The organism is Streptomyces sp. NPDC012466, assembly GCF_042955215.1.
GTDB lineage: Bacteria > Actinomycetota > Actinomycetes > Streptomycetales > Streptomycetaceae > Streptomyces.
In genome coordinates, this window is the sequence record NZ_JBIBEQ010000005.1 from 170,779 (window position 1) to 398,796 (window position 228,018).

At 71.8% G+C, this 228,018-nt stretch carries 203 protein-coding genes and 6 pseudogenes (1 of these 209 only partly in view); 107 read left to right on the forward strand and 102 right to left on the reverse strand.

Features of this window, described 5'->3' with window-relative positions:
• The 6 genes from ACFY9E_RS19835 to ACFY9E_RS19860 all read left to right on the forward strand — a co-directional run.
• Window positions 1-913 carry the 3' portion of a cellulase family glycosylhydrolase gene (locus ACFY9E_RS19835; protein WP_390985502.1) on the forward strand. The gene continues 326 nt to the left of window position 1, outside the view, so the window shows 913 of its 1,239 coding nt (coding positions 327-1,239); the start codon falls outside the window, past its left edge; it ends in the stop codon at window positions 911-913.
• Window positions 914-1,330: 417 nt separating this feature from the next.
• The gene (locus ACFY9E_RS19840; protein ID WP_390985505.1) at window positions 1,331-1,921 is read left to right on the forward strand and encodes an ABC transporter permease subunit; all 591 of its coding nucleotides are present in this window, start codon (window positions 1,331-1,333) and stop codon (window positions 1,919-1,921) included.
• A gap of 118 nt (window positions 1,922-2,039) precedes the next feature.
• A complete protein-coding gene (locus ACFY9E_RS19845) occupies window positions 2,040-3,389 on the forward strand; it encodes a right-handed parallel beta-helix repeat-containing protein (protein ID WP_390985507.1) in 1,350 nt (449 codons plus the stop codon).
• A 4-nt stretch (window positions 3,390-3,393) separates the two neighbouring features.
• A complete protein-coding gene (locus ACFY9E_RS19850) occupies window positions 3,394-5,604 on the forward strand; it encodes a family 43 glycosylhydrolase (protein ID WP_390985510.1) in 2,211 nt (736 codons plus the stop codon).
• Between the two features lie 130 nt (window positions 5,605-5,734).
• Window positions 5,735-7,666, forward strand: coding sequence for a glycosyl hydrolase 53 family protein (locus ACFY9E_RS19855; protein WP_390985512.1), 1,932 nt, complete (start codon window positions 5,735-5,737; stop codon window positions 7,664-7,666).
• Window positions 7,667-7,821: 155 nt separating this feature from the next.
• Window positions 7,822-9,105 carry an RICIN domain-containing protein gene (locus tag ACFY9E_RS19860; RefSeq protein WP_390985515.1) on the forward strand — a complete coding sequence of 428 codons (1,284 nt, stop codon included), beginning with the start codon at window positions 7,822-7,824 and terminating at the stop codon, window positions 9,103-9,105.
• 363 nt (window positions 9,106-9,468) lie between these two features.
• On the opposite strand, the gene ACFY9E_RS19865 is transcribed toward ACFY9E_RS19860, so the two are convergent.
• Complete coding sequence (locus ACFY9E_RS19865; RefSeq protein ID WP_390985518.1) at window positions 9,469-10,296, reverse strand: LysR substrate-binding domain-containing protein; 828 nt, start codon at window positions 10,294-10,296, stop codon at window positions 9,469-9,471.
• On the opposite strand from ACFY9E_RS19865, the pseudogene ACFY9E_RS19870 reads away from it, so the two are divergent.
• The 5 genes and pseudogenes from ACFY9E_RS19870 to ACFY9E_RS19890 form a co-directional block, all read left to right on the forward strand.
• Window positions 10,290-10,442: pseudogene (locus ACFY9E_RS19870) on the forward strand (fumarylacetoacetate hydrolase family protein); the annotation flags it as partial. The gene ACFY9E_RS19865 and the pseudogene ACFY9E_RS19870 sit on opposite strands and share 7 nt — an antisense overlap.
• Window positions 10,439-11,410 carry a cyclase family protein gene (locus ACFY9E_RS19875; protein WP_390985520.1) on the forward strand — a complete coding sequence of 324 codons (972 nt, stop codon included), beginning with the start codon at window positions 10,439-10,441 and terminating at the stop codon, window positions 11,408-11,410. The pseudogene ACFY9E_RS19870 and the gene ACFY9E_RS19875, both read left to right, overlap by 4 nt.
• 114 nt (window positions 11,411-11,524) lie before the next feature.
• Entirely contained in the window at window positions 11,525-12,664 is a 1,140-nt protein-coding gene (locus tag ACFY9E_RS19880; RefSeq protein ID WP_390985523.1) for an FAD-dependent monooxygenase, read from the forward strand.
• Window positions 12,661-13,689, forward strand: a complete 1,029-nt coding sequence (locus ACFY9E_RS19885; RefSeq protein ID WP_390985526.1) for an amidohydrolase family protein — start codon at window positions 12,661-12,663, stop codon at window positions 13,687-13,689. The genes ACFY9E_RS19880 and ACFY9E_RS19885 overlap by 4 nt, the downstream gene beginning before the upstream one ends.
• Window positions 13,690-13,699: 10 nt before the next feature.
• The gene (locus ACFY9E_RS19890) at window positions 13,700-14,638 is read left to right on the forward strand and encodes a VOC family protein (RefSeq protein ID WP_390985528.1); all 939 of its coding nucleotides are present in this window, start codon (window positions 13,700-13,702) and stop codon (window positions 14,636-14,638) included.
• 373 nt (window positions 14,639-15,011) lie between these two features.
• Here the strand turns inward: ACFY9E_RS19890 and ACFY9E_RS19895 are convergent, their stop codons facing one another.
• Entirely contained in the window at window positions 15,012-16,019 is a 1,008-nt protein-coding gene (locus ACFY9E_RS19895; RefSeq protein ID WP_390985531.1) for a substrate-binding domain-containing protein, read from the reverse strand.
• Between the two features lie 321 nt (window positions 16,020-16,340).
• On the opposite strand from ACFY9E_RS19895, the gene ACFY9E_RS19900 reads away from it, so the two are divergent.
• Window positions 16,341-17,375 (forward strand): substrate-binding domain-containing protein, encoded by a 1,035-nt coding sequence (locus tag ACFY9E_RS19900; RefSeq protein ID WP_390985533.1) that lies wholly within the window; start codon window positions 16,341-16,343, stop codon window positions 17,373-17,375.
• A gap of 644 nt (window positions 17,376-18,019) precedes the next feature.
• Window positions 18,020-20,293, forward strand: coding sequence for a right-handed parallel beta-helix repeat-containing protein (locus ACFY9E_RS19905; RefSeq protein ID WP_390985535.1), 2,274 nt, complete (start codon window positions 18,020-18,022; stop codon window positions 20,291-20,293).
• A 64-nt stretch (window positions 20,294-20,357) separates the two neighbouring features.
• On the opposite strand, the gene ACFY9E_RS19910 is transcribed toward ACFY9E_RS19905, so the two are convergent.
• Window positions 20,358-20,999 carry a GDSL-type esterase/lipase family protein gene (locus ACFY9E_RS19910; RefSeq protein WP_390985538.1) on the reverse strand — a complete coding sequence of 214 codons (642 nt, stop codon included), beginning with the start codon at window positions 20,997-20,999 and terminating at the stop codon, window positions 20,358-20,360.
• A gap of 127 nt (window positions 21,000-21,126) precedes the next feature.
• On the opposite strand from ACFY9E_RS19910, the gene ACFY9E_RS19915 reads away from it, so the two are divergent.
• Complete coding sequence (locus tag ACFY9E_RS19915) at window positions 21,127-21,837, forward strand: cupin domain-containing protein (RefSeq protein WP_390985541.1); 711 nt, start codon at window positions 21,127-21,129, stop codon at window positions 21,835-21,837.
• A gap of 142 nt (window positions 21,838-21,979) precedes the next feature.
• Here ACFY9E_RS19915 and ACFY9E_RS19920 read toward each other — a convergent pair whose 3' ends face one another.
• Complete coding sequence (locus ACFY9E_RS19920; protein WP_390985544.1) at window positions 21,980-23,014, reverse strand: substrate-binding domain-containing protein; 1,035 nt, start codon at window positions 23,012-23,014, stop codon at window positions 21,980-21,982.
• 184 nt (window positions 23,015-23,198) lie between these two features.
• On the opposite strand from ACFY9E_RS19920, the gene ACFY9E_RS19925 reads away from it, so the two are divergent.
• From ACFY9E_RS19925 to ACFY9E_RS19950, 6 genes are all read left to right on the forward strand, one after another.
• A complete protein-coding gene (locus ACFY9E_RS19925; protein WP_390985546.1) occupies window positions 23,199-24,119 on the forward strand; it encodes an ABC transporter permease subunit in 921 nt (306 codons plus the stop codon).
• Window positions 24,112-25,011, forward strand: coding sequence for an ABC transporter permease subunit (locus ACFY9E_RS19930; protein ID WP_390985549.1), 900 nt, complete (start codon window positions 24,112-24,114; stop codon window positions 25,009-25,011). Before ACFY9E_RS19925 ends, ACFY9E_RS19930 begins: the two co-directional genes overlap by 8 nt.
• A 102-nt stretch (window positions 25,012-25,113) precedes the next feature.
• The gene (locus ACFY9E_RS19935; protein WP_390985552.1) at window positions 25,114-26,418 is read left to right on the forward strand and encodes an extracellular solute-binding protein; all 1,305 of its coding nucleotides are present in this window, start codon (window positions 25,114-25,116) and stop codon (window positions 26,416-26,418) included.
• Between the two features lie 88 nt (window positions 26,419-26,506).
• Window positions 26,507-27,622: a Gfo/Idh/MocA family oxidoreductase gene (locus tag ACFY9E_RS19940; protein ID WP_390985555.1), complete on the forward strand. Its 1,116-nt coding sequence runs from the start codon at window positions 26,507-26,509 to the stop codon at window positions 27,620-27,622.
• Window positions 27,619-28,581, forward strand: coding sequence for a DUF6807 family protein (locus ACFY9E_RS19945; RefSeq protein ID WP_390985558.1), 963 nt, complete (start codon window positions 27,619-27,621; stop codon window positions 28,579-28,581). Before ACFY9E_RS19940 ends, ACFY9E_RS19945 begins: the two co-directional genes overlap by 4 nt.
• 775 nt (window positions 28,582-29,356) lie before the next feature.
• Complete coding sequence (locus tag ACFY9E_RS19950) at window positions 29,357-30,757, forward strand: MFS transporter (RefSeq protein ID WP_390985560.1); 1,401 nt, start codon at window positions 29,357-29,359, stop codon at window positions 30,755-30,757.
• A gap of 46 nt (window positions 30,758-30,803) precedes the next feature.
• On the opposite strand, the gene ACFY9E_RS19955 is transcribed toward ACFY9E_RS19950, so the two are convergent.
• The 4 genes from ACFY9E_RS19955 to lnt form a co-directional block, all read right to left on the reverse strand.
• The gene (locus ACFY9E_RS19955; RefSeq protein ID WP_390985562.1) at window positions 30,804-32,708 is read right to left on the reverse strand and encodes a GAF domain-containing protein; all 1,905 of its coding nucleotides are present in this window, start codon (window positions 32,706-32,708) and stop codon (window positions 30,804-30,806) included.
• Between the two features lie 75 nt (window positions 32,709-32,783).
• Window positions 32,784-33,584 carry a 3-hydroxybutyrate dehydrogenase gene (locus ACFY9E_RS19960; RefSeq protein WP_390985565.1) on the reverse strand — a complete coding sequence of 267 codons (801 nt, stop codon included), beginning with the start codon at window positions 33,582-33,584 and terminating at the stop codon, window positions 32,784-32,786.
• Between the two features lie 54 nt (window positions 33,585-33,638).
• Complete coding sequence (locus ACFY9E_RS19965; RefSeq protein ID WP_390985567.1) at window positions 33,639-34,118, reverse strand: NUDIX domain-containing protein; 480 nt, start codon at window positions 34,116-34,118, stop codon at window positions 33,639-33,641.
• Between the two features lie 68 nt (window positions 34,119-34,186).
• Window positions 34,187-35,803 carry an apolipoprotein N-acyltransferase gene (gene lnt / locus ACFY9E_RS19970; protein ID WP_390985570.1) on the reverse strand — a complete coding sequence of 539 codons (1,617 nt, stop codon included), beginning with the start codon at window positions 35,801-35,803 and terminating at the stop codon, window positions 34,187-34,189.
• Between the two features lie 199 nt (window positions 35,804-36,002).
• Here lnt and ACFY9E_RS19975 point away from each other — a divergent pair, with 199 nt between their 5' ends.
• A complete protein-coding gene (locus ACFY9E_RS19975; protein ID WP_390985572.1) occupies window positions 36,003-37,088 on the forward strand; it encodes an O-antigen ligase family protein in 1,086 nt (361 codons plus the stop codon).
• A gap of 114 nt (window positions 37,089-37,202) precedes the next feature.
• On the opposite strand, the gene ACFY9E_RS19980 is transcribed toward ACFY9E_RS19975, so the two are convergent.
• Window positions 37,203-37,757, reverse strand: a complete 555-nt coding sequence (locus tag ACFY9E_RS19980) for a hypothetical protein (protein ID WP_390985575.1) — start codon at window positions 37,755-37,757, stop codon at window positions 37,203-37,205.
• Window positions 37,758-37,870: 113 nt separating this feature from the next.
• On the reverse strand, window positions 37,871-38,656 hold the full coding sequence (locus ACFY9E_RS19985) for an aspartate/glutamate racemase family protein (protein WP_390985577.1): 786 nt from the start codon (window positions 38,654-38,656) through the stop codon (window positions 37,871-37,873).
• 39 nt (window positions 38,657-38,695) lie between these two features.
• Between ACFY9E_RS19985 and ACFY9E_RS19990 the strand changes: the two genes are divergently transcribed.
• On the forward strand, window positions 38,696-39,886 hold the full coding sequence (locus tag ACFY9E_RS19990) for a glycosyltransferase (RefSeq protein WP_390985580.1): 1,191 nt from the start codon (window positions 38,696-38,698) through the stop codon (window positions 39,884-39,886).
• Window positions 39,887-39,902: 16 nt separating this feature from the next.
• Here the strand turns inward: ACFY9E_RS19990 and ACFY9E_RS19995 are convergent, their stop codons facing one another.
• Window positions 39,903-41,186 carry a TerD family protein gene (locus ACFY9E_RS19995; RefSeq protein WP_390985582.1) on the reverse strand — a complete coding sequence of 428 codons (1,284 nt, stop codon included), beginning with the start codon at window positions 41,184-41,186 and terminating at the stop codon, window positions 39,903-39,905.
• Window positions 41,187-41,484: 298 nt separating this feature from the next.
• On the opposite strand from ACFY9E_RS19995, the gene ACFY9E_RS20000 reads away from it, so the two are divergent.
• From ACFY9E_RS20000 to ACFY9E_RS20015, 4 genes are all read left to right on the forward strand, one after another.
• A complete protein-coding gene (locus ACFY9E_RS20000) occupies window positions 41,485-41,913 on the forward strand; it encodes a DUF6643 family protein (RefSeq protein WP_390985584.1) in 429 nt (142 codons plus the stop codon).
• Between the two features lie 45 nt (window positions 41,914-41,958).
• Entirely contained in the window at window positions 41,959-42,840 is an 882-nt protein-coding gene (locus ACFY9E_RS20005; protein ID WP_390985587.1) for an MOSC N-terminal beta barrel domain-containing protein, read from the forward strand.
• 110 nt (window positions 42,841-42,950) lie between these two features.
• Window positions 42,951-43,556, forward strand: coding sequence for a hypothetical protein (locus ACFY9E_RS20010; protein WP_390985590.1), 606 nt, complete (start codon window positions 42,951-42,953; stop codon window positions 43,554-43,556).
• Between the two features lie 228 nt (window positions 43,557-43,784).
• A complete protein-coding gene (locus ACFY9E_RS20015) occupies window positions 43,785-46,220 on the forward strand; it encodes a right-handed parallel beta-helix repeat-containing protein (protein ID WP_390985593.1) in 2,436 nt (811 codons plus the stop codon).
• A 7-nt stretch (window positions 46,221-46,227) separates the two neighbouring features.
• Here ACFY9E_RS20015 and ACFY9E_RS20020 read toward each other — a convergent pair whose 3' ends face one another.
• On the reverse strand, window positions 46,228-48,582 hold the full coding sequence (locus tag ACFY9E_RS20020) for a hypothetical protein (RefSeq protein ID WP_390985595.1): 2,355 nt from the start codon (window positions 48,580-48,582) through the stop codon (window positions 46,228-46,230).
• Between the two features lie 288 nt (window positions 48,583-48,870).
• Between ACFY9E_RS20020 and ACFY9E_RS20025 the strand changes: the two genes are divergently transcribed.
• Both ACFY9E_RS20025 and ACFY9E_RS20030 read left to right on the forward strand, forming a co-directional pair.
• Window positions 48,871-49,701 (forward strand): DeoR family transcriptional regulator, encoded by an 831-nt coding sequence (locus ACFY9E_RS20025; RefSeq protein WP_390985597.1) that lies wholly within the window; start codon window positions 48,871-48,873, stop codon window positions 49,699-49,701.
• 63 nt (window positions 49,702-49,764) lie between these two features.
• A complete protein-coding gene (locus ACFY9E_RS20030) occupies window positions 49,765-50,232 on the forward strand; it encodes an SRPBCC family protein (RefSeq protein WP_390985600.1) in 468 nt (155 codons plus the stop codon).
• 10 nt (window positions 50,233-50,242) lie between these two features.
• Here ACFY9E_RS20030 and ACFY9E_RS20035 read toward each other — a convergent pair whose 3' ends face one another.
• A complete protein-coding gene (locus ACFY9E_RS20035; RefSeq protein WP_390985602.1) occupies window positions 50,243-51,367 on the reverse strand; it encodes a pyridoxal-phosphate dependent enzyme in 1,125 nt (374 codons plus the stop codon).
• Between the two features lie 506 nt (window positions 51,368-51,873).
• Here ACFY9E_RS20035 and ACFY9E_RS20040 point away from each other — a divergent pair.
• Entirely contained in the window at window positions 51,874-52,197 is a 324-nt protein-coding gene (locus ACFY9E_RS20040) for a hypothetical protein (RefSeq protein ID WP_142165554.1), read from the forward strand.
• 183 nt (window positions 52,198-52,380) lie between these two features.
• The gene (locus ACFY9E_RS20045) at window positions 52,381-52,914 is read left to right on the forward strand and encodes an ATP-binding protein (RefSeq protein ID WP_390985604.1); all 534 of its coding nucleotides are present in this window, start codon (window positions 52,381-52,383) and stop codon (window positions 52,912-52,914) included.
• A 181-nt stretch (window positions 52,915-53,095) separates the two neighbouring features.
• On the opposite strand, the pseudogene ACFY9E_RS20050 reads toward ACFY9E_RS20045, so the two are convergent.
• Both ACFY9E_RS20050 and ACFY9E_RS20055 read right to left on the reverse strand, forming a co-directional pair.
• Window positions 53,096-53,259 (reverse strand): annotated as a pseudogene (locus tag ACFY9E_RS20050) (ABC transporter ATP-binding protein); the annotation flags it as partial.
• Window positions 53,256-53,540, reverse strand: coding sequence for an SHOCT domain-containing protein (locus tag ACFY9E_RS20055; protein WP_390985606.1), 285 nt, complete (start codon window positions 53,538-53,540; stop codon window positions 53,256-53,258). The gene ACFY9E_RS20055 and the pseudogene ACFY9E_RS20050, both read right to left, overlap by 4 nt.
• 179 nt (window positions 53,541-53,719) lie before the next feature.
• On the opposite strand from ACFY9E_RS20055, the gene ACFY9E_RS20060 reads away from it, so the two are divergent.
• The 3 genes from ACFY9E_RS20060 to ACFY9E_RS20070 are packed head-to-tail and all read left to right on the forward strand — an operon-like array spanning window position 53,720 to window position 55,777.
• Window positions 53,720-54,283 (forward strand): TetR family transcriptional regulator C-terminal domain-containing protein, encoded by a 564-nt coding sequence (locus ACFY9E_RS20060; RefSeq protein ID WP_390985608.1) that lies wholly within the window; start codon window positions 53,720-53,722, stop codon window positions 54,281-54,283.
• Window positions 54,284-54,293: 10 nt separating this feature from the next.
• Entirely contained in the window at window positions 54,294-54,872 is a 579-nt protein-coding gene (locus ACFY9E_RS20065) for a DUF4865 family protein (RefSeq protein ID WP_390985611.1), read from the forward strand.
• Window positions 54,869-55,777, forward strand: a complete 909-nt coding sequence (locus tag ACFY9E_RS20070; protein WP_390985614.1) for a phosphotriesterase — start codon at window positions 54,869-54,871, stop codon at window positions 55,775-55,777. The genes ACFY9E_RS20065 and ACFY9E_RS20070 overlap by 4 nt, the downstream gene beginning before the upstream one ends.
• A 19-nt stretch (window positions 55,778-55,796) precedes the next feature.
• Here the strand turns inward: ACFY9E_RS20070 and ACFY9E_RS20075 are convergent, their stop codons facing one another.
• The 4 genes from ACFY9E_RS20075 to ACFY9E_RS20090 form a co-directional block, all read right to left on the reverse strand.
• Complete coding sequence (locus tag ACFY9E_RS20075) at window positions 55,797-56,219, reverse strand: TIGR03618 family F420-dependent PPOX class oxidoreductase (protein ID WP_390985617.1); 423 nt, start codon at window positions 56,217-56,219, stop codon at window positions 55,797-55,799.
• A gap of 12 nt (window positions 56,220-56,231) precedes the next feature.
• Window positions 56,232-57,122, reverse strand: coding sequence for an NAD(P)-binding domain-containing protein (locus ACFY9E_RS20080; RefSeq protein ID WP_390985620.1), 891 nt, complete (start codon window positions 57,120-57,122; stop codon window positions 56,232-56,234).
• A gap of 142 nt (window positions 57,123-57,264) precedes the next feature.
• Complete coding sequence (locus tag ACFY9E_RS20085) at window positions 57,265-58,512, reverse strand: ROK family protein (protein ID WP_390985622.1); 1,248 nt, start codon at window positions 58,510-58,512, stop codon at window positions 57,265-57,267.
• Window positions 58,513-58,629: 117 nt separating this feature from the next.
• Window positions 58,630-59,271 carry an alpha-ketoglutarate-dependent dioxygenase AlkB gene (locus ACFY9E_RS20090; protein ID WP_390985625.1) on the reverse strand — a complete coding sequence of 214 codons (642 nt, stop codon included), beginning with the start codon at window positions 59,269-59,271 and terminating at the stop codon, window positions 58,630-58,632.
• A 68-nt stretch (window positions 59,272-59,339) separates the two neighbouring features.
• Between ACFY9E_RS20090 and ACFY9E_RS20095 the strand changes: the two genes are divergently transcribed.
• The gene (locus ACFY9E_RS20095) at window positions 59,340-60,470 is read left to right on the forward strand and encodes a methyltransferase (protein WP_390986605.1); all 1,131 of its coding nucleotides are present in this window, start codon (window positions 59,340-59,342) and stop codon (window positions 60,468-60,470) included.
• Here the strand turns inward: ACFY9E_RS20095 and ACFY9E_RS20100 are convergent.
• Window positions 60,460-61,320, reverse strand: a complete 861-nt coding sequence (locus ACFY9E_RS20100; protein WP_390985627.1) for a ketose-bisphosphate aldolase — start codon at window positions 61,318-61,320, stop codon at window positions 60,460-60,462. The two genes, ACFY9E_RS20095 and ACFY9E_RS20100, sit on opposite strands and share 11 nt — an antisense overlap.
• Window positions 61,321-61,333: 13 nt before the next feature.
• On the reverse strand, window positions 61,334-62,215 hold the full coding sequence (locus ACFY9E_RS20105; protein WP_390985630.1) for an SIS domain-containing protein: 882 nt from the start codon (window positions 62,213-62,215) through the stop codon (window positions 61,334-61,336).
• Window positions 62,216-62,332: 117 nt separating this feature from the next.
• Between ACFY9E_RS20105 and ACFY9E_RS20110 the strand changes: the two genes are divergently transcribed.
• The gene (locus ACFY9E_RS20110) at window positions 62,333-63,112 is read left to right on the forward strand and encodes a DeoR family transcriptional regulator (protein WP_390985632.1); all 780 of its coding nucleotides are present in this window, start codon (window positions 62,333-62,335) and stop codon (window positions 63,110-63,112) included.
• Window positions 63,113-63,202: 90 nt separating this feature from the next.
• A complete protein-coding gene (locus ACFY9E_RS20115; protein ID WP_390985635.1) occupies window positions 63,203-65,038 on the forward strand; it encodes a glycoside hydrolase family 15 protein in 1,836 nt (611 codons plus the stop codon).
• A gap of 3 nt (window positions 65,039-65,041) precedes the next feature.
• Here the strand turns inward: ACFY9E_RS20115 and ACFY9E_RS20120 are convergent, their stop codons facing one another.
• The gene (locus tag ACFY9E_RS20120; RefSeq protein ID WP_390985637.1) at window positions 65,042-66,001 is read right to left on the reverse strand and encodes a hypothetical protein; all 960 of its coding nucleotides are present in this window, start codon (window positions 65,999-66,001) and stop codon (window positions 65,042-65,044) included.
• 200 nt (window positions 66,002-66,201) lie between these two features.
• On the opposite strand from ACFY9E_RS20120, the gene ACFY9E_RS20125 reads away from it, so the two are divergent.
• Together ACFY9E_RS20125 and ACFY9E_RS20130 are read left to right on the forward strand one after the other, a co-directional pair.
• Window positions 66,202-66,414 (forward strand): cation transporter, encoded by a 213-nt coding sequence (locus tag ACFY9E_RS20125; protein WP_390985639.1) that lies wholly within the window; start codon window positions 66,202-66,204, stop codon window positions 66,412-66,414.
• 3 nt (window positions 66,415-66,417) lie between these two features.
• Window positions 66,418-68,667 carry a heavy metal translocating P-type ATPase gene (locus ACFY9E_RS20130; RefSeq protein ID WP_390985641.1) on the forward strand — a complete coding sequence of 750 codons (2,250 nt, stop codon included), beginning with the start codon at window positions 66,418-66,420 and terminating at the stop codon, window positions 68,665-68,667.
• A gap of 12 nt (window positions 68,668-68,679) precedes the next feature.
• Here the strand turns inward: ACFY9E_RS20130 and ACFY9E_RS20135 are convergent, their stop codons facing one another.
• Complete coding sequence (locus ACFY9E_RS20135) at window positions 68,680-69,336, reverse strand: methyltransferase domain-containing protein (protein ID WP_390985644.1); 657 nt, start codon at window positions 69,334-69,336, stop codon at window positions 68,680-68,682.
• 136 nt (window positions 69,337-69,472) lie between these two features.
• Between ACFY9E_RS20135 and ACFY9E_RS20140 the strand changes: the two genes are divergently transcribed.
• On the forward strand, window positions 69,473-70,174 hold the full coding sequence (locus ACFY9E_RS20140; protein WP_390985646.1) for a phosphatase PAP2 family protein: 702 nt from the start codon (window positions 69,473-69,475) through the stop codon (window positions 70,172-70,174).
• A 232-nt stretch (window positions 70,175-70,406) separates the two neighbouring features.
• Here the strand turns inward: ACFY9E_RS20140 and ACFY9E_RS20145 are convergent, their stop codons facing one another.
• From ACFY9E_RS20145 to ACFY9E_RS20190, 10 genes are all read right to left on the reverse strand, one after another.
• On the reverse strand, window positions 70,407-71,009 hold the full coding sequence (locus tag ACFY9E_RS20145; protein ID WP_390985649.1) for a hypothetical protein: 603 nt from the start codon (window positions 71,007-71,009) through the stop codon (window positions 70,407-70,409).
• Window positions 71,006-71,866, reverse strand: coding sequence for an ABC transporter permease subunit (locus tag ACFY9E_RS20150; protein WP_390985652.1), 861 nt, complete (start codon window positions 71,864-71,866; stop codon window positions 71,006-71,008). Before ACFY9E_RS20150 ends, ACFY9E_RS20145 begins: the two co-directional genes overlap by 4 nt.
• A complete protein-coding gene (locus tag ACFY9E_RS20155; protein WP_390985655.1) occupies window positions 71,863-72,801 on the reverse strand; it encodes an ABC transporter permease subunit in 939 nt (312 codons plus the stop codon). Before ACFY9E_RS20155 ends, ACFY9E_RS20150 begins: the two co-directional genes overlap by 4 nt.
• The gene (locus tag ACFY9E_RS20160; protein WP_390985658.1) at window positions 72,798-74,078 is read right to left on the reverse strand and encodes an extracellular solute-binding protein; all 1,281 of its coding nucleotides are present in this window, start codon (window positions 74,076-74,078) and stop codon (window positions 72,798-72,800) included. The genes ACFY9E_RS20155 and ACFY9E_RS20160 overlap by 4 nt, the downstream gene beginning before the upstream one ends.
• Before the next feature lie 68 nt (window positions 74,079-74,146).
• Window positions 74,147-74,911 (reverse strand): cupin, encoded by a 765-nt coding sequence (locus ACFY9E_RS20165; protein WP_390985661.1) that lies wholly within the window; start codon window positions 74,909-74,911, stop codon window positions 74,147-74,149.
• Window positions 74,905-75,831, reverse strand: a complete 927-nt coding sequence (locus tag ACFY9E_RS20170) for a DUF6807 family protein (RefSeq protein WP_390985663.1) — start codon at window positions 75,829-75,831, stop codon at window positions 74,905-74,907. The genes ACFY9E_RS20165 and ACFY9E_RS20170 overlap by 7 nt, the downstream gene beginning before the upstream one ends.
• Window positions 75,828-76,943, reverse strand: a complete 1,116-nt coding sequence (locus ACFY9E_RS20175) for a Gfo/Idh/MocA family oxidoreductase (protein ID WP_390985666.1) — start codon at window positions 76,941-76,943, stop codon at window positions 75,828-75,830. The genes ACFY9E_RS20170 and ACFY9E_RS20175 overlap by 4 nt, the downstream gene beginning before the upstream one ends.
• A gap of 453 nt (window positions 76,944-77,396) precedes the next feature.
• A complete protein-coding gene (locus tag ACFY9E_RS20180; protein ID WP_390985668.1) occupies window positions 77,397-77,888 on the reverse strand; it encodes a hemerythrin domain-containing protein in 492 nt (163 codons plus the stop codon).
• A gap of 87 nt (window positions 77,889-77,975) precedes the next feature.
• The gene (locus ACFY9E_RS20185; protein WP_184567467.1) at window positions 77,976-78,146 is read right to left on the reverse strand and encodes a DUF5670 family protein; all 171 of its coding nucleotides are present in this window, start codon (window positions 78,144-78,146) and stop codon (window positions 77,976-77,978) included.
• Window positions 78,147-78,617: 471 nt separating this feature from the next.
• Entirely contained in the window at window positions 78,618-80,516 is a 1,899-nt protein-coding gene (locus tag ACFY9E_RS20190) for an NAD-binding lipoprotein (RefSeq protein WP_390985671.1), read from the reverse strand.
• Window positions 80,517-80,805: 289 nt separating this feature from the next.
• Between ACFY9E_RS20190 and ACFY9E_RS20195 the strand changes: the two genes are divergently transcribed.
• The 4 genes from ACFY9E_RS20195 to ACFY9E_RS20210 all read left to right on the forward strand — a co-directional run bounded on the left by ACFY9E_RS20195 (window position 80,806) and on the right by ACFY9E_RS20210 (window position 86,070).
• Entirely contained in the window at window positions 80,806-82,818 is a 2,013-nt protein-coding gene (locus ACFY9E_RS20195) for an FAD-dependent oxidoreductase (protein ID WP_390985674.1), read from the forward strand.
• 237 nt (window positions 82,819-83,055) lie between these two features.
• Window positions 83,056-84,039 carry a tripartite tricarboxylate transporter substrate-binding protein gene (locus ACFY9E_RS20200; protein ID WP_390985676.1) on the forward strand — a complete coding sequence of 328 codons (984 nt, stop codon included), beginning with the start codon at window positions 83,056-83,058 and terminating at the stop codon, window positions 84,037-84,039.
• Window positions 84,036-84,575, forward strand: a complete 540-nt coding sequence (locus tag ACFY9E_RS20205; protein WP_390985679.1) for a tripartite tricarboxylate transporter TctB family protein — start codon at window positions 84,036-84,038, stop codon at window positions 84,573-84,575. The genes ACFY9E_RS20200 and ACFY9E_RS20205 overlap by 4 nt, the downstream gene beginning before the upstream one ends.
• Window position 84,576: 1 nt before the next feature.
• Complete coding sequence (locus ACFY9E_RS20210; protein WP_390985681.1) at window positions 84,577-86,070, forward strand: tripartite tricarboxylate transporter permease; 1,494 nt, start codon at window positions 84,577-84,579, stop codon at window positions 86,068-86,070.
• Between the two features lie 104 nt (window positions 86,071-86,174).
• On the opposite strand, the gene efeB is transcribed toward ACFY9E_RS20210, so the two are convergent.
• The 3 genes from efeB to ACFY9E_RS20225 all read right to left on the reverse strand — a co-directional run bounded on the left by efeB (window position 86,175) and on the right by ACFY9E_RS20225 (window position 90,879).
• Window positions 86,175-87,461 (reverse strand): iron uptake transporter deferrochelatase/peroxidase subunit, encoded by a 1,287-nt coding sequence (efeB, locus tag ACFY9E_RS20215; protein WP_390985684.1) that lies wholly within the window; start codon window positions 87,459-87,461, stop codon window positions 86,175-86,177.
• A 50-nt stretch (window positions 87,462-87,511) separates the two neighbouring features.
• Window positions 87,512-89,554 carry an iron uptake transporter permease EfeU gene (efeU, locus tag ACFY9E_RS20220; RefSeq protein ID WP_390985687.1) on the reverse strand — a complete coding sequence of 681 codons (2,043 nt, stop codon included), beginning with the start codon at window positions 89,552-89,554 and terminating at the stop codon, window positions 87,512-87,514.
• Window positions 89,555-89,718: 164 nt separating this feature from the next.
• Window positions 89,719-90,879, reverse strand: coding sequence for a CoA transferase (locus tag ACFY9E_RS20225; protein ID WP_390986607.1), 1,161 nt, complete (start codon window positions 90,877-90,879; stop codon window positions 89,719-89,721).
• Between the two features lie 146 nt (window positions 90,880-91,025).
• On the opposite strand from ACFY9E_RS20225, the gene ACFY9E_RS20230 reads away from it, so the two are divergent.
• The 5 genes from ACFY9E_RS20230 (at window position 91,026) to ACFY9E_RS20250 (ending at window position 96,894) form a co-directional block, all read left to right on the forward strand.
• Window positions 91,026-92,135, forward strand: coding sequence for a GDSL-type esterase/lipase family protein (locus ACFY9E_RS20230; protein ID WP_390985689.1), 1,110 nt, complete (start codon window positions 91,026-91,028; stop codon window positions 92,133-92,135).
• 131 nt (window positions 92,136-92,266) lie between these two features.
• The gene (locus ACFY9E_RS20235) at window positions 92,267-93,904 is read left to right on the forward strand and encodes a cellulase family glycosylhydrolase (RefSeq protein ID WP_390985692.1); all 1,638 of its coding nucleotides are present in this window, start codon (window positions 92,267-92,269) and stop codon (window positions 93,902-93,904) included.
• 228 nt (window positions 93,905-94,132) lie between these two features.
• A complete protein-coding gene (locus ACFY9E_RS20240) occupies window positions 94,133-95,227 on the forward strand; it encodes an acyltransferase family protein (protein WP_390986610.1) in 1,095 nt (364 codons plus the stop codon).
• Between the two features lie 385 nt (window positions 95,228-95,612).
• Entirely contained in the window at window positions 95,613-96,614 is a 1,002-nt protein-coding gene (locus ACFY9E_RS20245) for a sporulation protein (RefSeq protein WP_390985695.1), read from the forward strand.
• A gap of 124 nt (window positions 96,615-96,738) precedes the next feature.
• Window positions 96,739-96,894: a hypothetical protein gene (locus tag ACFY9E_RS20250; protein ID WP_390986661.1), complete on the forward strand. Its 156-nt coding sequence runs from the start codon at window positions 96,739-96,741 to the stop codon at window positions 96,892-96,894.
• Window positions 96,895-96,935: 41 nt separating this feature from the next.
• Here ACFY9E_RS20250 and ACFY9E_RS20255 read toward each other — a convergent pair whose 3' ends face one another.
• Both ACFY9E_RS20255 and ACFY9E_RS20260 read right to left on the reverse strand, forming a co-directional pair.
• Entirely contained in the window at window positions 96,936-97,904 is a 969-nt protein-coding gene (locus ACFY9E_RS20255; RefSeq protein ID WP_390985697.1) for a M48 family metalloprotease, read from the reverse strand.
• Window positions 97,905-97,910: 6 nt separating this feature from the next.
• Complete coding sequence (locus tag ACFY9E_RS20260) at window positions 97,911-98,297, reverse strand: BlaI/MecI/CopY family transcriptional regulator (RefSeq protein ID WP_390985700.1); 387 nt, start codon at window positions 98,295-98,297, stop codon at window positions 97,911-97,913.
• A 144-nt stretch (window positions 98,298-98,441) separates the two neighbouring features.
• Here ACFY9E_RS20260 and ACFY9E_RS20265 point away from each other — a divergent pair, with 144 nt between their 5' ends.
• The 3 genes from ACFY9E_RS20265 to ACFY9E_RS20275 all read left to right on the forward strand — a co-directional run bounded on the left by ACFY9E_RS20265 (window position 98,442) and on the right by ACFY9E_RS20275 (window position 99,998).
• Complete coding sequence (locus tag ACFY9E_RS20265) at window positions 98,442-99,017, forward strand: TerD family protein (protein ID WP_390985703.1); 576 nt, start codon at window positions 98,442-98,444, stop codon at window positions 99,015-99,017.
• Window positions 99,018-99,093: 76 nt separating this feature from the next.
• On the forward strand, window positions 99,094-99,759 hold the full coding sequence (locus ACFY9E_RS20270; RefSeq protein WP_390985706.1) for a hypothetical protein: 666 nt from the start codon (window positions 99,094-99,096) through the stop codon (window positions 99,757-99,759).
• Entirely contained in the window at window positions 99,747-99,998 is a 252-nt protein-coding gene (locus ACFY9E_RS20275) for a twin-arginine translocase TatA/TatE family subunit (protein ID WP_390985709.1), read from the forward strand. The genes ACFY9E_RS20270 and ACFY9E_RS20275 overlap by 13 nt, the downstream gene beginning before the upstream one ends.
• A 15-nt stretch (window positions 99,999-100,013) precedes the next feature.
• Here the strand turns inward: ACFY9E_RS20275 and htpG are convergent, their stop codons facing one another.
• The 7 genes from htpG to ACFY9E_RS20310 all read right to left on the reverse strand — a co-directional run bounded on the left by htpG (window position 100,014) and on the right by ACFY9E_RS20310 (window position 109,173).
• On the reverse strand, window positions 100,014-101,912 hold the full coding sequence (gene htpG / locus ACFY9E_RS20280; protein WP_390985712.1) for a molecular chaperone HtpG: 1,899 nt from the start codon (window positions 101,910-101,912) through the stop codon (window positions 100,014-100,016).
• Window positions 101,913-101,998: 86 nt separating this feature from the next.
• Window positions 101,999-102,715, reverse strand: a complete 717-nt coding sequence (locus ACFY9E_RS20285) for a class F sortase (RefSeq protein WP_390985715.1) — start codon at window positions 102,713-102,715, stop codon at window positions 101,999-102,001.
• Between the two features lie 116 nt (window positions 102,716-102,831).
• Window positions 102,832-103,605 carry a hypothetical protein gene (locus ACFY9E_RS20290; RefSeq protein ID WP_390985718.1) on the reverse strand — a complete coding sequence of 258 codons (774 nt, stop codon included), beginning with the start codon at window positions 103,603-103,605 and terminating at the stop codon, window positions 102,832-102,834.
• 196 nt (window positions 103,606-103,801) lie between these two features.
• Window positions 103,802-104,089, reverse strand: a complete 288-nt coding sequence (locus ACFY9E_RS20295) for a DUF3040 domain-containing protein (RefSeq protein WP_390985719.1) — start codon at window positions 104,087-104,089, stop codon at window positions 103,802-103,804.
• Between the two features lie 820 nt (window positions 104,090-104,909).
• Entirely contained in the window at window positions 104,910-106,169 is a 1,260-nt protein-coding gene (locus ACFY9E_RS20300) for a cation:proton antiporter (RefSeq protein WP_390985722.1), read from the reverse strand.
• Window positions 106,170-106,420: 251 nt separating this feature from the next.
• On the reverse strand, window positions 106,421-107,884 hold the full coding sequence (locus ACFY9E_RS20305; RefSeq protein WP_390985725.1) for an arabinose isomerase: 1,464 nt from the start codon (window positions 107,882-107,884) through the stop codon (window positions 106,421-106,423).
• A gap of 2 nt (window positions 107,885-107,886) precedes the next feature.
• A complete protein-coding gene (locus ACFY9E_RS20310) occupies window positions 107,887-109,173 on the reverse strand; it encodes an MFS transporter (protein WP_390985727.1) in 1,287 nt (428 codons plus the stop codon).
• A gap of 208 nt (window positions 109,174-109,381) precedes the next feature.
• Here ACFY9E_RS20310 and ACFY9E_RS20315 point away from each other — a divergent pair, with 208 nt between their 5' ends.
• Window positions 109,382-113,323, forward strand: coding sequence for a glycosyl hydrolase (locus ACFY9E_RS20315; RefSeq protein WP_390985730.1), 3,942 nt, complete (start codon window positions 109,382-109,384; stop codon window positions 113,321-113,323).
• Here ACFY9E_RS20315 and ACFY9E_RS20320 read toward each other — a convergent pair.
• The 3 genes from ACFY9E_RS20320 to ACFY9E_RS20330 form a co-directional block, all read right to left on the reverse strand.
• The gene (locus ACFY9E_RS20320; RefSeq protein ID WP_390985733.1) at window positions 113,320-114,339 is read right to left on the reverse strand and encodes a substrate-binding domain-containing protein; all 1,020 of its coding nucleotides are present in this window, start codon (window positions 114,337-114,339) and stop codon (window positions 113,320-113,322) included. The genes ACFY9E_RS20315 and ACFY9E_RS20320 overlap by 4 nt on opposite strands.
• Window positions 114,340-114,579: 240 nt before the next feature.
• Entirely contained in the window at window positions 114,580-115,848 is a 1,269-nt protein-coding gene (locus ACFY9E_RS20325) for an MFS transporter (RefSeq protein WP_390985734.1), read from the reverse strand.
• A 96-nt stretch (window positions 115,849-115,944) separates the two neighbouring features.
• Window positions 115,945-116,376, reverse strand: a complete 432-nt coding sequence (locus ACFY9E_RS20330) for a MerR family transcriptional regulator (protein ID WP_390985737.1) — start codon at window positions 116,374-116,376, stop codon at window positions 115,945-115,947.
• A gap of 77 nt (window positions 116,377-116,453) precedes the next feature.
• Here ACFY9E_RS20330 and ACFY9E_RS20335 point away from each other — a divergent pair, with 77 nt between their 5' ends.
• Genes ACFY9E_RS20335 through ACFY9E_RS20345 form a run of 3 tightly spaced genes read left to right on the forward strand, consistent with a single transcriptional unit; the run spans window position 116,454 to window position 119,146 of the window.
• On the forward strand, window positions 116,454-117,305 hold the full coding sequence (locus ACFY9E_RS20335) for a methyltransferase domain-containing protein (protein ID WP_390985739.1): 852 nt from the start codon (window positions 116,454-116,456) through the stop codon (window positions 117,303-117,305).
• A gap of 51 nt (window positions 117,306-117,356) precedes the next feature.
• On the forward strand, window positions 117,357-118,067 hold the full coding sequence (locus tag ACFY9E_RS20340) for a ThuA domain-containing protein (protein ID WP_390985742.1): 711 nt from the start codon (window positions 117,357-117,359) through the stop codon (window positions 118,065-118,067).
• A complete protein-coding gene (locus ACFY9E_RS20345; protein ID WP_390985745.1) occupies window positions 118,037-119,146 on the forward strand; it encodes a Gfo/Idh/MocA family oxidoreductase in 1,110 nt (369 codons plus the stop codon). The genes ACFY9E_RS20340 and ACFY9E_RS20345 overlap by 31 nt, the downstream gene beginning before the upstream one ends.
• 2 nt (window positions 119,147-119,148) lie before the next feature.
• On the opposite strand, the gene ACFY9E_RS20350 is transcribed toward ACFY9E_RS20345, so the two are convergent.
• Window positions 119,149-120,627, reverse strand: coding sequence for a glutamate--cysteine ligase (locus ACFY9E_RS20350; protein WP_390985748.1), 1,479 nt, complete (start codon window positions 120,625-120,627; stop codon window positions 119,149-119,151).
• Window positions 120,628-120,733: 106 nt separating this feature from the next.
• Here ACFY9E_RS20350 and ACFY9E_RS20355 point away from each other — a divergent pair, with 106 nt between their 5' ends.
• From ACFY9E_RS20355 to ACFY9E_RS20365, 3 genes are all read left to right on the forward strand, one after another.
• Window positions 120,734-121,951: an MFS transporter gene (locus ACFY9E_RS20355; RefSeq protein WP_390985751.1), complete on the forward strand. Its 1,218-nt coding sequence runs from the start codon at window positions 120,734-120,736 to the stop codon at window positions 121,949-121,951.
• Window positions 121,952-122,051: 100 nt separating this feature from the next.
• Complete coding sequence (locus ACFY9E_RS20360) at window positions 122,052-122,930, forward strand: SDR family oxidoreductase (RefSeq protein ID WP_390985754.1); 879 nt, start codon at window positions 122,052-122,054, stop codon at window positions 122,928-122,930.
• 64 nt (window positions 122,931-122,994) lie between these two features.
• Complete coding sequence (locus tag ACFY9E_RS20365) at window positions 122,995-123,723, forward strand: maleylpyruvate isomerase family mycothiol-dependent enzyme (protein ID WP_390985756.1); 729 nt, start codon at window positions 122,995-122,997, stop codon at window positions 123,721-123,723.
• Window positions 123,724-123,742: 19 nt separating this feature from the next.
• Here ACFY9E_RS20365 and ACFY9E_RS20370 read toward each other — a convergent pair whose 3' ends face one another.
• Window positions 123,743-124,138, reverse strand: coding sequence for a MarR family transcriptional regulator (locus ACFY9E_RS20370; protein WP_390985758.1), 396 nt, complete (start codon window positions 124,136-124,138; stop codon window positions 123,743-123,745).
• Window positions 124,139-124,224: 86 nt separating this feature from the next.
• Here ACFY9E_RS20370 and ACFY9E_RS20375 point away from each other — a divergent pair, with 86 nt between their 5' ends.
• Window positions 124,225-125,706, forward strand: coding sequence for an MFS transporter (locus tag ACFY9E_RS20375; protein ID WP_390985761.1), 1,482 nt, complete (start codon window positions 124,225-124,227; stop codon window positions 125,704-125,706).
• Between the two features lie 198 nt (window positions 125,707-125,904).
• Complete coding sequence (locus ACFY9E_RS20380) at window positions 125,905-127,152, forward strand: ABC transporter substrate-binding protein (protein WP_390985764.1); 1,248 nt, start codon at window positions 125,905-125,907, stop codon at window positions 127,150-127,152.
• A gap of 22 nt (window positions 127,153-127,174) precedes the next feature.
• On the opposite strand, the gene ACFY9E_RS20385 is transcribed toward ACFY9E_RS20380, so the two are convergent.
• The 4 genes from ACFY9E_RS20385 to ACFY9E_RS20400 are packed head-to-tail and all read right to left on the reverse strand — an operon-like array spanning window position 127,175 to window position 130,784.
• On the reverse strand, window positions 127,175-127,915 hold the full coding sequence (locus ACFY9E_RS20385; RefSeq protein ID WP_390985767.1) for an ATP-binding cassette domain-containing protein: 741 nt from the start codon (window positions 127,913-127,915) through the stop codon (window positions 127,175-127,177).
• A gap of 2 nt (window positions 127,916-127,917) precedes the next feature.
• Window positions 127,918-128,796 (reverse strand): ATP-binding cassette domain-containing protein, encoded by an 879-nt coding sequence (locus tag ACFY9E_RS20390; RefSeq protein ID WP_390985770.1) that lies wholly within the window; start codon window positions 128,794-128,796, stop codon window positions 127,918-127,920.
• Window positions 128,786-129,778: a branched-chain amino acid ABC transporter permease gene (locus tag ACFY9E_RS20395; protein WP_390985773.1), complete on the reverse strand. Its 993-nt coding sequence runs from the start codon at window positions 129,776-129,778 to the stop codon at window positions 128,786-128,788. The genes ACFY9E_RS20390 and ACFY9E_RS20395 overlap by 11 nt, the downstream gene beginning before the upstream one ends.
• 10 nt (window positions 129,779-129,788) lie before the next feature.
• The gene (locus tag ACFY9E_RS20400; protein WP_390985776.1) at window positions 129,789-130,784 is read right to left on the reverse strand and encodes a branched-chain amino acid ABC transporter permease; all 996 of its coding nucleotides are present in this window, start codon (window positions 130,782-130,784) and stop codon (window positions 129,789-129,791) included.
• A 112-nt stretch (window positions 130,785-130,896) separates the two neighbouring features.
• On the opposite strand from ACFY9E_RS20400, the gene ACFY9E_RS20405 reads away from it, so the two are divergent.
• Together ACFY9E_RS20405 and ACFY9E_RS20410 are read left to right on the forward strand one after the other, a co-directional pair.
• The gene (locus ACFY9E_RS20405; protein WP_390985779.1) at window positions 130,897-131,817 is read left to right on the forward strand and encodes a methyltransferase domain-containing protein; all 921 of its coding nucleotides are present in this window, start codon (window positions 130,897-130,899) and stop codon (window positions 131,815-131,817) included.
• A gap of 121 nt (window positions 131,818-131,938) precedes the next feature.
• Window positions 131,939-132,223 carry a DUF6332 family protein gene (locus tag ACFY9E_RS20410; protein WP_390985782.1) on the forward strand — a complete coding sequence of 95 codons (285 nt, stop codon included), beginning with the start codon at window positions 131,939-131,941 and terminating at the stop codon, window positions 132,221-132,223.
• On the opposite strand, the gene ACFY9E_RS20415 is transcribed toward ACFY9E_RS20410, so the two are convergent.
• The 3 genes from ACFY9E_RS20415 to ACFY9E_RS20425 form a co-directional block, all read right to left on the reverse strand.
• Window positions 132,184-132,849: a response regulator gene (locus tag ACFY9E_RS20415; RefSeq protein ID WP_390985784.1), complete on the reverse strand. Its 666-nt coding sequence runs from the start codon at window positions 132,847-132,849 to the stop codon at window positions 132,184-132,186. The two genes, ACFY9E_RS20410 and ACFY9E_RS20415, sit on opposite strands and share 40 nt — an antisense overlap.
• Entirely contained in the window at window positions 132,846-134,090 is a 1,245-nt protein-coding gene (locus tag ACFY9E_RS20420) for a histidine kinase (RefSeq protein ID WP_390985786.1), read from the reverse strand. The genes ACFY9E_RS20415 and ACFY9E_RS20420 overlap by 4 nt, the downstream gene beginning before the upstream one ends.
• A 98-nt stretch (window positions 134,091-134,188) precedes the next feature.
• Entirely contained in the window at window positions 134,189-134,881 is a 693-nt protein-coding gene (locus ACFY9E_RS20425; RefSeq protein WP_390985789.1) for a WHG domain-containing protein, read from the reverse strand.
• Window positions 134,882-135,052: 171 nt separating this feature from the next.
• On the opposite strand from ACFY9E_RS20425, the gene ACFY9E_RS20430 reads away from it, so the two are divergent.
• Complete coding sequence (locus ACFY9E_RS20430) at window positions 135,053-135,502, forward strand: nitroreductase family deazaflavin-dependent oxidoreductase (RefSeq protein ID WP_390985791.1); 450 nt, start codon at window positions 135,053-135,055, stop codon at window positions 135,500-135,502.
• On the opposite strand, the gene ACFY9E_RS20435 is transcribed toward ACFY9E_RS20430, so the two are convergent.
• Window positions 135,486-136,727 (reverse strand): geranylgeranyl reductase family protein, encoded by a 1,242-nt coding sequence (locus ACFY9E_RS20435; protein WP_390985794.1) that lies wholly within the window; start codon window positions 136,725-136,727, stop codon window positions 135,486-135,488. The two genes, ACFY9E_RS20430 and ACFY9E_RS20435, sit on opposite strands and share 17 nt — an antisense overlap.
• Before the next feature lie 190 nt (window positions 136,728-136,917).
• Here ACFY9E_RS20435 and ACFY9E_RS20440 point away from each other — a divergent pair, with 190 nt between their 5' ends.
• Both ACFY9E_RS20440 and ACFY9E_RS20445 read left to right on the forward strand, forming a co-directional pair.
• Window positions 136,918-138,273, forward strand: coding sequence for a M20/M25/M40 family metallo-hydrolase (locus tag ACFY9E_RS20440; RefSeq protein WP_390985796.1), 1,356 nt, complete (start codon window positions 136,918-136,920; stop codon window positions 138,271-138,273).
• A 60-nt stretch (window positions 138,274-138,333) separates the two neighbouring features.
• Entirely contained in the window at window positions 138,334-139,038 is a 705-nt protein-coding gene (locus ACFY9E_RS20445) for an MBL fold metallo-hydrolase (protein WP_390985798.1), read from the forward strand.
• A 28-nt stretch (window positions 139,039-139,066) separates the two neighbouring features.
• Here the strand turns inward: ACFY9E_RS20445 and ACFY9E_RS20450 are convergent, their stop codons facing one another.
• Window positions 139,067-140,230, reverse strand: a complete 1,164-nt coding sequence (locus tag ACFY9E_RS20450; protein ID WP_390985801.1) for an alpha/beta fold hydrolase — start codon at window positions 140,228-140,230, stop codon at window positions 139,067-139,069.
• Between the two features lie 102 nt (window positions 140,231-140,332).
• On the opposite strand from ACFY9E_RS20450, the gene ACFY9E_RS20455 reads away from it, so the two are divergent.
• Entirely contained in the window at window positions 140,333-140,908 is a 576-nt protein-coding gene (locus ACFY9E_RS20455; protein ID WP_390985803.1) for an ABATE domain-containing protein, read from the forward strand.
• A gap of 125 nt (window positions 140,909-141,033) precedes the next feature.
• On the opposite strand, the gene ACFY9E_RS20460 is transcribed toward ACFY9E_RS20455, so the two are convergent.
• The 13 genes from ACFY9E_RS20460 to ACFY9E_RS20520 form a co-directional block, all read right to left on the reverse strand.
• A complete protein-coding gene (locus tag ACFY9E_RS20460) occupies window positions 141,034-142,119 on the reverse strand; it encodes a dipeptide ABC transporter ATP-binding protein (protein ID WP_390985806.1) in 1,086 nt (361 codons plus the stop codon).
• A gap of 26 nt (window positions 142,120-142,145) precedes the next feature.
• Window positions 142,146-143,246 carry an oligopeptide/dipeptide ABC transporter ATP-binding protein gene (locus ACFY9E_RS20465; RefSeq protein ID WP_390985809.1) on the reverse strand — a complete coding sequence of 367 codons (1,101 nt, stop codon included), beginning with the start codon at window positions 143,244-143,246 and terminating at the stop codon, window positions 142,146-142,148.
• Window positions 143,247-143,272: 26 nt separating this feature from the next.
• Window positions 143,273-144,265 (reverse strand): ABC transporter permease subunit, encoded by a 993-nt coding sequence (locus ACFY9E_RS20470; RefSeq protein ID WP_390985811.1) that lies wholly within the window; start codon window positions 144,263-144,265, stop codon window positions 143,273-143,275.
• A gap of 77 nt (window positions 144,266-144,342) precedes the next feature.
• A complete protein-coding gene (locus tag ACFY9E_RS20475) occupies window positions 144,343-146,019 on the reverse strand; it encodes an ABC transporter substrate-binding protein (protein WP_390985814.1) in 1,677 nt (558 codons plus the stop codon).
• A 78-nt stretch (window positions 146,020-146,097) separates the two neighbouring features.
• The gene (locus ACFY9E_RS20480; RefSeq protein ID WP_390985817.1) at window positions 146,098-147,129 is read right to left on the reverse strand and encodes an ABC transporter permease subunit; all 1,032 of its coding nucleotides are present in this window, start codon (window positions 147,127-147,129) and stop codon (window positions 146,098-146,100) included.
• A gap of 306 nt (window positions 147,130-147,435) precedes the next feature.
• The gene (locus ACFY9E_RS20485; RefSeq protein WP_390985819.1) at window positions 147,436-148,479 is read right to left on the reverse strand and encodes an NUDIX domain-containing protein; all 1,044 of its coding nucleotides are present in this window, start codon (window positions 148,477-148,479) and stop codon (window positions 147,436-147,438) included.
• A gap of 143 nt (window positions 148,480-148,622) precedes the next feature.
• Window positions 148,623-148,820: a hypothetical protein gene (locus tag ACFY9E_RS20490; RefSeq protein WP_390985821.1), complete on the reverse strand. Its 198-nt coding sequence runs from the start codon at window positions 148,818-148,820 to the stop codon at window positions 148,623-148,625.
• A 64-nt stretch (window positions 148,821-148,884) separates the two neighbouring features.
• On the reverse strand, window positions 148,885-149,121 hold the full coding sequence (locus tag ACFY9E_RS20495) for a hypothetical protein (protein ID WP_390985824.1): 237 nt from the start codon (window positions 149,119-149,121) through the stop codon (window positions 148,885-148,887).
• Window positions 149,122-149,171: 50 nt separating this feature from the next.
• Window positions 149,172-149,447 carry a hypothetical protein gene (locus ACFY9E_RS20500; protein ID WP_390985826.1) on the reverse strand — a complete coding sequence of 92 codons (276 nt, stop codon included), beginning with the start codon at window positions 149,445-149,447 and terminating at the stop codon, window positions 149,172-149,174.
• Between the two features lie 143 nt (window positions 149,448-149,590).
• Window positions 149,591-151,984 carry an ATP-binding cassette domain-containing protein gene (locus ACFY9E_RS20505; protein WP_390985829.1) on the reverse strand — a complete coding sequence of 798 codons (2,394 nt, stop codon included), beginning with the start codon at window positions 151,982-151,984 and terminating at the stop codon, window positions 149,591-149,593.
• A 146-nt stretch (window positions 151,985-152,130) separates the two neighbouring features.
• Window positions 152,131-152,547, reverse strand: a complete 417-nt coding sequence (locus ACFY9E_RS20510; RefSeq protein ID WP_390985831.1) for a VOC family protein — start codon at window positions 152,545-152,547, stop codon at window positions 152,131-152,133.
• A 10-nt stretch (window positions 152,548-152,557) separates the two neighbouring features.
• The gene (locus ACFY9E_RS20515) at window positions 152,558-153,001 is read right to left on the reverse strand and encodes a helix-turn-helix domain-containing protein (protein WP_390985834.1); all 444 of its coding nucleotides are present in this window, start codon (window positions 152,999-153,001) and stop codon (window positions 152,558-152,560) included.
• Window positions 153,002-153,353: 352 nt separating this feature from the next.
• Entirely contained in the window at window positions 153,354-154,307 is a 954-nt protein-coding gene (locus ACFY9E_RS20520) for an ROK family protein (protein ID WP_390985836.1), read from the reverse strand.
• Window positions 154,308-154,579: 272 nt separating this feature from the next.
• Here ACFY9E_RS20520 and ACFY9E_RS20525 point away from each other — a divergent pair, with 272 nt between their 5' ends.
• Both ACFY9E_RS20525 and ACFY9E_RS20530 read left to right on the forward strand, forming a co-directional pair.
• Window positions 154,580-155,566: a substrate-binding domain-containing protein gene (locus ACFY9E_RS20525; protein ID WP_390986613.1), complete on the forward strand. Its 987-nt coding sequence runs from the start codon at window positions 154,580-154,582 to the stop codon at window positions 155,564-155,566.
• Window positions 155,567-155,573: 7 nt separating this feature from the next.
• A complete protein-coding gene (locus ACFY9E_RS20530) occupies window positions 155,574-156,389 on the forward strand; it encodes a hypothetical protein (RefSeq protein WP_390985839.1) in 816 nt (271 codons plus the stop codon).
• On the opposite strand, the gene ACFY9E_RS20535 is transcribed toward ACFY9E_RS20530, so the two are convergent.
• Complete coding sequence (locus ACFY9E_RS20535; protein ID WP_390985842.1) at window positions 156,335-158,251, reverse strand: protein kinase; 1,917 nt, start codon at window positions 158,249-158,251, stop codon at window positions 156,335-156,337. The genes ACFY9E_RS20530 and ACFY9E_RS20535 overlap by 55 nt on opposite strands.
• 146 nt (window positions 158,252-158,397) lie before the next feature.
• Window positions 158,398-159,699: a DUF6986 family protein gene (locus tag ACFY9E_RS20540; protein ID WP_390985845.1), complete on the reverse strand. Its 1,302-nt coding sequence runs from the start codon at window positions 159,697-159,699 to the stop codon at window positions 158,398-158,400.
• A gap of 193 nt (window positions 159,700-159,892) precedes the next feature.
• Here ACFY9E_RS20540 and ACFY9E_RS20545 point away from each other — a divergent pair, with 193 nt between their 5' ends.
• Window positions 159,893-160,798: an endonuclease/exonuclease/phosphatase family protein gene (locus ACFY9E_RS20545; RefSeq protein ID WP_390985847.1), complete on the forward strand. Its 906-nt coding sequence runs from the start codon at window positions 159,893-159,895 to the stop codon at window positions 160,796-160,798.
• 57 nt (window positions 160,799-160,855) lie between these two features.
• On the opposite strand, the gene ACFY9E_RS20550 is transcribed toward ACFY9E_RS20545, so the two are convergent.
• The 4 genes from ACFY9E_RS20550 to ACFY9E_RS20565 form a co-directional block, all read right to left on the reverse strand.
• Window positions 160,856-161,818, reverse strand: coding sequence for an FAD-binding protein (locus ACFY9E_RS20550; protein WP_390985850.1), 963 nt, complete (start codon window positions 161,816-161,818; stop codon window positions 160,856-160,858).
• A 55-nt stretch (window positions 161,819-161,873) separates the two neighbouring features.
• On the reverse strand, window positions 161,874-162,662 hold the full coding sequence (locus ACFY9E_RS20555; protein WP_390985858.1) for an electron transfer flavoprotein subunit beta/FixA family protein: 789 nt from the start codon (window positions 162,660-162,662) through the stop codon (window positions 161,874-161,876).
• A gap of 219 nt (window positions 162,663-162,881) precedes the next feature.
• Window positions 162,882-163,373 (reverse strand): flavin reductase, encoded by a 492-nt coding sequence (locus ACFY9E_RS20560; RefSeq protein ID WP_390985863.1) that lies wholly within the window; start codon window positions 163,371-163,373, stop codon window positions 162,882-162,884.
• A gap of 83 nt (window positions 163,374-163,456) precedes the next feature.
• Complete coding sequence (locus tag ACFY9E_RS20565) at window positions 163,457-163,870, reverse strand: thioredoxin domain-containing protein (RefSeq protein ID WP_390986616.1); 414 nt, start codon at window positions 163,868-163,870, stop codon at window positions 163,457-163,459.
• Between the two features lie 78 nt (window positions 163,871-163,948).
• Here ACFY9E_RS20565 and ACFY9E_RS20570 point away from each other — a divergent pair, with 78 nt between their 5' ends.
• Window positions 163,949-164,365, forward strand: a complete 417-nt coding sequence (locus ACFY9E_RS20570; protein WP_390985866.1) for a DUF4395 family protein — start codon at window positions 163,949-163,951, stop codon at window positions 164,363-164,365.
• 162 nt (window positions 164,366-164,527) lie between these two features.
• A complete protein-coding gene (locus ACFY9E_RS20575) occupies window positions 164,528-165,256 on the forward strand; it encodes a lysophospholipid acyltransferase family protein (RefSeq protein WP_142165451.1) in 729 nt (242 codons plus the stop codon).
• Between the two features lie 18 nt (window positions 165,257-165,274).
• Here the strand turns inward: ACFY9E_RS20575 and ACFY9E_RS20580 are convergent, their stop codons facing one another.
• The 5 genes from ACFY9E_RS20580 to ACFY9E_RS20600 form a co-directional block, all read right to left on the reverse strand.
• Window positions 165,275-165,976 carry a phenylalanine--tRNA ligase beta subunit-related protein gene (locus ACFY9E_RS20580; RefSeq protein ID WP_390985869.1) on the reverse strand — a complete coding sequence of 234 codons (702 nt, stop codon included), beginning with the start codon at window positions 165,974-165,976 and terminating at the stop codon, window positions 165,275-165,277.
• Between the two features lie 12 nt (window positions 165,977-165,988).
• Window positions 165,989-166,561, reverse strand: coding sequence for a transglutaminase domain-containing protein (locus ACFY9E_RS20585; RefSeq protein ID WP_390985872.1), 573 nt, complete (start codon window positions 166,559-166,561; stop codon window positions 165,989-165,991).
• Between the two features lie 97 nt (window positions 166,562-166,658).
• Window positions 166,659-167,729 (reverse strand): beta-eliminating lyase-related protein, encoded by a 1,071-nt coding sequence (locus tag ACFY9E_RS20590; RefSeq protein ID WP_390985875.1) that lies wholly within the window; start codon window positions 167,727-167,729, stop codon window positions 166,659-166,661.
• Window positions 167,726-168,520 carry an SDR family NAD(P)-dependent oxidoreductase gene (locus ACFY9E_RS20595; protein ID WP_390985878.1) on the reverse strand — a complete coding sequence of 265 codons (795 nt, stop codon included), beginning with the start codon at window positions 168,518-168,520 and terminating at the stop codon, window positions 167,726-167,728. The genes ACFY9E_RS20590 and ACFY9E_RS20595 overlap by 4 nt, the downstream gene beginning before the upstream one ends.
• Window positions 168,517-169,914, reverse strand: a complete 1,398-nt coding sequence (locus ACFY9E_RS20600; protein ID WP_390985881.1) for a DUF6421 family protein — start codon at window positions 169,912-169,914, stop codon at window positions 168,517-168,519. The genes ACFY9E_RS20595 and ACFY9E_RS20600 overlap by 4 nt, the downstream gene beginning before the upstream one ends.
• 249 nt (window positions 169,915-170,163) lie before the next feature.
• Here ACFY9E_RS20600 and ACFY9E_RS20605 point away from each other — a divergent pair, with 249 nt between their 5' ends.
• Complete coding sequence (locus ACFY9E_RS20605; protein WP_390985884.1) at window positions 170,164-170,847, forward strand: glycerophosphodiester phosphodiesterase family protein; 684 nt, start codon at window positions 170,164-170,166, stop codon at window positions 170,845-170,847.
• Window positions 170,848-170,856: 9 nt separating this feature from the next.
• Here ACFY9E_RS20605 and ACFY9E_RS20610 read toward each other — a convergent pair whose 3' ends face one another.
• Window positions 170,857-171,396: a GNAT family N-acetyltransferase gene (locus tag ACFY9E_RS20610; protein ID WP_390985887.1), complete on the reverse strand. Its 540-nt coding sequence runs from the start codon at window positions 171,394-171,396 to the stop codon at window positions 170,857-170,859.
• A gap of 70 nt (window positions 171,397-171,466) precedes the next feature.
• On the opposite strand from ACFY9E_RS20610, the gene ACFY9E_RS20615 reads away from it, so the two are divergent.
• The 3 genes and pseudogenes from ACFY9E_RS20615 to ACFY9E_RS20625 form a co-directional block, all read left to right on the forward strand.
• Window positions 171,467-171,859 (forward strand): VOC family protein, encoded by a 393-nt coding sequence (locus ACFY9E_RS20615; protein WP_390985890.1) that lies wholly within the window; start codon window positions 171,467-171,469, stop codon window positions 171,857-171,859.
• Window positions 171,860-172,025: 166 nt separating this feature from the next.
• Entirely contained in the window at window positions 172,026-172,787 is a 762-nt protein-coding gene (locus ACFY9E_RS20620; protein WP_390985893.1) for a VOC family protein, read from the forward strand.
• Between the two features lie 59 nt (window positions 172,788-172,846).
• A pseudogene (locus ACFY9E_RS20625) lies at window positions 172,847-173,619 on the forward strand (aldo/keto reductase); the annotation flags it as partial.
• 16 nt (window positions 173,620-173,635) lie between these two features.
• Here the strand turns inward: ACFY9E_RS20625 and ACFY9E_RS20630 are convergent.
• Both ACFY9E_RS20630 and ACFY9E_RS20635 read right to left on the reverse strand, forming a co-directional pair.
• A complete protein-coding gene (locus tag ACFY9E_RS20630) occupies window positions 173,636-174,097 on the reverse strand; it encodes a MarR family transcriptional regulator (RefSeq protein ID WP_390986618.1) in 462 nt (153 codons plus the stop codon).
• 305 nt (window positions 174,098-174,402) lie between these two features.
• Entirely contained in the window at window positions 174,403-176,073 is a 1,671-nt protein-coding gene (locus ACFY9E_RS20635) for an FUSC family protein (RefSeq protein ID WP_390985896.1), read from the reverse strand.
• A 149-nt stretch (window positions 176,074-176,222) separates the two neighbouring features.
• Between ACFY9E_RS20635 and ACFY9E_RS20640 the strand changes: the two genes are divergently transcribed.
• From ACFY9E_RS20640 to ACFY9E_RS20660, 5 genes are all read left to right on the forward strand, one after another.
• A complete protein-coding gene (locus ACFY9E_RS20640) occupies window positions 176,223-176,762 on the forward strand; it encodes a DUF5134 domain-containing protein (protein ID WP_390985899.1) in 540 nt (179 codons plus the stop codon).
• A gap of 99 nt (window positions 176,763-176,861) precedes the next feature.
• Complete coding sequence (locus ACFY9E_RS20645) at window positions 176,862-177,797, forward strand: M48 family metalloprotease (protein ID WP_390985902.1); 936 nt, start codon at window positions 176,862-176,864, stop codon at window positions 177,795-177,797.
• 168 nt (window positions 177,798-177,965) lie between these two features.
• Window positions 177,966-178,634, forward strand: coding sequence for a phosphatase PAP2 family protein (locus tag ACFY9E_RS20650; RefSeq protein WP_390985905.1), 669 nt, complete (start codon window positions 177,966-177,968; stop codon window positions 178,632-178,634).
• A gap of 70 nt (window positions 178,635-178,704) precedes the next feature.
• Window positions 178,705-179,394, forward strand: coding sequence for an HAD-IA family hydrolase (locus ACFY9E_RS20655; protein ID WP_390985908.1), 690 nt, complete (start codon window positions 178,705-178,707; stop codon window positions 179,392-179,394).
• Window positions 179,395-179,595: 201 nt separating this feature from the next.
• Window positions 179,596-180,282, forward strand: a complete 687-nt coding sequence (locus ACFY9E_RS20660) for a TetR family transcriptional regulator (protein ID WP_390985910.1) — start codon at window positions 179,596-179,598, stop codon at window positions 180,280-180,282.
• Here ACFY9E_RS20660 and ACFY9E_RS20665 read toward each other — a convergent pair.
• Complete coding sequence (locus ACFY9E_RS20665; protein ID WP_390985913.1) at window positions 180,270-181,772, reverse strand: LVIVD repeat-containing protein; 1,503 nt, start codon at window positions 181,770-181,772, stop codon at window positions 180,270-180,272. The genes ACFY9E_RS20660 and ACFY9E_RS20665 overlap by 13 nt on opposite strands.
• Before the next feature lie 190 nt (window positions 181,773-181,962).
• Here ACFY9E_RS20665 and ACFY9E_RS20670 point away from each other — a divergent pair, with 190 nt between their 5' ends.
• Window positions 181,963-182,619 carry a DUF305 domain-containing protein gene (locus tag ACFY9E_RS20670; RefSeq protein WP_390985916.1) on the forward strand — a complete coding sequence of 219 codons (657 nt, stop codon included), beginning with the start codon at window positions 181,963-181,965 and terminating at the stop codon, window positions 182,617-182,619.
• A gap of 30 nt (window positions 182,620-182,649) precedes the next feature.
• On the opposite strand, the gene ACFY9E_RS20675 is transcribed toward ACFY9E_RS20670, so the two are convergent.
• Window positions 182,650-183,105 (reverse strand): DUF6214 family protein, encoded by a 456-nt coding sequence (locus tag ACFY9E_RS20675; RefSeq protein ID WP_390985919.1) that lies wholly within the window; start codon window positions 183,103-183,105, stop codon window positions 182,650-182,652.
• Window positions 183,106-183,314: 209 nt separating this feature from the next.
• Here ACFY9E_RS20675 and ACFY9E_RS20680 point away from each other — a divergent pair, with 209 nt between their 5' ends.
• Window positions 183,315-184,658 carry an FAD-dependent oxidoreductase gene (locus ACFY9E_RS20680; RefSeq protein ID WP_390985922.1) on the forward strand — a complete coding sequence of 448 codons (1,344 nt, stop codon included), beginning with the start codon at window positions 183,315-183,317 and terminating at the stop codon, window positions 184,656-184,658.
• Window positions 184,659-184,736: 78 nt separating this feature from the next.
• On the opposite strand, the gene ACFY9E_RS20685 is transcribed toward ACFY9E_RS20680, so the two are convergent.
• The gene (locus ACFY9E_RS20685; protein WP_390985925.1) at window positions 184,737-185,087 is read right to left on the reverse strand and encodes a helix-turn-helix domain-containing protein; all 351 of its coding nucleotides are present in this window, start codon (window positions 185,085-185,087) and stop codon (window positions 184,737-184,739) included.
• A 118-nt stretch (window positions 185,088-185,205) separates the two neighbouring features.
• On the opposite strand from ACFY9E_RS20685, the gene ACFY9E_RS20690 reads away from it, so the two are divergent.
• Window positions 185,206-186,285, forward strand: coding sequence for a tRNA-dihydrouridine synthase (locus ACFY9E_RS20690; RefSeq protein WP_390985928.1), 1,080 nt, complete (start codon window positions 185,206-185,208; stop codon window positions 186,283-186,285).
• Between the two features lie 34 nt (window positions 186,286-186,319).
• Here the strand turns inward: ACFY9E_RS20690 and ACFY9E_RS20695 are convergent, their stop codons facing one another.
• Window positions 186,320-187,660 (reverse strand): PHB depolymerase family esterase, encoded by a 1,341-nt coding sequence (locus ACFY9E_RS20695; protein ID WP_390985931.1) that lies wholly within the window; start codon window positions 187,658-187,660, stop codon window positions 186,320-186,322.
• Between the two features lie 444 nt (window positions 187,661-188,104).
• Between ACFY9E_RS20695 and ACFY9E_RS20700 the strand changes: the two genes are divergently transcribed.
• Window positions 188,105-188,893, forward strand: coding sequence for a pectate lyase (locus ACFY9E_RS20700; RefSeq protein WP_390985934.1), 789 nt, complete (start codon window positions 188,105-188,107; stop codon window positions 188,891-188,893).
• Window positions 188,894-188,966: 73 nt separating this feature from the next.
• Here ACFY9E_RS20700 and ACFY9E_RS20705 read toward each other — a convergent pair.
• Window positions 188,967-189,269, reverse strand: a pseudogene (locus tag ACFY9E_RS20705) (PaaX family transcriptional regulator C-terminal domain-containing protein); the annotation flags it as partial.
• Between ACFY9E_RS20705 and ACFY9E_RS20710 the strand changes: the two are divergent.
• Window positions 189,261-189,788, forward strand: a pseudogene (locus ACFY9E_RS20710) (acyl-CoA dehydrogenase family protein); the annotation flags it as partial. The pseudogenes ACFY9E_RS20705 and ACFY9E_RS20710 sit on opposite strands and share 9 nt — an antisense overlap.
• Window positions 189,789-189,914: 126 nt before the next feature.
• Window positions 189,915-191,930 (forward strand): HEAT repeat domain-containing protein, encoded by a 2,016-nt coding sequence (locus ACFY9E_RS20715; RefSeq protein ID WP_390985937.1) that lies wholly within the window; start codon window positions 189,915-189,917, stop codon window positions 191,928-191,930.
• 4 nt (window positions 191,931-191,934) lie between these two features.
• On the opposite strand, the gene ACFY9E_RS20720 is transcribed toward ACFY9E_RS20715, so the two are convergent.
• Window positions 191,935-192,519, reverse strand: a complete 585-nt coding sequence (locus ACFY9E_RS20720) for a hypothetical protein (RefSeq protein WP_390985940.1) — start codon at window positions 192,517-192,519, stop codon at window positions 191,935-191,937.
• A gap of 213 nt (window positions 192,520-192,732) precedes the next feature.
• Here ACFY9E_RS20720 and ACFY9E_RS20725 point away from each other — a divergent pair, with 213 nt between their 5' ends.
• From ACFY9E_RS20725 to ACFY9E_RS20740, 4 genes are all read left to right on the forward strand, one after another.
• Entirely contained in the window at window positions 192,733-193,890 is a 1,158-nt protein-coding gene (locus ACFY9E_RS20725) for a WD40/YVTN/BNR-like repeat-containing protein (protein ID WP_390985943.1), read from the forward strand.
• 99 nt (window positions 193,891-193,989) lie between these two features.
• On the forward strand, window positions 193,990-194,667 hold the full coding sequence (locus tag ACFY9E_RS20730; RefSeq protein WP_390985946.1) for a uracil-DNA glycosylase: 678 nt from the start codon (window positions 193,990-193,992) through the stop codon (window positions 194,665-194,667).
• On the forward strand, window positions 194,664-195,650 hold the full coding sequence (locus tag ACFY9E_RS20735) for a BadF/BadG/BcrA/BcrD ATPase family protein (RefSeq protein ID WP_390985949.1): 987 nt from the start codon (window positions 194,664-194,666) through the stop codon (window positions 195,648-195,650). The genes ACFY9E_RS20730 and ACFY9E_RS20735 overlap by 4 nt, the downstream gene beginning before the upstream one ends.
• A 110-nt stretch (window positions 195,651-195,760) precedes the next feature.
• Window positions 195,761-196,684 (forward strand): sirohydrochlorin chelatase, encoded by a 924-nt coding sequence (locus ACFY9E_RS20740; RefSeq protein ID WP_390985952.1) that lies wholly within the window; start codon window positions 195,761-195,763, stop codon window positions 196,682-196,684.
• 84 nt (window positions 196,685-196,768) lie between these two features.
• Here the strand turns inward: ACFY9E_RS20740 and ACFY9E_RS20745 are convergent, their stop codons facing one another.
• Both ACFY9E_RS20745 and ACFY9E_RS20750 read right to left on the reverse strand, forming a co-directional pair.
• Entirely contained in the window at window positions 196,769-197,794 is a 1,026-nt protein-coding gene (locus tag ACFY9E_RS20745) for a beta-propeller fold lactonase family protein (RefSeq protein WP_390985955.1), read from the reverse strand.
• Between the two features lie 234 nt (window positions 197,795-198,028).
• Window positions 198,029-199,519: an FUSC family protein gene (locus ACFY9E_RS20750; protein ID WP_390985957.1), complete on the reverse strand. Its 1,491-nt coding sequence runs from the start codon at window positions 199,517-199,519 to the stop codon at window positions 198,029-198,031.
• A 199-nt stretch (window positions 199,520-199,718) separates the two neighbouring features.
• On the opposite strand from ACFY9E_RS20750, the gene ACFY9E_RS20755 reads away from it, so the two are divergent.
• The 4 genes and pseudogenes from ACFY9E_RS20755 (at window position 199,719) to ACFY9E_RS20770 (ending at window position 202,610) form a co-directional block, all read left to right on the forward strand.
• Window positions 199,719-200,195: an Lrp/AsnC family transcriptional regulator gene (locus tag ACFY9E_RS20755; protein WP_031111300.1), complete on the forward strand. Its 477-nt coding sequence runs from the start codon at window positions 199,719-199,721 to the stop codon at window positions 200,193-200,195.
• 19 nt (window positions 200,196-200,214) lie between these two features.
• On the forward strand, window positions 200,215-200,910 hold the full coding sequence (locus ACFY9E_RS20760; RefSeq protein WP_390985960.1) for an HAD-IA family hydrolase: 696 nt from the start codon (window positions 200,215-200,217) through the stop codon (window positions 200,908-200,910).
• A 239-nt stretch (window positions 200,911-201,149) separates the two neighbouring features.
• Window positions 201,150-201,436, forward strand: a pseudogene (locus tag ACFY9E_RS20765) (LamG-like jellyroll fold domain-containing protein); the annotation flags it as partial.
• A 409-nt stretch (window positions 201,437-201,845) separates the two neighbouring features.
• Window positions 201,846-202,610, forward strand: coding sequence for a DUF4142 domain-containing protein (locus tag ACFY9E_RS20770; RefSeq protein WP_390985963.1), 765 nt, complete (start codon window positions 201,846-201,848; stop codon window positions 202,608-202,610).
• A 150-nt stretch (window positions 202,611-202,760) separates the two neighbouring features.
• Here ACFY9E_RS20770 and ACFY9E_RS20775 read toward each other — a convergent pair whose 3' ends face one another.
• Window positions 202,761-203,528, reverse strand: coding sequence for a LysR substrate-binding domain-containing protein (locus ACFY9E_RS20775; RefSeq protein ID WP_390985966.1), 768 nt, complete (start codon window positions 203,526-203,528; stop codon window positions 202,761-202,763).
• 58 nt (window positions 203,529-203,586) lie between these two features.
• On the opposite strand from ACFY9E_RS20775, the gene ACFY9E_RS20780 reads away from it, so the two are divergent.
• The 3 genes from ACFY9E_RS20780 (at window position 203,587) to ACFY9E_RS20790 (ending at window position 205,209) form a co-directional block, all read left to right on the forward strand.
• Window positions 203,587-203,970: a DUF5997 family protein gene (locus ACFY9E_RS20780; RefSeq protein WP_390985969.1), complete on the forward strand. Its 384-nt coding sequence runs from the start codon at window positions 203,587-203,589 to the stop codon at window positions 203,968-203,970.
• Between the two features lie 306 nt (window positions 203,971-204,276).
• Window positions 204,277-204,432, forward strand: a complete 156-nt coding sequence (locus tag ACFY9E_RS20785; RefSeq protein ID WP_390985971.1) for a hypothetical protein — start codon at window positions 204,277-204,279, stop codon at window positions 204,430-204,432.
• A gap of 288 nt (window positions 204,433-204,720) precedes the next feature.
• Window positions 204,721-205,209: a hypothetical protein gene (locus tag ACFY9E_RS20790; RefSeq protein ID WP_390986620.1), complete on the forward strand. Its 489-nt coding sequence runs from the start codon at window positions 204,721-204,723 to the stop codon at window positions 205,207-205,209.
• On the opposite strand, the gene ACFY9E_RS20795 is transcribed toward ACFY9E_RS20790, so the two are convergent.
• Complete coding sequence (locus tag ACFY9E_RS20795; RefSeq protein ID WP_390985974.1) at window positions 205,175-205,594, reverse strand: hypothetical protein; 420 nt, start codon at window positions 205,592-205,594, stop codon at window positions 205,175-205,177. The genes ACFY9E_RS20790 and ACFY9E_RS20795 overlap by 35 nt on opposite strands.
• Window positions 205,595-205,893: 299 nt before the next feature.
• Between ACFY9E_RS20795 and ACFY9E_RS20800 the strand changes: the two genes are divergently transcribed.
• Window positions 205,894-207,123, forward strand: coding sequence for a transcriptional regulator (locus ACFY9E_RS20800; RefSeq protein WP_390985977.1), 1,230 nt, complete (start codon window positions 205,894-205,896; stop codon window positions 207,121-207,123).
• Between the two features lie 112 nt (window positions 207,124-207,235).
• Window positions 207,236-208,753 carry an aldehyde dehydrogenase gene (adh, locus tag ACFY9E_RS20805; RefSeq protein ID WP_390985980.1) on the forward strand — a complete coding sequence of 506 codons (1,518 nt, stop codon included), beginning with the start codon at window positions 207,236-207,238 and terminating at the stop codon, window positions 208,751-208,753.
• Window positions 208,754-208,883: 130 nt separating this feature from the next.
• Here adh and ACFY9E_RS20810 read toward each other — a convergent pair whose 3' ends face one another.
• Both ACFY9E_RS20810 and ACFY9E_RS20815 read right to left on the reverse strand, forming a co-directional pair.
• Complete coding sequence (locus tag ACFY9E_RS20810; protein WP_390986622.1) at window positions 208,884-210,188, reverse strand: RICIN domain-containing protein; 1,305 nt, start codon at window positions 210,186-210,188, stop codon at window positions 208,884-208,886.
• Between the two features lie 100 nt (window positions 210,189-210,288).
• Entirely contained in the window at window positions 210,289-211,719 is a 1,431-nt protein-coding gene (locus ACFY9E_RS20815) for an endo-1,4-beta-xylanase (RefSeq protein WP_390985983.1), read from the reverse strand.
• 750 nt (window positions 211,720-212,469) lie between these two features.
• On the opposite strand from ACFY9E_RS20815, the gene ACFY9E_RS20820 reads away from it, so the two are divergent.
• Entirely contained in the window at window positions 212,470-213,948 is a 1,479-nt protein-coding gene (locus ACFY9E_RS20820; RefSeq protein WP_390985986.1) for a non-reducing end alpha-L-arabinofuranosidase family hydrolase, read from the forward strand.
• 119 nt (window positions 213,949-214,067) lie between these two features.
• Here the strand turns inward: ACFY9E_RS20820 and ACFY9E_RS20825 are convergent, their stop codons facing one another.
• Window positions 214,068-215,417 carry a DEAD/DEAH box helicase gene (locus ACFY9E_RS20825; RefSeq protein WP_390986624.1) on the reverse strand — a complete coding sequence of 450 codons (1,350 nt, stop codon included), beginning with the start codon at window positions 215,415-215,417 and terminating at the stop codon, window positions 214,068-214,070.
• Between the two features lie 527 nt (window positions 215,418-215,944).
• Here ACFY9E_RS20825 and ACFY9E_RS20830 point away from each other — a divergent pair.
• The 3 genes from ACFY9E_RS20830 (at window position 215,945) to ACFY9E_RS20840 (ending at window position 221,594) form a co-directional block, all read left to right on the forward strand.
• Window positions 215,945-217,045 (forward strand): glutamate--cysteine ligase, encoded by a 1,101-nt coding sequence (locus ACFY9E_RS20830; RefSeq protein ID WP_390985989.1) that lies wholly within the window; start codon window positions 215,945-215,947, stop codon window positions 217,043-217,045.
• Between the two features lie 512 nt (window positions 217,046-217,557).
• Window positions 217,558-219,342, forward strand: a complete 1,785-nt coding sequence (locus tag ACFY9E_RS20835) for an N-acetylglutaminylglutamine amidotransferase (protein ID WP_390985992.1) — start codon at window positions 217,558-217,560, stop codon at window positions 219,340-219,342.
• Window positions 219,339-221,594, forward strand: coding sequence for a prolyl oligopeptidase family serine peptidase (locus tag ACFY9E_RS20840; protein WP_390986627.1), 2,256 nt, complete (start codon window positions 219,339-219,341; stop codon window positions 221,592-221,594). The genes ACFY9E_RS20835 and ACFY9E_RS20840 overlap by 4 nt, the downstream gene beginning before the upstream one ends.
• A 74-nt stretch (window positions 221,595-221,668) precedes the next feature.
• Here ACFY9E_RS20840 and ACFY9E_RS20845 read toward each other — a convergent pair whose 3' ends face one another.
• Complete coding sequence (locus ACFY9E_RS20845) at window positions 221,669-222,202, reverse strand: hypothetical protein (RefSeq protein WP_390985995.1); 534 nt, start codon at window positions 222,200-222,202, stop codon at window positions 221,669-221,671.
• Window positions 222,203-222,338: 136 nt separating this feature from the next.
• Between ACFY9E_RS20845 and ACFY9E_RS20850 the strand changes: the two genes are divergently transcribed.
• The 4 genes from ACFY9E_RS20850 (at window position 222,339) to ACFY9E_RS20865 (ending at window position 225,751) form a co-directional block, all read left to right on the forward strand.
• A complete protein-coding gene (locus tag ACFY9E_RS20850) occupies window positions 222,339-222,830 on the forward strand; it encodes a DUF2243 domain-containing protein (RefSeq protein WP_390985997.1) in 492 nt (163 codons plus the stop codon).
• 186 nt (window positions 222,831-223,016) lie between these two features.
• Window positions 223,017-223,232 (forward strand): hypothetical protein, encoded by a 216-nt coding sequence (locus ACFY9E_RS20855; protein ID WP_390986000.1) that lies wholly within the window; start codon window positions 223,017-223,019, stop codon window positions 223,230-223,232.
• A 466-nt stretch (window positions 223,233-223,698) separates the two neighbouring features.
• Entirely contained in the window at window positions 223,699-224,487 is a 789-nt protein-coding gene (locus ACFY9E_RS20860) for a polysaccharide deacetylase family protein (RefSeq protein ID WP_390986003.1), read from the forward strand.
• 163 nt (window positions 224,488-224,650) lie between these two features.
• The gene (locus ACFY9E_RS20865; RefSeq protein ID WP_390986006.1) at window positions 224,651-225,751 is read left to right on the forward strand and encodes an AI-2E family transporter; all 1,101 of its coding nucleotides are present in this window, start codon (window positions 224,651-224,653) and stop codon (window positions 225,749-225,751) included.
• Between the two features lie 426 nt (window positions 225,752-226,177).
• Here ACFY9E_RS20865 and ACFY9E_RS20870 read toward each other — a convergent pair whose 3' ends face one another.
• A complete protein-coding gene (locus tag ACFY9E_RS20870; protein ID WP_390986009.1) occupies window positions 226,178-226,858 on the reverse strand; it encodes a DUF5701 family protein in 681 nt (226 codons plus the stop codon).
• A 301-nt stretch (window positions 226,859-227,159) separates the two neighbouring features.
• A complete protein-coding gene (locus ACFY9E_RS20875; protein ID WP_390986011.1) occupies window positions 227,160-227,996 on the reverse strand; it encodes an alpha/beta fold hydrolase in 837 nt (278 codons plus the stop codon).
• Between the last annotated feature and the right edge of the window lie 22 nt (window positions 227,997-228,018).

Here is a 228,018-nt window from a genome sequence, read left to right on the forward strand (position 1 = left end):
CAATCCCTCCTGGCTGAACCGAATCCAAGAAGTCGTCAACTACGCCTACAACAGGGGCCTGCATGTGATGATCAACATGCACGGCGACGGATACAAGACCATCAACGGCTCCTGGCTGATCTGCGATTCACCCTCCCAAACGACGATCAAGGCCAAGTATCAGAAAGCTTGGCAGCAAATTGCGAACCGGTTCAAGAACTACGACCAGCGCCTGATCCTGGAGTCCATGAACGAGGAGTTTGACGGGCAGTACGGCAACCCGACCCAACCGTGCTACTCGAACATCAACAGCTACAACCAGATCTTCGTGGACACCGTGCGGAAAACCGGCGGAAACAACAGTTCAAGGTGGCTGCTCGTTCCCGGCTGGAACACGAACATCGATTACACAGCAGGGAACTACGGCTTCACGCTTCCGTCCGACCAGTATCGATCCCCTTCCATTCCCGCCAACGAGCGGCGCATCATGATCTCCGTTCACCACTACAGCCCGTGGGACTTCGCCGGAGAGGAAAGCGGCACCATCACGCAGTGGGGACGAGCGGCGACCAATCCATCGCGAACGTCGACCTGGGGACAGGAAGACTACCTGGACGCGCAGCTCAAGAAGATGTACGACACATTCGTCACGAAGGGGTATCCGGTAGTCGTCGGCGAGTACGGCGCGATCGACAAGTCGTCGTTCGATTCGTCGAACAACAGGTATCGCGCGGACTTCGCACGGGCCGTCACGGCCACCGCCAAGAAATACGGGGCGGCCACCGTCTACTGGGACAATGGCACAACCGAACGGTACGGGTTCGGACTCTTCAACCGGCGCTCCCTCACGGTGACCCAGCAGGGCATCATCAACGCCATCATGAGCGGCGTCGGCAGCCGTGCTGCCGGCCAGAGCCTTCCGTCCGGCGCATAGCAGGACCAGAGACTCGGCGACGGGTACCGGGCTGCGCTGCAGCCGCTTCGTCCTGTGAGCCATGAGTCCCACATCGCCGCTCGTGAGCAGCGATGTGTGCGGTGTGCCGGCGGCAATGCTGAGCCTCCTCGAGAACGCCGCCCCCTGTTCGACCAGAGCAGCCGTTCGCGAGGTCTGTTCGGTCACCGCCGGAGCGATCAGGGGGTGGGCCGCTCGCTCGGAAGGTGGTGCACACGCCCATGGCAGTGTCACGAAGACGGCTTCTGGCGCCGGGCGCCGGAGCGGCCGCCGGAGGGTTCGGACGGCCGGCTGCGGGCTGCGGCGCTCGCTCGGCGACTCGGATGAGATCACGCTGTGGACCTGGGACCGGTCGGTGAGCGACGAACTGGTCGCCCGGGCAGAGACGAAGGGCATTCCGTGACGTTCCTGGTCCAGCTCCTCGCCTCGCTGGCCGCCTTCGCCTTCGCCAAGTACGACTTTCCCGGGCGTAGGGTGCTGTTCTGGATCGTGCCGGCCACCTTCATGATTCCGATGCAACTGGCGCTGGTGCCGCAGTTCGTCACCCAGGCCTGGCTCGGCTGGGTCGGCTCGCTCAAGGCGCTGATCAACCCCGGTGCGGCCAACACGTTCGGGATCTTCTGGATGCGCCAGTACGCGCAGGGGGCGATCGCCGACGAGCTGATCCAGGCCTCGATGGCCGACGGGGCCGGGTTCTTCCGTCAGTGGTGGACGGTGGGGCTGCCGGTGCTTCGCCCGGGGCCGGCGTTCCTGGGGATCTTCACCTTCTTCCACATCTGGAACGACTGCCTGTGGCCGCTGATCGTGATGACCGACCCGGGCAAGGTGACGCTGCAGGTGGCCGTGCAGCAGCTGAACGGCGTCTACACCACCGGCCAGTCGACGGTCATCGCCGGAGCGCTCATGCCGGTGATCCCGCTGATCGGGGTCTTCCTGATCGGCTCGCGCCACTTCATCGCCGACCTGGCCGCCGGCGCCATGAAGGTCTGAAGAAGCACGCGCGTGGTCCCGCCCTTCGAAAAGCAGCTTCCGCACCTGCGCCGAGTTCTTCGCGCAGGCACGAGCCCTGCCACTGCTCGGGAAATCACCTGACTCGGGAGATGACGCTGTGAGAACCGCGAAGTTCGTCACCCCTGCCCTCCTGCTCTCGGTGGTCATGGCGAGTTCCGTCGCCATGGCCCCCGGCTCGGCGTCCGCGAGCGCCACGGCGGCCGGAAACACCTACTACGTCGCCCCGAACGGAAGCGACGGCGCAGCAGGTACGCAGGCCGCTCCGTGGGCATCGATCGCCCGAGCACAGACCGTCGCGAAGGCGGGCGACACTGTCTACTTCCGAGGCGGCACCTACGCCTACACCCATGCGAACAGCGCCTGTTCGAGCCAGACCGCCAAAGTCGACGCGATCACCCTGAACAAGAGCGGCAGCTCGGGCAACCCGATCCGGTACTGGGCCCAGCCGGGCGAGAAACCGGTCTTCGACTTCTCACGGATGACGGACAACTGCCGTATCAAGGGCTTCGACCTCACCGGCAGCTGGATCCACCTCAAAGGACTGGAAGTCAAGGGCGTTCCGCAGAACAACAACCGGAACGCCGAGTCCTGGGGCATCTGGATCTCCGGCAGCAACGGCGTCTTCGAGCAGATCAACACCCACCATCACATGGGCACCGGCCTGTTCATCAACGGCGGGGGCGGCAACCTCGTCCTCAACTCGGACTCGCACGACAACTACGACCTGCGCAGCAATGACGGGCCCGGCGAGAACGCCGACGGGTTCGGTTCGCATTACACGCCGGCCGGCCGCGCCGCGAACGTGTTCCGGGGTTGCCGCGCGTGGTGGAACGCCGACGACGGCTTCGACCTCATCTCCACCTACTCGCCTGTGATCATCGAGAACTCGTGGGCTTGGCGCAACGGGTACGTCCCGGGGACGACGACGCCCTCCGGTAACGGAGCCGGCTTCAAGTCGGGCGGTTACGGGGGCGACTACGAACCCGATGCGCCGAAGCACACCGTCCGTACCTCGGTGGCGTTCCTGAACAAGGCGGCCGGCTTCTACGCCAACCACCACCCGGTGGCCAACGACTTCTTCAACAACACCGGCTACGGAAACCACCCCAACTTCAACATGCGTGGCGTCGACTCGAGCGGCGCCGCCGTCGGCCAGGGCAACCTGCGCAACAACATCGCCTACACCGGAACGCCGACGTCGTACATGGCCGGCACGAACGCCGCGTACAACTCCTGGAACCTCGGCGTCCCACTGTCGGACTCCCAGTTCCGGAGTGTGTCGACGTCCGGCTGGGACGCGCCCCGCCAGGCCGACGGGAGCCTGCCCGTGCTGCCCCACCTCCGTCCCGCGGCGAACAGTGCCCTGATCGACAAGGGGACCGCCGTGGGACTGCCCTTCAGCGGAAGTGCGCCGGATCTCGGCGCCTTCGAGAACGATGGAAGGTGACATCGTGAAACAAAGATCGCGTGTCGTTTCGACGTACTGGAAGGTGGCCGCCGCCGCACTGTTGTCCGTGGCGTTAGCGGCACCGCTCTCGGCGGGCACCGCTGCGGCGGAGACACCTGCACCGAAGACACCGGCGACGAAGACATCGGCAACGGCGCTCCAGGACCAGGGTGCCGCCGCCGCACCGGTGGTGGATCGCGGCCTCAAGTACCTGGTGTCCGACTACCGGACACGCACGCCGTCGAAGTACACGGCTGACTCCTGGAAGCCCTTCGCCAAGGCGTTGACCGCCGCGGCCGGTGTCGCCGACGACACGTCGGCCACCACCTCGGAGGTCGCCACCGCCAAGACGGCGCTGATGACGTCCGCCGCCGACCTGGAGGCCGCCGACGAAGGCACGTTCCAGACCATCACGAACAACACCTTCTGGAACGACACCAGCGGCAACCCCATCTATTCGCAGGGCGGCGGGGTCTTCAAGTTCGGCGACACCTACTACTGGTACGGCGTGCACTACACCGGCGCCGAGCTCTACCGGGCCAACCCGACGAGGAAGTACGACGGGAACGTCAGCTTCGTCTCGATCCCCGTGTACTCGTCCAAGGACCTGGTGAACTGGAAGTTCGAGAACCGGGTCGCGACGCGCTCCACCGGCGTGGGCAGCGGCGCCAACCTGGGTGGTGCGGGCTGGGTCGGGCGGCTCGGCGTCTCGTACAACGAGAACACCGGCACGTACGTGCTCGCCGTGCAGATGTGGCACACGGGCAGGGGCGGGCACGGCGTTCTGCTGTTGCAGGGCGACTCACCCACCGACACCTTCGACTACGGCTACTTCCAGACCCAGATCACCAACTCGCCCACGACCGGAACCGGGGATCAGACCGTCTTCACCGACGACAACGGCAAGGACTACCTGATCTTCTCCAACCGCGAAGGACGGTCGCGCGGCTTCGTGGCCAAGTTCCGAGAGTCCGACTCGCTGCGGATCGAGCCAGGCGTGGAGATCCGCCGCGGCGCCGGTCGCGAGGGCAACGCCATGTTCAAGCTCGACGGCAAGTACTACCACGCGGCGTCGGACCTGCACGGCTGGAACACCTCGGTCAACTACGTCAATGAATCGACGAGCAGCAACGTTCAGGGCTCGTACAGCAGCGAGTACGTCCTTGCCGGCACCGAGATGGACTACAGCCACGTGACCCAGACCGGGTTCTTCGTGACGGTCAAGGGCACCAAGCAGAACACGGTGATCTACGCCGGCGACCGCTGGGCCGACTTCGCCTGGAACGGCATCGGGTACAACCAGTGGGTGCCGATAACCAAGACCGGCGCGAGGCCGCAGTTCCACTCGGTGAGCCAGTGGCAGTTCAACGCCACGACCGGAGAGTGGCGTCTGGGGCAGGCGAACAACTACATCCTCAACCCGGACATCCAGGCTGACCGCATCATCGTCTCCAGTGTGCGGGGATGGCGGAACCTCGGCGGTTCGGTGACCAACGTCAACGGTGGTGTGAACGGGTCTCGTTTCGCCCTCCAGGTGAGCAACGGCGGCGGCGTCGAGCAGCGGATCGAGTCGGTGCCCGCAGGCACCTACACCCTGTCCCTGCACGCCCGGGGCAGCGCCGGACAGGTCGTGATCACCGGCGCCAACGGCAGCCAACGCACCCTCGGCATCCCGTCGTCGAGCGGCTGGGCCAAGCGGGAGCTCACCGGCATCGCGCTGCCCGGTGGGGCCGCCACCGTCACCGTGCGGGCGTCGGGTTCGGGCGGCGTCACCGTCGACCAACTCTCGTTGGTCAAGACCTCTGCCGACGCGCCATCGGGACAGCGGTACGAGGCGGAGACCGCACCGGCGGTGTGCCAGGGCACGATCGACTCGGACCAAGCGGGCTTCTCCGGTAGCGGGTTCTGCAACGGCGGTGCCGCTGTGGGGGCCTTCGCGCAGTTCACGGTGACCCCGGCGACCGCCGGTACGGCGACGGTGGCGGTCCGGTTCGCCCATGGCTCCAGTAGCGGTACGAGGCCGGCGGACCTGATCGTCAACGGATCCACGGTGGGGACCGTTTCGTTCGAGTCCACCGGTGCGTGGACGACGTGGACGACCAAGACCGTGACCGTCCCGCTGAACGCCGGCAGCAACACCATCCGATGGGAACCGACCACGGCAGCCGGACTACCCAACGTCGACTACCTCGATGTCGGTGCCGCCACTGGCTGACATCCCATGCCCTGCCGGTCTCTTCGACCGGCAGAGCGTACAGGGTCACGTCCAGTGCCCTTGAGAACGACGGCCGACCGCGTGCGATACAGCACGTGGCGCAAGTACGTCACACCGTCAGGAGAAGGACATGAGCAGCAAGCGTCTGCCCCGCGTCATCGCGGGCACGACGACGTTGGTCACCATGGTGTCCGCGACGTTACTCATGGTGCCCGCGCCGGCCCATGCGGCCTTCGGGACCGCGGACATCAAGCCGATCGAAAGCAATATCGCTGCCAAGGACTGGGCCTCGGCGACAGCCGGCGACGGCTCGTCGAACGCCGGACTGGCCATCGACGGAGACCCGACGACGTCCTGGCAACCCGGTCGTACCAGCGCCCGGCAGTGGCTCACCGTCGATCTCGGTGGAACCTACGACAACCTGCGTAAGGTCAAGGTGATGTTCCCGGACCGTGGCGTGGCCCACCGGTACGTCGTCGAGGCCTCATCCGACGGTCGCCGGTGGAAGACCATCACCGACAGGTCCCACAACCGAGCCGTGTCGCGAGGCGAAGTGCACCTGTTCACCCGCCCGGCAACGCGCTTCGTCCGGCTGACCTTCACAGGTGGGCAGGGCCGTGCCCTGGCCGGTGTCAGCGAGCTCCAGGTCTTCAACTACCTTCGCGACGACCTCACCCTCGGCGCCGACCTGTCCTGGATGGACGACGTCCAGGACCAGCAATACTGGGTCGATCCCCTGGCCGGGGACCGGGGCGCCGGGCCACACCTGCTCGACGTGGCCAAGGACCGCGGCATGCAGCACACCCGGCTGCGGATATGGAACCAGCCGCGCAGCGAGAGCACCGGTCAACCGACGCCGATACCGCGCCAGGGTCCGGAGCGCTCGCTGGTCTCAGCGAAGTGGATCAAGCAGCGGGGCATGGGTCTGGGGATCGACTTCCACTACGCGGACTCATGGGCGGACCCGAGCAAGCAGCCAAAACCACGCGCCTGGGCCGAGCTGGAGTTCGCGGACCTGTCCCAGGCCGTGTACGACTTCACCGCCGGCTATCTGAAGCGGTTGATCCGGCAGGGCACCACGCCGGAGAAGGTGGCCGTCGGCAACGAGATCATCAACGGCTTCATGTACGGCAGCGAGGCGGCCCACATCGGCACGACGAATCCGCCGTACTTCGTCGACCAGGCCGATGTGTACCAGTCCAAGCCCGGCGGTGGCCTGCTGTGGAAGTACTGGCGGTCAACCGACCCGGTGGAGCAACAGCTCTACGACCAGGCATGGGACCGGTTCACCACCCTGGCCGCGGCCGGGATGAAGGCCGTCCGCGACGCGTCACCAAAATCCAAGGTCGAGATACATGTGATCGTCGACAAGGACAAGCTCGCCAAGACCATGGAGTTCTGGCACCAGTTCCTCACCCGGGTGAAGGCGAAGGGCCAGAACCCTGATGTGCTGGCCATCTCGTACTACCCGGAGTGGCACGGTACGCCCGAGGCGCTGGATCACAACCTGAACACCATGGCCACCACCCATCCCGGCTACGAGATCGACATCGCCGAAACCGCCTACCCCGCCTCGGGCGGTGAGGGCTCGCCTGTCCCCAACTCGCCCTTCCCGCGCACGATTCAGGGCCAGGCGGACGCGATCCGGAGGGTGTTTCAGGCCGCCAACGACGTGGTCGACAACCGAGGTTCAGGGGTGCTGGTGTGGGAGCCGGCCGGCTACCAGCCCATGTTCCGGGCCGTACCCGGACTGGCGAACACGTGGGAGCCGCACGCGTCCATCAACGTCTTCAACGCCAGCCGCGCCAAGCACATCCTCCAGGACACCGTCTACACCGCCACCGTGGTGGGGGCCGCCCCGAGGCTGCCCTCTTCCCTCCGCATGCTCACCACCGCCAACAACAGGATCACCAGTGTCCCGGTCCGCTGGCAGCCGTTGCCACCCGGCGCGACCGACAGGCCGGGTGAGGTGACAGTCACCGGGACGACCCGCACAGGACCGGTCACGGCGGTCATCGACGTCGTTACCGGACGCGGCGAACACGACTCGACCACCTCATAGCCTCCATCGCCTCCTGGTCGCGCCGGCGCTGCGGGTGGTGTTCCGCACTCCACCTGACACGCGGTCCGAGGCAATGACCGGGAACGCCAAACGCTCCACCCATCCCCCACCCAAGGAGCCATCGCATGACCATGCGACGACGGACATTCCTCAGTATGAGCGCGGCCGGAGCGACGGGCGTGGGCCTGTCCCTGCTCGGCGCAGGACAGGCACCGGCCGCCGCCGGGCCGCTGGACACGGCGCCGACCACGCCGTTCGCGGTCGGCGTGCGCCGGTACAACTGGACCCGCGGCAGCCGCCCGTGCACCACCTACGTCTACTACCCGGCCACCGGCACCGCCGGCGGCAACCCGGTGACGGACGCGCCGGTCGCGGGTGGGGTCTTCCCCGTGTACAACATGACCCACGGCTACGGAAGCAGCCCGCAGAACTCCCTGTTCATCATCCGGGCCCTGGCCTCGGCGGGCTTCATCGTCCCCGCCCCGCACTTCAACCACAACTTCAACGACGTCAACAACGGCAACACCTCCAAGGACGTCTCACAGATCCTCACCAACACCCTCGCGCTCAACGCCAGCGGACCGCTGGCCGGGCACATCAACACCGGCATCGGCGTCGGCGTCTCGGGCCACTCCCTGGGCGGCATGGTCACGCACGGTCTGCTGACCTCCTGGCCCGACAGCCGGATCATCTCCGCCAACCCCCAGTCCTGCGTGGACATGGGCAACCCGTCCAGTTCGGTCTCGGCCAAGGTCCTGTTCGTGCACGGCGACCGGGACTCGACCACGTCGTACTCCTCGGCCCGGCAGGCGTACTCGGAGATGACCTGGCCGAAGGCGTTCCTCACCTTCGTCGGCGGCAGCCACACCAGCTTCTGGAGCGACCAGCGCTTCCCGAGGACCGTCGTCGACTGGGCCCGCTGGACCATGTACGGCGACACCGCCGCGCGGGACCGTCTCCCGGCTGACGCGTCCGGGTCCAACACCAGGTGGGAGGCTCAGCTGGGCGAATCGCCCAGCGGCCCCGGTCCCTACAGCCTGGTGGCCCAGCACAGCGGCAAGGCCGCCGAGATCAACGGGGCCTCCACCACCGCCGGCGCCGGGCTCGTCCAGCGGACCACCAACAGTCGCCCCAACCAGCAGTTCGAGTTCGTCGCCGCCGGTGACGGCCACGTCCGCGTCAAGGCACTGCACAGCGGCCTGTTCCTCCAGCCCACGGGCACCGCGAACGGCGCGGACGTCGTCCAGCAGGCGGACACCGGCGCCACCGGCCAGCAGTGGCGCGTGGTCGACCACGGCGGTGGCGTGGTCAGCCTCGTCAACCGGCAGTCCGGCCTGGCGTTGGATGTCTGGGAGTACTCGACCGCCGACGGCGCACGCATCTCCCAGTACACCTACAACGGCAACCCCAACCAGCGCTTCACCCGCCGCCGCGTCTGACCAGGACCCGTCGGGGCACCGCTCGGGCGGTGCCCCGACATTCCTTCGCGCACCCATCGGAAAGACCCATCGGGTGATGCAGATGCATCAGTGACAGGCCTGCGCGGGCGTAGGAGTGCCGACGACGGCGACGACGTCACCGTGGCCGCTGCGACAAGCCCGGCCGTGTCGGCATGGCTCGCTCTCATCCGCCGCGCCTTCCTCGAGCCCCGGCGAAGAACGTGCTTGTCCTGGGCGCCGCCGGCTACGCGGGGGGGGGTGGCCTCCAGCTCGCCCGCCTGCCCGACGTGGGTATCCGTCACCGCGGGGGAGGGCAGGGCCGGAGCGCGGCGGCGTCTTCACCCTCGCAAGGCCAACCCGTCCTCAAGCCGGTCGACTGGAGATCGTGGGCCGCCCTGCCTCCACGGCCTCGGCGACCCGGGCCGTCGTCTCCCGCAGCCACATGTGCGCCGCGTCGTGCATGTGGACCGGATGCCACCACAAGGCCTGCTGGATCGGCACGGCGTCATAGGGCGGTTCCATGATGCGGACGTGTGCGAGTCCGTCCAGCTCGTCGGCGAGACGCCTCTGCAGGAGAGCAACCCGGCGGGTGCCCGCGACCAGGAGGGGCATCAGCTGGAAACTGTCGACGGAGACCGCCACGCGCGGCTCGATGCCGAGTGTGGCGATCTGGCGGGCGGCGGGGGCGTCGTAGGCTCGTTGGTACGTCACCCATGGCAGTCGGGCCAGGTCGTCGAGGCTGAGCTGCTCGCCGACCTCGGGGTTGTCGTCGGCGACGAGGAAGACCCAGCTGTCCCGGTAGAGCTCGACCGTGGGGAAGCCGCGAATGATGCCGTGGGGCAGCAGCAGCCCGTCGACGGTGCTGAGCAGCGACCCGGTACTGTCGATGATTTCGTTCGGTACCTGTTTGAACCTGAGCCGGATTCCCGGTGCCTCGGCTTGGATGGTGCGGGCGAGCTCGGCGCCGAAGACGGCAACCGCGTAGTCCGAGGCGATCAGCGTGAACTCGTGTTCCTCGCGGGAGGGGTCGAATTCGGCCTGACTGGCGAAGACGCGCTCCAGCAGGTCGCATGCGGTGGTGGTTCGGTCGAGGAGAGCCTGCCCGAGGGCGGTCAGTTCGTACCCTCCGCCCACCCGGGCGAGCAGGTCGTCGTCGAAGTGGCGGCGCAGCCGGGCCAGGGCCGCGCTCACTCCCCGGCGACCTCGTCCTCACCGGCAGCCCGGCCGGCAACGGCATCCACTGGGGCAGGCTGCTGCGCGACGGCGACGTGTTGGACGGCTCGGTCACCGGGCTCGGCGCCCAGCGCACCCGCTGTGTCGCGGAGGAGGACCGATGAGCGCCGACCGTATCGACCGTACCGATCCCGAGGCGGCGATCGCCGAGGCCGCCAAGGCGTACTCGAACTGGGGCCGCTGGGGCGAGGACGACGTGCTCGGCACGCTCAACTTCCTCGACGAGGCCAAGCGCCGCGAGGGCGCGGCCCTGATCCGCGACGGCGTCAGCTTCTCCTTGTCCCAGGCCTTCGACATGGACGGCCCGCAGAAAGGCTGGCGGCGGCGGACCAACCCGGTGCACACCATGCTCGCCACCGGCACCGACGCCGCTCTGGGCGGCCAGGGCTTTCCGCACGGTTTCGGTGGCGCCGACGACGTGATCGTCATGCCCCTGCAGTGCTCCACCCAATGGGACGGGCTCGGGCACATCTTCGATCACGGCAAGGCGTGGAACGGCCGCCCGGCGGAGAAGGTCGTCACGTCCGAAGGCGACCTGGTCACCGGCATCGAGCACATGGCTCCGCACGTCGCCGGGCGGGGCGTCCTCCTCGACGTGGGCCTGGTCATCGGCCAGGACGGCGAACTGCCCGACGGCTTCGCCGTCACCGAGGAGCACCTGACCGCAACCGCCGAGGCGCACGGCGTGACCGTCGGTCGTGGCGACCTGGTCCTCGTGCGCACCGGGCGGCTGGCCCGCGCCCGTCACGAAGGCTGGGGCGACTACGCGGGCGGGCCGGCGCCGGGACTGAGCTTCAGCACGGCCGGCTGGCTGCACCGGAGCGAGATCGCCGGGATCGCCACCGACACCTGGGGCTTCGAGGTGCGGCCCAACGAGTTCGACCACGCCTTCCAGCCGCTGCACCAGGTCGCCATCCCTCACATCGGTCTGCTCATCGGTGAGATGTGGGACCTCGACGCCCTCGCCACGCATTGCGCCGCCGACGGCCGGTACGAGTTCTGGCTCACCGCCGCGCCACTGCCCATCACCGGTTCCGTCGGCTCACCGGTGAATCCCATCGCCGTCAAGTAACGCCCTGGACTGCCGGGCGGGCCGCACCCGGACGGCAACGCCACCCTCGCCCGCCCGGCCCGCAACGCCCCCTCTGCCGCTAGAAGTCGCACGGCACCATCTCAGGGAGAACCCATGAACGATCCCCGCCCCCGCACCGTCCTCGTCATAGGCGGCGGCGCGTCCGGCAACGCCGTGACCGTGCTGCTGCGGCGGGCGGGCATCACCGTGGAACTGATCGAGGCCAAGCCCGACTGGAACGTGCTCGGCTCCGGCATCACCCTCCAGGGCAACGCGCTGCGCGTGCTGCGCGAAGTCGGCGTATGGGACAAGGTCCGGGAGAGCGGCTACGCCGTCGACGCCGTCGGCCTGGCCGCGCCCGACGGGACCGTGTTCCACGTCCAGCAGGACATCCGCACAGGTGGGGACGACCTGCCCCCGATCTTCGGCATGCAGCGCCCCCGGCTCCAGGAGATTCTGTGTGAGGCCGTTCTGGAGAGCGGCGCGGCGGTGCGCCTGGGTACCACCGCCGAGGAACTGGTCCAGGACGCGTCCGGCGTCACCGCCCGGTTCAGCGACGGCACCGAGGGCCGCTACGACCTCGTCATCGCCGCCGACGGCGTCGGCTCCCGCACGCGCGCGATGATCGGCATCAGTGACAAACCCGAACCGACCGGCATGGCCATCTGGCGCGTCCCCGTGCCCCGCCCCGAAAGCGTGGAGCGCATGGGCCTGTCCTACGGCGGACCGTGCTACATCGCCGGCTACTGCCCCACCAGCAAGAACACCATCTACGCCTACCTCGTCGAGGCCAACCGCGACCGCGCCTCCATCGACCCGGCCTCGTACGCGGACGAGATGCGGCGGCTCGCAGCGCCCTATGGGGATCCATGGCCGGAGATCGCCGCGAGCATCACCGACCCCGCCAAGGTCAACTACACCTGGTTCGACCGGCTGCTCGTCGAGGGATCCTGGCACCGCGGCAGGGTCGTCCTGATCGGTGACGCGGCCCATGTCTGTCCCCCCACGCTCGCCCAGGGCGCGGCCATGTCGCTGGAGGACGCCTCCGTGCTGGCCGAGATGCTGAGCGAGGAGCAGGACTGGAGTTCCCTCGACGCCCTGCTGACCGGCTTCTACCAACGCCGGATCGACCGTGTCCGCATGGTGGTCGAAGCGTCCGTGCAACTCGGTCAGTGGCAGCTGGACGGCGTCCGTGACGCCGACGCACCCGGTCTGATGGGCCGCACGATGTCCGTCCTGAAGGAGACCCCGTGAACGCCGTGAACCCCGTGGGTTCCCAGGACAGCGCACCCTCGATCGACGTCCACGCGCACGTCCTGCTCCCCCAGGTCGAGGACGCCGTCGCCGGACACCCCGGGCTGGCCGCGGCCCGCGATCTCGACGCCCGCCGCAACGGCCCCGAGGCCATCGCCGTCAGCGGCCCGATGTTCCGGGACCGCTTCCCGAGGCTGACCGACGTCAAGGCCCGGCTCGCCGCGATGGACGCCTCCGGGATCGACGTCCAGCTGGTCTCGCCGTCTCCGTCGCACTACCACTACTGGGCCGACGAGGACCTGGCCCGTACGGTGTGGGAACTGGCCGGCGAGGGCACCGCCGCGCACGTCGCCCAGGCCCCGCAGCGGCTGCACGGCCTCGGCCTCGTCCCGCTCCAGCACCCGGGCCTGGCCGTCGAAGCCCTCGATCACGCCCTCGGCCTGGGCCTGCGCGGTGTCGAGATATCGAGCCACGCGCCGGGACGCGAACTGTCGGACCCCGCCTACGAGCCGTTCTGGGCACGGGCCGAGGAAACCGGCGCGACCCTCTTCCTGCATCCCTTCGGCTGTACGCTCGACGAGCGCCTCAACCGGTGGTACCTGTCCAACACCGTCGGCCAGCCGACCGAGAACGCCGTCGCGCTGTCCCATCTGATCTTCTCCGGAGTCCTCGACCGGCACCCGGGGTTGCGCATCGTCGCCGCCCACGGCGGCGGCTATCTGCCCACCCACATCGGCCGCTCCGACCACGCCTGGCGCGCCCGCACCGACACCCGCGGCTGCGCGCACCCGCCCAGCAGCTACCTCAAGCGGCTGTACTTCGACTCCCTTGTCCACGACCCGTACGTCCTGCGCGAGCTGATCCGGGTGGCCGGCCCCGATCGGGTGCTGCTCGGCTCCGACTTCCCCTTCGACATGGGCACCGACGACCCGCTCGGCGCGCTGCGCGACGTCACGGATCTGCCCGCCCCCCACTTCCACGCCGTACGCGGCGGCAACGCGGCAGCGCTGCTGCGTCTCACCTGAGGAGCCCGACATGACCAACCGTCTGCTCACCCACCTGCGACACGTCGACCTGGCCGTGCCGGACTACGACAAGCAGCTCGACTTCTATGCCGGCGTCTGGGGCCTGACCAAGGTGGCCGAGGACTCCGGCATCTCCTTCCTGGCCGCCGAGGGCTCCCCCGAGCAGTACGTCGTCCGGCTGCGCAAGGCCGAGGAGAAGCGCCTCGACCTCATCTCCTACGGCGCGGCGAACCCCGCCGACGTGGACACGCTCGCCGAGCAACTCCTCGCCGGTGGAGTGCGGTTGATCTCCCAGCCGGGCAAGGTCGACACCCCCGGCGGCGGCTACGGCTTCCGCTTCTTCGACATCGACGGCCGCACCAACGAGGTCTCGGCCGACGTCGAGGCGCGCCGGCACCGTCGTATCGAGGAGAAGGAGTCCATCCCGGTCCGTCTCTCGCACGTCGTCCTGAACTCCCCCGATATCAACGCCACCCGCGCCTGGTACGAGCAGCACCTCGACTTCCGGCTGTCCGACACGATGGCCTTGCCGCACATGGGCGAGGTCATGCACTTCATGCGGATCAGCAACCAGCACCACTCCATGGCCATCGCCGGCGGTCCGCACACCTCCCTGCAGCACCTCTCCTTCGAGATGCGCGGCATCGACGAGTACATGCGCGGCTCCGGCCGCGTGATGCGCTCCGGCGCCCGCAAGATCTGGGGCCCCGGGCGGCACATGGCGGGCGACAACACCTTCATGTACTTCCTCGACCCGCACGGCAACACCGTGGAGTACACCACCGAGCTCGAAAAGCTGGACGAGGACACCTGGCACCCGCACATCTACGACCTGACGAAGCCCGAGAACGCCGACCAGTGGGGCACGTCCAACCCGATGAACGAGATGGTCGCCAAGGAGATGCTCAACGACGTCGACCGCGGCGTCTTCGTCGCTCCGCCGGTCTGACCCCTTGATCCCGGGGGCTCGGCGTACTCCCCCGCCTGCCATGCCGCCGGGCCCCCGGCCTGTGTCAACCCGCCCAGCGCCCTGGGAATGCCCTGCGTTTCGCCACGTACGAACAGCCCGGCCGCAGCCGTTTCGCCACCGTCGAGGACGACGGCTTCCTCTCCCCCTGCCCCGGCCGAGCCTCGCTTCTCGATCTGATCCAGGCCGGTCCCGATGCTCTGGTCGGAGCAGGGCTTCTCCCGAGGACGGCGCCTTGCCCATCGGCTGACGGCGCGCTCGGCAGGCCGGAAGACCCGTCACGAGGGCGTCGACCGGGCTGCGGAGCAGCTGGGGGCCGGACATCCGACGCTCACCACGCGATCAGCCGGCACGGTCATCGAGGGGGTGTGCTTGCCCGCAGGACGACGTTCGTGTCGACCGGTACGATCCGCGAGGAGTCATCGTCGGAGAGCGCGAGCTCCATCGCGAGGAGCCCGACCTGCTGCAGAGGAACGGTCACGGACGTCAGCTCCGGGACGACGTCCACCGCCGGGCCGATGTCGTCGAAGCCGGCGACGGCGATGTCCCGGCCAGGGACAAGCCCGGCGTCGCGGAATGCGGTCATCACTCCGATCGCCATGACGTCGCTGACGGCGAAGACGAGTTCCGTGCCGTCCAGTCCCCGCCGGACGAGCTCCCGGGCCGCCGCACAACCCCCTCGGCGGCTGAACTCGGCTTCCACCACCAACCGTTCGTCGACGCCGATGCCGAACTCGCGCAGGCCCTCCACGAAACCGCTGCACCGGTCACGGGACGTCCTGAGTGCGGATCCTGCGCGGACCAGCGCGAACCGCCGGTAGCCGAGCCCTACCAGCGCGCGGGCAAGCTGCCGCGCTCCACCGTAGTTGTCGATGCTGACGGTGTGGAACGGCAGGTCGTGCTGGCTGATCAGGACCACGCTGCCGCCCGCTTCCCGGTAGGCGTGGAGCTCCTCGACGAGGGCGTCGCGGGCATCGGCGCCGTCGACGCGGCTGCCGGTCATGATGATGACGCGGGGGCGCATGCCGCGCAGCGTCCCGACGATCTGGAGTTCCCGCTCCGGGGAGCGGTCCGCAACCGCCATGGTCACGATGAGTCCGGCGGCTTCGGCTGCCTGCGTCACACCTGCCGCGATGGAGGAGAAGTACGGGTCGTCGACACCGCTGACGACCAGCGCGGCGATGTTCGTCGAACCCCGCGCGATCGCCTGGGCGGACAGGTGCGGTGCGTAGTCCAGTTCCGCGGCCGCGGTGAGCACACGGTCGACGTTCTCCTGCCGGACGTTGCGGACGCTGCCGTTGAGCACCCGCGACGCCGTCGCCTGTGAGACGCCCGCCGTCCGCGCCACATCATGCAGGGTCACCTGGCGCCCCTCGGATACGGCCTCCCCTCGACGCCGTACAGGCGCTGCCGCTCCATCTTCCATGCCGCACATTGTGCACCGAGCCGCCCAGGGCCTGGAAGCCGCGGAATCATCACCGAGGGTCACTCCGTAGGCCATGTGTTTACCGCACCGCACATGCCTTGTGGAATCCACCGGGCCGACGCGACCACCTTCGAGCCGGGGCGACCGTATCCCGAGTCGGTCCCCGGCACTGACGTCCACACCTCGGCGACCTGACCGGGGATATCCTCGGGTAGCGTCGGCGGCGGCTCGTTTTCGTGGTGCGGGAGGGACGGCACGATGCCCCATTCAGCGAGGCCGACCGTCACGCTGCGCGACGTGGCGGCGGCCGCCGGTGTGTCGGTCCCGACCGCGTCACGCGTGCTGGGCGGCAGTTCCCGGACGGTCGCGGAGGAATACCGGCAGCGGGTCCTCTCCGCCGCGGCCGCGTTGCGCTACACCGCGGACGCCTCGGCCCGGGCGATGCGGCGCGCGAACGACACGATCGCGGTCGTCGGCGACGATCTCACGACCCCGTCGATGGGAATGGTCGCCGCGGCGATGGAACGGCGGGCACGCGACGCCGGGGCGTTCGTGACCGTCTCGTCGACCCACGGCACGGCCGAGCGGCAGCTCGAAACCGTCCGGGTGCAGCGTGCTCTGCGGCCGCGTGCGCTCATTCTGACCTCGAGCCGCCTCGATACGAACGCCCTCGACGGGCGCCTGCTCGACGAGTTGCTCGGCTACGAACGCGAGGGCGGCCGGGTAGTGATCGTCGGCGACACCGACATGCCGTTCGACTCCATCAGCTTCGACAATCACGGCCCCGCGAAGGAACTGGCCACCTACGTCGCCGGGGCGGGGCACCGGTACGTGACGATCCTGGCCGGCGCGCGTGGGCAGGGGAACGTCTCCGCCCGTACCGCGGGCTTCATGGCCGGGCTCCGCGACGGCGGCGTCGAGGCGCGACACATCCGGATCTCGCACTGCGAGGTGAGCCGTCAAGGGGGGGTCGACGCGGCGCGGCGTCTGGTCGCCGAGGGGCTGGAGCCGTCCCACGCGGTTCTCGCCGCCAACGACACCATCGCCATCGGCGCGATGTCCGCCTTCCGGACTGCCGGGGTGGCGGTGCCGGACGACGTCTCGGTGACCGGCTTCGACGACATCGAGCTCGCGACCGACGTGACACCGCGACTGACGACCGTGTCGTTGCCGCTGGCGCAGGCAGGTGCCGAGGCGGTCCGCCTCGCGGTCGCGGAACGTGCGGAAGCGGAGCATTTGGTGATGCGCGGGCAGGTCGTGGTGCGTGACAGCACGGCGATCCGCGTCGTCTGAACCGCCCCTGAGCCGAGCACTCCCGCCGACGCGCACAACGCCCTCGGGCCACCAGAACCTGCCACCTCAAAGCCGCATATGTGCCCGCTGACCGACGCTTGACGCCTTCGATCGCGGGCAGCTGCGCGGAATGCGATTTCCCGCTGAGAACAGACTCCCCCGCCGGCTGGACCCGCCTCTGCGATCCACGCGACGGCGCCGCACCGAGCCTCAGTGCAAGCCACACACCCGCACTCCCTCCCGGGAGGATCTCCCGCACGTCACAGGGCTGCCTGACAGGCACCTCAGACAGTTGACGGCCCGACCGCCCTGCTCATGGGACGCACCCTGCCGACCGGCCGAGCACTGTCGCCCGCGTGTGCCGCCACCGACACGGCGAGCCTTGAAGCGAAGGACCCCTGCATCACGTCGACGCGTTCATCTGCTCGAAACCTTGACGCACTCGACCGCCGCTGGGCACACTGCGCGGAATACGTTTTCCCCCATGTCAGGCCGGACGCGCACCCGTGTCCTCGGGCACCCCGTCGGTGCGTCCCCCGCACGGCCCCCGACTGCCCGCGCCCCGAGCCGTCACGCGTCGTCTCGACCGGACGCGTCACGACAGGAGCCAGTCCCTCACCACCACTGACGACAAGAAGAGGACCATGACCGGCAACCGAAGACTTGTGTCACAAGCGGCAGCCGCCGCACTGTGCGCGCTGGCAGTCGTGCTCGCGTCGATCGTACTCATTCCCGCGCAGCGGGCCTTCGCCGCAGGCACCACGTACTACGTGAGCGCGACCGGCAACGACAGCAACGCCGGAACCAGCACCAGCGCGCCCTGGCGCTCGCTGAGCAAGGTGAACTCGAAGACGTTCCAGCCGGGCGACAGCATTCTCTTCGAGTCCGGTGACAGCTGGACCGGACAGCTGTGGCCGAAGGGATCCGGCATCGATGGTGCCCCGATCGCCATCGACAGCTACGGAACGGGCGCCAAGCCGAAGATCGCAGGCCAGGGCACCGTCGCCGACGCGGTGCGGCTGAACAACCAGCAGTACTGGGAGATCCGCAACCTCGACGTGTCGAACGCGGTACCCACGGGGACGACCGACGGTTCGCAACTCGGCGACTTCCGCGGCATCGGCGTGCACGGTGACAACGGCCAGACCCTGCACCACTTCGTGATCGACTCGGTCGACGTGCACGACGTCACCGGCGAGGTCAAGTGGGTCGGCGGCAGCACCGCCGACAACAAGCCGGGCATCACCTTCCAGCAGGGCTGGGACCGCTCGAAGGACACCGGCGGCATCGCCTTCCTCACCGGCGTCCAGGACATCACCGCGCCCGGCGCCCCCACGATCCTCGACGGCATCACGGTGGAGAACTCCACCATCAAGAACACCTCGTTCAGCGGGATCGTCACGAAGCAGTACGCCGGGGACGCGCCCGGTGCCGTCTTCACCGGCTGGGGCAAGCGCGCCACGGCCACCGACCCCGCCTTCACTCCGTACACCGACGTCACCTTCCGCGGCAACTACATCACGCAGGCGAACACCCCCTACGGCTGCAACGGCATCTACCTCACCGGCGTCCGGGGCGGACTCGTCGAAGGCAACGTGATCGACCGGGTCGGCGTCTCCGGCGTCGAGACCAACATGGCCGACAGCGTCACCGTCCAGCACAACGAGATCATGGGCACCCACCTCTCGTCGGGTGGTGCCGACCAGAATGCCCTGGACCCCGACATCGGCACCACCAACCAGCTGTTCCAGTACAACTACCTCCACGACAACGGCGACGGCATTCTGCTCTGCGGGTGCAACTCCAACGTCAAGTTCGGCAGCGTGGTGCTCCGCTACAACGTCATCACCGGCAGCACGCGGTGGAACCTCCACATGTCGCAGACGACGGGCACGGTGGCGAACGTCTACAACAACACCTTCGCCAACACCAATTCGACGTCCATGGTGACCGGAGGCGTCTCCGGCAAGGTGACGCTGACCGACAACCTGTTCGTCTCCAGCCAGTCCGCGCCCGAGTTCAAGCAGCAGTCGACCATCATCTACAACAACAACGGGTACTCGTCCAACATGACGACCGTGCCCACGTCCGACGCGGCGCGCAAGATCGGCGCTCCGATGTTCGTCAATCCCTCCGTCACGGGGCCCTACGGCGACGAGAACGGCACGCGACTCGGCACGGCGGCGAACTTCGCGCTCCAGTCAGGATCGGTGTTCGTCGACGCCGGTGCCACGGTCACCGGCAACGGCGGCCTCGACTACGCAGGTGCTCTTGTGCCGATCGGGAACGGCCCGGAGATCGGTGCCTTCGAACGCGGCGCGCCCAACATCGCGTTCACGGACACGTTCGACGGCCGGGCGACCGGCACGCTCGCCGACGGGACGAACGGATGGCGGGTCATCTCGACCAACAACGACATCTCCGTGGTGGAGACGCCGTCCGCCACCGACAAGAGCGTCCGGCTGACCCGCACCGTCGAAGGCGGCGGCACCGACGGAACCAACCTCGCCCGGCTGTTCAGCACCCCGATGCAGGGCGTGGTGACCATCGACACGCAGGTGATGCGCAACGACACCCAGGCCGGCTGGTTCGGGCTGCCCTACGTGTACAACGCCAGCGGTGCCCCAGCCGTCAGCGTCGCCTTCGCCCGCGGCCAGATCCACGCGTACAAGGGAACCACGGACACCGTGATCGGTACGTACACCAACGGCAAGTGGTACCGGGTCACGCTCACCGTGGACACCGTGAACCAGCGCTTCGACCTGGACATCGACGGCCACCGCGTGCTGACCGATGCCGCGTTCCGCACCTCGATGCCGGGAATCGCGAAGGTCGCGTGGTACTCGAACGGGGGCGAGCGCGGGGCGGTGCACGTGGACGACGTCCGGATCTCGCGCGGTACCGGATTCGGCCAGTGAAAAAGTGAGAAATCATCTCTGCCGGGCCGATATCGGCCCGGCAGAGATGCAATTTCCGTCCTGATCAACAGGACGATATCTGTTCCAGTCCGGCGGTGACCACCGGCACATAGAATGTGGTGATACCCGCCATGTTGGGGTGCGTTCCAGACCCCTCCGTACCTGGCAATCCGTCGACCAGGTCATCGAATGTATATGTGGCCCGGTGGACGTCATCGCGTGTGTCGAACGGGGTGTCCCCGAAGACGTCGGCGATGGCGACATTCCCATTCCGGCAGACCCGCAAGGTTTCCTCGCGGAGTGCCACCTGGGTGCCCCAGTCCCTCGAACCGAGCTTGTGGGCGGACACGTACACAAGGTGGGCGGCAGGCCACCTGCGCTTCATCGTGCGCAGCGTCTTCTCGAGTTCGGCCGAGTAAGTCCCCACGTCATAGCGGCCGTTGAAGACCGACTCGGCGTCGTTGGTGCCGCCGTCGAAGAGGATGAAGTCCGGCGCGGCTGCCGTGGCCTGCTCGACCTGCGCAAGGATCTGCCCGCCGGAAGCATGCGGGTCGGCGCCGATGGTCGCGCCGTTCCGGGCGAATTTCGAAAGGGTCATTCCAGCACGCTCGGCAACGACGTCCACAAAACTGCGCGGATACACGTGACCATACACGATACTGTCACCGAAGGCGTAGACACTCCGGCCCGCCAACCCCGTTCCCACATCAATCTCCTCATCACTCGACTCTTCAGCAGTCCGATTTTAATCAGGGCATTGACCCGTTGGTCCAGGGGCGCGTAAATTGCATTGTAGAAAGCGCTTACTATCACGAATACGGAGTTCTGACACCATGACCACAACCCATGCCGGCCTGCCTGGAGGCGTCGCCATCTCGCATCTGTCGGTGTACGACTGGCCTGCCGCCGACGGGGCGTGCGGCGGCACCCCTCACATGCACCTGGCCTGTTCGGAGGCTTACGTCGTCACCGGCGGACGTGGGGCCGTGCAGACGCTGACCGCATCCGGGTACGAGGTCACTCCGCTCCAGGCCGGTACGGTCGTCTGGTTCACGCCCGGCACCATCCACCGGCTGGTCAACGAGGGTGATCTGCGGATCACCGTGCTGATGCAGAACAGCGGTCTGCCGGAGGCGGGGGACGCGGTCCTCACGCTGCCACCGGAGTACCTGACCGATCCGGAGACGTACGCACGTGCCTCCGCCATCCCCGTCGACGCGCCCAGGGAGGAGCAGGAGCGCGTCGCCCGGGCCCGGCGGGACCTCGCCCTGGAGGGTTACCGGGCGCTGCGCGCGGCCGAGGGGCCACAGGCCCTGGCCGCGTTCCACCGGGCCGCCACCGAGCTGGTACAGCCGCGCATCGCCGAGTGGCGCGAGCGGTGGCGACAGGGCGCCGAGGCTTCCGCCGCAGCAACTGGGACGCAGCTCGACTGGCTGGAGCGGGCGGAGGCCCCGCACCTCGCGGATGCTGCCGTGAGGGTCGAACAGCCCGTTGCCCGTGGGAAGTTCGGGATGTGCGGTCGGCTTGACGTATACGAGAACTGACGGTGATGTGCACCTGAGGCCGCGCGGCGTTCACGGCCGATTCGGCCCGCATCGCAACGCCGGACCGGACGGGTGGTGCGGACAGAGCGGACGGACCTGGTCCGCCTGCCCCGCGCCCACTCCGGCCATGGAACCCCCTCGGTCACCGCTTGCGGCCGGCACGACCTGTCGCAGGCGGCTCGGCCGTCGACTCACGCCAGATGATCCGGAACAGGGAACCCTCGGCCGTCTCGGGTGCGCTGTCCCGCAGACCGGCGATCAGCTTGGCCATGGCCGTGCTGCCGAGCTGTTCGAGCTCCACGTCGACGGTGGTCAGGGACGGAGTCATGAACTGCCCGACCCCCGCGTTGTCCCAACCGGTCACGCTGAGGTCGCCCGGCACGTCCCAGCCGCGCTCCCGGGCACCCCGGACGACGCCGGCGGCGACGAGGTCGTTGGCCGCGATCACCGCGGTCGGCCGCGCATGGCTCGGGAGCGACCGTATCGCCTCGATGCCGGACTCCCCTGACCAGTCCCCGTCGAAGACCCCGACGGACTCGACCCCGAGGCGTTCGACGCTGTCCAGATAGCTCTGCTTGCGCGCCCTCGCGGAAGCGAACTGCGCGTCGCCCGCAACATGAAGGAACCGGGAGTGACCGAGCGCCGCCAAGTGCTCGATCATCTGCACCACGGGCGTGGCGTCGGCCAACTGCCCGATGCCACGCATCTCGTCGTCGAAGTCGGCCGAGATCACCACGGTCGTCCTCTGGTGCAGTTTGCTCTCCACCGCGGGAAGCACGGGGGCGAGGGAGAGAATGCCCTCGAACTGTCCCGAATCTGCGAGCTCCAGCAGTCGTTCGCTCCTCGCGCGTACGCCTCCCCCGGCGCTCACGACGTCCACGAAGAACCCTCCGGCCTGCGCCGTCGCGCTGGCACCCGCCAGCATGCGAGACGGGTTGAAGGCCATGGCGGGCATGAGTATCGCCAGCCGGCCGGTCTTGCGCGTGCGCATCGACCGCGCCACCAGGTTGGGACGGTAGTCCAGTTCGCGGATCGCGCCCTCCACCCGCTCCACGGTCGCGGGCTTCAGCCCGCTGTTGAATCGCAGGTACCGCGACACCGTTTGGGGCGACACACCGGCGAGCCGCGCCACATCGGTGATCGTCGGCCGTCGTCGCGCCGTGTCAGCGCCGTCCATCCGCTTCTCCCACCCATCCGCCAACGTTCCGGAAATCAGAGAGTACACACTCTTGACGGAAAAAGTGAACGTTCACTATGGTCCTCGCAACCCGAAGAGTGAACGATCACTTTTTTGGTCACACGGGGCCCGGGACGGGCCCGCACCAGTGTGTTTCGATGCCGCCGCTCAAGGGAGCAGTGCCGTGAGCTCCATCAACGAACTACGCCGGCTGCGCGGGTCCCAACGGGGCGCGCGCCAGCAGAACAAGGCGGCGTTCTTCTTCCTACTGCCATGGTTCATCGGGCTCTTCGGGATCACTCTCGGTCCGATGCTGGCCTCGCTGTACCTCAGCTTCACCAAGTACAACCTGCTGCAACCGCCGCAGTTCAGCGGACTCGACAACTGGACGCGCATGCTCTCCGACGAGCGCCTTCACAAGTCGCTCCAGGTGACGTTCAGCTATGTGCTGGTCTCCGTCCCGTTGCAACTGGCGATGGCACTGGGGCTCGCCCTGCTGCTGGACAGGGGAGTGCGTGGCCTCGCCTTCTACCGCTCCGTCTTCTACCTGCCGTCACTGATCGGCGGCAGCGTGGCGATCGCGGTGCTGTGGCGCGCGATGTTCGGGACCAACGGCCTGGTCAACGAGGCCCTGGCCCTCGTCGGCATCCAGGGGCAGGGCTGGATCTCGGAGCCGGGAACGGCGCTGTCGACCCTCGTCGTCCTGAACGTCTGGACCTTCGGCTCGCCCATGGTGATCTTCCTCGCCGGGCTGCGGCAGATTCCGGCCTCCCTCTACGAGGCGGCCTCCGTCGACGGCGCGAAGCACTGGCGCCAGTTCCGCAGCATCACCATTCCGCTGCTGACACCCATCATCTTCTTCAACCTGGTGCTGCAGATCATCCACGCCTTCCAGACCTTCACCCAGGCCTTCGTGGTCTCCGGCGGTACCGGAGGGCCCGCCGACTCCACCCTCTTCTTCTCGCTGTACCTGTACCAGCGCGGGTTCGGCCACTTCGACATGGGTTACGCATCCGCGCTCGCGTGGGTCCTGCTCCTCATCGTCGCGGCCTTCACCGCCGTCAACTTCTGGGCCTCAAAGTACTGGGTGTTCTACGATGACTGACCGCACCGCAGCCGTACCCCGCACGCTGCCCGCCCACCACCGTCCCCACGCGACGCGCCGGATCAGGCGTGCGGTGCGCGCCCCTCTCAAGCACTGCCTGCTGGCTCTCTGTGCCCTGACGATGCTGTACCCCGTCCTGTGGATGGTGGCCAGTTCGCTGCGGCCCAACAACCAGATCTTCCGCAGCGCGGGACTCGCGGTGACGCACCCGCGCCTCGAGAACTACAGCAACGGCTGGAACGCCTTCTCCCAGCCGTTCAGCCACTACATGATCAACTCGGCGATCGTGGTGACCGGTGCGATCCTCGGCAATCTCCTCGCCTGCTCCCTGGCCGCGTACGCGTTCGCCAGGCTGGAATTCCGGGCGAAGCGCGTGTTGTTCGCGACCATGCTCGTCACCATCATGCTGCCGATCCACGTGATCATCGTGCCCCAGTACGTCCTGTACTCGGAGCTCGGCTGGGTCAACACGTTCCTGCCCCTGATCGTGCCGAAGTTCCTGGCGACCGACGCCTTCTTCATCTTCCTCATGGTGCAGTTCATCCGTGGCATCCCGCGCGAGATCGACGAGGCCGCACGGATCGACGGCGCCGGGCACGCGCGGATCTTCTTCCACGTCATCCTGCCGCTGATGGTCCCGGCCCTGGCGACCACCGCGATCTTCACCTTCATCTGGACCTGGAACGACTTCTACACCCAGCTGATCTATCTGACGGACCCGGACATGTACACCACGCCCCTCGCACTGCGCACGTTCGTCGACCAGCAGACCGCGACGGACTGGGGCTCGGTGTTCGCCATGAGCGTCGTGTCGCTCGTTCCCGTCTTCCTCGTCTTCCTCGCCGGACAGCGCTTCCTGCTGCGCGGCATCGCGACCACCGGCGGCAAGTAACCGCGGGGGCCACTGCCGGACATGCGGAGGCGCCCGAGCCATGGCTGCTCGGGAGCACCGCAGACATCAACCCGACCCTCCCATCAGAGTCAGGACAAGCCCATGAACCCCAGCCCCTTCAGACGAGTCGCGGTCGGAGCGATCGCCTCACTCTCGCTCGTACTGACCGCCTGCTCCGGCGGCAGCACCGAATCCGCATCCGAACTCAGCGACAAGCCGGTCACCATCCGCGCCACCTGGTGGGGAGCGGACGCCCGTGCCCAGCTCACCGACGAGGTCATCAAGGCGTTCGAGAAGAAGTACCCCAACATCACGGTCAAGGGCCAGTACAAGGACTGGAACGGCTACTGGGACGCGCTCGCCACGACGACCGCGGCCAAGGACTCTCCCGACGTCGTCCAGATGGACGAGCTGTACCTCGCGTCGTACGCCGACCGCGGAGCGCTCTACGACCTCGGCAAGGCCAAGAAGCTCCTCAGCACGTCACAGTTCGACGACCAGGCCCTGGCCACCGGCCAGGTCGACGGGACGCAGTACGCGCTTCCCGTCGGCGTCGGCGTCATGTCCGTCCTCGTGAACACCGACCTGTTCAAGAAGTACGGCGTGAAGGTTCCCGACGACAAGACATGGACGTGGGACGACTACGCCAAGATCGGGAAGGAACTCACCGACAAGAGTGGCGGCAAGATCCATGGTGCCGCCGGCGCGCCCGGCTTCTCCGCCGGCGACGTCAAGTACTGGGCGCGTCAGCACGGTGAAAACCTCTTCGACAAGGACGGCAACGTCTCGTTGAAGCCCGAGACGCTCGCCGGGATGTGGAAGTACGGTCTGGACCTGACCTCCTCGGGGGCCAGCGTCAAGGCGTCGACGATGGTCGAGGACCTGACCGCGGGTGTCACCGCCGGCAGCTTCGCCACCGGCAAGGCGGCCATGATGGGGGCGTACAACACCCAGATCACCGCGATCCAGCAGGCCACGGGCGCCCATGTGAAGCTGCTGCAGATGCCTCGTGCGGGCAGCACCAAGGCCAACTTCTTCAAGCCCTCCATGTACTGGGCGGTCTCCAGCCAGAGCAAGCACCCGGCCGAGGCGGCCGCGTTCATCAACTTCATGCTCAACGACCAGAAGGCCGCCGACATCCTCAAGACGGAGCGCGGAATCCCCGCCAACAAGGAGATGCTGAAGCACCTCCAGCCGGGCCTGGCCGGGACCGACAAGGCGGCAGCCGACTACATGAAGGCCGTGACCCCGGGTGAGTCGCCGGTCGTGACCCCCAACGGCGGAAGCGGCATCGAGCCGGAGCTGCAGCGCTACAGCCAGGAGGTCTACTTCAAGAAGACCTCGCCCGAAGCCGCCGCGAAGGCCTTCATCAAGGAGCTCCAGGGCGAGATCGACGCGGCCAAGTGACCTCCTTCCCGGGGGCCGGCGCCGCTGCCCACGGCCCCCGGGAGGCCCCACTGGAAGTGGGGCAGGAACCAACAGAGAGAAAACACCCATGCCAAGCCCCCGGCCGCCGTACCGCGTGGCCATCATCGGCACCGGCGGTATCGCCCACGCTCATGCCGAAGCCCTCAGCGAACTCTCCGAACGCGCCCGGCTGGTCGCCGTCGCCGACGTCGACCCCACCCGTGCCGCCGAGTTCGCCGACCGGTTCTCCGTGCCGCACGTCTTCGACGACACGCAGGCTCTGCTGGAGAGCGAAGACCTCGATCTCGTACACATCTGTACGCCCCCGCAGACCCACGCACCCTTGGCGTCCATGGTGCTGCGGGCCGGCGTCACCGCGCTGGTGGAGAAGCCGACGGCGCTGAGCCTGCGCGAGATGGACCAGCTGGCCGCAGTGCAGCAACAGACCGGCTCCAAGGTCCTGACCGTTTTCCAGCACCGCTACGGCGGGGCGGCCGTACGCCTGCGACGGCTGGCCCGGTCCGGCGCCCTGGGCCGGCCACTGGTCGCCACCTGCGAGACCCTCTGGTACCGGCCCGACGCGTACTTCGAGGTGCCGTGGCGGGGGCGCTGGGACGTCGAGGGAGGTGGCCCGACCATGGGGCACGGCATCCATCAGTTCGACCTGATGCTGTCGGTTCTCGGCCCCTGGTCGCAGATCACCGCACTCGCCGACCGCCAGACCCGGCCCACGGACACCGAGGACGTCTCGATCGCCGCCGTCCGGTTCGACAACGGAGCCCTCGCGACGGTGGTCAATTCCCTGCTGTCCCCCCGGGAGACCTCGCGCCTGCGCTTCGACTTCGAACACGCCACGGTCGAACTCGAGCACCTCTACGGCTACCGCGAGGAACACTGGCGGTTCACGCCGGCCCCCGGCCACGAGGAGCTCTCGGAGCTCTGGACCCACGGTGACGGACCCGACATCACCAGCGGCCACCGGGTCCAGATCGAGGCGATATTCGACGCGTGGGACACCGGACAGGAGCCCGGCGTCCGTCTGCAAGACGCGCGGCGCACGCTGGAGTTCGCGGCGGCGACCTACGCCTCCGCCTTCCGCGGTGTCCGCATCGCCGCGGGCGAACTGACCGACGACGACCCGTTCGCGGAAAGCATGGACGGTGGCGCCGTGCCGTGGGAACCGGTCAAGGAGGCCCTCGTATGAACGCTCTTGAGATCCGCCACGACCTCGGCACCTCGGTCACGGTACGCGACGGCGGCACCGAGCTGTTCCGCTACGTGTACCAGCCGGACACCGTCCAGCTGGAATCCCCCAAGCCCTACATCCATCCCCTGCGCACCCGGGCCGGCAAGGTGGTCAGCCTGTTCCGTCCCCACGACCACGTCTGGCACAAGGGCATCGCGTGGTCCCTGCCCCACGTCGGCGAGGAGAACTTCTGGGGCGGTCCCACGTACATCCACGGACGCTTCTACGTCCAGCTGGAGAACAACGGAACCCAGGCCCACCGCCGAGTGGTCGACCTGGACAGGACGGACGGAGCGGCGACGTTCACTCACGACCTGGACTGGACCACCCAGGCCGGGGCGCTCTTCTTCACCGAACGCCGGACACTGCGGGCGAGCCTGATCTCCCCGCACGCTTGGGCGTTGACGTTCGAGACGCGGATGACGAATGTCTCCGGAAAGGACGTCGCCATGGGATCGCCGACCACCAAGGGACGGGAGAACGCCGGCTACGGCGGCCTGTTCTGGCGTGGCCCGCGGTCATTCACCGGCGGACAGTTCGTGACCGAGGAAGGCATGGGTGGCGACGAGGTTCGTGGGCGGCGCATGGAGTGGATGGGCTTCGCGGGCCGCCACGACGAGACGGACGCGCAGTCGCTCGTACTCATGGTCGACGACACGGCAAACCCGAGTCACCCGCCGCAGTGGTTCGCCCGGACCGAGGAGTTCGCCTGCCTCAATCCGGCACCGTTCTTCAGCGAGGAGCTGACCGTCGCGGACGGCGCGACCGTGCGGTTCCGCTACGGTGTCGGGATCGCCGATGCCGAGGCGAGCGCGGCTCCCGCACTCGCCGACGCGGTACGCCGGGTGCTCACACCGTCGGATACGCCGTCCGCGCGTGCCGCGGAATCGTCTTCAGGGCCCTTCGCGACGGAGTGATCCGACCCTGCTCGCTACGCAAACCCCCGGCGTGCACTCCCCGCTCTCCAGGGAGTGCACGCCTTCTTCGCCACCCCGGCTGCTCGATCGCCGTAGACGCGAGTGCCTGCGAACGTCAGCGAGGAAGTACCGGACACGTGCGAGCACGATGGCGGCCCTGATTGTCCGCACGAACGCAGCACGGCCCCCGCCGGCGTCACCTTCAGCCCGTGGGTCTGCTCCGCCACGGCCAGACCCCCACCAATGTTGCCCACACCATGCACACGGCCCCTCCCCGGCCCCGGACTGACTCGCCTCGGCCGGCAACAGGGCCGTAGCCCTTCCCACCGCCCTCGCCGGCGAGAAGATCGACGCCCTCTACGCCTCCACCCACCGACGCAGCTGAGCGGCAAGGCCGGGCTCAGCCTCTCAACTCGGTCACCCACCACGCACCGACTCCGAGTCGATCGCCCTGGAAGTCCGAGTTCAACGGAGCGTAGTCAGCACCAAGTCAGCACGGGACAGGTGAGGACGGGTGATGACGTGGGCTTTTAGTCAGCACCAAACCAGCACGGGAGTCGGCACCGCGCCACCAGAACACCCTGAACTGCATATCCCGGACGGCACTCGTGTCGACGACCGTCGAGCCCCCGAACCGCGTGTCCGTGAGCCGGCATGGTGGCCACACGCATAGCCGACCCTCGAACTGTGTTGCCCCACCACATGTGCCCCTGACCTGCAGATTCCTACGGTATGGCGACACGAACCAGTCGCCAACCGCTTGGAAGTGGTGCCGATGTCCTCCCCCGCGACCGCTCCCCCACCCCCGGGAACCCCCGCCAGCCTCAAGCGCATCGTCGCCGCCAGCCTCATCGGCACCACCATCGAGTGGTACGACTTCTTCCTCTACGGCTCCGCCGCCGCCCTCGTGTTCAACAAGCTGTTCTTCCCGGACTCCGACCCGCTCGTCGGCACCCTGCTGTCCTTCCTGACGTACGCGGTCGGATTCGCCGCCCGGCCGCTGGGCGCGCTGGTGTTCGGGCACTACGGTGACCGGCTCGGGCGCAAGAAGCTGCTGGTGCTGAGCCTGCTGCTGATGGGCGGGGCGACCTTCGCGATCGGGCTGCTGCCGACGCACGCCTCCATCGGGACGGCCGCGCCGGTGCTGCTCACCGTGCTCCGGCTGGTCCAGGGGTTCGCGCTCGGCGGTGAGTGGGGCGGTGCCGTACTGCTGGTGTCGGAGCACGGGGACGCCCGGCGGCGCGGGTTCTGGGCGTCGTGGCCGCAGACCGGCGCACCGGCGGGGCAGCTCCTCGCCACCGGTGTGCTGTCCCTGCTCACCGCCCTGCTGTCGGACGCCGCGTTCGGCAGCTGGGGCTGGCGGGTGCCGTTCCTGCTCTCCGGTGTGCTGGTGATCGTCGGTTTGTGGATTCGTCTGTCTGTCGATGAATCGCCGGTGTTCAAGCAAGCGTTGGCGCAGGCCGAGGCCCGCAAGGCGGACCGTGCGGCGGAAGCCGAGAAGCTGCCGATCGTCTCCGTGCTGCGGCACCACTGGCGTGACGTCCTGATCGCGATGGGGGCGCGCATGGCGGAGAACATCAGCTACTACGTCATCACCGCGTTCATCCTCGTCTACGCCACCACGTCGGCCGGAGTCTCCAAGCAGACCGCGCTCAACGCCGTGCTGATCGCCTCGGCCGTGCACTTCGTGGTCATCCCGGCGTGGGGCGCGCTGTCCGACCGGATCGGCCGCCGGCCCGTGTACCTGATCGGTGCCGTCGGTGTCGGGCTGTGGATGTTCCCGTTCTTCTCACTGATCGACACCGGCGGCTTCGGCAATCTGCTCCTCGCCGTCACCGTCGGGCTGGTCCTGCACGGGGCGATGTACGCGCCGCAGGCCGCGTTCTTCTCCGAGATGTTCGCGACGCGGATGCGCTACTCCGGCGCCTCGATCGGCGCCCAGTTCGCCTCGGTCGCGGCGGGCGCGCCCGCGCCGCTGATCGCCACCGCGCTGCTGGCCGACTACGGCAGCTCCACGCCGATCGCCCTGTACGTCATCGCCGCCGCCGTGCTCACGGTCGTCGCGGTGGGAGTGGCCAAGGAGACCCGCCACCGGGACCTGGCCGATGTCGCTCCGGCCGCCGAGCCGGGAGCCGACCGGACGAGTGCCACCGTGGAGGACGCCCGCACCGTCTGACCTGGAACCGTGTTCTCCGGCCCCCGTACGTCCGCGCGTACGGGGGTCAGTGCTGTGCGGGCGCCGACAACCGGTGCAGGCGCAGGGCGAGCTGGATCTCCAGGGCGCGGGCCGGGCTCTGCCAGTCGTCGCCGAGGAGGCGGCCGACACGCTCCAGGCGCTGGGCGACCGTGTTCACGTGGACGTGCAGCTCGTCCTTGGTGCGGGCGGGGCTCATGCCGCACGCGAAGTACGCGTCGAGGGTGCGCAGCAGTTCCGTGCCGCGTCGCCGGTCGTAGGCGACGACCTCGCCGATGGTGCGGTCGACGAAGCCCGGGATGTCCCGGTCCCCGGCCAGGAGCAGTCCCAGGAAGCCGAAGTCCTCGGCGGCGGCCCCGTCGCCGGAACGGCCGAGGACGCGCAGGGCTTCGAGGCAGCGCCGGGCCTCCGCGTAGGCCGTGGCCACGGTCTCGGGACGAAGAGCGAGGTCGTCGGCGGGTGCGGAAGCGCCGACGGTGACCGGTGCGTGGACCGCGGTACCCAGGTGCCGGGCGGCGCGGCGGGCCAGGCCGGTCGCCGTGTCCCCGGGGCCGAGGGGCAACAGCAGGACGGTGCCCCCGTCACGCGCGGCGGCCAGGCCGTGCCGGGTGGCGGCCAGGTGGGACGCGGCTGCCGCCAGACGTCTGCGGGCGTCCGCCTCCTGGTCGGCATCGGCCGCGCCGCCCTCCGGCTGTGCGGCCAGCACCACATGGAGCGCGTCGAGGTCGGCGTGGAGCCGGGCCGCACGCTCCCGCAGCAGGCGCGGGTCACGGTCGCGGGCGTCGAGCAGGTCGTCCAGCAGTTCGCCGCGCACGCGTTGTTCGGCCTCGGCGGCGGATCTGCGAGCCAGCAGCAGCAGGGAGGTGACCATGGCGGCACGCTCCAGGGTGCGCTGGTCGACGGGGTCGAGTCCCGGGTGGCCGCACAGCACCAGCGCGCCGAGCAGTTCGCCGCCGGCGGCGACGGCGGCGATCCAGTCGTCCTCGTGCCGCACCGCGTGGCCCTCCGCGCGGGACGTCTCCAGCGCCCCGGCCGGGGCGGCGGTGGGCTCGGCGAACCGGACCGTGCCGTCGAGGATCTCGGAGACCGCGGCGGCCACGTCGTGCACCCCGCCGCCGCGCAGGACGAGTTCGGCGAGCCGGTCGTGCACGTCGGAGGCGCGCTCGATAACGCCGCTGCGGTCCCGGATGATCTCGTTGGCCCGCTCCAGGCCGGCGAGCGCCGACCGGGTCTCGGCGAGCAGGTTGGCGGTGTCGATGGCGGCCGCGGCGAGGGCGGCGAAGGAGCCGAGCAGGGCGATCTGCTCCCGCTCGAAGACCCGGGCACGGCGGTCCGCGGCGAACAGCACGCCGATGACGTGGTGCCCGAGCGTCAGGGGCACGCCGAGGATGGCCACCAGCCCCTCGTCCCGCACGCCCGCGTCGATGGTGAGGGTGTGCTGGAAACGGTCGTCCTTGAAGTAGTCGTCGGTGACGTAGGGGCGCGCGGTCTGGGCGACCAGGCCGCCGAGCCCCTCCCCCATGCCGAGCCGCAGTTGCTGGAACCGGGCCGCGACGGAGCCCTCGGTGACCCGCATGTAGGTGTCGCCGCGCTCGGTGTCGTGCAGGCTGAGGTAGGCGACGTCCGTGCCCAGCAGCGAGCGGGCGCGCTGCACGATCGCCTGGAGTACGGCGTCGAGGTCGCGCAGCCCTGCGAGGTCGTGGGCGGTCTCGAACAGGGCGGACAGCTCGGCCTCGCGCCGGCGCCGCCCCTCCAGCTCGGCGCGCACGCGCAGGGCGAGCGGTTTGGCCTGCCGGAGCGCGGCGATCCACTCCGCCGGGCGCCCTTCGGCACGCGCGAGCAGCTCCGGCTGCTCATAGGCGTCGGCCGACGCGCCCCTGGCCAGGAGCTCGAGGAACGGCATCTCGGCGGACTGCACATGATCGCTGGACATGCTCACAGGATTCACCATGACCGGGCCGTCCCGTCAGCCCTGTGGACAACTCTCCGGGCCGACGGAAGCGGCGGCTCAGTGGGCGGTCCAGCCACCATCGAGCACGAGCGAGGTGCCGGTCACGAAGGACGCCTGCGGACCGCACAGATACGCCACCGCCTCGGCGACCTCCTCCGGTTGGATGAGCCGCTTGACGGCGCTGTCCTGCAGGAGCACCTCGGTCAGGACCCGCTCCTCGGGGATGCCGTGCGCCTGCGCCTGGTCGGCGAGCTGCTTCTCGACCAGTGGGGTGCGCACATAGGCGGGATTCACACAGTTCGAGGTGACTCCGTGGGGCGCGCCTTCGAGGGCGGTGGTCTTGGAGAGTCCCTCCAGACCGTGTTTGGCGGCCACATAGGCCGACTTGTAGGCCGAGGCGCGCAGCCCGTGGACGGACGACACGTTCACGATGCGGCCCCACCCCTGCCCGTACATGTGGGGCAGGGCCCCGCGGATGAGCCGGAACGGTGCTTCCAGCATCACGGTGAGCACCGTGTGGAACACGTCGGGCGGGAACTCCTCGATGGGGCGCACCAGTTGGATGCCGGCGTTGTTGACGAGGACGTCGGTGCCCGCGGCGGCGAGTTCGGCGGCGTCCAGGTCGGTGAGGTCGAGGACGTGCGGCTCCACCGTGCCGGCGAGGCCGCGCCCCCGGTCGGCCAGTGCCTCCAGACCTGCGGCGTCCCGGTCGACGGCTCTCACCTTGGCCCCGGCGGCCGCGAGCCGCAGAGCGCAGGAACGGCCGATGCCGCCGGCGGCGCCGGTGACGAGCGCGGTGCGTCCGCCCAGGTCGAGCGGGGAGGCGTGGGGGGCCAGGTGGGCACGGGGCGCGGTCATGGTTCGACCCTAGGCAGCGCCCCTGCCCCACCCCATGTGCTCAGGCCCCATAGTTCAGCTCACGGCAGTGGGGTCGAACCATGTGGGGGCGTCCGACAGGGCCTGCTTGATCCGGAGCAGTCCGAACTCGTTCAGCTCGGGCAGCGCGTCGACGTCGAACCAGGCCACATCCAGCGACTCGTCGTCGTTGACCCGTGCCTCACCGCCGACGGCCCGGCAGCGGAAGGTGATGTCCATGTACTGGCAGGTGTCGCCGTTCTCGTACGTGACCGGCTCCAGGGCCTGGACGACGACGACCCGTTCGGCGACGCAGCGCACGGCCGTCTCCTCGTAGACCTCTCGCACCGCGCAGGCCGCGGGCTGCTCCCCCGGGTCCGGGATGCCGCCGATCACGGACCACTTGCGGGTGTCGGCCCGGCGGTTGAGCAGCACTCTGCCCTCGTCGTCGAAGACGAGGGCGGTGACCCCGGGGAGCCAGAGCAACTGATGACCGGCGGAGGCACGGAGTGTGCGGATGAAGTCGGGAGTAGCCATGCCGTCGACCCTAATGGGCCGCTTTCGGCGGCCCGACGCGATTCGGGCGGCGTGCGACCGGCGTACGGCTACACGTCACCGGCGCGTCGTCCGCGCAGCCCGGCGGCGACGGCCCAGCCGAGGCCGCCGGCCGCGACCAGTACGAGGGCGATCTCCGGGAGGATGCCGAGCCGGGTGGCGGGGGTCTGCGAGGACCGCAGCGGCACCTTCTGCACCAGGGAGTCGGCGACGAACATGCCGGTCTTCTGGGTGATCCTCCCGTCCGGCATGATGATCGCGCTGACACCGCTGGTCACCGGCACCGTGACGGTCCGGCTGTGCTCGACCGCGCGCACGCGGGACATGGCGAGCTGCTGATAGGTCATCTCGCTGCGGTCGAAGGTGGCGTTGTTGCTGGGTACGGAGATCATCTGGGCGCCGTCGGTGACCTCGGAGCGCACGGTCCAGTCGAAGGCGGCCTCGTAGCAGGTGACGAGACCGACCTTGGCGCCGTCCATGGTGAACACGCCCGGCTTCGTGCCGCGGCTGAAGTCCTGGCGGACCATCGCGGTCCAGTTCCCGTTGATCGCGCCGATGAGCGAGCGCAGCGGCAGGTACTCGCCGAACGGCTGGATCTGGCGCTTGTCGTAGGTGTCGACGGGGCCCTTCGCCGGGTCCCACAGGATCTGCTCGTTGTACAGCCTGCCGTCCCGCTCGACGACGCCACCGACCGAGACGGGCACGCCGATGGACCGGGCCGCGGTGTCGATGACGGCGCGGGCGTCGGGGTTGGCGAAGGGGTCGATGTCGGAGGAGTTCTCCGGCCACAGCACGAAGTCGGGCCGCTCGACCTTGCCGGCCTTGACCTCGGCGGCCAGACGTTCCGTCTCGCGCGCGTGGTAGTCGAGGACGGCGCGTCGCTGGGAGTTGAAGTCGAGGCCGGCGCGGGGCACGTTGCCCTGGATCACCGCGACGGTGGCGGTGCCGTCCTGGGCCGTGTCGCTGACCAGCGGCCGGGCCGCGACGGCGCCCACGACCGGGACGGCGAGGCTCAGCAGGCCCACGGCCGCCGCCGCGCGCCGCACCTCACCGGTCCGCCGCCACCGCACGGCCAGCCGGACGGCTTCGTACAGTCCGAAGCCGCACAGGACCACCGCGAAGCCGAGCACCGGGGTGCCGCCCACCGCGGCGAGCGGCAGGAACACGCCGTCCGCCTGCCCGAACGCGATCTTTCCCCAGGGGAAGCCGCTGAAGGGCGCACGAGCGCGTGCCGCCTCGCCGGCGATCCACACGGCGGCCGCCCACACCGGCCAGCCGGGCAGCTTCGACACCGCCGCCACACCCACGCCGGCCACGGCGATGAAGAGGGCCTCGATCGCCACCAGGGCGAGCCACGGTCCCGGCCCCACCTCCACTCCGGTCCACACCAGCAGCGGCAGCAGGAAGCCGAGGCCGAAGAGGTAGCCGAGGCCCAGCGCCGCCTTCCAGCCGCGGCCGCGCAGCACCCAGCCGAAGACGGCGAAGGCCGGCAGGGCCAGCCACCACAGCGTGCGGGGCGGGAAGGAGACGTAGAGGAGCAGGCCGGAGAGCGCGGCTGCGGCGGCCGGAAGGAGACGCACGAGCCGCTCGGCCCAGGTCCGCGCCGCGGGCGCGCTCCGCGGCTCCAGCTGCTCCGACTCGCCGACGGAGGTTGCGGTGACGGTCACTCCCGGAGTCTAAGGCGCGTGGCCTCGGGGCCGACAGCGCGGTGCACGGGGCGGACTCCCTGTTCATTTCGTCACGACACATCCCCAAACTCTTCACCAGCCGTTACGGTGTGCCAAGCCTCGGTCGTGCGGCCCGTCGCGGCCCGTTCCGGCCGAGGTCTTCACAGGTCGGGGCACGGGGCGCCGGGGGGCGGGCGGGGTGGGTTCCAAAGGGGTGACGTCCTCGTCCGGAACGGACGCGGACGGCGAGAGACGAATCGTTTTGGACGGGGCGGGCGTCGTGGTGCTGGGGGCCTGCGCCGGCTGGTCCCTGATCACGGCGGCCGTGCACGACGGCAGGCCCGAGGGGGTGCTCCTGGCGGTGCTGGCGGTGGCCGCCGGGTATGCCGCCGGGCGGATCAGCGGGGCGCTGCTGCCGGTCGGAGCACCCGTGGCCGCAGCGCTGGCAGGCATCGCGCTGACCGTGGCCGTTCCCCACCTCGCCCCCGGCCCGCAGATCGCCGCGCCCCTGGGGCATGCCGGGGGGACCGCCGCCGTACTGACACTGTCGGCCGGTGCCGCCTGCTGCGCGGCCTGGGCCGCGCCGGCCCCGGCCGTGCGGTTCGCCCTGCGTCTGCTGGCCGCCGCGATCGCGGCGCTGGCGGCCGTGCTCGGCTCGACCGGTGGCGTCGTGGCCTGTCTCGCGGTGCTGGTGTGCTCGCTGGCCGCCGGCCGTACCCGTCACCGGGGCGCCGGGATGGCCGTACTGGCGGCCGTCGCCGCCCTGGTGACCGGTGTGATCTGGGCGATCGCCGCGCGTGCCGTGCCGGGCGGTCTCGTGGCCGCACTGGAGGGGCGGCTGACGCCGCACCGCGTCCGGCTGTGGCATGAGGCGTGGCATCTGGTGGGCGAGGACACCGCTCTGGGAGCCGGCCCGGGCCGCTTCGGGGAGCTGAGCGCGACATCCGCCCCGTCACTGCTGTCCGACGGCAAGCCCCACTCGGCGCCCCTGCAACAGGCCGCCGAACAGGGCATCGTCGGTGTGATCCTGCTTGCGGCGGCGTTCTGCTGGATGCTGTACGCGCTGTGGCGCGGCCCGCGCCCGACCCCGGTGGCGCTCACCGCGGGCGCGGCCCTGACGGCGCTCGCCGCCATCGCCGCCATCGGCAACGCGCTGAGCTTCACCGCGGTGTCGGTGGGAGCGGGCCTGCTGGCGGGCATGGCCACGGCGCGCCCCCTGGAACCGTCGAGCCGCGCTCCGGAGACACCCGCGCGCGGGGCGGCGAACCGCACCGCTGCGTGGTGACACCGCGCCGCCGACCGGCCGGCATCCGGTCCCCGACGACGGCCGCGCCGCGGCCGGTGATCACCGTCGGTGATCACCGCCGTCGATCACCGACGGTGACGAGCGCCCGGCGATTCAGTGCGCGGGGGCGCCCGGCTTGGTGGGCCGCAGCCGGGCCTCGATCACCCGTACGGCCGCCTCCGCGTCGTCCACGGTGATCGTGAAGGTGTGCCCGTCCCACAGCTCCAGCTCGACGCCCTCACCCCGGCGTACGACCACCGCGGTGCCCTTCTCGGGCCGCCACCGGTAACCCCAGCCGCCCCAGTGGCGGGGGGTGACATGGGAGATGTACGTGGCGCCGACCACCTGGGAGAGCGGGATACGGCGGCGGGGCACGCCGATGTGGCCGCAGCGCACTTCGAGGTGCTCCTCGTCGACCCGCAGGGCGACGTGCACGAAGGCGAGGGTTCCGAAGAGGACCAGCAGCCCGGCGGCGATGCACCCGACGACGGCCATGACGAGCGGGGCGATGCCGGACTTCCAGGCCGAGTCGACGGCCAGCTCGATGCCCAGCGCCATGCAGGCGGCACCCACGAGCGCCAGCAGCCACTGCACCCGGTTGGTGGCACGGCCGGTCCACACGTCCGAGTGCGGGTGGGGGGCGTTCTCGCCGTGGCGGTGGTCCCTCATGTCTTTGAGGGTACTCAGGATTCGCTCCGCTGGTACCTCGTGGCGGAGAGTGACTGCGCCGGCCGGGGGCGGGCTGCCCCGACACGACGATGACCGTCGGTGACGGGTTCCGGTCAGCCGGCGGGCGTGACCGCTTGGAGCAGACGCCCCTCGGCGTACGCCAGGGCGGCGGCGGGCAGCGCGCCCTCGCGTCCGCTGAGCAGCACGGTGAGCGTGCCGTGCGGTGTGGCTCCCGGCGCGGGCTGCTCGCCGAGCCGGCGCAGGGCCTGCGCGGCCACGGCACCCGCCGAGCCGTGCAGCACGAGCGGCGGTCGGCCGGGGCGCTGGACGGCGGTCCGGATGCGCTCGGCGACCAGTTCGTAGTGGGTGCAGCCCAGCACGACGGTCGTCACCTCGTCCGGGGTGAGGGCGGCGGCCGCGGACACGGCCGCGTCGATCGCCGCCTCGTCCGCGTGTTCCACGGCCTCGGCGAGCCCCCAGCACGGCACCTCGGTGACGGGCACGCCGCCGGCGAAGTTCCGGATCAGGTCACGCTGGTAAGGGCTGCCGGTGGTGGCCGGGGTGGCCCAGATGGCGAGGTGCCCGCCGCCGGCCGCGGCCGGTTTGATCGCCGGGACGGTGCCGACGACCGGGAGTCCCGGTTCGAGGCGGGCGCGCAGGGCGGTGAGCGCGTGCACGGTCGCGGTGTTGCAGCCGACGATCAGGGCGTCGGGGCGGCGCGCGGCGGCGGCTTCGGCGACGGCCAGGGCGCGCCTGGTCAGGTCCTGCGGAGTGCGCGGGCCCCACGGCATGCCGTCGGGGTCCAGGGAGAGCACGAGATCGGCGTCGGGGCGCAGCCGCCGTACCGCGGCGGTGGCCGCCAGCAGACCGATTCCGGAGTCCATGAGCGCGATCTTCACCCGATCACGATAGACGATGAGCGGTCCCGGGCAGGTCCGGTGGGGCAGACTGCGCGCGTGAGCGCCGTTGTGTGGACTGCCGCTGGATCACTGTTCGCCTGGCTGTGGCTGCTGCTCTGCCAGGGCTTCTTCTGGCGCACCGATGTGCGGCTGCCTTCGCGCGAGGAGCCGGACGCGTGGCCGTCCGTGTGCGTGGTCGTCCCCGCGCGCGACGAGGCGGCCGTGCTGCCCGCCGCGCTGCCCTCGCTGCTGAGCCAGGACTACCCGGGGCGGGCGGAGATCTTCCTCGTCGACGACGGCAGTTCGGACGGCACCGGTGATCTGGCGCGTGAGCTGGCGCGCCGGCACGGTGGGCTGCCGCTGACCGTGGGCTCGCCGGGCGAGCCTCCGGTGGGCTGGACCGGCAAGCTGTGGGCGGTACGCCACGGCATCGGGCTGGCACGCGCGCGTGAGCCCGAGTACCTCCTCCTGACGGACGCCGACATCGCGCACGCGCCGGACAGTCTGCGCGAGCTGGTGGCGGCGGCCGGTTCCGGTGGGTTCGACGTCGTCTCCCAGATGGCCCGGCTGCGGGCGGAGAGCGTGTGGGAGCGACTCGTCGTGCCGGCGTTCGTCTACTTCTTCGCGCAGCTCTACCCCTTCCGCCGGATCGGCAGGAAGGGCCGGACGGCGGCCGCGGCCGGGGGCTGTGTCCTGCTGCGGGCGGATGCGGCCGAGCGGGCGCGGATCCCGGACGCGATCCGGCACGCCGTGATCGACGACGTCGCGCTCGCCCGGGCCGTCAAGCGCGGCGGCGGCCGCGTCTGGCTGGGGCTCGCCGAGCGGGTGGACAGCGTGCGGCCGTATCCGCGGCTGCACGACCTGTGGCGCATGGTCTCGCGCAGCGCGTACGCCCAGTTGCGGCACAGCCCCCCGCTGCTGGCCGGGACGGTCGCCGGACTGGCACTGGTGTACCTGGTCCCGCCCGTGGCCCTCCTGGCCGGCCTCGCCGCCGGCAGCAGTGCGGCGGCGGTCCTCGGCGGTCTCGCGTGGCTCGTCATGGCGGGGACGTACGTCCCGATGCTCCGTTACTACCGGCAGCCGCTGTGGCTCGCTCCCCTGCTGCCGTTCACCGCGTTCCTCTATCTCCTCATGACGGTCGACTCGGCGGTGCAGCACTACCGGGGGCGCGGTGCGGCCTGGAAGGGCCGCACCTACGCCCGTCCGGACGCCGTGCCCGAGGAGGGCTGACGGCGGCCGGACTCAGTCACTTCCGGCCGGGGGTCCAGTTCATGCCCCACCCGTAGGCGTGGTCGACGGTCCGCTGCGGGCTCACCCCGCGGTCGGGTACCAGGTAGCGCGCCTCCCGCTGGACGACCAGGTCGCCGCCGCTGTTGGTGATCAGGGCGAGCGCGCACACGAGCGAGGGGACCGTGCACTCGTCGAGGGAGAACTCGATCGGCGCCCCGTACTGGGGCTGGAGCGTCACCGACGCGTTCAGATCGGCGAAGGAGCGGGCGCCTTCGTAGATGGTGACGAAGACGAGGATCCGCCGGAAGGCCTCCTTGTGGTCGAGATTGACGGTGAGGTTCTCACCGGTCGACACGGCACCGGTGCGGTCGTCTCCGTCGAGGTGGATGTACGGCGGCTGGTGCAGCGCCCCGAAGCTGTTGCCGAGGGCCTGCACAACGCCCTTGCTGCCGTCGGTGAGTTCGTACAGCGCGCACAGGTCGAGGTCGAGGTCGGAGTGCATCGCGGCCGGGCGTCCGAACTTGCTGCTCCACCCCGAGAACTGCTTGCGGACCTCCCAGTTGAGGTTCACGTGCAGCGCGCCGGAGGTGCCGCCCTGCTTCGTGAGCGAGACCGAGGGGGCCGCCTTGGTGAGCGTCACCTTGGTGAGGCGGACGGGCGCGGGCGGCGCGGCGGGCGGGGGCGGGGCCACGGGCTGCGGCGCCGGCGGAGGCGTGTACGCGGCGGGCGGTGTGACGGGGGCAGGCGCCGGAGCCATGGCCGGTGCCGGAGCCGTCTGCTGCGGCTCGTCCACCGTGATGCCGTAGTCCGTGGCCAGCCCTTCGAGTCCGCTGCTGTAGCCCTGGCCGACGGCGCGGAACTTCCAGGCGCCCTGGCGACGGTAGAACTCGCCCAGCACGAAAGCGGTTTCAGTGGTGGCGCCCGGGTTGTCGAAACGGGCCACCGCCGCGCCCTGGGCGGCATCCTGGACCTCGATGTACAGGTCGGGGACCTGCCCGAAGGGGCCGCCGTCGGAGGAGGCGGCCAGGACGACCGTCTCGATCGCGCTCTCCACGCGCGCGAGGTCGACGAGGAGGGTGTCGGTCACCCGGCCGCCGGCGTTGCGCTTGCCCTCGTGCCGGATGGCGCCGGAGGAGTGCGCGGGCTGGTTGTAGAAGACGAAGTCCGCGTCCGAGCGGACTTTTCCGCTTACCAGCAGCAAAGCGGAGGCGTCGGCGTCCGGCACTCCGGGGCCGGTCCGCCATCCCAATTCCACCCGCAGTGCCGCGGTGGGCACCGGGGTATTTGAACCTTTCAGCATTTGCATGTCCGCCCCCATGGAGTGTCACCGCGCCAGGCCCGTCCCGGCCGTCCGTCCGGTTCCGTCCGCACAACCTATTCCTTGCCGCGGCGAAGTCCCATGATGTGCGACCGGTGAAGCCCGAGCCCAACCGCTGGTAACCCACCCGGAACTCGGCCTTTACACGATCAAGCCCCCCGTTCGCCGCCCCTTTTTGCCGAGTTCGCTCGCATTGGGGATCCCGGGTCACTGCGCGCACGGAAAACAACCCTCTTATCGGTCTCCCCAACCAGCACATCGTGGGCTTAACTTATGTGCCATGACCTCCCCCCGCTCCACCTATGGCGGCGGCTACTACTCCGCCTCCTTCCCGGACACCCCGATCTACGACAAGCTCGTCGCCGAGCGGGGCACCCCGCAGATCGCCCCGATCCGGGTCCCCGCTCAGTACGACATGCCGGGCGGCAACCTGCCCGCCCTCCCGTCGGCGCTGCCCGCCCTTCCGGCAGCTCCCTCCCAGCCCGTCTACGGCTACCCGCAGGCGCAGCAGCCCGCACCGCTGCAACAGGCGCCCGCGGCGTACATCCCGCAGCAGGCCACCGCTCCGCGCGGCTACCCCGGCCCCCAGCCGCAGCAGCCGCGTCCGACGGCCCCCGCCGGCTACGAGGCGATGCGCCCCGCGGCTCCCCGGCCGGCCCCGGCCCCCTATCAGGACCCGTACAACAACCAGCAGTACCGCGGGTACTGAGCCGCCCCCCGGGGGGCTGTCGGTGCCGGCTGGCACGATGGCCCCATGGGGAACGCTCACCTGCACTCGCTTCACATCCATCCGGTCAAGGCGGTCCGGGGCCCGGCGCCCCGGGAGGCCGTCGTGGAGCCCTGGGGCCTGGCCGGTGACCGGCGCTGGGTGCTGATCGACGACGGGGGAAAGGTCGTCACACAACGCCTGCTGCCGCGCCTCGCGCTCGCCGCCGCCGAGCCGCTGCCCGGTGGCGCTGTCCGGCTGTCCGCGCCCGGCATGCGGCCGCTGACGGTGCCCGTCCCCCGGCCCCTCGCCACCGTCACGGTGGAGATCTTCCGCGACAAGGCCGAGGCGGTCCCGGCCGAGGACGAGGCCGCGCACGCCTGGGTCAGCTCCTTCCTCGGCATCGACGCGCGCCTGGCGTACATGGACGAGCCGGCCACGCGCCGGCCCATCGCCCCGGAGTACGCGCGACCCGGTGAGACAGTCTCCTTCGCCGACGGCTTCCCCCTGCTGCTCACCACGACGGCCTCGCTCGACGCCCTCAACTCCCTGATCGCGCAAGGCGAGCACGCCGGCGAGGGCCCGCTGCCCATGAACCGCTTCCGGCCGAACGTGGTCGTGGCGGGCACCCCCGCGTGGGCCGAGGACGACTGGTGTCGCCTCGCCGTCGGGGAGGTGCACTTCCGCGTGGCCAAGCCCTGCGGCCGGTGCGTGGTCACCACCACCGACCAGGACACCGGCGAGCGCGGCCGCGAGCCCCTGTTCAGCCTGGGGCGGCACCGGCGGCTCGGCGGCAAGCTGGTCTTCGGGCAGAACCTGGTCCCCCTCTCCCGGGGCACCATCCGGGTGGGTGACCCGGTCAGGATCCTCGAACAGCGCTCCGACGGCCGCGGGAACCGCGCCGCCGGCCCGGGCGTTGGGCTTGTGTGAGAAATTCATGAGATGCCCTGGGGAGAGGTGACGTCGCTCTCTCTTCGAGGAGTCCGCGCGCGGACAGCTCCGCCGGGGAGTATCACGGAGCGGGGAAGGGGGTGCAGGCGGTGCGAGCGATCAGCGGACTCTGGCGCTGGCGGCGCAATCCACTGTGCCGCGCGACCGACCTGGCCGAGGCCTGGGTGGCCCTGGCCGCCCTGCTGCTGATCCTGCTGGCCGCCCCGGTGGTGGGCTCCCTCGTCGGAGGAGCCGCGCAGGACGCGCTGCAGCGCTCCGTCCGGGCACAGCACGAAGCGCGGCATCTGGTGACGGCCACCGTGGTCCGCAAGCTGGACCGCTCCCCGCTGGACGCCGACCCGGAGACCTCCTCGGGCAGAGACCTGCGCAACCGCGTCCTCGCCGACTGGACAGCGCCGGACGGCTCCCCGCACCGGGGGCCCGTCCTGGCGAGCCTCAAGGACCCGCGGCAGGGCGACGAGTTCCGGATATGGACCGACCGGCACGGCCGGATGGTGGCCCGCCCGCTCGACTCCGCGACGGCCTCGACGCACGCGGTCCTCGCCGGCTTCGGCGCGGCCCTGGCGACGGGCGGCCTCATCGAGGGCGGCAGACGGCTGATCGTCTGGCGCATGGTCCGCCGCCGGTACGCCCGTTGGGACCAGGCATGGGACAGGGCGGGTCCGGACTGGGGCAGGACGGGCGCCGGCAGCTGACGGCCTTCCGGCTCTGGTCAACCCACCACCCGCGCGCACGCTACGGTGGTCCGGCCGAACCGTTCGGCACAACCCGCGCGCGAGCGAGCCCCAGGGACGCGCCGGTGTCGGTGCCGCGTGCGCGCCCGGGCCCCCACGGCCGGGCTCGGTCGCGGTCGCGACCCCGGCCGGAGCGCCCCGAGGGCGGACGAGCCATCAGTACGACCGAGGTGGGGGCACAGCTACACCATGGCACAGGGCACGGTCCAGGTGACGCACACCGGCACGTCGCGGTGGCGGCGCCGCACGGGTGAGTACGCATCGCTCGCCGCCGCCCTGGAGGCCGCGGCCGACGGAGACGTCCTCACCGTCGCCCCCGGCACCTACCGGGAGAACCTCGTCCTGCAGCGCGCGGTGACCCTGCGGGGTCCCGAGGGCTCCCCCGGCTCCGTGCGGATCGCGCCCGTGGACGGAGTGCCGCTGACCGTGCGCGCCTCGGCGGTGGTGCAGGACCTCCACGTGGAGGGCCAGGACGCGGCCGCACCCGCCGTGCTGGTGGAGGAGGGCACCCCGGAGCTGCGGGACGTGCGGGTCGTGACCCGGTCGGCGGCCGGGATCGAGGTGCGCGGCAGCGCACGGCCCACGGTGCGGCGCTGCGCTGTCGACAACCCGGCGGGCATCGGCATCGCCGTACTCGACGGCGCGGGCGGGGTGTTCGAGGAGTGCGAGGTCGTCGCGGCCGGCCAGGCGGGCGTGGCGGTGCGCGGCGGCGCCCACCCCCGCCTGGAGCGCTGCCGGATCCACCACACCTCGGGCTCGGGCCTGTCGGCGACCGGGGAGAACTCGGCGCTGGAAGCGGTGGGCTGCGAGATCTACGAAGTGCGGGGCAGCGGTGTGCAGATCACCGGCCGGGCCACCGCGCACCTCACCGACTGCGATGTGCACCGCACGACGGCCGACGGGGTCACGCTCGACACGGACGCCGTACTGACGCTCGCCGACTGCCGTATCCACGACATCCCGGAGAACGCGGTCGACCTGCGCTCCCGTTCCGTTCTCACGCTGACCCGCACCACGGTGCGGCAGTTCGGGCGCAACGGCCTGTCGGTGTGGGACCCGGGCACACGCGTGGACGCCAACCAGTGCGAGATCTTCGACAGCACGGGCGACTACCCGGCGGTGTGGGTGAGCGACGGGGCGACGGCGGTGCTCGACTCGTGCCGGGTGCACGACGTGCCGGACGCGCTGTTCGTCCTGGACCGCGGTTCGCGCGCGGACGTCGTCGACACCGACCTCTCGCAGGTGCGCAACACGGCCGTGTCGGTGAGCGACGGCGCGACCGCGCAGCTCGACGACTGCCGGATCCGGGACGCGGCGACGGGCGCCTGGTTCCGCGACCACGGCAGCGGCGGCACGCTCAGCAACTGCACGGTGGACGGCACCCAGACCGGCGTGATCGTCACCAAGGGCGCCGATCCCACCGTGGAGCGCTGCACGATCGACTCCCCGGCGGAGGCCGGCGTCTACGTCTCGGCCGGTGGCCGGGGCAGCTTCCTCAACTGCCGGGTCACGGGCAGTGGCGGCTACGGCTTCCATGTGATCGACGGCAGCCGTACGACGCTGCGCAAGTGCCGCACGGAGCGGTGCGCGCGCGGGGGCTACGAGTTCGCGGACGGCGGTGCGGACGCGGCGTCCGGAGCGAGCCCGCTGGTCGAGGACTGCACGAGCGACGAGAGCGGCGGGCCGCGCACGCCCGCGGCGCGGGAGACGGCCGTGCAGACGGCGAGCCACTCCCCCGGCCTGCTGGGCGCGGTCCCGGGTCCGCGCGTTGAACCGGAGCCCCCGGCACCGGTCGCCGAGCCCGAGCAGCCTGCCCGCTCCTCCAAGGATGTCCTGGGTGAACTGGACGCGCTGGTGGGCCTGGAGAGCGTCAAGCGCGAGGTGCGCGCCCTCACCGACATGATCGAGGTCGGCCGGCGCCGGCAGCAGGCGGGTCTGAAGGCGGCGTCGGTCAAGCGGCACCTGGTCTTCACGGGCTCCCCCGGCACCGGCAAGACGACGGTCGCGCGGCTCTACGGCGAGATCCTCGCCTCCCTCGGCGTGCTGGAGAAGGGCCATCTGGTCGAGGTGTCCCGCGTCGACCTGGTCGGCGAGCACATCGGCTCGACGGCGATCCGCACCCAGGAGGTCTTCGAGAAGGCGCGCGGCGGCGTGCTGTTCATCGACGAGGCCTACGCGCTGTCCCCTCAGGACGCGGGCCGCGACTTCGGCAAGGAGGCCATCGACACCCTGGTGAAGCTGATGGAGGACCACCGGGACGCGGTCGTGGTGATCGTCGCGGGCTACACGGCGGAGATGGAGCGCTTCCTGTCGGTCAACCCGGGGGTGGCGTCCCGCTTCTCACGGACCATCACCTTCAGCGACTACGGCCCCGATGACCTGCTGCGGATCGTGGAGCAGCAGGCCGAGGAGCACGAGTACCGGCTCGCGCCGGGCGCGGCGGAGGCCCTGCGGAAGTACTTCACGGTGCTCCCCAAGGGCCCGGCGTTCGGTAACGGCCGTACCGCGCGGCAGACCTTCGAGGCCATGGTCGAGCGGCACGCGAGCCGGGTCGCCCAGGTCGTGGAGCCGAGCACGGACGACCTGACGCTCCTCTACGGCGAGGATCTGCCCGAGCTCCTCTGAGATCCCCTCAGGCGGCGGGCGGCTCGGGCCCGGGACGGGGCGAGGGCACCTCCGGGACGTCCGGCCGCAGCCGGGCCAGCAGCTTGCGGCGTTCCTCGGCGAAGGCCGGGTCGGCCTGGTAATCGGAGTGACCGAGGATCGGCGCGGGCAGCGGCAGGAGATCGGTGCGGCCGTAGGCGAGCGGGTCCATCAGGGGGGCGTGGTCGACCTGCGGGCCGCGGTCGCCGGGCAGGCGCACCGGGCCGCCGATGGGGTCGGTCAGCCGGTACAGGTTCCGCCAGCAGTCGACGTCCCGGTGCAGGGAGCCGAGCGCGGCGGGTCCGAAGTGCGCCGGGAACCAGCGGCCGTAGAGGCGCTCCAGTGGGGAGCCGTAGGTGAGCAGTGCGACCCGTTTGCGGGCGGACGGGGCGAGTTGCCAGGCCGCGGCGGCGGCGAGCACGCTGCCCTGCGAATGGCCGGAGAGGACCAGCCGTCCGCCGGTGACACGGGTCCAGGTCGCTATCCGCCAGGTCAGGTCGGGTACCGCGCGCTCGGCGTAGCAGGGCGGGGCGAAGGGGTGGGAGGCGCGCGGCCAGAAGGTGCCGACGTCCCACAGGATGCCGATGGTGCGGCGGGCCGCGGCGTCCTTGTAGGCGCGCCGGCCCCAGGTGACGAAGAGTATGAAGCCGAGCCCGATGAGCCAGGAGCCGAGCGCCTGGGCGGTCTCGGCGGCGCCGTGGACGACGGGGTAGGTGCCCTGCGCGGCCTCGCCCGGGGTTTCGTCGGTGACCAGGGCGCCCACGAGGGCTCCGGCGCCGAGCAGCAGCGTGACACCGGAGGTGACGGCGACGATGCGGGGTCCCCGGTCGGTGAGCGCGGCCATCGCCCGGGTGGAGGCGATACGGCGGGTGCGGGCGGGGTCCAGGTCCTCGTCCGGGTAGTCGAGTGCCACGGCGATCCGCTCGGCCCGGGCGAGTTGCCAGGCACGATGGCCCAGCCAGCCGATGAGCCCCAGCAGGACGACGAGCAGCGGCGGGATCACGGACGCCTGCCACGTCAGCAGGACCGGCGGGCCCTCGATCGACGCTCCGGTGCCGTCCAGCCAGTCGGACACGCGCTGGGACACGCCGCCGGACATCACCCCGCCCAATGCGCAGGCCAGCATCGCCACGGCCGGTCCGCCCAGGCCCCGCAGTACCGCCCGCCGGCCGGGGTCGGTGCGGTGGAGAACGTGGGCGACGACACCGAGGACGATCACGAGCAGGCCCTGGATCAGGGCGATCCCGCCGAAGGTGGCGTCGCCCGGCAGCCTGCCTTGCGACGTCCACCCGGGGCGCTCCCATCCGGCGTACAGCAGGGCGAGGGCGAGCAGGACGAGCGCGGCGAGCGGCAGACGTCGTACGAAGCGCTCGTCGAGCTCCCGGTCCAGCCGTTTCTCGCTGCGGCCCCGGCGGCACACCACCCACACCACGGCGACCGCGCAGGCCACGAGGGCCGCTTCCAGGATCAGGCCCAGGGTGTCGAGGACGGCGGGGCCGCCGGGACGGCGGTCGTGGCGGGCGGCCGCGCTGCCGACCGCGGCGGCGACCGTGATCAGGCCGGCGGCGGTGTGCGCGGCACGCAACCGCGCCACCAGCCGGCGTCCGTACCAGAACCCGGGCCGGCCGAGTGCGGTCGGGCCGCCGTCTCCTTCGGGCTCGGGGGCGCGTTCGATGGGCTGCTGGGACTCGTAGTCGCTCCACGTACGCCGGGACAGGTACCACAGCAGGACGGTCAGGGCGGTGGGGACGGCCGCGGCGAGGGCGAGCCTGCGGCCCGGGGCGCTCCACCAGCCGCCGTCCGAGACGGTGGGTGAGAGGAAGCCCAGCCAGGTGTGGCGGTCGGCGCAGGCGGTGGTGCCCGCGCACTGCCAGGCCGCCAGGTCGAGGGCGACCTCGCAGGCCGCGGCGACGAGCAGCACCGTCAGTGTGAGCCCGGCGAGCCGCACCAGGAGGCCGTACAGGCGCACGGTGCGGCGGCGGCCGTGGGCGGTGGGGCGCATCCAGTGGGCGAGGTTGACGACCATGAAGGGCAGCAGCAGCAACCACAGGGCGCGGGTGCCGTTGCCGGAGGTGAGGTTGCACCAGACGTACGCCTCGGGCACCGGTTCCTCGCGGTGGCGGTCGCCGGGGCTGTGCTCGGCGTCGACGTCGTCGGCGCGCCGGAAGACGGCCGCGGTGCCGTCGCCGGTGATCCGCACCGTGCGCGGATCGTTGAGCATCTCCTGCGGTGTGGTGCCGCCCACGCCGTGGACCAGGAGTTCCAGTGCGGTCCCGGTTTCGCCGGGCCGCGCGGCGGGACCGTCCGGTCCGCCGGTCGACGCATGTTCCCGCGCACGTTCCACTGATTCGCACTTCCCCCGTGACACGCCGTCGGCTCCGTCCGTGCGGGCACAAGGATCTCCACTTCCGCGGCGGCGCACACCTGCTGTCACGGAATCTCCCCGATCCGTGATGAACCGCGGTGACACGTGAGCCACGGGTGACGTGTGCGCGACGAGCGGTCGGTGGCTCTCCCCACTCCTCGACATGCGAGGATGGGACGTCCTCGCACCGGAGCAAGGAAGAATGTCCCAGTCGAAGCCGGTGCGGGGTGTGTCGGACGGCATTGAGGCGAAAGGACCGGAGCGTACGTGAGCGAGAATCAGAACCTCCTCGCGGAGCAGCGGAGATCCCTGATCCTCGACGAGGTCCGCCGCCGGGGCGGTGTCCGGGTCAACGAGCTGACCCGCAAGCTCGGCGTGTCGGACATGACGGTCCGCCGCGACCTCGACGCGCTCGCCCGCCAGGGCGTGCTGGAGAAGGTGCACGGCGGCGCGGTCCCGGTGGTCGAGGCGAGTACGCACGAACCGGGCTTCGAGGCCAAGTCCGGCCTGGAGCTGACCGCCAAGGAGGACATCGCGCGCGCCGCGGCCAAGCTGGTCGCGCCGGGCGCGGCGATCGCCCTGTCGGGCGGTACGACGACCTTCGCGCTGGCGCACCAGCTGCTGGACGTCCCGGACCTCACGGTGGTCACCAACTCGGTGCGGGTCGCCGACGTGTTCCACGCGGCGCAGCGCACCTCGGGCCCCCGGCAGGGTGCGGCCACGGTCGTGCTGACGGGCGGGGTGCGCACGCCCTCCGACTCGCTGGTGGGCCCGGTGGCCGACCAGGCGATCGCGGCGCTCCACTTCGACCTGCTGTTCCTCGGGGTGCACGGCATATCGCTCGAGGCCGGCCTGTCGACGCCGAACCTCGCGGAGGCCGAGACGAACCGGCGGCTCGTCCAGTCCGCCCGCCGTGTGGTCGTGGTCGCGGACCACACCAAGTGGGGCAAGGTGGGACTGAGTTCGTTCGCCTCGCTGGAGCGGATCGACACGCTGGTCACGGACGCCGGCCTTCCGGAGGAGGCGCGCGGGGTGGTCGCCGAGCACCTGCGGCGCCTGGTGGTGGCCGGGGAGCCCGAGGGCGATACAGACACCTGACGGGTCGCCAGCTAGGGTGACGCTCCACGGTCTCGACCGCTGCCGTTCAGGAGGGCTTCGTCCATGGCTCGTCGACTGCGCCCGGTGGGGCTCGACTTCGTCGGGATCGCGCCCGTTCGGCACGTTTTCGCCCGAGGGGTTGCCGCCCCGGTGGAACAGGTCTACGACGCGCTCGCGAGCGTGCCCGGCTGGACCGAGTGGTTCCCGCGGGTGACGGCCGCCCGCCCGGTCGACGCGGGCGCGGGGCGCGACATCACGCTCACCGGCGGCATCCGGTTCCGCGAGTCGATCATCGCGGCGGAGGCACCCGAGGTGTACGCCTATCGCGTCGACGTCACCAACGTGCCGGGCGTGCGGGCGATAGCCGAGGAATGGCGGCTCGCGCCGGTCGGCGGCGGCACCCGGGTGCGGTGGACGTTCGCCACCGAAGGAACGGCCGCCTACCGGCTGGCCGTGAAAGCGGTGCGCGGGGGCCAGGCACGCGCGTTCCGGGACGCCATGACGGCACTGGAGCGGCGGCTGGGCGCCTGAGGGCCCGGACTCAGTCGCGCCAGACGCCCGTCTTCAGCAACGAGTCGATCGCGGCCGTGTACGGCTCGATGTCCAGCCCCTGGGCCGCCAGCCAGGCGTCCGAGTAGTACTTGTCGAGATACCGGTCCCCCGGGTCGCACAGCAGGGTCACGACGCTGCCCTGCCGCCCCTCGGACACCATCTCCGCGACGATCTTCAGCGCGCTCCACAACCCCGTGCCGGTCGAGCCGCCCGCCTTGCGGCCGATGGCGCGCTCCAGGGCCCGCACGGCGGCGACGCTGGCCGCGTCGGGCACCTTCATCATCCGGTCGATCGCGCCGGGCACGAAGCTCGGTTCCATCCGGGGCCGGCCGATGCCCTCGATGCGGGAGCCGCAGTCGCAGGTGACGTCCGGATCGCCGGTGGTCCAGCCCTCGAAGAAGCACGAGTTCTCGGGGTCGGCCACGCAGACGCGGGTGTCGTACTGCATGTAGTGGACGTAGCGCGCGAGGGTCGCGGAGGTGCCGCCGGTGCCCGCCGTGGCGACGATCCACGCCGGCTCGGGGAACCGCTCCAGCCGCAGCTGGCGGAAGATGGATTCGGCGATGTTGTTGTTCCCGCGCCAGTCCGTGGCCCGCTCGGCGTAGGTGAACTGGTCCATGTAGTGGCCGCCGGTCTCGGTCGCGAGGCGGGCCGACTCCTCGTACATCGTGCGGGGGTCGTCCACGAAGTGACATCGACCGGAGTGGAACTCGATGAGGCGGATCTTCTCGGCGCTCGTCGTGCGCGGCATGACGGCGATGAAGGGCACGCCGATCAGCTTCGCGAAGTACGCCTCGGAGACGGCCGTCGAGCCGCTGGAGGCCTCGATGACGGGCCGGTCCGGCCGGATCCAGCCATTGCAGAGGCCGTAGAGGAAGAGGGAGCGGGCGAGGCGGTGCTTGAGGCTGCCGGTGGGGTGGGTCGACTCGTCCTTCAGGTACAGATCGATGCCCCACCGCTCGGGCAGGGGGAACTGGAGCAGATGTGTGTCTGCCGAGCGGTTGGCGTCCGCCTGGACTCTGCGGACGGCTTCCTTGAGCCACGCCCGGTAGGCGGCGTCGCTGTGGTCGACGTCGAGGGTCACGCCGGTCCGGGTCTGCTGGGGAGTGCTCACGAGGGGGCTCCTAACGCTGCGCGCCGTCGACGCGCCGCGCGGCCGACACCTCCGATCATAAGCACCTTACGCACGCTTCTCACCTGCATAAACGCATCTTTGAGCCCCCCAAAGCGCCCCCAGGGGCAGGGCCGGTGCAAGGGGGCGCGCAGACCGGGGGGCGCATGGGCGGGCGTGCTGCGGGCGCCCCCCGGCGAGGGGCTCGCGGGCACTGGTGCTCGACGCCGGGCAGGGGCAGACTGCACGGCGGGACCAAGGCCCCGGCGGGTGACCGCGGGGGTACGACGCACCGTCCGGAGCCGGCTTCCGGGCACGGGCACCTCGTCCCCGCGGCGGGGGTTCGGCGGACAACACCGTACGGCCGGGCCGAGGTTCGGGCCGGGCGGGACGCACCTCCCCCGAGGGGACCGCGGGTCCGGAGGGGGCACACTGGATCAGGACACGAGCCGTACCGGGCGTCGCGCACGGCGGGCCGGTACACCGAGACGCACCAGGGGGCGGGTGGCATGGGAGAGCCGGAGTTCAGGGCCACGGGCGTGCGGATCGGGAAGCGGCTGCGGTCACTCACCCGGGCCGGGCAGGTCCGGATCAGCGACGGCCGGCTCGAGCTGCTGACCAGCTACGGCAGTGAGATCGACAGCGCGCCGGTGCAGGCCGTGCGCGCCTCCAAGCCCTGGTTCGGCCCCGATGACCGGGCCACGGCGGATCTCAACGGCAACCGGTACCTGCTCACCCTGGGCGATCACGACCCCGCCCCGGGAGAGCCGGGGCCGCCGGCCGCGCGGCGCTTCATCGAAGCCGTGCGCCGGGCGTCGGGGCGTGGCGACTGAGATGTCCGCGAGTTGCGGTACCTCATCCCCTGCGCCACTCTGGTCTCACGTCACTCTGGGTTTACCGGCGATAACGCTGCGAACCAGCCCGCCGGCCACGACAGCAGGCGGCAGCGTCACGCAGGCGCCCTGCTGGATCCGAACTCCGTGTTCTTCCGGACCTCACGTCGGGGAGTCGCAGCCGTGATCAGCTACCCAAGCAGGCACTGCACGGTGGAGCTCCAAGCCCTGCCGTCGCGGATCGGCCAGGTCCGCAGAATCGTATCTGCGCAGTTGCGCTACTGGCATCTCGACCCCCTGATCGACCGGGCCTCGCTCGGCGTGACGGAGCTGTTGACCAACGTCCACCGGCACGCCCAGCCCGACAAGACGTGCACCGTGGAGATAGAGCTGCTGCTCGACCGGCTCACCGTCTCGGTGCGCGACGGCGATCCGCGGATGCCCGTGGTCGACGACGCCGAGCCGTTGGCGACCTGCGGGCGCGGGCTCGCGATGGTGGCCGCCATGAGCGAGAGCTGGGGCGTCCGGCCGGACGGCGAGTCCGGCAAGGTCGTGTGGTTCACGCTGCCGACGTCCCCTCCCGTGGTGACGGCGCCGTCGCTCCGGTCGCGGCGCACGGTCCAGGAGAAGCCCGCGCGCAGGTTCGCCGAGGTCGCGGCTTCCGCCGACGGGCTCCGGCCCGACCATGCTCCCGCCCGGTCCGCCGTTGCCGGTTGACCGGGCGGTGACCACCGTCCCTCCGGAGGCTCCGGTGGCGTACGCCACCGGGTGCGCCCCCGGGGCGCACCTCACTCCGTGGCGACGGCCCGCGGCACGTCCGGGCGTGCCGCGCGCCGGGCCGGGCACAGTCCCGCGAGAGCACCGGCCGTGAGCCCGACGAGGGCCATGACGGCCGGTCGCCGGAGCCCGAGGGCCCCATGATCGCGGTGAAGCGGCCGGCCGGGAAGGTCACGGTCACGCGCCGAGGGCGCGTACGGCGGTGCCGCCACCGCCGTACACCTCCACCGCCCCGACGACCCGGGCGGCGGGCCGCCTGGTCGTCGGGGCGGCCGTCGTGGTCATGCCGCGCCTCCCTTACGGCCGAACTCCTCGTTCAGCACGGACAGTCGGCGCCAGTACTCGTCCTCGTCGATCTCGCCGGAGGCGAAGCGGTGACCGAGTACGGCGATGGGCGAGTCGTTCCCGACGGCGGGCTGCCGCCAGGGGCCGCCGCGGCGTCCGCGCCACACGGTGCGGCGCAGCAGCACGACACCGCCTCCGATCACCAGCGCCCAGATCACCGGGAAGAGCAGGATCCACGGGCCGGGCCCGCCGCCGTCACCGAAGTTCGCCAGGGTCTGCATGTCGTCCAACTCCTCGATCGCGTCCTGTCCTGCGTCGCTTTCGAGAGTCGCCCCGCGAGGGGCCCCCGGTCGTCGTACGGCCAGCGGCACCGTGCGTACCTCGCGGGGAGTACGCGGGCGGGTCCCGCATGCTCCGCGCGGCCTCGACTTCTGTAACTACTGGTATGTACAGTGCCGGCATGAGCACCCCGGAACGGCTGATCGAGTCCACCCGCGAGCTGCTGTGGGAGCGCGGCTACACGGGCACCAGCCCCAAGGCGATCCTGGAGCGCGCGGACGCCGGGCAGGGCAGCATGTACCACCACTTCAAGGGCAAGCCCGATCTCGCCCTGGCCGCGATCCGGCGGACCGCGCAGGAGATGCGGGCCACCGCGGCGGAAGTACTCGACGGCCCGGGCACGCCCTACGAGCGCATCGAGGCGTATCTGCGGCGCGAGCGGGACGTGCTGCGGGGCTGCCCGGTCGGCCGGCTGACGATGGACCCGGACGTGATCGCGAGCGCCGAGCTGCGCGCCCCGGTCGACGAGACGCTCGACTGGCTCCGCGGCCGGATCGCCCGGATCGTCGAAGAGGGCAAGGAGCAGGGTCAGTTCGGGCCCGGTCTGGACAGCGGGGAGATCGCGGCGGCGGTCGTCGCGACCGTCCAGGGCGGTTATGTGCTGGCCCGCGCCTGCGGCTCCCCCGCCGCGTTCGACGCGGGGGTACGGGGACTGCTCTCCCTGCTGGCACCCCGGACCCCCTGAGGAGACCTGCGTGCACGCCATGCAGTACGAGATCACCCTGCCCGCCGACTACGACATGGGCATCATCCGCGACCGGGTGGCCCGCCGGGGGCACCTGCTCGACGCCTGGGACGGGCTCGGCCTCAAGGCCTATCTGATACGCGAGCGCGGTCTGCGCGGCTCGCCGGTCAACGCCTACGCCCCCTTCTACCTCTGGAACACCGTCGAGGGCATGAACTCCTTCCTGTGGGGCGGTGGGTTCCAGGGAGTCGGTGACGACTTCGGGCGGCCGTCGGCGCGGCAGTGGACGGGCCTCGCGTACGAGGAGGGGGAGGGCGCGCACGCGCGGTTCGCGGTACGACGGCGCCGATCGGTCCCGCGGAGCGGGCTGTTGGCCGATGTCGTCGCGGACGCCGTGGGCGAGGCCCGGGCCCTGGCGGCGCGGGACGGGGCCGTGCTCGCCGCCGCGGCCGTGGACACGAGCCGCTGGGAGCTGGTGCAGTTCTCGCTCTGGGAGCGGGACGCGCCCGAGGCCGACGGCGATGTCTTCGAGGTGCTGCACCTGTCCGCGCCGGGCCGGAACCTGCTGCCCCGGGGACGCCAGTGGTGAGCGCGGTCCGCACGGTGCTGGGGGACGTGCCCCCGGGAGAGCTGGGCGTGTGCGACGCCCATGACCACCTGTTCTTCGGCAGCCCCCGGCTGCCCGGCCAGGAGCTGCGCAGCGTGGCGGCGGCGCGGGCGGAGCTGGCGGCGTTCCGGGAGCAGGGCGGTGGGACCGTCGTGCAGTGGACGCCCTACGGGCTCGGCCGACGGGTCGCCGACCTGCCGCCGCTGTCCCGGGAGACCGGTGTGCACGTGGTGGCGGCGACCGGTCTGCACCAGGCCGTGCACTACGACGAGGACACCCTCGCCGGGCTGCGCGGCCGGCTCGCCGAGGTCTTCGTCTGCGAACTCACCGAAGGCATCGGGACGTCGGGGGTGCGGGCCGGGCTCGTGAAGGTCGCGGGCGGCTTCCACGCCCTGGACGCGCACGCCCGCTGGACCATGACGGCGGCGGCCGAGGCGCACCACGCCACGGGCGCGACGATCGCCGTGCACCTGGAGATGGGCACCGGCGCGCTGGACGTACTGGACCTGCTGTGCGGGGAGTCGGGGGTGCCGCCGCACCGGGTGGTGCTCGGGCACCTCAACCGCTCCCCCGACCTCGTCGTGCACCGGCACGCGGCGGAGTCCGGCTGCTATCTGGCCTTCGACGGGCCGTCACTCGCCCACCACGCCACGGACTGGCGGATGCCGGACGCCGTACTCGCCCTGGCCGAGGCCGGGTTCGGCGACCGGCTGCTGCTGGGCGCGGACACCACCACGGCCGCCGCCCGCTCGGTGAACGGCGGCCCCGGGATGCCGTACCTGCTGCGCCGGGTGCGCCCCCGGCTCGCCGACGCCGTCGGCGAGGAGCTGGTGGCGCGCATCCTCACCGAGAACCCGGGCCGGGCGTTCGGCGCCGAGTGGCGCTGACCGGCGTCACCGGCGGCCCTCAGCCGCCGGCCTGGTCGCTGTCCTTCATCGAGCCCCAGCCGTGCCAGCGCTCGACCTCGATCCAGGCGCTGACCCGGGGGCGGACGCGGTCCGGGTAGGGCTTGCCGGTGTAGTGCCGGGCGAGGAGGTCGATGTCGGCCAGGTCCTCGTCGTCGTACATCTCTGCGACGCGGCCGATCAGGGTCACGTGGGTGTACCAGTCGTCGCCGGCGAGGACGGTGAGGGTGACGCGCGGGTCGCGGCGCAGGTGCTTCAGGCGCACCCGGCCCCGGTCGAGGTTGATCAGCACCCGGCCGTCCTTCCACACGTACCAGGTGGCGGTGGAGACCGGTGCGCCGTCGGAGCGCAGCGTGGCCATGACGCACGGGTTGGGCCGGCTCAGCAGGGCGTCGGCCTCGGGCGGCAGCGGCGGCTTGGACATCCGGGGAACCTCCTAGGAGTGGGGCTTCTCGTCGAAGCTGGCGAAGTAGGCCGCGACCATGTCCTCGTCGGCGTGGCCCTGGGCGGCGGCGCGTTCCATGCGGGCGGCGGCCGCTTCGGCGACATCCAGGCGTACGCCGTTCTCCGCGCCGGCCTGGACGATCAGCCGGGCGTCCTTGGCGGCCGTGGTCACCGCGAACTGGGGTGGCGTGAGCTTGTCCTGGAGAACGAGCTCGGACTTGGCGCGCAGATAGCCCATGTCGAGCGGGCCACCCGCGACGAGGTCGAAGAAGCCGTGCGGGTCGACGCCGAGGGCCTTGGACAGGGCGAGGGCTTCGCCGGCGGCGGCCGTGACGGCGAGGACCCAGCTGTTGGCGACGAGCTTGAGGCGGGTCGCGCCGCCCTCCGCTCCGTCCTCGCCCGACCAGACGGTACGGGCGCCGACCGCGTCGAAGACGGGCGTGACCCTCTCGCGCCCCTCGGTGGGGCCGGCCGCGAGCACGGTCAGCTGCCCGGCCTCGGCGGGCTGGCGGGTGCCCAGGACGGGGGCGTCGTAGAAGACCAGGCCGTGCTCGCGGGCGAACGCGGCCAGCTCGGCGACGCCCTCGATGCCCGCGGTGGTGGACTGCACCCAGGCGGTGCCGGGGCGCAGGGCGGGGACGGCCTCGCGCATGGTGTCCAGCGCGGCGGGACCGTCGTAGAGCATGGTCAGGACGACGTCGGCGTCCTGGACGGCCTGCGCGGGGGTGTCGGCGATCCGCACGCCCTCGGCGGCCAGCGGCTCGGCCTTGGCCCGGGTGCGGTTCCAGGCGTGAACCGTGTGTCCGGCCCGGGCGAGGTTGCGGGCCATCGCGGCGCCCATGATGCCGGTGCCCAGGACGCTCACGGTGAGCTTGTCGGTCATTGCGTCAACTTCCTCGGTGGTGCGGTGCGGGCGGACTGCCCGCGGACCAGCCTGCCCGCTCGGCGGCGCGCCTTCCCGCAAGCGGCGCGGACAAGCCTGATACCCGTGGGGTCAGGCTCGCCGGAGCACGCCCGGCCCCCGCTCAATCCCGCGCTGTCAGCGCTCCGAGCGGATCGTCCAGGACGGGCTGCCAGGCCAGTTCCGCCGCGCCGACCAGGCTGTTGTGGTCGAGCGTGCACGGCAGGATGGGGACGCCGCCGCTCTGCCCCCACAGGCTGCGGTCGGCCACGACCGCGCGCAGGCGGCCGGGGTCGGCGTCGAGGAGGGTGCGGTGCAGGCCGCCGAGGACGATGCGGTCCGGGTTGAGGATGTTGACCAGGCCGGCGAGGCCCAGACCGAGACGGTCGATCAGGGCTTCGGCGGCGGCGCGGACGCCCGGGTCGTCGTAGTGGTGGCGGATCAGGTCGATGGACTGCTGGAGCAGGGACACCTCGGGGCCGGGTTCGCGCCCGGCCTCCGTGAGGAAGGCCAGCGGGTCGGTCTCGACGTCGAGGCAGCCGCGGCTGCCGCAGTGGCAGGGGCGGCCCTCGGGGTGCACGGTGAGGTGCCCGACCTCCAGCGCGAGGCCCGAACTGCCCCGGTGCAGGCGGCCGTCGAGGACGAGCGCGCCGCCGACACCACGGTGGCCGGTGGCCACGCACAGCAGGTCGCGGGCGCCGCGGCCGGCGCCGTGCCGGTGCTCGGCGAGCGCGGCGAGGTTGACGTCGTTCGCGGCGAACGCGGGCCCGTCGATGCCGGCCGCGCGCACCTGCTCGGCGAAGATGTCCCGGACCGGCGCGCCCGCGGGCCAGGCCAGGTGGAGGGGGTTCAGCGCCAGGCCCTCGGGTTCGGCGACGGCGGACGGCACGGCGAGCCCGGCGCCCACACACCGGAGTCCGGTCTCGCGCAGCAGCTCGGCGCCGGCCGCGACGACCGAGGCGAGCACCTTGGCCGGGTCGGCGTCGACGACCTCGCAGCCGGGCGCGGTGGCGACGATCCGGCCGCCCAGCCCGACCAGCGCCGCCCGGAAGCCGTCGGAGTGGACCTGCGCCGCGAGCGCGACGGGCCCGTCGTCGGCGACGGCCAGCCGGTGGGAGGGCCTGCCCTGCGAGCCGGCCGCCGCGCCGGGCCGGGCGTCGACCCGGATCAGCCCGAGTGCCTCCAGCTCGGCGGCGACCGCACCGGCCGTCGCCCGGGTCACCCCGAGCTCGGCGGTGAGGACGGCCCGGGTCGGCGCGCGTCCGGTGTGCACGAGCTCCAGCGCCGGTCCGAGCGCTGCGCGCCCCCGGTCCAGCCGCGTCCTCGACGTGCTCCCGTCCCCCGCCTGCCGGGGGTCCGCCTTCCCGCTCATGAGGGCGAGTCTCCCATGATCCGCCGGATGGTGGCCCGGCGTGCCCGCCGGGCGCCAGGGGTGTCCGCGAAGTCCGGCCGGCCGCGACGCCCGCGGACACCTTCCGGTGCGCTCTTCTCAGAGGCCGCTGACCCGGAGTGTGATGTTGAGCCGGCCCGTCAGGCCCAGCCCCGGCGGTGCCGTGCCGGCCTGGACCCGGGGGACGCCGTGGTAGGCGAGGCGGGACGGGCCTCCGAAGACGAACAGGTCGCCGCTGCGCAGTTCGACGTCGGTGTAGGGCCGCGTGCGCGTCTGCGTGTTGCCGAGGCGGAAGACGCAGGTGTCACCGAGGCTCAGCGACACCACCGGCGCGTCCGACTTCTCGTCGCTGTCGCGGTGCATGCCCATGCGGGCGTCGGCGTCATAGAAGTTGATCAGTGCGATGTCGTAGTCCGGCGCGGGCCCTCCCAGGGTGTCGTGGACCGCCCGGCGGCCCAGGTCGCCGAGCCACTGCGGGAACGGCTTCACCGGGGCGCCGTCCCCGTCGGCGACCGTGCGGGCGTAGCCGTACGGGTACCAGTGCCAGCCGAGGCAGACCTGCCGGGCGGTCATGGTGCCGCCGCCCGGGGTGTGGACGGTGCGCAGGCCGGCGGGCGGCCGGGCCCACTCGCGGCAGGCGTCGAGCAGCGCCCGCTGGCGTTCTTCGTCCAGCCAGTCGGGCAGGTGCACGGCGCCGGGCGCCACCTGCGTACGGGCCCTCGGGAACAGCTCGGCGTCCATGCCTTCCATGGTGCCCGACACGCCCTGAGCTGCGGCTCGGCTAGCCTGGTCGCACGATGAACGACCGTATGACGACGCCGTGGGGCGAGCCGGCGCTGACCCGTTTCCCCGAGGACCCGCGCGACAGGCTGCGCGCCTGGGACGCCTCGGACGAGTATCTGCTGCGGCACCTGGCCGAGGAGCGGGTGCCGCTGGACGGCACGGTCGTGGTCGTCGGGGACCGCTGGGGCGCGCTGGTCACGGCGCTCGCGGCGCACGGGCCGGTGCAGATCACCGACTCCCACCTCGCGCAGGAGGCCACCCGCGCCAACCTCGCGCGAGCCGGGGCCGAGCCGGACGCGGTGCGGCTGCTCACCACGCAGGACCCGCCGCCGGGGCGGATCGACGTGCTGCTGGTGCGGGTCCCCAAGAGCCTGGCGCTGCTGGAGGACCAGTTGCTGCGACTGGCGCCGGCCGTGCACCCGGGGACGGTCGTCGTCGGCACGGGCATGGTGAAGGAGATCCACACCTCGACGCTCCGGCTGTTCGAGCGGATCCTCGGCCCGACCCGCACCTCGCTCGCCGAGAAGAAGGCCCGGCTGATCTTCTGCACGCCTGATCCGGCGCTGGAACGGCCCGGCAGTCCGTGGCCGTACGTCTACACCCTGCCGGACGACGTCGGCCCGGCCGCGGGAAGCACGGTCGTGAACCACGCCGGGGTCTTCTGTGCCGACCGGCTCGACATCGGGACCCGGTTCTTCCTGCGGCACCTGCCGGACGGCCGGGGACGCCGGGTGGTGGATCTGGGGTGCGGCAACGGCGTGGTGGGCACGGCGGTGGCGCTGGGCGATCCGGACGCCGAGGTGCTGTTCGTGGACGAGTCGTTCCAGGCCGTGGCCTCGGCGGAGGCGACGTACAGGGCGAACGGCGCGCCGGGGCATGCCGAGTTCCGGGTCGGGGACGGGCTGGCGGGTGTGCCGTCCGGCAGTGTCGATCTGGTCCTCAACAACCCGCCCTTCCACTCCCACCAGGCGACGACCGACGCCACGGCCCGGCGGATGTTCGCCGGGGCGCGGCGCACGCTGCGGCCGGGCGGGGAGTTGTGGGTGGTCGGCAACCGGCACCTGGGCTACCACGTCACACTGCGGAAGCTGTTCGGCAACAGCCAACTGGTCGCGAGCGACCCGAAGTTCGTGGTGCTGAAGGCGGTCAGGCGGTAGCGGCGCCGAGGGTCCGCAGGGTTCCGGCCACCGCCCGTGTCATCGCCTCCCGCGCGAGGGTCAGGTAACTGCGCGGGTCGACCGCCTCGGGCCGCTCGGCGAGGAACTCCCGGATCGCACCGGTCAGTGCGATGTTCAGGGCGGTGCCGATGTTGACCTTGGTGATGCCGCCCGCGACGGCCGCCGTGAGTTCGTCGTCCGGGACGCCGGAGGAGCCGTGCAGGACGAGCGGGACGTCCAGTGCGGCCGACAGGCGTTTGAGCAGGGCGTGGTCGAGGGACGCCGTGCGGGTGGTCATGGCGTGGGAGCTGCCGATGGCGACGGCCAGGGCGTCCACGCCCGCGTCGGCGACGAACGCCCGGGCCTCCTCGGGGTCGGTGCGGGCGCCGGGGGCGTGCGCGTCCAGCGGGGGCCTGCCGTTCTTTCCGCCGATCTGGCCCAGCTCGGCCTCGATCCAGAGCCCTTGGGCGTGTGCCCAGTCGACCGCCGCCCGGGTCGCGGCGAGGTTCTGCGCGTAGGGCAGCCGGGCCGCGTCGTACATCACGGAGCTGAAGCCGGCGTCCGCGGCCCGGCGCAGCAGTGCGTCGCTCTGCACGTGGTCGAGGTGCAGCGCGACGGGGACGGCGGCGTGTTCGGCGGCGGCGACGGCGGCCCGGGCGAGCGGAAGCAGCTGTCCGCCGCGGAACTTGACGGCGTTCTCGCTGACCTGGAGGACGACGGGGGCGTGCACGGACTCGGCGCCCCCGATGACGGCCTCGACGTGTTCCAGGGTGATGACGTTGAAGGAGGCGACGGCCGAGCCGGCCGCGGCGGCACGGGTGACGAGGTCGCCGGTGGTGGTCAGGGGCACGGGGTCTCCCAGGTCAGGGCGCGAGGATCACCGAGCGCGTGAGGTGGCGCGGGCTGTCGGGGTCCAGCCCGCGGGACGCGGCGACGGCGACCGCGAGGCGCTGGGCGCGGACCAGTTCGGCGAGCGGGTCGAGGCGCCCGGCGATCCACAACGCGCCGGTGCCGCGCACCTGTTCGGCGAGTCCGCCCGGCGCGTCGCCCAGCATCCAGGTCGCCGTGCCCGTCGTGCTGACGCTGATGGGGCCGTGCCGGTACTCCATGGCCGGGTAGGACTCCGCCCAGGCCAGTGCGGCCTCACGCATCTTCAGCCCGGCCTCGTGGGCCAGACCGACGGTCCAGCCGCGCCCCAGAAAGGTGAACTGCCCGCATTCCACCAGTCGTTCGGGCAGCGGTTCCGTCAGGGCCGTGCGGGCGTCGGTGACGGCCGTGTCGGGGTGGAGGCCGAAGTGGGCGCGGAGCAGGGTGAGGGCCGTGGTCGCGAACCGGGTCTGGACGACGGAGCGTTCGTCGGCGAAGTCCAGGGCGGCGAGGTCGTCGGCGGCCGTCCGCACGGGGGTGTCCGGGTCGGCGGTGATCGCGGTGGTGGGGGTGTGGCCCCGCGACCGGCCCAGCAGGTCCAGGACCTCGGTCGTGGTGCCGGAGCGGGTGAGGGCGACGATCCGGTCGTAGCGGCGGCCGTGGGGGAACTCGGATGCCGCGAACGCGTCGGTCTCGCCCTGTCCCGCGCCCTCGCGCAGGGCCGCGGCTGCCTGCGCCATGAAGTACGAGGTGCCGCAGCCGACGATCGCGACCCTCTCCCCCGGTGTCGGCAACACCTTCGCGTACCGGGCCGCCTGCGACGCGGCGCGGGCCCAGCATGCGGGCTGGTCCGCCAGCTCGTCCTCGACATGCGTCATACCGCACCCTCCGCTCTGATTGTTCTTGCAAGATATAGCCATCTTTCGAGCATCATCAAGCATTCGGCCGGGATCGGGTGCGCTAGGGTCGCCGGAGATCGAGAGGTGGAGGTCCGGATGTCGCGCGACGCCCGCTGGAAGGCGCTGCTGGAACTGCTCGTGGAGCGCGGCCGGCTGGACGTCGAGGACGCGGCGGCGGAGCTCGGGGTGTCGGCGGCGACGATCCGCCGCGACTTCGACGGGCTCGCCGAGCAGCAGATGCTGGTGCGCACCCGGGGCGGCGCGGTCGTGCACGGTGTGTCCTACGAGCTGCCGCTGCGCTACAAGACGGCCCGCCGCGCCTCCGAGAAGCAGCGCATCGCCAAGGCGGTGGCGGATCTGGTGGCGCCGGGCGAGGCGGTCGGGCTGACCGGGGGGACGACGACGACCGAGGTGGCACGGGCCCTGGCCGTACGCGGGGACCTGACCTCCGGGTCGCCCGCGCTGACCGTCGTGACGAACGCGCTGAACATCGCGAACGAGCTGGCCGTACGACCCCAGTTCAAGATCGTGCTGACCGGCGGGGTGGCGCGGCCCCAGTCGTTCGAGCTGGTCGGGCCGCTCGCGGACGGGGTGCTCGGGCAGATCACCGTCGACGTGGCGGTGCTCGGCGTCGTCGCCTTCGACGTGACCCACGGCGCCGCGGCGCACGACGAGGCGGAGGCGGCGATCAACCGGCTGCTGTGCGAACGGGCGGAACGCGTGGTGGTGGCCGCCGACTCCAGCAAGCTCGGGCAGCGGGCGTTCGCCCGGATCTGTGCGGCCGAGGCGGTGGACACGCTGGTCACGGACACGGCGGCCGACGTGGAGACGGTGCGGCGGTTCGAGGAGGCCGGGCTGCGGGTCGTCACGGTCTGAGGTGCCGGCCCGGCAGAGGCGGTCCGACAGCGCACGTCCGTCGGCGGTTCTAGGCTGGGGCTGAGGCGCCTACCGGGCAGGGAGGCTGTCATGGGCGGAGCGGCACGGGACCGGGACGTGGCGAGCGGCCGGCGGTACGTACCGATCGCCGAGCACGGTCTGATCGGCGATCTGCGCAGTGTGGCCCTGGTGGGGACCGACGGCACGATCGACTGGTACTGCTGCCCGGCCTTCGACGCGCCGAGCGTGTTCGCCTCGATCCTGGACGCGGAGCGCGGCGGCTGCTTCGAACTGGCGGCGACCGTGCCGGCGCGGACCAAGCAGTTCTACTTCCCCGACACCAATGTCCTGATCACCCGGTTCTTCACCGAGGACGGGGTCGGCGAGGTGCAGGACTTCATGCCGGTCGGCGGCGGGCCGGCCGAGGCCGAGCGGCACCGGCTGATCCGGCGGGTGGTGTGCGTGCGGGGCTCGATCCCCTTCCGTACGCGCGTGGCGCCCCGCTTCGAGTACGGCTCCCTGCCGCACACCCTCCGGCTGGCCGGGGACACAGCGGTGTTCGAGACGGAGGGACTGGCGCTCGCGCTGACCGCGACCGTGCCGCTGGAGGCCGACGGCCCGGACGTGCGCGGCGACTTCAAACTCTCCGAGGGCGAGTCGGCGGTCTTCGCCCTGGACAAGGTCGGCGGCGATGTGACGCCCCGACGGTGCGCGCGCACGGAGGCCGAGGAGCAGTTCGAGGCGACGGTGGCGTACTGGCGGCACTGGCTGGCGGCGTCCCGGTACAAGGGCCGCTGGCGGGAGATGGTGCACCGCTCGGCCCTGACGCTGAAGCTGCTCACCTACGCGCCGACGGGGGCGATCGTGGCCGCGCCGACGACGAGCCTGCCCGAGGAGCTCGGCGGCGAACGCAACTGGGACTACCGGTACGTGTGGGTGCGCGACGCGGCGTTCTGCGTCTACGCCCTGCTGCGGCTGGGCTTCAGCGGCGAGGCCGAGGCCTTCATGGACTTCGTCACCCGGCACGTCAGCCCGGGCGACGGCAAGCGCTCCGGCCCGCTGCAGATCATGTACGGCATCGACGGCCGCGCCGAGCTGCCCGAGCGCACCCTGGACCATCTGGAGGGCCACCACGGCTCCGCACCGGTGCGGGTCGGCAACGCGGCGGCCGACCAGCTCCAGCTCGACATCTACGGCGCGCTGATCGACTCGATCTACCTCTACGACAAGTGGGCCAAGCCCATCTCCAGCGGTCAGTGGGACGATGTGTGCGCGCTGGTGGACTGGGTGTGCGTGCACTGGGACCAGCCCGACGAGGGGATCTGGGAGACGCGGGGCGGGCGCAAGAGCTTCCTGTACTCGCGGCTGATGTGCTGGGTGGCGATCGAGCGGGCCATCCGGATGGCCAACCGGCGCGGCCTGCCCGCCGACCTGCCGCGCTGGCGGGAGTGCCGCGACACGATCTACCGGTGGATCATGAGCCGGGGCTGGTCCGCAGAGCGCGGGGCCTTCGTCCAGCACGAGGACGGCGACGTGCTGGACGCCGCCGTGCTGATGATGCCGCTGACGAAGTTCATCGCCCCGACCGATCCGAAGTGGCTGTCGACGCTGGACGTGCTCACCGAGGAGCTGGTGTCCGACTCGCTGGTCTACCGCTACGACCCCCGGTCGAGCCCCGACGGGCTGCGCGGCGACGAGGGCACGTTCTCCATCTGCTCGTTCTGGTACGTCGAGGCGATGGTGCACGCCGGCCGGATCGACGAGGCGCGCCTGGCGTTCGAGAAGATGCTGACGTACGCCAACCATCTCGGCCTGTACGCCGAGGAGATCAGCCACACCGGGGAGCAGCAGGGCAACTTCCCGCAGGCGTTCACCCACCTGGCGCTGATCAGCGCGGCGTTCAACCTGGACCGGGCGCTCGGCTGAGGCTCAGTGCCCGTGTCCGTCCTCCGCATGCCCCTCGGGGGTGTCGGACCCGGCCACCGCTTCCCCGGCGCGGACGGTGAACGCCGCCGTGCGGACCTCTCCGTCGTGCTTGAAGTCGAGGAACAGGCGGTAGGAGCCGGAGCTGGGTGCCGTGGCCGTGAACGAGATGTCCGGGCCCGGCCTGGTCGTGCCGTCGCCGGGTTCGCCGTTCGGGTGGACGTGCAGGTAGGCGAGGTCGCCGGAGCGCAGGGCGACCAGGTGGCCGTACGCGCCGAGGTAGGGCTGGAGGTCGGTGACGGGCTTGCCGTGGCGGGAGACCTTCAGCTCCAGTTCGTTCGCCTCGCCGGGGCGCAGGGCGCCGGACAGCTTCACCTCGTAGCCGTCGACCCGGGCCGTGGTGCTCGCCGGCGGCAGTCGCCGGGCCTCGTAGGGGCCGGAGGCGGCGAGGTCCGCGCCGAGGGTGAGGTTCTCGGCGCCCTTCTTCGCCGGGGTGAAGTCGGCGAAGACGCGGTAGCCGCCGGCGCGGGGCAGGTCCAGGGGGGTGCTCCAGGTGCCGTCGGCGGCGCGGGTGGGGTGCAGATGGCGGTAGGTGACCAGGTCGCGTGAGGCCACGATCAGGTGGAGTTCCTTGTCGTGCTCGCGCTGGTAGGCGGTGAGCGCGCGGCCTCCGGCGTCCCGGACCGTGAAGCGCAGGTCGGCGCGCTCGCCCGCGGTGACGCGCGGGGTCTCCAGGTCGAGCGTGTAGCCGCCCTCCGAGATCTGCAGTCCGCCGGCCGGGGGCGTGTCGTGTCCGGCGTGGCCCTCCCCCGTCCCGGGCTCCGGCGCGGGCGGGGTGTGGTCGTCCGCGTGCTTCGGGGGGCTGTCGGCGACGACGGGGTCGATGCCCTGGCCGACGCCGTAGGCCGCGCCGAAGGTCGCCGCCAGGGCGGCGGCGAAGGTGGTGATCCTCAGTCCGGTGTTCATGACCGTCGGCTCCTTCAGATACCGGGCCTCCCGCTCGAATGCGGGGCCTCCATACAGTTCACCATACCCCTGGGGGGTATCGAGTCAAGTTGCTCGGACGCTTGCATCGTATACCCCTCGGGGGTATACATGAAGTCGGCGGGGGGATACCCCCGCCCCGTATATCCCCCATCTGTTGAACCGTCCCGAGGAGGCACCCGATGCCCGCTACCACCTACGCCGTCTCCGGCATGTCCTGCGGCCACTGCGAGGCCACGCTGACCAAGGTCGTCGGCACGCTCGACGGTGTCATCGGCGTCGAGGTCGACCTCGGCAGCGGCCGCGTCACCGTCACCACTGCCGCCGAGCCCGACGACGCCCTGATCGCGGAGGCCGTCGACGAGGCCGGCTACGAGCTGACCGGGAGGGTCTGAGCCATGAGTACCGGCACGACGACCGGCGCCGACGCCCAGGTGGAACTCGCCATCGGCGGCATGACCTGCGCCTCCTGCGCGGCGCGCATCGAGAAGAAGCTCAACCGCATGGACGGGGTCACCGCCACCGTCAACTACGCGACCGAGAAGGCCAAGGTCAGCTACTCCGGTGACGTCTCGGTCGGCGATCTCATCGCCACCGTCGAGGCGACCGGGTACACCGCGCAGGAGCCCCGGCCTCCCGCCGACCGGACCGGCCCGGCCGAGGAGGCCGACGAACTGCGGCCCCTGCGCGAGCGGTTGATCACGGCCGTGGTGCTGTCGGTCCCCGTCGTGGCCATGGCCATGATCCCGGCGCTGCAGTTCGAGTACTGGCAGTGGCTGTCCCTCACGCTGGCCGCGCCCGTCGTGACGTACGCGGCATGGCCCTTCCACAAGGCGGCGTTCACCAACGCCCGGCACGGCGCGGCCACCATGGACACGCTGATCTCGGTGGGCACCTCGGCCGCGTTCCTGTGGTCGCTGTGGGCTCTGTTCCTCGGCACCGCGGGCACGCCGGGCATGACGCACCCCTTCGAGCTGACCATCGAGCGCACGGACGGCGCCGGGAACATCTACCTGGAGGCCGCCGCCGGCGTGACCGCGTTCATCCTGGCGGGGCGCTACTTCGAGGCGCGCGCCAAGCGCAAGGCCGGGGCGGCGCTGCGGGCGCTGCTGGAGCTGGGAGCGAAGGACGTCACGGTGCTGCGGGCCGACGGCCGTGAACAGACCGTTCCCGTCACGGAGTTGCGGGTCGGGGACCGCTTCCTGGTCCGTCCCGGTGACAAGATCGCGACGGACGGGACGGTGGTCGAGGGGTCCTCCGCCGTGGACGCCTCGATGCTCACCGGCGAGTCCGTGCCCGTGGAGGTGGGTTCGGGCGATCCGGTCACCGGCGCCACGATCAACGTAGGCGGGCGGCTCGTCGTGCGGGCCACCCGGGTGGGCGCCGACACCCAACTGGCCCGCATGGCCCGGCTGGTGGAGGACGCGCAGAACGGCAAGGCCGCCGCGCAGCGGCTCGCGGACCGGATCTCCGCGGTGTTCGTGCCGGTGGTGATCGCGCTCGCGCTGGGCACGCTGGGCTTCTGGCTGGGCAACGGCACCGGGCTGACGGCCGCCTTCACCGCGGCGGTCGCCGTCCTCGTCATCGCCTGCCCCTGCGCCCTGGGGCTGGCGACACCGACCGCGCTGATGGTCGGCACCGGGCGCGGCGCCCAGCTCGGCATCCTCATCAAGGGCCCCGAGGTCCTGGAGTCCACCCGCCGGGTCGACACGGTCGTCCTCGACAAGACCGGCACCGTCACCACCGGCCGTATGACGCTGCTGGCCGTGCACACCGCCGACGGCACGGACGAGGCCGAAGTGCTGCGGCTGGCCGGGGCGTTGGAGCACTCCTCCGAGCACCCGATCGCCCGGGCCGTGGCCGACGGGGCGCTGGAGAAGCTGGGCGCGCTGCCCGCTCCGGAGGACTTCGCCAACGTGCCCGGACTCGGTGTTCAGGGCGTCGTCGAGGGCCACGCGGTGCTCGTCGGGCGGGCGCGGCTGCTGGCCGACTGGGCGATGGAGCTGCCGGAGGGCCTGGCCAGGTCACGGGCGGCGGCCGAGGACGCCGGGCGCACGGCCATAGCCGTGGCGTGGGACGGCGAGGCACGAGCGGTGCTGGAGGTGGCCGACGCGGTGAAGGACACGAGCGCGGAGGCCGTGGCCCGGCTGCGGGCGCTCGGCCTCACGCCCATCCTGCTGACCGGTGACAACGAGGCGGTGGCCCGGTCCGTCGCCCGCGAGGTGGGCATCGAGGAGGTCATCGCCGAGGTGCTTCCGCAGGACAAGGTCGACGTCGTCAAGCGGCTCCAGGCCGAGGGCCGGTCGGTGGCGATGGTCGGGGACGGAGTCAACGACGCCGCGGCCCTCGCCCAGGCCGATCTCGGCCTGGCCATGGGCACCGGCACGGACGCCGCCATCGAGGCCGGCGACCTGACCCTCGTACGCGGCGATCTGCGGGCCGCCGCGGACGCCATCCGGCTCGCCCGCCGCACGCTCGGCACCATCCGCTCCAACCTGTTCTGGGCCTTCGCCTACAACGTGGCGGCCCTCCCCCTGGCCGCCTCCGGCCTGCTCACCCCGATGATCGCGGGTGCGGCCATGGCCTTCTCGTCGGTCTTCGTGGTCGGCAACTCGCTGCGGCTGCGGACCTTCCGGGCCGCCGGCTGAGGCGCCGGCGGATCAGCGGTGGCGCCACACGAGCGTGTAGCGCCACAGCAGACGGCGGCGCACCCGGACGCCGGGCAGCACGGCCCGGGCCTCGCGCACGATCTCGGGGAAGGCGAGGCCCGGCGGACGGGTGCGGGCGGTCATCGACACCGGCCGGGGTGCCGGGCGGCCCCGGTTCTTCAGCAGCGCCATGACGATGTTGAGCGGGATGGACGCGATGCCGAGCAGGTGGTCGACGGGCGTCGACTCCCGGGCCACGCCGACGATCACCAGGGTGCCGCCGGGGGCGAGACGGTCGCGGAAGGACTCCAGGGCCTCGGTGAACGGCAGATGGTGGACGACGGCGACGCAGGTGATGACGTCGTACGACCGTTCACCGAGACCGGTCAGCGCGTCGGCCACCGTGTAGGTCACCGGGGCCGCCGCCGGGGTCAGTTCCCGCGCCCGGGCCGTGATCTCCGGATCGGCGTCGATCCCGTGCACGCGCTCCGCCCGGCCGGCCAGCAGCCGGGCCAGGTCACCACTGCCGCAGCCCACGTCCAGGGCGCTCCCCACCCGTCCGGGAAGCCGACGCAGGATCCAGCGGTGGAAGTGGGCGTTGTGGTCCCAGGGGCGGGCGGCGTGGAAACGCTCCAGTGCGCGCAGGACGCGGCGAGACAGGGGTGACATGCGCTCAGTGTTCCTGCTCACCGGGGTGGCCGTCCGCCGTCCGGGCACTCGGGAGGTACCGGCTCGCAGGGGCGCCGAGCATGCGCCGGGCGTGAGCCGGTACCTTGCTGGGGAAGGCCACTGCGGGGAGAAGCACATGACCGATCCGACGACCACAGACGCGGACGCCCCCCGTCCGCTCCGAAACACCCGGGACTTCGCGGGTGGACGCGGCCGGCTCCTGGGTGCCGTGTTCGGCGATCTCAGGGCCGTCGACGGCGCCTTGTACGCGGCGGTGGCCGCCACCCCCACGCCGACCCTGGACCGGACGCTGCGCCAGCTGTCGCACGCGGCCGATCATTCCAAGATCTCGTTCGCCATCGCCGCCGCCCTGGCTCTGGCCGGGAAGCGGCCGCGCAAGGCCGCCCTCGTCGGCGTCGGCGCGATCGCCGTGGCCTCGGCCTCCGCCAATCTGCTCGGCAAACGCCTGGTACGCCGGGCGCGGCCCGACCGCGAGGCGGCCCGGGTGACGGTGGACCGGCACGTCAAGATGCCGACCTCGGCGTCGTTCCCGTCCGGGCACACGGCGTCGGCGGTCGCGTTCGCCACCGCCGTCGGCGTGGTCCTGCCCCCCGCTGCGGTCCCGCTCGGGGCGCTGGCGAGTGCCGTCGGCTACTCCCGCGTCCACACCGGCGTGCACTACCCGGGCGACGTGGCGGCGGGCGCGGTCCTCGGGATCGCGAGCGCCGCCGCGGCCCTGGCGGCGGCAGCGGCCACTCCGTCGGCGCGGACACAGGCCCTCCTCGCGGCGGCCCGTTCATGGCCGCGGATCAGCGTCGTCGGCGCCCTGCGCCGGTGACGCGCGGCCGGGCCGGGGGCGATGACCCACACCCGCGCCCGGCACCCCTGCACCGACGAACGCGTACGCGGCTCGGGCGGCCTGGTTCGCCCCGGGCCGGCGGCCCGGGTGCCATGCCGGACGCGCTGGTCTGCGTCCGGCCGGTGAGCCCCCGAGGCTGGCCGGCGGGAGCGGCACCGGCCCGTGGCGGCGACGAGGGCCCCGGACGCCCCAACGGCCCCTGAAACTCCGGCTAGTGAAGGACAACGGCTGCGGACCGGCGTACGTCGACGGCCGTGAGCGCCAGAGCCAGCGGCCCGGGCGCGAGGAAGGCCAGCGGCAGCAGCATCCACGCGCACAGCGCGGCGGTCGCCACGGCGAGCAGCACCAGGCCGCTGCCGCCCACGTCCGCCACGGCGTCCCGCCCGGCCCCGCGCACCGCCGCACGCCAGTCGGTGAGCGACTCGGGACGTGCGCAGGCCCGCAGGCCGACCACCGCCGCGCACGCGCCGATCACCGCGGCGGCCATCGCGAACAGCGGCGCCCCCGGGAGCCCGGCCCCGGCCAGCGCCAGGTCCGCCGCGAACAGCAGCAGGCCCGCCAGGGCGACGGCTCCCGCCGCCAGGTCGCCGGTGCGCAACCGCCGCCGCAGCAGGGCGGCATACCGCCCCGCCGTGACGGGCCGGTCCTGTCCCGCGCCGCGCAGGACCGCGCACGCCGTCGACACCGCGGCCGGAGCCGTGACCAGGGGCAGACAGGCCGCCGCCGTGGCGAGTCCGACGCTCAGCACGTCGGCGAACAGGGTCATGCGCGGGCCGAACACCTCGCCCGCCTCGCGGGGACGCAATCCGCTCACCCCTTCACTCCGGAGCTGGCCATGCCCTCCACCAGGAACCGCTGGAAGGCGAGGAAGAACAGCACGATCGGCAGCAGCGCGATCACCGACAGGGCGAACATCGGGCCGAACGCGGAGGTGCTGGAGGCGTCCACGAACGAGCGCAACGCCAGGGTGAGGGTGAACTTCCCGGGGTCGAAGAGGTAGATGAGCTGGGTGAAGAAGTCGTTCCAGGTCCAGATGAACGTGAAGATGGCGGTGGTGATCAGGGCCGGCCGGGTGAGCGGCAGCACGACCTGGAAGAAACTGCGGAAGGGGCCGCAGCCGTCGATCCGGGCCGCCTCCTCCAGCTCGCGCGGCAGACCGCGCATGAACTGCACGATGAGGAAGACGAAGAACGCCTCGGTGGCGAGGAACTTCGGCAGGATCAGCGGCCAGTAGGTGTTCACCAGGCCGAGCTGGTTGAAGATGATGTACTGCGGGATCAGCACCGCGTGGTGCGGCAGCATGATCGTGGCGATCATGAAGGCGAACAGGGGCCCACGGAAACGGAACCTGAGGCGCGCGAAGGCGTAGGCGGCGAGCGAGCAGCTGATGACGTTGCCGAGGACCGCGCCGCCCGCGATCAGCAGGGAGTTGCCGAGCAGCCGCCAGATGGAGACGTCGTTCACGCCGTCGAGGGCTGTCCTGTAGTTGGACCATTCCAGGTGGCCGGGAAGCAGGTCGAGGCTGGCGATGACCTCGTCGGCGGGCTTGAGCGAGGTGGCCAGCAGCCAGGCCAGGGGGTACAGCATGACCAGCAGGGCGGCCAGGCAGCCGAGGTGCAGGGCGAGACGACCCCGGCGAACGGGCTTGCGGGTGGCGGTCGTCGAGGTCACCGGTCCCCCTCGGAGGCGTAGAAGACCCAGGAGCGCGAGGTGCGGAACAGCACCGCCGTGACGATGCCGATCACGAGGAGCAGCACCCAGGCCATGGCGGAGGCGTAGCCCATGTGGGAGGCGACGAAGCCGCGGTCGTAGAGGTACATGGTGTAGACGAGGGTCGAGTCGGCCGGTCCGCCCTTGCCCGCGCTGACGGCGAAGGCGGGGGTGAACACCTGGAAGGCCTGGATGGTCTGCAGGACCAGATTGAAGAGCAGCACCGGGGACAGCATCGGGACGGTGACGGACAGGAACTGCCGCCACTTCCCGGCTCCGTCGACCGCCGCCGCCTCGTACAGCTCGGCTGGGATCTGCTGGAGCCCCGCGAGGAAGATGACCATCGGCGCCCCGAACTGCCACACCGTCAGCAGAGCGACGGCCAGCAGCGCCCAGCCGGGCTTGTTGACCCAGCCTCCGGTCCCGAGCAGGTGGTCGACGGTGCCGCCGTCGTTGAAGATCGCCCGCCACACGAGCGCGATGGACATCGACGCGCCGAGCAGGGACGGTGCGTAGAACGCGGAGCGGTAGAAGCCCTTGCCGCGCTTCATGCCCTTCAGGGCCAGCGCGACGACCAGGGCGAGCGCCAGCTGGAGGGGCACGGCGACGACGACGTAGGTCAGGGTCGTCACGACCGAGCGCCAGTAGCGGGGGTCCTCGGTGAACATCTGCGCGTAGTTGCGCAGGCCCACCCACTTCGGCGGGGTGAACAGGTCGTAGTCGGTGAACGACAGATACAGCGACACCGCCATCGGCAGCAGCGTCAGGACGATCGCGCCGAGCACCCAGGGCGAGAGGAACACCCAGGCGGCGCCCTCGCGTTCGCGCTTGGGCCGGCGCTTCGGGGCGGCTGCGGGGGCGCGCCTCGCCTCCGCGGGGACCGCGGTGGTGGTCATGACCTCAGCTCCGCCTTCGCCTCGGTGACGTAGTTCTCGGCCGCCTCGCGGGGCGACATGCGCGCGTAGGACACCTGGTCGTAGTCGCGCTGGAAGGTGCTCTGCAGGGCGTTGTCGCCCGAAGGCGGCGCCTGGGGCGGGTCCTTGAGTTTGCCCTCCAGGGACGTCTGGAAGTCGGCGATGGTCCTGTCGAAGTCCTTCAGCCGCGGGCCGATCTCGTCGCGGATCGTCTCGTTGACGGGGATGCCGCGGCTCGCGCCGAGGATCTTCGCGGCCTCCCGGTCGTTGATCAGGAAGTCGACGAGCTGCGCCGCCTCCTTCGGACGGGCGGTGTTCGCGGAGACTCCGACGAACATGGACGGCTTGAAGTACTGGCCGGGTGTGCCGTCCTCGCCGGACGGCATGGGGGCGAGCGCGACGCCGCCCTCGACGAGGGCGGCGAAGCCGCTGGCCGGGGCGTCCCAGTTGGCGTCCGTGACGGACGTGCCGCGTCCCAGCGGGGTGTTCTCGACGGAGCCGTCGAGCTGCGTGGTCTGCTCGGCGGGCGAGACGGCACCCTCGCGGCGCAGCCCGTCGGTGAAGGTCCACCAGCGGGTGAGGTCGTCGGCGGTGAAGCCGAGCCCGCCGTCCCCGTTGTAGAGGGCCTTGCCCTGTCCGCGCAGCCAGACCTCGAAGGAGTCCTCGCTCTGGCCGGGGTCGGTCGCCCCGGGCTTGCCGGTCTTCTTCGCCAGAGCGCGCATGGTGTCGGCCCACTGGCTCCAGGTCCAGCTCTCGCCGGGGAGGGGCACGCCCGACTTCTTCCAGGTCTCGACGTCGTAGGCGACGGTCTCGGTGCCGCGGCCCTGCGGGATCGCGTACTGGACGCCGTCCACGCGGCCGGTGGCGAGCAGGCCCTGGTCGATCTCGGCGGTGCGCAGGACGGACTTCTGCTTCGCCAGGTCCAGCAACACGCCGCCGGAGGCGTACTGGTCGATCTGCCGGTAGTCCAGCTGCATCACGTCCGGGGCGTCACCGCCGGCGGCCTGGGTGGCGAGTTTCTGCTTGTAGGCGTCGTAGCCGGAGAACGACGTGGTCACGTCGACGTTCGGGTGCTGTCTCTCGAACAGCGCGACGGCCCGCTCGGTGCGTTCCGCGCGGTCGGGGTTGCCCCACCATGTGTAGCGCAGCACGATCCTGCCGCCGGCGGTCTCCCCTGGTCCTCCGCAGCCCGCCAGCAGGGCACACAGTGCCAGTGCGGCGGCCGACGCGTAGAACCCCTTCGTCCTGTGTCCGGGCATGCCGAGGTCGCTCCTCTCGACGGAGTTTCGGTTGAGCCCCCCTCAGGCCCCCCTCAAGCCCCCTGCCGCTACGTCCCCTGGTGCGGCAGGGTCGTTCCGGGCAGCGCGTACTCGTCACGGCGGCCGCACATGCCGAAGCCGCCGAGCCGGGTGGGCGCGGCCTCGTGGGCGGTGGCCTCGCCCAGGTAGGCGGGATCGCCGGCGGCCAGGGCGTCGAGCTGGGCCCCGGTGCGCTGCGCGGTGGCCAGGGCGCCCTCCCGCCACAGGGCCTGCCAGGTGGGCACCTTGTCGCGCACGATCCGGGCGGCGGCGCGCTGGAACTCCCGGTACGGGCCGTTGTCGCCGGCGACGAGAGCCTCGCGCAGGACGAGGTAGCCCTCGACGGCGAGGTCCCTGCGGCGCCGGGCGGCCGCCGCCGTCTCCGGGCCGGTGCCGGGCGGCAGGGACGCGGCGGCGGCGTACCGGTCGGGGTCGGCGAGGACCTCGGTCGGGAAGGTGAACACGGCGTCCCCGGCCTCGGGCAGACCGCTGTTCTGCATCAGCACGGTGATGCGCAGATCGCCGCCCTGCACCATGCGGTGCACGGTGCCCGGTGTGAACCAGGCGAGGGAGCCGGCTTCGAGGGGGATGTCCCGGTAGCCGTCGGGGCTCAGTGTCTGCACCGCGCCCCGGCCGCCGGTGACGACGTACGCCTCGGTGCACACCAGGTGCAGGTGCGGGCTGCCGCCGCAGACCCCGTCGGCGGCCTCCCAGTCGTAGGCGCTGAGGTGGGACAGGCCGATGGCGCCGGGCAGCGGGTGCGGAAGGCCCGCCGGCTCGGCTTCGCTCACCACGGCAAGGCCTCCAGATGCGCGCCGACCCGGTCGCGGTCCCAGGCGCCGTCGGCGACGACGAGGCGGTACCGGTAGGCGAAGGACTCCCCCGGCGGCAGCTCGAACTCCTCGAAGAACGCCCAGGAGAACGCGACCGTCGGGAACGGCTCGGAGCGGACGAACCAGTGCGACGCGTGGACCGCGGACGTCTCGTCGAGGTTCTCGGGCGCGTGCGCGAAGACCAGGGTGGAGTGGCCGTCGACGTCGTCGTGCTCGGTGGTGAAGGCGAGCCAGGGCCCCTGGGTTCCCATCAGTTTGCCCGCGTCGGCGTCGGTGTCCGGGGCGAAGACCGTGCCGCCGGTGAAGTCGCGCGGGCCGCGCCACTGGAGTCCGGTGTAGCCGGCCATCTCGCGGCCCGCGGTGGTCGGGGAGCCGAAGGCGAGAGGCTCGGAACGGGTGTTGGTGAGGCGGATCGACCAGTCCAGGGCCCAGGAACCGGCCTCCTCGTCCACCGAGTGGACGGTCAGCCCGCGCACCTCGCGCGCCCACTCCTCGCCGCCGTTCTCGATCCAGGTGAGGTGTTCGGTGAGGGCGAGGCGGTCGTCCTCGACGGTGAGGTCCGCGAAGCCGTCGTGCCGCATCGAGCCGACGCGCTCGGGCAGGGGGAGGTAGCCCTCGCCGTGGACGTAGCAGTTGCCGCCCCAGAAGTTCTGGCCGGACAGATGGCTGGCGGTCATCTGCAGGCCCTTGTGCCAGCGGTGGTCGTTCGGGCGGTAGCCGGTGACCGTGCGGCCGGAGAGCGTGCGCACCGGGTGGGCGTAGGGCTTGCGGGACTCGAAGGGATCCGGGTCGGGGCGGTAGACGTAGCGGAGGATCTCCGTGCCGTTGGCCGCCGTGACGGCGATGTTCTCGCCGTGCGTGTGGGTGACGCGGATGGTCATGCGCGCTCCTTGGGGGCCCAGTCGGGGTACTCGCCGTGCATGGCCTCGTAGAAGGGGTCTCCGGGCACGATCTCCCCCGCGTGCACCGAGCGGCCGGTGAACGCCGCCTTGTACAGGGCGGCGGCGAACTCGAGGGTGGCGCGGGCGTCACGGCCGCTGCCCGGGGGCCTGGTGCCGGTGTCGTAGGCGTCGAGGAGCGCGCCCAGCTGGGCGGTGTGCGAGCTGGGCACGTCGCTTGCGGGGGTGCGCCAGGCGGTGGTCCGCTCGGAGGCGACGTGCGGGGCCGGGGTGTAGGTCCAGCTGTCGTTGCCGTGGCCGTACAGGTGGGTGAGTTCGACCGTGGCGTCCGCGCAGTCGATGCGGATGCGGCTCACCTCGTCCGGGGACAGCACGCTGTTGACGACGGTGGCGAGGGCGCCGCTGCCGAACCGCACGAGGGCGGTGGAGACGTCCTCGCTCTCGGTGTCGTGGACCAGGCGGGCGGCCATCGCGCGGATCTCCTCCCACTCCCCGAGCAGGTGCAGCATCAGGTCGTACTGGTGGATGCCGTGGCCCATGGTCGGGCCGCCGCCCTCGCTGGCCCATTTCCCGCGCCATGGCACCGCGTAGTACGCGGCGTCCCGGTGCCACGTGGTCTGGCAGTGCGCGACCAGTGGGGCTCCCAGCTCGCCGCTCCTGATCAGCTCGCGGGCGTGCACGGCGCCGGATCCGTAGCGGTGCTGGAAGACGACCGCCGCGTACGCGCCGGAGGCCTCCTCGGCGGCGGCGATCTCGTCGTACTCGGCGAGCGACAGGGTGAGCGGCTTCTCGCACAGCACCCAGGCGCCCGCCTTCAGCGCGGCCACCGTCTGGTCGCGGTGCAGGGAGGGCGGGGTGCCGATGAGGACCAGGTCGGGGCGTTCGGCGTCCAGCATCGCGTCCATCGAGGTGTATCCGGCGACCTGGTCACCGGCCAGCTCGCGGAAGGCGCCGAGCCGCTCCTGGTCCACGTCGACGGCGGCCACCAGTTCCACCCGGTCGGAGTGGGCCCGCAGCGCGGGCAGATGACTCCCGGCGACGATGGCTCCGGTGCCGACGACGGCCACGCGGCGGCGGGTGGGGGACAAGGACATGCGGCGCTCCTCGGACGGCCGGCGGACACACGCTTGGAAAGCGCTTGCACTCGGTAGGGACCCTAGGCGGGAGAGAATGTCTGGACAACCCCCCTGCAACGACCTGCACAAGGTCTGCCCGCGCATCGTCCCAGCTTGGGACAGAGATGCCGGTGGTTGTCCCCGCCATGGAAACGGCGTTCTCCGCGTCGTCGCCGGGGCCGACTCCCCAGGGGGTGATCGGGCGACGGGTCGCCCTCGCCGTCGCGTCGCACAGCGACTTCCGCATCTCCCGGCCGACAGGGCGGCCGACAGGGCGGAACGCCGCCCGGCCGACAGGGCGGCCGCCGCCGCGGGACGCCGCCCGCGCGGCACCCGAGGAGCCGTGTGCCGCGCCGCGCGGTCGTGACAACAGCGACCGGCCCTGATGGTCACCGCCCGCGGGCGGTGACCATCAGGGCCGGTCCGGTCGAGTCAGGACTCGACGATCTTGCGTACGTTCTCCACGGAACCACAGCCGGCCTTCAGCTGACGCTCGCGCTCCTGCGCGAACGCCCGGCCCAGCTCCTCCCGGCGCTCCATCGCCACGTTCTCCCGCGCGCCGTTGAGGATGGTGCGCTCCTCCTCGTCGGCGTGGTGGGTGACGGCTTCCACCAGCTCCTCGAGCTTCGAGTCCCACTCCTCGGAGCCGACCTCGTCGACCTCGAGCAGCTCCAGGAGGGCCTCGTTGCCCTCGTCGTGCTCGTGCTCGCCGTGCTCGACCTCTTCGTCGTCGATGTTCTTGTACCGCTTGAGCGCGGGGTAGACCTTGGCCTCCTCGGCCTGCGCGTGCGCGATCAGCAGATCCGCGAATTCCCGCAGCGCACCGGCCCGGTCGGCTTCGACGCTCCGCATCTGCCGGAAGAGGTCTTCCATGCGGCGGTGGTCCTGGAGAATGAGTTCTACGACATCTTGTGTGTCGGCCATGGAACGGGAACGCCTTTCCTCGAAGACATACGGGTCACTTTCGTTTACCCCATTCCTGATGTTTTTTCGCCTCGGGTGGCGGCCGGTCTACCAGCGATACCAGCGGCCCTTGCGGCCACCACTGTCCGCGGTGCGCAGCACGAAGCCGAGCAGCCACAGGACCAGCACGATCACCGCGATCCACCACAGGGCCTTCAGTGCGAAGCCCGCACCGAAGAGGACCAGGGCCAGCAGCAGGACGAGAAGCAGGGGAACCATAGTTATCAACCTCCGTCCCCTCTGATGCCCTGGCCATAGGCGAACACACAGTCGAATTTCCGTGTTTCTTCACACGGATCAGGGGCACCTGGATCGCTTTTGCCTGGGCGCAGGCACCGAGGCCGGGTATCCCCCGAACTCCCCTCGCTGAAAGGGATTTGCGCGCGACAGCCTGGGGTAGCGGAGCGGCGGCCCGCGCAGGGAACTCGTCGGCCTGGACGGGTCCACCGGCAAGAGGCTGTGGCCCAGCGCCTGATCATCGATGACGACCCCAAGACCACCTTGACGGCGGCGGAGTCCTCTGCACCCGGACCGGCGTGGGCTCATGACCGCCTGGGACCCTGCCACGGGCGGGCAACGCTGGAGCTGCAGCATCGGCTCGGGTTCCTGCGAGTACCCGCCGACGTGGTACGACGGGGTGCTGTACACCCAGGACGGCCGAGGCACGGCACTGCCACGTACGGGGCGGCCTCAGTCCTCGCCGACGACGATCACCTCGTCGCAGGCCGTCCAGCCGCGCCGCTCCGCCTTGGGCGGGTTGATCCGCACCCCGTAGCCCGGGCCGGCCGACGCGTCGTCGTGGCTTCGGTATCCGATGGCGCATTCGCCGCGCTGACGTGCCGCCGCCACGACGGTGGCGAAAGTCGTCTCGCACCCGGGCAGCACGTAGTCGCCGGCCGGCCGCAGGCGGATGCCGGTGCCGTCGGCCGAGAACAACTCCTCGAACACCGCCGCCAGGTGCCGGTTCTGGGAGATCTGCGCCATGAGCAGGCCGATGAGCTTGCCGCTGATGATCACGTCGGCTCCCGGGCCGATGGGGGCCAGCGCCCGGTTGCGGTCGTCGATCAGTTCGGTGACGACCGGCAGGACGCGCCCGGTGGTCTCCTCCAGTTGCCGCAGCAGCAGGAGCGTGACGAGCGTGCGGTTGTCGGGGTCCTCCGGGGGCTGCCCCGGGGCGGGGTCCTGGCCGAGCACGATCACGCTGTCGTAGGAGGGCACGTCCAGGCCCCGCAGGGTCTCGGGCCGGGTGACGTCACCGTGGTGCAGGGTCAGCGTCAGGTCGCCGCCGTGGTGCCCGTCGGTCTCGTTCACCTGGCGGACCGTCGCCTCACCGCCGTCCGCGACCACGTCCACGGCCGATCCGGGCCGGGCGCGGCGGCGCAGCTGGTCGACCATGAGCGGCGCTCGGCGGTTCCAGCCCAGCAGCAGGACCCGCTCCGGCCGCGGGGGCGTGACGGGGCCGGAGGCCATCGCCGCCTTCTCGACCGAGTCCGCGCAGTCGGCCGGCCGGACCGTGTCGTCGTCCCGGGAGATGACGATGAGCAGGTCGTCCTCGGCGAGGGACGTCTGCGGCGGTGGGTTCAGCAGAGGGGTGTCGCCGCGCACGATCCCGACGACGCTGGACGTCGGGTAGGACAGCAGCGCGTCGCCGAACGGGCGGCCGGCCAGGGCCGGTTCGGTGACGAGGTAGAACTCGTCGCCGGCGAAGTCCAGAAGCTCCTGGTGCACAAGGGAGAGCCCGGGGCGGCGGGCGGCCTGGACGATCAGCCGGGCGGTGACGGTGTCGGCCTCCAGGACGACGCCGCCCGGCCCGGCGGCGAGCGTGGCGGCCAGCCGGTAGCGGTCGTCCCGGACAGCGGCGACGACCGGTGGGCGGGCCCCATCCCCGGGCAGGGCCGCCCGCAGCGCCAGTAGCGTCTTGACCACCTCCGCGTCGGCGTCCGGCTCGTCGCGGGGCAGGACCAGCACGACACCGGCCGTCGCCGGGCTGGTCAGGGTGAGCACCGCCGGGTCGGTGGTGGGGCCGCTGCGGCAGATCAGCCGGGTACGGCCCATGGGGCCGACCTTGGTGCTCAGGGCCTCCTCCATGGCGGTCTTGTCCCGGTCGGCCAGCACCGCCACCGCCGCGCGCCGCTGGTTGGCGTTGGCGGCCACCAGCTCGCTCACCACCGTGAACACCTGCTCCGACCAGCCCAGGACCACGACGTGCCCGCTTTCCAGCACGGTGGAACGGCCCCTGCGCAACGCGGTGAGCCGCTCCGTGAGCGCCGTCGTGATCAGGCCGACGAGCGTCGACACGTACAGCAGGGCGACCAGGGCGAGCAGCACCGACATCGTCACGCGCAGCGGCGCACCCGTCGCGCCGCCCAGCCGCAGGGTCTCGCCGGTGAGGCGCCACACCGCCACCAGCCGGTCCGGCAGGGCCTCCGGTGCGGCGGGGTCGGTCCACACCACCACCGCGCTGGCCGGGACGACGACGGCCAGGCACAACAGCGCCATCCAGCCGACGATCGCCGAGGCACCGCGGGCCAGGGTGCTGTCGAACCAGTAACGGGCTCGGTCACCCCACGGAGCGCGCCGCTGCGCCACTCTTCCCCCTCCGTCGCCCCGGACTCCCCTGGTGCCGGTCGGCGCCGGTACGCGATGCACCGGAGGACGGCCGCTCGGAGAGCACGGATGTGCATCCGCATGTCGCAGTGTGCGGGCCGGCTCGTGGCGGCAACCGCGGTTCGCCGCGCATTCATCCCTTCGGGTTGCCCGGGTCGGCCGACCCGGCGGACCCGCTGTGACGTCAGCGTTTGCGGCCGGCTTCGCTCCTTCGGGTCAACGCCCGGGCGAAGGACGGCGCCCGGGCGGGGCCGCCAGTACAAAGGCGGCCATGACTGAAGATCACGCGGTGGTGCATGCGGACGGCGGTTTCTCCCGGCGGAGCTTCGCGACGGTGGCCGGCACGGCCACGGTCGCGACGGCCCTGACCGGCGGTACCGCCATGGCTCTGCCGGCACCGGCCGCCCCGGCCGCACCGGCCGCTCCGGGCGACAGACGCGGCGCCGACTTCGACCGGTGCCTCGCCGTCGCCCGCGCACTGCTCGTACTGGACTCCGACGACCGTCCCCTCGTCCCGCGCTACCAGCGCGTCCTCAAGAAGGGGCTGCCGGCTCAGCGCCGGACCCGCCCCCAAGACGTCCTCGTCATCGGCGCCGGTCCGGCCGGGCTGGTCGCCGCCTGGCTCCTGAAGAAGGCCGGTCACCGGGTCACGGTCCTGGAGGCCAACGGCAACCGGGCGGGCGGACGCGTCAAGACCTTCCGCAAGGGCGGCCACGAGGACGCCGAGCAGCCCTTCGCCGATCCCCGCCAGTACGCCGAAGCGGGCGCGATGCGCCTTCCCGGCAGCCACCCCCTGGTGATGGAACTGATCGACCAGTTCGGCCTCGAGAAGCGGCGCTTCCACTACGTCGACGTCGACGCCGAAGGACGCCCCGCGGGCCGCACCTGGATCCACGTCAACGGCATCCGCGTACGGCGCACCGACTACGCCCGCGCGCCCCGGCGCGTGAACCGGTCCTTCGGCGTGCCGAAGGCCCACTGGGACACCCCGGCCGCCGCCATCCTGCGCTCGGCGCTGGACCCGGTGCGCGACGAGTTCAGCTACGTCGACTCCCACGGCAAACGGGTCGACAAGCCGCTTCCGGAGCGGCTGCGGGGCTGGGCCCGCGTGGTGCGGCGCTTCGGTGACTGGTCGATGTTCCGCTTCCTCACCGAGCACGCCGGACTGGACGAGCGGACCATCGACCTGATCGGCACCCTGGAGAACCTCACCTCACGCCTCCCGCTCTCCTTCATCCACAGCTTCATCGGCTCCTCCCTCATCAGCCCCGACACCCCGTTCTACGAACTGGAGGGCGGCACGGCCGTACTGCCGGACGCCCTGCTGGAACGCGTGCGCGAGAACGTGCGGTTCGACCGCCGTGTCACACGCATCGAGTACCACCACCCCGACCGCCCCGCGCCGGACGCCGCTCACGCCCGGAGCAAGGGCCCGCACGTGTGGGTGGACACCGTGTCCGAGGGCCGCGGCGGCCCGGTCGTGCGCGAGCAGTTCACCGCGGACGTCGCCGTGGTCACGGTGCCGTTCTCCGGCCTGCGCCACGTGCAGATCGACCCGCCCCTGTCGTACGGCAAGCGCCGCGCGGTCAGCGAGCTGCACTACGACAGCGCGACCAAGGTGCTGCTGGAGTTCAGCCGCCGCTGGTGGGAGTTCGACGAGGCCGACTGGAAGCGTGAGCTGCGCGCCGTCGACCCCGGCCTGTACGACGCGTACCGCACCGGCCGCGCCGCCGCGGACGGCACCCTCCTCGGCGCCCACCCCTCGGTGCCCGGCGGGCACATCTCGGCAGGTCAGCGCACCCACTACGCCGCTCACCGCGCGAGTGCGCGCGATCAGCCCGAAGCGGCCGGCGTCGTGGGCGGCGGCTCGGTGTCGGACAACGCCAACCGGTTCATGTTCCACCCCTCCCATCCGGTCCCGGGCAGCGCGGGGGGTGTCGTGCTGGCCTCCTACAGCTGGGCGGACGACGCGCTGCGCTGGGACTCCCTGGACGACGAGGCGCGCTACCCGCACGCTCTGTGCGGCCTCCAGCAGGTCTACGGCCAGCGCATCGAGGTCTTCTACACCGGCGCGGGACGTACCCAGAGCTGGCTGCGCGACCCCTACGCCTACGGGGAGGCGTCCGTGCTGCTGCCCGGGCAGCACACCGAGCTGGTCCCGGTCATCCCCGTGCGGGAGGGGCCCTTGCACTTCGCCGGTGACCACACCTCCGTCAAGCCGGCCTGGATCGAGGGAGCCCTGGAGTCCGCCGTGCGGGCGGCCCTGGAGATCCACACCTCGTAGGGGGCGCTGAACCGCCACACCCGCGACGGCCCCGGCGCTCTGGCGCCGGGGCCGTTCGCTCGCCGTGGTCCGGACGCACGGCCGCGCGGGCGCCCCGGTTACCGCAATGACCAAAACCTCCGTTGGTTCCGCAAGCGAGACAGCGCGTCGACGCCACGTGCACCATGTGGCCCACGTCACCCTCCCCCACAGGGCGTACACCTCCCCGCATCGACGAACCGACAGGTGGTGGCACTCGTGCGCCTGCGCACCCCCCTCGCCCTGCTCGGGGCCGCCGTGCTCGTGCTCGCCGGACCGCCGCTGCTGACCACCGGCAGCGGCTCCGAGACCGGCACGCAGATCCCGGGCCTGCGCTTCATGGTCCCCAACACGCCCGGCGGCGGCTACGACATCACGGCCCGCACGGCCGCGAAGAACGCCGAGGACGCCGGACTGACCCACAACATCGAGGTGTTCAACCTGCCGGGCGCCGGCGGCACGGTCGGCCTGAGCCGGCTGGTGAGCGAACACGGCAACGGCAAGCTCGCCATGTCCATGGGCCTCGGGGTCGTGGGCGCCGTCCGTTCCAACGACGCGCCGAAGACGCTCGGCGACACCACACCGATCGCCCGGCTCACCGAGGAGCAGGACGTGGTCGTGGTCGGCAAGGACTCCCCGTACAAGACGATCGACGACCTGATCGGCGCCTGGAAGGACGACCCGGGCAAACTCCCGGTGGGCGGCGGCTCCTCCCCCGGCGGGCCCGACCACCTCGCGCCGATGCTGATGGCCCGGGCGGCCGGCATTCCGCCGAAGCAGGTCAACTACATCCCCTTCGACGGCGGCGGTGAGCTGCTCGCCTCGATCCTCGGCAACAAGGTCGCCTTCGGTGTCTCCGGCGTCGGCGAGTACCTGGACCAGATCAAGGCGGGCGAACTGCGCCTCCTCGCGGTCACCGGCCCGGAACGCGTCGAGGGCCTGGACGCGCCCACGCTGAAGGAGGCGGGCTACGACGTGAACTTCACCAACTGGCGCGGCATCGTCGCCCCGCCCGGTCTCAACGACGCCGAGCGCGGCAAGCTCGTGAAGCTGGTCGAGGAACTCCACGACTCGGACGAGTGGCGCACGTCCCTGGAGCAGAACGGCTGGGACGACGCCTTCCTCGCCGGTGCGGAGTTCGGCGCGTTCCTCGACGCCGAGGACAAGCGTGTGGTGTCGGTGCTGAAGGAGCTGGGACTGTGACGACGCAGACCGACATTCCCCCCGCCGGGACCGGCGGCGAACGGCGCTCCTGGCTGCGCGAGCACTCCGAACTCGGCGTCTGTGTCCTGCTGGTGGCGCTGGGCGTGCTCGTCCTGACGGACGCGCTCACCATGGACGTCGACATCGCCCAGCGCGGGCCGGTGGGTCCGAAGAGCGTGCCGGTCGTGGTCGGCGCGGGTCTGCTGGTCATCGCCGCGCTGCTCGCCGTGGACGTACTGCGCGGTGGCCGGGGCCAGGCCGAGGGCGGGGAGGACGTGGACCTGTCCGAGCCCGCCGACTGGCGCACGGTGCTGCTGCTCGCCGGGGTGTTCCTCGGCGCGGCCGTCCTCATCGAGCCGGCCGGCTTCCCCGTCGCGGGCGCGCTGCTGTTCTGGGGTGCGGCGTTCGCGCTGGGCAGCCGCCGGACCGACCGCGATCCGCTCATCGCGGCAGGGCTCTCCCTGGTCACCTACACCGTGTTCAACAACCTGCTCGGAGTGCCCCTGCCCGGCGGCCCCCTGATGGGAGTGCTGTGACATGAACACCCTCACCTCCCTTCTGGACGGCTTCGGTACGGCCCTCACACCGATCAACCTGCTGTGGGCCGCGATCGGTGTCCTGCTCGGCACGGCGATCGGTGTGCTGCCCGGCATCGGCCCGGCGATGGCGGTGGCGCTGCTGCTGCCGGTGACCTACGGACTCGACCCGACCGGCGCGTTCATCATGTTCGCGGGCATCTACTACGGCGCGATGTTCGGCGGCTCGACCACCTCCATCCTGCTCAACACGCCCGGTGAGAGCGCGGCGGTGGTGGCGGCCATGGAGGGCAACCCCATGGCCAAGTCCGGGCGTGGCGCGCAGGCCCTGGCGGCGGCCGCGATCGGGCACTTCGCGGGCGGCATGGTCGGCACGCTGCTGCTGGTCGCGCTCGCGCCGACGGTCGCCGAACTGGCCGTCGGCATCGGCGCCCCGGACTACTTCGCCCTCATGGTGCTGGCGTTCATCGCGGTGACCTCGGTGCTGGGCTCGTCCCGCATCCGGGGCCTCGCCTCCCTGTTGATCGGCCTCACCCTGGGTCTGGTCGGCCTGGACCAGATGACGGGCCAGCAGCGCCTGACGTTCGGCTCGCTCCAACTGGCCGACGGCATCGACGTGGTGATCGTCGCGGTCGGTCTCTTCGCGATCGGCGAGGCGCTGTGGGTGGCCGCCCATCTGCGGCGCAGGCCGCCCGAGCCCATTCCGGTGGGGCGCCCCTGGCTGGGGCGCGACGACGTGCGACGGACCTGGAAGTCATGGCTGCGCGGTCCGTTCATCGGCTTCCCGTTCGGCGCGATCCCGGCGGGCGGCGCGGAGATCCCCACCTTCCTGTCGTACGTGACGGAGAAGCGCCTGTCCAAGCACAAGGACGAGTGGGGCAAGGGTGCCATCGAGGGCGTCGCGGGCCCGGAGTCGGCGGCGTCGGCCTCGGCGGCGGGGACCCTGGTGTCGATGCTGACCCTGGGCCTGCCGACCACGGCGGTCGCGGCCGTGATGCTGGCCGCCTTCCAGCAGTACGGCATCCAGCCCGGCCCGCTCCTCTTCGAGCGCGAACCCGACCTGGTGTGGGGCCTGATCGCCTCCCTGTTCGTCGGCATGGTGCTGCTGCTCGCCCTGAACCTGCCGCTGGCGCCGGTGTGGGCGAAGCTGCTGCGCATCCCGCGGCCGTACCTGTATGCCGGGATCATGTTCTTCGCGGCGGTCGGCGCGTACGCCGTCGGCGGTGAGGTGATCGACCTGGTGATCCTGCTGATCATCGGCCTGATCGGGTTCGGCATGCGCCGCTACGGGCTGCCCGTGCTGCCCGCCGTGATCGGCGTGATCCTCGGCCCGAACGCCGAACAGCAGGTGCGGCGCGCCCTGCAGATCAGCGACGGCAGCGTCACGGGCCTGGTCGACACGCCGTTCGCGGTGACCGTGTACGCGGTCATCGTGCTGCTGCTGGCCTGGCCGCTGCTGAGGAAGGCGGTGACGCGGAGCCGCGCCGAAGCCTGACCGAGTCGGGGCGGATCTCCACTTCACCGGCCGCGGTGACCCGTACGCGCGTTCCTGAACGTCGCGCGTACGGGTCACCGTTCACCCCGGTGCGGTCGCACCGCTCAGCCCGTCCGCCCGGTCGAGAGCAGCCCCCTGCCCAGCCAGTCGGAGGAGTCCCGCACACCGGGCAGGGCGAAGAAGTAGCCGCCGCCGGTCGGGGAGATGTAGTCGACGAGGGGCTCGTCGATCAGCCGGGTCTGGGTGGTCTCGAACTGGCGGTGCACGTCCTGCTGGTAGCAGCAGAAGACCAGTCCCATGTCGAGGTCGCCGACGCTGTCGATGCCCCGGTCGTAGTTGTAACCACGGCGCAGAATACGGGAGTTGTCACTCTTCGCCGTGCGCGGGTTGGCGAGCCGGATGTGCGCGTCGAGCGGGATCGCCGTGCCGTGCGGGTCCTTGGCGTAGTTCGGGCTGTCCGTCTCCTCGGCGCCGTCCAGCGGGGCGCCGGTGTCCTTGCGCCGGCCGAACATCAGCTCCTGCTCCGACAGCGAGACCCGGTCCCAGAACTCCACGAGCATCCGGATGATCCGCACGACCTGATAGCTGCCCCCGGCCGCCCAGGCGGGCTCGCCCTGCCCCTGTCCGACCCACACCAGACGGTCCATCTCGCGGGCCGACGCCACGTCCGGGTTGGCGATGCCGTCCTTGAAGCCGAGCAGATTGCGCTGGGCACCGCTGGGCCGGGGCGTGTTCTGGAAGCCGTCGACGCGCCACCGGATCTGCAGGGCGCCCCGCGTGTGCTTGGCGATGTCGCGCAGGGCGTGCAGCACGGTGTCCTGCCGGGACGCGCAGATCTGCAGGGACAGGTCGCCGTGGCATTCGGCGGGGTTCAGGTCGTCGTTGGGGAAGGTCCGCATGGGCGTGAGCCGGCGCGGCTTGGCCCGGGCGAGTCCGTAGCGGTCGTCGAAGAGGGAGGCGCCGGCCCCCACGGTGACGGTGAGCGCGTCGGCCGGGACGACCGGGCCGAGCATGCCGTTGTCCGAGGGCGGGGCGCCGACGCCGAGGTCCACCGGCGTGCCGCCGGAGGTGAGGAAGCGGGCCCGCTCGGTGAGGGTGCGCAGCAGATCGGCCAGTTCGGCGCGGTTGTCGGCGATGACGTCGAAGGAGACGAAGGCGGCGGCCGCCTGGGCGGGGGTGAGGATCCCCGCCTGGTGGGTTCCGTGGAAGGCCACCGGAGCGGCGCTGTGCCACCCGGCTGCCCGGGCCGTGCCGCTGCCGCTCTCGGCGAGCGCGAGCCCGCCCCCGGCCAGGACCGCTCCGGCGGCTCCGGCGCCCAGGGCCGTCTTCACGAAGGAGCGGCGGCCGGCGTGGGCGGGGCAGCCCGGTGGCGGCGTGTCGGCGGACGGCATGGGGGTGTTCCCTTCGGTGTCTACTGCGGGGTGGTGTCGACGCCGGGCGCTCATGCGGACTTCCTGATCTCGAGCAGGTCCGGCACCGGCGAGAGGTCTTCGAGGAGTTGCCCCGCGGCCCCGTCGATCCGGGCTTTCGCGGCCGGGTCGAGCCGGTCGACGGGGGTCCACCCGGCCCCGTGGTGCCCGGAGTCGAGCAGCTTCCGCAGTCGCGCGCTGTCCGCGTCGACGGTGGGAAGCAGTGTCGGGGCACGCGGGGTGAGCAACGGCTTGAGCACGGTGAGCAGTTCACGTGTACCGGCGAGGTTGGCCTCGGCGGTGGCCAGCCCGGTGCCACTGCCCTGGTCGGTGTCGCCGGTCAGCTCGAACTGGAGGGTGTTCTCCAGGATCTCGTGGGCGCGCAGGGGCAGGTCGGAGGGGTCGAAGTCCTGGTGCGGGAAGGCCTTCCGCAACCCGGCGGCGTCGTCGGCCAACCGTTGAGCCACGTCCTCGAGCCCGGCCGCGGACTCGCCGTGCCACAGCCCGTACTCGATCCGGTGGAAGCCGGTGAAGTCCTTGTCGTGGACACCGTCCGGCAGCCCGTCGGGCCGTCCGTCGATCTTCTGGTCGAAGTCCTCGAAGGTGCCGTAGGCGGCGCCGAGGGAGGCGTAGGTGCGGTGGGCGGTCAGCCAGTCGGTGCGGGCGGTGTCCAGGTGCCCGGCGCGGATGTCGTCGCTGAGCTTCCCGGTCTGGGTGACGAGCGCGGCCAGTCCCCGGTTCACGTACGCCTTGTAGGCCTTGAGCGGTCCGGTGAGGTCCCGCGCGGAGACGGGGACGACGGCGTGGGCGCGGGCGGCGCCGCCGACCCGGACCGCCTTCGAGGTGACGGCCCTGCCGTCGGCCGCCACACAGCGCCAGGCGTACGTTCCGCCGGCCACGGTGGCGACGAGGTCCCGGGTGGTGCCGGGGGCGAGGCCTTCGATCTCGCCGTAGACGGCGTTCGAGGACGGGTCGATCAGATACACCTCGGACGTCTGATTCCCGGTGTTGTGCATCCGGAAGTCCCGCCGCCCCGGTTCGGGCGCGGTGAAGCCCTGGCCGCAGTCCGTATCGGAGACGGCGACGGTCTCCCCGGCGGCGGGTCTGGGATCTGCCAGTGCCACGACGAGCCCGGCCAGGAGGGCGGGAACGGCGACGACAGCGGCGAGCAGGAGCCGGCGGGTACGGGTCGGGGCGGCGCTGGCGGGCCGGCCGGCCGACGCACCGGCGGTCACCCGGCTCAGGTTCCCTGGTGTTCCCCGTCCTCCCCGCCCTCCCCGCACGAACAGCGCCATCACCACGGCGAGATAGCCGGCGTACCCGGCCACCTGGAGCCAGGTCATCGCCGGCGTCAGATTGAGTACGCCTTGGAGCAGGGTGCCGTACCAGGAGCCGGCGTCGACGCTGCCGCTCAGGTCGAAGGCGTACGCCGTCCCACCGGGCAGGACCGTGCCCTCCTGGAGGTCGCGCAGCCCGTAACCGAGTACGCCCGCGGCGATGACGACGAGGACGGCGCCGGTGACGGTGAAGAAGCGGGTGAGGTCGATGCGCAGGACCCGGCGGTAGAGCCCCCAGCACAGGAAGCCCGCGAGGACGAGCCCGGCACCCGCGCCGGTCAGAGGACCGGCCGACTCGTGGGCCGCGCGGGCGGTGGTCCACAGGAACAGGGCGGTCTCCAGGCCCTCACGCCCCACCGCGAGGAAGGAGGTGAGGACCAGGACACCGGCGCCCATGGTCAGCGCCTCGGTGACCTTCTCCTTGAGCTCGCTCGCCAGGCTGCGCGCGGATCGCCGCATCCAGAAGACCATCGCGGTGACGAAGGCGACGGCGACGATGCTCAGTGCGCCGCCGAACGCCTCCTGCGCGGTGGTGGAGAGGGAGGCGGCCGTGAAGGTGAGGACCGCACCGAAGCTCATCGAGAGCGCGATCGCGGCCAGCACGCCGGTCCACACCTGCGGCAGCCGCGACCTGGCCCCGGCCCGCACGAGGGTGGCGACCAGCACGGAGACGACGAGCCCGGCTTCCAGTCCTTCCCTCAGCCCGATCAGAAAACTCGGAAACGCGTCGTCCCACATGTACCGCGGCCCTCCCGGCCCGATGCCCCGACGCACTCCCGTCGAGTTAGCCAAGGCATGCCTTACCGACGCCGACCATCATGGACTCGGCTCTCTGGGCATCCGGTCATGAATGCCTCATGGCCCGGCAAAGGGTCTCGGCGAGGGTCAACGGCCCGCAACGGTCACGGAGTCGGCCGGCCCGGCTCGCCGAAGACCTCCGCGGTGTGCTCCCCGAGGGCCGGCGGCGGCAGCCGGTGGCGTGCCGGTGTCGCGGTCAGCGTGAGGGGGCAGGCCACCTGCCGGGACTCCGGCGCGCCGCCCGCCCCCGGCACCGTGACGATGCCGGGCAGTCCGAGCCGGCCGGCGAAGGCGAACGCCTCGTCGAGGGTGTTCACGGGGCCGGCGGGGACTCCCGCCGCCGACAGCGCGGCGGACCAGTGGTCGGCACCCGCCGTGCGCAGCAGTTCGTCCAGTACCTGGCGCAACGGGGCGCGATGGGCCACCCGTTGGGGGTTCGTGCGGAACCGGGGGTCGTCGGCGAGGTCCGGGCGGCCGAGCACCCCGGCCAGTGCCGCGAACTGCGCGTCGTTTCCGACCGCGAGGGCGAGCGGGCGGTCGGCGGTGGAGAAGGTCTCGTAGGGCGCGATGCTCGGGTGGGCGTTGCCCATCCGGCCGGGTACGACGCCCGCGACGGCGTACGCCGAGGCCTGGTTGACCATCGCCGACAGCAGCGAGCTCAGCAGGTTGACCTCCACGCGCTGTCCCTCGCCGGTGGCGTCCCGGTGCCGCAGGGCGGCCAGGATGCCGAGCGTCGCGTGCAGGCCGGTGATCACGTCGACCAGGGCCACACCGGCCTTCGTCGGTTCCCCGCCGGGCTCACCGGTGACGCTCATCAGTCCGCCGACCGCCTGGACGAGGAGGTCGTAACCGGGGATCGCGGCACCGTCGCCGGTCCCGAAGCCGCTGATCGAGCAGTAGACCAGGCCCGGATGGCCGGCCTTCAGGTCGTCGTAGCCGAGGCCGAGCCGCTCCATCGTGCCGGGCCGGAAGTTCTCCACCAGCACGTCCGACGCGGCGACGAGGGCCCGGGCCCGTTCCCGGCCGGTCTCGTCCGACAGGTCCAGGGCGACCGAGCGCTTGTTGCGGTTGACGCCGAGGAAGTAGGTGGAGGTGCCGTGCGCGTCGGCCGGCGGGCGCCATTGCCGGGTCTCGTCGCCGGCCCCGGGGCGCTCGACCTTCACCACGTCGGCGCCGAGGTCGGCGAGGAGCATGGTCGCGTACGGCCCGGCCAGGACCCGCGAGAAGTCCGCGATCCGCAGGCCCTCCAGGGCGCCGCGCTCCAGGTCCACGTCCGCCTCCGAGTGGTCGTCGCCGGGCGTTTCCGGCTTACGTGCATCACCCTCTCACCGTCCCGCCTCTTGACGCGTCAATGACAACGATGGCTTGATGTGGTGGGAGCGCTCCCACCTCATCAAGGGAAGGGACCACCATGCGCAGAACCCCCCACTCGTCCCCGCGCTTACGGGTCATGTCCGTTCTCGGGCTCCTGGCCGCCCTGCTCCTCCCGCTCGGCATGACGTCCGCATCGCCCGCGACGGCCGCGCCCGCGGCGGACCCCGTCCGCGTCATGCCGCTCGGCGACTCGATCACCGGCTCGCCGGGCTGCTGGCGCGCCGTGCTGTGGAACCGGCTGGTGAGCAGCGGATACAAGGACATCGACTTCGTCGGCACGCTCCCGCCGCAGGGCTGCGGACAGGCGCACGACGGTGACAACGAGGGGCACGGCGGCGAACTGGTCACCAACGTGGCCGACCAGAACCTGCTCCCCGGCAGGCTGGCCTCCACGCGGCCGGACATCGTTGTCATGCACTTCGGCACGAACGACGTCTGGAGCAGCATCTCCCCCGACCGCATCCTCGCCGCCTACACCAAACTCGTGACACAGATGAGGGCCTCCAATCCGGACATGCGGATCCTCGTGGCCCAGCTCATCCCCATGAACCCGAGCAGTTGCGGGGCCTGCGCGCAGCGCGTGGTCGACTTCAACACGCGCATTCCCGGCTGGGCCCGGGCGACCGGCACCGACCGCTCCCCCGTCACCGTGGTCGACCAGTGGACCGGCTTCAGTACGGCCACCGACACCTACGACGGCGTGCACCCCAACGCCTCCGGCGACAGCAAGATCGCCGCCCGCTGGTTCCCGGCCCTGGCGGCGGTCCTCGACGCCGGAGTCCCGCAGGACCCGGGCGATCCGGGTGACCCGGGCGAGGACCCGGCCGCCTGCACCGCGCGCTTCCGGGCCGTCTCCTCCTGGCAAGGCGGTTATCAGGGCGAGGTGACGGTGACCAACACATCGGCCTCCACCGTCCCGGGCTGGACCGCGACCGTCTCACCGGCCAACGGCGCGCGCCTCACCCAGGTCTGGAACGGCACCCACACCATGGCCGCGGACGGCACCGCCACCGTCACGAACGCGGCCTGGAACGGCGCACTCGCCCCCGGCGCGAGCACCACGTTCGGCTTCGTCGCCACCACCCCGGCAACGGCGGGCACCCCGGCGGCGACTGTCACCTGCACGGCGAAGGCACCGGCGGGATGACAGCCGCGCCGGGTCCAACGCGGCCCCGCCACGGGCCCGTCCGGACCGGGCCCCGACGGCGGCGGCACCCCGTCCAGCGCCACAGCGCGACCGACCACGCGCCCCACCCGACCCCCACTTCTGGAGCCGTCATGAGACTCCGCCCCACGCTCACCACCCCCCGCCCGGCCACCGTGGCCGCCGCCCTTCTGGGCCTCTTCCTGTCCTTCCTCGTGCTCACCCCGCCGGCCCAGGCCGCCCCCACCGGCTTCCGGGTCCAGAACGGCCGGCTACTGGAGGCGAACGGGAACGACTTCGTGATGCGTGGCGTCAACCACGCCCACACCTGGTATCCGGACCGGATCAGCTCCCTGGCCCACATCAAGGCCAAGGGCGCCAACACCGTCCGCGTGGTCCTCTCCAGCGGTGACCGCTGGACGCGCAACGACGCCGCCGACGTGGCGAACGTGGTCTCCCAGTGCAAGCAGAACCGGCTGATCTGCGTCCTGGAGGTGCACGACACCACGGGCTACGGCGAGCAGAGCGGCGCCGTCACGCTCTCCCGGGCCGCCGACTACTGGATCGGCGTACGGAGCGCGCTGGCCGGCCAGGAGGACTACGTCATCGTCAACATCGGCAACGAGCCGTACGGCAACACCGGCTACACGGCGTGGACGGCCGACACCAAGGCCGCGATCCAGAAGCTCCGCAACGCCGGGTTCAACCACACGATCATGGTCGACGCCCCCAACTGGGGCCAGGACTGGGCGTTCACGATGCGCGACAACGCCGCCTCGGTCTTCGCCGCCGACCCGGACGCCAACACGGTCTTCTCGATCCACATGTACGGCGTCTTCGACACCGCCGCCGAGATCACCGCCTATCTGAACCGCTTCGTCACCGCCCGGTTCCCCATCGTGGTCGGCGAGTTCGGCCACGACCACTCGGACGGCAACCCCGACGAGGACACCATCCTGGCCGTGACCCAGCAGCTCCGCCTCGGCTACCTCGGCTGGTCGTGGAGCGGCAACAGCAGCGACGTCGGCTACCTGGACATGGTCACGAACTTCGACCCCGACCAGCTCACCTCCTGGGGCCGGCGGCTCTTCAACGGCGCGAACGGCATCGCCGCCACCGCCAAGGAGGCCGCGATCTACGGCTCCGGCGGCGGCGACACCACGCCCCCGACGGCCCCCGGCACGCCGACCGCCTCCGGGGTGACCTCCTCGTCCGCCACTCTGACCTGGGCGGCCGCCTCCGACGCGACCGGCGTCACCGGCTACGACGTCGTGCGGATCAGCGGCGGCACCGAGTCGGCCGTCACCAGCACCACGAGGACCACCGCCACCCTCACCGGCCTGTCCCCCGCGACCTCCCACACCTTCGCCGTCTACGCCCGCGACGCCGCGGGCAACCGCTCGCCCCGCTCGGGCACGGTGACGGTCACGACCTCCCCCGGCGGCTCACCGTCGGCCTGCGGTGTCGGCTACCGGGTGACGGGCAGCTGGTCCGGCGGCTTCCAGGGCGAGATCGTCCTCCGCAACACCGGCACATCGGCGATCAACGGCTGGACGCTGCGCTGGACCTTCCCGGACAGCCAGCGCATCACCAACCTGTGGGGCGGTACGGCGACCCAGAGCGGCTCCGAGGTGAGCGTCGCGGCCGCCTCCTACACCGCGACGATCCCCGCGTCCGGCTCGGTCACCCTCGGCTTCACGGCCACCCGCTCGGCCGCGAACCCCAGCCCGACGGCCTTCACCCTCGACGGAGCGAACTGCTCGGTGAGCTGAGCGAGCCCGCGTGCGGCGGTGCCGCCCGGCTCCGGGCCCGGCGGCACCGCTCTCGATGTGATCCGCGCTACACCCCGCCGGAAAGCGGTTTACCCCGCCACTCGGTGGTCAGGCGGCGGGGATGTCGCACCGGCACCCCACCGCCGCATCCTCGGCAAGACGCGTATACACCCGCCCCGGTTCCCCGGACTGCGCGCGGGAGGCGTGATGAGCGAGGACACCCTGCGCATGCGCGCGGTCGCGCCCGGCGGGACGGAGCGCAAAGCGCCGCCCGTGACGGAACCGGCCGGCCGGCGGGACGCGTTCTTCGACAACGCCAAGTACCTGGCGATCGTGCTGGTGGCGATCGGGCACTCCTGGGAGCCCCTGCGGGACGGCAGCCGGGCGGTCAGCGCGCTCTACATGGTCGTGTACGCCTTCCACATGCCGGCGTTCATCGTGATCTCCGGCTACTTCTCGCGTTCCTTCGACGCGAGCCCGGGGCGGATCAGGCGCCTGATCACCGGCCTCGCCGTGCCGTACGTCGTCTTCGAGACGGCGTACACCCTGTTCACCCGGTGGACCGACCAGGAGCCCGACCGGCCGGTCAGCCTGCTGGATCCCCTCTATCTGACCTGGTTCCTGGCGGCTCTGTTCATCTGGCGGCTGACCACGCCGATCTGGCAGCGCGTGCGGTGGCCGCTGCCCGTCACCCTGGTCATCGCGATGCTGGCGACGCTCTCGCCGTCCATCGGCAACGACCTCGATCTCCAGCGCACCCTGCAGTTCCTGCCGTACTTCGTCGTCGGTCTGCTGCTGCGACCCGAGCACTTCCGCCTGGTGCGGCGTCGTGCGGCGCGGATCCTGGCCGTGCCGGTCTTCGCGGGCGCGCTCGCCGTGGCCTACTGGGCGGTGCCGCGGATGAGCGGCGCCTGGTTCTACCACCGCGACAGCGCCGAGGAGCTCGCGGCGCCCGCCTGGTACGGGCCCGTCATGACCCTGGTGACCTTCGGCTGCTCGCTGGTCCTGGTCGCCTGCTTCCTCGCCTGGGTGCCCGGCCGCCGCGCCTGGTTCACCGCGCTGGGCGCGGGCACGCTCTACGGCTACCTGCTGCACGGTTTCGTGGCCCAGGGCTCCAAGTTCTGGGGCTGGTACGAGCCGGCGTGGGTGCACCGGCCCCTGGGCGAGATCGTCGTGACGCTCGCCGCCGCGGTGCTCGTGACCGCGCTGTGCACCCCGCCGGTGCGACGGGTGTTCCGCTGGGTGATGGAGCCCGACATGGCCTGGGCGTTCCGCCGGGACGCGCGCGACCGGGCGCGGCAGCGCGACGCCGTACGCGCGTGAGCGGTCCTCCCCACGGCTCCTGACCGAGCCGGATGAGCAACACGCCGGGCGTGCGCGGCACGGAAACCGTCAGCGCCTCCCCGTCCCAGACGGCCCGGCCCGTCCCTGCCGACGACGGGTGCAGGACCTCCGCCCGGACGGCCCGGCCCGCCAGGTGCCGGACGGGGATGCGGAGCTCACCGGGTCCGCCGCGCCGCCAGACCGAGAGGTAGGCCGTTCCGTCGCCGGGGGCCCGCAGTCCGAGGGCCAGCCAGTGGTCCGTCCAGCCGGGCAGGCCCAGCGGCCAGAACGGCAGGGCCCGGGCGAGGTCCCCGCGGATCGACGTGTAGACGTCGACGGCGTCCCGTAGAAGTCAGTACCCGCACATGAAGGAGTGGACGCCACCATGGTGTTCAAGCGACTGCTCGGCGCGCTCGGCGTCGGCGGCCCCACGATCGACACGGTTCTCGATCCCTCTTCCGTCCGCCCCGGCGGCACGCTCACCGGACAGGTCCATCTCGTGGGCGGCAAGGCCGACTTCGAGATCGAGCACATCACCCTGGAACTGGTGGCCCGGGTCGAGGCGGAACACGAGGGCGGTGAGAGCCAAGGCGTCCTGGCCTTCGACCACTTCACCGTCGGCGGTGGCTTCCGGCTCGCGGAGGGCGAGCAGCGCAGCGTGCCGTTCAGCGTCATCGTGCCGTGGGAGACGCCGGTCACCGAACTGCGCGGGCAGAGCCTGGGCGTGGTCCTCGGGGTGCGCACCGAGCTGTCGGTGGCGGGTGCGAAGGACAAGGGCGACCTGGACCGGCTCAACGTCACACCGCTGCCCGTCCAGGAGGCCGTACTCGAAGCCTTCGGTGAGCTCGGGTTCGGCTTCCGGTCGGCCGACCTCGCATACGGGCGCATCGGCGGGTCGGGCCAGCGGCTGCCCTTCTACCAGGAGATCGAACTCGCCCCCTCCGCGCAGTACGCGCCGCAGTTCAACGAGATCGAGCTGACGTTCCTGGCGAACCCGGGCGGCCTGGAGGTCGTCCTGGAGGCGGACGAGCGGGGTGGTTTCCTGTCGCCGGGCCACGACGCGCTGATGCGGTTCACCGTCTCCCACGAGGGAGCCGGACAGCAGGACTGGCCCGCGATCGTCGACGGCTGGATGCGGCAACTGGCCGAGCACCGGGCATCGTACGGCTCTCCCCCGGGCCACGGCTCGCCCGCCCCCTTCGGCCCGGGCGGCCTTGGGCACGAGGACCGGCACCACGACGGCCACCGCTCGGGTCCCGGCATGGGCACGGCCGTCGCCGCGGGTGCGGCCGGACTGGCGGCCGGGGTCGTCGGCGGCATGGTCGCGGGTGAAGTCGTCGACGAGGTCGGGGACTTCTTCGAGGGCGACGAGGAAGACGAGGGCTGACGCGGGACAGCCGCCGCGCCCCGGGCACGCGGCGGCGCCCGGCAGCGGCCTGCTGAGGGTCAGCCGCTCGGGCCCACCCGGGCTCGCCCCCCCTCAGAGGCACTGCGGTGTCGCCGCGTCCAGGATGAGGACCATCGTCACGGCCGAGTTCGCGGACGACATCGCCGAGACGGCCGTTCCCGCGGCAGCCCCCCACACCGCCGGCCCCACCGACGTGAACACCGGAGACCACCGGCGCACGGCGGCGGGTCCGGCCGTGGGGCAGCCCTCGGGCACGTGATGCCTCGGCAGGCCCCCGGCGGGGGCTGTGACGACGGCCCCTCAGAGAGGCGTCGCCGCGTGCAGGATGAGGACCATCGTCACGGCCGAGTTCGCGGACGACATCGCCGAGACGGCCGTTCCCGCGGCAGCCCCCCACGCCGCCAGCCCCACCGACGTGAACACCGGGGGCCAGCGGTGCACGGCGGGGGCCGGGCCGAGCAGCGCCGCCACCCGGCGCGGTACCGGCCCGGGAGCGGCGAGTCCCGCGAGTGTGGGCAGCGGCGTGCCCCGTGAGACGAGGGCGGCCGTGCCGATCGCCCGCGCCACCGTGCGGCGGCTGCCGATCACCCGGGCCGCCTCCTCGTCCGCCCACCGCTCCGCCGTGTACGCCACGGCGGTGCGCAGCGGCCGCAGGAACGGATTGGCCCGGGCCGCGAGCCGCACGGCGAGCAGGTACCGGTCGTGCCGTGCGGCGAGGTGTGCCCGCTCGTGGGCGAACAGGGCCCGCCGCTCGGCCGGCCGCAGCTCGTCCAGCAGGGCCGTGGTCACCACGACACGGCCACGCTGACCGCCGGAACCCGACCCGGCGCCGCCCCACCGCCCCCCGGGCGGCAGCGCGTACGCGTAGGGCACGGCGTCGGGCAGCACCGCCACCTCGGTCCCCCGCAGCCCGGACAGGGCGAGATGCGCCTGCCGGCGTACCCGCCCGTGCCGCCGCACCGTCCGTACGCAGGCGGCAACCACCGCGCACAGCGCCGGAATCGCGGCCTTGCCCACGACCTCGTCATAGGGCACCGCCGCCCGCACCTCGGGATCGGACCAGCCGTCGGGCAACGGGTTGCCGGGGAGCTGGGCGGTGCCGACGACCATCACCAGCGCCAGGCACACCGTGCTGCACAGGGCCAGCACCACGGCCAGCGCCGTCAGCAGCCGGGTCGCGGTGCGCGGATGCAGATGCTGTTCGGCGAGACGTGCGACCGGCCAGGCCGTGAGCGGAAGGATCAGTGGCAGAAAGACGAAGACCCCCATGAGGTGTCAGTCTTCCCCTGGGCCCTGGGCCTGATCCAGCAGGTCGCGCAGCAGCTTCTCCTCGTCGGGGCCGAGGCCGGTGACGAAGCTGGCCAGGACGGCGCCCCGGTCGCTCTCGGCGTCCAGCACCTTGCGCATCTTGCGGGCGGCCAGGCCCGCCTGGTCCGAGGCGGGTGTCCAGACGAAGGACCGGCCGACCCGCTCCCGGGTCACCGCGCCCTTGCCCAGCAGACGGGTCAGAATGGTGATCACCGTGGTGTAGGCGAGGTCACCGCCGAGGCGTTCCTGCACCCAGCCGGCCGTGGCCGGGCCGTCCGCCTCCCGCAGCGCCGACAGCACCAGCGCCTCCAGCTCGCCCTGTCCCCGCCGGGGACGCTGCCCGGGATCCGTCACCGCCCTGCCTCCCATTCGCCGCCCTGCGCCGTCCGTACCGACATCGTATAGATCCGCCGGTCCGATCCCATGCACTTCTACATTGTTGTAGATTTCAGAGTGGCATCCGCACCGCACACGTCAGCGCTCAAGAAGGAGTACCCCGTGGGAGTTTCCCTGTCCAAGGGCGGCAACGTCTCGCTCAGCAAGGAGGCGCCCGGCCTCACCGCCGTCCTGGTCGGCCTCGGCTGGGACGTGCGCACCACCACCGGCACCGACTACGACCTCGACGCCTCCGCCCTGCTCCTCGACGCCTCCGGCAAGGTCCCCTCGGACCAGCACTTCGTCTTCTACAACAACCTGAAGAGCCCGGACGGTTCGGTCGAGCACACCGGCGACAACCTCACCGGTGAGGGCGAGGGCGACGACGAATCCGTCAAGGTGAACCTCGCCGCCGTGCCGGCGGAGATCGACAAGATCGTGTTCCCGGTGTCCATCCACGACGCCGAGAACCGCGGCCAGAGCTTCGGGCAGGTCCGCAACGCCTTCATCCGGGTCGTGAACCAGGCGGGCGGTCAGGAGATCGCCCGCTACGACCTGTCCGAGGACGCCTCCACCGAGACCGCGATGGTCTTCGGCGAGCTGTACCGGCACGGCGCCGAGTGGAAGTTCCGCGCCGTCGGCCAGGGATACGCCTCGGGTCTGGCCGGTATCGCCTCCGACTTCGGCGTCAACGTCTGACAAGGACCGCCGGGCCGCCGGGTCCGCCGCGTTCCGGCGGGCCCGGCGGCCGCATCAGCAACGACCGGGAGACCATGTGGCCGAACCGTCCCGCCTCCGCCCGGAGGACCGCGCGGACTTCGAAGCCGTACTGCACCACGCGATGGGCACCACGGACATCCGCGGCGCCCTGGGCGCCGACCCGGCCGGCCGGGCGGCAGCCCACCTGCGCGCCCACGCGCTCGCCCACGCCGACGACATCGCCGCGACGGCCGGCGAGCCGTACCGCTCCTATCTCGCCGTGCGCAGGGCCGCCCGGCACGAAGCGCGGAGCCTGCTCGGGCCGGGCAGCCTGCTGCCGGCCCTCGCGGTGCTCACACCGCTCGTGTCCGGCACGTCCGCCGCCGCGCTGCTGCTCATCGGCGGCCTGCTGCACGTCGCCGGCGCCCCCGGCCCGTCGCCCGGGTCGCTCGTCGCGGCCGGCTGGACCCTGGCGCTGGTGGCGGCCGTGACCGGCCTCGTCACCCTGGCCGCCGTGCTGCACACGGCCCTGCGCCGGCGCGGCGCGCCCCCGGCCGCCGACCAGGTGGAGCACGCCCGGCTGGTCTGGCGGCAGGAGCTGCTCGACCGGGGGATGCTGCCGCACCTGCGCCGGCACCTGGTGCCGCATCCCGAGACGGCGATCACGCCGTGCTCCCCGCCCGATACGCTCACGCCGTGCCCGGCCCGGGCGAGAGAGGACAGGACACCATGTTCGGACTGAGCGAGCTCGCGATCATTCTCGTAGTCGTCATAGCCGTCATCGGGGTGAAGAAGCTCCCCGAGCTGACCCGCTCGGCCGGCAAGGCGGCCCGCATCCTCAAGGCCGAGGCCCGCGCGGCCAAGGACGAGGAGGCCGGCACGGCACCGGCCCCGAAGGTGGTCCGGGGCGAGGTCGTCCCGCCGGGCACCGGCACGACCCCGCCCGGCGCCCGGACGGCGGGCGCCCCGGACCACCCCTGATCCCGCGCGCGGTGACTACAGCGTGCGCTCCAGGCGGTCCGACACCAGCCTGACGAAGCGTGCCGGGTCCTTGGGCTGACCGCCCTCGGCGAGCACCGCCAGGGTGTGCAGCAGTTCGGCGGACTCGGCGAGCTCCGTACGGTCCTCACTCGCCTGGTACGCCTGGTGCAGGCCCTTCACCAGCGGGTGACCGGGGTTGAGCTCCAGGATCCGCTTGGTCCGCGGCACCTCCTGGCCCATCGCCCGGTACATGTTCTCCAAGGCCGGGGTCAGGTCGTGCGCGTCGGAGACGACGCAGGCCGGGGAGACGGTGAGCCGCGTCGAGAGACGGACCTCCTTGATGTCCTCGTCGAGCTGCTCCCGCATCCAGCCCAGCAGCCCGGCGTACTCCTCGGCCTGCTTCTCCCGCTCCTCGCCGGCCTTCTCCTCGCCCTCGGCATCGAGGTCGATCTCGCCCTTGGCGACGGACCGCAGCTTCTTGCCCTCGTACTCGCCGACGGCGTCGACCCACACCTCGTCGACGGCGTCGGTGAGCAGCAGGACCTCGATGCCCTTGTCCCGGAACGCCTCCATGTGCGGGGAGTTCTCGATGCTCTGCCGGGACTCGCCGGTGATGTAGTAGATGTCGTTCTGGCCGTCCTTCATCCGCTCCACGTACCGCGCGAGGGTGGTCGGCTCCTCGTCGGAGTGCGTGGTCGCGAACGAGGAGACGGCGAGGATGGCGTCGCGGTTGTCGGAGTCGGTGACCAGGCCCTCCTTCAGGGCGGTGCCGAACTCGCGCCAGAACGTGGCGTAGCGCTCGGCGTCCCCGGTCATGAGTTCCTTGACCGTGGACAGGACCTTCTTGGTGAGCCGGCGCTGCATCATCCGGATGTGCCGGTCCTGCTGGAGGATCTCGCGGGAGACATTGAGCGAGAGGTCCTGCGCGTCGACGACGCCCTTGACGAAGCGCAGGTACGGCGGCAGCAGCGCCTCGCAGTCGTCCATGATGAAGACGCGCTTCACATACAGCTGGACGCCGCGCTTGAAGTCCCGGGTGAACAGGTCGTGCGGGGCGTGCGAGGGGACGAAGAGCAGCGCCTGGTACTCGAAGGTGCCCTCGGCCTGGAGCCGGATCGTCTCCAGCGGGTCGCGCCAGTCGTGGCTGATGTGCTTGTACAGCTCGTGGTACTCGTCGTCGGAGACCTCGTCGCGCGAGCGCGCCCACAGGGCCTTCATGGAGTTCAGCGTCTCGGGCTCGGGCGTGCCCTCGCCGTCCTTCGCCTGCGGGACCATCCGAATGGGCCAGGTGATGAAGTCCGAGTAGCGCTTGACGATCTCCCGGATCGTCCACTCCGAGGTGTAGTCGTGCAGCTGGTTCTCGGGGTCGGCGGGCTTGAGGTGGAGCGTGACGGACGTGCCCTGCGGCGCGTCGTCGACCCTCTCCAGCGTGTACGTGGCCTCGCCGCGCGACGTCCAGCGGGTCCCCTGGCCCTCGCCGGCGCGGCGGGTCACCAGCGTCACCTCGTCGGCCACCATGAATCCGGAGTAGAAGCCGACACCGAACTGGCCGATGAGTCCCTCGGCCCCGGCCGCGTCCTTGGCCTCCTTCAGCTCCTGGAGGAACGTGGCCGTCCCGGAGTTGGCGATGGTGCCGATGAGCCGTCCGACCTCGTCGTACGACATGCCGATGCCGTTGTCCCGCACCGTGAGGGTGCGGGCCTCCTTGTCGACGTCGAGCTCGATGTGCAGGTCCGACACGTCGGCGTCGAGCGAATCGTCCCGCAGCTTCTCCAGACGCAGCTTGTCGAGCGCGTCGGAGGCGTTGGAGACGAGTTCCCGCAGGAAGACATCCTTGTTCGAGTAGACCGAGTGGATCATCAGCTGGAGCAGCTGACGTGCCTCTACCTGGAACTCAAACGTTTCGGTCGTCATGGTGTGCGCATACCTCACAGGTCCCACTGTCGCCTGAACTGGTGCCAGCCACTGTAAAACACCAAGTCAGGCCGTGGCGCCGGACGTCAGACGAGGTGCGCGAAGACCACCAGGTTCTCGGTGTAGTCCCGGGCCTGACGGTCGTAGGAACCGGAGCAGGTGATGAGCCGGACCTGGGCGTGTGCCGTGTCGCCGTACACGCGGTCGCTGGGGAAGGCGTCCTTGTCGAACGACTCCGCGGCGTCCACGACGAAGGTCGCCTTGACTCCGTCGGCCCGCGCCACCTGGAACCGGTCACCCTTCTTCAGCGCGCTGAGCCCGGCGAACACGGCAGGGGACGTCGCGGTGTCCACGTGCCCGGCGATGATCGCGGTACCGGCCTCACCGGGCGTGTGCCCCTTGGCGTACCAACCGACGAGGTTGGTGTCGTCCGGCGGCGGTGGCTCCAGTTGCCCCGAAGGGCCGATGTCGAGGTCCGTGAAGGGCGCGTCGACCGAGATCTTGGGGATGAGCAGGCGGACCGGCCGGGAGGGCGGCAGGTGCGGGCCGGCCCCGGCCGCGGCGGACCGGCGCGGTGCCGCGGACGCGTTCGGCGTGTCGGGCAGTTCGGGTACGGCTGAGGCGGCCGACACGGCGGACGGTTCCCGCGGCGGGCCGGCGTCGGACGACTCGCCGCGCCCGCCGACCATGCTCACGGTCAGGGCGAGGGCGGCAGCCGCCCAGAGCACCGTCACCACGGTGCGGAGTCGCCGCCTCGACGGTTCGGGCCCGGGGTCGGGAAGAGCGGGGGGACTGGCTGCCATCAAGGACCACCTCATTCGAGCACGGCAGCGGGCACGGCACGCGGGAGGACGAGCCGGGCCGCCGCGACGTGAGGGGCACGTGCGGCGGCCACGGCGGCTATGAGGTCAGGCACCGGTCATACGGCACCCTGCGAGGCCCTCTGACGACGCAGCGCGTACAGGCCCGTGCCGGCCACCGCCAGCACCGCCAGACCGCCGGCCGTCACGCCCGGCGCCGAGGCCAGCCCGCCGCCACCGGTGTGCATCCCGCCGTGCGGCTTGTCGTGCTTGCCGTGCTTGCCCTCCCAGGAACCCTTCTCGTGCTTGCCCTCATCGCCCTTGCCGCCCCAGTCGCCCTTGTCGCCGGAGCCCTCTTCCTCCTGCTTGCCGCCCCAGTCGTCCTCGCCGTCCTTGTACGTGTCCGGGTCGTGCTTGGGGTTGTCCCAGTCGTCGTTCGAGTTCACGGCCGCCAGGGCACCGCCGCCGGTGTGCATCCCGCCGTGCGGCTTGTGGTGCTTGTCGTGCTTGCCCTCCCAGCCCTTCTCCTGCCCGTCGTCCTTGCCGTGCTCCTCGTGCTTGCCGTGCTCCTCGTGCTTGCCCTCCTCCTTGCCCTCTTCCTTGCCTTCTTCCTTGCCCTCTTCCTTGCCCTCGTCGCCCTGGTCGCCGGAGGCGTCCTTGCCGTGCTCCGAGGGGTCCCAGTCGTTGTCCACGGTCAGCGCGGCCAGCGCGCCTCCACCCGTGTGTACGCCGCCGCGCGGCGCGTGGTGGTCGCCGTCCTTGTGGTGCTCCTTGCTGTAGGAATTGCTGTCGTGGTCCCAGTCACCCATCGCCTCGGCGTAGGCGGCGGGTGCGGCGATCGCGAGGGCGGCCGTGGCGGTGGCCGTCGCGAGCAGCATGCGGGCAGAGCGCATCGGTGAGTCCTTCCGTCGCGAGCCGGGCAGCTGACGCCTCGCCAGCTCACGAGACCCGGCCTCGACGTGAACCACCGTCAATCACGCCGGGCCGTCCCACCATCCGGGGCGTTCACACGGGTTACTACGCCACCCTGACGGCGGCATACCGCACGGGTCCGGACGCCGTTGGAGGGGGCCCGGAGGCCCGCCCCCGTCAGCGCCGCCCGAACCCCCGGTGCGTCATGCGGGCCGGATCCGGATCGGCCAGCTGGGCCGCCATGCCGACGAGCACCAGGCCGCCCGCGATGAGCAGCCCCTGGGCCAGGACGATGCCCGAGCCCAGTACGGCCATGCCGAGTCCCAGCCCCCACCAGGCTCCGGTCCTGCGGTACTCCCGTGGCCGGGCGGGGCGACCGGATCGCATCGCCCGGGTGAACCGGGGATCCTCCCGCTCGAGTCGTGCTTCGAGATCGACCAGACGCTGGTCTTCGGACTGCGGCACGGCTTCTCCTTCCCGGAACCCGAGCGCTTCGAGGCAGGGCACGGCCGAGGCCATGACAAGTCCTGGGGTGTCGGGCCCTGTGACGGTGCGGAGGGAGACGGGCCGCCGATGCGGCGGTACGGCCGTCTCACCAGGGCTTCGGCTTCTCCCCCCTCCAGCGGCTTCCACCATCGGGCCCCACCCTCATCCTTCCCGGTGGCCGCGCTGTACGAACGCGCGTCCGCGAGGGAGGCGTTCGATCCGAGGATGGGTGCTGTCACGGACGGCGGCGCGGCCGGGCAGCGCACACGCTGGGTGACGACGGTGGTGAGGAGGCGGCTCGCGGTGGCGTTGTTCCGGCGGATCCTCCTGCGGAACACCCTGCTGCCGCGGATCGGGCTCGCACCGCTCCAGGCGACTGGCGAGCGCCCTGACGACCGTCGAACGGCTGCGTCCCGGGGCAGCCGACGGAGGCGAATCCGGAGAGACGGCCCGTGCGCTCAAGACCCCCGCCACCGATCTCGCCGGGCCCCGCCTGTCCGTACGGCACCGGCTCCGTAGGGAACTGCCGCCGCGCGAGCCGGGAGGGCGGACTCGTCCTCCCCCTGCTCGCACGGAAGGACTCACCCTGTGGCCCGGCACGCCGAGGTCGCCTGCGGCGTACCCGGACGGGCGTGGAGCCCGGCCCGGCACGCCGAGGTCGCCTGCGGCGCCCCGGACGGGCGTGGAACTGTGCGTCGCGGCGACGGCCACGGGTCGGCGACGTGCGGAGGCGGCCGTGTCCGTATCCGGGGCGTGCGCGAACGATCGAACCCTGAGCGGGCCGGGGACCGGCCGCCTCCTACCGCTCGGCCTCGGCGGGCTGGGGAGCGGACGGTGTGCTGTCGTCCTCGGGCTCGACGCCGTACGCCGGGGCCGTGCGTTGGGGCAGGAGGTCCTGGCCGGCCCGGAGTGCGCGGGCGAGCAGGTGGGCGCGTCCGGCGGCGATGGGGCCGAGGACCGCGAGGACGAGGACGTACCCGGCGATGAACGGGGCGAGCCGGGCGTCGAGTCCGGCGCCGGTGGCCATGGCGGCCAGGATCAGCGCGAACTCCCCGCGGGCCACGAGGGTGGTGGCGATCTCGGCGGCGGGCTCGATGCCGTAGCGGTACACACGGGCGACGAGGAGACCCGCGAGGACGTTCATGACGAGGGTCAGCGCGGCGGCCGCGGCGACCGGTCCGACGACGGAGACGATGTCGCCGGGGTCGATGGAGAGGCCGAAGGCGAAGAAGAAGATGGCCGCGAAGGCGTCGCGCAGCGGGTGCACCAGGTCCCGGATGCGCGGGCCGGAGGGGGTACCGGCCAGGATCAGGCCGACCATGAACGCGCCGATGGCGTCGGCGACTCCGAGGACCTCGGCGACTCCGGCCACCAGGACGGCCGCGCCGAGGAAGCTGATGACGAGCAGTTCGTTGTCGCGGGTCGCGATGAGCCGCCCGACCGGCTTCGTGCCGTAGCGTGCCGCTGCGGCCAGCAGCAGTAGGAAACCGAAGGCCTTGGCGCCCTGGAGGACCATGTCGCCGAAGCCCTGGGCGCCGCTGATGACCGGTTGGAGGGCGGCCAGGTACAGGGCGAGGAAGATGTCCTCGACGACGATGACGCCCAGGATGAGGCGAGTCTCGGGGCGTCCGATGCGGCCCAGGTCGATGAGGATCTTGGTGACGATGGCGGACGAGGAGATGCCGAGGACACCGGCGAGGACCAGTGCCTCCCGGACGCCCCAGCCCAGGGCGAAGCCGAATGCCAGCCCCGCGCCGACGTTGAGCAGCAGGTAGATGCCGCCCGCCGTGAGCAGGCGCCGGCCGCCGCTCCTGAGGTCGTCGAGGTGGAACTCCAGGCCCAGGTAGAACAGCAGCAGCACCAGTCCGAGCGCGGAGAGCATCTCGAAGTCGTGTGCGTCCTCGACGATGACGAGGCCGGGGGTGTGAGGGCCGAGCAGGATGCCCGCGAGCATGAACAGCGGGATCGTCGGGAGCCCGATTCTGCCGCCGAGGCGGGCGAGGAAGGCGGCGGCCAGGAAGGCTCCGCCCATGGCGAGCAGGCTGTCAGCGTGTCCCACGGATCACCGCCTTCGTGGACGCGCAGGCGGATCGTTTCACCGGACGGGGATGGATAGGGGCTCCTCCTTCAGGGGCTTTGACGAGCGGTGTCGTGCGCCTCTAGGCGCCTCCCAAGGCCGCGGCCGTGAGCGTGGGGCGCGGCGGCCCGGGCGGTGCCGCCAGCCTCACACGCCCCCCGCGCCCGGCACCATCGGTGCCCGCACCCACATCCGGGTGGGGGCGACACCCATCCCCGGCGAGGCGCGGTCCGTCACACCTGCCGGTGGTCGATGCCCAGCAGGCTCGCTGCCGCCCGGAAGTCGGCCGTGTGGCGGCCGACCGTGAGGGACCAGTGGTGGCCGACGCCCGTGTCACTCCAGGCGTCGACCCATTCGCCGGGGTCGCGGCCGAAGTCGACGCGGCTGGTGGTGTTGCCGATCTCCAGCAGCGGTCCCGGTACGACGGTGCCCTCCGAGGTGACGAACGACAGGCTGCCGTCGGCGTCCTGGCCGAGGCCGAGCAGGGTGACGGGCCCGTGCCGGACGTCGAACTCGACGCTCACGCCCCAGCCGCGCTTGCCGTGGTAGACGCCGAGGCCGCGCAGCAGCGGGGCGCGGGCGCCGACCGCAAGGTGGGCCGGGCCGTCGTGGCCCATCTCCACCACGCCGTCCTCGAAATCGAGGGCCTGGATCTCGGTGAAGGAGCCTCCGGCGCCGATGCTCTGGGAGGCCAACTGAGCGACGGACGTGCGTAGTTCGTACTCACCGGCCGCGGGCACGCCCCGGGCGGTGAGCAGGGAGGCGCCGAGGATCATGCCGGCCCCGAGCCGCTCGTGCAGTTCGCCGTCGAGGCCGCGGTGGTAGTAGGCGAGGCTGTCGAGCCCGAAGTCCGCGACCAGGCGGTCCAGGGCGACGGACACGGTCGCGCCCCAGGCGAAGTCCTCTTCCCGCACGCTCTCGTCGAGGGTGAAGATCTGCCGGGCGAGCGCCATCCGTTCCCGGGTCTCCGCCTCGGTCACCCGCTCCACGCGGTGCCTCAGGTCGTCGAACTCCAGCACCTCCACGTGCGAGCCGAACGTGGTGGCCAGCAGTGTCGGATCGGTCTGCACGTCGAGCATGCCCGGATACACGTGCCCCATGAGGCCGTGCCGGGCGTGCCGGAGCGCGGCACGGATGTGCGCGGCCCGGATCCACTGCTCGATGCGCCGCCAGGCGGACTCCTGCCGCAGCCAGCCGGACACCGACCGGAAGGGGATGCCGGCCCGCCGGAAGACGTTGCCGACCTCCGGGACGGGGCACTGCCCGCAGTAGGCCAGCCAGGCCCCGGTGTCGAAGGAGGCGTGGTCCATCTTCTCGGACGGCTGGAGGTCGATGACCAGGACCGGAGTGTGCGAGCGCTGGGCGATCGGCAGCACCATCGACGACGTGAGGTACGTGGTCAGGAACAGCACGATCAGATCGCAGTCGGCCCTGCGCAGTTCCTCGGCGGCGCGGGCGCCTTCCCGGGCGTCGGAGACGAACCCGGCGTCGGTCACCTCCGCGCCCATCTCCCGGAGGCGGTCGGCGACATGGGCGGCCGACTCCTTGAGTTGCGGGAGGAGGCCCGGGAACTGCGGCCAGTAGGTTCCGAGTCCCCCGGCGACCAGCCCGATCCGGGTGCGGCGCCGGGTGACCGGCGGGAGCAGGTCGCGCAGGGCGGCGGCCCGGACGGCCGTGTGATCCGCGGTCGTTGACATGGTCAGTGCTCCTTGTCGGCAAGGCCGGCGGGCCAGGTGCTGGGGACGTGCGGCTGCGCTCCGTCCCGCACCGCGCTCGCGGAACGCGGGACCAGGACGCGGATGATGAACACACCCGCCACTGCCGCCGCCGTCATACAGGCGGTGATCGTCCAGAGCAGGACGGACGGGCTGTGGTCGGCGAGGGCGGGGGTGAAGAACGCGGCGACGGCGAAGACGCCCCGGGACAGGGCGTAGGTGAGGCCCTGGGTGGTGCCGCGGGTGTCTGCGGGCAGTGTGAGCTGCGACCACACCTTGTAGTTGGCCTCTCCGGCGAAGGGGTTGGACAGCTGGTAGAGCACGAAGAAGACGAGCATGCCGACGAGTGCGCCCGCGGTCAGGGAGGCGATGACGAAGGCGAGGATCTGCACCACCGCGGCCACGTGGAACAGCCGGTCGCGCCAGGGGCTGTCGGCGACGCGCACGAAGGCGAAGGTCAGCAGCACGCCGATCGGGATGAACGCCAGGTTGATCCCGGTGGCCAGGCTCTGCGAGGCGTCGCTGACGGTGACGAGCAGATAGGTGCCGAACTGGCCGAAGGTGTTGGCCCCGAGGCCCCAGGTCACGTAGAAGACGAACGTCGCGGCCATCGGGAGCAGGGCGGCGCGGGTCCACACGCTCGTCAGGGCGGGGCCCTGCGGGGCGGTCTCCGGGTCGGACTCCGGGGCCTCGTCGGGCAGTTCCAGCCGGGACCGCAGGGCCCAGGTGAGGAGGGCGGCGACGGCCAGTTGCCCGGTGATGAGCCGGGCCCCGGTCATGCCCGTGGTGGACAGGACGAAGCCGAGGAAGATGGCGACGGCGATGCCCAGCATCCACATGACCTGCGTGAACGCCACGAGTCTGCCCCGGGCCCAGGAGGGCGCCGCGTCCGAGACCACCGCGAGGGACGTCGGCAGGTCGGCCCCGGCCGCGAGCCCGGCGACGAGGACGCCGATCAGCAGGGTGATGTCGTCCGGCGCGAGCGTGATGACGAGGGCGCCGATGGCGAAGCAGAAGATGTCCCAGTTGTAGACGCGGCGGCGCCCGAAGAGGTCGGCGAGCCGTCCCCCGACGAGGGATCCGACGGCGATGCAGCCGGTGACGATGGCGCTGATCGCCCCGGCCATCCACACGCCCATGGAGTAACTGTCGCGGTAGATGGCCAGGTTGACGGAGATGCTCACGATCAGCCCGGCGTCGAGGTAGGAGGCCATGCCCGACAGGGCGGCGGCCTTCCAGAGCGGTGGGGGGATGGGGCGGTTACCGGCCATGATGCGACTCCGTCGTCTGGTGACATCGCGGTTCCGGGGGCCTGGTCGCAGCGAGGATAGGGCGAGAAAAACGTTGCAACAAGGTGTCGCGCACGTGTGGGTGACGTGGGGTCGGCATTCCAGGTCACGTCCCGGGATATGGCGTGACCGCTCCAGCTCGCCTACGGTGAAGGCGGTCTGAAAACGTTTCAGGGGAAGGACCGCGTCCGTGCTCTCCCCCGCGCTTCGGCAGCTGTTCGAGAACCCGCCCCGCGACTTCGGCCCGACTCCCCTGTGGTGGTGGTCGGGTGGCAAGGTCACCCGCGAGCGACTCGCCTGGCAGTTGCGGGCGTTCGCGAAGGGCGGGGTGCACAACCTGGTCGTCATCAATCTGGCACCGGCCGGCCCCACGTTCGGGGCACCGGCGGACGATCCGGCGTGGTTCGGCGAGGAGTGGTGGGCACGCTTCACCGACACCTGCGAGATCGCGGCGGAGCTGGGCACCCGTCTGTGGTTCTACGACCAGATCGGGTTCTCCGGAGCCAATGTGCAGGGCGGTGTGACCCGGCGTCATCCCGAGGCGGCCGGGCTGGCCCTGCGCTGCCGTGACGTCCGCGTCTTCCGGGGCTCGGTGGCTCTGGGGGATGCCGAGACGCCCCTGGCCGCGTACGCGCCGGGGGGCCGGCGGCTCGATCTCTCCGTCGACGGGCGGATCGCCGCCCCCGACGGGAGCGAGGCGCGGCTCGTCACCGCCGTCCCGACGGCGTTCGACTATCTGGACCCGCACGCCGTGGACCTGTTGATGGACACGGTCCACCACGCGTACGACCGCCGCGTGCCGGAGTACCTCGGCACCGTCATCGCGGGCAGCTTCCAGGACGAGCTGCCCGGCACCAACGCCTGGAGCCGTCGTTTCGCCGACGAGTTCCGCGCCCGGCGCGGCTACGACCTGCTCGACCACCTGCCGGCCCTGTTCGGCACGGACGCCGGCGTGCCGGAGGGGAAGATCCGCGCCGACTACTACGCGGTGCGCGCGCAGTTGACGGAGGAGGCCCTGTTCCGGCCGCTCGCCGCCTGGCACCGCGAGCGCGGCCTGCTGCTGGGCAGCGACCAGAGCCACCCCGCCCGCGCGGGCTACCCGGCCCAGTCGACGCAGATCTACACGGACTACTTCCGCACCCACCGCTGGTACGGCGCCGCGGGCAGCGACCACCACGGCGACGCCAAGGTGCACTCCTCCATGGCCCACCTCTACGGCCACGAGCGCGTCTGGATCGAGGCGTTCCACTCCTCGGGCTGGGGCGGCACGCTGGAGGACACCTACGACTGGCTGCTGCCGTTCCTGCGCAGCGGCGCCAACCTCTACAACCCTCATGCCAGTTACTTCGGCACGGCGGGCGGCTGGTTCGAGTGGGCGCCGCCGTCCACCGACTGGCGCCAGCCCTACTGGAAGCAGTACCCGGCGTTCTCCCGGGCCGTGGCCCGGATCTGTTCGATCATGTCGTGGGGCGGCTACGCGGCCGAGGTGGCGGTGCTGCACCCCACCGCCACCATGCAGGCCCTCGTCCCGCTGGACGCGCCGGTCCAGCACTTCGGCGACGGGCGGCTGGGCGACGGCCACGCCCGCGCCGACGAGACCCAGCGGCACTACCTGGACCTGTGCGGCACCAACAACTGGCTCGGGCCGCATGCCGGTGCCCTGGACCGGCACGGCATTGCCTTCGACGTCGTCGACGACGACTCGGTGCGGCGCGCCGAGGCCGCGGACGGCGCCCTGCGGATCAGGGACCTGGCGTACCGCGCGGTGCTGCTGCCCTCGGCGAGCGTGCTGGAGGAGGAGACGGCACGGCGACTGGCCGAACTGCTGGACGCGGGAGGGCGGGTCGTGGTCGTGGGCCGACCGCCCGCCACGGCCGCGGGCCGGTCCGGTGACGACACGGTCGTTGCGGCCCTGCTGGCCCATCCCCGGCTGGAGCGGGTGGGCGGCCCCGAGGCCGGCGCCGAGGCGGTGGCCGACGCGGCCGGGCACGCGACGGGTGAGGTACCGCTGCTCGTCCGGCGGCAGGGGAAGGAGGCGGTGGCACTGGTCACGGCTGCCTTCCCGGAGATCGGCACGCATCCGCTCCGGCCGCGCGGCTCCACTCCCGAGCCCGTCCGCACCTCGTCCGTCACCGTCCGGGCGGGCGTCGCGGAGGCCGAGGTCTGGGACCCGGCGACCGGCTCGCGCACCCCGGCCCGCGTCACCGTGTCCGACGGCGGCGCCCTGTCGACCATCGAGGTGCCGCTGGACGGGGCACCCGCGGCCCTGGTCGTCTGGCGGGAGGGCCGTCCGGCGCCGACGCCTTCCCCGACGGGGAGGGCGGTCCGGGTGCTCGACCTGTCGGCCGGCTGGCACGGCAGGCTGGTCCCCACGATGGACAACACCTGGGGCGATCTGGCGCTGCCCGCCGGGACGTCCGTGGAGGAGCCGCAGATCTGGACCATGGAGTGGACCGGGGGTGGGGCGTGGCAGCGGGCCCGGGTCACCTACGGCAACCGGGTCCGGGTCCTGCCCCCGGTGCCGCTCGATCGGGTTCCCGAGCCGCTGGACGCGGTGTGTGCGCAGCGGGTCCTGGCCGGTGAACTCCCCCTCGTGCCACCGGAGTCCGGCTGGGACGTCGGGGTGTACTCGTCGAGCCGGGGCATCCCGGACCAAGGCGGGTTGCTGGGCACCAAGGGTCTGGTGAACGAGGAGTTCGTACGCGTCCCCGTGCCGGTCGGCGCGACGGCCGCCCGGGTGCGGGTGATCGTCGAGACCGGACGCCGGGGGCCCGCCGAGCTGCACGTCGGCGCGGAGGCGGTCAAGCGGGTGTGGTGGAACGGGGAACCGCTCGACCTGGACGGCGGCTACGTCGCCTCCGCCCGGGTCACCGTGGTCCGCGACCGCAACGTGCTGGAGTACGAACTGTCGGGCGCCCAGGACCGGCCCTCGACGATCTCGGCCGCCGCCGGCACCCCGCTCGGCAGCTTCTTCTGCCTGACCGAGCCGGGCGGGCTCGGGCCACGCCCGCGGTTCATGCGCCCGCCCGACGGGGTCCGGCCCGACAGCCGGATCGGCTATCGCGCCCGGTTGCGGGTCCCGGCCGGGGACGCGCGGACCGTGCTCGTCGTGGGCGCCGCCTCGGCGGTGACCGTGCTGCTCGACGGGGAGGTGGTGGCGCGCCAGGAGAAGGTGGAGTACTACGAGGCGGACTGGGGCGCCGTGCCGATGTTCTTCCGTCACGAGCCGCGGATCGGGGCGGGCGAGCACACGCTGGAGGTGGTGGCCGACAGCGCCGATGTCCGGGACGCGGTGTTCGTCGACCTGGTGGCACGGTCGGGGTCCGGGGTGACGTCCCTGGTCAGCGGTGCCGGCTGGGAGGCCGAGACGGGCGCGTGGCGGGGCCGGACCGTCGAGGACGAGCGCAGACGGGGCGAGTTGCAGCACTGCCACGCCGCCGTACGTCCGCACCCGCTGCCGGACACCGCATGGCTCAACGGCCGTCCGGTGCCCGGCGGGACGGTATGGCCGTCACGCTCCACCGATGACGTCCACGTGGCGCCGCAGCGGTTCCGGTTCACCGTTCCGCCGGGAACGGTGTCGCTGGAGCTGCCGCTGGCGCTGCACGCGCGGGTGCGGGTGGGGGGTGGAGAGGAACTGGTCCTGACGGGCGATCGGTTGACGCTCCGGGCACCGCTTCCGGAGCCCACCCCGGTCGAAGTGGTCACCGAGCCCACGGCGGTCCTGCGGGGCGGCTCCGCCTGGCGGGGGCCGGTACGGGTGCGGACCGTGCCGGCGCCGCTGGCGCTGGGCGACTGGCGCGAGCAGGGGCTGGGCGGTTGGAGCGGGGGCGTGACGTATGCGCGGGCGGTGGAGGTGCCGCCCGGGTGCGATCCGGTGCTGGATCTCGGGCGGGTGCGGGGCAGTGTGGAGGTGTCGGTCGACGGGGAGTTCGCCGGTGAGGCGTTCTGCGCGCCCTACCGCTTCCAGTTGCACGGTGCCGCCGGGCGGACCGTACGGCTGGAGGTGACGGTCCACGGCACGCTGGCGCCGTATCTCGCGGAGGCCACACCGACCGCCTGGGCCTTCGCGTCCCAGTTGCCCTCGGGGCTCTTCGGGCCGGTGACGCTGCGGATTCCGGCCGAGGGCTAACCCTCGGAGGACGGCCGGGTGGAGGCGCGACGGACGAGGCCGGGGGCGAAGACGCGGGTTTCGTGGAGGTGGTCCGCGCGGGCCTCGATCTCGTCGAGCAGCATCTCCACGGCCGCCCGGCCGAGGTCCTCGACCGGCTGCCGGACCGTCGTCAGGGTCGTCGCCCCGAAGGTCGCGACATCGAGGTCGCCGTAGCCGACGACCTGCACGTCGTCGGGGATGCGCACGCCCCGTTCGGTGAGTCCCCGGCACAGGCCAGCGGCGAGGAAGTCGTTGGTGCAGAACACCCCGTCGGGCAGGTCCTTCAGCCCGTGGGCGATCTCCGTGCCGTACGCGACGGTCATCCGTTCGGCGACGACCTGGTCGAGCCGGGCCTCGCGCCGGCTGCGCACGGCCTGCCGGGCGCCCTGGTAGCGGTCGGCGCACTGCCGTATGCCGCGCTCGCCGTTGACGACGAGGAGGTCGCGGGCCCCGCTGTCGAGGAGGTGCCGTACGGCGATGCGGCCGCCGGCGATGTCGTCGACGGAGGCGGAACAGCCCTCCCGGTCGGGCATCGCGCGGTCGGCCAGGACGAGCGGGATGCCCCTTTCCCGCAGCCGGGCCAGCCGGCCCGGGTCGGCGCTGAGCGGGACGACCACGACTCCGACGGCCCGCTGCTCGACGAGCATGCTGAAGTAGCCCTGCTCCCGTTCCGGGGCGTCCCCGCTGTGGCACAGCACGAGGGAGTAGCCGTGGTCGTAGGCCGCGTCGGCGGCGCCTCGTGCGATGCGCGCGTAGAAGGAGTTGGTGACGTCGGGCAGCACCAGCCCGATCGCGGAGGAGTGGCCGGTGCGCAGACCCGCGGCTCCCGGGTGGGGGACGTAGTCGAGCGCGGCGACCGCGACGCGGACGCGCTCGGCGGTCCGGGCGTTGACCCGCTCGGGCCGGTTGAGCACGTTCGACACCGTGGACACCGAGACGCCGGCGGCGGCGGCGACGTCCTGGATGCGGGCGGGGCGTGCCGAAATGGCCTCCACCCCCTCGCTGTTGCAACCGTGCGACCAGGCACGACGGTGACCTTCATGGGCGCCGGAAGTATATCGCGACCGGTTGTGAAACGTTTTTCGCGCCCGGTGCCCGGTGGGCTCCCCGCCGGGCGGCGGGTCCGTCGTGCGGTCGGCCGGTGCGCGAGCAGATGCCGCCGGTGGTGGTCGGCCGGTGCGCGAGCAGATTCCGCCGGTGACGGTCGGCGACGGCGACCGGTGGGACGCCTTCTCTCAGGACTGCACCGCGCCGGTCGCCGCGCCACTCGGCGCCACCGCGCCGCCGCTCCCGAAGCGGATCCCCTTGGCCTCCTTGCCGAGCGCGCTCAGCAGGATCACCACGGCCAGGGTGGGCACGATGGTCCACGCCATCGCCGACGGATACCCGTGGCGCTCGGCGAGGGCCTCCTGGATCGGCAGGTTGAGCGCGGCGATCAGGTTGCCGAGCTGGTAGGTGACGCCCGGGTAGAAGCCCCGTACGGCGTCCGGGCTCATCTCGGTCAGATGTGCCGGGATGACACCCCACGCGCCCTGCACGCACACCTGCATCAGGAAGGACGACAGCATCAGCCAGCCGACGGTGGTGGACAGCACGAAGAACGGCACGACGACCAGGCCCGCAGCCGCCGCGATCATGATGGTCCGGCGGCGGCCCAGCCGCTCGGAGTACGCCCCGAGCAGCACCCCGCCGATCATGGCGCCGATGTTGTAGACCACGGCGATCGCGATGGACGTGTTCGCCGACAGGTCGAGGCCCTTCTTCACGAAGGTCGGGTAGATGTCCTGGGTGCCGTGCGACATCCAGTTGAAGGCGGTCATCAGCGCGACCAGGTACACGAAGCGCCGCAGCACCTCGGGGTTCCTGAACACCTGGTGCGCGGGTGTGCGGTTGAGTCGGACGCTCTTCTCCCACACCTCGCTCTCCTCCACCCGGCTGCGCACCCACAGCGCGACCAGGGCGGGCAGCAGGCTGAAGGCGAACAGGCCCCGCCAGCCGAAGACCGGCTCGATGACGAAGAACGCCACGGCGGCCAGGAGGTACCCCAGCGAGTAGCCGCTCTGCAGCAGGCCCGACCAGAAGCCACGCCGTTCGGTGGGGATCTTCTCCATGGCCAGGGCCGCGCCCAGGCCCCATTCGCCGCCCATGCCGATGCCGTAGAGCAGGCGCAGCACCAGCAGCACCGTGTAGTCGGGTGCGAAGGCGCAGGCGAAGCCGACGATCGAGTAGAAGACGACGTCGACCATGAGGGGGACGCGGCGGCCTCTGCGGTCCGCCCACATGCCGAAGAGCAGTGCGCCGGCCGGCCGCATCACCAGGGTCGCGGTGGTGAGGAAGGCCATGTCGGTGAGGGAGACGTGGAAGTCGTCGGCGATCTCGCTGTAGACGAGCACGACCAGGAAGTAGTCGAACGCGTCCATCGCCCAGCCGAGGTAGGCCGCCACGAAGGCGTTGCGCTGGTCCTTCGTCAGACCCGCTGCCTGCCCTTTCACGGTTTTCAGCACGGTGGCCTCCCGGAGTTCGCAGCCGAGGCTAGGCACGCGGCGACGGGAATCGGGCAAAGCACGGCCCAGGATTGGACCAAGAGCGCCGACGGCCCGTCAGCGGCGTTCGGGAACCCGCCGTCCCGGCGCGGCGACATCGCCGGACGCCGCCGCGTCGATCAGGCGCCGGAAGGTGGCGCACTCCAGGTGGCTCGGTGCGGGACAGGCGGCGGCGTGCCGCAGGGAGTCCCGCAGGACGCCCAGTTCGCGGATCGTGCGGTCCAGTTCGTCCGCCTTGGCCGACAGTTTCTGCCGGTCGATGCGCGGCTGGCCGTCCGGCGCGAACATCTGCGCGATCTCGTCGAGGGAGAACCCGGCCGTCCGTCCCAGCGCTATCAGCGCCAGCCGCTCCAGGACGCCGGGATCGTACTGACGCCGCAGGCCGCGCCGGCCGGTCGAGGTGATCAGCCCCTTCTCCTCGTAGAACCGCAGGGTCGAGGCGGGCACTCCGGCGCGGTGCGCCACCTCGGAGATGTCCAGGTCTGTCATTGTCTTGACCTCAAGTCGACTTGAAGTAGAACGCTGTCATCCCGTCCCGACGAAGGCAAGCAGAGGGAGAGACGACGATGGATGCCTCACACAAGTCCTACGACGAGCAGGCCGCCCGCTGGAACGGGCCCGCCGGCCATGCCTGGGTGGATCTCCAGGGGCTGCTGAACGAGATGTTCAGGCCCTGGGAGGAGCTGCTCGTCGACGCCGTGGCCGCCGAACACGCAACGAGTGTGCTGGACGTCGGCTGCGGCACGGGAAGCATCACCCGCGCCGTCGCACGCAGGGTGGGTCACTGCGTCGGTGTCGACATCTCCGGCCCGATGATCGAGACGGCCCGGGCGCACGCCGAACAGGAGGGCGTACCGGCGTCCTTCATCCAGGCCGACGCGCAGGAGCACGCGTTCGGACCGGCCGCCTTCGACGCCGTCATCTCGCGCTTCGGCGTCATGTTCTTCAGCGACCCCGTGCGGGCCTTCGGCAATCTGAGGAGCACGGTGAGGGACGGAGCCGCACTGCGGTGCGTCGTGTGGCGGGGCCCCGAGGAGAACCCGTTCATGACGACGGCGGAGCGCGCCGCGGCCCCGTTCCTGCCGGAGCTTCCCGCCCGGCAGCCGGACCAGCCGGGCCAGTTCGCCTTCGCGGACCCCGAGCGGGTCCACCGCGTCCTGGCGGAGAGCGGCTGGGCCGGGATCGACATCCAGCCGGTCGACGCGGTCTGCGCCCTGCCCGAGAAGGAACTCGTCACCTACTTCACCCGGCTCGGTCCGCTCGGCACGGTCCTGCCCGGGGCCGACGAACGGACCCGGGCCGAGATCGTCGAGGTGGTCCGGCCCGCCTTCGACCCCTTCGTGCAGGGCGCGGAAGTCCGCTACACCGCGGCCTGCTGGATGGTCTCGGCGCGGGCCGCCGGCGCGAAACTTTCGTGAGGTCCGGCCCCCTTTTCCGGGCGTGGGCGACCGGCGCACACTGAGATCACGATGACGCAGAAGAGAGCCCTGGTGGTCCGAGGCGGCTGGGAAGGGCATCAGCCGGTCGAGGCCACGGAACTGTTCCTGCCCTTCCTCCGGACCAACGGATACGCCGTCCGGGTCGAGGAGTCGACGGAGATCTACGCGGATGCCGCCGAGATGGCCGGCACGGACCTGATCGTGCAGTGCGTGACGATGTCGGAGATCACGCGCGAGCAGGTGGCGGGGCTGGCCTCGGCGGTCGTGGCCGGTACCGGCTTCACCGGCTGGCACGGCGGCATCGCCGACTCCTTCCGCGCCTCCTCGGATTATCTGCACCTGGTGGGCGGCCAGTTCGCCACGCACCCGGGCAAGGAGCCGTGCGAGCGCCGGGGTGAGGCGGCGGACAACTTCCTGCCCCATACCATCACCCTCACCGATGCCGGCCGGGCGCACCCGATCACGGCCGGCATCGAGGACTTCGCGCTGGAGACCGAGCAGTACTGGGTGCTCCACGACGACCTCATCGACGTCCTGGCCACCACCACGCATCCGGTGCGGCCGTGGGAGCCCTGGCACCGGCCGGTCACCTCGCCGGCGGTCTGGACCCGCCGGTGGGGTGCCGGGCGGATCGTGGTGACGACCCCGGGGCACAGCGTCGACGTCCTGGAGAACCCCCACGTCCGCACCATCATCGAGAGGGGCATGCTGTGGTCGACGCGCACCGCGTCGGGATCGTAGGACTCGGCGTCATCTCCCGCGCGTACCTGGACACGCTCGTGGGCCGTCCCGGTGTGCGCGTCACCGCGGTCGCCGACCTCGACGCCTCCCGGTCGGCGGCGGCCGCCGCCGAACTGCCCGGCGCCCGGGCGCTGTCGGTCGAGGAGCTGCTGAGCAGCCCGGACGTGGACACGGTGCTGAACCTCACCACTCCGGCCGCCCACGCGGAGATAGCCCTCGGGGCGATCCGCCACGGCAAGAACGTCTACGGGGAGAAGCCGCTGGCGGCGGGCCTGGAGGACGCCCGGGCCGTCCTGGACGCCGCCGCGAAGGCGGGCACCGGGGTGGGCTGCGCCCCGGACACCGTCCTGGGCACGGGAGTTCAGACCGCGCGGGCGGCCGTGGAGGCGGGAAGCATCGGGCGGCCCCAGTTCGCCTCGGCCGTGATGGTCACCCCGGGCCACGAACGCTGGCATCCCCACCCGGACTTCTACTACACGGCCGGCGGGGGGCCGTTGCTGGACATGGGGCCGTACTACCTCTCGTCCCTGGTCCATCTGCTCGGGCCGGTGCGTGCCGTGACCGGGGCGGCAGGGAGGTTGCGCTCCGAGCGCGTCATAGGTTCCGGCCCGCGTGCGGGCGAGCGCATACCGGTCGAGGTGGACAGCCATGTCTCGGGAATTCTGGAGCACGTGAACGGGACGCTGACGACGCTCACGACGAGCTTCGACGGCGTGGCCACCACGGCCGCCCCCATCGAGGTCCACGGCGAGAGCGGCACCCTTGCGGTCCCCGACCCGAACCGCTTCGACGGCGAGGTGCGCCTGCACCCGCTCGGCGACACCCGGTGGCGCGCCCTCCCCGTGTCGGCGGGCTACGCGGACGGCGCACGTGGTCTCGGCCTGCTCGACTTCCTCACCGCCGACGGCGAGCGGGCGCCGCGCGCGAGCGGTGAACTCGCGCTGCACGTGCTGGAGACGATGACCGCTCTGCTGCGGGCGGCGGCCGAGGGGCGGCGGATCGAGCTGACGACATCGGCCCGGGTGCCCGCCCCCGTGCCCCTGACGGAGGCCGCGCTGTGGCACGGCCGGACCGCCTGACGTCAGTCCACGGGCCAGGTGTGCGCGGGCGCGTTCATGTGCATGTAGTCCATGTACGTCCGGGTCATCTGCCGCAGCGCCTCATGCCGGTCGGAGATGCCGGCCTTCTCCAGGTGATGCACCATCTCCGCCTGCCACAGGGCGCCGTTGCGTGCGGTGACGCAGCGCTGCTCGATGATGCCGAGCAGGGGTTCGCGCCACTCGGCGTCCATGCCGGTCAGCTCCAGGCCCCGGTGGGCCAGGGGCAGCAGCCGCCGCAACACCAGTTCGGTGACCGGCACTTCACCCACGCCGGGCCAGTACAGGCGGGCGTCGATGCCGTCGCGGGCGGCGGTGTGCAGGTTCTCCTCGGCGACCGAGAAGGACATCCGCGTCCACACCGGCCGGTCCTCCTCGACCAGGGCGCGGGTCAGTCCGTAGTAGAAGGCGCCGTTGGCGATGATGTCGGCCACGGTGGGGCCGGCGGGCAGCACCCGGTTCTCGATGCGCAGATGGGGCCCGCTGTCGGTGACGGCGTAGATGGGGCGGTTCCAGCGGTAGATCGTGCCGTTGTGGAGGGTCAGTTCGCCCAACTGGGGAACACCGCCGCTGTCCAGCTCCTTCTGCGGGTCCTCGTCCTCGCACAGCGGCAACAGGGCCGGGAAGTAGCGCACGTTCTCCTCGAAGAGGTCGAAGACGCTGGTGATCCAGCGCTCCCCGAACCACACCCGGGGCCGTACGCCCTGGGCCTTGATCTCCTCGGGGCGGGTGTCGGTGGCCTGCTCGAACAGGGGGATGCGGGTCTCGCGCCACAGCTCCTTGCCGAACAGGAAGGGCGAGTTCGCCGCGAGGGCGATCTGCACGCCCGCGATGGCCTGGGCCGCGTTCCAGTAGTGCGCGAACTCCTTGGGCTCCACCTGGAGATGGAACTGGGTGCTGGTGCAGGCGGCCTCGGGGGTGATGGTGTCGGCGTACGTCGACAGGCGCTCCACGCCGTCGACCTTGATCCGCAGGTCCTCGCCCCGGGCGGCGAAGATCTGCTCGTTGAGCAGCCGGTAGCGCGGGTCGCCGGAGAGCGCGGACTCGCTGACGTCCGACTCGCCCAGGGTCGGCAGGATGCCGACCATGATCAGGTGGGCGCCCACCGCCGCGGCGCGGTCCTCGGCGTGGTTCAGGGCGTCGCGGATCTCCTGCTCCCAGGAGCCGGGGCCGCCGGCCGTCAGCTGCCGGGGCGGGATGTTGATCTCCAGGTTGAAGCGGCCCAGCTCGCTCGACCAGGCGGGGTCGGCGATCGCCCGGAGCACGTCGGTGTTGCGCATCACGGGCAGCCCGGCGTCGTCCACCAGGTTGAGCTCGATCTCGAGACCGACCTGGGGGCGTTCGCTCTCGAACCCCGACTCGTGGAGCATGCGGGCGAGCACCTCGAGGTCGGTGTGCATCTTCTCCCGGTACCGACGGCGGTCCTCCCGGGTGAACACCAGGGCCGGCACGTCACGTCCCATGTGCCCTCCTGCGCTCCTTCGGCGGATGCGGCCGCACCCTCGGCGGATACGTCTCGTCCAAGAGTCGCACCTTGTCCTCGACCCCGCACCCACCTAGCCTGAGTTTGTGCCGCAAATAAACAAACCCCGAACGCACAGCGACGTGCCGGGCAACGGCAGCTCCCTGACCCGACTCCGCACAGCCCTCGCCGTCTTCTTCGCCCTCGACGGCTTCGTCTTCGCCGGCTGGGTCGTGCGCATCCCCGCCATCAAGGCCCAGACCGGTGCCTCCGCCGGGGCCCTCGGACTCGCCCTCCTGGGCGTCTCCGCCGGGGCCGTCATCACCATGACCCTCACCGGGCGCCTGTGCCGCCGCTACGGGAACCACCAGGTCACCGTCGTCTGCGCGGTCCTGCTCTCGCTCAGTGTCGCCCTGCCGCCGCTGACCCGTTCGGTGCTCGCGCTGGGCCTCGTCCTGCTGCTCTTCGGGGCCGCGTACGGCGGGATCAACGTCGCCTTCAACAGCGCGGCCGTCGACCTCGTGGCCGCGCTGCGGCGGCCGGTCATGCCGAGTTTCCACGCGGCGTTCAGCCTGGGCGGCATGGTCGGCGCGGGTCTGGGCGGGCTGGTCGCCGGGGTCCTCTCCCCCACACGGCACCTGCTGCTCCTCACACTGGCCGGCCTGCTCGTGACCGCCGCGGCGGGCCCCACGCTCCTGCGGCACGAGTCGCCGGCACCTTTGGAGCGGGAGCTTCCCGAGGAGGGCGCCCCGCGCCGCCTGGACGGCCGCACCCGGGGGCTCGTGATCGTCTTCGGCCTGATCGCGGGCTGCACCGCGTACGGCGAGGGGGCGCTGGCCGACTGGGGCGCCCTGCATCTCGAACAGGACCTGCACGCCTCGGCGGGCGCCGCGGCCGTCGGCTACTCCTGTTTCGCGCTCGCCATGACGGTCGGACGACTGACCGGCACGAGACTGCTCGAACGGCTGGGGCGGACCCGGACCGTCGTCGCCGGCGGCACCACGGCGGCGGCCGGCATGCTCCTCGGCTCCCTCGCCCCCTCCCTCTGGGCGGCCCTCCTCGGCTACGCGGTCACGGGCCTCGGTCTCGCGAACCTCTTCCCCGTGGCGGTGGAACGCGCGGGCGCCCTCGCCGGCCCGAGCGGCGTCGCCACGGCCTCCACCCTGGGCTACGGCGGCATGCTCCTCGGCCCTCCCGCGATCGGCTTCATGGCGGACTGGTTCACCCTGCCGGCCGCACTGACCAGTGTGGCGGTGCTGGCGGCGGTGGCGGCGGCCGTAGGGGCGCTGGTGGGCGCGGCGTCCCGGCGGGCGGCCGGGGGCTGAGGAGGGCAGGCTGCCATGAGGGAGCCCGGTGATCCTGGGTACCCGTGGCCACGCCCGTGATGATCACCGGGCCGTACGTCAGGTACAAGGAGGCAGACCCGTGACCGAACAGCAGCACCCCGGCGAGCAGCACCCGACCCCGGAGTTCCCCTCCCAGGACCAGCCGCACCCCGGCTGGACGGGGCCGATGGACCCGCCCCCGGACCACGGTGAGGAGTCCTACCGGGGCAGTGGCCGGCTGGCCGACCGCAAGGCCGTGATCACCGGCGGTGACTCCGGGATCGGTCGCGCGGTCGCCCTGGCGTTCGCCCGTGAGGGAGCCGACGTGCTCTTCACCCATCTGGAGGACGAGAAGGACGACGCCGCCGAGACGGTCCGGCTGATCGAGGAGGCCGGCCGGCGTGCCGTGCCCGTCGCGTGCGACGTGCGCGAGGAGGAGAACTGCCGGGCCCTGATCGACCGCGCCGTGCAGGAGTTCGGCCGGATCGACGTCCTCGTGAACAACGCGGCGTACCAGATGTCCCAGCCCGACGGCATCGAGGCGATCACCACCGAGCAGTTCGACCGGGTGCTGCGCACCAACCTGTACGGCATGTTCTGGCTGTGCAAGCTGGCCCTGCCGCACATCCCGGAGGGCGGCAGCGTCATCAACTCCACCTCGGTGCAGGCGTACAAGCCCAGCCCGCATCTGCTGGACTACGCGACGACGAAGGGCGCGATCGTCACGTTCACGCAGGGGCTGGCGCAGATGCTGATCGAGAAGGGCATCCGCGTCAACGCGGTGGCACCGGGCCCGGTGTGGACGCCGCTGATCCCGGCGACCCTGCCGGACACGCAGACGTTCGGCAAGCAGGCTCCGATCGGACGGCCCGCGCAGCCCGCCGAAATGGCTCCGGCGTACGTCTTCCTCGCCTCGCAGGAGGCGTCGTACATCACCGCCGAGATCGTCAACGCGACGGGTGGGACGCCGCTGCCGTAGCCACGCAGACGGCCACCGGAAAACTCCGGGCCCGCAGGGCGCTCCATGCGGCAGACTCGGCGCCATGGAGACCGCCGAGTTCCTTCAGACCCTGGAAACGGAAGGCCGGTTGCTGGCCGCGGCCGCCGAGGAGGCCGGGACGAACGCCAAGGTGCCCACCTGCCCCGAGTGGCAGGTGGGCGACCTGTTGCGGCACACCGGCGCGGTGCACCGCTGGGCCGCCGCCTACGTCGCGGAGGGGATCACCGAACGCCGCCCGCTGGTCGAACCCACCGGCCTCGACGGCGCGGAGCTCGTGGCCTGGTACCGCGACAGCCACCGGCATCTCGTCGGCACGCTGGCCGGCGCCGCGCCCGACGTGGAGTGCTTCGCCTTTCTGCCCGCGCCGTCCCCGCTGGCCTTCTGGGCCCGGCGGCAGGCGCACGAGACGGCCGTGCACCGGGTCGACGCGGAGTCGGCACGCGGCGGCAGCCCGACGCACGTCACCCCCGACTTCGCGACCGACGGCATCGACGAACTGCTGCGCGGCTTCCACGCCCGCTCCCGGAGCCGGGTACGCACCCCCGAGGCGCGCGTCCTGCGGATCCGCACCGAGGACACCGGCGCGGTGTGGACGGTACGGCTGTCGCCGGAGCCGCCCGTGACCACGCGGGACGCGTCCGCGGAGGCCGCGTGCGAACTGTCCGGCCCTGCCGAGCAGTTGTATCTGGCGCTGTGGAACCGCGCCCCCCTGCCGAACGTCACGGGCGATCGGGCGCTCGCCACGCTGTGGCGGGAGACGTCGGGGATCTGAGCGTCCGGCCGACGGGGGATCAGCCGTCGGTGAGCGTCCGCGCCAGTACCGCGCGCTGCACGGGAAGCACCTCGCCGTGCAGCGCGCGTCCCTTCGCCGTGAGACAGACCTTCACGCCACGCCGGTCCTCGGGGCACATGCCGCGCTCGACGAGCCCCTCCTTCTCCAGCCGCGCGATCAGCCGCGACAGCGCGCTCTGGCTCAAGTGGACCCGCTCGGAGATCTCCTGCACGCGGTAGGACGGCGCTCCGTGCGGCGTCCGGCACCCGGCGAGGACGTCCAGCACCTCGAAGTCGCTGGCGCACAGGCCGTGGCCGTGCAGCGCACGGTCGAGTTCGCACTGCGTTCGCGCGTGCAGCGCCAGAATGTCCCGCCACTGTTCCACGAGCGTCTGCTCGGCCTGCTGAGCCGCCATGCGCCGCACCGTAGCAGAGAACCGAGATTGTTGCACCTGAATTAAATGCACTTGCATTCCATGCATGCGCATGTAGTCTTCCGGCCATGACCTCTCCGCTCATCTCCCCCACGGCCGACGGGCGTTGGACTCCGCGGCTGTGGGGCACACTGCTCGTGCTCTGCGCCGCGATGTTCCTGGACGCCCTGGACGTGTCCATGGTCGGCGTCGCCCTGCCGTCCATCGGCGCCGACCTCGGCCTGTCGACATCGGCGCTGCAATGGATCGTCAGCGGCTACATCCTGGGCTACGGCGGTCTGCTGCTCCTCGGCGGACGCGCCGCCGACCTGCTGGGCCGGCGTCAGGTGTTCCTGGTGGCCCTGGGTGTCTTCGCGCTCGCGTCGCTGCTCGGCGGGCTCGTCGACTCGGGGCCGCTGCTCATCGCCAGCCGCTTCATCAAGGGTCTGAGCGCGGCCTTCACGGCCCCCGCCGGCCTGTCGATCATCACCACGACGTTTCCCGAAGGGCCGCTGCGCAACCGCGCCCTGGCCATCTACACCACCTGCGGCGCCACCGGCTACTCGATGGGCCTGGTCTTCTCCGGGCTGCTCACGGAGGCCAGCTGGCGGCTCACCATGCTCCTGCCCGCCCCGATCGCGCTGATCGCCCTGCTCGTGGGCCTGAAGCTGCTGCCGCGCACCGAGCGCGAACGCGGTAAGGGCGGCTACGACGTCCCCGGCGCCGTGCTCGGCACCGCCTCGATGCTGCTGCTCGTCTTCACCGTCGTCGAGGCACCCGAGGTGGGCTGGGGGGCGGCCCGGACGATCCTGTCCTTCGCCGCGGTGGCCGTGCTCCTGGCCGCCTTCGTCGCCGTCGAGCGGCGCAGCCCCAGTCCGTTGATCCGGCTGGGTGTGCTGCGCTCGGGGCCGCAGGTGCGGGCCCAGCTGGGCGCGCTGACGTTCGTCGGCAGCTACATCGGCTTCCAGTTCCTGGTCACCCTGTACATGCAGCAGCTGCTCGGCTGGTCCGCGCTGCACACGGCCCTGGCCTTCCTGCCGGCGGGCGCGCTGGTGGCGCTGTCCGCGACGAAGGTCGGAGCCGTCATCGACCGGTTCGGCACGGCCCGGCTGATGGTGCTCGGCTTCGCGCTGATGGTCACCGGGTACGTGCTGTTCCTGCGCGTCGACCTCGACCCGGTGTACGCGGCGGTGATCCTGCCGACGATGCTGCTGGTCGGCTCCGGCTTCGCGCTGACCTTCCCGTCCCTCAACGTCCAGGCCACCAACGGCGTCGACGAGCACGAGCAGGGCATGGTCTCCGGACTGCTCAACACCTCGGTCCAGGTCGGTGGCGCGATCTTCCTCGCCGTGGTGACGGCGGTGGTGACCGCGAACGCGCCCGAGGGCGGCAACCCCTCCCCGCAGGCCGTGCTCGACAGCTACCGGCCCGGCCTCGTGGTGGTGACGCTCATCGCCTTCGCCGGCCTGCTGATCACCCTCACGGGCCTGCGGACCCGGCGGGAGCGGCCGTCCGTCGTTGTCGCCCAGTCCACCCCGAAGGAGGCGGAGCGCGTCACCGTAGGCGACTAGGGAGCGTTTCCAGGCCTGACCCCGACGCCCTGCGTGACCCGAGAGGGGAGCGCAGGGCAGAGTCGGGCATCACCATCAATCGAAAAAGCGTACGTTTCATACTTTTCCGGACTCCATATGGGCTCTACGCTCGTGTACAGATGGCGGGCGGAGGGCCGGCCAGTCGACCACCGCCGCCTGTAACGAGCGGAGGCGGAGATGAAAGCGTCGATACGGCGGTCCGCGATCTTCGCAAGCGCGGCTGCTCTTGTGATAGCCGTCTGCGGTACGACGGGCACTGCCCAGGCCGAGCCGGGCGATGGTGAGCTCCAGTTCGGCTACGTCCTGCCGGAGACGGGACAGCTGGCCTACCTCGGCCCACCCCAGATCGAATCGTTGAAGTTCGCGATACAGAAGATCAACGACGCCGGCGGGGTTCTGGGCAAGCCCGTGCCGACCGTGGTCTCCAGTGACGAGGCGGGCCAGGAGGCCGTTGCCGCGCAGTCGGCGGACCGGGTCCTCGCGGCAGGCGTGGACGCGATCGTCGGCGCCGCGGCTTCCGGTATGTCGCTGGCGTTCATCGACCGGGTGACCGGAGCGGGCGTCGTGCAGTGTTCGGGGTCGAACACCGCTCCCACCTTCACCGACTACGAGGACGACGGCTTCTATTTCCGTACCGTCCCGAGCGACGCGTTGCAGGGGCCCATCCTGGCGGATGTCGTCCGCGACGACGGCCACGACCGGGTGGCCCTGGTCGCACGGGCGGACGACTACGGGCGCGGCCTGATGGAGGCCACCCGCAAGACGCTGGAGGACCGCGGCGCGACGGTGACGCTCGCCGAGACCTACGACCCGAAGGCGACCAACTTCGACCAGGTCGTCCAGCAGGTGGAGAACTCCAGGCCGGACGCCGCCGTGGTGATCGCCTTCGAGGAAGGCACCCAGATCCTGCAGGGCATGATCGAGTCCGGACTCGGGCCCGACCGGATCGGCGTCTACGGCGCCGACGGACTGCGCAGCGAGGAACTGCCCTCGCTGGTCGCCCCGGGCCAGCCGGAGAGGCTCTCCGGGATGAAGGGGACCGCGCCGGCCTCGGCGGAGAACGAGCAGTACGTGAAGGAGCTGAAGGAGTTCGCGCCGAAGCTGAAGGAGCTGCAGTTCGCACCGCAGGTGTTCGACTGCGTGACGACGATCGCTCTCGCCGCCGAGAAGGCGGAGTCCGACGACCCGGGCGAGTACGTGAAGGAGATGAACGGGATCACCGAGGACGGCGAGAAGTGCAACTCGTTCGCCGCCTGCAAGGAATTGCTCGCCGACGGCAGGAACATCGACTACGACGGTGTGAGCGGGCCGCTCGACTTCACCGACAAGGGCGAACCCGGCCAGGCGGCGATCGAGGTGTACGGCTACGACGACGCGGGCAAGTTGCAGACCCTGCGCACCGAGACCAGCAAGGCCGAGGAGTGACCGGGAGGACCGGCAGCGGGAGTCAACGGACGCGGGCGAGCGTGCCGAGGTAGAGCTCGATCACCTTCTCGTCGTGCAGCAGGGCCGTGCCCGTGCCGGTGTACGCGTTGCGGCCCTGGTCGAGGACGTAGCCGCGGTCACAGAGCTGGAGGCACCTGCGGGCGTTCTGTTCGACCATGAGCACCGCGACGCCCGCGCTGTTGATCATTCTGCACCGGTCGAAGACGTGGTCCTGGTGGAGCGGTGACAGGCCGGCCGACGGCTCGTCGAGCAGCAGCAGCTGCGGCTCCATCATCAGGGCGCGGGCCATCGCCAGCATCTGGCGTTCGCCGCCGGACATCGCGCCGGCCTTCTGCTTGCGGCGGTCGGCCAGCACGGGGAAGAGCTCCTCGACCGCCGCGACCCGCCGCGCGTGGTCCCTGGGCCGCAGATACACACCCATCAGCAGGTTCTCCTCGACGGTCAGCGTCGGGAACACGTTCTGCAGTTGCGGTACGTAACCCACGCCCCGCCGGACCAACTCGTGCGCGGGCCGGCCGGTCACGTCCTCGCCGCGCAGCCGCACGGTCCCGCCGCGCACCCGCAGCAGCCCGAAGACGGCCTTGACCAGCGTCGACTTGCCGGCGCCGTTGGGGCCGATCACACCGACCACCTCGCCCGGCCGCACCTCGATGCTGCATCCGCGCAGCACGTCGACACCGGGGACGTAACCGGCGACGAGGTCGTCGGCCGCCAGCACCGGTGCCTGCTCCTCGGCGGACATCGCTACTCCTCCTTCCCTTTCCCCTTCTCCTCGGTCGCCTCCGGCTCGTCGTGCCGCTTGCCCAGGTAAGCGTCCACGACGGCGGCGTTCCGGCCGATCGTGTGCGGCGGGCCCTCGGCCACCAGGCGGCCGTCGGCCATGACGGCCACCCAGTCGCTGATGCCCATCACCACGTCCATGTCGTGCTCGACGAAGCACACCGTCAGCCCCTCGTCGCGCAACCGCGTGATGTGTCCGAGCAGCGCCTGGGTCAGCGCGGGGTTCACCCCGGCCATCGGCTCGTCGAGCAGGAGCATGACCGGCCGGGTCATCAGCGCGCGGGCCAGTTCCAGCAGTTTGCGCTGGCCGCCGGAGAGCGTGCCGGCGTGGTCGTCGCGCAGGGGCCCGAGCCGGAACCGCTCCAGCAGTTCGTCGGCCCGGCGCTCGGACTCCCGCTCCTGCCCGCGCCACAGCGGTCGCAGCAGCGCGGGCAGCACCCGCTCGCCGCGTTGCCCGGGCGCGGCGAGCAGCAGGTTCTCCAGCACGGTGAGCCGGGCGAGCGCCCTGGAGAGCTGGAACGTTCGGACCATTCCGCGCCGCGCCACCCGGTGCGCGGGGGCGCCGGTGAGCGGCTGTCCGTCGAACGACCACCGGCCGCCGTCGGCCCGGTCGAACCCGCTCACGACGTTGAACAACGTGGTCTTGCCGGCGCCGTTGGGCCCGATGAGCGCCGTGATGGCGCCGCGCTGCACCTCCAGGTGCTCGACCCGCACGGCGACGAGGCCGCCGAAGGTGCGGGTCACCTGGTCCAGCACCAGCAGGGGATCGGGCTTGCGCACCCCCGGCTCGGGATCGATCGCGGAGAGCCGGCCCGGGTGGGGCACGACAGGGTCAGTGGCCACTGAGCAGCATCTCCTTCCGGCTGCCGAGGATGCCCTGCGGCCGGAACGCGACCAGCAGGATCAGGGCGACCCCGACCAGGGCGAAGCGCACCGCGCCGACCTCCGACGTGCTGATGAGGTCCGGCGAGATGTACTCGGCGTCGATGGCCTGGCGGAGCGCGCTGTCGAGGAAGCTGAGGACGAACCAGAACAGGATCGAGCCGACGACGGGCCCGAGGATCCGCCCGGCGCCTCCCAGCACGAGCAGCGTGTACAGGAAGAACGTGACGCCCGGGTCGTAGTTGTCCGGGTTCACGGACTGCACCTGGATCGCCTGCATCATGCCCGCGACCGCCCCGATGACGCCGCCGAGCACGAGGCTCTGCATCTTGTACGCGTAGACGTTCTTGCCGAGGCTGCGCGCGGCGACCTCGTCATCACGGATCGACCGGATGACACGGCCCCACGGGCTGTGGATCAGCAGGGCGAGCAGACCGCCGACCACGAGCACCAGCGCCCATCCGACGATCATCACCCAGAGGTCGCGGGAGCTGAACCTCACGAGCCACACGCCGTAGGTGCCCGGCTCGATGGGGCTGAGGTCGTAGAAGTCGTTCGCGAACCTCTGCAGCCCGAACACCCCACCGGTGACCGGTTCGGCCCAGCTGGAGCGGTAGAACAGCCGTAGCGTCTCCCCCGCCGCGATCGTCGTGATCGCGAGGTAGTCGGCGCGCAGCCGCAGGGTGGGCAGGCCCAGGAGCAGGGCCAGCACGATCGCGCAGGCGATTCCCCCCAGGACGCCGAGCCACATCGGTCCGTCGTACGTCGACACGGTGATGGCGAGCCCGTAGCCGCCGACCAGCATGAAACCGACCTGGCCGAAGTTGAGCAGCCCCGTGTAACCGAAGTGCAGGTTCAGCCCCATCGCGGCGAGGGCGTAGACGGCGGCGATGGGGCCGATTCCCGAGCGCAGGGCGTCGGAGACGATGGCCGAGAAGTCCATGGCGCACCCCTCACCCGACGCGTTCGGCCCGGCCGAGGATGCCCTGCGGCCGGACGAGGAGGACGAGGATGAGCACGAGCAGCGCCCAGGCGTACTGCAGGTCGACCGGGAACCACAGGGTGGACATCTGGGCGACAACGCCGATGACCAGGCTGCCGACCATCGCGCCGTAGGCGGAGCCGAGGCCGCCCAGGATGATCCCCGCGAACATGAGCAGAAGGAGCTTGAAGCCCATGTCCCAGGTGACGATCTCGACCAGGCCGAAGAAGACCCCGCCGAGCGCGGCCAGTCCGCCGCCGAGCATCCACACGAACAGCACCACCCGCTGCACGTCGATGCCCGACGCCTCCGCGAGGTCACGGTTGGCGGAGACGGCCCGCACGGCCGTGCCGATCCGCGTCTTCTGCAGGAGCGCGGCGATGCCGAGCAGCACCAGGACGGAGAGCAGGGTGACGGTGAGGTCCCGCGGGGTGATGCCGGCCGACCCGAGGCCGATCGTGTTCTGGATGTCGTACTGGGCGTAGGAGGCGGGCCGGGTTCCGTACAGCACGAGGACGACGTGGCGCAGCAGCAGCGAGAGCCCGATGGTGACGATGAACATGTTGATCAGCCCGGTGCCCCGCGCCCGCAGCGGGCGCCAGATGCCGCGCTCGACCGCCCCGCCCAGCAGGGCGCCGAAGACCACCGCGGCGAGGGCGGCGGGGATCAGGTGCCAGCCGGGACCGGCAGCGGAGACGTTGAGGAAGAACGCGAAGGTGGCGCCGATCGTGACGAACTCACCGTGCGCGAAGTTGATCAAGTGGATGGTGCCGAAGATCAGCGAGAGCCCGACCGACGTGATCGCGATGATCACACCGAACTGGATACCGTCGATCAGCGCCTGCAGAGCGCGCGCGGCGAACGTGGGGCCGCGCGGGACTTCCTCGCCCTGTGCCCGGGCGGAGATCGCGGGCACCGTCACGAGGACCAGGGCGAGGGCCGGCACGAGCATCCGCTGATAGCGCACGGTGGTTCCGGTACGTCACGAACGTCCCTTATGGAACCAGTGTAAGCGCAGGTCGGGGCGGTGACACGGTCGGTGGGCCCAGCGGGTGTGCCCAGGGAACGGAGGATGCGGGATGGGTGACAGCGGTGACCTCGCGAGTGCGTACAACGACGACAGTGTGCTCTTCCGGGTGCTGCGGCACCTCGGCTGGGACAGCCTGGTCGACATCGGCTACTTCACGCTGCCCACCCTGCCGCTCGTGGTCCTGGCCGGGCCGGCGCCCTTTCAGCGCCGACTGGCTCGCCGGTCTCTGGCGTTGCTGGACACCCGGCCCGGACAGCTCGTCCTGGATGCCGGATGCGGTCGCGGTGACACCACTGCGCGGTTGGGCGCCGCGGGATGCCGGGCGCTGGGGGTGGACATCCAGCCCGCGCAGATCGAGCAGGCACGTCGCCGCTTCGGCGGCCGTTCCGGCGCGCGCTTCGCCGTCGCCGACGCCACGGCTCTGCCACGGCAGGCAGCGCGGATCGCGCTGACGGACGGTTCCTTCGACCGAGTGCACTGTCTGGAGGCCGCCTTCCACTTCGGCCATGAGGGCCGTAGGTCATTCCTGAGCGAAAGCTTCCGGCTGCTCCGCCCCGGAGGCCGGCTCGTCGTCGTGGATGTCACTTCCCGTACCGATCAGCCGATCGGGACCCTCGACCCGAACGGCCTCGTACGCGGGACCTGGCGCTTCGACGACATCGAACCGTGCGAGCGGTACCCGCTGATGGCCTCCGCCGCCGGCTTCACCACGCGCCGGATCCTCGACTGGACCACCCCCGTACTCCACCGGGCAGCCCAACTCTGCGCCCTGTTCGTCGGCGCCGCGTCCACCCGGGCCGGCCGACAGGCCCTGTGTGTGCGGTGGCCCGGCCTCAGAACACTCGACGCACACGACTGGGACGAGGTCATCACCGTCGTCCGGGCTCACCGGGCCATCGGGCGCGTCACTCGCTACACGGCGTACGTCCTCGACAAACCCGCGGACGGCGGCGCCGACGGTGCCCCCTAGAGGGTCTGCGGACGGCCGGTCGGCGGCAGCCGCCACACGCTCGGGGCAGGGGGGGAACGCCTCCCGAGTGCGCGCGGCGGGTTTCCTTGCCCGCCGGGCGCCCCCCTGTTTCACTCGCCGTATGACCAGTCACGGGGGACGGCGTACCCAGGCCGAACGCGACGCGATCACCGTCGAGATCGGGTACGCGCTGTGCACTGCGGCCTTCGCGGCCGCGGTGGTCTTCGGGGCCGTGGCCGGGCCCGCGCTGCTCTTCGACCTGCCGGACACGCCGGAGCGCCTGCTGCTGCGCGCGGGTCTGGTGCTGGCGCCGGTGCTCTTCGCCGCCCGGGTGGTCAGTGTGCTGGTCCGCTTCCAGAAGGCGGATCAGCCCAGCCAGCCCGGGCGCACCAGCCCCGACTCGTAGGCGAGCACGACCAGTTGGGCCCGGTCGCGGGCGCCGAGTTTCACCATCGTGCGGCTCACGTGGGTCTTCGCGGTGAGCGGGCTGACGACCAGGCGGCGGGCGATCTCCTCGTTGGACAGGCCGATCCCGACCAGCGCCATCACCTCCCGTTCCCGCTCGGTGAGCCGGCCCAGGGCGCCGGCCGCCGCCGGTTCCTTGGAGCGGGAGGCGAACTCGGAGATCAGCCGCCGTGTCACGCCCGGCGAGAGCAGCGCGTCGCCCGCGACCACCGCCCGTACGGCGCGCAGGAGTTCGTCCGGCTCGGTGTCCTTGACCAGGAAGCCGGAGGCGCCCGAGCGGATCGCCTCGAAGACGTACTCGTCGAGCTCGAAGGTGGTGAGCATGACGACCTTGACGTCCTTCAGGCCGGGATCGCCGGTGACCTGCCGGGTCGCGGCCAGGCCGTCGAGGACGGGCATGCGGATGTCCATCAGGACGACGTCGGGCCGCAGTTCACGGATCCGGCGCACGGCCTCCTCGCCGTCGGCGGCCTCCGCGGCCACCTCGATGCCGGGCTGCGCGTCGAGCAGCGCCCGGAACCCCGCCCTCACCAGTGACTGGTCGTCGGCCAGCAGTACGCGGATCACCGGTCCTCCTGTGCGGGTCTGGCTCGCGGGCCCGCGGATGCCGTCAGCGGCAGTGCGGCGAGCACCCGGAATCCTCCGTCCGGGCGGGGGCCCGCCTCGATGGTGCCACCCAGCGCGGCGGCCCGCTCCCGCATCCCGGCGAGCCCGTTGCCGCTGCCTCCCGCTTCGGCACCGGTCGCGGGTCCGTCGTCGTCCACCCGCAGCCGCAGCACGTCGCCGTCGTGCGCGAGGTGCACGCGAGCGTGCCGCGAACCCGAGTGCCGTACGACGTTGGTCAGGGCCTCCTGGACGATCCGGAAGGCGGCGAGGTCCGTGCCGGGGGCGAGGCGCGGCGGCTCTCCCTCGACGGCCACCGCGAGGCCCGCACTCGCGGCCTGCTCCACCAGTTCGGGCAGCCGGTCGAGCCCTGGCGCGGGGGCGCGCGGCGCGTCACCGGGGGCGCGCAGGGTGTCGAGCACCTGGCGCACCTCGCCGAGCGCCTCCTTGCTCTGGTCCTTGATCGTGGTGAGGGCCGTGCGGGCCTGCTCGGGGTCGGTGTCGAGGAGCGCGAGGCCGACCCCGGCCTGCACGTTGATCACGGAGATGCTGTGGGCGAGGACGTCGTGCAGCTCCCGCGCGATCCGCAGCCGCTCCTCGTCGGCCCGCCGCCGCGCGGCCTCGGCACGCTCGGCCCGTTCGCGGACCCACTGTTCGCGTCGGACCCGGAACAGCTCCGAGACCGCCGCGATCGCCACGACCCAGGTGGCGACGACGATCTCCTCACCCCAGGAGGCGGCCGGGTCCCCGGACGGCGGCAGCCACCGGAAGAGCCAGTGCGCCACCAGGACGTGCCCGGCCCAGAGCATGCCCATCGCGGCCCACGCCGCCCGGCGGTGCCCGGCGACGATGGCGCTGAAGCAGGCCAGGGCGACGGTGAAGAGCACCGGCCCGTAGGGATACCCAGCCCCGAGATAGACCGTGACGGCGGCCGCCGTGCCGAACACCACGGCCACCGGATACCGCTTGCGCCACAGCAGCAGCCCTGCGGCCACCAGCAGCAGCACTCCTGCGAAGAGGTCCAGCTGCGCCCGCTCGCCCTGCTGTCCGTGGGCGGCGACGTTCGACCCGGCCAGCACGAACGCGGTCACGAGGACGGTGGATCGCCAGGGCCACCGGGGCGCCCGCCCTTCCCACCGGTCCCACCACGCGGGCCCGTGCCGCCACCACTGCGGCGGGCCGCCCCGCGCGCGCTGCTCGTCCATACCGGCCACGCTAGACGCCGCGCCCCCGCGGCGGCGTCACCCCGGCGTGGTGATCACGGGTACTCCCCGGGAAGTACGCGGGCTCACCGTGCGGCGGCTCACGCTGGCCCGGGCACCAGCCCCACCCCCCGGGCGAGTTGCCCCACCGCGTGCCGGAAGAACGCCTCCCGGTCCTCCACCATCCGGTTGAACTGGCCGAACACCTCGAAGCCGACCAGTCCGTACAGCTGGGCCCATGCCGCGACGAGCGCCGTCACGACCTCCAACGGGACGTCGGGGGCGAAGTCGGCGGCCATCCGTTCGGCCTCGGGGCGCAGGCCGTCCGGCAGCGCGGGCCGGGCAACGCCCGGACCCTGATGTGCGTCGCGCGCGATGCCGATGAGCAGGAGGCCCACTCGGGCGGCGGCCGGAACGGTCGTGTCGGGCGCCGTGTAGCCGGGGACCGGCGATCCGTAGATCAGCGCGTACTCGTGCGGGTGCTCCAACGCCCAGCCCCGTACCGCCTCACACACCGCGATCCATCGCTCGAAGGGGCCGGCGTCGGCGTCGTGGGCCGCCTCGGCGCTCTCGCCCAGCGAGTCGTAGGCGTCGATGATGAGGGCGGTCAGCAGATCGTCACGGCTGGGGAAGTAGCGGTACAGCGCGGAGGAGACCATACCGAGCTCACGGGCCACGGCCCGCAGGGAGAGCCGCGCGGCACCCTCCGCCGCGAGCTGTCTGCGGGCCTCGTCCTTGATGGCCGCGGTGACTTCGATCCTGGCCCGGGCACGGGCGCCGTGTGCGGTGCTCATACCCGGCAGTCTCCCATGAGAGCAGAGCAGTGCACACAAAGGAGAGCGGTGAACAAAAAAGAGAGCAGTGCTCTTGCGCGAGCACTCCGCACCCGTGCAGACTGATGCCGGAGAGAGCGAGAGCAGTGCTCACAAAAGAGAGCACCGCTTCGCCGCAGACGAGGGGTCCTCATGTCCACGCACGTGCAGAAGCCCGGCTGGTTCACCGTCAACGTCTTCAACCGTCTCGTGGCCTGGCTGACCCGGCGCGGCCTCAGCGTCTGGGGCTCGCGCGTCCTCGCCGTCCGCGGCCGCAAGAGCGGCCAGTGGCGCACCACCCCGGTCAACCTGCTGACCCTGGACGGCAAGCAGTACCTGGTCGCCCCCCGCGGCCATGTGCAGTGGACGCACAACATGCGCGCCGCGGGCGGCGGTGAACTGCGCCTCGGCAAGCGTGTGGACACCTTCACCGCGGCCGAGGTGAGCGACGACGACAAGACCCCGGTCCTGCGCGCCTACCTCAAGCGCTGGAAGGCGGAGGTCGGGGTCTTCTTCAACGGGGTCGGCCCCGACTCCACGGACGACCAGCTGCGCCGCATCGCCCCCGACCACCCGGTCTTCGAGATCACCCCGACGAGCTGACCTCGCCGTCCGTCGCGGGACGGCGGTCCAGCGCGGACAGGGCCCGCTGGGCCACCGGGTGCGAGCGGACGATCTCGCCCAGCGACGTCGCCCCCTGCGTGATCTCCTTGAACGCCTTCCAGGCCGGACGCAAGCCCGTCAACGCCGCGTGGAACAGCCCGGGACGGCGCTCGAACACCGTCAGCAGCCGCTTGCCGACACTCATCTCCACTCCGAGCCCGGCCTTCACGGCGAACGCGTAGTTGAGGGCCTGCCGACGCGTGTCCACCGCGTCGTGCGCCTCGGCGATCCGCACCGCCCACTCCCCCGCCAGCCGGCCGGACCGCAGCGCGAACGAGATGCCCTCACGGGTCCACGGCTCCAGCAGCCCCGCCGCGTCACCGCACACCAGCACCCGTCCGCGCGAGAGCGGGGAATCGTCGGCGCGGCATCGGGTCAAGTGCCCCGAGGAGATGCTCGGTTCGAAGCCGGCGAGGCCCAAGCGGCCGATGAACTCCTCCAGGTACCGCTTCGTCGCGGCGCCTTCACCCCGGGCCGAGATCACCCCGACCGTCAGGGTGTCGCCCTTGGGGAAGACCCAGCCGTAACTGCCGGGCATGGGGCCCCAGTCGATGAGCACCCGGCCCTTCCAGTCCTCGGCGACGGTCTCCGGCACCGGGATCTCCGCCTCCAGGCCGAGATCCACCTGGCCGAGCTTGACCCCGACATGCGCCCCTATGCGGCTGGCACTGCCGTCCGCTCCGACGACGGCCCGCGCGAGCACGACCTCGCCGCCCTGGAGGACCACGGCGACCGTGCGCCGGTCCGGCACCGACGAGCCGTGCTGCTCGACCCGCTGGACCGTGACACCCGTGCGCAGCTCGGCGCCCGCCTTCTGCGCGTGCTCGACGAGCTGCTGGTCGAACTCGGGCCGGTTGATCAGCCCGAACAGCATCTGCCGGGACCGTCGTGTGCGCGTGAAGCGGCCGTTGTGCGAGAACGTCACCGCGTGCACCCGGTCCCTGAAGGGCAGCTCGAAGCCGGGCGGCAGCGCGTCGCGCGAGGGACCGATGATGCCGCCGCCGCACGTCTTGTACCGCGGCAGCTCCGCCTTCTCCAGCAACAGCACGCGTCTGCCCGCCACCGCCGCCGCGTACGCGGCCGAAGCGCCCGCGGGTCCCGCGCCCACCACGACGACGTCCCACACCTGGCGCACGTCGTCCGCCGAAGAGTTCTCGCTGCTCACGATGGTCTACTGCTCCCGATCAAGCCGCCTGCCGCTGTCTCCCGCATCCTACGGCGGCGGTCACCGCAGGCCGCTGTGGGAGGATCGACGACGTGGGTGGCCCTTACACGGGGCCGCGCCCGCACCACACGATCACCGCGTACCGAGAGGTACGCATCCGTACAACGTCGCACCCACGAGGAGCGTGCCCATGTCGTCGAATCCGGTCGCCGAGACCGTCGCCTCGCTGATGCCCAGGGCGAAGGAGGAGCTCACCGAACTGGTGGCCTTCCGGTCGGTGGCGGACTTCGACCAGTTCCCGAGGAGCGAGAGCGAGGGCGCCGCCCGCTGGGTCGCCGACGCGCTCACCGCCGAGGGTTTCGAGGACGTGGCCCTGCTCGACACCCCCGACGGAACGCAGTCGGTCTACGGCTTCCTGCCCGGCCCGGCGGGCGCGAAGACCGTTCTGCTCTACGCCCATTACGACGTGCAGCCGCCGCTGGACGAGGCCGCCTGGACGACCCCGCCCTTCGAGCTGACCGAGCGGGACGGGCGCTGGTACGGGCGCGGGGCCGCCGACTGCAAGGGCGGCCTGATCATGCACCTGCTGGCGCTGCGCGCGCTGAAGGCGAACGGCGGCGTCCCCGTCCATGTGAAGGTGATCGCCGAGGGCTCGGAGGAGATGGGCACGGGCGGCCTGGAGCGGTACGCCGAGGAACACCCCGGCCTGCTGGAGGCGGACACGATCGTCATCGGCGACGCGGGCAACTTCCGCGTCGGCCTGCCGACCGTCACCTCCACCCTGCGCGGCATGACCATGGTGCGCCTCCAGGTCGACACGCTCACGGGCAATCTGCACTCGGGCCAGTTCGGCGGTGCCGCGCCCGACGCGCTGGCCGCCCTGATCCGCGTGCTGGACTCGCTGCGCGCCGACGACGGTTCGACGACCGTCGAGGGGCTCGCGGGTGACGCGGCCTGGGAGGGGTTGCAGTACGAGGAGGAGCAGTTCCGCCAGGACGCCAAGGTCCTGGACGGCGTCGAGCTGATCGGCTCCGGGACGGTCGCCGACCGCATCTGGGCACGGCCGGCCGTCACGGTCATCGGCATCGACTGCCCGCCCGTGGTCGGCGCCACCCCGTCCGTGCAGGCCCGCGCCCGGGCGCTGATCAGCCTGCGGGTGCCGCCGGGCGTGGACGCGGGCGAGGCGACCAAGCTGCTCCAGGCGCACCTGGAGGCGCACACGCCGTGGGGCGCGCGGATCAGCTGCGAGCAGATCGGCCAGGGCCAGCCCTTCCGCGCCGACACCACCAGCCCGGCGTACCAGGCCATGGCGGCCGCGATGGCGGTGGCCTACCCCGGGCAGGAGATGCAGTACGCGGGGCAGGGCGGCTCCATCCCGCTGTGCAACACGCTGGCCGCCCTCTACCCGCGAGCGGAGATCCTGCTCATCGGGCTGAGCGAGCCGGAGGCCCAGATCCACGCCGTGAACGAGAGCGTCTCCCCCGAGGAGCTGGAGCGTCTGTCGGTGGCGGAGGCGCTGTTCCTGCGCAACTACGCGGCGAACTGACCGCTCTGCCCGCAGCAGAAGGCCCTCGTCCTCGGACGGGGGCCTTCCTAAGGTCGTCCCATGGACGTCATCGAGCTGTCCCCCCGGCTGCACCTGCTGCGCTTCCCGGTCGGCCAGGCCTACCTCTGGCGCGATGGAGGCGAACTGACGCTGGTCGACGCCGGCCCGGCCGGCTCCGGTGACCCGATCGCCGAGGCGGTGACCGCCCTCGGCCGGCATCCCCGGGACGTGCGGCGGATCGTGCTCACCCACTTCCACGAGGACCACGCGGGCGGAGCGGCCGAGTTCGCCGCGCTCAGCGGCGCCGAGGTGCTGGCCCACCGGCTGGACGCGCCCGCCGTACGGGGCGACGTCCCGGGCCCGGAGCCGTTGTTCGAGGACTGGGAGCGGCCACTGCACGAGCAGGCGCTGAGGCTGCTGCCCGAGGGCGACCACGCCCGGCCCCGGGAGGTCACCGAGGTGTCCGGCGGCGAGGTGCTGGACATCGGCGGCGGAGCACACGTCGTGCACGTGCCGGGGCACACGCACGGCAGCATCGCGCTCCATCTCCCGCAGCACGGCGTGCTGTTCACGGGTGACACGGTCGCCGCGTCCCCCGTCGACGGCACGGTGATGCCGGGGGTGTTCAACCTCGACCGCGCGCAGGTCCTCGCGGCCTGCCTGCGCCTGGCCGAACTGGAGGCGGACGTGGCCTGCTTTGGTCACGGGGACCCGGTGACGGCGCGGGCGGCCCGGGCGCTGCGGAGCGCGGCGCTCGGGACCTGATCGGGATCGGGATCGAACCCGGCCGTGTTCACCGGCCGGCGGCCAGCACTGCCGCGAGACCTTCCTGCAGATCCTTGACGAAATACTCGGGGACCTCCAGCGACGGGAAGTGTCCCCCGGTCTCGGGCGTCCTCCACCGGACGATCTGCCGGTACCGCTCCTGCGCCCAGGCGCGCGGACACTTCTCGATGTCGCGGGGATACACACTGATCGCTGACGGGACGTCGACCCGAAGTCCGGGGTCGAGCGAAAGGTGGCTTTCGTAATAGATGCGGGCCGCCGACGCGCCGGTCCGCGTCAGCCAGTACAGGGTGACGTCGTCAAGAATGCGGTCCCTGGAAATCGTCTCGAACGGGCTGTCCTCGGTGTCCGTCCACTCGGCGAACTTGTCGAGGATCCAGGCGAGCAGCCCGACCGGTGAGTCGACGAGCGAGTAGCCGATGGTCTGCGGCCGGGTCGCCTGCTGCTTCGCGTACGCCGCGTGCCGGCCCCAGAAGTCGCGGGTTTCCTCGGTCCATGTGCGCTCGACGGCCGTCAGCCCGTCCGTTGTCAGCCCGGGCGGTGCCTGCGCGGTCGTTGTATGGATGCCGAGAACGTGCGCCGGGAACCTGCCGCCGAGGACCGTGGTGATCACACCTCTCCAGTCGCCGCCATGGGCTACGAACTCGCTGTAGCCGAGCCTCCCCATCAGTTCCACCCATGCGGCGGCGATCTTTTCGATGCCCCACCCTGTGGTGGCCGGCTTGTCGCTGTAGCCGAAGCCCGGCAACGACGGGACCACGACGTGGAACGCCGGCGTGTCCGGGTCTTCTGGATCTGCCAGCTCGTCCACTACGTCGACGAACTCGGCGATGCTGCCCGGCCAGCCGTGCGTCAAGATCAGAGGAGTGGCATCCGCGCGCACGGATCGGCGGTGCAGGAAGTGGATTCCCAGGCCGTCGATGATCGTGCGGAACTGGCCGATCCGGTCGAGGCGCGCTTCGAACGAGCGCCAGTCGTACCCGGTGCGCCAGTAGTTCACGACATCGACGAGGTCGGCAAGAGGAACCCCCTGTGCCCATCGAGGAGGGCCGGGCGCCGCGCGCGAGACCGTCTCGGCTTCCGGCAGCCGCGCCGCGGCCAGTCGCGCGCGCAGGTCGTCGAGGTCAGCGTCGGGTGCGTGGACTTCACATGCTTGCACCTCGCCGGGCATGGGACCTCCTGGTCGTCGCGGGAGCGGCCGGACCTGTCGCGAACCGGCTAAGACGGTTCTAACAAGGGTCGCCGTCGGTGCGCAACCGGCTAAGGTGGTTCCATGCATGCTCGGTTTCCCGACTTCCGTCTCGGCAAGGTGCTGGCGACCAGCTTCACGGCGACCCTGACGGAGCGTTGCGGCGACCCCGTGGAACGCATTCCCACGCCGCAGCGACTCGTCGACTGGCTGGCGGTGAACGGCCTCGGCGTTGAGTCCTGCACCACCGCCCAGCTCGAACTCGCCCGGGAACTGAGGGAATCGATTCACGCCGCCTTGACAGCGGCCGCGGTCCAAGACCCCCTCCCTGCGTCCGCCGTCCAGGTCATCAACGACCGCAGTACTCAAGGTCGGGCCGCGGCCGTCCTGACGCCCGAGAACAAGCGGCAATGGCGACTTGGCTCGGCTTCCCGCGTGGAGGATGCCCTGAGCGTTGTCGCTGCCGACGCGATCAGCATCCTCGCAGGCGAACGAGACGGAAAACTGGCCCTGTGCGCGTCGCCGACCTGCCGGGCCGCCTTCTTCGACACCAGCCAAAGCCGTACCCGCAAATGGTGCGAAATGAATACGTGCGGAAATCGCCAGAAGAAGGCACGCTTCCATGCCAACAAGCACAAGAACCCTGGAGCGGCAAAGTAATCAACCCATGCGGACCGCGCCCGAAACGGAGTGATTCCGGGCTCAGGGCGCGCCTGCGCGGCGGGCGGCGAGCGCGGTGGCGCGCGTGACGCGCCCCGCGGTGAGCCGCGCCCCGAGGCACCCCCCTAGCCGAGAGCCGGGTCCAGGACGATGTCCTCCTCGCGTGCTGTGACGGACGGCTCCTCGGGGAAGTGGCAGGCGGTCAGATGGCCCGAGGGGCTGCCCTCGACGCGCACCAGCTGCGGTTCCTCCAGGGCGCACTTCTCCTGCGCCTTCCAGCAGCGGGTGCGGAAGCGGCAGCCGGAGGGCGGGTCGATCGGGGAGGGCACGTCCCCGGCCAGCCGGATGCGTTCGCGCCGCTCGACGGCGTCCGGGTCGGCCTCGGGGACGGCGGACAGCAGCGCGTGCGTGTAGGGGTGCCGTGGCCGGGTGTAGAGCGACTCCCGCTCGGCGACCTCGACGATCTTGCCGAGGTACATCACCGCGACCCGCTCGGAGAAGTGCCGTACGACGGCGAGGTCGTGGGCGATGAAGACGAAGGCGATGCCGAACTCCCGCTGGAGGTCCTGGAGCAGGTTGACGACCTGCGCCTGGATGGAGACGTCCAGCGCGGAGACGGGTTCGTCGGCCACGATCAGCTTCGGCCTCAGGGCGAGCGCGCGGGCGATGCCGATGCGCTGGCGCTGACCGCCGGAGAACTCGTTGGGGTAGCGGTTGTAGTGCTCGGGATTGAGCCCGACCGTCTCCAGGAGTTCCTGGGCGCGCTTCTTGTGGCCCTGGGGCGGGTTGATGCCGTTGAGGCGCATCGGCGTCTCGACGATGGTCCCGACGGTGTGCCGGGGGTTCAGCGACGAGTACGGGTCCTGGAAGATCATCTGGACGTTGCGGCGTGCCTCTCGCATCCGCCCGGGCGCCCGGTGCGTGATGTCCTCGCCGTCGAAGACGACGGAGCCGCCGGTGGGTTCGAGCAGCCGGGTGATCAGCCGGCCCGTGGTCGACTTGCCGCAGCCGGACTCGCCGACCAGGCCCAGCGACTCGCCCGGACCGACGGAGAAGTCGATGCCGTCGACGGCCCGGACGGCCCCGATCTGCCGCTGGAAGATGATGCCCTGGCGGATGGGGAAGTGCTTCTGCAGACCGCGTACCTCCAGGAGGTTCTCGCCGGCGGGGCGGTCGGTGCTCTGCCCGGTGAGGGGCTCGGTGGTGCTCACGGCACGTTTCCTTTCGTCCGCCGCCGTCACTGTGCGGCCCGTGCGGCCGCTGCGTCCCGGTCGTCCGGACCGGCCCCGCCTCGGATCTCCTGCTTGGCGTCGTCGCTGAGATGGCACGCGGCGAGGTGCCGTTCGCTGCCGGAGACGAGGCGCAGCTCGGGCCGCTCGGCCGTGCAACGACCCTGCGCGACCCAGCCCTTGTAGGCGCAGCGCGGGTGGAAGGAGCAGCCGTCCGGCAGGTTGATCAGGCTGGGCGGGCTGCCGGGGATCGGGTTGAGCCGTTCGCCGACATCGCCGCTGAGATGCGGCATCGACTGCAACAGGCCCCAGGTGTAGGGGTGCTGGGGCTGTTTGAGCACGTCGCGGGTGGTGCCGTACTCGATGCGCCGGCCGCCGTACATCACCAGGATGTCGTCGGCGACGTCGGCGACCACGCCGAGGTCGTGCGTGATGATGACGACGGCGGAGCCGAACTCCTCCTGGAGGTCGCGGATCAGGTCCAGGATCTGCGCCTGGACGGTGACGTCCAGGGCGGTGGTGGGCTCGTCGGCGATGAGCAGGGCCGGGTCGCACACCAGCGACATGGCGATCATGGCGCGCTGGCGCATACCGCCGGAGAACTGGTGCGGGTAGTCCCTGACCCGGCGCTCGGGCTGCGGGATGCCGACCCGCTTCAGCATCTCCACCGCGCGGTCCCTGGCCTCCTTCTTGGAGACCTTGTGGTGCACCCGGTAGGCCTCGGCGATCTGGGAGCCGACGGTGAAGAAGGGGTGCAGCGCGGACAGCGGGTCCTGGAAGATCATGGAGACCGTGCGGCCGCGCAGGGCGCGCATCCCGGCCTCGGGCAGGGCGACGAGTTCCCTGCCCTCCAGCCAGATCTCGCCGGAGACCCGGGCGCGGGTGCCCTTGTGCAGTCCGAGCAGGGCCAGTGAGGTCACCGACTTGCCGGAGCCGGACTCGCCGACGATGCCGAGGGTCCTGCCCTTCTCCAGGGTGAAGGAGACGCCGTCGACCGACTTGACGAGGCCGTCCTCGGTCGGAAAGTGCACCTTCAGGTCGCGTACGTCGAGGAAGGGCGCGGGCTCGGGTGTGACGTCCGCGGGCTGCGATGAGGTCGATACGGACACGGGTGTTCCTAAGGACGAAGAAGGGCTCAGGCGAGGCGCACGCGCGGGTCGACGAGGCCGTACACCAGGTCGACGACGACGTTGGCGAGGACGACGAACGTCGCGGCGAAGAGCGTGGTGCCGAGGATGACCGGCAGGTCGGAGTTCTGGACGGAGTCGACCGCGAGCTTGCCGATGCCGTTGATCCCGAACACCGACTCGGTGATGACCGCGGAGCCGCCGATCAGGGAGCCGACGTCCATGCCGAAGATGGTGATGATCGGGGTGATGGCGGCCCGCAGTCCGTGTTTGAGGACGACGGTGGCGGCCGACAGGCCCTTGGCGCGGGCGGTGCGCATGTAGTCCTCGGCGAAGACCTCCAGCATGGAGGAGCGGGTGAGCCGGGTGTACATCGCGAGGTAGACGATGACCAGGGTGGTCCAGGGGAGGATCAGCCCCTGGAACCAGCCGGCCGGGTCCTCGGTGATCGGCGTGTAGCCGGAGGTCGGCAGGATCTGGAACTTGTCGACGAAGAGGTACAGCAGGAGCAGGCCGATGAAGTAGATCTGCACCGACACGCCGAACAGGGCGAGTCCCACCGCCGCCTTGTCGGCGGCCCGGCCCCTGCGCACCGCCGCGACGGTGCCGAGGCCGACGCCGAGGACCAGGAAGGCCACCGCGGCGCCGAGCCCGAGGGAGAGGTCCGCCGGGAAGTCCGAGAGCAGCGTGGTGAGGACCGGGGTGTCGGTCTGGAAGGAGACACCGAGGCAGGGCGCGCCGCAGTGGATGCGCACGCTCTGGTCGCCGAAGTCGCGTCCGGCGACCAGCCCCTTGAGGAACTCCCAGTACTGGGTCAGATAGCTCTGGTCCAGGCCCAGGGAGTGCTTGATCTCCGCGAGCCGGGAGGGAGAGCAGGTCTTTCCGCAGGCCAGCAGGGCGGGGTCGGACGGCAGGGCGAAGAAGATGAAGAAGGTGATCGTGGTGATCACCAGCATGATCACGGCCGCTGCCAGCAGGCGTCTGATGAGGTAACGAAACATGAGGTGCCGGGACCTGACGTGAGTGGGATGCCCGCCGGCGGCCGGGCCGCCGGCGGGGTGTGGTGGAGACGGTTCCGTCAGTGCTTGATGTAGACGTGGACCAGGCTCGGCTCGGCGAGGATCGTGTCGGAGATGACTCCGCCGACCTTGGAGCCGGACATGTCGCTGAAGTTCATGTACGTCAGCGGGACCACGGCGGCGTCCTTGAGGATCTGCTCGTCCATCTGGCCGTAGGTCGCGTTGCGCTGCCCGACGTCGGTCGTCTTGGCGGCCTTGTCGATCAGGGCGTTGACCTTCGGGTCGTTCAGGTAGGAGAGGTCCTGGTTCGACTGCGGGTTCTTCGCGATCAGACGGCCGTCGAAGAGGGTGGGCAGCACCGTGGAGGCGTTGGGCCAGTCGGCGATCCAGTCGCCCCAGGTCAGGTCGTACTGGTTCTTGGTGTTGTCGATGGTGCTGAAGTAGTTGGCCGCGTCGATCGGGGAGATGTTGACGTGGATGCCGATGCGTTCCAGGGCGGTCTTCACGGCGTCGGCGAAGTGCTCCTGGGTGGGGGTGTTCTCCACGGCGATCGACATGGTGGGCTTGGGGTTGCCCGCCTGCTTCATCAGCTCCTTGGCCTTGGCGAGGTTGCCGGCCGGGTTGGCGCTGTACAGGCTGAACTTCTTGTAGCCGCCGATGCCGGGGCTCAGCATCGTGGTGGCGTAGTCGCCGTACGCGGAGCCGCCGAACGCGCCGCGCACCGTGGTCTTGTCGACGGCGTACTCGATCGCCTGGCGGACCTTCAGGTTCTTCACCCGAGTGGTGTTGATGGCCAGGTAGTTGATGCCGGGCGCCGGAATCTTGTAGTAACGGCTCTTCAGCGACGGGTCGTTGGCCAGCTGGGCCAGGTCGGAGCCCGCGATCGGCCACTGCTGGATCGACGTCTGGGCGGTGCCGGCATCGGCCTTGATCTGCTGGTCGATGGCCGACTCGTCCTGGCCGAACTTCACGTCCATCTCGTCGACGTTCTGCTGCCGGATGGGGTCGGTCGACTGCGACCAGTGCGTGTTGCGGGTGAGGACGAGTTCCTTGTTCTTGGTGTACGACTTGATCATGTACGGGCCGTCGGACCAGACCTTGGTGTCGTAGGTCGAGCCCGTGTCGTGGGCCTTCGGCACGGCCGCCCAGCCGGTCATGGCGGTGGTCTCGTCGAAGTCGGCCACCGGCTGGTTCAGATGGAAGACGATCGTGTACTTGTCCGGTGTCTGGATGGAGCCGAGTTGCTTGCCCTGGTACGGGCCCTTGTAGTCGGCGCCGCCGATGAGCCACTGGGCGGCGTAGGGCGGGCCGCCGTTGATGTCGGAGGAGAAGAACCGCTCGACTCCGTACTTGACGTCCGGTGCGGTGACCTCGGTGCCGTCCTGGTACTTCACACCGTGCTTGAGGTGGAAGGTCCAGACGGTGGCGCCCTTGGAGGGCGTTCCGGTGTCGGTGGCCAGGTCGCCGACGAGTTTCGGCTTCGAGCCGGTCTCGTCCCAGCCGGTCAGGTTACGGACGATCTCCTGGTCCATGCTCGAGCCCTCGGTCGTGTAGACGCGCTGGGGGTCGAGGTGGTCGAAGTCCGCCTTGTCGAGGACGGTCAGGGTGCCGCCCTTCCCGGGGGTGCCGCTTCCGCTGGTGCTGGAGGACCCTCCGCACGCGGTGGCTCCGAGGGCGATCGCCACGGCGGTTGCCGCGAGAGCGACCGTGCGGGATCTGCGCGTTCTGCGCGTCATGGGAGAAACTCCGTTTCTTGCTACGGGCTCGGAGGGCGTTCGTGGGACCGCCGGGCCGATATGTCGGGGGGTGGCTCGTCAGCCGCGTCGGGCGCGGGGGTCCAGGGCGTCCCGGACGCCGTCCCCCAGGAGGTTGAGCGCCAGGACCAGGAGGAGGAGCAGGACGCCGGGCACGAAGAGGTACATCGGGTCCTGGAGGAAGAACTGGGAGGCGTCCGACAGCAGCGCTCCCCAGTCGGGGTTCGGCGGAATGACGCCGACACCCAGGTACGACAGCGCCGCCTCGGTGGTGATGTTCTGCGGGACGGCGAGCGCGAAGGAGATCAGGATCGGCGCCCACAGGTTGGGCAGCAGCTGCCGGAAGAGGATGTGCCGCCGGCCGGCGCTCATCAGCCGCGCGGCGTCGACGAACTCCCGCTCGCGCAGGGACAGTACCTGCCCGCGCACCAGGCGGGCGGTGTACGCCCAGGCGAAGACGGCGATGTTGAGGACCAGGACGAGCAGCCGGAGGTTCTCGTCGGTGCCGCCGTGGTTGTTGGTCTGCAGTGCGTTCTGGATCACCGGGGTGAGCGCGATGATGAACAGCAGCTGCGGGAACGCCAGCATCACGTCCATGATCCGGGACAGCAGGGAGTCGACCCAGCCGCCGAAGTAGCCGGCGGCGAGCCCTGCGACGACACCGACGGCGGTGGACAGCAGCGCCGAGGCGAATCCCACGTACAGGGAGGTGCGCAGGCCGTAGACGATCCGGGCGAACAGGTCGTAGCCCGTGCCCGGTTCGACGCCGAGCAGGTGCCGGGCACTGATGCCGCCCAGCGATCCGTAGGGGAAGTTGCCCGTGTCCGGATTGATCGCCTTGTTGTCGGGGGTGATCGGTCCCCAGCCGGTCAGCGCGGTGAGGACCGGTGCGAGGAGGGCGATCGCGATGAACAGGAGGGTGGCCGCCAGGGCGACCGTGGTGACCTTGTCCCGCCTGATCCGACGCCAGGCCATCCGGGCCGGTGAGCGTCCGGCGACTACCGTGCCGCCGGGTCTGGAGTCCTGCGTCGACGGTTCGGCCGGCAGCGCGGTGCCGCCGCCGGTGTCGACCGGCTGGTGTTGCGTGGTCATCGTACGGACATCCCGGATCTGCCCCTGGGGCAAGGAAATTGGGTGGCGGTCGTTGCTTCCGCCGTGAGACTCTGCGGACTTTCGCAATGGCGTGCGAGTCCGGTCAAGCCGCGCAGGGGCGAGAAAAGGGATTGTTTGCGGACATGGGAAAGTGTTGACGAGAGCGGGGAGTGCGATTACCCGGCGCGTGAATGTCCGAGGGGGGTTCCTTGGGCAGGGATTGGCCCTGTCTCCGCCGTCGTTTCCTCTCGCTTTTCCCTCGGGATTCCCCGTGCCGGGTAAAGAGCACGCGTGCGGTGCGCGCCGTCAGCCGACGGGTACCCCGGCCTCGAGGTAGAAGGCCGCTCCGCGCTCACGGGCCCGCAGGGCCCAGCGCAGCCGCTCGTAGCGCACCGGGGGCAGCAGGTCGGCGGCCTCCTCCTCGGTGACGAACCGCCAGGCGCGCAGCTCCGGGCCGGGCAGCAGCAGCCGGCCGGCCTGCGCGGAGTGGAGGAGGCCGCCGTCGAAGAGCAGCCGCAGACCGCCGAACCCCGGTGGCACGGGGCGCTCCCAGTCGACGACGAGCAGGCTGGGCACCTCGTCGAGGCTGATGCCGGTCTCCTCGGCGACCTCACGCATCCCGGCGCGCGCGGGTGCCTCACCGGGTTCGACGACGCCGCCGGGGAATTCCCAGCCGGCCTTGTACGTGGGGTCGACGAGCAGCACCCGGTCCCGCTCGTCGAAGAGGAGCACCCCGGCGGCGAGTGTCTCGGCGGTGGGCTCCGGCGTCTGCACGATGTCGCAGACGGGCACGGAACCGCTGGTGACGGCGTCGGCGATCCGGACGGCCGTCTGGTACGGAGTGAGGTCGCTGTTGTCGACCGGGTGGGCGTCGGCGGTGAGCCAGGAGGCGAGTGCGGCCCGGTACGGCTCGATGTGGTCGAAGGACCACTGGCGTACTCGTATCTCGTCCCCGGGCAGGTCCCGCGGGACCTCACGGCCCGCTATGCGCTCCCGCAGTATCGTTTCGGCCGGAGTGAGCAGGATGTGGCTGACCGGAATCCTGCGCGCGGCCAGCCCGCCGAAGATCTCGTCGCGGTACTCCTGGCGCAGCAGGGTCATGGGGACGACGAGGGTTCCGCCGAGCTCGGCGAGCATCGCGGCCGCCGTGTCGATCACGAGCCGTCGCCAGATCGGCAGGTCCCGGAAGTCGCCGGCCTCGGCGAGGCGTTTGGGCGGCAGCAGGTGGGCGAGCGTGCCGCCGATGACCTCCGGGTCGAAGAGTGTGCTGTTCGGGATCAGTTCGATCAGCTCCCGTGCGGTGGTGGTCTTCCCCGCACCGAACGCGCCGTTGATCCAGACGACGGTCACAGGTCCCCCTCTTCTGTTGGCCCCCTGAGGCTTGCCCGCTCCACCCTGCCACGGAAACCAGCCGCAGTTGAGGGCGCATGACGACGGCGCCGGCGCCCCCACTGGCGGGAGCGCCGGCGCCGTGGCCGCGAACCGGGGGGCCGTCAGCCCTTCTTGTGCTGGGCGCCGTCCTCCCGGTCCAGGGACAGGCTGTCCTTGGCGACGGTCTCGTCGAGGGTCTTGAGGGTCTCGTCGACGCTCAGGGTGCCCAGGCTGTCCCCGAGGGCGTGGGACGGGGTGACCGCCGCGACGACGAAGCCGGTGGCGAGGGAGGCGATGGCGAGCATGCTGCGCTTCTTCATGCCCGGCTCAACGGCCGGACCCGCCGCGGGGTCACGCAGCCTCGTACGACCGGGCGACGGCGCCTCAGGCGGAGTCCCCGTCCCGGTCGGCCGCCCACGCCCCCGGGCCGCCGCCGCGCCACTCGATGAGCCCCGTGGCCGCCACGTACGCCTCGTCCGCGTCCTCGATACCGGCCCGCCGCAGGAACTCGGCCACATCGATCGGTCCGTAGGCGATGCCGAGGAACTGGTCGTCCACACGGACCCGACGGCCGCCGTCCGCGGCGGGCGGGTAGACCACGACGGGTTTCACGGACGCCATGGCACCAGGGTGGGCGGGAAGCGTGCCGGCCGCGCGCCGGGCTGGGCCGTTCAGCCCGCCTTGCGCGTCGGCCGGAACTCGTGGACGTCGGCGGTCAGAGTGCCGTCGTGCTGCTCGTAGTGCGACAGGGCGAGGCCGAGGCCGAAGAAGGTGGGTGCCCATTCGCCCACGAAGATGCCCCAGCGGTCGGCACGGGCGAGGCCGGTGCCGGCCTCCATCTTCAGGGAGCCCATCCAGGTGACGACGCTGAGGCCGATGGAGGCCAGGCCGGCCATGTAGGCGTGCTCGCTGCGGACACCCATCTCATGCATCTTCTTGATGATCATCAGCGGCTCCGATCCGTGGGGGATGTGCAGGAGACGGAGTGCCCGTGACAGGGGTCGATATTCGTCATTTTTGTGCTTTATGTCCGACATGGGGGTCGTGTGGCGGGCACGGGAGCGCCCGCCGCACGGCCACAGCGCCTTCGTCAGGCGCCCACGTAGGCCGCCAAGTGCTCCCCGGTCAGCGTGGAGCGGGACTCGACGAGGTCGGCCGGGGTGCCCTCGTAGACGATCCGGCCGCCGTCGTGGCCCGCGCCGGGGCCCAGGTCGATGATCCAGTCGGCGTGCGCCATGACCGCCTGGTGGTGCTCGATCACGATGACCGACTTGCCGGAGTCGACCAGCCGGTCGAGCAGGCCCAGCAACTGCTCCACGTCCGCGAGGTGGAGGCCGGTGGTCGGCTCGTCGAGGACGTACACGCCGCCCTTCTCGCCCATGTGCGTGGCCAGCTTGAGCCGCTGCCGCTCACCCCCGGACAGCGTGGTGAGCGGCTGGCCGAGCGTGAGGTAGCCCAGCCCCACGTCGGCGAGCCGCTCCAGGATCTTGTGAGCGGCCGGGGTACGGGCCTCGCCGCTGCCGAAGAACTCCACGGCCTCGGCCACCGGCATCGCCAGCACCTCGCTGATGTCGCGGCCGCCGAGGCGGTACTCCAGCACCGACGCGTCGAACCGCCTGCCCTCGCACTCCTCGCACGGCGTGGCGACGCTCTGCATGATCGCCAGGTCGGTGTAGATGACACCGGCCCCGTTGCAGGTGGGGCAGGCTCCCTCGGAGTTGGCGCTGAACAGCGCCGGCTTCACACCGTTGGCCTTGGCGAAGGCCTTGCGGATCGGGTCGGCCAGCCCGGTGTACGTCGCCGGATTGCTGCGCCGGGAGCCTCGAATCGGGGTCTGGTCGATGGCCACCACGCCCTCGTCGGCCGGGATCGAGCCGTGCACGAGGGAGCTCTTGCCGGAGCCTGCGACGCCCGTGATGACGGTGAGCACGCCGAGCGGGATGTCGACGTCGACGCTTCGCAGGTTGTTCGCCGAGGCGCCCCGGATCTCCAGCGCGCCGGTCGGCTTGCGGACGGTCGCCTTGATCTTGGCCCGGTCGTCGAGGTGGCGGCCCGTGACGGTACCGCTCCCCCGCAGCCCCTCCAGGGTTCCCTCGAAGCAGACGGTGCCGCCCGCCGTGCCGGCGCCGGGACCGAGGTCCACGACGTGGTCGGCGATGGCGATCGTCTCCGGCTTGTGCTCCACGACCAGCACCGTGTTGCCCTTGTCGCGCAGGCGCAGGAGCAGGTTGTTCATCCGCTGGATGTCATGGGGGTGCAGGCCGATCGACGGCTCGTCGAAGACGTAGGTGACATCGGTGAGCGAGGACCCGAGGTGGCGGATCATCTTGGTGCGCTGCGCCTCGCCACCGGAGAGCGTGCCCGACGCCCGGTCGAGCGAGAGGTAGCCGAGGCCGATCTCCACGAACGAGTCGAGGGTGTGCTGGAGCTTGGCGAGCAGCGGCGCCACCGACGGCTCCTCCAGTCCCCGCACCCACTGCGCCAGGTCGCGGATCTCCATCGCGCAGGCGTCGGCGATGTTGACCTTGCCGATCCTGGAGGAGCGGGCGAGCTCGCTGAGCCGGGTGCCGTCGCACTCGGGGCACCGGGTGAAGGTGACCGCCCGGTCCACGAAGGCGCGGATGTGCGGCTGCATCGACTCGCGGTCCTTGGAGAGGAAGGTCTTCTGGATCTTCGGGATCAGCCCCTCGTAGGTGAGGTTGACACCGTTGACCTTCACCTTGGTCGGCTCGCGGTACAGGAAGTCGTGCCGTTCCTTCTTGGTGTACTCGCGGATCGGCTTGTCCTTGTCGAAGAAGCCCGATTCGGCGATGACCCGCACCACCCACCCGCCGCCGGTGTAGGTGGGGATCGTGAACGGGTCCTCGGACAGCGACTTGGAGTCGTCGTAGAGCTGGGTGAGGTCGATGTCGGAGACCCTGCCCCGGCCCTCGCAGTGCGTGCACATGCCGCCGGTGCGGCTGAAGGACACCTTCTCGGTCCTGGTCTTCTCGGCACCGCGGTCCACCGTGAACCCCCCGCTCGCCGACACCGAGGCGGTGTTGAAGGAGAACGCGCCGGGCGGGCCGATGTGCGGCGTGCCGAGCCGGCTGAAGAGGATCCGCAGCATCGCGTTGGCGTCGGTGGCGGTGCCCACGGTGGAGCGGGGATCGGAGCCCATGCGCTGCTGGTCGACGGCGATCGCGGTCGTGAGCCCGTCCAGCACGTCGACCTCGGGCCGGGCCAGGTTCGGCATGAACCCCTGCAGGAAGGCGCTGTAGGTCTCGTTGATCAGGCGCTGCGACTCCGCCGCGATCGTGTCGAACACCAGCGAGCTCTTGCCCGAGCCGGAGACGCCTGTGAACACCGTGAGCCGGCGCTTGGGGATCTCGATGCTGACGTCCCTGAGGTTGTTCTCGCGTGCGCCGTGCACGCGGATCACGTCATGGCTGTCGGCGACGTGCGGCCCTGCCGACCGTCTGTCCGTCGTCGTGGCCTTGCTCATGGTGTCTCCATCTGTCGGGCGGTGCCGCCGCGCTCGACCTCGCTCCCCGCGCCCGCCGGGGGCGCGGCGCGAGGGGCGGGAGCCGGCGGCGCCGCGTGGCCGTACGGCAATCCTGCGGGTGACGCGTCGTTCTGTGAGGCCTGCCTCTACCGGGCCTTGAGTTGCTGGATGCGGACCATGTTGCCCGCGGGATCGCGGAAGGCGCAGTCGCGCACTCCGTAGGGCTGGTCCACCGGCTCCTGGACCACCTCGGCGTCGCCCGCCTGCACCCGCTCGAAGGTGCCGTCGACGTCGGTGGTGGCCAGCACGATGCTGGCGTAGGTGCCCTTGGCCATCATCTCGGTGATGGTGCGGCGCTCGTCCTCGGTGATGCCGGGGCCGGCGGCCGGCGGGTGCAGCACGATGTTCGTGCCGGGCTGGCCGACGGGGCCGACCGTGATCCAGCGCATGCCCTCGTATCCGACGTCGTTCCTGACTTCGAAGCCGAGGGTGTCGCGGTAGAACGCCAGGGCGGCGTCCGGGTCGTCGTGCGGAAGGAAACTGGCGTGAATCTGAAGGTCCATGGCCCTCACGCTAGTTTCGGCTCGAGGCGGGCGCTTCTCGATTCCTGACCGGTCTGGTCACCTGCTTGGCCACGCACGACGGAATGCCCGCCGTCGCCAGGGCCGCCTCGCGCCGGTAGGCACTGGGCGGCATGCCCACCAGCTCGGTGAAACGGGTGCTGAAGGTGCCCAGCGACGCACAGCCGACCTCGAAGCACACCTCGGTGACACTGAGGTCGCCCCGGCGCAGCAGCGCCATGGCGCGCTCGATGCGCCGCGTCATGAGATAGCTGTACGGCGACTCGCCGTACGCCTGCCGGAACTCGCGGCTGAGGTGCCCCGCCGACATGTGCACGCCCCGGGCGAGCGCCTCGACGTCCAGAGGCTTCGCGTACTCCCGGTCGATCCGGTCCTTGACGCGGCGCAGTCGGGCGAGATCGCGCAGGTGCTGCGCCGAGGCGGGTCTGCTGCTCACATGCGCGATCGTGCCACATCACACGGACGTGCGGTCGATTTCCGGGTATCCCGGATCGGCCGGGCCTCGGGGCTGCGGCGGGCGGGCCAGGAGCGCCCCGGCAGGCCCCGGCTGCATGCGGGGAGGGACGGGAGCCGGGAGGCCCGCGCCGCCTGGTTGCGCCCGGCCCCGGAGGGCCTGTGAACAGCCACGCGGGCGTCGTCCTCGGCGCCTCGGGCGGCGGGGCGCCGGCATCCCGCCGCCCGAGGCGCCGAGAGGCCGACGGTCGGCCCGGTCCCGCGCCGGGCCGCCCCACGAGCCCCGGCACCCTCCGGAGGCTGAACGTTCCTGCCGGATCGGCCGGGTCCTGGTCTCAGACCCCTGCCGCCGCCGCGTCCGTCCGCTTCGCCAGGGCTGCCGCCGCCGCGCCCACCAGACCGGCGTCCGTGCCCATCTGCGCCGGGGCCACGGTCAGGTTCCGGACGAAGGACAGGGTCGCGTAGGCGCTCAGGGCCTTGCGCAGAGGGGCGAAGAGGACCTCGCCCGCCTTGCCCACTCCCCCGCCGATCACGGCGATGTCGATCTCCACGAGGGTCGCGGTGGCGGCGATCCCGGCCGCCAGGGCCTGGGCGGCCCGCTCGAAGGAGGCGACGGCGACCGGGTCGCCGGAGCGTGCCGCGGCGGCCACCGCCGCGGCGGAGGTGTCCCCGTCGGGGCCGGGCCGCCAGCCGTTCTCCAGGGCGCGCCGGGCGATGTTGGGGCCGCTCGCGATGCGCTCCACGCAGCCGTGCGAGCCGCAGGGGCAGAGATCGCCGTCGAGGTCCACGCTGATGTGGCCGATGTGCCCCGCGTTGCCGGTCGGCCCCGGGTGCAGCCGGCCGCCGAGCACCAGGCCGCCGCCGACGCCCGTGGAGACGACCATGCACAGCGCGTTGTCGTGACCGCGGGCGGCGCCCTGCCAGTGCTCGGCCGCCGTGATGGCCACACCGTCACCGATCAGCTCGACGGGCAGGCCCCCGGCCGCGGCCCGGACCCGGGCGACGAGCGGGTAGTCGCGCCAGCCCGGCACGTTCACCGGGCTCACCGTGCCCGCGGAGGCGTCCACGGGCCCGGCGCTGCCGATACCCACGGCCCTGGCCCGCCCCCACAGCGGTGACGCGGTGAGCTCGCCGAGCACCTCCTCCACGGCCCGCATGACGGTGTCGCCGTCCTCCCGGGCGGGCGTCGGCCGCTGGGCGCGGACCTGGATCCGGCCGTGGCCGTCCACCAGGGCGCCGGCGATCTTGGTGCCGCCGATGTCGAGCGCGGCCACGAGGTCGGTGTGCATCAGAGTCGGATCTCCCCGTCGGGCATGAGAAAAACGCCGAGAAAGCCATCAAGCAGGGCAGGCAGCGGACCGGTCCCGCGACGGTACGCGAGGCCGGAGATTGCGGTGGACAGTCTCCCCCGAGCCTGACAACGTTGTCCAGGCTCTATGCTCGACGCCACATCCTCATACAAACCCAGGATCGACGCACCCCCGTGGACGACAGGACAGGACACCGCACCGTGCCCCAGACCCCCCTCCGATCCGCAACGCGCTACGGCACCCGGCCGACCATGAAGGACGTCGCGGCGCGCGCCGGAGTCGGCCTCAAGACGGTCTCCCGTGTCGTGAACGGGGAGCCGGGGGTCACCCCGGAGACGGAGCAGCGGGTCCAGGAGGCGATCGACGCCCTCGGCTTCCGCCGCAACGACAGCGCGCGGGTGCTGCGCAAGGGCCGCACGGCGAGCATCGGCCTGGTCCTGGAGGATCTTGCGGACCCGTTCTACGGGCCGCTGAGCCGCTCCGTCGAGGAGGTGGCCCGCGCGCACGGCGCCCTGCTGATCAACGGCTCCAGCGCGGAGGACCCCGAGCGAGAGCAGGAACTGGTGCTGGCCCTGTGCGCGCGGCGGGTGGACGGGCTGGTGGTGATCCCGGCCGGGGACGACCACCGGTACCTGGAACCCGAGCTCAAGGCCGGTGTCGCCACGGTGTTCGTGGACCGGCCGGCCGGGCACATCGACGCCGACGTGGTCCTGTCGGACAACTTCGGCGGCGCCCGCGACGGCGTCACCCATCTCATCGCGCACGGGCACCGCCGGATCGGCTTCATCGGCGACATGCCCCGCATCCACACCGCCGCCGAGCGGCTGCGTGGCTACCGGGCGGCGATGGAGGACGCGGGCATACCGGTGGCGGACTCCTGGATGTCACTCGGCGTCACGGACCCCGAGCGGGTGCGCAGGGCCGCCGAGCAGATGCTGGCGGGCCCGGACCCGGTCACCGCGATCTTCGCGGGCAACAACCGGGTGACGGTCACCGTGATCCGGGTGCTCGCCGAGCAGACCCGCCGCGTCGCCTTCGTCGGATTCGACGACATCGAGCTCGCCGACCTGCTCCAGCCGGGCGTCACCGTCGTCGCCCAGGACGCGTCGGACATCGGCCGCACCGCCGCGGAGCGCCTCTTCCGGCAGCTGGACGGCACCCTCGTCACCCCCGAGCGCATCGAGCTTCCGACCCGGCTGATCACCCGCGGCTCGGGCGAGATCCCCCCGGCGGACTGAGCGGCCGATGGACGACGCCACCGATCGCACGCTGCGGGCCCTGGGCCTGGCCGAGGCGCCGCGCGAGCACCCTCTGCTGTACCCGGGCGCGTGGCCGGCGGATTCCGGGCTCCTCGACGGGGACCGCTTCCTGCCGCCGGAGCGGCTGGTGTACGAGGACCGCACCCCGGTCGTCGCCATCGGCTCCAACGGCTGCCCGGGCCAGCTGAGGCACAAGATGGCGGAGTTCGGGATCAGGTCGCCCCTGCCGATGGTGAAGGCCCGGGTGACGGGTGTCGACGCCGGCGTCTCGGCGCATGTGAGCCGCATGGGGTACGTGTCGGCCTCGCCGGTCGGCGCCCCGGACACGGTGCGGGAGCTGTTCGTCCTGTGGCTCGACACCGAGCAGCTCGCCGTGATCGACGCGAGCGAGGGCGTGCCGGTGCCGGGCGGCAACTTCGACCGGGCCTGGCTGCCGTCGCCCGACGTGCGGATCGACCTCGCCGACGGCACCCGGCTGCCCGGCGCCTACGCCTACGTCAACCGGCACGGCGTCCTGCACGACGGCACGGGCCTCCCTCGCACGCACCCCGGTGAGCGGGAGCTGCTGACCGAGCTCCTCGTGGGCCTGCCGCGCCTGCGGGAGCTGTTCGGCGTCGTGCCCGAGGAGTTCTGCGCGCGGGCCCGCGGAGACCGGCGGCTGTGCGAGCGGGGCACGCGGCTGTTCATCGAGGAGAAGCTGGTGACGGCCTCCGGTCTCGAGCGGTATGTGGCCGCCTCGGCGCGGGGTCAGCAGAGCGGCAGCCCCGGGACCGGCGCGTCGTTGTCGCCGCCCTTGATGTAGACGTCGCTGACCCAGACGTTCGTGTTGCCGCTGTCGTCGTCGGTCTTCGCCCACCAGATGTTGGTCCACTCCCCGGACGTCTCGCGGCGGCCCAGGTTCTGCTGGCAGTAGAAGTAGTTGGTGCCCGCGTTGAGGGTGCCGACCTCGGTGCCGGAGGCGGTGTGGGAGTCGGCGGTCTTCCAGACCTGGCAGTTGTACTTGCCGCCGCCGATGGCGTGGCAGGCCGGGGCCGGGGTGGTCGAGCCGCCGCCTGTCGTACCTCCGTCCGCGGACCCACCACCGGTGGTTCCGGAGGTGCCGCCGTCCGGCGTCTCTCCGTCCGAGGGCTTGGCGGGGTCCGAGGGGGTTGCCTTGCCGGTGGGCCGGGGGCTCTTGTTGTCCGCGGGCTTCCCGGACGGGGCCTTGCCCTTGTCGTCCCCCTGCCGCGTGGGCTTCGGGGCGTTCGAGCCGTCGTCCGCGCCCCCGGACCCGCCGGAGGCCCCGGCCTGCGCGGGGGCGGCGTCGGTGCGGCCGTCGGTCCCCTTGCCGCCGGAGTCGCTCATCAGGGCGGCCGTCGTACCGGCGGCAGCGAGGACGACGGTGACGGCCGCGGCGGCCAGCAGGGCACGGGTCCTGCGGCGGGGCGCGGCACGGTCGGCGTTCATCGGGCCGGTGGGGGCCGTGCCGCCGGGCTCGGCCGGACCGAAGCCCTGGGAGCCGGTGCCTGGGCCGTGCGCCCCGGGGCCCGCCGGCGCGGGGTGACCGGGAGTCGAGCCCTGCGCGCCGGTGTCCGGGGCCTGTGGTCCGAACCCTCCCGGCGCCGGGTGGCCGGGGCCGCCGTAACCGGCCGCCCCGAACGCGCCCGCCGTGCCGAAGCCCGGTGTGCTCGTGCCCTCGTGGGGCCCGGCGGCGTCGGATCGCGGCGGGCCGAACCCCGGCGGTACCGACGGGAGGCTGCGTTCCGTCTCCGGCCGCGAAGGCGCGGCCGCGACGCCCCGCAAGGGAGAGGTCGGCGCCTGCGTGCCGCCCGAGTCCGCGATCGTCTGGAGCATGTCGCGGGCCTGGTCGGCCTCCGGACGGGACTCGGGGCGCTTGTCCATCAGCCGCTGCAGCACGGGCGCGAGGGGGCCGGCGCGACGGGCCTCGGGCAGCGGCTCGGTGACGATCGCGGTGAGCGTGGAGAACGTGGACGTACGGCGGAAGGGCGAGGCGCCCTCGACGGCCGCGTACAGCGTGGCCCCGAGGGCCCAGATGTCGGAGGCGGGGCCCGGGTCGGCGCCCTGGGCACGCTCGGGGGCCAGGTAGTCGAGGGATCCGACGAGTTCGCCGCTGCGCGTGAGGTGTGTGGCGGAACCGTCTCCGGGATCCTCCATCGTGGCGATGCCGAAGTCGGTGAGGACGACCCGGCCCGAGCGGTCGAGCAGGATGTTGCCCGGCTTGACGTCACGGTGCAGGACGCCCGCGCGGTGGGCGGCGCCCAGCGCGTCCATGACCTTCGCGCCGATCCCGGCGGCCTCCCCCGGGTCCAGCGTGCCGCGCTCGCGCATGACGTCGTCCAGGGACGGCCCGTCGACCAGTTCCATGACGATGATCGGGCGGCCGTCGACCTCGGCGATGTCGTGCACGGAGATGACGCCGGGGTGGCGCACCCGGGCCGCCGCACGCGCCTCGCGCTGCATCCGCAGTTGCAGACCCGCCAGTTCCGGACCGGCCGCGTCGGTGTAGGTGCGCAGCTCCTTGACCGCGACCTCACGGCCGAGGACCTCGTCGACGGCCTTCCAGACGATGCCCATGCCGCCGCGTCCCAGCGCCGCCGTGACGCGATAACGGCCTGCCAGCAGCCGCCCGGTCCCGTCCGTCCGCCCGTGCTCCCCCGTCGACACCCCTGCCCCGTTCCTGTGCCCCACCCGATGCACTGACACCGTCCGTACGTGGCGTACAGACTACGGGGCGGGGGTGACGGCGCCAGCCGCCGGCGACGGCTGTGACAGGGCCGGTACGTGCCGGCTCAGCCTCCGGAGTCAGGCCGTCAGGCGGAGGCCGTCAGATCCCCGCGCCGGGGCACCGCGAAGCTCTCCAGGTCCGCCCGGGTCAGGCCGGCCAGCCGGGCGACCTCGCCGATGTCCAGGGCGCCGCAGTCCAGGCCGCGCAGCAGGTAGCCGCTGAGGGCCTTGGCGGTGGCGGGCTCGTCCATGACGTCGCCGCCGGTGCGGTTGGCGTAGCGGGACAGGCGGGCGGCGGCCTGCTCGTAGCCCTCGCGGTAGAAGGCGAAGACGGCCGCGTAGCGGGTGGGGATGTGGCCGGGGTGCATGTCCCAGCCCTGGTAGTAGGCGCGGGCCAGGGCGCGGCGGGTGAGGCCGTAGTGCAGGCGCCAGGCGTCGTGGACCTTCGCGGTCGGGCCGACCGGCAGGACGTTCGTCGAGCCGTCCGAGACGCGTACGCCCGTCCCGGCGGCGGCGACCTGCATGACGGCCTTGGCGTGGTCCGCGGCGGGGTGGTCACTGGCCTGGTGGGCGGCGGAGACGCCGAGGCAGGCGCTGTAGTCGAAGGTGCCGTAGTGCAGGCCGGTGGCGCGGCCCTCGGCGGCCTGGATCATGCGGGCGACGGTGGCGGTGCCGTCGGCGGCGAGGATGGACTGGCTGGTCTCGATCTGGATCTCGAAGCCGATCCGGCCCGGTTCGAGACCGTGCGCCTTCTCGAAGGCCTCCAGCAGCCGCGCCATGGCGGTGACCTGCTCGGCGTACGTCACCTTCGGGAGGGTGAGCACCAGCCCGTCGGGCAGGCCGCCGGCCTCCATGAGGCCGGTGAGGAAGATGTCGAGGGTGCGGATGCCCCGGGCGCGTACGGGCGCTTCCATGCACTTCATGCGGATGCCCATGTAGGGGGCGGCGGTGCCGTTCTCGTAGGCCTCGGCGATGAGACGTGCGGCGCGGGCGGCGGCCTCGTCCTCCTCGGCGTCGGGGCGGTTGCCGTAGCCGTCCTCGAAGTCGACGCGCAGGTCCTCGATCGGCTCGCGCTCCAGCTTGGCGCGCACGCGCGCGTGGACGGGCCCGGCGAGTTCGTCGGCGAGACCGAGGACGGCGGCGAATGCCTCGGCGTCCGGGGCGTGCTCGTCGAGGGCGGCGAGCGCCCGGTCGCCCCAGGTGCGGACGGTGTCGGCTGCGAAGACGTCGCCGGGTACGTAGACGGTGTGGACGGGCTGGCGGGTGCCGGGGTCTCCGGGATAGCGGCGCTCCAGCTCGGCGTCGACCGGCGCGAGGGAGGCGCTGATCTCCTCGCTGACGGCACCCGCGAGGCTCGTCGCCACCTTCTCCTGCTGGCCCTGACCCATTCCGAGACCCTCCTGTTTTCCGCTGTACGGAATCAACAATCCGTAGAGCGAAGTTATCGGCCGACCTTCGGCCTGGTCAACACCGTCCTGAAGTGGGATTCCCCTTCCTCACCCTTGGTCACCGACGTCCCGCCCCCATCTTCCGTATTCAGAAGGCAAGCTTCATCCTGACGTGCAAGGGGAGGGAGACCACGTGCCGAACGAGGTCGGAGTGACGCGCCGCCACGGGCTCAAGGCAGCGGCGGCGGCCGCCGTCGCAGGACCACTGCTCACCACCGCGGGCCCTACACAGCGCGCGTCCGCCGGCGAGCACCCGGGCGCCCTGGACGTCATGACGTTCAACGTCCGCTTCGGGACCGTCGTCGACACGACACCGCGCTGGGAGGTGCGCCGACCGGTGATGCGAGAACTGCTCCGCCGCGAGCGACCGCACCTCATCGGCACCCAGGAAGGGCTCTACCGGCAAGTGCGCGCGATCGAGAAGGATCTCGGCGAGCACTACGACTGGATCGGCACCGGACGCGGGGGCGGCAGCAAGGACGAGTTCATGGCGGTCTTCTACGACACACGCAGACTCGAGCCGATCGAGTTCGATCACTTCTGGCTGTCCGACACGCCGTACACGATCGCCTCGAACACCTGGGGCGCGGACTGGCTGCGCATGGTGACCTGGGTCCGTTTCGCCGATCTCGCCGACGGGGGACGGGAGTTCTACGTCCTCAACACCCACCTGGACAGCGTCAGCCAGTACGCCCGGGAACGTTCGGCGGGGCTCATCCGCGAGACGATCGCCGCGTGGGACCGGTCGTTACCGGTCATCGTCACCGGCGACTTCAACGCGGCCGCCCACGACAACCGGGTGCACGACCTCATGCTGGACATCGGGCTGGTGGACGCCTGGGACGCGGCCGCCTCACGGAGTCCGGCGTACGGGACGCACCACGGCTACCGGGCGCTCAAGCCCGGCGGGCGGCGCATCGACTGGATCCTCACCACCCCCGGGGTGACCACGCACTGGGCCGGGATGAACACCTTCAGCAGGGACGGGACGTATCCGAGCGACCATCTGCCGGTGCAGGCCTCGATGACCCTGGGATGAGAAGAGGCCCCCGTGACCGTTCGCGCAGTCACGGGGGCCTTCCACAGCCGGGGCCGATCAGCCCTTGCGGGTCTTGATCTCCTCGGTCAGGGCCGGGACGACGTCGAAGAGGTCGCCGACGACGCCGTAGTCGACGAGGTCGAAGATCGGGGCCTCGGCGTCCTTGTTGACCGCCACGATCGTCTTCGAGGTCTGCATGCCGGCGCGGTGCTGGATCGCGCCGGAGATGCCGTTGGCGATGTACAGCTGCGGCGAGACGGACTTGCCGGTCTGGCCGACCTGGTTGGTGTGCGGGTACCAGCCGGCGTCCACCGCGGCACGCGAGGCACCGACGGCCGCGCCGAGGGAGTCGGCGAGCGCCTCGATGATCGCGAAGTTCTCCGCGCCGTTGACGCCACGGCCACCGGAGACCACGATCGCGGCCTCGGTCAGCTCCGGACGGCCCGTCGACTCACGCGGCGTACGGCCGGTGACCTTGGTGCCGGTGGCCTGCGCGGAGAAGGACACGCTGAGGGCCTCGACCGCACCGGCGGCCGGAGCGGCCTCGACGGCGGCGCTGTTCGGCTTGACCGTGATGACCGGAGTGCCCTTGGAGACACGGGACTTGGTGGTGAACGAGGCGGCGAACACCGACTGCGTGGCCACCGGGCCCTCGTCGCCGGCCTCCAGGTCGACGGCGTCGGTGATGATGCCGGAGCCCAGGCGCAGCGCCAGACGGGCGGCGATCTCCTTGCCCTCGGCGGAGGACGGGACCAGCACGGCGGCCGGGGAGACGGCCTCGACCGCGGCCTGCAGGGCGTCGACCTTCGGTACGACCAGGTAGTCGGCGTACTCGGAGGCCTCGTGCGTGAGGACCTTGACCGCGCCGTGCTCGGCGAGCGCGGCGGCGGTGTCACCGGCGCCGTTGCCGAGCGCGACGGCGACCGGCTCGCCGATGCGACGGGCCAGGGTCAGCAGCTCCAGGGTGGGCTTGCGGACGGCGCCGTCCACGTGGTCGACGTAGACGAGAACTTCAGCCATGGGACTTCTTCTCTCCTGCTTGCGAAAGATGAGGGACGGACAGCGACTGCGGGGCCTAGATGAACTTCTGGCCCGCGAGGAACTCAGCGAGCTGCTTGCCGCCCTCGCCCTCGTCCTTGACGATCGTGCCCGCGGTGCGGGCCGGGCGCTCGGCCGCGCCGTCGACCGTGGTGTAGGCGCCCTCCAGGCCGACCTCCTCGGCCTCGATGTCGAGGTCGGACAGGTCCCAGGACTGAACCGGCTTCTTCTTGGCCGCCATGATGCCCTTGAAGGACGGGTAACGGGCCTCGCCCGACTGGTCGGTCACGGACACGACCGCCGGGAGGGAGGCCTCGAGGTTCTCGGAGGCGGCGTCGCCGTCGCGGCGGCCCTTGACCGTGCCGTCCTCGACGGAGACCTCGGAGAGCAGGGTGACCTGCGGGACGCCCAGGCGCTCGGCGAGCAGCGCGGGCACGACGCCCATGGTGCCGTCGGTGGACGCCATGCCGGAGACGACCAGGTCGTAACCGGCCTTCTCGATCGCCTTGGCCAGGACCAGGGAGGTGCCGATGGCGTCGGTGCCGTGGATGTCGTCGTCCTCGACGTGGATCGCCTTGTCGGCGCCCATGGACAGCGCCTTGCGCAGGGCGTCCTTGGCGTCCTCGGGGCCCACTGTCAGGACGGTGATCTCCACGTCGTCGTCGGAGTTCTCGGAGATCTGCAGCGCCTGCTCGACCGCGTACTCGTCGAGTTCGGAGAGCAGACCGTCCACGTCGTCCCGGTCGACGGTCAGGTCATCGGCGAAGTGCCGGTCGCCAGTGGCGTCGGGCACGTACTTCACAGTGACAACGATCCTCAAGCTCACGCCGGCTCTCCTACTGCATCGTCATTTCCATGCTGCCTACTTGCAGGCAGCATAGGCGCCTCTAGCGTCCGTTCCCGGTCGGGGCGACCCACGCCCCGAGCGAAATATTACTCGTCAGTACACCCAGTTCGTTCCCGCTAAGCAAGCGCTTTGAACTGTGACCTTCGCAACGCAGCGTAACCGGAACTCGACGGTCACGCAGCCCGGGGGACCCCGGGCTCAGTCGCGCAGACGCTGGAAACGCCCCTGGTGGTAGAGGAGGGGGCGGCCGGTGCCCGAGGGGTCGCCCTGCACGACCTCGGCGAGCACGATCCGGTGGTCACCGGCGGGCACGCGCGCGACGACGCGGCCCACCAGCCAGGCGAGCACGCCGTCGAGGACGGGGACGCCCTCGGGCCCCTCCCGCCAGACGGTGGGCGGGCCGAAGCGGTCGGCTCCGCTGCGGGCGAAGGTGGCGGCCAGCTCCTGCTGGTGCTCGCCGAGGATGTGGACACCGACGTGGTCCGCCGTCGCGATCGCGGGCCAACTGGAGGCGCCGGTGCCGACACCGAAGGACAGCAGGGGCGGCTCGGCCGAGACGGACGTCAGGGAGGTGGCGGTGAAGCCCACCGGTCCCGCCTCGCCACGGGCGGTGATGACGGCGACTCCCGCCGCGTGCCGGCGGAAGACCGAGCGCAGGAGGTCGGGCGTGGCGAGAAGGTCCGCAGGCATGGGGGCAGGCTGACGATAAATGGCAGGCGCAGTCAAGTTCGTTCCCTGAGGTGGGAGATGACTCACTGGCGGCGTCACACCCGTCACACCGCCTCCCCCAGCGCGGCGATCACATCGGCCTTGCGCGGCTGCCCCGTGGCCCGCCGCACCACGCGCCCGTCGGCGTCGAGGACCAGCACGGTGGGGGTCTTGAGGATGTCCAGCCGCCGCACGAGGTCCAGGTGGGCCTCGGCGTCGATCTCGACGTGGGTCACCCCGGGCACCACTGCGGCGACCTCGCCGAGGACCCGCCGGGTCGCCCGGCAGGGCGCGCAGAACGCGCTGGAGAACTGCACGAGCGTGGCCCGCTCGCCGAGCCGCGCGCCCAGCTCCGCCGCATCGAGCCGCTTGCCCTCGTCCCGCCCTCGCACGCGCACTCTCCCGCTCCGCCGCCGTTGCAGCACTCCGTAGGCGCTCGCCGCCGCGAGCACCACCACGCACACCACCAGTCCGGTCATCACCTGCTGCAAGCGTTCACGAGACCGCAAAGATTCCCGCCCTCACGACGCGGCCGCACTGCGGAATGCTTGCTTCCCATGGACATCGATGCGAGAGGGCCGCGTTTCGGCGCGGCCGTCACGGCCGCCGTCCTGGCGGTCGTACTGGTCACGGGGAGCGTCTGGCTGCTGGCCTGGCAGACGCTCGCCTTCCTGCTGGGCGCGGCGGGCGGAGTGAGCCGCTCCCCCTACGGCCTGCTGTTCCGCGGGGCCGTCCGGCCGCGACTCGGACCGCCGACGGAGTACGAGGCCCCCGAACCGCCGCGATTCGCCCAGGCGGTGGGTCTGCTTTTCGCCGGACTCGGGCTCGTGGGCTACGCCCTGGGACTCGGCTGGCCGGGTGTCGCCGCGACCGGCGCCGCGCTCGCCGCAGCCTTCCTCAATGCGGCGTTCGGGTATTGCCTGGGCTGCGAGTTGTACCTGCTCGTGCGGCGGGTGACGGTCCGCGCCGAGTAATGGGGACGCAAAAGCACGAGGTGGGAACGGCGGGCGACGTGACGAGAATCTCTCCGCCCACGGGCACGAGGACTGGCTACCCGGCCGTTCTTGGGGCACCATCTGCGACAAGCCGTAAACCTACGGCTGCGTAACTTCCAGCAGGAGGGGTCCGGCCCGCCCATGGCAGAGCTCGTCTACCGTCCCGTCGTCGGTTTCGCCCGCACCCTGTTCAAGGTGTGGGACCTCAAGATCGACCTCCAGGGTTCGGAGAACATCCCGCGCTCGGGCGGCGCCGTGCTGGTGAGCAATCACATCAGCTACCTGGACTTCGTCTTCGACGGCCTGGCGGCGCTGCCGCAGAAGCGTCTCGTGCGTTTCATGGCGAAGGAGTCCGTCTTCCGGCACAAGATCTCCGGGCCGCTGATGCGCGGGATGAAGCACATCCCGGTGGACCGCAAGCAGGGCGAGGCGGCCTACGCGCACGCCCTGGACTCGCTGCGGTCGGGCGAGATCATCGGGGTCTTCCCCGAGGCGACCATCTCGCAGTCGTTCACGCTGAAGAGCTTCAAGTCGGGCGCCGCGCGCCTGGCCCAGGAAGCCGGGGTCCCGCTGATCCCGATGGCGGTGTGGGGCACGCAGCGGCTGTGGACGAAGGGCCAGCCGCGCAACTTCAAGCGCAGCCACATCCCCATCACGATCCGGGTGGGCGAGGCGATCGAGGCTTCCCGCGACAAGTACGCGGGCGCCATCACGCGGCAGCTGCGCGAGCGGGTCCAGGAGCTCCTCGAAGCCGCCCAGCGCGCCTATCCCGTCCGCCCGAAGGGCCCGGACGACACCTGGTGGATGCCGGCCCACCTCGGGGGCACGGCCCCCACGCCGGAGCAGGTGCGGGAGGCCGAGGCGCACTGACGCCCGGCCGGCGGCGGCTCAGGCGGAGGGCTCCGGAGCGCGTACGGCGATGTCCGCTCCCGGGCTGGACTTCGCCAGCAGCTCGGCGAGTTCCGCCGCGGCCGCCGCCACCTCGGTCACCGGCATCGGGGCCAGGCTCTCCAGCAGGAAGATGCCCGACGTCGTCTCCTCGGTGAGCCGGGTGCGCGGGCCCTGCCGCCAGTTCCAGCGGCGGCAGGTCACGCCCGCGTCGTCGCGCCACACCACCTCGCCCGCGTCGGGGTGCTCGACGGTCTCCTCACCGCCGGCGACGGTCACGAAGTCCTCCTCCCCCGTGGCACGGATCAGGCGCATGCCGCCCTCGATGCGGTCGGCGTCCTCGCCGCCGACGGGGATGAGGTGGGCCACGGAGACGGCGTTGTAGAGGTCCACGAGCAGGTTGATGCGGGGCAGTCCCGCCTGCGAGAGGGCACGCTTGGCCAGTGCCTCCGCGGAGTTGCGGGTACGGGACGGCTTCGAGCCGAACGCCGTGTAGGTCTGGCGCCATGCGGCCATGTGCGGGTCCTCGTGCGGGGCGCGGCCGTCCAGCCGTGCGGCCAGCCGGCGCGTGGCGTCGTCGAGGAGCGCCGAACCGGCGTCGTTGCTCGGTCCGTTGACGAGGCCGTGCGCCTCGATCGCGATGTGCGTGAAACCGGGCGCGAGAGCGCGTACGTCGTCGGACACGGTCAGCGTGAGCGTCATGGTCGCCTTGCCTCAGAGTGCGGTTGGGAGCGTCTGCCAGAGGTGCGGCCGGTCCCGGGCTGCCGTGAGAACGTCCAGCACGACCGGATGCGGTGCAGCATACAAGACTGGATAGTCCAATTCATTGGACGTTCGGTCGGGCGTGAAGGCGAGACGCTCACCATCGAGGGAGAACTGCGCGTCGACTCCGGGCTTGTTGCCCCGGGGGTCCTGCCGGTGCCACGCGCCGTTGAACCGCACGGCGACCAGCCCGTGCACCTGCTCGAACCTCTGGTAGCACAGCGCGGTGGGGATGTCCTCGGCCCGCAGCAGCGCGGCCAGCGCGTGGGCCTTGGCGTAGCAGATGCCGGTGCGCTGCTCCAGGACGTCGGAGGCGCGCCAGGTGACGCGGAGATCACCGGAGTCCTGCGCGTGCGGAATGGTGTCACGCACGAACTCGAAGGCCGCTCGCGCATACTCATACGAATCGGCCACGCCGTCGGCGAGCTTCGTCGCCGTCTCGCGCACGAGCGGGTGGTGATGGTCGATCGCCTCATCGGCGGCCAGATAGGCCGAGAGGTCAGGAGTTTCCTGGATCAGCTGCATACGGGCAGAGCGTAGAGAGGGACCCGCCCCGGGTCAATCACTTTACGCTCTGCCGCATACCTATGCAGATGCGGGGATGAGTGAGGTGTCCACGGCCCTAGCGGGCCATCTCCTCCTTCAGCGCGGCCAGAAACGCGTCCACGTCCTCCTCGGTCGTGTCGAAGGCGCACATCCAGCGGACGTCGCCCGCGGCCTCGTCCCAGAAGTAGAAGCGGAACCGCTTCTGGAGTCGCTCGCTCACGTCATGGGGCAGGCGGGCGAACACCGCGTTGGCCTGCACCGGGTAGAGGATCTCCACACCGTGCACGGCCCGCACGCCCTCGGCGAGGCGCTGGGCCATCTCGTTGGCGTGGCCGGCGTTGCGCAGCCACAGGTCCCGGGCGAGCAGGGCCTCGAACTGCACCGACACGAAGCGCATCTTGGAAGCGAGCTGCATGGACAGCTTGCGCAGGTGCTTCATGTGGCTGACGGCGTCCTGGTTGAGGACCACCACGGCCTCGCCGAACAGGGCGCCGTTCTTCGTACCGCCCAGGGAGAGGATGTCGACGCCGGCGGCGTTGGTGAGCGTCCGCATCGGGACGTTCAGGGTGGCGGCGGCGTTGGCCAGCCGCGAGCCGTCCAGGTGCACCTTCATGCCGTGCGCGTGGGCGTGCTCGCAGAGGGCGCGTATCTCCTCCGGCGTGTAGACGGTGCCCAGCTCGGTGGCCTGGGCGATGGAGACCACCTGCGGCATGGCGCGGTGCTCGTCGTCCCAGCCGTACGCCTCCCGGTCGATCAGCTCGGGCGTGAGCTTGCCGTCGGGCGCCGGAACGGTCAGCAGCTTCAGACCGCCGACCCGCTCCGGGGCCCCGCACTCGTCGACATTGATGTGCGCGCTCTCGGCGCAGATCACCGCGCCCCAGCGGTCGGTGACCGCCTGGAGCGCGACGACGTTCGCACCGGTGCCGTTGAAGACCGGGAACGCCTCGGCCGTGGGCCCGAAGTGGCTGCGGACCACCTGCTGGAGGTTGTCGGTGTACACGTCCTCGCCGTACGCGACCTGGTGCCCGCCGTTGGCCAGGGCCAGGGCGGCGAGCACCTCCGGGTGGGCCCCGGCGTAGTTGTCGCTGGCGAAACCGCGGACCTCGGGGTCGTGACGGCGACGGGCGTCGGTCTTCGGCGGGTTCACGGCTTCTCGGTGAGCCACAGACGGTTTCCGTTCACTTCTGCGGCGGGCTTCTCCCAGACCTCGGTGATGGCCTCGGCCAGATCCTTGACGTCGGTGAAGCCCGCGAACTTCGCGTTGGGTCGATCGGCGCGCATCGCGTCGTGGACCAGTGCCTTCACCACCAGGATCGCAGCAGCCGACGTCGGGCCCTCAGGGCCTCCGGCCTTGCGGAAGTAGTCCGCCATGGCCAGCGTCCACGCCTCGGCCGCCGCCTTGCCGGCCGCGTACGCGGCGTTGCCCGCGGTGGGCTTGGTGGCGCCCGCGGCACTGATCAGCACGTACCGGCCGCGGTCGCTGCGCTGCAGCGCCTCGTGGAAGGCGAGGGAGGTGTGCTGCACGGTGCGCACGAGCAGCATCTCCAGGAAGTCCCAGTCGTCGAGGCTGGTCCGGGTGAAGGTCTCACTGCCGCGCCAGCCGCCGACGAGGTGGACCAGGCCGTCGACGCGGCCGAAGTCCTTCTCGATGCGGGTGGCCCAGTCGCGGGTGGCCCCCAGGTCCAGCAGATCGACCGTGTCACCGGTGACGGTGGCGCCGCCGGTGGCGTAGCTCGCCGCGTCCACCGCCTCCGCCAGCCGCTCCGGATCGTTGTCCGAGCCGATGACGGTCGCACCCGCCTCGGCCAGCCTGAGCAGCGCGGCCCGGCCGGCGGGTCCGCCCGCTCCGGCCACCGCGATCACCGCACCGCTGAGCGCCCCGTTCCCCGCCATGGTCCTCGCCTCCTGAGCAGTGTCCTCGGTACGCCGATCGCTCATGCGGCGATCCGCTCGGCGCTGTCCGCCGTGATGCCCTTGGTGGAGGCGATCACGTTCTTCAGCTTCTTGGACAGTGCCTCATAGAACATGCTCAGCGGAAACTCGTCCGGAAGCACGTCATCGACGAGTTTGCGCGGCGGCTGCGTCGTGTCCAGCGCGTCGGGACCCTTGGCCCACTTCGAGCCCGGGTGCGGGGCGAGGTAGGTGGAGACCAGCTCGTACCCGGCGAACCAGTGGACGAGCTTGGGGCGGTCGATGCCGTCGCGGTACAGGTCCTCGATCTCGCCGCACAGCTGGTTGGTGACCTGCGGGGCGCGCTCCCAGTCGATGGTCAGCCTGTTGTCGGTCCAGCGGACCACGTCGTGCTTGTGCAGGTAGGCGAAGAGGAGCTGCCCGCCAAGGCCGTCGTAGTTGCGGACGCGCTCACCGGTGACCGGGAAGCGGAACATGCGGTCGAAGAGGACCGCGACCTGCACGTCACGCGCCTGCGGGACGCCGTCCGCCTCCAGCTTCACGGCCTCCTTGAAGGCGGTGAGGTCACAGCGCAGCTCCTCCAGGCCGTACATCCAGAACGGCTGGCGCTGCTTGATCATGAACGGGTCGAAGGGCAGGTCGCCATGGCTGTGGGTGCGGTCGTGGACCATGTCCCACAGGACGAAGGCCTCCTCGCAGCGCTTCTGGTCGTGGACCATCGCGGCGACGTCCTCGGGCAGTTCCAGGCCCAGGATGTCGACGGCGGCGTCGGTCACGCGGCGGAAGCGGGCGGCCTCGCGGTCGCAGAAGATGCCGCCCCAGGTGAACCGCTCCGGGGCCTCACGCACGGCGATGGTCTCGGGGAAGAGGACGGCCGAGTTGGTGTCGTAGCCGGCCGTGAAGTCCTCGAACTTGATGCCGCAGAAGAGCGGGTTGTCGTAGCGGGTGCGCTCCAGCTCGGCCAGCCAGTCCGGCCAGACCATGCGCAGCACGACCGCCTCGAGGTTGCGGTCCGGGTTGCCGTTCTGCGTGTACATGGGGAAGACGACGAGGTGCTGGAGGCCGTCCACGCGGTTCGCGGCCGGCTGGAAGGCCAGCAGCGAGTCGAGGAAGTCGGGCACCTGGAAGCCGCTGTCGGCCCACCGGGTCAGGTCCTTGACCAGGGCCTCGTGATACGCCCCGTCGTGCGGGAGCAGCGGGGAGAGCTCCAGTACGGCGTCGGCGACCTGGCGGACGGCGAGCTCGGCGTCGGCCGGGTCGGGTGCGCCCTCGGCGTCGAAGTCGATCGACCCGTCCTTGGACTGCCATGGACGGATCCGCTCCACGGCATCCTTGAGCACGGGCCATGCCGGGTGCTCCACCACCCTGGCCACGGGAGGAAGACCTTCCTCCGAACCCACCTGCACAAGAATTTCCGTCATGTCCCACCTTCCACGGGAGAATCTCACGTATGCAGACCGTATACACACGAGGTTCCTCCCAGCAAGGGTGAGCCCGGGAAATTATCCTGCCCGACCCTGCCCTTCACCGCACTTTTTCCTGTCCGCCACGCTTCTGCCCGTATGTGCGGCAACCACGCCCTCACTCTCTGCACAGGGCGGGTCCAGGCGATACGGTCAGGGGGGCCGTCAGGCCTCCAGTGCCGCCTGTCGACGGAAGAGAGTCGCGTCTTGAACTTCCTCACCATCGGTCACCGCGGAGTCATGGGTGTGGAGCCAGAGAACACCCTCCGGTCCTTCGTCGCCGCCCAGGAGGCGGGCCTCGACGCCATCGAACTCGATCTGCATCTGAGCAAGGACGGCGCGCTCGTCGTCATGCACGACACCGATGTAGACCGCACGACCGACGGCACGGGGCCGATCGCCGAGAAGACCCTCGCCGAGCTGCGGGCCCTGGACGCGGGCCGGGGCGAGCGGGTCCCCGTCTTCGAGGAGGTCCTGGACGCCGTCCACACGCCGCTCCAGGCCGAGATCAAGGACGCGCAGGCGGCCCGGGCCCTGGCCGAGGTGATGAACCGGCGCGATCTGGCCGGCCGGGTGGAGGTGTCCTCGTTCCACGACGAGGCGATCGCCGAGATCAAGCCCCTGGTGCCGGGCGTGCGCACGGCGCTGATCGCCAGCCGCTACGGCACGGACATCGTCGACCGCGCCGTGCAGGCCGGCGCCGAGACCGTCTGCCTGAACATCCGCCGGCTCACGCTGGAGATCGTGGAGCGGGCCCGCAAGGCCGATCTGAAGATCATCGGCTGGGTCGTGAACACGCAGGACCAGCTGCGTCTGGTCCGGGCGTTCGGCCTGGACGGCGCGACCACCGACCACCCGGACATCAAGCGCACCGGCCGCTTCACGGCCTAGGGACACCCCCTAGGAGAGCTCCTTGACCAGCAGCTCGAACTCCAGGTCGTCGCGCTGCGGAACGCCGAAGCGCTCGTCGCCGTACGGGAACGGGGTCATCCGTCCCGTACGGCGGTAGCCGCGCCGCTCGTACCAGGCGATGAGGTCCTCGCGCACGGAGATCACGGTCATCTGCATCTCCTTGACGCCCCACGTCTCGCGGGCCTGCCGCTCCGCCTCCGCGATGATCACCTTGCCGAGTCCCGCGCCCTGGAGCCCTGGGCTGACGGCGAACATCCCGAAGTAGGCGTGGTCGCCCTGGTGCTCCAGCTGGCAGCAGGCGACGATCCTGCCGTCCCGCTCCACGGCCATGAGCCGGCTGTCGGGCGACTTGACGACCTCCAGCACACCCTCCGGGTCGGTCCGCTGCCCCTCGAGGATGTCCGCCTCGGTGGTCCACCCGGCCCGGCTGTCGTCGCCCCGGTACGCCGACTCGATCAACGCGACCAGCTCGTCCACGTCGGCGTCGGTGGCATCACGGAAGGTCAGTGGGGTGGCGGCGGTCTCCATCGGTGCGGGTCTCCGTTTTCCTCGCGGCTCGGGCAGGGACGAGCGTAACGCCGCCATTAAGCTCCGCCGCATGGTGCATGTACTCAGCAGCAGGATCCTGCTCCGCCCGACCGACCCCGAGCGGTCCCGGGCTTTCTACGGTGAGCAGCTGGGACTCGCCGTGTACCGCGAGTTCGGCACGGGGCCGGAGCGCGGCACGGTCTTCTTCATGGGCGGCGGCTTCCTGGAGGTCTCGGGCCGGTCCGAGACGCCCCCGGCACCCGCCGTACGCCTGTGGATGCAGGTCGACGACGTGACGGCGGCGCAGGAGGAGCTGCGGGCGAAGGGCGTGGAGATCGTCCGGCCGCCGGTGCGGGAACCCTGGGGGCTGGTCGAGATGTGGATCGCGGACCCGGACGGGACGCCGATCGTGCTGGTGGAGGTGCCCGCCGACCATCCGATGCGCTACCGGCCCGGCATCTGAGACCGCCGGCGCGGTGCTCCCCCGGTGCGATGCGAGGGGAGGGGTGCGCCGGGCGGCGGCGGCACACCGGTGGGTTTTCCCGGATGGCAGGGAGGCCGGGGGGCGGCTTAGCGTGCTGGAGGGGGACCCCGGGGGGCCTGTCCCCGCCGCTCGTGGAAGGAACGCCATGAAGCTCGACGCACCGGTGACCGGCGGGCCCTGCTGGGCCGAGCTGGGGACCAGCGACCTGGAAGCGGCCCGGCGGTTCTACACCCGGCTGTTCGGCTGGCGGCCCGAGACGGACGCGCGTCAGGACGCCGGCGGCTACACCGTCGCGCACCTCGGGGACGCGGCCGTGGCCGCGCTCGCGCCGCTGTACCAGCCGTCGCAGCCGGTCGCGTGGAACGTGTCGTTCGCGGTGACCGACGCGGACGCCACCGCACGGGCGGTGGCCCAGGCCGGCGGGACGATGCTGTTCGGCCCGGTGGACGTGTCCGAGGTGGGCCGTTTCGCGGTGGCCGCCGATCCGGGCGGTGCCGTGTTCCAGCTGTGGCAGGCGGGCACCTTCCCGGGCGCCGGGCTCTTCAACGCGCCCGGTTCGCTGGGCTGGGTGGAGCTGATGACACGGGATCCGGAGGGCGCCGTCTCCTTCTACACGCGGGTGTTCGACTGGACGGTCGCCCCGTCGGACCGCTACACCCAGTGGGGCGTCGGCGGCGCCGACTTCGGCGGCATGGTGATGATGGACGACAAGTTCCCGCCCGAGGTGCCGGCGCACTGGCTGCCGTACTTCGCCGTGGCGGACGTGGACGCCACGACGGCCGTCGTGCAGCGGCACGGCACGGTCCTGATGGTGCCCACCTCCGTGCCGGACGGTCCGCGCATCGCGGTGCTGCGGGACCCGCAGGGTGCGATGTTCGGCGTGTACCGGGCGGCCGACGAGACCTGAGACGGCGGGGTGGGTCGCGGGCTTGCGTCGAAGTGCGCTCCAGCTCCTGGCGTCCCGGGGGCGACGTCAACGCCGCGGGCAACCACCGCAAGAACCTGGTCCAGTCGGTGGAGGCGAGCCTTCGGCGGCTGCGCACCGACCGGCTGGACGTGCTGTGGGGCACGCCCGGGACAACCTCACCCCGATCGAGGAGGTCATGCGGGCCCTGCACGACCTCGTCCGCACGGGCAAGGCGCTGTACGTCGGTGTCTCGGACTGGCCCGCCTGGGAGATCGCCCAGGCCAACGCGCTGGCGGAGCTGCGGGGCTGGACCGCGTTCGCCGGTTCGCAGCTGCGCTACAACCTGCTGGACCGGACCCCGGAGCGCGACTGCTGCCGCAGGCCCGGGGCGTTCGACCTGGCCGTGCCGGCATGGGCACCGCCGGCGGCCGGGAAGCTCACGGGCAGGTACCGCAGGGGTGAGACGGGGTGGCCGGACACCGCGGGCGGGGACGCCGGCCCGCGTGAGGAGGCGGTGATCAGCGCGGTGCTGGAGGTCGCCGAGCAAGGCGGCTGGAGCCCGGCCCAGGTCGCGCCGGCCCGGCCGGGCAACGTGGTGCCGATCGTCGCGGCGACCAAGGAGAGCCAGCCCGCCGACAACCTGGCGAGCGTCGACGTCCGCCTCGACGCGGACGCCCTCGCCCGGCTGGACGAGGTGAGCGCGGTACCGCTCGGCTTCCCCCACGACTTCGTCCGCGAGCCGGCCGTCACCCGGAACATCTACGGCGACCGCTGGACGGCCGTCGACGACCGTCGCTCCACGCACCGCCGCACGGCGCACGAGGTGCTCTGAGCCGTGACCGTGCCGGTCAGGCCCGCAGCACGCCGAGCCGCCCCTCCAGCTGGCTGAGCAACTCCCCGAGCAGAGCGGCGAGTTCACCCTGCTCGGGGCCGTCGAGGCCGGACAGCACGGCGGTCTCGTAGGCGAGCTGGACGGGCAGGATGCCATCGACCAGGTCGCGTCCGGCGTCGGTGAGGCGGAGGTGGACGACCCGGCGGTCACGGGCATCGCCGCGCCGTTCGACGAGACCGCGCTCGGTCAGCTGCTTGAGGCGTTTGGTGACGGCGGCCCCCGAGGAGAAGGTCTCCCGGGCGAGCTCTCCGGGCGTCAGCTCGTGCCCGGTACGGCGCAGCGCGCCCAGCAGATCGAACTCGGGCCTGCTGAGCCCCGCCCGGCGCAACGGGGCGTCCTCGGCCTGCTGCAACAGGGCGGCACAGCGGTTGATCCGGCCGATGACCTCCATCGGGCCGGTGTCGAGGCCGGGATGCACGGCCCGCCACTGCCGAACGACAGCGGCGACGGTGTCACCCCGGCGCCCACCGGCCGAATCGGTTCCGCCGGGGGGATCACCACCCGGATCGGCTCCGGCCGCCGGGTCGCGAGCCGGATACCCCCCGGCCGCCGGCTCTTCCTCGGCGGCGTGCGTCCCCTCCACCGGATCGCCACCGGCCGTCTGGGCACCGCCGGTGAGGTCTCCTCCAGCCGCTGCCCCCTCGTCGGCCACCCGCTCCTCCGCCACCGGCTGCGGGTTCCGTCCCGTGTCGGGTCCCGTGGGCGATGGTCCTTCGGTCGGCGTCATGGCCGTGCGTCCTCCGTTTCGGTGGCCGGGTCCCGGTCCGGGAGCAGGCCCTGGCGTCGGGCCGTAGCGGCGAGCGTACGGTGCCCGGACTGCTCGGCGAGCACGACCCGCTCCTGGGGCAGGGCCCGCTGCCACCATTCACCGGCGGCGGCGTCGGCGGTGGCCCGCAGGTCGGCCAGGGCGACGGCGAGGCCGCGACGGGCGGATTCCAGCGCCGCGGGGTCGGGGTGCGGCTCGGCCAGGAGGCGGGCGGCGTGCTCGCGGGCCCGGTCGGCGGCGGCGAGCGCCCGTTCGACGCGGTCGCCCGCGCGACGGTTGGTGACGGCCACGGCGGCAACGAACCCCACCAGTGCGCCGACGGCGGTGTCCACGACCCGCTCCGTCACCAGCGTGCCGGGCTCCTGGTATCCCGCGAACTCCGTGATGAGCAGGGCCATGGGCGTCACGCAGACACTGCCGAGCCAGTAGTTCCGGCTGATCAGCACCTCCGCGCCGAAGCTGAACGCCAGGCAGCACAGCACGAGCGCCAACGGCCCCAGGTGGGCCAGGGGCGCGACCGCCAGGAAGACGAGCACCCCGACGACGTTGCCCACGACACGCTGGACGGCCCGGCTCCAGGTCAGGGAGATGTTCGCCTGGTAGAGCGAGGCGGCGGTGACCAGCGCCCAGTAGGGACGGCCGATCCCGAGGGCGAGGGAGGCGTAGCCGGCGAGCGCGCAGCCGACCGCGGTACGCACCGCGAGCGGCGTCAGCGGGCCCAGCCGCGCCCGGAGGGGCCGGGCCGCGTCCACACCGAGCAGTTCGTCGGCGGCCGCGTCGGGCAGGCCGGTCTCCGGGACGGGCGCCGTGCCGCGCAGCGCGCCCGCCCACCCGCGCAGTCGGTCCGCGTCCGCCTCCGTCGGCGCCGCGAGGGCGACCTCGGCACGGACGACGAGCCGTTCCAGGGCCCGCCGGGTCCGGGAAGGGGCGCTGGTGGACAGCAGTGACTGCCAGGCGGCCTGCACGGCGGCGTAACCCCCGGCGCGGGCGCGTGCGTGCCCGTCCCCCGCGCCGCCGGTGTCGGCGTACGCGGCGGCGGCCTTGAGGGCGGCGGCTGTGGCGCGGCGCTCCGGTCCGTGCGGCCGGACGAGCGCGGGCGCCATGCAGACCAGCCAGGCCCAGGCACCCGTCGCGGCGGCCAGGGCCAGATGGCCGGGCACCTGGGCGAGGGTCTGGGGCGCGAACAGGGAGGCGGAGCTGACGAAGGTGAGGACGACGTTGCCCGGCGGGCCGACCCGGGTGGCATCGCACAGCACCTTCTGTGCGGCGGCCAGCAGGGCGCCCACGGTGACCAGGACGGCGGCACGGTGGGTGAGCGAGGCCGCGACCAGGGCCACGGCGAGTCCGCCGAGCATCCCCAGCACCACCCCCACCAGGACCCGGGCCCGGGCGGCGTAGGGCCGGTTGTGGGCGTACAGCGCGCACAGGGCCCCGGCCATCGCGTACATCACGAGGTCGAGCAGGCCGAGGGCGAGCAGGGTCAGGGCGGGCGGAGCGATCGCCGCGACGACGCTCAGGGCGGGCTTGAACCAGATCTCCGAGGGCCTGCCGAGGCGCAGCACCCCCGCCAGCGGCAGACGCCGTGCGGGTGGGGAAGCGGGGACGGGGGTGGGGGGTGCACTGCTCATGACCGCAAGATTAACAGGTGTTTTACCTGTGAAATATTGTTCCTCACCTGGTGTGCTCCGCCCAATGCTCCCCGTGTACATCCTTGCGCTCGCGTGCGCGCCGCATGGCCCGGGCATCGAATGACCGACCGTCGAACGGGGAGGTGCGCGTGCACGGACCGGCTTCGTCCGGCTGGCTGCTGGTGGCGCTCTGCGCGGTGACCGGCGCCTACTGCCTGGCGCGGATGCGCAGCGGCGCCGAGGAGCAGCGCAGCGCAGCGGGCGGTGAGGCGCTGATGGGTTTCGGGATGGCCGCGATGGCCGTGCCGACGACGGTGTTCACTCCGCCCTCGTGGACCTGGCCCGTCTACGCGGTGGTGTTCGGTGCTGCGGGCGTGCACGCGCTGTGGGCGGCGCGGGCGGGCGCGCACCACCTCCACCACCTGGTGGGGGCCGCGGCGATGGTCTACATGTCCGTGGTCATGGCCGGCTCCCCCGGACACGGGCACGGTCAGGGGGTCCCGCTCCTGACCGGGGCACTGCTGCTCTACTTCGCCGGGTACGTGCTGCTGACCGGCGTCCGCCTGGTGCCGGTCGCCGCCATGGCCGGGGGCGGCGGTCCCGCCGGGTGGGGCGACCGGCCGGAACTGGCGCGGGCCTGCCGGCTGTCGATGGGCATCGCGATGGTCGCGATGCTGCTGACGCTGTGAAGGGGACCGGCCCCGGCGCCCGCAGCGAATCCGTTGCCTGCGTCACTTTGACGCCACAAGCCGTACCCCTGAGCGGGGCCGCGCTCATAGGCTGCCCTCATGATGCTCACCGCCGTGCTGCTGCTGCTCGGCGCCCTGACCGCCGTCGTCGCCCCGCGGCTGCTCGCCCGGGCGGACTGGCCGGACCGCGAGCCGGTGGTGGCGCTGTGGATGTGGCAGTGCGTGGTGGCGGCCGTCCTCGTGTGCTGCGTGCTGTCGATGACGCTCAGCGCGGCCGCGGCCTGGCACGTGGTCGGCGGGCACCTCTTCGCGACGGCCCCCCGCGCGGTCGTCGAGGCCTATGCCCTCGGTACGGCGGGCCCCTGGGCGGCGACCCTCGCGGTCGCGCTGGCCGGCGGCGGCCTGTGGAGCGCGGCGATGCTGGCCCACGAGATCGGCCGGGCCCGTGCCCGGCGCCGCCGACGGCGTGCCGATCTGCTGGTCCGGGCTCCGCTGATGCCGGGCGAGGTGGCCGTCTCGGGCCGGCTCGTCGTCCTGGAGAGCGAGCGGCCGGACGCCTGGTGGCAGCCCGGCACTCCCCCGCAACTGGTCGTCACCACCGCCGCGTTGCGCCGGTTGAAGGGCAGGCAACTGGACGCCGTGCTCGCCCATGAGCAGGGCCATGCCCGGGCGCGGCACGACTGGTTGCTGAACTGCTCCTCGGCCCTGGCCGGCGGCTTTCCGCAGGTTCCGGTGTTCGCCGCGTTCCGCGACGAGATGCACCGCCTGGTGGAACTCGCCGCCGACGACACGGCATCGCGCCGCTTCGGCCGTCTGACCACGGCCCTGGCTCTGGTCGAACTGAACGAGCACCGCGGTGTGTTCGGCCCCTGCCCGACACCGCAGGCCCATGTCCCGGCCCGGGTGCACCGGTTGCTCACTCCCCCGGACCGGCTGACCGCGGCCCGGCGCCTGCGGCTGACGGCGGCGGCCGCGCTGGTGCCCGTGGTGCCGGTCCTGGTGGCGTTCGTCCCCGGGCTGCGGGCGCTGGGATAGCCGGAGGGGCGGCAGGGGCCGCCGGGTTTCCCGCCGCCCCGGGCGTCGGGCACGGCCTTCGCCCGGGTCGGTTCCGGCGGTTGTCACCTGGCCGAAGCGCGTGCTCCCGGGGGCCGCGGATCGTCGTCGTACTGGATCCGGACCCCCCGGTTCGGCGAGGATCGCATCATGCACACCCCCACCCTCGACTCGCCGCCCCGTCCGGAGAACCGCAGCGCCGCCCGTTTCGCCGGCGTCCTGGCCATGTGCTCGGCGCTGCTGCTGATCCTCGTCGCGGCCAGATGGAGCCCGTTGATCAGCGCGGACGGGGACATCGCCGACGCCGCCCACCGCTGGGCGGTGGACGAACCGGTTCTCACCCAGGCGTGCCGCATCCTCACCGACTGGGTGTGGGACCCGTGGACAATGCGTCTGCTGTGCGCGGCCGTCGTCGTGTGGCTGGTGGTGCGGCTGTCGGCGCGCTGGACGGCGGTGTGGCTGGCCCTGGCCGTCGCGCTGGGCACGCTGGTGCAGCAGGGCATCAAGGCCGCGGTGGACCGACCGCGCCCGGTCTGGCCCGACCCCGTCGACTCGGCCCACTACTCGGCGTTCCCGTCGGGTCATGCCATGACCGCCACCGTGGTGTGCGGCCTGCTGCTGTGGCTCCTGCACCGGCACGGCGTCGGCCGGGCCGTGTGGCGTTCGGCCCTGGCCGTGGCCGTCGTCTCCGTGGCCGGGGTCGGGCTGACCCGGATCTGGCTCGGCGTCCACTGGCCGTCGGACGTGCTGGGCGGCTGGCTGCTGGGCACGACGGTGGTGGCCCTGGCGGTGTGGGCGCACCGGCGCTGGCAGCCCTGAAGCCGGAGCAAGTCGGGGCCGCCCCACCGGTCTTCGCACGCGGCCCGGCGGGGCCTCGTAGGATCGCCGCATGACGGCCGTGCTCTTCGACTTCTCCGGGACCCTCTTCCGTGTCGAGTCCACCGACTCGTGGCTGCGGGGCGCCCTGGCCGGGGCCGGTGTCCGGCTCGCGGAGGCCGAGTCGGCCGCCGCGGTACGGGCGCTGGAGTCGGTCGGGGCGCTGCCCGGTGGCGGTGACCCCGCGCGGGTACCGGAGGACCTGGCCGACACCTGGCTGGTCCGGGACCAGAGCGCCGCTGCGCACCGCGCGGCCTACACCGGCCTCTCCCGGCAGGTCCCGCTCCCCGACCCGGCGCTGTACGACGCGCTGTACGACCGTCACATGACTCCGGCCGCGTGGGCCCCCTACCCGGACGCCGTCGAGGTGCTGCGCACCCTGCGGGAGCGGGGCGTCCCCGTCGGGGTCGTCAGCAACATCGGCTGGGACCTGCGTCCCGTCTTCCGCGCGCACGGCCTTGATCCCTACGTCGACGCGTACGTCCTGTCGTACGAGCACGGCGTCCAGAAGCCCGACCCTCGGCTGTTCGCCACCGCCTGCGAGGCGCTCGGCGCCGATCCGTGCAAGACCCTCATGGTCGGCGACGATCGCAGGGCGGACGGCGGCGCCACCGTTCTGGGTTGCGGGGTGCACTTCGTGGACCACCTGCCGGCGGCCGAGCGGCCGGACGGGCTGCGTCCGGTCCTGGATCTCGTGAGCTGAGGGGCGCACGCCCCGGACATGAGTGATCAGCCCCACACCGGAAAGTAGCCCGAGGCCACTACCAGGGCCGATTGCTCGCCCGCCTCGGACGATCCCCCGCGTCGCCCGAGGCAGACGGCATCACCGGCCCAGACCTCACGGGTCTTGGCCGGACGCTCTGAGTATAGTTGGCTGGCAGCCAGTCAACACAGGAGTTACCGCATGTCTCCGCGTAGCGCCTCGGTCAATGAAGAGTTGCGGCGGCGTTCCCGGGAGCGGCTCCTGCAGGCGGCGGTCGAGCTGGTGGGCGAGCGCGGCTACGACGCCACCACGCTCGGCGACATCGCGGACCGCGCGGGTTCCGCCCGCGGCCTGGTGTCCTACTACTTCCCCGGCAAGCGCCAGCTGGTGCAGTCCGCCGTGCACCGGCTGATGCACCGCACGCTGGAGGAGGCACTGGAGCGGGAGCCGCGCACCGAGGACGGCCGGGAGCGGATGGCCCGGGCCATCGACGCGATCCTGGGTCTGGCCAGGGACCGGCCCGTGCTGATGCGCCAGCACATGGCGGGGATCCTCCAGGCGGAGGGCTTCATGCAGTGCCCGGAACAGCGGCGCCTGGCCGAGCTGCTGCGGGACACCATGGCCCGGCACGGATCATCGGACGTCGACGGCGACTACCCGATGATGCGCGCCCTGCTGATGGGCGCCGTGTACGCGGCCCTGGTGCCGGGAGTGCCGATGCCGGTGCCGGTGCTGCGGGCCGAGCTGTTCAAGCGTTACCGGCTCGACTGGGAGCTGGGCCTCCCGCCGGAGACCGGAGCCTCCGGCGGGAGGGGCGACAAGGATCTGTCGCGGTTCTTCGCGACCGGGGCCGCACCGGAGTGCGGTCCGCCGGGTCAGTCGAAGTAGTCCGGCTGGGTCTGCACGTTGAGCTCACGCTGGTGGACCCGGCGCGCCGGGTCCGTGCGCCGGTCGTCGATCTTCAGGACGTCGAAGCCCCGGGCGTACTCGTTCGAGTAGATGTAGCCGTTGTAGTAGTACGCCGACCAGGAACCGCCCGACTTGATCGTGTCGGTGGTCAGCGGGCCGCGGTCGAAGTAGGCGATCTCCTTCGGGTTGGCCGAGTCGGTGAACTCCCAGACGGAGACGCCGCCCTGGTACCAGGCCTGGACCATGATGTCCTTGCCCTTGACCGGGATCAGCGAGCCGTTGTGGGCCACGCAGTTCTCGGTGTCGGCCTGGTGGCGGGGGATCTTGAAGTAGCTGCGGAAGACCAGCTTGCGCTTGTCGCCCTTGCCGACGATGTCGTAGATGCCGTCGGCACCGCGGTCCGGGCCGATCTCCGCGTTGCAGGTGGCCGCGCCGCCGCCGCCCAACTCGTCGGTGTAGACGACCTTGTTCGCCTTCTGGTTGAAGGTCGCCGAGTGCCAGAACGCGAAGTTGACGTTGTCCTGCACCCGGTCGATGACCTTCGGGCGTTCCGGGTCCTTGATGGAGAACAGGATGCCGTCGCCCATGCAGGCGCCCGCGGCCAGGTCCTTCGACGGCAGCACCGTGATGTCGTGGCAGCCGGTGGTCTTGGACACGCCCGGGTTGGTGGGTCCGCCCGGGTTGCCGCCGCCGTCCGGCCCCTCACCGGGGAACAGCACGGGGAAGCCGACGACCTTCGCCTTCTCGGGGGCGCTGCGCGGCACCTTGATGACGGAGATGCCGTCGTGCGGCGGCTGGCAGTCGGGGTAGGCGGCGTTCGGCGAGTACGACGAGACGTACACGTAGACGTTGCGCCGCTCGGGCACCAGCGTGTGGGTGTGCGAGCCGCACGCGGTCTCGACGGCGGCGACGTACCTCGGGTTGCGCTTGTCGCTGATGTCGAAGACCTTCATGCCCTCCCACGAGGACTTCTCGGTCGCCGGCTGGGTTGTGCTGGAGCAACTGCTGTCGCTGCGCGAGGAGTCGGTGGACAGGAACAGCAGGTCACCGGAGACGGAGATGTCGTTCTGCGAGCCCGGGCACAGCACTTGGGCGACGGTCTTCGGCGTCCTGGGGTTGCTGATGTCGAAGATGCGGAAGCCGTCGTAGTTGCCCGCGAACGCGTACCTGCCCTGGAAGGCGAGGTCCGAGTTCGTCCCCTGGAGCACGTCCTTGGGGACGTGGGCCAGGTGCTGGATGTTGTCGGAGTGGACGATCTCGTCCTGGCCGGGTATGTCACCGTTGCGGATGGCCTCACGGACCTCGGCCCGGTCGCTCTGGGAGACCTTCTTGGGCGCGGGCGGCGCGTCCCCCGGGTCGGGGGTGGCCCCTGCCGGTGCCGCCGTGAGGAGCGCGCCCAGCAGCCCGGCGGCTGCGGCGGCAACTCCCATGCGTCTGCGACGCGTTCTGCGGTCGTTCAACAGGATCACTGTTTTCCTCCCTGGTTCCGTTCACTGCGGAACGGTTCACGCACCACGCAGTATCGTCTTCGCCATGCACATACCAACAGAGGGCAACAGAATCGCAATGAAGTTTTCCGATCAATGACCCGCGGAAGCGTGCCAGTACGTCGTCCGCAACCCGAGGTGCGTCCCAACCCGCTTGTCACAGGAGGTCGTTGTGCTCTTCCGCCGTGCGTCCCGGACGTCCGCCGTCGCGGCGACGGGGCTGGTCGCCCTGGCCGTGCTCGCGGCCGGGGGCTGTGACTCCGGTCCGGACCGCGAGCCGGCCGCCGCGGACGGGCCCGCCGTGATCGCCCCGGGTGAGCCCGGCGAGGCGAACCGCACCCTCTCCGCCGACGAGGCCGCCGACCGGCGCTCGGAGAACGACTCCCCCAATTCCGCCGACGTCTCCTACGTCCGCATGATGATCGAGCACCACACCCAGGCCCTGGTGATGACCGAACTCGTCCCGAAGCGCGCCGGGTCGAAGGACGTGAAGCGAATCGCCGAGCGCATCGCGGCCGGCCAGAAGCCCGAGATCGAGGCCATGAAAGGCTGGCTGAAGTCGTACGGCAAGCCGCTGAAGGCCGAGCGGCACGAGCACGCCACGATGCCCGGCATGGCGACGGAGGCCCAGCTGAAAAAGCTCCGCGCGGCCGACGGCGAGGCGTTCGACCGCCTCTTCCTGACCCTGATGACGACTCATCACCAGGGTGCGATCACGATGGCCACGGACGTGAAGGGGCAGGGCAACAACATCCGCGTCGAGGAGATGGCCGACGAGGTGATCGCACAGCAGACGAGCGAGATCACCCGGATGCGGAACATGCTCTGAACACGCCCCGGGGCGGGGCCTCGGCCGCTTTCAGCGCCGGGCGCGGCGTGGTGACAGCAGACCCGCGTCCCGGGCCTGGCCGATCAGCCTGAGCGACGTACGACGGCTGTGCCCGGTCGCGCCCATGACGGCGAGGACAGGGTCGGCGCCGTCCAGCTGGGCGGCGCGGTACTCCTGCGCCACCAGCCGCCGCCCCTCCGCGCCGCGCGGCCAGGCCGGCCGGGCACGGCGCCCCTCACCCCCGCGGCTGTCGGGCCCGGACCCGGCGCACGCCTCGGCCACCGACTCCTCGATCCAGTCGGCGAGCACGGCCAGGTCGTCCAGGGACAGTGCGGGCTGGGCCCGCACCTCCTCGACGCAGACGCATCCGCCGCCCACGACGGCCAGCGCGTCGACCCGGGCGCCGTCCGCGAAGGCCAGCCGGAACTCGAACCACCGGGTGGCGCCCTCGTTCTCCCGCACTTCCCACGCGGGGCGCACGGACACCGCACCGCCCGCCGGAGAGCGATCAGAAAGATTCAGAAAGGAGGCTTCCAGCACACACCGAACGTAACCGCATGATCACATTCCCTATAGATCGGACACGCGCCCGGGGCGGCGCACAGCACCCTGTCAGCGGAGCCCGGCCGGTGCGATGCTGGAGGCGTCAGCGCTCTCCCGAGATCCGCCGGATCCCCCGGGTAAGGAGTTCCGCCGTGCTGCGCGTCGCCGTCGTAGGTTCCGGGCCGAGCGGGTGCTACACCGCTCAGAGCCTCGTCCGGCTGGACTCCGAGGTGTGCGTCGACGTCCTGGACCGGCTGCCGTGCCCGTACGGTCTCGTCCGCTACGGCGTGGCGCCCGACCACGAGAAGATCAAGTCGCTGCAGAACCATCTGCGCGCGGTACTGGAGCACGACCGGGTGCGGTTCCTCGGCGGCGTGCGGATCGGCCCCGACGGGGTGACCGCGGCGCGACTGCGCCGGCTCTACCACGCGGTGGTGTACTGCGTGGGCGCCGCCACCGACCGGCACCTGGGCATCCCCGGTGAGGACCTGCCGGGAAGCTGGTCGGCCACACAGTTCGTGTCCTGGTACAGCGCCCACCCGGACGCCGTGGACGCCGGTTTCCTGCGGGACGCCCGGTCGGCCGTGGTGATCGGCGTGGGGAACGTCGCCGTCGACGTCACGCGCATGCTGGCCCGGGGACCGGCCGAGCTCACCCCGACGGACATGCCGCAGGCGGCCCTGGCCGCCCTGGGGGCGAGCCGGGTGACCGAGATCCACATGGTGGGACGGCGGGGTCCGTCCCAGGCCCGGTTCACCACCAAGGAACTGCGCGAGCTGGGCACCCTGCCGCAGACCGACGTGCTCGTGGACCCGGCGGAGCTGGCCCTGGACCCGGGGTACCAGGACCCCTCCGCGCTGCCCGCCCCGCAGCGCCGCAACGTGGACGTGCTGCGCGACTGGGCCGAGTCGCCCCCGACCGGCGCACCGCGCCGCATCCACCTGCGGTTCTTCCTCCGCCCGGCCGAACTGCTCGCCGGGCAGGGCCACGTGCGCGCGGCGCGGTTCGAGCGGACGGCCCCGGACGGCCACGGCGGCGTGACGGGAACGGGCCACCACGAGGTCATCGAGGGGCAACTGGTTCTGCGCTCCGTGGGCTACCGCGGGGTGCCCCTGGAGGACCTCCCGTTCGATCCGGTCACCGGTACGGTCCCGAACCTGTGCGGCCGGGTCCTGCGCGAGGGGGCCGCCTCCCCGGGCGAGTACGTGGCGGGCTGGATCAAGCGCGGCCCCACGGGCGTCATCGGCACGAACCGCCCCTGCGCGAAGGAGACCGCGACGTCCGTCCTGGAGGACGCCCCGGCGCTCGCCCTGCGGGCCGTCCCCGACGACCCGCTCCCGCTGCTGCACGCCGAGGGCATCCACCCGGTCGAATGGGAGGGCTGGGAGTCGATCGAGCGAGCGGAGGCGGACCTGGGAGCCGCACTGGGCCGCGGAGTGGTCAAGCTCCCGGACTGGCAGTCCCTTCTGAAGGCCGCAGCGGGCCGGACTCCTTAGGGACGCGGGGCCGGAGTACCGCACGACTCGGCCGCGCCGGCGCGACAGGCCCCGGCCCGCCCGCCCCCGGCGAACGATTCAGCCACCGAGACGGACGTCCTGCCGGGCAGCCGCGTCGAGCAGCGCACCCATGAGCCCCGGGAACAACGCGTCGAGCTCGTCCCGCCGCAGCCCGTTCATCTTGGCCGTCCCCCGGTACACCTGCCGGATGACCCCGCTCTCCCGCAACACCCGGAAGTGGTGCGTGGTGGTCGACTTGGTGACCGGCAGCTCGAAGTCCGAGCAGGACAGCTCACCGCGCGCGCCGGCGAGCTCCCGCACGATCCGCAACCGCATCGGGTCCGAGAGCGCGTGCAGCACCCCCTCCAGCCGAATCTCGTCACGCGCGGGATGCGGCAGGTCACGACTGCTGACGACGGGGGACGTCACGGCGGCTCCACTTCCTCGGGAACTCCCATAGTACGAGAACCTTCGTAGTTTGACATCCACCGTACTACGATGCCTATCGTACGAGTCGACCTCGGCCCCGTGACGAATGGAGTCCGCCGTGACCGCGCTCTTCGAGCCCTACACCCTGCGCGAGCTGACGATCCCGAACCGCGTGTGGATGCCCCCGATGTGCCAGTACTCGGCGGCGCCGGAGGGCCCGCAGGCCGGGGCCCCCACCGACTGGCACTTCGCGCACTACGCCGCCCGCGCCACCGGTGGTACCGGCCTGATCATCGTCGAGGCCACCGCGGTGTCCCCGCAGGGCCGCATCTCCCCCTACGACCTCGGCATCTGGAACGACACGCAGGTCGAGGCGTTCCGCCGCATCACCCGCTTCCTCACCGCGCAGGGCACCGTTCCGGCCGTCCAGCTGGCCCACGCCGGCCGCAAGGCCTCGACGGACCGCCCCTGGAAGGGCGGCGCCCCGGTCGGCCCGGAGGCCCACGGCTGGAACGCCGTCGCCCCGAGCCCGCTCGCGTTCGACGACCGGCACCCGGCCCCGGCCGAGCTGACGGTCGACCAGATCGGGGACATCGTCGAGCAGTTCGCGGCGGCCGCCCGCCGCGCGCTCGCCGCCGGTTTCGAGGTGGCCGAGATCCACGGCGCCCACGGCTACCTGATCAACGAGTTCCTCTCCCCGCACTCCAACCACCGCACCGACGCCTACGGCGGCTCGTACGAGAACCGCACCCGTTTCGCCCTCGAAGTCGTCGACGCCGTGCGGGAGGTCTGGCCGGACGACAAGCCGCTGTTCTTCCGCATCTCGGCGACGGAGTGGCTCGAGGACGGCGGCTGGAGCGCGGACGACACGGTCCGTTTCGCCACCGACCTGCGGGACCACGGCATCGACCTGCTGGACGTCTCCAGCGGCGGCAACGCCTCCGGCGTCCGCATCCCCACCGGTCCCGGCTACCAGGTGCCCTTCGCCGCCCGGGTGAAGAACGAGACGGCCCTGCCGGTCGCCGCGGTCGGCCTCATCACCGACGTCGAGCAGGCCGAGAAGATCCTGGCCAACGGCGAGGCGGACGCGGTCCTGCTGGGCCGCGAACTGCTGCGCAACCCCTCGTGGGCGCGGCTCGCCGCGCGGGAACTCGGCGGCGAGGTACGGGTGCCGGACCAGTACCACCGGTCGGTTTGATCCGACCGTCCGGTCCGGCACTCGCGCAGGTACGTCAACCGGCCGCGCACGCCGTCCCGTTGAGCGTGAACGCGGCCGGAGCGGCGCTGTTGCCGCCGTGACCGGCCTGATAGCCGATGCTCACGCTCGAACCCGGCGCGATGGTGCCGTTGTACGAGACGTTGGTCGCGGTGACCGACCCGGACGACGGTGCGTACGTGGCACCCCAGCCGCCCGTGACCGTCTGCCCCGCCGGCAGCGTGAAGCCGAGTTTCCAGCCGTTGACGGTGGTCGCGCCGGTGTTGGTGACGGTCACGGTGGCGGTCAGGCCGGTGTTCCAGGCGTTCACCGAGGCCGTCACCTTGCAGGCGCCGGGCTGGGGCTGGGGAGCCGGGCCGGAGCTGTCCAGGCCGAAGAAGGTGAGCACGCGGGACGCCATGCCCTGGGCGTACAGGTTGTGGCCGACGCCCTGGAGGCTGATGGCCTCCACGGGGGCCCGGTCGCCCGTGCCGCCGTAACGGGTGCGGGTCCAGCCGGATTGGGGGGTGTCGGTGACGGTGGGCGTCCCGCTCACGCCCTGCACGTCGGTCCACTGCTTGATCTGCTCCCCGAAGTTGGGGTAGCGCAGGACATCGTCCTGGGTGCCGTGCCAGATCTGCATCCGCGGGCGGGTGCCCGTGTAGCCGGGGTACGCGCCCCGGGCCAGGTCGCCCCACTCCTTCGGGGTGTGGGTGACCGTGCCGCCCGAGCAGGCGCTGTTCCACTCGGAGCCGTCGGTGGTGGCGAAGCAGCCGAACGGGACGCCCGAGAAGGCGGCGCCCGCCGCGAACACGTCCGGGTAGTCCCCGAGCAGGACGTTCGTCATCATCGCGCCGGAGGAGATGCCCGTGGCGAAGATCCGGCCGGTGTCGGCGTCGTAGGTGCGGGTGACCCAGTCGATCATCGATTTGATGCCGACGGGGTCGCTGCCGCCGCCGCGGCGCAGAGCCTGGGGCGAGGAGACGTCGAAGCACTTGCTGCTGCGGGTGACGGACGGGTAGAGCACGATGAACCCGTACCGGTCGGCCAGCGTGTCGTACTCGGTGCCGTTGTACATGTCGGGGCCCGAGCCGGTGCACCAGTGCACGGCCACGACGACGGCCGGTTCGGGAGTCACACTCTCCGGCACGTACAGGTACATGCGCAGGTTGCTCGGGTTGGTGCCGAAGTTCGTGACCTCGGTGAGGGCCGCGGCGGGTACGGCCCCCTGGCGGGCGGAAGCGCGGGCGGGCTCGCCCGCGGCCACCGCGGGCGCGGTGAGCGCGGAGGCCGCGAGCAACGGCAGCAGCGCGGCGACGAGCGCGAGGAGGATCGACCGCAGGGGTCTCCTCGTCGCGGGGTGGGGGGTGGCAGACACGTCCGGGTCCCTTCCGTTGTGGGGTGCGGTGCGCAGGACGTCGTACGGGCTGTTCAGCAGTGGAATCGGGCGGTGTGAGCGGGGCGCTGGGCCTTCGGACAGTCACCTCCCGCGGCTCGCTGCCGAGGAATGGAGGGACGCATCCGTTCGGCATGGTGGCATGGACATGGCTCCCATGGAAGCGCTCCCACGCGTCTGCCGCCGTCATCAGGACCGGCCGAATCCGTTCTGCGTGAGCCGTTGACTAGAAAGCGCTTGCCCTCTACGTTCCGTTCAACAGTGTGACCCGTTGAGGGGAACGGGTGCACTTGTTCCGCACTACGGGAACAGCACGGCGAACGCAATTCATGTACGTGAAGGCCATAAGTCACGGACCCCCCACGGGACGCACGACCACCGGAAGGCCCTGACCCCATCCACCCCCACGACAGAAGGAATCGGGACATGACTTCTGCGACACGTCCGCCCGCCCGCCGGCGTGCGCTGACCGGCGCACTGGCCACACTCGGCCTGTCGGTTGGCATGATCATGACCATGAATGCCCCCGCGGCGAACGCCGCCACCTGGCCGACCCCCAACGGCAGCCAGGGCACCTCCTCCACCATCTCCGTGTCCGGCACCAAGGACTACGGGATGAAGCGGTACTACGGCACCGGGGCCCTGGCCGGAGACGGCCAGGAGGAGGGCCAGGACCCGATCTTCAAGCTGTCGGACGGCGCGGTGCTGAAGAACGTCATCCTCGGCGCCCCCGCGGCCGACGGCATCCACTGCGAGGGCAGCTGCACACTGCAGAACGTCTGGTGGGAGGACGTCGGCGAGGACGCCGCCACCTTCCGCGGCGGCAACGGCGCCACCTACCAGGTGATCGGCGGCGGCGCGAAGAAGGCGGCGGACAAGGTCTTCCAGCACAACGGCGGCGGCACGCTGACCATCTCCAACTTCGCGGTGCAGGAGTTCAAGACGCTCTACCGCTCCTGCGGTGACTGCTCCACGCAGTACACGCGCAAGGTCAACCTCAACACCATCGACGTGACGGGCACCGGCACCACCGCGCGGCTCGTCGGCATCAACGTCAACCGCAACGACGTGGCGACCCTGCGGAACATCACGATCCGCAACGACTCCGCCCGCAAGGTCGTCCCCTGCCAGAAGTACAACAACAACACCGCCGTCGGCTCGGGGCCCGACAGCAAGAACTGCCTCTACTCCACCTCGGACATCACCTACAGGTAGTCCCAGGCCATCCCCCCACGGAGAAGGCGGCCGTGCGGAGCGCCCCGGCGGGCGCTGCGCACGGCCGTTCGCGTCAGGTGCCGCCGACGCGCGCGCGTACCTCCCCGGTCAGCTCCCGCTGGTAGTCGCCGTAGGCGGCGCGCAGTTCGGCGCCGGGCCAGTCGGCGGGCAGGAGCACCGGTGGCAGCACGGGGTCGGCGAGCAGGTGCCGCACGACGGCGGCGAAGGCGGTCAGGCGGTCGGCCGGGCGGGACCCGCCGGCGATGTGGGCGAGCAGCGCCCGGGCCGTGCCGGACCAGGCGTCCAGCGGCCAGAGGGCTTCGGCCAGTTCGCGCGAGGGCCGATCGGGCCGGGCCGTGTAGCGCTGGACCAGATCGCCACCGCCGTCGGCAAGTACTGGGTGACCAAGCGGGGCCCGGCCTTCACCGCGGAGGCATTGGAGTGCCTCGGCGGCAACGGCTACGTCGAGGATTCGGGTATGCCCCGGCACTACCGCGAGGCTCCCCTGCTGTCGATCTGGGAGGGCTCGGGCAACGTCAACGCCCTCGACGTGCTGCGGGCGCTGCGTCGCGAACCGGGCACGGCCGAGGCCCTGTTCGGGGAGCTCGCCCTGGCCCGGGGGGCGGACGCCCGGCTGGACGCGGCCGTGACAGGGCTCAAGGCGGGACTGTCCGAGGCGTCGCAGACGACGGCACGCCGTCTCGTGGAGCAGATGGCGCTGACGCTCCAGGCCTCCCTCCTCGTCCGGTACGCCCCGCCGGCGGTCGCCGACGGGTTCTGCGCGACGCGGCTCGGGGGCGACTGGGGGCACGCGTTCGGGACGCTGCCTCAGACGGCGGGCCTGGACGCGATCGTGGCGCGGGCACTGCCCGGCGGAGGCGTCGGCGCGGCCTGACCGGCCGACTCGAACTCCGGCCATCGTGCGCACAGTTCGCGCACAGTCACCTCCCGATTCCGCTTCGTTGTCGGTGCCGTGGTGCAGACTCCCCGTCAGGTGGCACTTCGCCCGGGGGAGGACAACGTGTTCAGGGGGATCGACGAGGTCGACTGGGCCTCGCTGCGCCATGCGAACGGCAGCGCGGAGGACGTGCCCGGATTGCTGCGGGGACTGGCCTCCGCCGACCCGGCCGAGCGACAGACCGCGCTCGACGGGATGTACGGCGCCCTGCACCACCAGGGCGATGTGTACGACTCGACGCTCGCCTGTGTTCCGTTTCTCCTCGCGCTCGCCGCCGGTGAGGAGGTGCCGGACCGGGAGGACGTGGTGGAACTCCTCGTCAGTATCGGCGACACCGGCGGGCCCCGCGACGATCTCGCGGCCGGAGCCCGTACGGCCCTGCGCGCACGGGCCGAGGCCTTCGTCCGGCTCGCCGGGGACGCGGACGCGGGAGTGCGCAGGGCGGTGCCCGGGGCACTCGTGCGGTTTCTCGACCAACCGGCGCGGGTGCTCGCCCTGTTGCGGGAGCGGATCACGGTGGAACGGGACGACCGGGTCCTGCTCGCGTTGACGGAGAGCCTCGGCCTGTTCGTCCAGCGGTACCGCCCGGACGGCGTTGCCCCTGCCGCCGAGGCGGTGCGCCTGCTGACCGAGCTGAGCGGGCCCCCGTACGGCCCCGGTCTCCGGCTCGCCGCACTCGGACAGCTCGCCGGGTGCGCCCCGGAGCTGCTCCCCGCCGATCTCGTACCGACCGTCGTCCACCTGCTCAGGGACAGATCCGGGCAACGGGCCCGGGCGGGGCGCCCGTACGACGGTCCGGGCCCGGACACGCTCGCTGGCCGGCTGCGGCGCCTGCGCCCCTCGGACGAGGAGGGCTCCCGGCTGCTGCGGACCCTGCACACCGCGCTCGGCGGCCGGGTGGCCGACCGGGTCGCCCTGCTGTGCGGGCAGTTGACCAGCCCGGATCCCCTCGACCGGTGCAACGGCGTGTGGATGTCGGCCGCGCTGCTGCGCGAATGGCGTAGCGGCCACGCGGAGCCGGTCACCCTCATCGGGACCCAACTGGGCGCGTCGGAGGGGTGGTTGCACGACGCGGCGGTCGCCGTCCTGGTGGAGCTCTTCGCGCTGGCCGCGCCCGCCGCGGACCACCTCCACGCGCTGGTGGCCTGCCGTCCCGAGCTTCGTGTACGGCACGGGGAGCGGGGTGCGCCGACTCTGGGCGGCCCGCTCAAGGCGCTGGCCCGGGCCGGGGACGCGCGGGCCACGCCGGTGCTGGCCGAGGTGCTGGCGGGCCCGGTCGTCCCTGACGACCTGGGGCTGGTGATACCCCACCTGGGCCGCGCGGCCCTGCCGCTCGCCCCCGCCTTGCGCAGACGGCTCGCGCGCGTGCCGCTCGACGCGTCCGACCCGCACGAGCGGGCCGTTCCCCTGCTGTCGGCCCTCGCCGCACTGGGCGACGCCGAGTCCGTTCCGGCGGTGTCACGTCTGCTGCGCGGCCTGCCGGACGGGCCGCGGCGGCGCGAGACAGTGACGGAAGCGGCGGTGCGTGCCCTCGGCGCGTTCGGCGGCGCCGCGCGCGAGGCGATACCGGATCTGCGCGGGCTGCTGGAGACCGACTGCGCGGTGGCGGCGGCGGACGCGCTGTGGTCGGTCACGGGCGATGCGGACGCCGTGCTGCCCGTGCTCCTCAGGGAGTTGACAGGCCGCGCGAGCAGTCGGCGGCGCCGTGCGGCGGCCGTACTGGGGCGGCTCGGGCCTGCGGCCCGTCCGGCCCTGCCGGGGTTGCGCGGGATGGCCCGCTCCGGTGACCCGTGGGAGCGGGTCACGGCCGCGTGCGCGATGTGGCGGGCAGCAGGTGAGCCGGAACAGGTCCTTCCTGTCCTGCGCTCCGCCTGGGCGGATCACCCGGGCACGCGTCGGACGGTCGCCGGGTGCGTCGCGGTCCTGGGCCCGGCGGGAGCGCCTCTGCACGACCTGCTCCGAGCGGAGCTCGCCTCCCCCCGGCGGCATCCGACCGCCCGCGGCGGCTACGGCATACGCGAGGACCTGGAGTTGCTGCGGATGTGCCGGGAGGCGCTGGCCGGAAGAGGGCACCCGTAGGCCCTCACCCCGCCGTACGCCCCCACATCGGGCCGAAGCGGGACCACTCGACGTCCCACTGGTCGATGCGGCGACGCTCCAGGCGGCCGCGCAGGGCGCGGCCGCCGAGCAGGGGCACGGCCGCGGCGCAGATGCCCGCCACACCGCCGATCAGGAAGGCGCGTACGCGGGCCTGGGGCACGGTGACGGGCCGGGTGACCTGACGGCCCTCGGGATCCGTCCACACCGTGACCGGGGTCCCGGCGGCGCTGCCCGCCGGCACCCGTAGCTGGCCGGAGTGCCCGGAACCGTCGGCGGCGGTCCAGTGTGCCGTCGCCCACACCTGCTCGGCGCGGGACACATGGGCGTTCCCCGAGGCCGTCCCGGGAGCGCGCTCGGTGAGCCGTCCCACGACGGGGTGCCATTCCACGCGCTCCCTGGCCAGCCCGTCCTCGACGGACCGGCTCACCGTCGTCCCGGCCAGCACCCCGGCGAACGCGGTGAGCATCCACACGCCCAGCACGACCCAGGCCTCCACCCTGTCCGCACGGCGCTTGAGCGGATTGCGCCGCCAGCGCCACAGCCACACCCTCGGACCACGTAACGCCATCGGAGGCCTCCTCCTCACGAGCCCACGACCATCCCGCCGCTCTCCCCATACGGACGGCGGTGCCTGGATGCTCACTACATCCGGGTGGGCGTGACGGCCCCCACGGGCCCCGGCCTTCGCGAGCGGCTTCCCGGAGCGGTCCGCCGCGCAGCCCGAGCGCGCCGCCGACACCCCGCTGACCTGCGACGGAGCGGGTTGCGGAGGTGACTGTCAGTGGTCGGGTGCAGACTGGCCGGTGTCTGGGACGAAGGCGTCGACGACGACGCCGCGGAGGTGATCGGCATGACCGAGGTTCTGCTCGCCGTGGGCACGCGCAAAGGCCTGTTCATCGGACGCCGGCGAGGTGGTGGCGCCTGGGAGTTCGACGAGAGCCCCTACTTCAACGCGCAGGCCGTGTACTCGATCGCCATCGACACCCGGGCCGGAACCCCGCGGCTGCTGGCCGGCGGGGACAGCGCGCACTGGGGCCCGTCCGTGTTCCACTCCGACGATCTCGGCCGGACCTGGACCGAACCGGCCCATCCGGCCGTCAAGTTCCCGAAGGACACCGGGGCGTCCCTGGAGCGGGTGTGGCAGTTGCACCCGGCCGCCGCCGAGCCGGACGTGGTGTACGCGGGCACCGAACCGGCGGCGCTCTACCGCTCGGAGGACCGCGGGGAGACGTTCGAGCTGGTCCGGCCCCTGTGGGAGCACCCCACGAGGTCGAAGTGGGTGCCGGGCGGCGGCGGTGAGGGACTGCACACCGTCCTCACGGACGCGCGCGACCCCAAGGCGGTGACGGTCGCCGTCTCGACCGCCGGAGTGTTCCGCACACTGGACGGCGGGGCGAGCTGGGCGCCCTCCAACTCGGGTGTCTCCGCGGTGTTCCTGCCCGACCCGAACCCTGAGTTCGGCCAGTGCGTGCACAAGGTCACGCGGGATGCGGTGACCCCGGACCGGCTGTATCTGCAGAACCACTGGGGGGTGTACCGCAGCGACGACGCGGGCGCGCACTGGACGGACATCGGCGAGGGCCTGCCGTCCACCTTCGGTTTCGCGGCGGCGGCGCACCCGCACCGGGGCGATACGGCGTACGTGTTCCCGATCAACGCCGACGCCGACCGGGTCCCGGCCGACCACCGGTGCCGGGTCTACCGGACGGCGGACGCCGGCAAGAGCTGGGAGCCGCTGTCGGCGGGGCTGCCCCAGGACGACCACTACGGCACGGTGCTGCGCGACGCGATGTGCACGGACGACGCCGATCCGGCGGGCGTCTACTTCGGCAACCGCAACGGCGAGGTGTACGCGTCGGCGGACGACGGCGACAGCTGGCGGCAACTCGCGTCGCACCTGCCGGACGTGCTGTGCGTGCGGGCCGCGGTCGTCGGCTGAGACGCGGATGGAACGGGGGACGAGACGGAGGACGAGGTCGCGGAGCAGCCTTGGCCACCGGTTGATCGCCGCTGCCCGTACGGCAGTAGGGTGACGCCCGTGGCACCACGACCCTTGCATGAGATCGTCGAAGCGGGCTGGGCGAAGGCCCTGGAACCGGTGACCGAACGCGTCGCCGCGATGGGGGACTTCCTCCGCGCGGAGATCGCCGCGGGCCGCACCTACCTGCCGGCCGGGCCGAACGTCCTGCGGGCCTTCCAGCAGCCCTTCGACGACGTGCGCGTCCTGATCGTCGGTCAGGACCCGTACCCCACTCCGGGGCACGCGGTGGGGCTGTCGTTCTCGGTCGCGCCCGAGGTGCGGCCGCTGCCCGGCAGCCTCATCAACATCTACCGGGAGCTGACCGCCGACCTGGGTCTCCCCCAGCCGTCCAGCGGCGACCTCACGCCGTGGACGCGGCAGGGCGTGCTGCTGCTCAACAGGGCGCTGACCACCGCCCCGCGCAAGCCCGGTGCCCACCGCGGCAAGGGCTGGGAGGAGGTCACCGAGCAGGCCATCCGGGCCCTTGCGGGGCGCGGAAAGCCGCTGGTGTCCATCCTGTGGGGCCGTGACGCCCGCAATCTGCGTCCCCTCCTCGGCGATCTGCCCTCCGTCGAATCCGCCCACCCCTCCCCCATGTCGGCCGACCGGGGCTTCTTCGGCTCCCGTCCGTTCAGCCGGGCGAACGACCTGCTGATCCGCCAGGGCGGCCAACCGGTGGACTGGCGCCTGCCGTGACCGGGGCGCCGGAGGGTTCCGGGTTCCTCGCCGTGGACTCCGGCGGCTCGGGTGTCCGTGCCGTGCTGGGGACCGCCGAGCGCGGTCCGCTGGCCCGGCGGGCCTCCGATGAGCCGGTCCGCACGGGCGAGCGGGGCATCGACCCCGAGGACCTCATGGCGCGACTCGTGCCGCTGGTACGTGCCTTGACCGCCGAGGCCGGACCGGTGCCGTTGACCACCGTGGTCGTCGGCGCGGCCGGGCTGGCGTCCCTGGGTGACGGGCTGCGCGCCGAACTGCCGGGTGCACTGGCCCGGGAGTGGGGCGTGCGCAGGGTCGCGCTGGCCGCCGATGCCGTGACCGCGTACGTGGGCGCGCTGGGGCCACGTCCCGGTGCCGTGATCGCCGGCGGCACGGGACTGATCGCGATCGGCACCGATCTCACCGGCTGGCGGCGTGCGGACGGCTGGGGGCATCTGCTGGGCGACTGCGGGGGCGGTGCCTGGATCGGCCGGGCCGGTCTCGAGGCCGCGCTGCGTGCCCATGACGGGCGTGCGGACGGCTCGGCCCGGCTGCTGGCCTGCGCCGAGGAGGTGTTCGGGCCCGTCGCGGGGCTGCCCGGGGCGCTGTATCCCCGTCCCGACCGGCCCGCCGTCCTCGCCTCCTTCGCGCCTCGTGTGGCCGCCTGCGCGGACGAGGATCCCGTCGCGGCGGGCATCCTGCGGGCGGCCGCCCGGCACATGGCCGACTCCGCGGTGGCCGTGTGCCCTTCCGGCGGTGAGCCGCGTGTCACCGTCACCGGCGGCCTGTTCAGGCTGGGCGACCCGCTGCTCGGGCCCGTGGACGAGGAATTGGCGCGGCGGCTGCCGCGGGCGCGGCGGGTGCCGGCCGAGGGCGATCCGCTGCACGGCTCGGTGCGCATCGCCGCCGAGCTGAGCACCGGTTCGCTGGCGTTGCCGGGTGACGAGAGGATGTTGTCCGTGACCACCCGGTCGGGTGATTGATCCCACCGTATCCGGTCCGTACGTAACTCATCAGACAAAACAGGACGGATACCGCTCACCTGCACCCTCCCCGAACAGGGGAACCCAAGAAGCCAGTAACATGCGGCGCCATGAGTTCCCCCACTGGGCCCGCGGATGGCCTGCCCGTACGAATGCCGCGCCCCCGCCAGCCCGGACGGCACCGCCGTCCCGAGCCGCTGGTTGCTCCCGAGGGCGCGCCCGCGCTCGTCCTCGCCGTGCCGGGGACGCCCAGTAGCGCCACGCGCAGCCTCGCCGAGGAGGTCGTGAGCATCGCCCGCTCCGAGCTGCCCGGCCTCGACGCCCGCATCGGGTACCTCGACGGGGACAACGCGGAGTTCCCCTCGCTGCAGGCCGTGCTCGTGCACGCCGCCGGGGAGCGCACGGCCCGTTTCGAGCAGGCCCGCGCCGCCGGCATGGACGTCAAGACGCCCGACGGCCCCGTCGCCGTCGTCGTGCCGCTGCTCGCCGGCCCGGACAGCGCGCTGCTGCGCCAGGTCCGCCAGGCCCTCATGGAGAGCCGTGTCGCCGCCGAGCTGACCGATGTCCTCGGCCCGCACCCCCTGCTCGCCGAGGCGCTGCACGTGCGGCTGTCCGAGGCCGGTCTGGCCCGTGCCGACCGTGCCCGGCTGTTCACCGTGGCGACCGCCGCGGACGGCATCATCCTGGCCTCCGTGGGCGGTGACGAGGCCGTGCAGGCGGCCGGGATCACCGGCATGCTGCTCGCCGCGCGCCTCGCCGTGCCGGTGATGGCGGCGGCCCTGGACCAGGAGGGCTCCATCGCCTCCGTCGCCGAGCAGCTGCGCTCCTCGGGCTCGCACCAGCTGGCGCTCGCGCCGTATCTGATCGGCCCGGAGATCGAGCAGGGCCTGGTCGAGGAGGCCGCGAAGGAGGCGGGCTGCTCCGCCGCCGAATCGCTCGGCCCGTACCCGGCGATCGGCAAACTGGCGCTGGCCAAGTACACGACGGCCCTGGGCATCGCGCCGCAGCAGGCGCAGAGCACGCCGGTCCGCTGAGGCGGGACGTACCGACGGGGAAGGCCCGCTCCGGTTTCGGAGCGGGCCTTCCTTCGTAGGGCCGGGCCCCCGGGGACCTCTCCGTCAGCCCAGGACCACGCACGACGCGGCCGTCACACCGATCGCACCGGCGCTTCGCGGTACGCCGGTCCGCGGGTCGACGGCGAACCAGGTCACATCTCCGGAGCGCTCGTTCGCGACGTACAGGAACCCGTCGGAGGCGGTGAGGGCGCGCGGCCAGTGGCCACCGCAGGGCACCGTGGTGACGAGCCGCAGCCCCTCGCCCTCCACGGCCAGCACGGACAGGACGTCCTCGCCGCGGGTGGCGGTCCAGACGAAGCGGCCGTCGGGCGAGACGACGATGCCCGAGGGGTAGGCGTCGCGTGCCGGTGCGCCGGACAGCACCGGCGTCTCGGAGAGCGGCGTCAGCACGCCCTCCGCCGCGTTCCAGCGGCAGACGGTGACGGTGGGGCTCAGTTCGTTGACGACGTACGCGTGCGAGCCGTCCGGGTGGAAGGCCAGGTGGCGGGGCCCCGAGCCGGGGCGCAGGGCGGTCTCCCGGTGCAGGGCGAGAGCGCCGTCCGTCAGCGTGCACACCCGCACCGAGTCCGTGCCGAGGTCCACGCTGACGGCCCACCGGCCGCTCGGATCGGCCTGCACCTGGTGGGCGTGCGGCCCCTGCTGGCGTGGGGTGTGCGGCCCCGCACCGGTGTGCCGGAGCACTCCGGAGGCGGATCGCGCGAGGGTGCCGTCGGGGCGGACGGGGACCGCGGTGACGCTGCCGGAGCCGTAGTTGGCGGTCAGGACGTGACCGGCGAACAGGGCGATGTGGGTCGGACCGCTGCCGTCGACCGGCACGGGCCGCCCGGCCGGCTCGGGCTTGTCCCCGTCCACCCGGTACGCGGCCACCGCGCCGTCGGCCGTCTCACTGACCGCGTACAGCGTCCCGCCGTCGGGCGAGAGTGTGAGGCAGGAGGGGTCCGGGACGGCGTTCACGCTGCTCAGCACGGTCAGCGCGCCGCTGTCGGTGTCGACCTGCGCCGTCACGATCCCCGGACCGCCGGCCGCCGTGAACGACCCGATGAACGCCCGCCGCCTGCCGTCCGCCACCGCTGTCTCCTCTCGCCGTGCCGCCCGCAAGGACCGCGCAGCCGATCATGCGCGGTCTAGACCAAGCGGTCAAGGGCGGGTCGCCCGGTCGGACCCGAGACAGTGGCGGCGGCCGGTCCGGGGCCGGCCGGCGGCCGGGAGCACCCGGTCCGGCCTCCGCACCGGGCGGCGAGCCCGACGCGGCGCGCGTCGGCCCGGCCCCGGGCCGACCCGGTGCCTCCGGGAGAGCGTCCCTCAGGCCCCCACCAGCGGGGAGCCCGACGGCGCGCGCAAGGGACGGGCCAGTTCGGACAGGGCTCGTTCCAGGCCGTGCAGATGGGCCAGGGCGGGTTCCGCGTGAGGGACCCCGTCCGCGTGGACCGCGATGTCCCTGCCCTCGGTGAGAGCCTCGACGGCGGCCTCCACCCGTCGGCAGGCCGTGGCCAGACGGGCGTCGTGGGAGGCCTCCGGGTCGGCCGCGACGGCTACCAGGCCGCGGATCTCCCGGGCACAGTCGTCGAGGAGGGCGAGCACGTGCCGGGCGCGCCGCTTGCGGCCGAGCATCGGGTTCAGCGGGTGCACGAGCGGGGCGACGGAGAGCCGTACCCGGGCGAGGAGCTGCTCCAGCTCCGCCACCCGCGGGGCCGGGTCCGCGTCCTGCGCCCCCGCCAGGCGCCGCGCGGTCTCGACGGCACAGGCGTGCACACAGCGCAGGGCCCGCCGGATCCAGGCGTCGGTGACGCTGTGGGTGGTGACGGGCAGGACGAGGATCACGGCCAGGGCGGCGCCGAGCGCCCCGACGCCGGTCTCGGCGAGCCGCAGGGCGAGCAGGTCCGGGCCGAGGACGCCGAGGAGACCGTAGAGCAGTCCGGCGAGGAGGGTGACCCAGAGCATCATCCAGGTGTAGGACACGGCGGCCGTGTAGAAGATGCCGAAGACGCAGACGGCGGCGAGCGCGGCCGTGACGGCCGGGTCGCCGTGCACGGGCACCGCCACGAGCAGGCCGAGGGCGATGCCGATGACCGTTCCCAGCAGCCGCCGGAAGCCACGGACCAGGGTCTCGCCGCGCGAGGTGGTGTTGACGAAGATCCACCAGGTGGCGCCGACGGCCCAGTACCAGCGCTGCCCGGACACCAGCTGGCCCACGACGAGGGCGAAGCCGGCCCCGGCGGTGGCCTGGATCGCCTGGCGGGTGGTCACGCGGGCCAGGCCGGTGCCGCCCGGCGGCGCGGGCACGGCGGGCACGGGCAGGCGACGCTCGTAACACCACAGGCCGAAGCGCACCACGGCGGCGGCGAGGACGGACAGCAGGACCGAGAGGTACAGCTGGGGCAGCTGGTCAGTGGTGGCGTGCAGGAACTGCGCCACGAAGAAGGTCATGAACGCGAACACGCCGAGGCTGTGCCCGCGCGGGCCCCAGCGACGCGCGTACACGCCCGCGCCGACCACGGCGAGGAAGGTGAGGTCGCGGGCCACCGGATGGTCGTGCAGCTCGGCCGCGGCGGTGAGCACCGGGAGGCCGACGGCGGGCAGCAGCGCGGTCGTGACCGCCTGGCCGCGGACCGTGGCGTCGGTGACGGTGAACAGGGCGAGCAGGGCGGCCAGACCGCCGGTGACGGCCCCCGCGAGGGAATGCCCGGCGAGGCCGCACACGGCGACCGCGAGCGCGATGCCGAGCACGGCACGCGCGCCGAACCGCAACCGCGTCCGCCCCGGATCCGGAGCCATGAACACCCTCTTCAGCACCGCTTACCGCCCCTCTCGAAACGCCGGTCATGAGTACGCACGAAAAAGGCGCCGCGGGGTCCGCAGCGCCATCGACTCCCCCATATGAGCATCTCGGAGGCCACTGGCTCAACCGGCCTCTTCTAGACTGGTCCATTGGTACTGCCGGAGCGGCCGAGGGACGGCCGCGGCAGAGCCAACGGACGAGGAGGACGCGCCCATGCCCGTGGACGAGCTCGACACCCGCATCCTGCGGTTGCTGCTGGAGCAACCGCGCACGAGCGTGCGCGAGTACGCCCGGATCCTCGGTGTGGCGCGGGGCACCCTGCAGGCCCGGCTCGACCGGCTGGAGCGCGACGGCGTGATCACCGGCACGGCACCGGCCCTGTCTCCCGCCGCGCTCGGGCATCCGGTGCTCGCGTTCGTGCACATCGAGGTCACCCAGGGCCATCTCGACGAGGTGGGTGACGCGCTGGCGGCGGTACCGGAGATCGTGGAGGCCTTCTCGATCACCGGTGGCGGAGATCTGCTGGCCCGGGTGGTGGCGCGGGACAACGCGCACCTGGAGGACGTCGTCCAGAAGCTGATCAGCATGCCCGGCGTGGTGCGCACCCGGACCGAGGTCGCCCTGCGCGAACGCGTCTCCCACCGGATGCTGCCACTGGTGGAGTCGATCGGGCGGTCGGCCCGCGGATGATCTTTGAGAGCATGGCGGCATGAGCACGCTCCACGGAACCTCGGTCATCTTCGATCTCGACGGAACGCTCGTGGACAGCGAGCCGAACTACTACGAGGCAGGCCGTCAGACGCTCGCGGCCTACGGCGTGGCGGACTTCACCTGGGCGGACCACGAGCAGTACGTCGGCATCAGCACCCAGGAGACCGTCGCGGACTGGAAGGACCGCTACGGCCTGCCCGCCCCGGTGGACGAACTGCTCGCCGCCAAGAACCGCCGCTATCTGGAGTTGGCCCGCGGCGCCACGCGCGCCTATGCCGAGATGCGCACGTTCGTCGAACTGCTGGCGGCCGAGGGCGTCCCCATGGCCGTGGCCTCCGGCTCGTCCCCGGAGGCCATCGCGGCGGTGCTGGCCGGAACCGGACTGGACGCGCACCTGTCCACCGTCGTCTCCGCCGACGAGGTCGCGCACGGCAAGCCCGCTCCCGACGTCTTCCTGGAGGCGGCCCGCCGGCTCGGCGCGTCCCCGTCCGACTGCGTCGTGCTGGAGGACGCGGCGCCGGGCGCCGCCGCCGCGCACGCGGCGGGCATGCGGTGCATCGCGATCCCGTACGTCCCGGCGCAGGCGGACGCACCGGAGTTCGCCACCGCGGATCTGCTTCTGCGGGGCGGCCAGGGGGAGTTCACGGCGCGTGCCGCGTACGACTGGCTCGCGAACCGGGCGCATCCGTCCTGAAGTCACCTCTCCCGGCCCGTTGACGCTCCCTCGTCCCCTCCCCAGGGCTTGGTCGATTATCCGTACAGCATTCGAGATTTCGACAATGTGACCACTCCGAGCGTCGCGGCTCCGTGGAGGAGCACCCATGGCACGGCCCCTCTCCAGACGATCCCTTCTCCAGGCGGCAACAGCTTCCGCTTGTCGGCGAAGACGCCCTGCCCGAGGCTCACGTCCTCCAGTCCGAAGGGCCGTACGGTCAGGTGCGGGGCTCCTACCAGCACGTGGACCTGCCGGCCGCGGTGCTCGGCGGGGCCTCGGCGATCACGCTCTCCGTCCGGATCCGGCCCACGCACGACGCCGGGTGGGCCCGGATCTTCGACTTCGGCAACGACACCACGACACCAACCGCTATCTGTACCCGGCTGCCCGCAATCAGGCCGGGGTGCCGCGCTTCGCCATCACCACGTCGGGGGTGGGTGGCGAGCAGGGCCTGAACGGCACGGCCGCGCTGCCCCTGCACCAGTGGAACGGGTGTGCGATGTCCGGGAGTCCGAAGCCCGGCAGCCATGTCGACGTGTCCCGGGCCTGGCGGGCCGGTGACACCGTCCGTATCGCCATGCCGTTTTGGACGCGGGTGGAGAAGGCGCTGGACGACGCGTCCCTGCAGACCCTGTTCCACGGGCCGGTCGACCTCGTCGCCCGCGACGCGTCCACGGAGTACCTGAAGGTGGGGCTGTACCGCGACGTCGGTCTGTCCGGCGATCTGTCTCCGTCGGTCCACGGTGGCCGCGTGGGTGACGGCCGGTCTGCTGGGCAGGGCGGACGGGGGCAAGGTGGTGGGACGGCGGGGGCGGACGCCGCACACGACCGAAGTTTTTTGCGGCAGGGGTGATTGTTTCGCCGCCGGCATCCGTACCTCTTGTTGTTGGGCCGTTCATATCCCAGGAGGCACGATGCGCATCTCGCGCAGCACGGCAGGAACCGCGTTCGTGGGCGGTGCGTTGATCCTTACGCTCACCGCGCTCGCCTACCCGAGCATGCTGGGCGTGCAGAACGCGGCTTCCGGCCAGGACCGCATCATCGCCAACACCCAGTGGGGTCCGCTGACCGAGGCGGACCGCGACTTCGTGGTGCGCGTGCGCGCGGCCGGTCTGTGGGAGTACCCGCTGGGGCAACTGATCAAGCAGCGGAGCTCGTCGCCGGAGATGCAGGAAGTCGCCAAGCACCTGCTCGTGGGTCACGGCCGGCTCGACGCGGGCTGCCGCAAGGTCTCCACCGACCTGGGCATCACCCTGCCGAACGAGCCGTCGCCGCAGCAGCAGCAGTTCGTGGCGACGGCCGAAGGCAGCTCCGGCAAGGAGTTCGAGTCCACGGCCGTGACCATCATGCGCGTTGCGCACGGGGGCATCTTCCCGGCGATCGCCAAGATCCGGGCAACCACCCGGAACAGCCTCGTGCGGGAGCTCGCCGACACGACCAACGACACCGTTCTCGACCACATCACGGTCCTGGAGCAGACCGGCCTGATCAACCAGGAGCAGGTCAGCTTCCAGATCACCTCCCCGCCCAAGCTGCCCCAGGAGCAGACGACACCGCCGCCGCCGCAGCAGGGCGCGCCGGTCCGCGTGCTGCCGGTCCCCGACGACCTGAAGGACTTCCAGACGGTCGCCCCCAATCCGTCCTTTGGAGCGCCGGCGCCGTCCCCGTCGGCAGGCTGAGCGGATACGGGTACGGGTGCGGGGCCGCGGTCCGTCCGCCGGCCCCGCATCCGCGAACGACGACCGGCCCGGGCCCACGCACGACGACTGGCCCAGGGCCCCACGCATGACGGCCGTCGCGGGCACCACCAGCGACGGTCGGCCCCGGTCCTACGAACGACGGCGCGGCTTGCCGCGCCTGTTGCCCTTGGGCGCGCCGCTCCCGCTCTTCCCGGTGCGCTTGGCCCCCGCCGACTTGCCGGGCACCGGCTTGCGCCGGGCGCCGCCCCGGTCCGCACGGGTGGACTCACCCCGCGCCGACGGCTGCTGACGGCCCCGGGTGCTGTTGACCGTGCGGCCACGGACGATGCCGATGAAGTCCTCAACCTGGTCCGTCTTGGCGTCCTCGGGCCAGGCGAGGGCCACACTCGACTCGGGGGCGTCCCTCAGGGGCCGGTGGGTGAGGTCCTTGCGGTGGTGCAGGCGGGCGAGCGACAGCGGGACGACGAGGACGCCGATGCCCGCCGCGACCAGTTCGACCGCGTCGGCCGTGGTGGCGGGCCGCTCCAGGGCGGGCCGCCCGGGCAGGCTCTCCCAGTCGAGGACGTCGTCCAAGGGGTGCAGCACGACGTCGTCGGCCAGGTCGTCCGGCGCCACCTCGTCGACGGCCGTGACCAGGTGGTCCTTGGGCACCAGGACGACCGTCTGCTCGGTGTAGAGCGGGATCGCGCCGAAGGCCGTCCGGTCCACGGGTGTGCGGACGAGTCCCGCGTCGGCGTCCCCGTCCAGCAGCCGCTCGGCGGCCGCTCCGGCGGGCACCTGCGTGAGGATCAGCGGGACATCGGGCTGCCGCTCGTTCCAGATGCGCACCCATTTGTCGGGCATCACCCCGGGGACGTAGGCGAGCCGGAACGAGGGGGTTGCATCCGAGCCTGTCACCTCGCCAGGTTACCGGGCGTGGTCAGCCGTCGTGCACACGCTCGATACGCTGGACGGCATGACGTCGCACCAGAGCACCCAGACGATGAAGCCCGCGACCGCGGCGAAGAAGCTGGGTGTGTACCTCGAGGCCACACCCGCCGAATTCCGGGAGGGTGTCGTCTCGCGCGCCGAGCTGAACGAGCTCCAGGCGAATCCGCCGCAGTGGCTGCAGGACCTGCGGCTCAACGGCCCGCACCCCCGTCCGGTGGTGGCCGCCAAGCTCGGTGTCTCCATCGCGGGACTCGCCCGCGCGGGAGTCACCGAGCCCCTCACCACCGAGCAGATCGAGGCGCTGAAGCAGGAAGGCCCCGAGTGGCTGGAGCGGGAGCGCGCCACCCAGGCGGAGGTCCGCAAGGAAGCGGCCCGGATCAAGAAGAAGAACGCCGAGCGTCAGGCCTGACCTGATCACCCTCCTTTTCGAACCTCCCTTTTCGTACGGCCCTCACCGGATCATCCGGTGGGGGCCGTCGCTGTTTCCCCCGGTGCACCTGGGCGTCACGTAGTGTCCTGCGGCGCCGTGTGGCGTCGGTGAAGACTTCCAGCCATGTCTTGACATGACGAGTTAGCGATCCGCAGCTTGGCCGGTCATTTAGATTCGTGAAGTGGGTTCACAGGTATGAGCGGAGATCAATCATGCGGGACCGCTGACGCCGCACCGATGTGCGGCTCCACCGCGTGCGCCGCAGCTGCGCGACGGAGAGGTCAAGTGCCGACCGGGCCGGGGCTGGGCGTCGAGCTCGACCACGGCCGACTGGAGCGTCTGCACCGGCGGTACCTCGACTCCGGGCTGCGCAGCCGGGACGACACCGGCTACATGCGGCGGTTCCGGCCGGACTACGAGCTGAGGCTTCCCCGCTGGTGACATCCGTGCGCCCCTCCCGGCGGAAGGGCGCACGCCCTCGGGCGACCGAGCCCGTACCGCGGCTGGACCTGCGCGAAGTTGACCGCAGTCTTACGGCACGGCGCCTTCGGATGCCCTGATTCGACCGGGCCGGGTCCGGCCCAAACGCCAGACCACGCCACCCCTTCCGACGCGTAGAAATATCTACGACCATGACTACGGCCGGGCGGCACGCGGAACCCCGCGGGTCACCGGCTCGTGTCCCGCGCGCGCCGGACCGCGGCGCCGCCGACTGTGCCTGGGGTGGCCATGCAGAGCGTCATGTGGAAGCAAGCCGTCGAGTGGCTCGCCGCGGCCGCCACGGACCCCCAGGAGTGCAAGCGGGAGTGGGACTACGGCGCGGGGACGGTGCTCGTGGAGGCCGGGCGGTACTGGGACGTGCTCAGCGTTCCCGACCGGCTCGGCCTCCTCGCACTGGACATCCTGTGGCGCGACCCGCTCGAGGTGCCAGGGCCCACCCTGGTGGACTGCGCCGCGCGAAGAGTGGGGTTCTTCCTGCCGCCGGATCCCGTCAGCGAGTGGATCGGCTTCGGGGTACGGCACGTCGGGCGGGGTTCCTGGGTCGCGGTGCCGCCGCCGTACCGGCCCGCCGGGCGTCTGGAGTGGCTCGTCCCGCCGGACGGAACCGGCGCCCTGCACACGCCCGGCACGCTCGAAGCGGCCCTGCGGGAGGCCAGCGGCACCCTCGCGGTACTGGCGCCCGTCAGCGCGGAGCCGGTGGTGAGGGACGGCTGGTGAGGCGGGCACCGGACGAGGGGGCCGCCGCCCCCGAGTGGCGGCCGGGGGCAGGGCGGATGCCGGCGGGGGCGGCCGCGCCCGGGTGCCGGCCGGCGGCCGGCTGAGGAGCGGCGGCCGGGCGCGGGGCGGCGGGGACGACAGGACCCATGTGCCGGCCGGCGGTCCACGAGGTGACGGCGGTCCAGGTCTCGCTCTCGGCCGGCGCCGCGAAGGAGACCCACTGGCCGTCGCGGTGCTCCGGGACGGTGTGCCCCCGGGCCTCCCACTCGGCGAGCAGGGCCGCGTAGATCGGCGGATGTCCTACGTATCCGCTGGTGAGTTCGGCGTACGAGCGGGGCGCGGCGTCGTTCCCGGGAAGGCGCCGCACCGTCTCCGTGCTGTCCATGCCAGGCAAACGCGGCGTCGCACACCGGTGGTACGCGGGCCGGGCCGCGTCCGTCGGGTCGAGTGAACCCGTCACCCGTACGGCGGCACGCGGATACCGGACAAACATCCAGTCAGGCGGTCGCCCGTTCAGAGCGGGGGACGATTCCAGGCCGACCGGTCCCGTCCAGGCCATCCGCCGCTCTCGGCCCGGCCCGGCGGAACGTCGCTCCCGGGCCGGACGGAATCCTCGACCGGGGCGGGCGCATCCGGTAACACTGACCTGACGCCGAGAAACCGGTACGACGGCAGGGAGAGGCCATGTCGCAGCGCCCCGACCTCCGGCAGCGCAGGGCCGTGCTGGAGCACGAGTGGTCACGCTGGGTGCCGCAGCTGACCGTGCCGGGCGCGCGGCCGGGCGGCACAGCGGCGCTGCGCCACGAGGTGACCGAGTCCTGGGCCCGTTCGCTGGGCAGTGTGGACCCGGGGCGGGACAGCGCTCCGGTCACCGACGGCGGCCGGGTGCACCAGCGCTGGACGGCCTCCCCGTTGTACGGGCCGGTGTCCGCACTCGCCGGGGAACTGCACAGCATCGGCGAGGATGCCGGGTTCGTCACCGCGGTCACCGACGAGTCCGGCACCATCCTGTGGACCTGCGGCGGTCCGACCATGCGCCGCCTGGCCGAGCGGGTCAACTTCGCGCCGGGCGGCCGCTGGGACGAGCAGGCCATGGGGACGAACGCGCTGTCCCTCGCCCTGCGCACGGGCCGCCCGAGTTCCGTCTTCTCCGCGGAGCACCTGGTGTCGGCCCTGCACGGCTGGGTCTGTTACTGCGCTCCGGTGCACGGCCGGGACGGTCGTGTCCTCGGCGTTCTGGACCTGTCCACGACCTGGGACCGCTCGCACCCCCTGGCCATGTCCACCGTCCGCACGCTGGTGTCGACGATCGAGGCCCGCCTGACGACGGAGGCGTCCCGCCCGGGCCTGCTCCGGCTCACGTGCCTGGGCTCCGAACAGGCCGTGCACGAGGGACGTCCCCTCCCCCTGCGCCCCCGCCAACTGGAGATCCTCACCCTCCTCGCACTCGAACCCGCGGGCTTCACCCCGGAGCGGCTGCGTGCCGCCCTGTACGGCGACCGGCCGGTCACCTCGTCCACCTTCAAGGCGGAGATCTCCCACCTGCGCCGGGCGCTGGGCGGCGCCATCTCCCCCCGCCACTACGCCCTCACCACCCCCGTGTCCTGCGACGCCGCCGACGTCCTGCGCGCGCTGGAGCAAGGCGACACGGACACCGCCCTGCGCCGCTACGGCGGCCCGCTCCTGCCCCGCTCCGAGGCGCCCGGCATCGAGGAGTGGCGCACCCGCCTCGACGTGGCGGTACGGGAGGCCGTGCTGGCGAGCACCCAGCCCGAGCACGCCCTGCGGTACGGCGAACGGGCCCCCTACGACACGGAGATCCACGAGCACGCGCTGCGTCTGCTCGGCCCGGACGACACGCGCCGCGCGATCGTGGCGGGCCGGCTGACGACGGCCCTGCGGGACTGGGACTGACGAGCCCTCCTCGCGCGCCAACCTCGCGCCAACCTCCCGGGAGCACAGTGGGGCCGACGCGACGGCACGGTCCGTCGCCCGCCCCGCACGCCCTTCACCGAGGAGAGCCGCCATGGTGTACGCGCAGCCCGGAAACGACGGCAGCATCGTCACCTTCGCCCGCCGCTACGACAATTTCATCGACGGCGACTGGACAGCGCCCGTCGAGGGCCGCTACTTCGAGAACCCGACCCCCGTCACCGGCAAGGTCTTCTGCGAGGTGGCCCGCTCCACCGCGGCCGACGTCGACCTCGCCCTGGACGCCGCGCACCGGGCTGCCGACCAGTGGGGCCGCACCTCCACGACGGAACGCGCGAACATCCTCAACAGGATCGCGGACCGCATCGAGCAGAACCTGGAGAAGATCGCCGTCGCCGAGACGTGGGAGAACGGCAAGCCGGTCCGCGAGACCCTGGCCGCCGACATCCCGCTGGCCGTGGACCACTTCCGGTACTTCGCCGGAGTCGTCCGCGCGCAGGAGGGCAGCATCGCGGAGATCGACGCCGACACGGTCGCGTACCACTTCCACGAGCCGCTGGGCGTGGTCGGCCAGATCATCCCGTGGAACTTCCCCATCCTCATGGCCACGTGGAAGCTCGCCCCCGCGCTGGCCGCGGGCAACTGCGTCGTCATCAAACCGGCCGAGCAGACCCCGGTCAGCCTGCTCTACGTCATGGAGCTGATCGCCGACCTGCTCCCGCCGGGCGTGGTCAACGTCGTCAACGGCTTCGGCGTGGAGGCGGGCAAGCCACTGGCGTCCAGCCCGCGGGTGGCGAAGGTGGCGTTCACCGGCGAGACGACCACCGGCCGCCTGATCATGCAGTACGCGAGCGAGAACATCATCCCCGTCACCCTGGAACTGGGCGGCAAGAGCCCCAACATCTTCCTGCCCGACGTCATGGCCGCCGACGACGACTTCCTGGACAAGGCCGTCGAGGGCTTCGTGATGTTCGCCCTCAACCAGGGCGAGGTCTGCACCTGCCCGTCCCGCGCGCTGATCCCCTCGTCGATCTACGACGACTTCATGGCCCGCTGCGTCGAACGCACCCGGGCCATCGTCGGGGGCGACCCGCTGGACCCGGCCACCATGATCGGAGCACAGGCGAGCAACGACCAGTACGAGAAGATCCTCTCCTACCTCGACATCGGCAGGAAGGAGGGCGCCGAGGTCGTCACGGGCGGCAACCCCCGTGCGGTGCCCGGCCTGGAGGGCGGGTACTACATCGAGCCGACCATCTTCCGCGGCAGCAACGACATGCGGATCTTCCAGGAGGAGATCTTCGGCCCGGTCGTCTCGGTCACGACGTACGACTCGGTCGACGAGGCCCTGAAGATCGCCAACGACACCCTGTACGGCCTCGGCGCGGGCGTCTGGACCCGCGACGGGAACACGGCCTACCGCCTCGGCCGCGCGATCAAGGCGGGCCGGGTCTGGACGAACTGCTACCACGCCTACCCGGCCCACGCGGCGTTCGGCGGCTACAAGAAGTCCGGGATAGGCCGCGAGAACCACAAGATGATGCTCGACCACTACCAGCAGACGAAGAACATCCTCTGTTCCTACAGCCCTCAGAAGCTCGGGTTCTTCTAGTTCACCGGCCGTGACCCGTCCGAAGGCGCGGGAGCTCTCCTGAGAAAGGCCTCTGCGGTCTTCCATCCGACAGAGACGTCGGCGGAGTGGAGCCAGGATCGTCCTGGCTCCACTCCGTGGTGCGGGCGTGTCACTGGAACTGTGCGAAGAACCTCCAGATCTCTGCCTTGGTCCAGGTGGTGACGCCGCTTTCGCCGGAGGAGCCGTCGACCGGACCGGGTATGTGGCCTCCGTCGAACGCGGCCCACTGGACCGGGTATCCGGCACGGCAGCCCGAGTAGGTGGTGGTGATGTGCGTTCGGCTGCCCGGCGCGGGCTCACGCGGGCTCTGGGGGGTGCAGCCGTTGTTGCTGACGAATTTGTCGCGCAGGGACCGTCCTTGCGCGATGTTGAGCACGGAGTCGCTGACGCCGTGGATCCCGAAGTAGGCGATCGGCTGGTTGCCGCCGCTGCACCCGCTGATCTGAGCGCCGGAGATGACGGCGACGGCCCTGAAGACGTTCGCCCGGCTGCATGCGAGTGCGTAGCTCATGCCGCCGCCCCAGCTGAATCCCGTGGCGAAGCGCTGTGCCGGGTTGACACAGAGGCCGCCCTCGATGCGCCGGATCATGTCGTCGACGAAGGTGACGTCCTCACCGCCCGAATTGGCCCAGCCGTTGCCGAGGCCCTGGGGGGCGACGAGGATCGCGCCGTTGTTCGACTGTTCCTGTTGGCCGTAGTAGGACCAGGCGTTCCCGCTCGTGCCGCCCGAGGCGACGTCGCCGGCGGTTCCGCCCCGCCAGTGGAACGCGAAGATCAGCCGGTAGGGGCGGCTGTTGTCGTAGTTGGCGGGAACCCTGAGGATGAAGCTGCGGCTCTTGCCGCCGCTCTGGATCGTGTGCGTACCGCTCGTCAGAGTCGGGGCGCTGCCGCATCCGCCGCCGCCACCACCGGACGACAGCTTGATCATCTGCCATTGCTGGTTGGCGCCGCCCCAGTCGGAGTACTGGACGACGTTGCCGCCGTCGGCGGTGGAGGCGCCCTGCACCTCCACCGCCTTGCCGCTGGTGCGGTTGATCAGCCGGACGTGGCCCGCCTCGGAGTCGGCCAGGCGGAACTGCTGGTTGGCCCCGTTGTGGTCGGCCCACTGCTGGATCGCGGCACCGTCTGCGGTCGAGGAGCCGGCCACGTCGAGGACCTTGCCCGAATGCCGGGCCTTGAGGCGGTAGAAGCCGTCGCCGGAGGCCACGAACTGCCACTGCTGGTGGGCTCCGTCGTTGCGCGTCCACTGGCCGAGCCGTGCGCCGTCGGCGGTGGACGCGCCGGAGACGTCCAGGGCCTTGCCGCTGTTGCGATTGACCAGGACATACCAGGCATTGGTGTCCACCGTCGCCGCCTCGGCGGGCGCCGGTTTCACCGCGGTGAGCATGCCGATCGCGAGCGTGGCCGCCACCACGGCGGCGACCCGGGACCACCAGCGATGTCGTCGCGCAGGAGCGGGGGAAGCCGCACCGTAGGTCTTCATCGATTCGCCCTTTCGTCTGCGGCGGGTCCCATCAGGTGCGGGTCCAGCGTTGGTTGCTGCCGTTCGAGCAGGAGTAGAGCTGGATCAGGGTGCCGTTGGCGGTTCCGCCCGCGACGGCGTCGAGGCAGAGGCCGGACTGGACGCCGACGATGGATCCGTCGGAGTTGAGGCGCCATTTCTGGTTGTCGCCGCCCCAGCAGCTGTAGATCTGCACTTTGGTGCCGTTGCCGGTGCCGCCGGCGTCCAGGCACTTGTTGCCGTAGACCCTGAGCTCACCGGCGGCGGTGTACGTCCACTGCTGGTTGGTGCCGTTGTTGCAGTCCCACAGCTGGAGCTGGGTACCGTCGGTGGTGCTGCTGCTGGGCACGTCCAGGCAGCGGCCCGACCCGACGCCCTTGATCGTTCCGGAACCCGAAGGGGGCGTGGAGGTGCCGCCGTTGAGTGCGTTGAGGACGGCGGTGTAAGCGGGCTTCTTGCTGCCGTCGCCGTTGAACAGCAGCGGCGTGTCCTGCGATCGCCAGGAGTCGGTGTCGCGCACACCCCAGACGGTGATGCCGAGGCAGCGCGGGACGGCCAGGCAGTCGTTGGTCACGTTGGCGTAGGTCGTGGCCGAGGCGCCCTGGATGTCGAGTTCGGTGATGGCCACGTCGACGCCGAGAGCGGCGAAGTTCTGCAGGGTGGTGCGGAAGTTGCTGTTGTAGGGGCTGCCGCTGTTGAAGTGCGACTGGAAGCCGACGCAGTCGATCGGCACGCCGCGCTGCTTGAAGTCCCGGACCATGGCGTACATGGCCTGGGTCTTGGCCCAGGTCCAGTTTTCGACGTTGTAGTCGTTGTAGCAGAGCTTGGCGGCCGGGTCGGCGGCACGCGCGGTGCGGAAGGCGACCTCGATCCAGTCGTTGCCGGTGCGTTGCAGGTTGGAGTCGCGCCGGGCTCCCGAACTGCCGTCGGCGAAGGCCTCGTTCACGACGTCCCACTGGGCGATCTTGCCCTTGTAGTGGGCCATCACGCCGTTGATGTGGCCGATCATCGCCTGACGCAGCGTGCTGCCGCTGAGGCTCTGCATCCAGCCGGGCTGCTGGGAGTGCCAGGCCAGGGTGTGGCCGCGCACCTGCTTGCCGTTCTGCACCGCCCAGTTGTAGACGCGGTCACCCGCGGTGAAGTTGAACTGGCCCCGCTGCGGTTCGGTGGCGTCGATCTTCATCTCGTTCTCGGCCGTCACCGAGTTGAACTCGCGGCCCGCGATCGTCGTGTACGCCGCATCGCCCAGCCTGCCCGAGGCGATGGCGGTGCCGAAGTAGCGGCCGCTCTGCGCCGCCGCGGCGCCGAGCGTGTTCTCGGCGGCGTGTGCGGGCGGCGGCGCCACCAGTGCGGCGACCGTGGCGAGGACGCCGGCGATCAGCGCCAACAGCAGACCGCGGATCTTCCGGCGGACAACGGGTCTGGGAAGGGCGTACGAGCCCATGGCTGTGCCTCCAACGTAGGTGTCAGGGAAGGACTGAAGCGCGGGGGAATGTGTCGTCCGCCCCCACTCGGCAGACGGACGGGGCGGGCCGGAGCCCGGGCGGCACGCGGCCGGCGGGGGGCCTTTCGACACAGGCATGGGGGTGCTCCATCGCGGCTCAGCCGGGGGATCGCCGCGCGGCGTCGCGTACCTCTCCAACGGCGCGAAGAGCCAGGATGCGCTGGTGCGAACCTCACCGGAGCGAACGGGGTGCGGGTGCTGTGGTGCGCGGATCCGTCATGCGGCTGTGCGTGGATCTGCCGTGCGGCACAGATTTGCCCAGAGCCCATGCAGTTCGACATCTCGAACTGAGGCCGGTTTCTCAGACAGGGATGATTGAGGCGTTGACGATGGATCGTCAATACTCCGCGCAGAAGAAGTTTCGGATTCCCGCCCGAAACTTTCTGGTCTCCCGGCGAGTGGGAGGCGAGCCCCCGGCACCACCGTCGTCCGATGCCGTGCGCCCGGGCCGGATTGCGCGAACCCTGGAGGGGGTTCAGGTCGGCGCGACAGCATGTCAGGCCCAGAGGGGAGGCGCTGTTTGTGGACAGATCGGCGACAGGCCTTGACCGGAGGGCGCCACATTCCTAGCTTGTGGCGTCACGGCATTCGGGAAATCCTCGAAAGTTTCGAGATTTCCCCGCTCCGCGGCAGGTCCGCTCCGCGGTTCATCGGGTCCCCTCACCCCCGCCCCCCAAAGGAGGCCCTCCGATGTGGTTTCGCCACCCGTCCCCGGTCCGTCTGAGACGCTTACTCGCCATCCTTTCGCCCTTGCTGCTCGTGGCCACGTTCCTCGGCGCCCAGCCCGCCGCCGCGGCGACCGTGGATCCCAACGCTTCCTACGTGCTGGTCAACCGCAACAGCGGCAAAGCCCTGGACGTCTACAACCTGGCGACCGGCGACGGCGCCCGCATCACCCAGTGGACCAGGAACGATCAGAGCCAGCAGCAGTGGCAGTTCGTCGACTCAGGCGGTGGCTACTACCGCATCAAGTCCCGCCACTCGGGCAAGGTGCTGGACGTCCACAACTGGTCCACCGCGAACGGCGGATCGATCGTCCAGTGGACCGACTTGAACGCCACCAACCAGCAGTGGCGCCTCGCCGACAGCTCGGACGGCTACGTGAGGCTCGTCTCGCGCCACAGCAACAAGGCCCTCGAAGTGCAGGGCGCGTCCACCGCCGACAACGCGAACATCGTCCAGTACGACGACTGGGGCGGCACCAACCAGCAGTGGCAGCTGGTCAAGGTCGGCGCCGACACCCCCGGCCCGTGCGCTCTTCCGTCGACGTACCGCTGGACATCGACGGGCGCGCTGGCGCAGCCCAAGGCCGGGTGGGCCTCGCTCAAGGACTTCACCGTCGCCCCCTACAACGGCAAGCATCTCGTCTATGCGACGACGCACGGCGCCGCGGGCACGGGAGCGGGCTGGGGTTCGATGAACTTCGGCCTGTTCACCAACTGGCCGGAGATGGCCTCGGCCGGCCAGAACACGATGTCGGCTTCCACCGTCGCACCGACACTCTTCTACTTCGCGCCGAAGAACATCTGGGTGCTCGCCTACCAGTGGGGCGGTGGGAGCGCTTTCTCCTACCGGACGTCGAGCGACCCCACCAACCCCAACGGCTGGTCGGCACAGAAGGTGCTCTTCTCCGGAAGCATCACCGGCTCCGGCACCGGCCCCATCGACCAGACGCTCATCGCTGACGACCAGAACATGTACCTGTTCTTCGCCGGTGACAACGGCAAGATCTACCGGGCCAGCATGCCGATCGGGAACTTCCCGAGCAGTTTCGGCTCGACCTACACAACGATCATGAGCGATACGGCGGACAACCTGTTCGAAGCCCCGCAGGTCTACAAGCTCCAGGGCCAGAACCGCTACCTCATGATCGTCGAGGCGAGGGGCGCGCAGGGCCGCTACTTCCGCTCGTTCACGGCCACAAGCCTGAACGGCTCATGGACACCCCAGGCCGCGACCGAGAGCAACCCCTTCGCCGGCAAGGCCAACAGCGGCGCCACCTGGACCAACGACATCAGCCACGGCGAACTGATCCGCACCAGCGCCGATCAGACCTTCACCGTCGATCCCTGCAACCTGCAGTTCCTCTACCAGGGACGCAACCCCAACTCCGGCGGCGACTACGGCCAATGGCCCTACCGTCCGGGTCTGCTGACACTGCGGCGCTGACAGCGTGACACGAGTCCGGCTCCGGTGGGCAGCCGGCGCGGCGGGCTCGGCGGAAGGCCGAGCCCGCCCGGGTCACGCGCCGACGTCGACGCCCATACGGCGACGGAGCGAGCCGGGGCTCAGCCGCCGCGCCGCACGCGGGCCGCCTTGCGGGCCTCCGCCAGCTTGCGGGCCTCGCTGCTCTTGCGGGACGGCCTGCCGCCGGAGCCGCTCTTCGTGTCCTTGGCGCTGCCCAGGCCGCGGAACGGGGCGTTGTGGTTCTTGGGGCGGGAGACGGCCGGCCCGCCGTCGAGAGGCTCTCCGGAGGGGGCCCTGGCGCCGGTGATCCGGCTCAGCTCCGCCTCGCCGGACCGCACTTTGGTGACCTTGGGAGCGACGTCGGCGTCCGCCATGACCTGGCTCGTCTCGCGGCGCTGTCCCGACAGGACGAGGGTCACGACGGTGCCGGAGCGGCCGGCCCGAGCCGTGCGGCCCGCGCGGTGCAGGTAGTCCTTCGGGTCGGTGGCCGGGTCGACGTTGACCACCAGGTCGAGGTCGTCGACGTGCAGGCCGCGTGCGGCGACGTTCGTCGCCACCAGTGACGTGATCTGCCCGTTCCTGAACTGGGCGAGGGTCCGGGTGCGCTGCGGCTGGGACTTGCCGCTGTGCAGGGCGGCGGCGGCCACGCCGCTGGCCCGCAGATGCCGTGTGAGCTGGTCGACGCCGTGTTTGGAGTCCAGGAACAGCAGGACGCGGCCGTCCCGGGCGGCGATCTCCGTGGTCACCGCGTACCGGTCCGGGCCGTGCACGACGAAGACGTGGTGCTCGATCGCGGACCCGGCGCTCGACGAGGGGTCGACGGAGTGGACGGCCGGCTCGCGCAGGTAGCGCTGCACCAGCTCGTCGACGTCGCGGTCGAGGGTGGCGGAGAACAGCATCCGCTGCCCGTCCGAACGCACCTGGTCCAGAAGCTCGGTGACCTGCGGCAGGAACCCCAGGTCACACATCTGGTCGGCCTCGTCCAGGACCGTGATGCGCACCCGTCCCAGTCGGCAGTCCTTGCGCTCGATGAGGTCGTGCAGCCGGCCGGGCGTGGCGATGACGATCTCGGCTCCGTCCCGCAGCGCGGCGGCCTGCCGCCCGATGGACACGCCGCCCACCACGGTCGCGAGCCGCAGCCGCAGCGCTTCGGCGTACGGGGTGAGCGCCTCTCCGACCTGCTGCGCCAGCTCCCGGGTGGGCACCAGCACGAGCGCCAGCGGCTCTTTGGGCTGCGCGCGCCGCCCTGCCGTCCGCACGAGCATCCCGAGGCCGAAGGCGAGCGTCTTGCCGGACCCGGTGCGGCCCCGGCCCAGGACGTCCCGTCCCGCGAGCGCGTTCGGCAGCGCCGCCGCCTGGATGGGGAAGGGCACCGTCACACCGTGCTCGTCGAGCGCCCGCAGAACCGCGGCCGGCAGCCCCAGCTGCGCGAAGGACGTCACCGTGGGCAGCTCCGAAGCGGCGCCTGCCGCCTCGGACGCATCGTCCTGCCGCCGGGCATCGGCACGTGCTGATTCACTGCTCACAAAAAGCCTTTTCCGAAGAGACCGTACCGAGGAGGGCGCGGCCGGGACGCGGTCACCGGCCAGGGGCACCGAACGGTGCACCCGACGATGCAAATAGCCGAGGCTAGCACGGGGCTCACCGCCCCGGCCCGGCGTGGTCGCGCCGCTCGGCCGGGGAACGGCCGGCCCGCGTTCCCCGGCCTTCCTGAGCGCCGGGCCCTCCTTCCCCGCCGACGCCCCGGTCGTCACGGCCGCGCCGCACGCCTCGCCCGCACGCGCCCCGGGTGCAGCACCCGGCCTCGGCTTCGCGCCATCGGCGCCGTACCTCCGCAACCGTGTGGGGTTTGTGACGAAGCGGTCGCGGCACTCGGTGTCAGCCCCAGGGCGGGCGCCTCGCCGAGGCGATCCGCACCGCGATGGGCGTCGGAGGATCGCGAGCCGGTGCGCGGCCGCGAGGAAGCAGAGGGCGGTCGATGACGACGGTCGGCGTGGAAGAGGAGTACCTGCTGGTCGACCCCATAGCGGGGTTCCCGGCGCCACAGGCGGAGAAGATCTGCATGGCGGCCGGTCTGGCCCCGTGCGTGGGCGAGCAGGAGGTGCAGTCCGAACTGCTCCAGGCGCAGGTCGAGGTGGCGACGCCGGTGTGCGACACGCTCGACGAGGTCGGTGGGCACCTGCTGCGTCTTCGGCACGCCGTCGGGGCGGCGGCCGAGGAGCACGGGTGCCGGATGTCGGCCTGTGCGACGCCGCCGCTGCGCGACGGGCACCCCGTGGCGGTCACCGACCGCGCCCGCTACCGGGCCATGGTCGCGCAGGCACCGCAGCTCGTGGCGGAACAGCTGGTCAACGGCATGCACGTGCACGTCGGTGTGCCCAGCCGGGAGGCGGGTGTCGAGGTTCTGAACCGTATCCGGCTGTGGCTTCCGGTCCTGACGGCGATGTCGGCGAACTCTCCGCTGTGGGACGGTCACGACACCGGGTTCGCGAGCTGGCGCACGCTGATCTTCAACCGGTGGCCGGTGGGCGGTGTGCCTCCGGCCTTCCGTGACGCCGCGGACTACGAGCGGCGGATCCAGCACCTGGTGGAGAGCGGACTGATCTCGGACACCGGCCAGGTGTACTGGCAGGCGCGCCTTTCCGAGCGGTACCCCACGGTCGAGGTGCGCTGCATGGACGTCCAGCTGCGCGCGGACGAGGCGGTCATGTGCGCCGGCATCGTCCGTGCCCTGGTGGCGACCGCCCTCGCGGAAGCGACCGCCGACCGGGCGCCCGCCGTGGACTGCGCGCCCGAACTGCTGCACGCCAGCATGTGGCACGCGGCCCGGCACGGCCTCGGCGACACCTTGATCGACCCGAGCGACGGCGAACGACGCCGTGCCGGGGACGTGCTGTGCCGGCTCCTGCGGCATGTGGCTCCCGCGCTCGACGCGGCCGGTGACACCCGGCAGGTGACGGCCCTGGTCCACCGGCTGCTGCGCCAGGGCACCGGCGCCGACCGGCAGCGTGCCGCACTGTCGGAAGGCGGTCTCCCCGCGGTCATGGACCTGATCGTCGACGAGAGCACCACCCCCTGACCGCACGGCACGGTGCCCGGACGGTGCCCTGACCGTGCCGGGCCTCACCGACGTGTGTGCGCACTCCTGAGGCCAGTGTGCAGTCCATGAGCATTCGGCTTATCCGCTCATGGTCTGGGAACCCAGAAGACGGCACAGAGCACCGCAACCGCCCGGTGCCGGGGCGGGTCCCCCCGGGGCAGCCGCCCGGCGTCTAGGAGTGACCGTGAGCATGGGCATCCACGTGGGAGAGAGGTTCGCGGTGCGTGCTCCCGACCGGTACGGGGATGTCCGGCGGCATCGACCACCGACGTGCCGGCGCACATCCCCCGGGGTCCGCCGCAGCGCACCGCGGGTGCGCCCGGCTGGGGTCGCCGCCTTCGCGCACCCCTCAGCCGTACGACGCGGTTCCCGTCCCTGAACAGAAAGGGTTTCGTCATGTCTCGCAGAACCGTCCGGGTCCTCGCCGGAGGGGGCGCGTCGGCGTACCGGCCGCGCGTGACCGCCGGTACGCGGAAGGGAGGCGGGATGTCATGTGCGGGCTGAGCGGGGAGATCCGCTTCGACGGCAGCCCGGCCGACCTGGCGGCCGTCGAGCGCATGAGCGGCCGGCTCGCCGCCCGTGGACCCGACGGGGAGGGGACCTGGACGCGGGGCGCCGTCGCCCTGGGGCACCGGCGGCTGAAGATCATCGACCTGTCGGACCAGGGGGCCCAGCCGATGACCGACGCCCGCGGGCAGGTCACCGGCGTCTTCAACGGCTGCGTGTACAACTATCCGGAACTGCGCGAGGAACTGCGCGGCCTCGGATACCGCTTCTCGTCCACCTCGGACACGGAGGTGGTGCTCAACGCCTACCTGGAGTGGGGAACCTCCTGCGTCGAGCACTTCCACGGCATGTTCGCGTTCGCCGTCGTCGAGCACCGGACCGGCCGTGTCGTCCTTGCTCGCGACCGGCTCGGGATCAAGCCCCTGTACCTGGCGCGGACGCCGGGCCGGCTGCGGTTCGCGTCGACACTGCCCGCCCTCCTCGCCGCCGGGGACGTGGACACCTCACTCGACCCGGTGGCCCTGCACCACTACCTGAGCTGGCACGCGACGGTCCCGGCGCCGCACACGATCCTCAACGGCGTGCGCAAGCTCCCCCCGGCCACCGTGCGGGTCGTCGAGCCGGACGGCACCCACCGGGACCACCGCTACTGGCAGCCCTCCTACACGCGCCGGCGCGAGCACGCCGGCATGGGCCCGGACGAATGGCGTGACGCCGTGCTCGAAGCGCTGCGCACGGCCGTGCGCCGCCGGATGGTGTCCGACGTACCGGTGGGTGTCCTGCTCTCCGGCGGCCTGGACTCCAGCCTCATCGTCGGGCTGCTCGCCGACGAGGGCCAGCGCGACCTGAGGACGTTCAGCGTCGGGTTCGAGTCGGAGGGCGGGGAGCAGGGCGACGAGTTCCGCTACTCGGACCTGGTGGCACGGGAGTTCGGCACCGACCACCGTCGGCTGATGGTCCCCTCCGACCGGGTGTCCACGGCGCTGGACGGTGCGATCGCGGCCATGAGCGAGCCGATGATCAGCCACGACGTGGTTGCCTTCCATCTGCTGTCCGAGCAGGTGTCCAAAGAGGTCAAGGTCGTCCAGAGCGGGCAGGGCGCCGACGAAGTCTTCGCCGGCTACCACTGGTATCCGGAACTGGCCGGGGTACCGCGCGAGGGCGAACCCGAGCAGTACGCGGCGACCTACTTCGACCGGCCCCACGCCGACCTCGCCGGCATGCTCCGTCCGGACCTGCTGACCCGGGACGACGTCTCCGGCCGCTTCGTCCGCGAGCACATGGCGGTCCCCGGGGCCGAGACCGCGCTGGACGCGGCCCTGCGGCTGGACACGCACGTGATGCTGGTCGACGACCCCGTCAAGCGGGTCGACAACATGACCATGGCCTGGGGCCTGGAGGCCCGGGTGCCGTTCCTCGACCACGAACTGGTGGAACTGGCGGCGGCCTGCCCGCCGGAGCTCAAACTGGCCGACGGCGGCAAGGGCGTGCTGAAGGAGGCGGGCCGCAAGCTCCTCCCCCTGGAGGTCGTCGACCGTCCCAAGGGCTACTTCCCGGTTCCGGCCATCATGCATATGGCGGGCCCGGTGCTGGAACGAGTACAGGAGGCCCTCGAGGCACCCGAGGCGAAGCGGCGCGGCCTGTTCCAGGAGTCGTACGTGGCCCGGCTGCTCGCGGCGCCCGACGAGCACCGGACCAAGCGGGGTGCGAACGCCCTGTGGCAGATCGCTTTGCTGGAGATATGGCTGCAGACCCACGGGATCACATGACCGACGGCGAGGGCGTGCGGACGGAGTACGATCCGGCGTCCCCGCTCGCGCGCTCCGGGACGCTCGGTCCCCCGCCCGTGCCGCCCTCGGACGCCCGGGCGGGAGACCTGTCCGGCGCCGTCCGGGAGGCCGCCCCCGCTCCGGTGCTCCTGCCCGGTGCGGGAGGCCCGCAGGAGGCGGTCACCCGGCTGCGCGCGCACGGCTGCTGGTACCCCTCCGCCGACGCCGACGGCACCGAGACGGCCTTCATCTGCGACCGGGGCGGCGTCCCCCAGCTGTGGGCCGGCCCCGTCGGCAGCGAGGAGGTGCGCCTGCTCGACTCCTCACCCGACCCCGTCAAAGAGGTCTCCTGGTCACCGGACGGGCGCTGGATCGCGTACACGACCGCGCCGGGCGGCGGCGAGCACTCACGGGTGCTGTGCGTACGGCCCGACGGCACCGGCCGCCGCATCCTGGCGGGGGCCGATCCGGCCAGTTCCGCTCATCTGGGGTGCTGGGCGCACGACGGCTCGGCCGTCGCCGTCACCGTCGCGGCTCCGTCGGCCACCGCGTCCCCGGGGTTCGCGGGGCGGGCCCGGTCCGGCCACGGTCCGGCGGACGGCCTGCTCGCCGGGGCCCGTGCAGCGGCCGGCCGGCCGGACCGGGACGGACGGGCGCGGCTCCTGGGCGCGGCCGGGTACGACGGGGCACCGGGGGCCGACGCCGCATCGTCGGCGTACGAAAAACCCCCGGACGCGGCGCCGGAAGGGTCACCGGCGGGCGTCTCGGCGGGGGCCCCGGCGGCCCGGCCCGGCGGGGGCCTGTCGGTCTACCTGATCGACCCCGACGGCCTGGCATCCCCCGTGCTGCTGACCACGGAGACGCACGCCGCCTCCTTGCGCGCGTGCGACCTCAGCCACGACGGCGGACTCGTGCTGCTGCGCCGGGGACCGCGCGGACGGCGGGAGGCGGTCGTGCGGCGCACCGCCGACTCGGCGGTCACCTTCGCGATGCCGGTGGCCGACGGCGACCCGTGGATCGGCCGGTTCTCGCCCGAGGGCCGGACGCTGTGGCTGCGCAGCAACGCCGAACGCGAGTACGCGGCGCTCCTCGAAGTCGCTCTGGACGCCGACGGAGGACCGCGCGGTGTGGCCGTCGTGGCGGAACGCGAGGGAAGCGATCTCGAACTCCTGGCCCTGGCCCACGACGGCCGCACGGCCGCACTGGCGTGGAACGCGCAGGGCGCGAGCGAGCTGGAACTCGTCGAGACCTTCCCCACCGGGCGGACGGCGGACAGCACGGGTCCGGCCAGGCCCCTCGCCCTGCCCCACGAGGTCGTCACGCGCGTGACCGCCGCCGGCGCCGGGCGGCTGCTGCTCGCGCTGTCGGGGTCACAGCGCCGGCCGGGCGTCTGGTGGGCCCACGAAGGCGTGTCCCTGCTCCGCACCCCCTGGTCGGCCCGGGACGCGGACGCCGTCCCGCCGGGCCGCCCGCCGGTACGCCCCGTCCCCCTGCGGCTGACGGCGCGGGACGGGCTGCCCCTGAGCGGCTGGTACTACAGGGCGCCGGGACGTTCCCCCGGCGAACCGGCACCCTGCGTGATCCACCTGCACGGTGGGCCGGAGGAACAGGAACGTCCGGTGTTCAACCCGCTCTATCACGAGCTGGCCGGAAGGGGCCTGGACGTCTTCGCCCCCGACGTGCGCGGTTCGTCGGGGCACGGCCGGTCGTTCGTCGACGCGGACCTCGGCGCGGGCCGCTTCGCCGCGCTGGACGACGTGGCGGACTGCGCGGCCCACGCGGTCACGGCGGGCCCCGCCGATCCGACGCGGCTGGCGGTCATGGGCCGCTCGTACGGCGGCTACCTGACCTTCGCCTCGCTCGTGTGGCACCCGGACCTCTTCCGTACCGGCGTCGCGGTGTGCGGCATGTCGGACTTCCTCAGCTTCTTCGCCGGTACGGAACCCTGGATCGCGGAATCGGCGGCACACAAGTACGGCCACCCGGAGCGCGACCGTGAACTGCTGCGTGCCCTGTCGCCGATGAACCGCGTCGACGCGCTGCGCGCCCCGCTGCTCGCCGTCCACGGTGAACACGACACCAACGTGCCGCCCGGGGAGTCGCAGCAGTTCGTACGGGCCGCGCGCGAGCGGGGCGTCCACGCCGAACTCCTGACCCTGCGCGACGAGGGCCACGACTTCCTGCGTGCGGACAACCGGCGGCTCTTCCGCCGTGCCGCCGCGGACTGGCTGGCACGGCACCTCCACGGGTGAACCGCGTCCAAGGCGGCGTCACGACCGGTGATGCGGGCCCGAGACGCCCTGCACCTCTTTTTCGTCGCCCGGGTTCACGTGCCGTGCGCGTGCCTGCGGGGAAGCGGTCCGACACCGGCGTGGCGCCCCGGGCGCAGGGCGGCGTGACGCTGTCCGGGCCCGGGGCCGTCGCGGTCCGCCAGGGCGTCGGCGACGGCGCCGGTGACGAACGCGTAGACGGTCTTGTGCAGGACGTCCACGACGAGTTCCCTGCGGGGCCAGGTGGGCGGCGGGGCGCCCACGCCGGTGGCGTTCTCCAGGATCTGGTCGTTGGTGAGGCGGATCACCGTGAACTTGGCGGAGGCGAACGGCCCGCGCAGTCCCGACTGGGCCATGATCGACCGCAGCACGCCGAGCAGGGCGGCTTGGCCGAAGTGCATGGCCCGGTTGACCGGCAGCGGCTGGGCGCCGGGACGTTCGGGCAGGCCGGTGAGCCGCTGGAGGACCCGGGCCGGCACATGGGAGTCCGGCCGTCCGGTGACGGCCTGCTCGATCTTCTCGCCGAGGGTCATCACGACGCCTCCGGCAGTGCCGGCGAGCAGTCCCTGCCACAGCGCGCGCTTGAGCATGTCGGGGCGGGTACCCGGTAGCACCGTCAGGTCACCTCCGCGTCCGGGACGGCCGGCACCGCCTGCCGCCGCTCCCCCTGGCGCGGCGCGGGGACGGCGGGCTCGGGGGCCCACACCACGGCAGGAGGCGATGCCCATGACGAGAGCGGCCCGGTCGACCACCTCCCCGGGCGTCGGACCCGAACCCCGGAGGTCGATGGCCGTCTGCGCGCTGATCGGGGCGGCTGTGATGGCGGCGATCGACGAGATCGTCTTCCACCAGCTCCTCGGCTGGCACCACTTCTACGACCGTTCCACCACCCGCGTGGGCCTGCTGTCCGACGGGCTGCTGCACAGTGCCGAGCTGCTGGCCCTGGTCGCCGGCTTCTTCCTCTACGCCGACCTGCGCCGCCGCCGTTCCCTGGTCCGGTCCCCGGCGTGGGCGGGCCTCTTCCTGGGCCTGGGCCTGTTCCAGGTGTTCGACGGGATCGTCGACCACAAGCTGCTGCGCCTGCACCAGATCCGCTACGGGGTGGATGTCACGCCGTACGACTGGGCCTGGAACATCGCCGGCCTGCTCCTGCTGCTGGTCGGCGTGGTCCTCGCCGTCCGCGCGGCCCGACGCGACCGGGGCGGAGGTGGCTTCTAGGGGGTGTCGGCGAGAAACCGGCCTCTGCCTTCGTCGCACGAGGTCGAGGAGATCGCCGCTACGGCCTCGACCTGCCGCCGCCGCGCCGCCGGCGCGGAGTCCCCCGGCTGCGTCGAGCGGCGGGCGCCCGGGCGTTCAGCCATGCTGGGCCTGGTGGCACCCCTTCCCCACGACAAGGAGCCCCGTATGCCCACGGACCAGGTCGGACGATTCCTGGCAGCCCTGGACCCGCAGCACCGCGATGATGTCGGCTCCCGGCCGCGCGAGGAGCAGGAACGCCTCGCGGGGGCCTGGGAGCGGGAGCTGGAGGCGGACGACGAGCTCGACACCCTCGACGAGCTGTCACCGCCGGCGGCGGAGGCCGAGGCGGCCCGCCGCGTCCTGGAGCGCGAGGCCGACTAGAGCGAACACGCCAGGACCGCCCCGCCCCCCTCGACGCCCCGGAACGTCACCGCCCGCCCCGCGTAGGCTCAACGTCGTCGCGCTGCACAGGACTTGATGGGGCGGGAGCATGACGCGGGACGAGCTGATCAGGCCGGCGGAGGTGACGCGGGCCGGGACGGTCCGAGCTCCGCTCACTCAGCGACCCTCGCCGCCGAGCAAGCCCACTGAAGGACGGCCGCGCCGCGTGCGTCAGCACGGGCACCGCGCACCTCGTACGGCTGCGGCGCCTGGAACCGCCGCGACGGCCTCTCGTCGTTCTCCCGTCCGGCGACCGGCCGCTCTGGCCGCTTCCGCTGTTCGGACGACCGCGCACGGACCGCCCGGCAGAGATTGTCCGTGATCGGTAACAGACGGATCCGACGGCCGCCTTCCGCCCTCTTGCCGTGTGCACAGGCTCCACGGCGACGGCGAGGGAACGGAAGACATGGTGCGAAGCGGCGGACGGGGATGGTACGCCAAGGTGCTGGCGGCGGCGCTCGGGGTGACCGCGGTGGCCGGCATGACCTCGTTCTGGGCCGCCCAACTCGGCTCCACCGAGGGCCGGCCCGACCGGGCGGGCGTCTCGGCGCCGCCCGCCCGGTCGCAGCCCCAGGACCGCAAGGCGGCGCAGGTGCCGGCGGACATCGCGCACGCCTCGGACGGGGGCACCCGCAGCGTCAACATCACCATCGACGACGGGCCGGACCCCGTCTGGACACCTCAGGTGCTGGAGGTGCTGCGGGACAACGGGGTGAAGGCCACCTTCTGCATGGTGGGCACCCAGGCCCGCGCGCACCCCGCCCTGGTCAAGGCGGTGGTGGCGGCCGGGCACCGGCTCTGCGACCACACCGTCTCGCATGACGTCACCATGGACCGCAAGTCCAAGGCCTACCAGTCCCGGCAGATCATGGACGCCGCACGCATGATCACCGATGCGTCCGGGGGTGTGCGCCCCCAGTACTACCGGGCCCCGGGAGGTGCCTTCACCCCCTACAGCCGTCACCTCGCCGCGTCGCACGGGATGCGCCCGCTCGGCTGGAACATCGACTCCAAGGACTTCGAGCGCCCCGGCACCGAGACCATGGTCGCCACCGTCAAGAACGAGATCTCCAACGGCCCGACGCTCCTCTTCCACGATGCCGGAGGAGACCGCTCGCAGACCGTGGCCGCCCTGCGAGAGGTCCTGCCGTGGCTGAAGGAGCAGGGATACTCCTTCGGTTTCCCCGTGCGCTAGGCGGAGCCGGAGGGTCGCCGTCATCCGGCGGGACGACACCGGTCCGGATCATCTTCGGCAGGGGCCCGGATCCGGCGTCCGTCCGGCCGGGCCCGTACCGGCCTTCGGGGGAATTGCGAGCCGGCTCGGCGGCTCGGCGGCCGAGGGGTGGTACGGGCATGAGATGTCGACGCCCCCCGATCCACCCGCCTCGGCCCTGCCCCGCCCGACCGACGCCGAGTCGCGGGTGCCGGGCGTGCTGCGGACCGCTGCCGCGTACGCGTGGCGGCTCATCGCGGTCGGCATCGTCGTCCGGGTCGCCTTCTCCCTGCTCGGGCAGTTCCACCGGGTCGCCGTCGCCGTCTTCCTCGGTCTCGTCATCACCGCGGTGCTGCGTCCCGTGGCCGGTCTCCTCGCCCGGTACATGCCCCGGCCGCTCGCGGTCGCCGCCGCCCTCATCGGTGGCATCGTCCTCGTTCTCGGGGCACTGGCCCTGGTGGGTGAGACCGTGGCGGACCAGCGGACCGGGCTGGAGAAGGAGTTCGTGGCGGGGATCGACCGGATCGAGCGGCGGCTGGAGGAACCGCCCTTCCGGCTCCCCGCGGACGCGTTCGACGACCTCCAGTCGCGGATCGGCAAGCTCCTGTCGGACCACCGCTCCACCCTCATCAGCACGGCGCTCAGCGGTGCGAGCCGGCTGGTCGAGGTGCTGACCGTGCTCGCGCTGGCCCTGTTCTGCGCGGTCTTCTTCACGCACTCCGGCGACAAGCAGTGGCAGTGGTTGTGCGACCAGCTCCCCGTCCGGGCCCGGCAGCGGTTCGCGGTCGCGGCCGGGGCCGCCTGGCGGACCTTCACCGGATACACGCACGGCATCCTGCTGGTGGCGGCGACCAACGCGGTCCTCGTGGGCATCGCACTGTTCGCCCTCGGGGTGCCGCTCGCCGTGCCGTTGGCCCTGCTGGAGTTCCTGGCCGCGTTCATCCCCTTGATCGGCTCGCCCATCGCCCTGGCGATCGCCGCGGTCGTCGCGCTGGCGTCGAAGGGGCCGCTCATCGCCCTGGTGGTCGTGGCCCTGATCGTGGTCATCGGCCAGATCGAGGGCCACCTCCTGCACCCCATCGTGATGAGCTGGGCCGTGCGCCTGCACCCGGTGGTGGTCGCCCTGGCGGTGGTCGGCGGGGCGGTCGCGGCGGGGGTGATCGGCGCGGTGGTGGCCGTACCGCTGGTGGCGGTGGTGTGGTCCGTGTACCAGGCGCTGCGGGCTCGTACGGGTGCGCCCGCGTGAGTGAGTGGGGGCGCTGGTGGGAGGAAGCCGCCGACATGCTCGCATTCCCCGCCCTGGCGACACGGGACAAGCCCGGCCTGGTCGATGGGGCGCTGGTGTGGCGCGGGAGGCTCGACCCAGGGCCGCGCTGGCAGCCCCTGGCCGGCTGACCTCGGTTTCCGGACGCGGGACGACGAATGCTGCCGGAGGGGGTTGAGCCGGCGCCCCCTCCCTCCGGATCCCCGGCCCCCGCCGCGACGCCGTCGGGCCGGCACCGCGGCGGCAGTCCCGGTCGGACGCCGCAGTACCGGCGCAGACAGGCGCCCCTTTCGTGGTCGGCCGAGGCGGGCGGGGTGCACCTGCGTCTGCCCCGTCCGCCGGGCGGGCCTCGCCGCGCCGATCGCGGGCCGGCCGGTGCCCACCCTCCGGTTCGCGCCGTGACGGGCCTCAGCCCCGGCGCCCCGTCGCGGAGGCGAAGCCCAGCCAGGTGTGCCGGTTGTTCCACCAGCACCAGCCGACCTTGGGGGCGTTGCGCCGCTCGCGGCCGTCCCGGCCGGTGCCGTTGCTGATCCAGATCGCCGGGGTGCGGGCGTCCAGGCTGCCGTTGGGCTTGCGCAGCCGGGAGCCGATGGTCATGAAGCAGAGGTTGCGTTCCAGGGCCTCGGGCTGCTGGAGCACCCAGTGGATGCCCTCGGTGAGCACCAGCGGGGTGCGGCCGCCCTCGGTGAGGGCGGGCAGCGCCTCGTCCGGGGACCAGTTGGCCATGTGGTCGCCGCGGTCGATGCCGGTGACGACGTAGAGCGGGGCGTCGGGCAGTTCGACGGCGCAGGGGGTGAACTCGTCGACGTCGGGCATGTCGACGACGACGAAGCCCGGCTTGCCGTCGCGGCGGAGCAGCGGAGCGAGGGCGGAGGCCGGTGCCAGGTCCGGGCGTACGGCCAGCAGCGCACCGTCGCCGTCGGCACCGGCCCCGGCCCCGGCCCCGGCCCCGGCGGCGAACGTGCGGATCTCGTCGGCGGGCAACCCGGCCCTCTCGTGCACCCCCAGCTCGATCAGGCGCTCGGCCTGCGCGCTCAGTGCCGGGAGTGCGGGCAGGACGGTGGTCGTGTCGGGCGTGGTGTCGGGCACGATGCTCCCAGGGGCGGCGACATGAGGTGGATCAGGGCGTGGCGACGTCAGGCGTGGGCGGACTCGGAGGTGGGTGAACTCAAGGGAAACGGGCCGGTGTTCCGGAACGTTCCCGCTCCGCCGTGTCCGTCTTCCCTTCGCCGGACAGGCCGTGGAGTTTCACACGTCGAGGCGAAGGACGACGGACACCTGTTCTCCGCTGGACATCATCAAAGGCCGGCAGGCGGGAGCCGCTGCCGGCCTCGACGATGTCAGCATCCCGCCCCGGGGCGGTCCAGGAGGAATCGGGGGAGGAATCCGGTCACTTCGCCAGGAAGGCGAGCAGCGCCGAGTTGACCTCCTCCGCGTGGGTCCAGAGCAGACCGTGCGGGGCACCTTCGATCTCCACGTAGTCCGCGGCCGGAAGAGCCTTGTGGAACCGTCGCGCGGTCCCCTCCACGGGCAGGATGCGGTCGCCCGTGCCGTGCAGGATCAGCGCGGGCACGTCGATCGCCGGGATGTCGGCGCGGAAGTCGGTGTACCAGGTCGCGGGCGCGGCGGACGCGGCGAAGAATCCTCCGCGCGCGGCGACGTGCCAGCTGTTGCGGACGGCCTCCTCGCTGATGCGGGTGCCGAGGTTCTCGTCGAGGTTGTAGAAGTCCTTGTAGAAGTCCGTGTAATAGGCGTAGCGGTCGGCCTTCACCGCCGCGACGACCCCGTCGAAGAACTCCTTCGGGGCGACCCCGTCCGGGTTGTCGTCGGACTTGAGCAGGCAGGGCTCCAGAGAGGCGAGGAAGGCGACCTTGGCTACCCGGTCCGAGCCGTACCGGGATACGTACCGGGCGACCTCGCCGGTGCCCATCGAGAACCCGACGAGGACGGCGTCCCGCAGGTCCAGGGTTTCCATCACGGTGTTCAGGTCGGCCGCGAAGGTGTCGTAGTCGTAGCCGGTCGCCGGCTGGGCGGACTGCCCGAAACCGCGCCGGTCATAGGTGATCACGCGGTAGCCGGCGGCGAGCAGCACGGCGCTCTGCCGCTCCCAGGAGTGCCCGTCGAGCGGGAAGCCGTGGATGAGGACGACCGGCTGCCCTGACCCGTGATCCTCGTAGTACAGGTCGATGGCGGTGGAGTTCTCCTGGCCCACGGTGATGTACGGCATGTGCTGCTTCCTCGTTTCCGAG

Bases quoted from the DNA above. Each gene is read 5' to 3' on its own strand.
- ACFY9E_RS20160 (WP_390985658.1), bottom strand. From the start codon at position 74,078: ATGCCCGGACACAGGACGAAGGGGTTCTACGCGTCGGCCGCCGCACTG.
- ACFY9E_RS20395 (WP_390985773.1), bottom strand. From the start codon at position 129,778: ATGGACTTCTCGGCCATCGTCTCCGACGCCCTGCGCTCGGGAATCGGC.
- ACFY9E_RS20525 (WP_390986613.1), top strand. From the start codon at position 154,580: ATGAAGGACGTCGCGGCGCGCGCCGGAGTCGGCCTCAAGACGGTCTCC.
- ACFY9E_RS20560 (WP_390985863.1), bottom strand. From the start codon at position 163,373: ATGCCTGCGGACCTTCTCGCCACGCCCGACCTCCTGCGCTCGGTCTTC.
- ACFY9E_RS20700 (WP_390985934.1), top strand. From the start codon at position 188,105: ATGACTTCTGCGACACGTCCGCCCGCCCGCCGGCGTGCGCTGACCGGC.
- ACFY9E_RS20490 (WP_390985821.1), bottom strand. From the start codon at position 148,820: ATGAAGAAGCGCAGCATGCTCGCCATCGCCTCCCTCGCCACCGGCTTC.
- ACFY9E_RS20180 (WP_390985668.1), bottom strand. From the start codon at position 77,888: ATGGCCGACACACAAGATGTCGTAGAACTCATTCTCCAGGACCACCGC.
- ACFY9E_RS20470 (WP_390985811.1), bottom strand. From the start codon at position 144,265: ATGTTTCGTTACCTCATCAGACGCCTGCTGGCAGCGGCCGTGATCATG.
- ACFY9E_RS19995 (WP_390985582.1), bottom strand. From the start codon at position 41,186: ATGCTGAAAGGTTCAAATACCCCGGTGCCCACCGCGGCACTGCGGGTG.
- ACFY9E_RS20500 (WP_390985826.1), bottom strand. From the start codon at position 149,447: ATGATCATCAAGAAGATGCATGAGATGGGTGTCCGCAGCGAGCACGCC.
- ACFY9E_RS20445 (WP_390985798.1), top strand. From the start codon at position 138,334: ATGGACGTCATCGAGCTGTCCCCCCGGCTGCACCTGCTGCGCTTCCCG.
- ACFY9E_RS20655 (WP_390985908.1), top strand. From the start codon at position 178,705: ATGACGGCCGTGCTCTTCGACTTCTCCGGGACCCTCTTCCGTGTCGAG.
- ACFY9E_RS20455 (WP_390985803.1), top strand. From the start codon at position 140,333: ATGCATGCTCGGTTTCCCGACTTCCGTCTCGGCAAGGTGCTGGCGACC.
- ACFY9E_RS19855 (WP_390985512.1), top strand. From the start codon at position 5,735: ATGAGCAGCAAGCGTCTGCCCCGCGTCATCGCGGGCACGACGACGTTG.
- ACFY9E_RS20085 (WP_390985622.1), bottom strand. From the start codon at position 58,512: ATGAGCGGGAAGGCGGACCCCCGGCAGGCGGGGGACGGGAGCACGTCG.
- ACFY9E_RS20335 (WP_390985739.1), top strand. From the start codon at position 116,454: ATGGATGCCTCACACAAGTCCTACGACGAGCAGGCCGCCCGCTGGAAC.
- ACFY9E_RS20310 (WP_390985727.1), bottom strand. From the start codon at position 109,173: ATGGCCGGTAACCGCCCCATCCCCCCACCGCTCTGGAAGGCCGCCGCC.
- ACFY9E_RS19980 (WP_390985575.1), bottom strand. From the start codon at position 37,757: ATGAGGGACCACCGCCACGGCGAGAACGCCCCCCACCCGCACTCGGAC.
- ACFY9E_RS19905 (WP_390985535.1), top strand. From the start codon at position 18,020: ATGACCGGCAACCGAAGACTTGTGTCACAAGCGGCAGCCGCCGCACTG.
- ACFY9E_RS20540 (WP_390985845.1), bottom strand. From the start codon at position 159,699: ATGGGTCAGGGCCAGCAGGAGAAGGTGGCGACGAGCCTCGCGGGTGCC.
- ACFY9E_RS20080 (WP_390985620.1), bottom strand. From the start codon at position 57,122: ATGACCGACAAGCTCACCGTGAGCGTCCTGGGCACCGGCATCATGGGC.
- ACFY9E_RS20790 (WP_390986620.1), top strand. From the start codon at position 204,721: ATGCAGAGCGTCATGTGGAAGCAAGCCGTCGAGTGGCTCGCCGCGGCC.
- ACFY9E_RS20755 (WP_031111300.1), top strand. From the start codon at position 199,719: ATGCCCGTGGACGAGCTCGACACCCGCATCCTGCGGTTGCTGCTGGAG.
- ACFY9E_RS19960 (WP_390985565.1), bottom strand. From the start codon at position 33,584: ATGACCGCGCCCCGTGCCCACCTGGCCCCCCACGCCTCCCCGCTCGAC.
- ACFY9E_RS20305 (WP_390985725.1), bottom strand. From the start codon at position 107,884: ATGTCAACGACCGCGGATCACACGGCCGTCCGGGCCGCCGCCCTGCGC.
- ACFY9E_RS20595 (WP_390985878.1), bottom strand. From the start codon at position 168,520: ATGAGCGATCGGCGTACCGAGGACACTGCTCAGGAGGCGAGGACCATG.
- ACFY9E_RS20245 (WP_390985695.1), top strand. From the start codon at position 95,613: ATGGTGTTCAAGCGACTGCTCGGCGCGCTCGGCGTCGGCGGCCCCACG.
- ACFY9E_RS20210 (WP_390985681.1), top strand. From the start codon at position 84,577: ATGAACACCCTCACCTCCCTTCTGGACGGCTTCGGTACGGCCCTCACA.
- ACFY9E_RS20600 (WP_390985881.1), bottom strand. From the start codon at position 169,914: ATGACGGAAATTCTTGTGCAGGTGGGTTCGGAGGAAGGTCTTCCTCCC.
- ACFY9E_RS20330 (WP_390985737.1), bottom strand. From the start codon at position 116,376: ATGACAGACCTGGACATCTCCGAGGTGGCGCACCGCGCCGGAGTGCCC.
- ACFY9E_RS20135 (WP_390985644.1), bottom strand. From the start codon at position 69,336: ATGTCACCCCTGTCTCGCCGCGTCCTGCGCGCACTGGAGCGTTTCCAC.
- ACFY9E_RS20120 (WP_390985637.1), bottom strand. From the start codon at position 66,001: ATGAACACCGGACTGAGGATCACCACCTTCGCCGCCGCCCTGGCGGCG.
- ACFY9E_RS20530 (WP_390985839.1), top strand. From the start codon at position 155,574: ATGGACGACGCCACCGATCGCACGCTGCGGGCCCTGGGCCTGGCCGAG.
- ACFY9E_RS20495 (WP_390985824.1), bottom strand. From the start codon at position 149,121: ATGGCGTCCGTGAAACCCGTCGTGGTCTACCCGCCCGCCGCGGACGGC.
- ACFY9E_RS20285 (WP_390985715.1), bottom strand. From the start codon at position 102,715: ATGGCAGCCAGTCCCCCCGCTCTTCCCGACCCCGGGCCCGAACCGTCG.
- ACFY9E_RS20550 (WP_390985850.1), bottom strand. From the start codon at position 161,818: ATGGCTGAAGTTCTCGTCTACGTCGACCACGTGGACGGCGCCGTCCGC.
- ACFY9E_RS20155 (WP_390985655.1), bottom strand. From the start codon at position 72,801: ATGACCACCACCGCGGTCCCCGCGGAGGCGAGGCGCGCCCCCGCAGCC.
- ACFY9E_RS20505 (WP_390985829.1), bottom strand. From the start codon at position 151,984: ATGAGCAAGGCCACGACGACGGACAGACGGTCGGCAGGGCCGCACGTC.
- ACFY9E_RS20620 (WP_390985893.1), top strand. From the start codon at position 172,026: ATGAAGCTCGACGCACCGGTGACCGGCGGGCCCTGCTGGGCCGAGCTG.
- ACFY9E_RS20450 (WP_390985801.1), bottom strand. From the start codon at position 140,230: ATGCCCGGCGAGGTGCAAGCATGTGAAGTCCACGCACCCGACGCTGAC.
- ACFY9E_RS20340 (WP_390985742.1), top strand. From the start codon at position 117,357: ATGACGCAGAAGAGAGCCCTGGTGGTCCGAGGCGGCTGGGAAGGGCAT.
- ACFY9E_RS20375 (WP_390985761.1), top strand. From the start codon at position 124,225: ATGACCTCTCCGCTCATCTCCCCCACGGCCGACGGGCGTTGGACTCCG.
- ACFY9E_RS20835 (WP_390985992.1), top strand. From the start codon at position 217,558: ATGTGCGGGCTGAGCGGGGAGATCCGCTTCGACGGCAGCCCGGCCGAC.
- ACFY9E_RS19915 (WP_390985541.1), top strand. From the start codon at position 21,127: ATGACCACAACCCATGCCGGCCTGCCTGGAGGCGTCGCCATCTCGCAT.
- ACFY9E_RS20385 (WP_390985767.1), bottom strand. From the start codon at position 127,915: ATGTCCGCCGAGGAGCAGGCACCGGTGCTGGCGGCCGACGACCTCGTC.
- ACFY9E_RS20815 (WP_390985983.1), bottom strand. From the start codon at position 211,719: ATGGGCTCGTACGCCCTTCCCAGACCCGTTGTCCGCCGGAAGATCCGC.
- ACFY9E_RS20480 (WP_390985817.1), bottom strand. From the start codon at position 147,129: ATGACCACGCAACACCAGCCGGTCGACACCGGCGGCGGCACCGCGCTG.
- ACFY9E_RS20175 (WP_390985666.1), bottom strand. From the start codon at position 76,943: ATGTCCTTGTCCCCCACCCGCCGCCGCGTGGCCGTCGTCGGCACCGGA.
- ACFY9E_RS20125 (WP_390985639.1), top strand. From the start codon at position 66,202: ATGCCCGCTACCACCTACGCCGTCTCCGGCATGTCCTGCGGCCACTGC.
- ACFY9E_RS20000 (WP_390985584.1), top strand. From the start codon at position 41,485: ATGACCTCCCCCCGCTCCACCTATGGCGGCGGCTACTACTCCGCCTCC.
- ACFY9E_RS20425 (WP_390985789.1), bottom strand. From the start codon at position 134,881: ATGAGCACCGCACACGGCGCCCGTGCCCGGGCCAGGATCGAAGTCACC.
- ACFY9E_RS20645 (WP_390985902.1), top strand. From the start codon at position 176,862: ATGATGCTCACCGCCGTGCTGCTGCTGCTCGGCGCCCTGACCGCCGTC.
- ACFY9E_RS20860 (WP_390986003.1), top strand. From the start codon at position 223,699: ATGGTGCGAAGCGGCGGACGGGGATGGTACGCCAAGGTGCTGGCGGCG.
- ACFY9E_RS20170 (WP_390985663.1), bottom strand. From the start codon at position 75,831: ATGACCATCCGCGTCACCCACACGCACGGCGAGAACATCGCCGTCACG.
- ACFY9E_RS20430 (WP_390985791.1), top strand. From the start codon at position 135,053: ATGTCCACGCACGTGCAGAAGCCCGGCTGGTTCACCGTCAACGTCTTC.
- ACFY9E_RS19900 (WP_390985533.1), top strand. From the start codon at position 16,341: ATGCCCCATTCAGCGAGGCCGACCGTCACGCTGCGCGACGTGGCGGCG.
- ACFY9E_RS20820 (WP_390985986.1), top strand. From the start codon at position 212,470: ATGTGGTTTCGCCACCCGTCCCCGGTCCGTCTGAGACGCTTACTCGCC.
- ACFY9E_RS20090 (WP_390985625.1), bottom strand. From the start codon at position 59,271: ATGGACGCCGAGCTGTTCCCGAGGGCCCGTACGCAGGTGGCGCCCGGC.
- ACFY9E_RS20290 (WP_390985718.1), bottom strand. From the start codon at position 103,605: ATGCGCTCTGCCCGCATGCTGCTCGCGACGGCCACCGCCACGGCCGCC.
- ACFY9E_RS20845 (WP_390985995.1), bottom strand. From the start codon at position 222,202: ATGCTCAAGCGCGCGCTGTGGCAGGGACTGCTCGCCGGCACTGCCGGA.
- ACFY9E_RS20370 (WP_390985758.1), bottom strand. From the start codon at position 124,138: ATGGCGGCTCAGCAGGCCGAGCAGACGCTCGTGGAACAGTGGCGGGAC.
- ACFY9E_RS20230 (WP_390985689.1), top strand. From the start codon at position 91,026: ATGCGCAGAACCCCCCACTCGTCCCCGCGCTTACGGGTCATGTCCGTT.
- ACFY9E_RS19950 (WP_390985560.1), top strand. From the start codon at position 29,357: ATGTCCTCCCCCGCGACCGCTCCCCCACCCCCGGGAACCCCCGCCAGC.
- ACFY9E_RS20095 (WP_390986605.1), top strand. From the start codon at position 59,340: ATGACGACGCCGTGGGGCGAGCCGGCGCTGACCCGTTTCCCCGAGGAC.
- ACFY9E_RS20250 (WP_390986661.1), top strand. From the start codon at position 96,739: ATGAGGACCATCGTCACGGCCGAGTTCGCGGACGACATCGCCGAGACG.
- ACFY9E_RS19860 (WP_390985515.1), top strand. From the start codon at position 7,822: ATGAGCGCGGCCGGAGCGACGGGCGTGGGCCTGTCCCTGCTCGGCGCA.
- ACFY9E_RS20720 (WP_390985940.1), bottom strand. From the start codon at position 192,519: ATGGCGTTACGTGGTCCGAGGGTGTGGCTGTGGCGCTGGCGGCGCAAT.
- ACFY9E_RS20650 (WP_390985905.1), top strand. From the start codon at position 177,966: ATGCACACCCCCACCCTCGACTCGCCGCCCCGTCCGGAGAACCGCAGC.
- ACFY9E_RS20780 (WP_390985969.1), top strand. From the start codon at position 203,587: ATGACGTCGCACCAGAGCACCCAGACGATGAAGCCCGCGACCGCGGCG.
- ACFY9E_RS20840 (WP_390986627.1), top strand. From the start codon at position 219,339: ATGACCGACGGCGAGGGCGTGCGGACGGAGTACGATCCGGCGTCCCCG.
- ACFY9E_RS19955 (WP_390985562.1), bottom strand. From the start codon at position 32,708: ATGTCCAGCGATCATGTGCAGTCCGCCGAGATGCCGTTCCTCGAGCTC.
- ACFY9E_RS20660 (WP_390985910.1), top strand. From the start codon at position 179,596: ATGTCTCCGCGTAGCGCCTCGGTCAATGAAGAGTTGCGGCGGCGTTCC.
- ACFY9E_RS20110 (WP_390985632.1), top strand. From the start codon at position 62,333: ATGTCGCGCGACGCCCGCTGGAAGGCGCTGCTGGAACTGCTCGTGGAG.
- ACFY9E_RS20420 (WP_390985786.1), bottom strand. From the start codon at position 134,090: ATGGACGAGCAGCGCGCGCGGGGCGGCCCGCCGCAGTGGTGGCGGCAC.
- ACFY9E_RS20875 (WP_390986011.1), bottom strand. From the start codon at position 227,996: ATGCCGTACATCACCGTGGGCCAGGAGAACTCCACCGCCATCGACCTG.
- ACFY9E_RS20380 (WP_390985764.1), top strand. From the start codon at position 125,905: ATGAAAGCGTCGATACGGCGGTCCGCGATCTTCGCAAGCGCGGCTGCT.
- ACFY9E_RS20075 (WP_390985617.1), bottom strand. From the start codon at position 56,219: ATGTCCAAGCCGCCGCTGCCGCCCGAGGCCGACGCCCTGCTGAGCCGG.
- ACFY9E_RS20365 (WP_390985756.1), top strand. From the start codon at position 122,995: ATGGAGACCGCCGAGTTCCTTCAGACCCTGGAAACGGAAGGCCGGTTG.
- ACFY9E_RS20830 (WP_390985989.1), top strand. From the start codon at position 215,945: ATGACGACGGTCGGCGTGGAAGAGGAGTACCTGCTGGTCGACCCCATA.
- htpG (WP_390985712.1), bottom strand. From the start codon at position 101,912: ATGACGACCGAAACGTTTGAGTTCCAGGTAGAGGCACGTCAGCTGCTC.
- ACFY9E_RS20350 (WP_390985748.1), bottom strand. From the start codon at position 120,627: ATGGGACGTGACGTGCCGGCCCTGGTGTTCACCCGGGAGGACCGCCGT.
- ACFY9E_RS20510 (WP_390985831.1), bottom strand. From the start codon at position 152,547: ATGGACCTTCAGATTCACGCCAGTTTCCTTCCGCACGACGACCCGGAC.
- ACFY9E_RS20275 (WP_390985709.1), top strand. From the start codon at position 99,747: ATGTTCGGACTGAGCGAGCTCGCGATCATTCTCGTAGTCGTCATAGCC.
- ACFY9E_RS19880 (WP_390985523.1), top strand. From the start codon at position 11,525: ATGAACGATCCCCGCCCCCGCACCGTCCTCGTCATAGGCGGCGGCGCG.
- ACFY9E_RS20060 (WP_390985608.1), top strand. From the start codon at position 53,720: ATGAGCACCCCGGAACGGCTGATCGAGTCCACCCGCGAGCTGCTGTGG.
- ACFY9E_RS20475 (WP_390985814.1), bottom strand. From the start codon at position 146,019: ATGACGCGCAGAACGCGCAGATCCCGCACGGTCGCTCTCGCGGCAACC.
- ACFY9E_RS20865 (WP_390986006.1), top strand. From the start codon at position 224,651: ATGTCGACGCCCCCCGATCCACCCGCCTCGGCCCTGCCCCGCCCGACC.
- ACFY9E_RS20760 (WP_390985960.1), top strand. From the start codon at position 200,215: ATGAGCACGCTCCACGGAACCTCGGTCATCTTCGATCTCGACGGAACG.
- ACFY9E_RS19965 (WP_390985567.1), bottom strand. From the start codon at position 34,118: ATGGCTACTCCCGACTTCATCCGCACACTCCGTGCCTCCGCCGGTCAT.
- ACFY9E_RS20115 (WP_390985635.1), top strand. From the start codon at position 63,203: ATGGGCGGAGCGGCACGGGACCGGGACGTGGCGAGCGGCCGGCGGTAC.
- ACFY9E_RS20615 (WP_390985890.1), top strand. From the start codon at position 171,467: ATGGTGCATGTACTCAGCAGCAGGATCCTGCTCCGCCCGACCGACCCC.
- ACFY9E_RS20105 (WP_390985630.1), bottom strand. From the start codon at position 62,215: ATGACGCATGTCGAGGACGAGCTGGCGGACCAGCCCGCATGCTGGGCC.
- ACFY9E_RS19890 (WP_390985528.1), top strand. From the start codon at position 13,700: ATGACCAACCGTCTGCTCACCCACCTGCGACACGTCGACCTGGCCGTG.
- ACFY9E_RS20240 (WP_390986610.1), top strand. From the start codon at position 94,133: ATGCGCGCGGTCGCGCCCGGCGGGACGGAGCGCAAAGCGCCGCCCGTG.
- ACFY9E_RS20440 (WP_390985796.1), top strand. From the start codon at position 136,918: ATGTCGTCGAATCCGGTCGCCGAGACCGTCGCCTCGCTGATGCCCAGG.
- ACFY9E_RS20800 (WP_390985977.1), top strand. From the start codon at position 205,894: ATGTCGCAGCGCCCCGACCTCCGGCAGCGCAGGGCCGTGCTGGAGCAC.
- ACFY9E_RS20855 (WP_390986000.1), top strand. From the start codon at position 223,017: ATGCCCACGGACCAGGTCGGACGATTCCTGGCAGCCCTGGACCCGCAG.
- ACFY9E_RS20140 (WP_390985646.1), top strand. From the start codon at position 69,473: ATGACCGATCCGACGACCACAGACGCGGACGCCCCCCGTCCGCTCCGA.
- ACFY9E_RS20055 (WP_390985606.1), bottom strand. From the start codon at position 53,540: ATGCAGACCCTGGCGAACTTCGGTGACGGCGGCGGGCCCGGCCCGTGG.
- ACFY9E_RS20040 (WP_142165554.1), top strand. From the start codon at position 51,874: ATGGGAGAGCCGGAGTTCAGGGCCACGGGCGTGCGGATCGGGAAGCGG.
- ACFY9E_RS20030 (WP_390985600.1), top strand. From the start codon at position 49,765: ATGGCTCGTCGACTGCGCCCGGTGGGGCTCGACTTCGTCGGGATCGCG.
- efeU (WP_390985687.1), bottom strand. From the start codon at position 89,554: ATGTGGGACGACGCGTTTCCGAGTTTTCTGATCGGGCTGAGGGAAGGA.
- ACFY9E_RS20635 (WP_390985896.1), bottom strand. From the start codon at position 176,073: ATGAGCAGTGCACCCCCCACCCCCGTCCCCGCTTCCCCACCCGCACGG.
- efeB (WP_390985684.1), bottom strand. From the start codon at position 87,461: ATGCCGTCCGCCGACACGCCGCCACCGGGCTGCCCCGCCCACGCCGGC.
- ACFY9E_RS19935 (WP_390985552.1), top strand. From the start codon at position 25,114: ATGAACCCCAGCCCCTTCAGACGAGTCGCGGTCGGAGCGATCGCCTCA.
- ACFY9E_RS19940 (WP_390985555.1), top strand. From the start codon at position 26,507: ATGCCAAGCCCCCGGCCGCCGTACCGCGTGGCCATCATCGGCACCGGC.
- ACFY9E_RS19945 (WP_390985558.1), top strand. From the start codon at position 27,619: ATGAACGCTCTTGAGATCCGCCACGACCTCGGCACCTCGGTCACGGTA.
- adh (WP_390985980.1), top strand. From the start codon at position 207,236: ATGGTGTACGCGCAGCCCGGAAACGACGGCAGCATCGTCACCTTCGCC.
- ACFY9E_RS20570 (WP_390985866.1), top strand. From the start codon at position 163,949: ATGGACATCGATGCGAGAGGGCCGCGTTTCGGCGCGGCCGTCACGGCC.
- ACFY9E_RS20195 (WP_390985674.1), top strand. From the start codon at position 80,806: ATGACTGAAGATCACGCGGTGGTGCATGCGGACGGCGGTTTCTCCCGG.
- ACFY9E_RS20255 (WP_390985697.1), bottom strand. From the start codon at position 97,904: ATGGGGGTCTTCGTCTTTCTGCCACTGATCCTTCCGCTCACGGCCTGG.
- ACFY9E_RS20585 (WP_390985872.1), bottom strand. From the start codon at position 166,561: ATGCAGCTGATCCAGGAAACTCCTGACCTCTCGGCCTATCTGGCCGCC.
- ACFY9E_RS20130 (WP_390985641.1), top strand. From the start codon at position 66,418: ATGAGTACCGGCACGACGACCGGCGCCGACGCCCAGGTGGAACTCGCC.
- ACFY9E_RS20610 (WP_390985887.1), bottom strand. From the start codon at position 171,396: ATGGAGACCGCCGCCACCCCACTGACCTTCCGTGATGCCACCGACGCC.
- ACFY9E_RS20565 (WP_390986616.1), bottom strand. From the start codon at position 163,870: ATGACCGGACTGGTGGTGTGCGTGGTGGTGCTCGCGGCGGCGAGCGCC.
- ACFY9E_RS20520 (WP_390985836.1), bottom strand. From the start codon at position 154,307: ATGCACACCGACCTCGTGGCCGCGCTCGACATCGGCGGCACCAAGATC.
- ACFY9E_RS20795 (WP_390985974.1), bottom strand. From the start codon at position 205,594: ATGGACAGCACGGAGACGGTGCGGCGCCTTCCCGGGAACGACGCCGCG.
- ACFY9E_RS20405 (WP_390985779.1), top strand. From the start codon at position 130,897: ATGGGTGACAGCGGTGACCTCGCGAGTGCGTACAACGACGACAGTGTG.
- ACFY9E_RS20005 (WP_390985587.1), top strand. From the start codon at position 41,959: ATGGGGAACGCTCACCTGCACTCGCTTCACATCCATCCGGTCAAGGCG.
- ACFY9E_RS19930 (WP_390985549.1), top strand. From the start codon at position 24,112: ATGACTGACCGCACCGCAGCCGTACCCCGCACGCTGCCCGCCCACCAC.
- ACFY9E_RS20235 (WP_390985692.1), top strand. From the start codon at position 92,267: ATGAGACTCCGCCCCACGCTCACCACCCCCCGCCCGGCCACCGTGGCC.
- ACFY9E_RS20410 (WP_390985782.1), top strand. From the start codon at position 131,939: ATGACCAGTCACGGGGGACGGCGTACCCAGGCCGAACGCGACGCGATC.
- ACFY9E_RS20850 (WP_390985997.1), top strand. From the start codon at position 222,339: ATGACGAGAGCGGCCCGGTCGACCACCTCCCCGGGCGTCGGACCCGAA.
- ACFY9E_RS19920 (WP_390985544.1), bottom strand. From the start codon at position 23,014: ATGGACGGCGCTGACACGGCGCGACGACGGCCGACGATCACCGATGTG.
- ACFY9E_RS20770 (WP_390985963.1), top strand. From the start codon at position 201,846: ATGCGCATCTCGCGCAGCACGGCAGGAACCGCGTTCGTGGGCGGTGCG.
- ACFY9E_RS20015 (WP_390985593.1), top strand. From the start codon at position 43,785: ATGGCACAGGGCACGGTCCAGGTGACGCACACCGGCACGTCGCGGTGG.
- ACFY9E_RS20580 (WP_390985869.1), bottom strand. From the start codon at position 165,976: ATGACGCTCACGCTGACCGTGTCCGACGACGTACGCGCTCTCGCGCCC.
- ACFY9E_RS19875 (WP_390985520.1), top strand. From the start codon at position 10,439: ATGAGCGCCGACCGTATCGACCGTACCGATCCCGAGGCGGCGATCGCC.
- ACFY9E_RS20575 (WP_142165451.1), top strand. From the start codon at position 164,528: ATGGCAGAGCTCGTCTACCGTCCCGTCGTCGGTTTCGCCCGCACCCTG.
- ACFY9E_RS20740 (WP_390985952.1), top strand. From the start codon at position 195,761: ATGAGTTCCCCCACTGGGCCCGCGGATGGCCTGCCCGTACGAATGCCG.
- ACFY9E_RS20185 (WP_184567467.1), bottom strand. From the start codon at position 78,146: ATGGTTCCCCTGCTTCTCGTCCTGCTGCTGGCCCTGGTCCTCTTCGGT.